The sequence below is a fragment of the Microbacterium psychrotolerans genome (assembly GCF_031085295.1).
GTDB classification, from domain to species: Bacteria; Actinomycetota; Actinomycetes; order Actinomycetales; family Microbacteriaceae; genus Microbacterium; species Microbacterium psychrotolerans.
In genome coordinates this window covers 459,054-689,739 of record NZ_JAVFWO010000003.1, presented here as the reverse complement: position 1 = coordinate 689,739, position 230,686 = coordinate 459,054, and the positions used below count along the sequence as shown (strand labels likewise).

The window sequence follows — 230,686 nt, the reverse complement described above, 5'->3', positions numbered from 1 at the left end:
CAGGAACGGCATCACGAAGTGCATCAGGAAGTCGACCGGGTCGCCCTGCTTTCCCACGGAGTGCATGCCGATGATCGGGAACCATCGCAGCTGGTAGCCGAACACGTAGATGACGAGGAGCGCGAACCAGAACGACGGTGTCGCGATACCGATGCCGGCGAGCCCGTCGATCGTCTTGTCGACGACAGTGCCGCGACGGGAGCCGGCGATCAGGCCGAGCACCACGGCGATGATCAGGGCGACGATATACGCCGGAGCCACCAGCATGACCGTGTTGGGGATGCGGGCGGCGAGCTCTCCGGCGATCGAATGCCGGCTCACGAGCGAGTAGCCCAGGTCGCCTTGCAGCACGCCTGCCAGCCAGAGCCCGTACTGGACGACGATCGGCTGGTCGAGGCCGTAGCGGGCGCGCATCGCCGCCTGGGTCTCCTCCGACATCTGCGGCGTCGTGATGGCGTCGACCACGTCGTAGGGCGCCGCGTGCAGCAGCAGGAACACCACGAAGGTCACCAGCAGCAGCATCGGGACGACCTGCAGCAGGCGTCGCAGGATGTAGACCGCCATCGTTCTCCTTTCCGGGCGATGGGCAACGGATGCTCGGCTCAGGGAGACCGCCGGGCGGATCCTCCGCCGAACACGACGACGTCACGGGCACCCGCAGTGGATGCCCGTGACGTCGGTCGGTCACTGCTCGGTGAGAAGCCCGAAGTTCTCGAGAGTGTAGATCGGGACGAGCTTGGCGTCCTCGACGCCGCCGATCCGCGGATTCACGGCGAGGATCTTGAGGTTGTCGGCGAGCGGGAACACCACCGCGTCCTCCGCGATCTGCGCCTGCAGGTCGGCGTAGATCGACGCGCGCGCGTCAGGGTCGAGCTCCACAGCACCCTGATCGAACAGCGCGTCCGTCGCCGGGTTCGAGTACGAGAAGTAATTCGCCGACGCGCCCGTGCGGTACAGCAGGCTGTAGGCGTCGGGGTCCTGGCCCATGATGTAGCCGCCGAGGAACGCGTCGTACTGCGAGTCGGCGCCCTTCTGGATCTCCTCGAAGACCGCCGCCGGCTCGATGCCCGCGAGCTCCACCGTGATGCCGGCGTCCTGCAGCTGCTGCTGGATCAGCGTCGCCTCGGTCGTCTGCGCGGAGTCGGAGTTGGCGTAGGCCAGCGTGAGTGTGAGGTCGGACACGCCGGCCTCCTCGAGAAGGGCTGCCGAGGCATCCGCGTCCTGCTCGTACTTCTCCACGTCCTCGGTGGCGTAGGCGTTGCTCGGCGGGAGGATCGTGTAGGCGCTCTCGTAATAGTCCTCGCTGAGGAACGCGCCGGTGTTGATCTCGTCACGGTCGAGGGCGAAGAAGATCGCCTGGCGCACCTTCGGGTCGGTGAGCTTCGCCGCGTTGAGACCGAGGTAGGCGACGCGGCCCTCCGCGTACGGGTTCACGTTCAGTCCGGCGCCCTCGAGCTCGGTGACCTGGTCGGGGGTCGCGAACGAGGCGTCCACCTCACCGGTCTGCAGCGCGGTCTTCACGGTGTCGGGGTCCGACACGATGCGCAGCGTCACCTCGGGGATCTTCGGCGCCTCGCCGTAGTAGTTCTCGTTCGCCTCGAACGTGAGGTACTGGCCACGCTCGTACTCGGCGAGCTTGTACGGGCCGGAGCCGACGGCGATCGGGTCGAGTTCCGAGACCGAGAAGTCGGTGACGTCGCCGTACACGTGCTCGGGGATGATGTACGTCTCGGTGGCGATGTTGCTCAGGGCCGCCGCGCTGACGGTGGGCAGGTGGAAGACCACGGTGCGCTCGTCGGTGGCCTCGGCGGTGATCGGCTGATCGCCGATCCACAGCAGGTCGGCGTTGCCGTTCTCACGGACCGCCTTGTTCGTGTAGGTGAAGACGACGTCGTCGGCCGTGAGCGGCTCGCCGTCGGACCACTTCAGGCCGTCCTTCAGGATGACGGTGACCGAGAGGCCGTCGTCGGCGGGCTCGATGGACTCGGCCAGCTCGTTGACGACCGTGCCGTCGCCTTCGACGCGCGCGAGCGGCGAGTACACGAGGTTCGTGACCGTGAGGCCCCAGCGGTCTCCGACGTTGATCGGGTTGAGCGATGTCGGGTCGCTCGCGATCGCGTAGGTGAACTGTCCGGTCGCCTCGGCGCTGCTCGTCTCGGGTGCCGCTTCGCCCTGCCCGCAGGCCGCCAGTCCGATGGTCGCCGCCAGTGCCAGTGCGATGGGGGCGATCACTCGCCTCTTCGTCTTCATCGTGGTTCGAGTCCTCTTCGCTGTGCATGCGCCCGAATGGACGCACCGTTCGAGCCTAGGTCGGCCCCCGAGAGGGAGGCTCCGATCGGCCGAACAATTGCGAAGTATGTCGACGCGGCGACATGCACATCGAGCCCTAGGCTCAGAGGATGCTGCTCACCCTGCCCATCGCGCTGGAGAACGCGTACGTGCGCCTCGAACCGCTCGCGCCCGAGCACGAAGCCGACCTCGCCGCGGCGGCGGTCGGCCTGGAGCACACCTGGTACACGTCCGTGCCGCGTCCCGACGGCATCGCCGCCGACATCGCGCAGCGGCTGGCGTGGCGCGATGAGGGCCACATGAACCCGTGGGCCGTCCGGCGCCTCGACACCGGGCGCGTGGTGGGCACCACCACCTTCTGCAACATCGACCAGCCGAACCGCCACGTCGAGATCGGGCACACCTGGATCGGGCGGGAGGCGCAGCGCACGGCCGTCAACACGGCGTCGAAGCTGCTGCTGCTGGGCCACGCGTTCGAGGCGTGCGACGCGATCGCGGTCGAGTTCCGCACGCACTGGCACAACCGCCAGTCCCGCGCCGCGATCGCCCGGCTCGGCGCCCGGCAGGACGGCGTGCTGCGCAACCACCGGCTCGGCCCCGACGGCACGCTCCGCGACACCGTGGTGTTCTCGATCCTCCCCCACGAGTGGCCCGCGGTGCGCCTCGACCTCACCGAGCGCCTCGCCCGCGGCTGACCCGGCACCCCGGCCTCCGTCGGCGAGACGCGCAGACTCCGTCCACCTCCGGCCCGGGCTCAGCCGTCGATGACGGCGACGAGCTCGTCGAGGAAGGCGTTGAAGTCGGTGCCGCGGCGCACGATCCGCTGCACGCTGTCGCGCTCGCTGAACACCTCGACGAACTGCTCGAACACCGTCTGGAACGCCTCGCGGTCGGTCTCCGAGAACGCGACGAGCGCGACGACCTGCACGCGCCCGTCGCCCCACGCGATCGAGGGGTCGGCGATCCCGATCGCGATGGCCGTGCGGGACGCGGTCATCTCGAGGGCGTGCGGCACCGCCAGCGCATCGGTGAACGCGGTGGACGAGAGCCGTTCGCGCTCGATGGTGCGCTCGACGTACGCGGCGTCGATCACGCCGCGCTCGAGGAGCAGCGCCCCCAGCGCACGGATCACCCCCTCCTCGCCGGCCGCCGCGACGTCGTCGAGCCCACGCAGGAAGGCGGACGGCTCGAAGTAGCGCTCGAGCTCGGCACGCAGCCTCGCGAGCCGCCGGGAGCGACGGATGCGGCCTGCCGCGGCCTGCACGCGCTCGACGTCCGCGTCGGTGAGGAAGGGCTGGATGCGCACGATCCGCTCCTTCGTCACGGGCGGGTCGATGGTGGTGAGCACGAGGTCGGTGTCGATCGACGCCCAGTCGGGATCGACGCGCGTCTCGACGCCGACCACCTCGATGGCCTGCCCGAGCGAGCGGTCGACGCTCGAGCGCAGCAGCTCGTGCAGGTCGTAGTAGCCCGGGCACACGATGGTCGCGGTCAGCAGCTGGTCGGCACGCCGGCTGCGCTCCAGGCGTCCGCCGACGTGCATCGCGATGTAGGCGATCTCGTCGTCGGGCAGCGGGATGCCGAGGCGCTGCTGCAGGCGGCTCGCGATGAACACCGCCACCTCGAAGATCATCGGATACGTCGACTTGAGCGAGCGCGTGAGCGGATTGCGCGACCACGCCTGCTCCCGCGCGCGGTGCAGCAGGTTCTGCACGTGCAGCGCGAGCCGGACCACGAAGTCGTCGTGGGCGATGTCGACCAGGAACTCCTCGGCGGCGGCGGTCACGACGTCGCGCACCGCCGCTTCCACCTCGGGGTCGAGGGTGGACGGTGCGGTCACGGATGCGGCTCCCGCGAGCCCGTCGGGCGCGACGACGCGGGTGAGCACGAGGGTCGCCAGGTGCTGCAGGTCCCCGCTGCCGAGCCGCACGCCGAGGTGCCGCTCCGAGAGTTCCTCGATGATGGCGGCCACCTGGGTCTGCGTGGGCCGGTCGCCGGCGTCCGAGCCGATCGCGTCGAGGGGCCGGTCACGGGCGGTGCGGTCCGCGGCGATCGCGATGTGCATGACGACGTCGGCGATGCCGATCTCGTTGACGAACCACCCGAGCTCGCCCAGGCGCGCGACCAGCTCGGTCTTGAACGGGCCGAAGGCCTCGGCCCCGACCGAACCCTCACCGAGCGTGCGCCGGAGGGCGGCGAGATCGAAGGATCCGGCATCCATCTCGTCATGGGCGAGCTTGCTGAGCAGCCGACGCTGCGCGCCCTCGGTGCCGCGCAGGCGGGCACGGGAGGCGGAGCGCTCGAGGGTGAGCTCGGTGCCGCCGAGCAGCCCGCGGACTCGCGCGAGGTCGGCGTCGAGCGTCGCCGGTGAGACGTGCAGCGCGTCGGCGGTCTCGAAGACGTCGATGCCGTCGGGGGCGTCGAGGAGCGCACGCACCAGCGTGTGGAGCCGGTCGCGCGGCGTGCCGGCATCGCTGCCTGCACGCAAGGCGGCCGCGGCCTCGGAGCCTGCCCGATAGCCCTGCGGGCCGGATTCGACCGCCGTGCCCGGCGCAACGCGCGCGTTGGCCGCGGTCACGTATGAGCGGATGCTGCGCGGAGTCACGCCGAGGGCGTCGGCGAGGGCCGATGCCGTCACCCAGTCGCCGTCGCGCAGGAGCAGTCCGAGCACGCGATCTTGCCGGGCCCGGGTCACCTGCCCAGTCAACCACGCCCGCCCCACTCGGGCGCGGGAGCGGGGCGCAATGCGCCGTCGCGCACCGCGGCGTTTCCGCCCCTGCGGAAGAAGGAGTGGTTGTCCCCTCTCAGCGTTCTCACAAGAATGGCCAGTGAGGAGGCGGGTCGATGAGGATCCTTGTGGTCTGCGGAGCGGGTGCCTCGAGCACCTTCGTCGCTCAGCGCGTGCGTCACGCGGCACACGCCGAAGGGCTCGACTACTCCGCCTTCGCCGGCACCGAGCAGTCGCTGCCCATCGATCTCGATGCCGCGGACGTCGTCCTGGTCGGACCGCATCTCGCGCACGCGCTGGAGCGCATCGAGCGGGATGCCGCCGCACGGGGCACGACCGTGGTGCTGCTGCCGTCCGACATCTTCGGAGATCGCGACGGAACCCGCACCCTCGCGCTGGTCCGCGCCGCGACCGGAAGCCCCGGGGGGCCGCTTCCGGCCGCGGACGCGGGCGCGCACGACACCCCGGCTGACCGACCCCGAACCGCGAGCTCATGACAGAGCAGTCCTGAACGAGATCCAGAAGAACTCCTGAACCAGATCCAAGAAAAGGGGTCACGACATGCCACCCATCTCCCGCACCGTCCGGATCGGATCGGCGCACGGGCTGCACGCGCGCCCTGCGAAGCTCTTCGCGCAGGCGGCGAAGGATGCCGGCATCCCGATCACGATCGCGAAGGATGCCGGCGGCCCGGTCAATGCGGCCAGCATCCTCGGCGTGATCGCGCTGGGCGTGGAGCAGGGCGACTACGTGACCCTCACGGCTGACGGCGACAACGCCGACGCCACGCTCGACACCCTCGCCGAGCTGCTCACCACCGACCACGACGCGGAGGCCTGACATGTCCGAACTGCGTGGTGTCGGAATCGGCCTGGGCGTCGCCCAGGGACCTGTCGCGCGCATGGCGGAGCCCGCGCCCGCCCCGGCCGACGCGCCCAGCACGCTGAGCGTCGACGAAGAGAAGGCGCGGGTGACGGATGCCGTGGCCGCCGTCGCCCGTGAGCTCGAAGCCCGCGGAATCCAGGCGGGCGGCGCCGCACAGGAGGTGCTCGAGGCGCAGGCGATGATGGCCGAGGATCCGACTCTCGCCGACGAGGTCGACGCCCGGCTGGCCCAGGGGCGGACGGGCGAGTTCGCCGTGTTCGACGCGTTCGCGTCGTTCCGCGACCAGCTCACCGCGCTCGGCGGCTACCTCGGCGAGCGTGCGGCCGACCTCGACGACGTCGCCCAGCGGGTCATCGCCCGGCTGCGCGGCGAGCCGGCGCCCGGCGTGCCCGACCCCGGGCATCCGTTCGTCCTCGTCGCCAAGGATCTCGCACCGGCCGACACCGCCCTGCTCGACCTCGACAAGGTGCTCGCGCTCGTGACGACCGAGGGCGGCCCCACGTCGCACACCGCGATCCTCGCCCGCGAGAAGTCGATCGTGGCCATCGTCGGCGCGGTCGATGCCAAGGACCTCCGCGACGGCGAGACCGTGATCGTGGATGCCGCCGCCGGCGTCGTCACGACGGCGCCGACGCCCGACGAGCTCGAGCGGGCGCTGCGCCGCGCCGAGGACCGGGCATCCGCGTCGTCCGCGCCGATCACCGACGGTGCCCTCGCCGACGGCACGCCGGTGCCGCTGCTCGCGAACCTCGGCAAGCCGGAGGGCGCGATCGACGCGGTGGCGCTGGGCGCCGAGGGGGTCGGGCTCTTCCGCACCGAGTTCCTGTTCCTGAGCTCGGCGCAGGCTCCCACCGTCGAGCAGCAGCGCGAGGCCTATACGAAGCTGCTGTCGGAGTTCCCCGGCAAGAAGGTGGTCGTGCGCGTGCTCGACGCCGGGGCCGACAAGCCGCTGGCGTTCCTCAACGACGCGCACGAGGAGAACCCGGCGCTCGGGCTCCGCGGCATCCGGGCGCTGCGCGCGAGCGAGGACATCCTGCGCGAACAGCTCACCGCACTGGCCGAGGCGGATGCCGCGACCGACGCCGACCTCTGGGTCATGGCGCCGATGGTGGCGACCGTCGAGGAATCGGAGTACTTCACCGACATCGCCCGTGACTACGGCATCAAGACGGCCGGGGTCATGGTCGAGGTGCCCTCCTCCGCGCTGCTGGCCGACCGGATCCTGTCGTACACCGACTTCGCGTCGATCGGCACCAACGACCTCACGCAGTACACGATGGCCGCCGACCGGCTGCTCGGCTCGGTCGCCTCGCTCCAGGACCCATGGCACCCCGCGGTGCTCCGGCTCATCCGGGAGGTCGGCGACGCCGGCCGGGCGCACGGCAAGCCCGTCGGCATCTGCGGCGAGGCGGCAGCCGATCCGCTCCTGGCCGTGGTGCTCGTGGGCCTCGGCGCGACGAGCCTGTCGATGGCGCCCACGGCGCTCGCCGACGTGCGCGCCACGCTGCTGAAGCACACCATCGAACAGGCGCGCGACATCGCTGCAGCCGCCCTCGCCGCGTCCGACGCGGCATCCGCTCGGACAGCGGCGCAACAGGCCGCGGCCGGCAGCGCAAGGACAGCCGCCCAGACGGCGGCCACCACCCGATAGGCCGCCCGCAGCTGCGGCAGAACCAGAAGAAGGAGACAGCAAGATGACAACGGCGTCTGTGCCCGCATCGGGCACCAGCAAGGCACGGGTCGGAGTCCAGCGCTTCGGCACGTTCCTGTCGGGCATGATCATGCCCAACATCCCGGCCCTGATCGCGTGGGGCATCTTCACGGCGTTCTTCATCGCGGTCGGCTGGACCCCGGTGCCCGCACTGGCAACGCTCGTGGGGCCCTTCATCCACTACCTGCTGCCGATTCTCATCGCGTACACGGGCGGCAACATCATCTACGGCGTGCGCGGAGGTGTCGTCGCGTCGATCGGCACATTCGGCGCGATCGCCGGGTCGGACTACCTGATCGCCCAGATCAACGCCGACCTCCCGGCAGACAACCAGCTCGGCCAGGTGCACATGTTCATCGGCGCGATGATCATGGCCCCCATCTGCGCCTACTCGATGAAGTGGCTCGACAGCCTGTGGGAGGGCAAGATCAAGGCGGGCTTCGAGATGCTCGTCAACATGTTCTCCGCGGGCATCTGGGGCTTCGTGCTCGCCATCATCGGCTTCTACCCGATCGCGTGGGTTGTCAACGGCGTCATGCAGATCCTGAGCAACGCGGTGGACTGGCTCGTCTCCATGAACCTGCTGCCTCTCACGAGCATCATCATCGAGCCCGCGAAGGTCTTCTTCCTGAACAACGCCATCAACCATGGGGTGCTGACCCCGCTCGGCATCCAGGAGTCGGCCGACACCGGATCGTCGATCCTGTTCCTCCTCGAGGCCAACCCCGGGCCTGGCGTGGGACTGCTCCTCGCGTTCACCTTCTTCGGGATCGGCGCTGCTCGCGCCTCCGCCCCCGGAGCCGCGGTTATCCAGTTCTTCGGCGGCATCCACGAGGTCTACTTCCCGTACGCGCTGATGAAGCCGATGCTCATCCTCGCACTGATCGCGGGCGGCATGACGGGCGTCACGACGAACATGCTCCTCGGGGGCGCGTTGCGAGCCCCGGCGGCACCAGGCAGCATCTTCGCGGTCATCGCCCAGGTCGCCAACAACTCGTACGTCGCGGTGCTCCTGTCCGTCGTACTCGCTGCTACGGTGACGTTCTTGATCTCGTGGGTCATCCTGCGCGCCTCCCGCAAGCGCGACCTCGAGGCGATGGCAGCGACCGACGACGCCTTCGGCGCGGCGATCACGCAGACCGAGGCGGCCAAGGGCAAGTCCTCCGACGCGCTCTCGGGCCTGCGGGGCGGCGCCGCCACCGGAGCCGACGGCGGCATCGAGCCGGCGACCATGACCGAGCGCGAGATCAAGAACATCGTGTTCGCGTGCGACGCGGGCATGGGCTCGTCGGCGATGGGCGCGAGCGTGCTGCGCAACAAGATCAAGAAGGCAGGCATCGAGGACGTCACGGTCGTCAACAAGGCGATCGCCGCGCTGGACGGCTCGGCCGACCTGGTCATCACGCAGAACCAGCTCACCGACCGGGCGCGGCAGAAGACGCCGAACTCGGTGCACGTGTCGGTGGACAACTTCATGAACTCGCCGAGATACGACGAGGTCGTGGACCTGGTGCGCTCGCAGCATGAGGATGGTGCGTAGCTGAGACCGCGGTGGGGCCGGGCGGGCGCTTCATGCCCTCGGCCCCATCGCCTCGCTCCGGTCGCGCACACGCCGCGGCCGGCGTGAACGCCGGGGGCGGCATCCGTCCCGCAGGCAGGACGAGTGACGACGACAGACGAGACAACGGCGAAAGGCGAAGACATGGCACGCGAGGTTCTGAGCATCGGCCAGGTGCGCATCCACTCCGGAAGCGCGACGCGCAATGAGGCGATGAAGGAGGCCGCCGACATCCTGCAGGCCGCCGGCGCCGTCACCGGCGCGTACTACGACGCCATGCTGCAGCGCGAGCAGACCGTGTCGACGTACATGGGCAACGAGCTGGCGATCCCGCACGGTACGAACGAGACCAAGGGCGAGATCCTCGAGTCCGCGCTGTCGGTCGTGCGCTACGACGGCGGCGTCGACTGGGACGGCAACCCCGTGACGTTCGTGGTCGGCATCGCCGGAAAGGGGGACGAACACCTCGAGATCCTCTCCCAGATCGCCATCCTCTTCTCCGACGAAGACGACGTCGCCCGCCTGAAGCAGGCCCAGACGCCCGAGGAGCTGTTCGGCCTGGTCTCTGCGGCGGGCGTCTGATGAAGGCCGTCCACTTCGGCGCCGGCAACATCGGCCGCGGCTTCGTAGGCCTCCTCTTGCACGAGGGCGGATACGAGCTCGTGTTCTCGGATGTCGCCGCACCGCTCGTCGACGCGATCAACCACGTGTCCCGGTACACGGTGCACGAGGTGGGCGAAGGCGGCCGCGACACGGTCGTCACCGGGTTCCGGGCGATCAACAGCGCCGAGCATCCTGAGCTCGTCGTGGAGGAGATCGCGGGCGCCAACGTCGTCACGACCGCCGTCGGGCCGACGATCCTGAAGTTCGTCGCTCCGCATATCGTCGGGGGGCTGGCGCTGCGCGATCCGTCCAGTCCGCCGCTGCAGATCATGGCGTGCGAGAACGCCATCAACGCCACCGATCTGCTCCGCGACGAGATCAAGGCGCTCGCGGGCGATGCCTGGGACGCACTCGCCTCACGCGCGGTGTTCGCGAACACCGCCGTCGACCGCATCGTGCCCGGCCAGCCCGAGGGCGGAGGCGTGGACGTCACCGTCGAGCCGTTCTTCGAGTGGGCGATCGAGCGGCCGCCGTTCGGCGACGACCCTCCCCGCATCCCCGGCGCCCACTTCGTCGACGACCTCGAGCCGTACATCGAGCGCAAGCTCTTCACGGTGAACACCGGGCACGCCGCGACGGCGTACTTCGGCGCGCAGGCAGGGATCGAAGGGATCGCGCAGGCGCTCTCCGACCCCGCGCTGGCGGCACGCGTGGAGGCGGCGCTCGAAGAGACCTCGGCACTTCTCGAGGCCAAGCACGGACTCGATGCCGAGTCCCTGGCGGCGTACCGCGCCACGATCCTGAGCCGCTTCCGCAACACCGCGCTCCCCGACACGGTGTGGCGCGTGGGTCGTCAGCCGCTGCGCAAGCTGTCGCGACACGAGCGGTTCGTCGGACCCGCCGCCGAAGCCGCCGAACGAGGTCTCGGCGTCGATGCACTCGTCGCCGCGATGGGCGCGGCGCTGGCCTTCGACGACACCGAGGACGCCCAGTCGGTGGACCTGCAGCGGATGCTGCGCGAGCAGGATGCCGCCGGCTTCACGGCATCCGTCACGGGCCTCGAGCCGGAGCATCCGCTGTTCCCGAAGGTGCAGGCTGTCGTCGCGGCACGCCAGGCCGAGCTCGCGGGCTGACCGGGTTCGCAGGTTGCGCCGCTCGCGCCGGTCTACGCTCATCCCGTGACCCCGAACGCCCCCTCCGCCGAGCCCAGCCGCGACGCCGAGAGGGGAGCGGCCGCGATCGCCTCACCGACGCCGAAGCCTCGCCCGCGGGGCCTGCGCGTCCTGTGGTGGATCCTCGGATCGCTGGTGGCGGTCATCGTGCTCGGCGTCGTCGGCATCCTGATCTGGAGCCAGGTCGGCGTCATGGCCGCCGAGCCGGAGCCCCTCGCCGAGGTGCGGTCGAACACCGCCATCGAGATCACCGACACCGACGCGGGCATCGTGCTCTCCCCCGCCGGCGAGTCGGCCGACGTCGGCCTCGTGTACGTGCCCGGGGCGAAGGTCGACCCCTGGGCCTACGCCAACAAGCTCTCGGGACTCGTCGCCGAGGACGGCGTCACGGTGGTCATCACGAAGCCCTGGCTGAACCTCGCGTTCTTCGACCTGCGGCCGCTCTCGTCCTTCACCGACCTCGCGCCCGGCATCGACACCTGGCTCGCCGGCGGGCACTCGCTCGGCGGCGTGCGCGCCTGCCAGCTGGCGACGGATGCCGACGGCCTCGCCCTCTTCGGCTCCTACTGCGCGAACGACCTGTCCACGTCCGGCCTGCCGGTGATCAGCCTGTCCGGCAGCGAGGACGGGCTGTCGACGCCGGAGAAGATCGCCGACGCGCGGCCCCTCCTCCCCGCCGACGCCGAGATGCACGAGATCGAGGGCGCGAGCCACGCGTCGTTCGGCGATTACGGCCCGCAGCCGGGTGACGGCACCCCGACCATCTCGGACGACGACATGCGCGATCAGCTCACCGACCTCGTCGGCCCCTTCGCCCTCACCACCGCCGGTCGCTGACCGCACGGCCCCGGCGCCCGACGGCGCGGTGGACGGCCGACGGCGGCCGGGGCCGCCGGGTCCGCCGCCTAGGCTGGACTCCCGTGACCGTCATCCTCGCGGCGATCGCGGCCTTCGTCGCTGCGGTCATCCAGCGCATCACCGGGCTCGGCTTCGTGCTGGTGCTCGTCGGCCCCATCGTCCTCCTCTACGGAGCGGTGGAGGGCGTCACACTCGGCGTGATGCTGGCGCTCGTCGCGTCGCTGACCGCGATCCCGCTCGTGTGGCGACAGATCGACTGGGCGCGCTCGTGGTGGCTCATCTGGCCCGGAATCGTGGCGGCGCCGTTCGGCGCACTGCTCGTGCGCCTCCTCCCCGATGCCGCCCTGCTTCTGCTCATCTCCGCGATGGCGTATCTCGCACTGCTGGCGGGGCGCATCTCCGCGCTCTCCGCGTCGCTGACCGGGCGCATGGGCGCCGTGGTGTCCGGCTCCGCCGCCGGCTTCATGCACGTCGCGAGTGGATTGTCGGGTCCACCCTTGGCCGCGTACGCGGTGGGCGACCGCTGGCCGCAGCGCAGCTTCGCGGCCAGCGCGCAGCTGATCTTCGCCGTGTTCGGTGTGGTCTCGGTGGCGCTGCGGGGGCTTCCCGCCTCCCCGGTCGAGGATGTGGGGACCCTCGTCATCGCGACCATCGCCGGCATCGCGATCGGCACGATCCTCTCCCGCAACGTCGCACCGCGCATCGCCCGGGCGGCCATGCTGGCGCTCGCCTGGGCAGGAGCGACGGTGGTGCTCGTGCGCGGCATCCTGGCAGTGTTCATGTGACGGCTGCCGACGCCCGTCGGTCGCCGGATGCGCCTGAGCGCCGGGGTCGTACAACCGATTTCGGTTAATGCCGCTTCACGCTTAGTGTTCTGTCGGCGGAATCGTCACGCCGGCACGAGGACGTGCGCATCGACGAACGTGAGGACCAATGAGCGACCACCGATACGCCATCATCGGCGCCGGGCCATCGGGGCTGTCGGCGGCCCGCGCCCTGCAGAAGGCCGGGATCGACTTCGACGGCTTCGAGGCGTCACGGGGTGTCGGTGGCCTCTGGGACATCGAGAACCCGCGCTCGACGATGTACGACTCGGCGCACCTCATCTCGTCGCGCACCACGACGGAGTTCGCCGAGTTCCCCATGCGCACCAGGGCGGACTACCCGAGCCACCGTGAGCTGGTCACGTACTTCCGCGATTTTGCCGACCATTTCGGGCTGACCGAGCGCTTTCGCTTCGACACGAAGGTCACGTCCCTCGAACGCACGGAAGACGGCGGCTGGATGCTGCGGTCCGGCGGCGTCGCGGGCGACGCCGGCGAGCCGACGGAGCAGCGCTACGACGGCGTGATCCTCGCGAACGGCACGCTCGCAGAGCCGAACGTCCCGGCGTTCCGCGGCGAGTTCACCGGCGAGCTCCTGCACACCAGCGCCTACAAGTCCGCGACCCAGCTGACCGGCAAGCGGGTGCTCATCATCGGCGCCGGCAACTCCGGATGCGACATCGCCGTCGACGCCGTGCACCACGCGGCATCCGTCGACATGAGCGTGCGACGCGGCTACTACTTCGTGCCGCGGTATCTCTTCGGCAAGCCGTCCGACACGCTCAACCAGGGGCGGCCGCTGCCCGCTCGCCTGAAGCAGTTCGTCGACACGCGGGTGCTCCGCGCCTTCACCGGCGACCCGGTGCGGTTCGGCTTCCCCAAGCCCGACTACAAGATCTACGAGTCGCACCCGATCGTCAACACGCTCATCCTCAACCACCTCGGTCAGGGCGATCTGCGGATCGTGCCCGACATCGACCGCTTCGACGGCCGCACCGTCTGCTTCCGCGACGGCTCATCGGGCGAGTACGACACGGTGCTCCTCGCGACCGGCTACAAGCTGGACTACCCGTTCGTCGATCGCAGCGAGCTCGCCTGGAGCGGCATGGCGCCGCGCCTCTTCCTCAACGCGTTCACCCCGTCGTTCAACGGCCTGTACGTGATGGGCATGATCGAGGCATCCGGAATCGGCTGGCAGGGGCGCTACGAGCAGGCCGAACTCATCGCGGCCTACCTCGTGGCGCTCGAGCGTCACCCCGATCGCGCCGCGGCCTTCCGCACCAGAGTGACGAGCGAGCCCTGGCCGGACCTGACCGGCGGGTACCACTACCTCGGCCTCGAACGCATGTCGTACTACGTCAACAAGGACGCCTACCGCAGCGCCGTCCGCGCTGCCACGCAGGCCTTGAGGACGGATGCCGCTTCCCGCCCGTCGCGGCGGAGCCGCCTGGTCCGCACGCGCGCCGGCGTGCCGGGCAGCGGGTCGCATGCCGCCGGGAAAGCCGCCGAGAAGAAGGTGACGGCATGAACCCGGACGACGTCGTCCTCAGCTTCAATCCCGGCACTCTCGTCATCCTCAACGTGGTGCTCGGGCTCATCATGTTCGGCATCGCGCTCGACACCACGCTCGACGACTTCAAGGTCGTCGCCCGCAAGCCCAAGCCCTTCGTCATCGCGATCCTGGCTCAGCTCGTCGTGCTGCCGGCGGTGACGTTCGGGCTCACCCTGATCCTGCCGGTCACCCCGTCGATGGCGCTCGGCATGATCCTCGTCGCCTGCTGCCCGCCCGGCAACATCTCCCAGGTGCTCACGCACCGCTCCGGCGGCAACGTCGCGTTGTCGGTGTCGATGACGGCGGTGTCCAACCTCATCTACATCTTCGTGCTGCCCCTCTCCATCGCCTTCTGGGGCTCGCTGCACCCGACGGCGCGCGACCTGCTGGTCGCGGTCGAGCTCAACCCCTGGTCGATGCTGGTCGACATCCTGCTCATCATCGGCGTGCCGTTCGCCCTCGGCCTGTTCATCCGCAACCGGTTCCCGGTCTTCGCGGGCAGGGTGCAGCCGTGGGTGAAGTGGTTCTCGCTGATCGCGCTGGTCGGGTTCATCGTGGCCGCGCTCGCGGGGAACTGGACCTACTTCGTGGCGTTCCTCGGCATCATCGTCCTCGTCGTCACCATCCACGACGCCGTGGCGCTGAGCATCGGGTACTCGACCGCCGTCATCGGCGGGCTCGGCACGCGGGAGCGCAAGGCGATGACGTTCGAGGTCGGCATCCGCAATGCGGGTCTCGGCCTCGGCCTCGTCTTCGCGTTCTTCGGCGGCCTCGGCGGCATGGCCATCGTGGCCGGCTGGTGGGGCATCTGGGACATCATCGCCGGTCTCGTCGTCGCCGCCCTCTGGGCGCGGCACACGAAGCGCCGTACGGGCTCGACCAAGGGCGACGCGTCCCGTCACGCGCGGCGCAGCGCGAACGGCGGGTCGGGCGTGGGCGGTGCATCCGCCGCGCGCGGCGATTCCGGCCCGGGCGGCGCGACCGGCGCCACGGGGGCGGACGACGCAGCCGGTGGCCGGAGGCGCGGCGCCACCGGCGCGGACGACGCAGCCGGCCGGAGGTCCAGCGCTTCGGGCGCCGCGGAACCCGGCCCCTCGGCGGGAGCACCGGAGTGAGCCGCGCAGGCCACACCGGCGCAGCGCGCGCTGCCGCCGCGCTGAGCAGCCTCTCGACGCAGCCGATCACCGTGACCGATCCCGCCGCGCTCGACGTCCGTCACGAGCGTGTGCGGGTGCTGGTCACGGGCGGTGCCGGATTCCTCGGATCGCACGTGACCGCCGCGCTCGTCGCGCACCCCGACGTGGATCTGGTGGTGGCTGGCGACGTGCGACCGCCCGAGCATCCGATGGAGGGGGTCGTCTACGACGACTGCGACGTGACGCGTGCCGCCGGGCTGGTGCCGCTGCTCGAGCGTCACCGCATCGACGTCGTGGTGCACCTCGCGGCCATCGTCAACCCGGGCCGCGACCACGACCTCGAGTACCGCGTCGACGTCGACGGCTCGCGCCACGTGCTCGAGGCCTGCGTCGAGGCGGGAGTGCGCCGCGTCGTGGTGTCTTCGTCAGGAGCGGCCTACGGCTACCACGCCGACAATCCCGAGTGGCTGCGCGAGTCCGACCCTGTGCGCGGCAACGACGAGTTCCCCTACTCCAAGCACAAGCGCCTCGTCGAGCAGCTGCTCGCCGGCTACCGCACCGCGCACCCCGAGCTCGAGCAGGTGGTGTTCCGCATCGGCACGATCCTCGGGCCTACCGTTCAGAACCAGATCACCGCCCTCTGGGACGGCCCGGCGCTGCTCAAGGTGCGCGGCTCGGAGTCGCCGTTCGTCTTCGTCTGGGTCGACGACGTCGCCGCCGCGATGGCGCGCGCGGCGACCGACGGACCTCCCGGGGTCTACAACGTCGCCGGCGACGGCCGCGTCACGGTGCCGGAGATCGCGCAGCGCCTGGGCAAGCCGGTCGTGACGGTGCCGGCCGGTGTGCTCGGCGCCGGCCTGCGTCTGGGGCGGATGCTGCGGCTCACGGTCCACGGGCCCGAGCAGGTCGGCTTCCTGCGCTACCGCCCCGTGCTCGCCAACCGCTCCCTCAAGCAGGACTTCGGCTACACGCCCGGCAAGACCTCGGCCGAGGCGTTCGAGGCCTACCTCGCGACACACCCCGGCGTCGCTCGCCGCTGACCGGCCCAGACGTCGCAGAATCTCCCGAACTTCGCAGCTTCACGCCCGAATCCTGCGAGCTCCGCGCGAATCTGCGAAGCCTGAGAACTCGGCACACGGCACCGCGCCGCTGACCGCGCGACGCGGCTAGGCGTCGAAGCCTTCGGCGATGAGGTCGATGAGTTCCTCGCGCTCCTCCACGGGGAGGAAGGCGCCGGCGGCCGCGTTGAGCTGGAACGCCTCGAGGTCGTCGAGCCCGTACTCGAACGTCTCGACGAGCAGCGCGAGCTCGCGCGTCAGCGACGTGCGGCTCATGGTGCGGTTGTCGACGTTCACGGTCACCGAGAAGCCGAGCTGGTACAGAAGGTCGAAGGGGTGGTCCTCCATCGTCGTGCCCCAGCGCTCGATCGCGCCGGTCTGCAGGTTCGACGACGGCGACAGCTCGAGCGGGATCTCACGGTCGCGCACCCAGCGGGCGAGGTCGCCGAACTGCACCAGCACCTCTTCGCCAGCGCGTGAGACGACCTCGAGGTCCTCGGCGATGCGCACGCCGTGGCCGAGCCGCAGCGCGCGGCCGTCGATGAGCGCCGAGCGGATGGACTCGAGCCCGGCGGCCTCTCCGGCATGGACGGTCGCGGGGAAGAACTCCGACGCCAGGTAGTCGAAGGCGTCGCGGTGGTTCGAGGCGGGGAAGCCGTCCTCGGGACCGGCGATGTCGAAGCCGACCGCGCCGCGGTTGCGCCACTCGACGGCGAGGCGAGCGATCTCGAGCGAGCGGTCGGTGTGACGCATCGCCGTGATCAGCTGGCCCACGCGGATGTCGTGGCCCCGGCGTTCGGCGGCATCCTCACCCTCCTCGATGCCCTCCTGCACGGCGGCGACGACCTCGTCGAGCGACAGCCCGCGCGCGAGGTGCTGCTCCGGCGCCCACCGCACCTCGCCGTAGATCACTCCGTCGGCGGCGAGGTCCTCGACGAACTCGCGCGCGACGCGCGTGAGGCCCTCGCGGGTCTGCATCACGGCGGTCGTGAGGTCGAACGTCTTCAGGTACTCGACGAGGGAACCCGAGTCGCTCTTCTCCGCGAACCAGTCCGCCAGGTCGTCCGGCTCGGACTCGGGGACGTCGAGCCCGATCGCGTCGGCCAGCTCGATGATCGTCGCCGGTCGCACGCCTCCGTCGAGGTGATCGTGCAGCGACACCTTGGGGAGGCTCCGGAGCGACAGACCGTCGAGAATGGCGTCGCCGTGCTGGTCGATGGGCATGGATTTCTCCTCGATTGCGATCGCGAGTGGGGTGATGGACGGATGCCGCGACCCGGCGCCGCGCCGGATCCTCGGCGCGGGACTGACCCAGCCTAGGCGGTGATGCGTTCCAGGACGAGAGGAGCGGCAGCCGGCGCTGCGGCGCCGATCTGCAACGCGCCGTCGACTGCTTCGAGGGCGCGTTCGAAGCGCGAGTCATCCTCGCCGAGCAGGGTGAACAGCGGCTGGCCGGCAGCCACCTGATCGCCCGGCTTGACGTGGAGGTCGATGCCGGCGGCATGCAGCACCGGGTCCTGTGCCCGCGCACGACCGGCACCCAGGCGCCACGCGGCGATGCCGAACGGCAGGGCCTCCATGCCCGTGACGTATCCGGACTGAGCGGCGGTGACCGTGTGCGTCTCGTTCGGAGCGGGCAGCGCGGCATCCGGATCGCCGTCCTGCGCGAGGATCATGGCGCGCCAGGCGTCCATGGCGCGGCCGTCCCGGAGGGCCGCCTCGACGTCCGCATCCGGCTGCCCCGCTAGTGCGAGCATCTCGCGGGCGAGCGCGATCGTCAGTTCGACCACGTCGGCGGGACCACCGCCGGCGAGCACCTCGACGGACTCGCGCACCTCGTTCGCGTTGCCGATGGCGAGGCCGAGCGGCGTGTTCATGTCGGTGAGGAGCGCGGTGGTCGCGACGCCCGAGTCGGTGCCGAGCGCCACCATCGTGCGCGCAAGCTCGCGAGCGCGGTCGACGTCGCGCATGAACGCCCCCGAGCCGAACTTCACGTCGAGCACGAGCGAGTCGGTGCCCTCGGCGATCTTCTTCGACATGATGCTCGACGCGATGAGGGGGATCGCCTCGACGGTGCCGGTGACGTCCCGCAGGGCGTAGAGCTTCTTGTCGGCGGGTGCGAGCCCCGAGCCGGCGGCGCAGATGACCGCCCCGACGTCGCGCAGCTGCGCGAACATCTCGTCGTTCGACAGCGCCGCGCGCCAGCCCGGGATCGACTCGAGCTTGTCGAGCGTGCCGCCGGTGTGACCGAGCCCGCGGCCCGAGAGCTGCGGGACCGCCACGCCGAACGAGGCGACCAGCGGCGCGAGCGGCAGCGTGATCTTGTCGCCGACGCCGCCCGTGGAGTGCTTGTCGACGGTGGGCTTGCCGAGGCCGGCGAAGCTCATGCGCTCCCCCGACGCGATCATCGCGTCGGTCATGACGCGGATCTCGTCGCGCGTCATGCCGTTGAGGAGCACCGCCATCGCGAACGCGGCCATCTGCGAGTCGGCGACGTAGCCGCGTGTGTATGCGTCCACCATCCAGCGGAGCGCCGGCTCCGGCACGGAGCCGCCGTCCCGCTTGCCGCGGATGACGTCGACCGCGTCGAAGGGCTCGACGGCCGCAGCACCCGTACCCGGCTGTTCGACAGGTGCGCCGGTCATCGTGCCGCCTCCTCGAGATCCCTGGGGCCGAACGCGTCGGGGAGCACCTCGTCGATCGTGCGGATGCCCGACACGGTCTCCAGGAGCATGCCGGGAATGGCGAACTCGTTCAGCAGCTGGCGGCAGCGACCGCACGGCATGATCGTGTCGCCGTGGCCGTTGACGCACACGAAGGCCACGAGGCCTCCCCCGCCCGACATCTGCAGCTCGCTGACAAGGCCGCACTCCGCGCAGAGCCCGACGCCGTACGACGCGTTCTCGACGTTGCAGCCGGTCACGATGCGCCCGTCGGTCACGAGCGCGGCCGCACCCACCTTGTAGCGGGAGTACGGTGCGTACGCGCGCTGCATGGCGGCGGTGGCGGCGGCGCGCAGCTCGTCCCAGTCGATATCGGTCACTTCAGGACTCCGTTCACGGTGAGGGAAAGCGTCACAGGGGTCCGCTGCCGTTCCGTCGAGCCCGTCGGTGCATGCGTCCGACTGTCCAGGTATCCGGAGGGTCGGCGGCGGCGGGTCCGGATGCCGCGGCTCGGCATCCGTCGCTCGTCACGGTCGCGGCGGGCACGGTCACCCCTTTATGTATGGCTTGCCCGCGGCGGCGGGGCCGCGGATCTGCCCGGCGAAGCCGGCGACGGCGAGGATCGTGACGATGTATGGGAGCATCGCCATGAACTCGACGGGAATGGGCGTCTCGAGCACGGACAGCAGGTTGCGCAGGTTCGTCGCGAAGCCGAACAGCAGGGCGGCGAACGTGGCGCGGATCGGGTCCCACCGGCCGAAGATGACGGCCGCGAGGGCGATGAAGCCGAGACCGGCGGTCATGTCCTTCGTGAACTGCGGGACCGACACCAGCGTGAAGTACGCGCCGCCGATGCCCGCGATCGCGCCGGCGAGCGAGACGTTCCAGAAGCGGGTGGTGTTGACCCGGATGCCGACGGTGTCGGCGGCCTGCGGGTGCTCGCCGACCGCGCGCAGGCGCAGTCCCCAGCGCGTGCGATACAGCCCCCACGCGACCAGCGCGACCGTGACGTACATCAGGTAGCCGATGAAGGTCTGGTTGAACAGCACCGGGCCGATGATCGGGATGTCGCCGAGCAGCGGGATCTTCCAGCGCTCGAAGACGACGGCGCTGTTGAGCGCCTGCTCGTTCGGCACCAGCAGCGCGCCGTAGAGGAACCCGGTGAGGCCCGCGACGAGCACGTTGAGCACGACACCGACGATCACCTGGTCGACGAGGTACTTGATCGAGAACGCCGCCAGCACGAAGGCGACCAGCACACCGCCGATCATCGCGCCGATGAGACCGACGAACGGGTTGTGCGTGATGCTCGACAGCAGCGCGGCGACGAACGCGCCGAACAGGAACTGACCCTCGATCGCGACGTTGACGACGCCCGAGCGCTCGCCGATCACGCCACCGAGCGCGCCGAAGATGAGCGGGATCGACAGCGATACAGCACCGAAGAGCAGACCGGTCACGGGGACGAGCCCGTCGGCGGCGGCCCACACGAGAAACGCGAAGATGCCGAGCAGTCCGTAGACGATGGGAAGCCACGCGCCCGGACGGCGGTAGGTGTAGGCGGCCCACAGCGCGTACAGCGTCAGGAGCAGCAGGATGACCCAGACGGCCCAGCTGGTGGCCGCGGTCGGCACCGAGACGGTCGGCAGGTCGAGCACGGATCGCGCGTCGCCGAGGCGGAACCGGCTCTCACCGGTGCGCGGCGCGAGCAGGAACAGGAGTGCGAGCAGCACCGTCACGATGGACAGCGAGATCGCCAGCTTGAAGTGGCGGATCTTCACCGGCGCCGCGGTGGATGCGGCCGGTGCGGTCACGAGGGTCGCGCTCATGATGCCGACACCGCCTTCTCGTTCGCGGGCTGGGGCGGATCAGCGGGAGGGCTGGGCCGCTTGGCCGCCTTGGCGCGGGCCTTGGCCGCCTTCTCGGCATCCGTCTTGGGAAGGAAGAAGATCGTGCGCACGAGCGGCGGCGCCGCGATGAAGAGCACGATGAGCGACTGCACGACGAGCACGATGTCGACCGGGATGCCCTGCGACGCCTGCATCGTGAAGCTGCCCGCCTTGAGGGCGCCGAACAGGATGCCGGCAGCGAAGGTACCCCACGCGCGGCTGCGGCCGAGGAGGGCCACCGTGATGGCGTCGAAGCCGATGCCGGCATCGATGTGCGAATCGAAACCGGTGACGACCGAGCCCTGGATCTGGTTCATCGCGGCGAGGCCCGAAAGACCACCGGCGAACAGCATCGCGTAGATGTACATGCGCGACACGGAGATGCCGGCCGCGCGAGCCGCGTGCGGGTTCTCGCCGACCGCGCGGAGCCGGAAGCCGAGGCTCGAGCGCTCGATGAGCCACCAGACGAAGACGGTCGCCGCGATCACGATCACGAAGCCCCAGTCGAGCAACGGGAAGCGGGGCCCGAGCAGGTCGGGGAACTGCGCGCTCGGCGGCGTCGGGCCCGAGATCGGCTGGTTGCTGTTGGACTGCTGCAGCAGACCGGGGGTGCGCACGAGCCACATCACGAAGTACAGCGCGACGTAGTTGAGCATGATCGTGAGGATCACCTCGTGTGCGCCGGTGCGCGCCTTGAGGAGACCCACGATGCCACCCCAGATCGCACCGCCCGCGATACCGGCGGCGAGCGTGAGCGGCAGCTGGATGAACATCGGCAGATCGAGCTGGAAGGTGACCAGCGCCGCCGTCGCGGCGGCGATCAGCATCTGCCCGCGGCCGCCGATGTTGAACAGGCCGACGCGGAACGCCAGTGCGACACCGAGGCCGGCGGCGATCAGCGGGGCGGCGAATCCGAGCGTGTTGGTCAGCGGCCGGATCTGCGTGGCGAAGTCATTGGCGCGGGCGTTGAAGATCGACCCGCGGAAGAGCGCCTCGTAGCCGCCGTAGACGGAGTTCCAGATGGCGACGAACGTGTCGCCCGGACGGGCGAAGAAATACACGGATGCCGTGCGCACATCCTCGTTGGTGAACGCCATCAGGATGCCGCCGACGATCATCGCCGCGACGATCGCGAGGATCGTCGTGACGGCGCTGCCGCGCAGCAGCTCCTTGATGAACACGTTCTGGCGCGGCGGCGGCGGCACCTCACCGTCGACCGCGCCGGGCGCCTCGGGCGTCGGTGCGGGCAGGCCCGGTGATCCGGTGAGCGGCCCCGAGACGGGAGGCAGCTGCTCGGGCGGCAGGCCTCGGGTCGGCTCGGAGGCTCCGGAGGCCGGTGCCGGGGACTGGTCGTTCACGCAGCCGCTCCGCTCTCGGGCGACTCGCCCGCCATCATGAGGCCCAGGACGTCTCGAGGCGTGTCGCTGGGCACGATGCCGACGATCCCGCCGCGGTACATGACCGCGATCCGGTCGGCGAGGGCGACGACCTCGTCCAGCTCGGTGGACACCACGAGCACCGGCACCCCGGCATCCCGTGTCTCGACGATGCGGTGGTGGATGAACTCGATCGATCCGACGTCGACACCGCGCGTCGGCTGCGACGCGACGAGGAGCTTGAGCTCGCGGCTCATCTCGCGGGCGATGACCACCTTCTGCTGGTTGCCGCCCGACAGGGTGCCGGCGGGCACGTCAGCACCCTGGGTGCGGATGTCGTACTCGGTGATGCGGGCCTTCGCGAAGTCCTCGAGCTCTCCGCGGCGGATGGTGCCGGCGCGTACGAAGTCGGAGTCGCCGGAGCGGTCGAGGATGAGGTTCTCGGCGACGGTGAACGTTCCGACGAGGCCGTCCTCGGTGCGGTCCTCCGGCACGAACCCGACGCCTTCGTCGAGGATCGCGCGAATGCTCTTGCCGACGAGCTCGACGCCGTCGAGCGAGACCGAGCCGCTGACACGGTCGCCGAGTCCGACGATGGCCTCGACGAGTTCGGTCTGTCCGTTGCCCTGGACGCCGGCGACGGCGAGCACCTCGCCGGGGCGGACCGTGAAGCTGACGTCGTCGACGACGACGGCGCCTTCGGCGGTGATGACGCGGAGGCCGTCGACCGCGAGGCCGCCCTCGCCGATCTTCGGCGGGTTCTTGTGGACGGTGAGCTCGACGGCGCGGCCGACCATGAGCGAGGCGAGCTCGGTGTTGGAGGCGGTGGGCGACGCCTCGCCGACGACCTTGCCGAGCCGGATGACGGTGATGCGGTCGGCGACGGCGCGCACCTCGCGGAGCTTGTGGGTGATGAAGACGATCGAGGTGCCCTCATCGCGGAGCTGTCTCATGATCACCATGAGCTCGTCGGTCTCCTGCGGGGTGAGCACCGCGGTGGGCTCGTCGAAGACGAGCACCTTGGCATCGCGCGCGAGCGCCTTGATGATCTCGACGCGCTGCTGCACGCCGACCGGGAGCTCGCCGACGAGGGCGTCGGGATCGACCTCGAACCCGAAGCGGGCGGCGACGTCGCGCACGTGCTGGCGGGCGGCGGCGAGGTCGAGCGCGCCGAGCGCCTTCGTGCTCTCGTGGCCCAGCATGACGTTCTCGGCGACGGTGAAGACGGGGATGAGCATGAAGTGCTGGTGCACCATGCCGATGCCCGCGGCCATGGCGTCGCCCGGGCCGCGGAAGTGCTGGACCCGATCGTCCAGCAGGATGTCGCCCTCGTCGGCCTGGTAGAGGCCGTACAGCACGTTCATCAGGGTGGACTTGCCGGCGCCGTTCTCCCCCAGGAGAGCGTGGATCTCACCGGGTCGGACCACGAGATCGATGTGGTCGTTCGCGACGAGAGACCCGAACCGCTTCGTGATTCCACGGAGCTCGAGCTTCATACTGTGCACCTTAGCGATTGAGGCAGCGGGCGAGGAAGGACCGCGGCCGGGCGGATATGGCATCCACCCGGCCGCGGCATGTCTGCGCTCGGATTACGGCGAGCTGGGCGAGGTCACCTCGAGGTCGCCCGAGATGATCTGCTCCTTCAGAGCGTCGAGCTCGTCGAGGAGGCCGTCCGGCAGCTGCGACTCGAACGAGCCGAAGCCGGAGAGGCCGACGCCGTCGTTGTCGAGCGTGCCGACGTACGGAGCGACGTCGAACTCGTCCGCGGCGGCCTGCATGGTCGCCTCGTAGACCGCGCTGTCGATGCGCTTCATGATCGAGACCAGCACCAGGTCGGCGACCGACGGGTCGGCGACGGCCAGGTCGGAGTCGACGCCCAGCATCACGGCGCCGTTGTCGGTGTCGCGGATGGCCTGTGCGGCGCTCTGGTAGATCGGGCCGCCGACGGGCAGGAGCACGTCGACGCCCTGGTCGAGCGCGGTCTGCATGGCCTGCTTCGAGTCGTCGTTCGCCTCGAAGTTGAACGTGAACTGGCCGGTCTGGGCAGCGACATCCCAGCCGTACGTGGCGACGGAGGCGCCCTTGTCCTCGTTGTACTTCTCGACGCCGTCGACGAAGCCGTCCATGAAGATCGTCACGGGCGGGATCGGGATGCCGCCGACGGTGCCGACGTTGTTCACGCCGGACTGCGCCGACCATGCGGCCGCGGCGTAGCCGCCGAGGTACGCGGCCTGCACCGTGTCGAACATGAGGGGCTTGATGTTCGGCGCGTCGGTCTCGCCGTCGCCGGTGTCCTTGCCGTCGTCGCCGGTGGCGCCGGTGTTGTCGGCCCAGTCGTCGATGATCGCGTACTCGAGGTCGGGGTTCGCCAGCGCCGAGGCCACGGTGTCGGCGGAGAGCTTGAAGCCGACCGAGACGATGAACGTGCAGCCTTCCGAGACCAGGTTCTCGAGGTTCGGCGCGTAGTCGTTCTGCGACGACGACTCGACGTCGATGAGTTCGACGCCCAGCTCGTCGGCAGCCTTCTGCATGCCTTCGAGTGCCGACTGGTTGAACGACTTGTCGTTGAAGCCACCGTCGTCGGAGACGATGCACGGGGTGAAGCCCTCGACGGCGGGCCCGGCGTCCCCACCCTCGGTCGGGCTCGTCTCGGGCGCGGAGCCGCAGCCCGCGAGGGCCAGCAGAATGCCCGCGGCGGCTGTGACGCCGACAAGCTTCTTGGTGCGTGAGATGGTCAACTCAGCCTCCACTACATTCCCCCGCGTCCTTCACGGGGACTGCACAAAGTTACCCACTGTGACGGCGCGGTTGCATACTCCATGGGCCCCTGTTCGCGAAAGGTTACAAAGACGCAATACGCGGCGCCATGAGGAGAGCGGATGCCGCCGCCGGCGGCGAGCCGGCGGGTCCCTTGCCACGCCCGGCGCGACGGGTCGCGTGGCCGGCTGCGCGGCGCGTCAGAGGACTTCGCCGCGCCCGCTCAGCTTGAGCGCGTCGACCACGCCCTTCACGCGCTGCGCGTGCTCGCTCGTCGTCACCAAGAGCGCGTCCTCGGTGTCGACCACGACGATGTCGCGCACGCCGATCAGGCTGATGACGCGTCGCGTCTGGCTGACCACGATGCCGCTGGCGGCGTCGGAGAGGATGCGGGCGTTCTCGCCGAGGATGGCGAGGTCGTTCTTGCGGCCGTGCGAGTTGAGCTTGGCCAGGCTCGCGAAGTCTCCGACGTCGTCCCAGTCGAAGTGGCCGGGGATGACCGCGAGGCGACCCTTCGCGGCCGCAGGCTCGGCGACCGTGTAGTCGATCGCGATCTTCTTGAGCGTCGGCCACACCCGGTCGACGACGGGCCCGCGCTCATCGCGGTCGTCCCATGCCTCGGCCAGATCCATGAGTCCCGCATACAGCTGCGGCTCGTTCTCGGCGATCTCGCCGAGGAGCACGTCGGCGCGCGAGATGAACATGCCCGCGTTCCAGAGGTAGTTGCGGTCGGCGAAGTACTCCTTCGCCGTATCGAGGTCGGGCTTCTCGACGAAGCTCTCCACCAGCGCGGCCTCGGGCGCGCCGTCGATCGACAGCGCGTCGCTCTTCTTGATGTAACCGAAGCCCACCGACGGCTCGGACGGCTGGATGCCGATGGTGCAGATGTACCCTTCGCGCGCAGTGGCGACCGCCTGGTTCACCGCCCACTCGAACAGCTGCGGCACGCGGATGACGTGATCCGCGGCGAACGAGCCGATGATGACGTCGGGCTCCCGGCGCGAGAGGATCGCTGCTGCGAGGCCGATCGCCGCCGTCGAGTCACGAGGCTCGGATTCCAGGAAGACGTTCTTGTCGGCGATGCCGGGGAGTTCCCGCTCCACCGCCGCGCGGTGCGCGCGGCCCGTCACGACGGAGATGCGATCGGGGCCGGCGAGCGGCTCGAGCCGGTCCCAGGTGTCGCGCAGCAGGGTCTGCCCCGAGCCGGTGAGGTCGTGGAGGAACTTCGGCGCGTCGGCACGCGACAGCGGCCACAGCCGGCTGCCGATGCCGCCTGCGGGAATCACGGCGTAGAAGTCGTCGATGGGTCCTGGCATGTCTCTGAGGCTACCGCCAACCCGCGCGCGCGACGGCGGCCGACCTCGCGGCCGGCCGCCGTCGCACCCGGTTCAGCCGTGACGCGGAGAGGTGCCCGGCGTCGCCTCGCGCAGGGACTCGAGCATCGCGTCGAACGCGGGCTTCGGCGAGTAGTCGTCCTCGAGGATCGTCGCCCAGCCCTCACCCGGGAACACGTCGGGAACCCAGGAGTTGGCGTCCGGGAAGCCCCACACCGTGAACGACGAGCAGGCGGTCACGTTCAGGCACGCCTCCAGCATGGCGTCGTAGCGCTCGGCCTGCACGGCGACCTGCTCGGGCGTCGGGCCGGTCTCACCCGCCTGCAGCGGGATGCGGACGTCCGCCTCCGTCACCGCCACCTGCAGTCCCAGCGCGGCGAAGCGCTCGAAGTTCGCCTGGATCGAGGTGTCGAAGCCGTACAGCAGGCTCAGGTGGCCCTGGGCGCCGAAACCGCCCAGCGGCACGCCGTCGGCCAGCATCCGCTGTGCGAGCGCGTAGTAGGCGTCGGTCTTCTCGTTGATGCCCTCGGCGTTGTAGTCGTTGAGGAACAGCACCGCCTCGGGGTCGGCCTCGTGCGCCCAGCGGAACGCGTCCTCGAGGAGCGCGATCGGGTCCGCGGCGCAGGCCTTGAGGAACGGGTTCGCCTCGGTGCGCAGCCGCACCCCGCCGTTGTCCCACGTGTCCTGGAAGATCTCGTTCGCGACATCCCACTCGTAGATCTCGCCCTTGAAGTGGCCGACCACGGTGCGGATGTGGTCCTCGAGCACGGCACGCGCCTGGTCGCACGTCCACGTCTGGCTCGCCGCGGTCACCCAGGCCGGGTTCTGGCTGTGCCACAGCAGCGTGTGGCCGCGCACCTGCTGGTGGTTCGCCTTCGCGAAGGCGACCAGTGCGTCGGCGGACGAGAAGTCGTACACGTCCGGAGCCGGGTGGACGGCATCCCACTTCATGTCGTTCTCGGGAGTCAGCGACGAGAACTGGGCGCTCAGGACCTGCTGGTACTCGGTGGGGGCGCTGCGGTCGTAGTCGACGAGGTCCCGTTTGCCCCAGACGGCACTGCCGATGGCGAGGTCGCGCGGCGCCTGGTTGCGCAGGGTGTCCTTGTCGGCGTGGCTGTATCCGGGCGGCTCGGCATTCGCTGCGGTCGCGCCCCAGAGGGGCAGTACCAGGGCAGCGGCGGCGGTGGCCACCACGAGTGATCGGAGAGATCGGCGCATTGGGGAACTCCTGACATCGTTGTCGGTCATACGCGTCGCCTGAGCGGCACATATGTTTTTGCGTACAACAAACGCTAGGCGGCACTTTCGGACAGGGCAAAGGGTTTCGGAGTGTTTTCCACGGGACCGGCGATGCGCTCCGAGATCTCTCGACGTCGAGAGAAGTTAGGGCCACCTAATCCCCCACCGCATCGCGACGGGAATAGGATGGTCGCAGCGCCCGCGTGACGCCGACGGCCCGAAGCGCACCGCTACGGGCCCTCTTCGGGGGCCGTCCTCGCAGTCAGAGGTCAGCCCCACCGTGTTTCGATCCAAGGAGGACGGCCGTGTCTGCACCAGCACGCGTCACACCGTCGGTATCCGAGACCACTTCCCGAGTCCCCCGCGGCACGCTGTATCGCGGGAACGAAGGCATGTGGTCGTGGGTGCTGCACCGCATCACCGGCGTCGCGATCTTCTTCTTCCTGCTCGTCCATGTCCTCGACACGGCCCTCATCCGGGTCTCCCCCGAGGCGTACGACGCGGTCATCGGCACCTACAAGAACTGGGTGATGGCCCTCGGCGAGGTCGCACTCGTGGGCGCCATCGCGTACCACGCCTACAACGGTCTGCGCATCATCCTGGTCGACTTCTGGTCGTGGGCGACCCGCCACCAGCGCCAGCTGTGGTGGGGCGTCCTCGGGCTGTGGGTCGTGACGATGCTCGGCTTCGCGCCGCGTCATCTCATGCTCGCCTTCGCTCCGGGAGGAGGTCACTGATGACCGCGATCGCCGACCCCCGCACCCCGTACTCGCCCGTCCGGCGAAAGGGCCCCAACCTCGAGAAGTGGGGCTGGATCTACATGCGCGCCTCAGGCGTGCTGCTCGTGGTCCTCATCTTCGGCCACCTCTTCGTGAACCTCATGCTCGGCGAGGGCATCCACGGCATCGACTTCGCCTTCGTTGCGGGCAAGTACGCCTCGCCGTTCTGGCAGTGGTGGGACGTGCTGATGCTGTGGCTCGCGCTGATCCACGGCGCCAACGGCATGCGCACGATCGTCAACGACTACGTCACGCACCCGACGACGCGTCGCGTGCTGGTGTGGGTGCTGTGGCTCGCCGCGGCGTTCCTCATCGTGCTGGGCACGCTGGTCGTGTTCACCTTCGACCCGTGCATCGGCTTCGACGCCGACACCGCGTCCGACCTCATCATCGGAATCTGCGCATAGCGTTCGGGCGCCCCCCGAGCATCGACCACCGAAAGCATCCAGCGTGAGCACTGAGACCCCTGCCGGCACCGAGAACACTGCGAGCTACGTCAAAGACGGCGTCCACTACCACCAGTTCGACATCGTCATCGTGGGAGCCGGCGGCGCCGGCATGCGCGCGGCCATCGAGGCCGGGCCGGGTGCGAGGACGGCAGTCATCTCGAAGCTGTACCCCACGCGCTCGCACACCGGTGCGGCGCAGGGAGGCATGGCGGCAGCGCTGGCCAACGTCGAAGAGGACTCGTGGGAGTGGCACACCTTCGACACCGTCAAGGGCGGTGACTACCTCGTCGACCAGGATGCGGCCGAGATCCTCGCCAAGGAGGCCATCGACGCGGTCATCGACCTCGAGAACATGGGCCTGCCGTTCAACCGGACGCCCGAGGGCAAGATCGACCAGCGGCGCTTCGGCGGCCACACCGCCGACCACGGCAAGACCCCCGTGCGTCGCGCGTGCTACGCCGCCGACCGCACGGGGCACATGATCCTGCAGACGCTGTTCCAGAACTGCGTGAAGCTGGGCATCAACTTCTTCAACGAGTTCTACGTGCTCGACCTGATCACGGTCGGCGAGGGCAAGGACAAGCAGATCGCCGGCGTCGTGGCGTACGAGCTCGCGACCGGCGAGCTGCACGTCTTCCAGGCGAAGGCCGTGATCTTCGCGACCGGCGGCTTCGGCAAGATCTTCAAGACGACCTCGAACGCGCACACCCTCACCGGCGACGGTGTGGGCATCATCTGGCGCAAGGGCCTCCCGCTGGAAGACATGGAGTTCTTCCAGTTCCACCCGACCGGCCTTGCCGGGCTCGGCATCCTCCTCACGGAGGGCGCCCGCGGTGAGGGAGCGATCCTGCGCAACGTCTCGGGCGAGCGCTTCATGGAGCGCTACGCCCCCACCATCAAGGACCTCGCGCCGCGCGACATCGTCAGTCGCTGCATGGTGCAGGAGGTCGCCGAAGGCCGGGGCGCTGGCCCGCACCGCGACTACGTCCTCCTGGACTGCACCCACCTGGGCGCCGAGGTGCTCGAGACGAAGCTCCCCGACATCACCGAGTTCGCCCGGACCTACCTCGGCGTCGACCCCGTCGTCGAGCCCGTGCCGGTCATGCCGACCGCGCACTACGCGATGGGCGGCATCCCGACCAACAACGACGCGCAGGTGCTGAACGACAACACCACCGTCGTGCCGGGCCTGTACGCCGCCGGCGAGTGCGCCTGCGTGTCGGTGCACGGCTCGAACCGCCTGGGCACCAACTCGCTGCTCGACATCAACGTGTTCGGCAAGCGCGCCGGCCGCAACGCCGTCGAGTACGTCAAGACCGCCGACTTCGTGCCGCTCCCCGAGGACCCCGCCGCCGAGGTGCGCGGACTCATCGAAGGCCTGCGCAACAACCAGGGCACCGAGCGCATCGCCGTGCTCCGCAAGACGCTGCAGGACGAGATGGACCGCAAGGCCCAGGTGTTCCGCACCGACGAGTCGCTCGGCGAGGTCCTCGAGGTCATCGAGGAGCTGCGCGAGCGCTTCAAGAACATCCACGTCGACGACAAGGGCAAGCGGTACAACACCGACCTGCTCGAGGCCGTGGAGCTCGGATTCCTCCTCGACATCGCCGAGGTGGTCGTCGTGACCGCGCGCAACCGCAAGGAGAGCCGCGGCGGCCACATGCGCGACGACTATCCCAAGCGCGACGACGAGAACTACATGCAGCACACCATGGCGTATCTGTCGGGTGACCCGCACTCCTCGAGCGCCGAGGACCACATCCGCCTGGGGTGGAAGCCCGTCGTCTTCACGAAGAACGAGAAGGGCGAGTTGAACTACCCGCCGATGGAGAGGAAGTACTGATGTCGACCTCGGTCACGGACGTCATCGAGCGCACCGACGCGGACGCACCCGCCCGCGCGGAGGAGGCCGCCAACGACACCGGCATCCAGTCGTTCCTGGTGACCTTCATCATCCGCCGCTTCAACCCGGAGGTCGACGAGGAGCCGCGCTGGGTCGACTACGACGTCGAGCTGTACTCGACCGACCGCGTGCTGGACGCCCTCCACAAGATCAAGTGGGAGGTCGACGGCTCGCTGACGTTCCGCCGCTCCTGCGCGCACGGCATCTGCGGCTCGGACGCGATGCGCATCAACGGACGCAATCGGCTCGCATGCAAGACCCTCATCAAGGATCTCGACATCTCGCAGCCGATCTACGTCGAGGCGATCAAGGGCCTGCCCCTCGAGAAGGACCTCGTCGTCGACATGGAGCCGTTCTTCGCGTCGTACCGCGAGGTGCAGCCGTTCCTCATCGCCAACTCGAAGCCCGAGCCCGGCAAGGAGCGCATCCAGTCGATCGTCGACCGCGAGGTCTTCGACGACACCACGAAGTGCATCCTGTGCGCGGCATGCACGTCGTCGTGCCCGGTGTTCTGGACCGACGGGCAGTACTTCGGCCCCGCCGCGATCGTCAATGCGCACCGCTTCATCTTCGACTCGCGCGACGACGCCGGCGACGTGCGCCTCGACATCCTCAACGACAAGGAAGGCGTGTGGCGCTGCCGCACCACCTTCAACTGCACCGAGGCATGCCCCCGCGGCATCGAGGTGACGAAGGCGATCGCCGAGGTCAAGCAGGCCGTCCTGCGCGGACGCGCGTAGACGCTCTCCCCGATTCGCCGGGCGGATGCCGCCACGCGGCGCGGTGCGGCATCCGGCAGTCGATACTCTGGCTTCCGTGAGCCAACGGGACGACGCGCGCAGACGGGATCGTGCGCGTGCGAAGGAGCACGACGAGGCCCGCGATCAGGCGGATGCCGCGCAACGCGAAGAGGAGTCGCTCCGGGAGCGCTGGGAGGCGACGCAGGAGAACCTGCGCGAGCGGTTCGACCAGCCCCTCAGCAGAGCGACCGCGCTGACGCAGCGCACCCTGGCGTGGTTCCCGGTGCGGGTGTGGCGTCACTTCCTGCAGCACAACGGCTTCCTGCTCGCCGCGGGAGTCAGCTACCAGGCGCTGTTCGCGACCTTCGCCGCCATCTACGTCGCGTTCGCGATCACGGGGCTCTGGCTCGGCGGCAGTGCGGATGCCGTCGATGGGCTGATCAACCTGATCAACCTCTACGTCCCCGGCCTCATCGCCGACGAAGGCGGGCTCTTCACTCCCGATCAGGTGACCGAGATCGCGACCAGCAACGCCGGCGTCCTCGGCATCACGGGCATCATCGCCCTCGGCACGCTGATCTGGACCGCCATCGGCTTTGTCACGTTCGCCCGTCGCGCCGTGCGCGACATCTTCGGGCTGCCCCCCGACCTGCGCAGTTACTTCTACCTCAAGGCGCGCGATCTCGTGGGCGCCGGCCTGTTCGCACTCGCGCTGGTCCTCGGTTTCGCAGCCACGTCGATCGGCACGTGGGCGCTCAGCTGGGTGTTCGACTTCTTCGGCTGGACGAACGCATCGAGCTGGGTCAACGCGACCGCGAGCGCCGGCACGATCGTGATCTCGTTCGCGATCTACAGCGCGGCTCTCGGGGGGCTCATCCGCTTCCTCACCGGGACGAAGCTGCCGTGGCGCCGGATCTGGCCCGGGGCCCTCCTCGGCGGCGGCGCGATCACCGTGCTGCAGCTGTTCACCGGCTGGCTGTTCATCTATACGCCCACGAACGCCCTGCTGGCGACGTTCGCGATCTTCGTCGGCCTGCTGCTGTGGTTCCGCCTCATCGGCATCATCATGCTTGTCGCCGCGGCGTGGATCGCGGTCGCGGCGAAGGACGAGGAGATCCCGCTGCTGCCGCAGACGGAGGCCGAGCGGCTCGCCGCGGAGCACGCGGCGCTGCTCGTGGCGGCGCGGGTGCGACTGCGCACCGCGCAGGAGTCGCGCGACACCGCCCCCTGGTACCGGCGATGGGCGGCCGACCGCGCACTGCGAGACGCGGAGGAGGAGCTCGCCCAGGTCGAGGCCGCCGCCCCGGCCGCTCCGGCGAAGAAGCCCGGCAGCCTGTTCGAATGAGTGTCGGCGGCGCCGGATAGTCTTGCCGTCGTGTCTCGCCGTGTTCGCATCGCCTCTGTCAACGTCAATGGAATCCGCGCCGCCACACGGAAGGGCATGATCGACTGGCTCGATGCCGCCGACATCGACGTGATGGCCCTGCAGGAGGTGCGCGCCACCGAAGAGGAGCTGCGCGCGGCGCTCCCGGGCTGGGAGATCGTCAACGACGAGGCCCTGTCCAAGGGCCGTGCCGGCGTGGCGGTCGCAAGCCGCGTCCCCTCGATCGAGGTGCGACGCGTTCTCGGCCCGGCCGCCGACGACGCCGCCGAGGTGCTCGACAGCGCGGGCCGCTGGATCGAGGCCGACTTCGACATCGACGGCGAGCGGCTCATCGTGGTGAGCGCCTACGTGCACACCGGCGAGGCCGACACTCCGAAGCAGGACGCGAAGTGGGCCTTCCTCGACGCGATGGAGAAGCGGATGCCGCAGCTGAAGGCCGCGTCGCCGCTCGCGCTCGTGATGGGCGACCTGAACGTCGGCCACCGCGAGCTCGACATCCGCAACTGGAAGGGCAACGTCAAGAAGGCCGGCTTCCTCCCGCGCGAGCGTGCGTACTTCGACCGTTTCTTCGGAGAAGAGGGCGCCGAGGTGACCGGTGCCGACGGGTCGCGGGGACCGGGCCTCGGCTGGGTCGACATCGGGCGTCGCTTCCACGGCGACGTCGACGGCCCGTACACCTGGTGGTCGATGCGCGGGCGCGCGTTCGACAACGACGCCGGGTGGCGGATCGACTACCACCTCGCGACGCCCGCGCTCGGGGACCGGGTCGTGGACTACCGCGTCGTGCGCGCGCCGTCGTGGGACACCCGGTGGAGCGATCACTCCCCCGTCGTCGCGGACTACACGCTCGGGCGCTGAGCGCTGAGCGGCCGTGCAAGCCGCGCCCGCAGGACGACGCGCCGGCCGCGAGGCCTCACGAGGGATCCGCGAGGGTGACGATCACGTTCCCGCGCTTGTGCCCGCCGTCGACGTAGGCGTGCGCCTCGCGGATCCGGTCGAGCGGGTACACGCGGTCGATCACCGGGCGCACGTCGCCGGCCGCGGCGAGCCGAGCGAACTCGGCGAGGTGAGTGCCGGTCACCGCGCCGGTGTCCTGCACGCGACGGATGCCGTGGCGCACGGGTCGCAGCTTCGAGCCGACTATCCCGGCGAGGTCGGCGATGACTAGCAGGAGCACTCCCCCACGACGGATCGCGCGACGCGCACGCCGATACGGCGCGTTGCCGACGCACTCCACGACAGCGTCGTATCGTGCGCCCGATGACGTGAAGTCCTCGCGGGCGTAGTCGATGACGCGCTCCGCGCCGAGGTCGCGGACCAGCTCGGCGTTGCCTGCGCTGCACACGCCGGTCACGCGCGCCCCGCGGCGCTTCGCGAGCTGGACCGCGGCCGACCCCACCGCACCCGACGCGCCGTTCACGAGCACGTCGTCGCCCTGCGCGATGCCGCCCGCTTCCAGGAACACCTGCGCGGTGCCGAAGCCGAACGGCAGAGCCGCGGCGTCGACGAACGTGAGCTCATCGGGGATCCGTGCGACCGCGCCGGCGGCACGGACCACGGCGTACTCGGCGTGGCAGCCGAACGCGGCACCACGCAGAAGGACCACGCGATCCCCGACGGCGAAGTCGGCGACGCCGGCACCGACCGCCTCGACGACGCCGGCGCCGTCCATCCCGAGGACGCGATGCGTCGGCCGACGCCAGCCGAGCGCGAACATCGTGGGCAGTCGCAGCCCCCGGGGCACGTCGCGCGCACGCACCCGGTGGTCGGCGACGCTCACGCTCGCGGCGTGCAGGCGGACGAGCAGCTGATCGTCGGCGGGAGTGGGGCGCGGCATCCGCTCGACCGACACGACGTCGGGTCCGCCGAAGCGGTCGTACACGGCAGCGCGCATGGTCGTGGCGTCGCCTGCGACGCCCCCGGCGGACCCCTCGGTGCGGGGCGCCGTCTTCTCGGTCGTGTTCATGTGTCGTCCTCCCTCTGCCCAGCCTTACACTGTATGACTTACGACGTAAGGTACCGGGATCCGCGTGTGCTGTCCAGACCCTGCGTGATCTCCACCGCTCGGGCGTCCGGGCGGTAGCGTGGTCCCAGGAGGTGGCAGATGACGACGGTCGCGACGGCTTCCCGCCGGGAGCCCCTGTCACGCGAACGGGTACTGCGCGAGGCGATCCGCCTCGCCGACGACGGCGGCATCGATGCGCTGACCATGCGCCGGCTCGCGCAGCAGCTCGGCGTCGAGCCGATGTCGATCTACTACCACGTGCGCGGCAAGGACGCCGTGGTCACCGGTGCTCTCGACCTCGTCTTCGAAGACGTCGCGCGCCATGCCGCAGCGGCGACCACTCCGCCTCCGTCGTCGTGGCGCGAGCACCTGCGCGCGCGCATCCTCGCCGCCCGTGAGGTGCTGCTGCAGCATCCGTGGGCGCCGCGCGCTCTCGAGTCCCGCGGCACGATGACGCCGGCTTTCGCCGGCTGGGTCGACACGAACGTCGGCGTCATGAGGTCGGGCGGGCTGTCGTGGGATCTCATCCACCACGCCATGCACACGCTCGGGAGCCGCCAGTTCGGCTTCTCTCAGGAGCTCATCCTCGACGATCCGCAGGGTGCGGACGGCGAGCCCGACGCCACCGCCGCTGCCGAGCTCGGCGGGCTCATGCCGAACGTGCAGGCCATGCTGCAGGACGTCGTCCACGACGACGAGGTCGGCACGCTCGGCTGGTGCGACGACCGCACCGAGTTCGAGTTCGCCCTCGACATCCTGCTCGAAGGGCTCGAACGCCGGGCCGGCTGAGCCGCCTTCCGGCCCGACGTGCGCCGGAACGGCAGGCGGGGACCGCCGGCCGCGCAGGGGTGCGGCATCCGCTTTATAGACTTGCCGGATGAGCAAACCGCGCCTGTACTCCGGCATGCAGCCCTCCGCCGACTCGCTCCAGATCGGCAACTACATCGGGGCCCTCATGCAGTGGCGCGATCTGCAGGAGTCGTACGACGCGTTCTTCTCGGTGGTCGACCTCCACGCGCTCACGCAGCCGAACGATCCGGCGGAGCTCCGCGAGAAGACCCGCCGCACCGCAGCGCAGTACATCGCCGCCGGCATCGAGCCGTCGAAGTCGGCGCTGTACGTGCAGTCGCACGTGCCGGCCCACGCGGAGCTCGCGTGGATCCTGTCCACGGTCACCGGTTTCGGCGAGGCCGGGCGCATGACGCAGTTCAAGGACAAGTCGCAGCGCTACGGCTCGGAGGTCACCTCGGTCGGGCTCTTCACGTACCCGGTGCTGATGGCCGCCGACATCCTGCTGTACCAGACCGACATCGTCCCGGTCGGCGACGACCAGAAGCAGCACGTCGAGCTCACGCGCGACCTCGCCGAGCGCTTCAACAGCCGCTACGGACAGACGTTCGCCGTTCCGATGCCGGTGATCCAGCAGGAGACGGCGCGCATCTACGACCTGCAGAACCCCACGGCGAAGATGTCGAAGTCGGCGGAGTCGGATGCCGGTGTCCTGTGGATGCTGGACGACCCGGCCGTGTCGGCGAAGAAGATCATGCGCGCCGTCACCGATTCCGAGGGGTCGGTGCGCTACGACCGTGAGGCCAAGCCGGGCGTCTCGAACCTGCTGGTGATCTATGCCGCCCTGACGGGCCGTCAGATCCCGGCGATCGAGGACGAGTACGCGGGCCGCGGCTACGGCGACTTCAAGAAGGGCCTCGCCGAGGTCGTGGTGAACGAGTTCGGGCCCGTGCGGCAGCGCGCGCTCGAGCTGCTCGACGATCCCGCCGAGCTCGATCGCGTGCTCGCCGCGAATGCCGCGAAGGCCGAGGCAGTCGCGAACCGCACCCTCGCCGACGTCTACGACAAGGTCGGCCTCCTCCGCCGCACTCGCTGATCGCTGGACCGGTGCAGCTGACCAGGCCAGGCTGCGTCAACGGCAGGCGTGCGCCGTGTCGTGACTCCGCCCGCTTCGGCCCGGCCGCCGTCCCAGAGAGGGTCGGCACGGATTCTGGCGGAGTTGTTGCCCGGAGAGGCGCAACTTCAGTTCCTCGGCGGCGGCTTTCGACGGCCCGCCCCGAGCATCCCGCGCAGAGCCGCGAGCACATCGTCGGGTTGATGGAGGATCTGCGCAGCTGTGAAGCGCAGGGTCACGTAGCCGAGCTTGGCGAGTTCCAGGTCGCGAGCGCGGTCCTTGACCTGCTGTGCCCAGTCCGAGTGGAAGGCTCTGCTGTCGCATTCGACGACGAGCCAGCCGTCGACGACGAGGTCGACGAAGCCGAACCGCGCAAAGTGCACCTGTGGAACAGCCTCATGACCGAGCCCCCGCACCATGAGACGCATCAGGGTCTCCGTTCCCGCCTGGGCTCTTCCATCGATCAGTGATCGGAGCACGCGGTACTTCCGCGGCAGCAGGGCGAAGAGATCCTCTACGTCCGCGAACCCGATGAGGCCTTTGTTCAGCGCGCTGTCGAGGGTCGCGATCGCCTGACGCGGGGGCTGGCACCGCACCGCATGGGCGAGTGCGTCGACGATGCCGGTGCACGCCGAGTGAGCGGGCGGCGTCGCACTGAGCGGCCACCAGTGCAAGCGCGCCCTCCGCCGGCCCCGTGCGCCGAGCGGCTTCGCAACGGACTCCGGTGAACGCAGACGCGAGGCGCCGCGCGGTATGTGCACGTGGACCACATCATTCGCGAAGACGAAGACGCCGAGCAGCTGAAGAAGGGACAGGCAGGTGACTCGGCCCCCGATGCGCACCGCTTGCACCACTGCGGAGGGTGCTGCCGCCGAGACGTACTGGTCGCGGCGGGCACGCACGATGACGCCCTCGTTCAGGGCGCGCACGAGGCCGCGCCTGCTCAGCCCACCGGCCATGAGCTGCGCCCGCGTCAGCACCTCGCGCTCTCCGATCACGTCGGCATCCTCTGGCACCGGCGCCGGCTGGTCGGCGGGCCCACGAGAATCTGTGGACGCGCCGCTCGCATCCGCTGCTGAGGAGGAGGGGTGACAGCGGGGCTCCCCGAGCCACAACTCCGCCATCGGCGTCGACGGCAGGCCCACCTGACGCCTGCGCCCAGCTCCGGGTGGAGTTGTGACGCGGCGCTGACCGCCAGCCGGCGGATCGGAAGCGGCGCAGTAGGGTGACCGCGTGGAGCCGGTCATCCTTCGTACGCCCCGCCTCGAGCTGTCGCTGCCACGGCAGGAGGACGTCGACGCGATCCATCGGGCGTGCCAGGATGCCGACATCCAGCGCTATACGCCCGTGCCCGTGCCGTACGAGAGACGGCATGCGGTCGAATTCGTGGCGCGGATCCCCGGAGAGTGGGAGGCCGGTCAGCACCTCACCTGGGCCATCCGCGACGGCGGGCGCCTCGTCGGGACAATCGGCTTCTACCGGGTCGACGGCAGGGGCGCCGGTGAGATCGGGTATTGGATGGCGCCGGAGGCGCGTGGGGCTGGTCGCCTCCGGGAGGCGGCCAAGGCCGCGATCGAGTGGGGATTCTCCGCCGAAGGACTCGCCCTGGACCGCATCGAATGGCGCGCCGTGGCAGGCAACGTCGCTTCGGCGAAAGCCGCCATGGCCCTGGGATTCCGCTACGAGGGGCTGCTACGCCAAGCGCTCATGAGCTCCCACGGCCGCGACGACGGCTGGATCGCGAGCCTGCTCTCCTCAGACGACAGGCGTCCGCAGCCGTGGCCGGTGCTTCCCGCCTGAGGCAACCGCCCACGTGTCGCCGCTGCGTGGCAGGATGAGCGCATGCCCGAGATGCCCGAGGTGCAGGGACTCGTCGACTTCCTCCGCGAGCGCCTCACCGGTGTGCGCATCGCGCGCGCGACGGTCGCGAACATCGCGGCGCTGAAGACGTACGACCCGCCGATCGACTCCCTCCATGGGCTGGAGATCACCGGCGCCTCACGCCACGGCAAATTCGTCGACCTGTCGACGACCGGTCCCCACCTCGTCTTCCATCTCGCCAAGGCGGGCTGGCTGCGCTGGTACGACGAGCTGCCGAAGACCGTCATCCGGCCGGGCAAGACGCCGATCGCGCTGCGGGTCGCCCTGTCGGACGGTGCAGGATTCGACCTCACCGAAGCGGGCACCAAGAAGTCGCTGGCGGTGTACGTCGTGCGCGACCCCGCGGACGTGCCCGGCATCGCGCGGCTCGGCCCCGACCCGCTCGAGCCCTCGTTCACGCGCGACGTCTTCGCCTCGCTCCTCGAGGGCCGGCGCACCCAGATCAAAGGCGTGCTGCGCGACCAGGCGATCATCGCGGGCGTCGGCAACGCCTACTCCGACGAGATCCTGCACGCGGCGAAGATGTCGCCCTACGCGCTGGCCTCCTCCCTCGGCGACGACGACATCACCCGCCTGTTCGACGCGATGACCGAGACGCTGACGGATGCCGTCGCCGAGGCGTCCGGCAAGCCGCCGGCCGAGCTCAAGGACGCCAAGCGGCGGGGCATGCAGGTGCACGGACGCCGCGGGGAGACGTGCCCGGTGTGCGGTGACGAGGTGCGCAGCGTGTTCTTCGCCGACAACTCCCTCGAGTACTGCCCGACTTGCCAGACCGGCGGCAAGATCCTCGCCGACCGGCGGCTGTCACGGCTGCTGAAGTAGCGCCTCAGCTCCCGGTCGTGCCCATGAGCAGACGCGCGTCGTCGTCGACCCAGTCCAGCGACTTCGACACGGCCTTGCGCCACTGGCGGTAGCGCCGCTCGCGCTCGTCCTCCGGCATCCGCGGCTCGAAGCGCACGTCTTCGCGCCAGTGCGTCCGCAGCTCGTCCAGCCCGCTCCATACGCCGGTCGCGAGCCCGGCCGCGTAGGCGGCGCCGAGCGCCGTCGTCTCGACGACCTCGGGGCGCACGACGGGGATGCCGAGGATGTCGGCCTGGAACTGCATGAGCAGGTCGTCGCGGGTCATGCCGCCGTCCACGCGCAGCTCGTCGAGCGTCCGGCCCGTGTCCTCGACCACGGCTTCGATGACGTCGCGGGTCTGGAAGGCGGTCGACTCCAGCGCGGCACGGGCGATGTGCGCCTTGTTGACGTATCGGGTCAGTCCGACGAGCGCGCCCCGCGCGTCGGGCCGCCAGTACGGGGCGAACAGTCCGGAGAACGCGGGCACGAAGTAGGCTCCGCCGTTGTCGTCGACGCTGGCGGCCAACGTCTCGACGTCCTCCGAGCGGTGGATGATGCCGAGGTTGTCGCGCAGCCACTGCACGAGCGAGCCCGTGACCGCGATCGACCCCTCGAGCGCGTACCGTGCCGGCTCGTCGCCGATGCGGTAGCCGACGGTCGTGATGAGGCCGTTGGCCGAGCGCACGATCTCTGTCCCGGTGTTCACGAGGAGGAAGTTGCCGGTGCCGTACGTGTTCTTGGACTCCCCTGCGTCGAAGGCGGCCTGCCCGAACGTCGCCGCCTGCTGGTCGCCGAGGATGCCGGCGATCGGCACGCCGTCGAGGACCGACGGCAGCTGCGAGTGCCCGACGACCTCGGACGACGACCGGATGGCGGGCATCATGGCCCGCGGGATGCGCCAGGTGGCCAGGAGGTCGTCGGACCAGTCGAGCGTGCGCAGGTCCATCAGGAGCGTCCGCGACGCGTTGGTCACGTCCGTCACGTGGATGCCGCCCCGCGCACCGCCGGTGAGGTTCCACACCACCCAGGTGTCAGGAGTGCCGAACAGCAGCTCCCCGGCCTCCGCGGCTGCGCGGGCGCCCGGAACATTGTCCAGGATCCACGCCACCTTCGACGCGGAGAAGTAGGTGGCCAGCGGCAGCCCGGTCGTATCGGCGAACCGGTCGGCGCCGTCCTCCTTCGTCATCTCGTCGATGCGCGGCTGAGTGCGCGTGTCCTGCCAGACGAGCGCGTTGTGCACAGGCCGGCCGGTCCGCTTCTCCCAGACGATGGCGGTCTCGCGCTGGTTCGTCACGCCGATGGCGGCCACCTGGGCGGCACCGATCCCGGCACGCGTCAGGCACGACGCGATCACCCACTCGGTGCTGGTCCAGATCTCCACCGGGTCGTGCTCGACCCACCCCGCACGGGGGAAGATCTGCTCGTGCTCGCGCTGCGACACGGCCACCACCGCGCCCTCGGCGTCGAACACGATCGCACGTGTCGAAGTCGTGCCCTGATCGATGGACAGCACGTGGTCGGGCAACGTCGTCTCCTTCGTCGGTGGGCGGCATCGCCCTCGGTGCCGCGGGCTGCGCCCGGGTGCGGTCAGGCTATCGCGCCGGCGCCGGCGCCCAGGTCGGATCGGCGGCATGGACGCGCGCGAGCCCGCGTGCGACCTCCACGGCCGAGCGCGCAGCATCCCAGCCGAGCACCGGGGCGATCGCTGCTGCGACCTCCGCCACCGCCTCGTCCGTGGCGGCGCCGATGAAGGCGATGCTGGTGCGCCGCAGGAGGACGTCATCCAGGTGCGCCACATCCTCTGTCGCCGCGAGGTGTCGCAGCTCCCCAGAGCTGTAGCCCGGCAGGTGCTCCAGCTCGGCATCCTCGGGATCGGCGGCGATCGCGTCGACCACGGCCTCGGCCACCGTGCCGTAGCGGTCGAGCAGCGTCGCGACACGCGCGGCCGGCACATCGACGGCGTGCGCGGCGATCCATTGCTGACGCGCGCGCTCGGTCGTTGGGAAGCCCCGGCCGCCGCCGATCGGAACACCCCGGGTCGAGCGGCGGCGCGGCAGGGCGAGCGCCTCCAGAACGAGGTCGGCCAGGTGCTCGGCCGACGCGCGGAAGGTCGTCCACTTGCCGCCGACGAGGCTGAGCACCGTGGTGTCGCCGCCGACGAGCGGTGCCGACTCGACGCGGTAGTCACGCGAGACGAACCCCGGTGAGACATCGCCGTGCCCCGGCAGCGGACGCACGCCCGCGAACCGGTAGACGATCTGCGAGCGCTCCACCGCGATCGAGGGGAGAACCTGGCCGATCAGCTCGATGAAGTAGTCGACCTCGGCCTCGGTGCACACGATCGGGTCGCCCATGTCGTGCTCGAGGTCGGTCGTGCCGACGAGGACCCGGCCCTTGAGCGGATAGATGAGCACGATGCGACCGTCTTCGTTCTCGAAGAACAGCTCCCTGCCGCCGGTCGCCGCGAGCAGCTGCGGGTGGTCGAGCACGATGTGGGACCCCTTCGTGCCGCCCATGTAGCGGGTCGGATCCCCCAGCGCGAGGTTGGTCTGATCCGTCCAGGGGCCGCTCGCGTTCACCACGACGGATGCCGTGAACGGAGTCTCCGCGCCCGTGGCGGCGTCGCGCAGCACCACCCGTCCCGCATCGACGCCCACGGCAGCGGTGTAGTTCGCGGCGCGCGCCCGGTCGCCGCCCGCGGCCCGACCGTCGCGCAGCACGTCGAGGGCGAGCCGTTCCGGATCGTGCAGGGACGCGTCCCAATAGGTCGCCGTGTACTTGACGTCGGGGTTCAGCAGCGGCAGCTGGGCGAGCGACCGCTTGCGTCCGTGGAAGGTGTGGCGCGGCACGGTTCCGCCGCCGAACACTCCCCCGCCCCGCGAGAACGAGTCGTAGATCACGAGCCCGATCTTGATGAGGGCGGCACCCCGCTCTCGCGGCTTGCCCCCGCCGTGCCGCAGGAACCGCAGCGGCGCCGAAAGCACGCCCGAGAACGTGGAGAAGATCGGGATCGTCGTCTGCAGCGGTCGCACGTAGTGCGGGGCGATGCGCATCAGCGCGTTGCGCTCGGTCACCGCCTCATGCACGAGCCGGAACTCGCCGTTCTCGAGATAGCGGATGCCGCCGTGGATCATGTGCGATGACGCCGCCGACGCGCCGCTGACGAAGTCGTCCCGCTCCACGAGCGCGACGTCGACGCCCTGCATGGCGAGGTCGCGGAACGTCGCGAGCCCGTTGATCCCGCCGCCGATGATTAGCACGTCCGCATAAGGCCGCGCTGCCAGTTCCTCGAATGCCCGCATCGATCCCGCCGTGTTCATCGCCTCTCCATCCCCCTCCCAGGCTACGTCGGCGGCGGGACATCGGGCCGAGCGACGCCCGGTGCGCACGGGGCCGCAGTTCATGCGAAGACATGGAATGAATGGCCGGATGTCGCGTTGACTACACTCGAGAGCATCAACGTGCTCCGGGGTCGGTGAGAATCCGAACCGGCGGTGACAGTCCGCGAGCCAAGGCTTCAGCATCCGTTACGGATGACGCCGCGGCCGATCCGGTGGAATTCCGGAACCGACGGTGATGCGACAGGGTTCCTTCGGGAGCGCGGTCGCTAGTCCGGATGGGAGGCAGCACACCAGCGACGCCACAGGCGTCGCCGCTTCCCCTGCCCCGGAGCGTCGAGAACGACGAGACGAGGGGCGGGATGGCGAGCACGGCGGAACACGACGCGATGCGTCGGGCACTGGCGATCGCACAGCGCGGTCCGCGCGGTGTGAACCCGCAGGTGGGCGCTGTGCTGCTCGGCCGCGACGGCTCGATCATCGCTGAGGGCTGGCACCGCGGCGCGGGCACGCCGCACGCCGAGGTGGACGCCCTCTCGAAGCTCGCGCCGGGCGAGGCGCGCGGAGCGACGGCGATCGTCACGCTCGAGCCCTGCAACCACACCGGCCGCACCGGCCCCTGCTCCGAGGCGCTCATCGCCGCCGGCGTGACGCGTGTGGTGTACGCCATCGCGGATCCGGGCGACCACTCCTCCGGGGGCGGCACCCGGCTGCGCGCCGCGGGCGTCGACGTCGAGGCGGGCCTCCTCGCCGACGAGGCGACGGCGCTCCTCGAGTCGTGGCTCACGGTCCAGCGCCTCGGCCGCCCGCACGTCACCGTCAAGTGGGCGCAGAGCCTCGACGGCCGGGCGGCGGCATCCGACGGCACCAGCCAGTGGATCACCGGACCGGCGGCACGCGCCGACGTCCACCGCCGCCGCGCCGCGGCCGACGCGATCGTCGCCGGCACGGGCACCGTGCTGGCCGACGACCCGGCGCTCACCGCGCGCGCCGAGGACGGGACGCTCCTCCCCCACCAGCCGGTTCCGGTCATCGTCGGCGCGCGGCCGGTGCCCGAGGACGCCGCCCTGCGCCGGCATCCGCACCCGTTCCTGCAGTACCCGGGCGACGGCGCGTCGGGTGGCCTCGCGGCGGCGCTCGAAGACCTGCGCACACGCGGCGTCCAGCGTGTCTTCGTCGAGGGCGGGCCCGCTGTCGCCGCCTCGTTCCTGCGTGAGCGGCTCGCCGACGAGCTGCTCGTGTACGTCGCGCCGGTGCTGCTGGGCGGCGACCGCCTGGCGCTGCACGACATCGGCGTGACGACCATCGGCGAGGCGAAGCGCCTGGCCGTGGCATCCGTCACCCCCCTCGGCGACGATCTGCTGTACGTCGCCCACCCCACGCCGCCCGCCGCCGCTGACGCGTTGCGAGCATCCGCGCGCGTGGACCAACCGTCGTCGGAAGGAGACGAGTGATGTTCACCGGAATCGTCGAGGAGATCGGCGAGGTCACCGCCGTGGAGCCCTCGGGCGACGGCGTGCGCCTGACCGTGCGCGGGCCGAAGGCCGTGTCGGATGCCGGGCACGGCGACTCGATCTCGGTCAGCGGGGTCTGCCTCACCGTCGTCGGCCAGGGAGACGACTGGTTCACCGCCGACGTCATGAAGCAGACGCTCGACATGTCGACGCTCGACGGCGTCGCCGCCGGTCGGCCCGTGAACCTCGAGCGCGCGACCGCGGCCCACGGGCGCCTCGGCGGGCACATCGTGCAGGGTCACATCGACGGCACCGGCACGGTGCTGGAGGTGCGCCCCGGCGCGCAGTGGCAGGTGCTGCGCATCTCGCTTCCGGCGGAGCTCGCGCCCCTCGTCGTCGACAAGGGCTCGATCGCGGTCGACGGCGTCTCGCTCACGGTCAGCGCCGCGAGCCCCGCCCCCGAGGCTGAGGCATGGTTCGAGGTGTCGCTCATCCCCGAGACGCTCGCGGCCACGACGCTCGGCGCCCGCGTGCCGGGCGACCGCGTCAACCTCGAGACCGACATCCTGGCGCGCCACGTGCAGCGACTGCTCTCTTTCGCGGCTCCGGCCGCACCCGCGCCCCGCGAGGGCGCTTTCGCGGCTCCGGCTGCCGCACCCGAACTCCCCGCGGACGCGTCCGCACCGACGGAAGGAGGCTCGAAATGAGCCTTTCCACGATCCCCGAGGCCCTCGCGGCGCTGCGCGCCGGGCGGCCGGTCATCGTCGCCGACGATGAGAACCGCGAGAACGAGGGCGACGTCATCCTGTCGGCCCAGCTCGCCACCCCCGAGTGGGTCGCCTGGACGGTCCGCTGGACGAGCGGCTTCCTGTGCGCCCCCATGCCCGCCGACTGGGCCGATCGACTCGATCTGCCACCGATGGTGGAGAACAACCAGGACGCGCGCGGCACCGCCTACACGGTGAGCGTCGACGCCGCCGACCGCATCTCGACCGGCATCAGCGCCGTCGACCGCGCCCACACGCTCAACGTGCTCGCCGACCCCGAGTCGACGCCGGCCAGCGTCATCCGGCCGGGCCACATCCTGCCCCTGCGCGCCGTCGACGGCGGCGTGCGCGAGCGCGCCGGTCACACCGAGGCCGCTGTCGAGCTCATGAAGCTCGCGGAGCTCGCACCGGTGGGCGTGATCGGCGAGGTCGTCGCCGACGACGGCAGCATGATGCGGCTACCGGCGCTGCAGGAGCTGGGCGCCGAGTACGACATCCCGGTCATCACCATCGAACTGCTCATCGCCTACCTCGACGAGAACGCTCCCTGCGACCCGGCGATCCGCAACGCCCACAAGCGCCGCGTGAGCCTGCGCGCCGAGGCGAACGTCCCCACCTCGCACGGCGCGTTCCGGTTCCTGGCGTACAAGGACCGCGTCACCGGCACCGACCACATCGCCGTCGTCTCGGGCGAGCTCGGCGACGCGCCGCTCGTGCGCGTGCATTCCGAGTGCCTGACCGGCGAGGCCTTCGGGTCGCTCAAATGCGAGTGCGGCCCGCAGCTCGAGGCCGCGCTCGACGCCATCGAGCAGGACGGCGGCGTCGTGATCTACATGCGCGGTCACGAAGGACGCGGCATCGGACTCATCAACAAGCTCCGCGCGTACTCGCTGCAGGAGCGGGGTCTCGACACGGTCGACGCCAACCTGGCGCTCGGGCTTCCGGCCGACGCGCGCGACTACGCAGCCGCCGCCGGCATCCTGTCGGATCTCGGCATCGAGCGCGTACGCCTGCTGACCAACAACTCCGACAAGGTGAACCAGCTGCGCGAACTGGGTCTCGACATCGTCGAGCAGGTGCCGCTGCTGGTCGGCGTCGGCCCGAACAACCACCAGTACCTGGCGACCAAGCGCGACCGCATGGGTCACATCATCGCCGAGGCGGACCTCGCCGACGCACTCGCCCAGATGCACGAAGGAGCAGAACGATGAGCGGCAAGGGCGCACCCCTGGTCACCGGAACGGTCGACGGCACGGGGCTCGATGTCGTCGTCGTCGCAGGGACGTGGCACGAGACGATCACCGACGGCCTCATCGCCGGCGCCGAGCGCGCCGTGACGGCCGCCGGCGCCTCGCACCGCCTCGTGCGGGTGCCCGGCTCGTTCGAGCTGCCGGTCGTCGCGAAGGCCGCGCTGGATGCCGGGGCCGACGCGGTCGTGGCTCTCGGCGTCATCATCCGCGGCGGGACGCCCCACTTCGAGTTCGTCTCGAACGCGGCGACGGACGGGCTCACGCGCGTGGCGCTCGACACGGGCAGGCCGGTCGGATTCGGCGTGCTCACGCTCGACGACGAGGCGCAGGGGATCGCCCGCGCAGGTCTTGAAGGCTCGGTGGAGGACAAGGGCTTCGAGGCGGCGGATGCGGCGATCCGCACGGCACTCGTGCTGCGGGAGCTTCGGGGCTGACGCCGTCCGAACGGGATCAGAGCCCGCGTCGACCGGACGCCGTCCGGTCGTCGCGGGCTCTCCTGTTTCCGCGGATCTCCTGGTGGCGGCCGGGCGACCTTCAGCTAGACTGATGGCATGGAAATTCTCCGTCACGTCGTCGTGCTCGTCCACCTCGTCGGCTTCGCCGTGCTGTTCGGCGCCTGGGTGGTGGAGGCGGTGAACGGCAAGCGGCGATTCACCCGCGTCATGGACTGGGGCCTCGCGATCGCCGCGGTCGCCGGACTGATCCTCGCCGCGCCGTGGGGCATCGAGTACGAGCTCAACTACGTCAAGCTCGGCGTGAAGCTGGTGATCCTGCTCGTCATCGGCGCCCTCCTCGGCATCGGCCGCGGCCGCCAGCGCAAGACCGGGTCGCTTCCGCCGGCGATGTTCTGGGCGGTCGGCGTGCTGACGCTCACCAACGCGGCGATCGCGGTGATCTGGCGCTGACGCCCTCAGGACTTCGATGGCGGATGCCGCGGCTTCGGTCGCGGCATCCGCTTTCCCGTATCCGCGCCCCGGTGCCTGGGCGCGGGAGTAGGCTGGTTCTTCGTGCCGGGCGACACCGTCCGCGCTCACGGTGATCCAGTGCAGTGCCGCCTGACGCGTCACCCTGCGCCATGCGGACGCCCACCGCCGCATCCCACCAGGATGCCCCGCTCCGCGCATGCCCAGGTGAAAATTGACCTCCCCCACCACCGCCGCGATCCCCGCGGTCCCCGCAAATCCCCGTTCCCGCGTCATCCTCGCCAGCCTCGTCGGCACGACGATCGAGTTCTACGACTTCTACGTCTACGCGACCGCCGCCGTCCTGGTCTTCCCCATCCTCTTCTTCCCCACCGGCAACGACACCACGTCGCTGCTGCTGTCGTTCAGCGTGTTCGGCGCCGCCATGGTGGCCCGCCCGTTGGGCGCGATCGTGTTCGGCCACTTCGGCGACCGCTTCGGCCGCAAGGCCACCCTCGTGGCGTCGCTGCTCACGATGGGCATCGCGACCTTCCTCATCGGGTGCCTGCCGACGTACAACGAGATCGGCGTGTGGGCGGCCGTGCTGCTGCTGGTGGTGCGGCTCGCGCAGGGCTTCGCACTCGGCGGCGAGTGGTCGGGCGCGGCGCTCGTCGCGACCGAGAACGCCCCGAAGGGCAAGCGTGCCTGGTACGGCACGTTCCCCCAGCTGGGTGCGCCGCTCGGCTTCATCATCGCCAACTCGGTGTTCCTCGCGATCAACTACCTGCTCCCCCACCCCGACGGCGCCGGTCAGCGGTCGGAGGAGTTCCTCGCCTGGGGCTGGCGCGTGCCGTTCCTGTTCTCGGCCGTCATGGTCATCATCGGCCTGTGGGTGCGACTGCGACTCGTCGAGTCCGAGACGTTCGTGAAGGCCGAGGAGAAGGGCGCGATCCGCAAGTTCCCCCTCGGCACCGTTCTTCGCCACCACTGGTGGCACCTGATCCTCGGCACGTTCATCATGCTGGCGACCTACGTGCTGTTCTATCTGATGACCAACTTCACGCTCTCGTACGGCACGAAGGCGGCCGACCTCGAGACGGCTTCGGCCGCCGCGCAGGCCGCCGCCGAAGCCGCGGGCAACCCGTTCGACGCCACCGCCTTCGCCGCGCAGTTCTACCCTGGTCTGGGCTTCGGCTACACCGACTTCGTGGTGATGCAGATCATCGGCGTCGTGTTCTTCGGCATCTTCACGCTGCTGTCGGGACCGATCGCCGACGCGATCGGTCGTCGACGGCTGCTGCTGTGGGTGACCGGGCTCATCATCGTGTTCGGTCTGACGTTCAACATCTTCCTGCTGCCGCAGGTCGACCCGAAGTTCACCGGAGCCCTGGTGCAGGCGTTCCTCGTCTTCGGCTTCATGCTCATGGGGTCGACCTTCGGGCCGATGGGCGCCGTGCTCCCGGAGCTGTTCCCGACGAACGTGCGGTACTCCGGCTCGGCGATCTCGTACAACGTGTCGTCGATCCTCGGCGCGGCGCTCGCGCCGATCGTCGCGGTGTGGCTGTGGGCCTCCGCCGGCGGCAGCCCGGTACTGGTCGGCCTCTACCTCTCGGCGATGAGCGTTCTCACCTTCATCGCGCTGCTCCTGGCGCCGGAGACGAAGGACATCGACTACGACGCCGACCTCGGCGTCGGGGCGACCGGGTCGCTCTGACCTGGGTACTCGAGACGGCGGATGCCGCAGCCCGCGTGGGCTGCGGCATCAGTCGTTCGCGGTCGTGCCTCAGTCGAGGAACAGCGCGCGCAGACGCTTCGTGGTGAACACGAGGCCGATCGCGATCATGACGACGTAGTACAGCACGTGCCACCACATCTCGGGCGTGAGGATGCCGGTGGTCAGCCCGCGCACCAGCTCGACGCCGTGCCACAGCGGGAACGCCATGATGATGTGCTGCACCCACTCCGGGTAGATCGTGATCGGGTAGAGCGTCGCGGAGAACAGGAACATCGGCAGCAGCACGAAGTTGATCCAGTCCATCTGCTGGAAGGTCTTCATGTAGCTCGTGACCGCCATGCCGAGGCTCGCGAAGCCGAAGGCGATGAGGAGCACGGCCGGCAGGGCGAGGATCGCCGTCCACGCCAGATTCAGCCCGAGGATCTGCATGATGATCATGAAGCCGGTGGCGTAGAGCAGGCCGCGCAGCAGCGCGTAGAGGATCTCGCCGAGGGCGACGTCGAGCGGGCCCAGAGAGGTCGCCAGCATGCCCTCGTAGAGCTTGCCGTAGTTGAGCTTGAAGAACACGTTCCAGGTCGAGTCGTAGATCGCGCCGTTCATCGCCGAGACGGCGAGGAGCGCCGGAGCGATGAAGGCCGCGTACGGCACCTCGATGCCGCTGGAGGTCTGCACATCGCCGATGAGGGAGCCGAGGCCGATCCCCATCGAGGCGAGGTAGAACACCGGCTCGAAGAAGCCCGACAGCACAACTGCCCAGCTCGACGAGCGCGCCGCGATGAGACCGCGCTGCACGACCGACTGCGGGTTGCCGGCCCACAGCGCCCGCACGCCGCCGGTGCGCGCGACCGCTGTCTCGGTTCCGGTCGCGACGGTCATGCGCCGAGCCTCCTCTGGAAGATGCGCCGGCCGATGGCGTAGCCGCCGATCGACAGCAGCAGCAGATACCCGACGTGGATCACGATCGCGAACGGATCGACCGGCAGGCCGTACGTGGCGACGCGGCCGAGTTCGGTCGCGTGCCACAGCGGCGAGACCCACCCGACCCACTGCAGCCACAGCGGCAGGGTGGCCAGCGGGTAGAAGGTGCCCGAGAAGAGGAACATCGGCATGAAGATGAAGCGCTGCACGAGCGCGACCTGGCCCTTGTCGTCCGTGATCGACGCGGCGTATGCCATGTACGGGATGCCGAAGGCGAGGCCCGCGAGCAGTCCGATCGGGATCGTGAGCCAGCCCGTCGCCGGGTCGGGCACCGCCTGGAAGAGCCACAGGAACAGGTAGTACGCCACCACCACGACGATGATGCGCGCCGACGCACCGGCGACGACGCCGCCCGCGATCTGCCCTGGCGAGAGTCCGGTCGCGCTGAAGCCGAAGAAGTACCGACGCCACTTGAATCCGGCCATCACCGGGTACGAGAACTCCTCCGACGCGACCGAGATCGCCGCGGTCATGAGCAGCGCCGGCGCGACGAACACGAGGTACGAGACCTCCACGCCGTTCTGCGTGATGGGTGCGTCGATGAGGGCGGCGAGTCCCACCGCGAGGCCGAGCAAGTACAGGATCGGCTGCCCGAGGGCGCCGACGATGATGGTCCAGCCGTACGCGCGCATCGCGCGCACCATGTGCTCGGTGACGTACCACGTGCCGAATGCGCGAGGCCTGCGGCCCCACTGCATCGCCTCTGCGCGCAGTTCGTCGAGCGACAGCTGTGTGGCGGTGGCGGACGGCGCACCGCCGGGCGGCACGCGCGACTCGCCGGACCCGCCGGCGGGCTGAGCGTCTTCGGGAACGGAGGTCATTCGATCAGCGACCTTCCGGTGAGGCGCAGGAACACATCCTCGAGGCTGGAGCGCCGCACGAGCGACGTGATCGGCGTCAGACCACGGTGCGTGACCGCCTCGAGCGCCGCCTCGCCGTCGTGGGCGTAGACCAGGATGCGGTCGGGCAGCACCTCGACGCGTTCGCCGATGCCCTCGAGCTGCGGGGCGACCTGCTCGTTGCGCTCCGAGCCGAAGCGCACCTCGAGCACCTCGCGACTGGAGTGCTCGCGGATGAGCGAGGCGGGAGTGCCCTCGGCCATGATGCGGCCCTTGTCCACGACGATGAGCCGGTCGCAGAGCTGCTCCGCCTCGTCCATGTAATGCGTCGTGAGCACCAGCGTCGTGCCTCGCTCCTTGAGGCGGAAGAGGCGGTCCCACAGCACGTGGCGCGCCTGCGGGTCCAGACCCGTGGTCGGCTCGTCGAGCAGCAGGATGCGCGGATCGTTGATGAGTCCTCGCGCGATCGTGAGGCGGCGCTTCATACCGCCGGAGAGCTGCTCGACCTTGCTCTTCGCCTTGTCTTCGAGCTGGGCGAACGCCAGCAGCTCGTCGGCCTTCTGGTGGCAGACCTTGCCGGGCAGCCCGAAGTAGCGGCCGTAGATGTAGAGGTTCTCGCGAGCGTTGAGCTCACCGTCGAGGTTGTCCTGCTGCGGCACCACTCCCAGTCGCGAGCGGATCTCGGGTCCGTAGCGGTCGGGATCGAGCCCCAGGATCGACAGCTCGCCGCCCGAACGGGTCGAGACCGCGCCGACCATCTTCATCGTCGTGGACTTGCCCGCGCCGTTCGGGCCGAGCAGGCCGAACGACTCACCGGACGCGACCTCGAACGACAGGCCGTCGACGGCGAGGAAGTCGGGCTTGCCTTTGACCTTGTAGGCCTTGACGAGGTTCTCAGCGGTGATCACGGGGGCAGGCACCGCACCACACTAACCCTCCGCTCCGACACCGCACAGCGCCGGACGCAGCGTAGGGCGTCAATGCGAGTTGACACACCTGCGAGTGTCAACTACGGTTGACGACGGATGCCGCCTCCCGCGGCATCCGCGATCCGACAGCTCATCCTCCGATGGGCGGCCACCACGAGAGGTGACGCGATGAGCGGTGACGACCTGCGCACCCTGATCGGCGCGGCGGACGCGCGCGAGCCGCTCGCCGAGCTGCACCGTCTCGCCGAGGTGCGCCGCGAGCTCGCTCGCGCCGAAGAGGTGCAGGTGCGCAAGGCCCGCAACCTCGGGTTCTCCTGGCAGGCGATCGCAAGCGCCCTGGGCGTGAGCCGACAGGCCGTCCACAAGAAGTACGGTCGAAGGTAAGCCCCCTTCACGAACGAGGTACACCCATGCCCTCCGCCGAACTCGACGAAGCCCCCGCCGCCGCGGCACCTGCGGCGTCTGCTCCTCGCGCCCCGCGCGGCCGCGGACGTCGCGGCAAGCCCGACGAGGGTCCCCGCGCCAGCTTCGGACAGCTGCTCCCCTATCTCTTCGAGCACAAGCGCACGCTGGCCGTGGTGGTCGTGCTCAGCATCCTGAGCGCGGGCACGTCGCTGGTTCAGCCGCTGCTGGTCGGTGAAGTCATCACGCGGGTGCAGGAGAACCTCGACCTCGGCCTGCTGATCTGGGCGCTCGTCGGGTTCGTGCTGCTCTCGTCGCTCATCTCGGGATGGCAGCACTACCTGCTGCAGCGCACCGGCACCGCCGTCGTGTACTCGAGCCGTCGCCGGCTCATCGCCCGCATCCTGCACCTGCCGATCAGCGAGTTCGACGCGCGTCGCACCGGCGACATCGTCTCGCGCGTCGGGAGCGACACCACCCTCCTCTACGCCGCGCTCACCCAGGGCCTCGCCGACTCGATCGGCAACGCTCTGCTGTTCGCCGGCGCCCTCATCGCGATGGCTGTCATCGACCCGGTGCTGCTCGGGATCATCGTGCTCGTGATCGGCATCTCGGTGCTCGGAGTCGTGACCCTGAGCGGCCGCATCCGCACCGCGTCCACCGAGCAGCAGGAGAAGGTGGGCGCACTCGCCTCGGGCGTCGAGCGCGCGGTGGGATCGATCCGCACCGTGCGCGCGTCGGGCGCGACGGAGCGAGAGGTCCAGTCGGTCACCGCGCAGGCGACGGATGCCTACACCGTGGGCGTCCGCATCGCGAAGGTGTCGGCGCTCGTCGTGCCGATCGCCGGCATCGCGCTGCAGGTCTCGCTGCTCGTCGTCATCGGCCTGGGCGGCTTCCGCGTCGCGACCGGCGCGCTGACGATCGCCAGCCTCGTGACCTTCATCATGTTCCTGTTCATGCTGATCGCTCCCCTCGGCTCGTTCTTCGGCGCGATCACGTCGGTGAGCCAGGCGCTCGGCGCCCTCGGCCGCATCCAGGAGGTGCTCGACCTGCCGACCGAGTCGCAGAGCGACGCCGAGACGGCCGCCCGCGTCCGCGGGGCCGGCACGCCGTCGGGCTCGGAGACCGCCCCGGAGGCCGCGATCGAGTTCCGCGACGTGAGGTTCCGTTACCCGGAGAACGTCGTCGAGGCGCGCCGCAAGGCGGAGTCCGAGGCCCGGGCGGTGCTCGAGAGCGCCCACGTCGACACGTCCACGATCGCGCTCGGCGACGAGCCCGCCGCCGCTCCGGCGGGCGGGCGGGCGGATGCTTCGGCATCCGCCTCCGCCGATGGCGACGTGCTGCGAGGCGTGTCGTTCTCGGTGCCGCGGGGTGCGCGCGTCGCGCTCGTCGGTCCGTCGGGCGCCGGGAAGAGCACGACCCTCGCGCTCATCGAGCGCTTCTACGACCCGACCGGCGGCGCGATCCTGCTCGACGGCACCGACGTGCGGGCGCTCGACCGCGACGCGCTGCGCGCGCAGCTCGGCTACGTCGAGCAGGACGCCCCGACCCTCGCCGGGACGATCGGCGACAACCTGCGGCTGGCGTCGCCCGAGGCGTCGGATGCCGAGTGCGAAGCGGTGCTGCGCGCCGTGAACCTCGGCGACGTGCTCGACCGCAACCCGCTCGGCGTCGACGCCCCGGTGGGCGAGTCGGGCGTCATGCTCTCGGGCGGCGAGCGCCAGCGTCTCGCGATCGCGCGGGCGCTGCTCGCCGCTCCCCCGATCCTGCTGCTCGACGAGTCGACCTCGTCGCTCGACGGGCTCAACGAGCAGCGCATGCGCGAGGCGATCGACGCGGTCGCCGCCGGTCGCACGCTCATCGTGATCGCGCATCGTCTCTCGACCGTCGTCGACAGCGACCACATCGTCGTGATGGACCACGGCCAGGTCGTCGGGCAGGGCACGCACTCCGAGCTGGTGCAGACCACGCCGCTCTACCGCGACCTCGCGAAGCACCAGCTGCTGGTCTGAGCGTCAGCGTACGCGCCATCCTGCCACCGCCGTCGCGACCGGGCGGTCACCGTCCCCGGCGGGAGTGCGGGAACGAAGGATGCCCCGGCCACCGCACAGGTGGGGCCGGGGCATCCGCTCTTCGTGTACGCGGGAGTCCGCCGCGGTCACGCGCGCTGGAGGCGGTACCGCAGTGCGGCGAGCTCGGCCCACAGCGGAGCGGGCACGCGTCCCTCGAAGGTGCGGTAGAACTCCTCGGTGAGGTCGGCCTCCTGCAGCCACAGCTGGGGGTCGACGGCGAAGAGCTCGTCGAGGTCGGCCTGCGTCACGTCGGTGCCCTCGAGGTCGAGGTCCTCGGCGCGCGGGAGGCGGCCGATCGGGCTCTCGACGGCGCCGACCTCGCCCTCGATGCGCCGGATGATCCAGTCGATGACGCGCGAGTTGTCGCCGAAGCCCGGCCACAGGAAGCGTCCGTCCGCGCCCTTGCGGAACCAGTTCACCTGGAACACGCGCGGCGCGCGATCGAACCGCAGCTTCTGCCCGACCTTCAGCCAGTGGGCGAAGTAGTCGGCCATGTTGTAGCCGCAGAACGGGAGCATGGCGAACGGGTCGCGGCGCAGTTCGCCGACGGTTCCCTCGGCCGCGGCGGTGCGCTCGGACGAGACGTTCGAGCCCATGAACACGCCGTGCGTCCAGTCGGTCGCCTCGACCACGAGCGGCACGTTGGTGGCGCGGCGCCCGCCGAAGAGGATGGCGTCGAGAGGCACGCCCTGCGGCGCGTCCCAGTCGTCGGCGATCTGCGGGCACTGGGCGGCGGCCACGGTGAAACGCGAGTTCGGGTGGGCGGCGGGGCGACCGGATGCCGGAGTCCAAGGGTTCCCCTCCCAGTCGGTGAGCTCTGCCGGCGGCTCTTCGGTCAGGCCCTCCCACCAGACGTCGCCGTCGGGACGCAGCGCGACGTTCGTGAAGATGGTGTTGCCCCAGAGCGTCTCGACCGCCGTCACGTTGGTGGCGGCGCCGGTGCCCGGCGCGACGCCGAAGAAGCCCGCCTCGGGGTTGATCGCCCAGAGGCGGCCGTCCTCACCCGGACGCAGCCACGCGATGTCGTCGCCGAGGGTCTCGACGCGCCAGCCGGGGATCGTCGGGCGGAGCATCGCGAGGTTCGTCTTGCCGCACGCCGACGGGAAGGCTGCGGCGAGGTGGTACGCGCGGCCGGCGGGGTCGATCACACGGATGAGCAGCATGTGCTCAGCGAGCCAGCCCTCGTCGCGGCCGATCACCGAGGCGATGCGCAGGGCGAAGCACTTCTTGGCGAGGATCGCGTTGCCGCCGTAGCCCGACCCGTACGACCAGACCTCGAGGGTGTCGGGGAAGTGCACGATGTACTTCTCGTCGTTGCAGGGCCACGCGACGTCGGTCTGGCCCGGCTGCAACGGCGCGCCCACCGAGTGCACCGTCTTGACCCAGGGGGCGCCGCCGGCGATCTCACGCAGCACGTCGGTGCCCACCCGGGTCATGATGCCGATCGAGGTGACGGCGTAGGCGCTGTCGGTGACCTGCACGCCGATGTGCGAGAGCGGACCGCCGACGGGGCCCATCGAGAACGGCACGACGTACATCGTGCGCCCGACCATCGATCCCTCGAACAGCGGCGTGATCGTGGCGCGGATCTCGTCGGGCGCGGCCCAGTTGTTTGTGGGGCCGGCGTCCTCCTCGCGCTCGGAGGCGATGAAGGTGCGCGCCTCGGTCCGAGCGACGTCGCTGGGGTGCGAGCGTGCGAGGTAGGAGCCCGGGCGCCACTCGGGGTTCAGCTTGATGAGCTTGCCCTCGTCGACCATCTCGCGCAGCAGCGCGTCGTTCTCGGCACGGGAGCCGTCGACCCAGTGCACGCGCGCAGGCCGGGTGAGCGTGGCGATCTCGTCGACCCAGGCGCGCAGTGCGACCATGCCCTCACCCTGAACGGTCGGCAGTTCGCCATACGTCCGCGTGGTGCCGGTCGTCGTGGCAGCGGGGCGCACGGGGGCGGAGCCTTCGGTTCGAGTGAAGATGTCGGCAAGGGCCATGGTGTCGCTCCTCGTTGATTCGACCGTCAGATGGTTTCGACGATGCAGATTCGTGCTCTTCCTCTACTTTCGACCGTGATGGATGCCTCTTCCCACGAAATCTCGTGTCAAGAGTTGCGATTCTTTCGCTAGCATCAAGGAATGCCCCCCACCTCCCTGGAACTGTCGACCCTGGGCCACCGCATCCGTCATCAGCGCCTGGCCCATGGCTACACCCTGGACGAGCTCGGAGCCCTGGTCGGCGTCGCCGGAAGCCAGCTCAGTCTCATCGAGAACGGGAAGCGCGAGCCGAAGCTCTCGCTGCTCCAGGCGATCGCGACCGCCACCGGCGTCGACGTGGCCGAGCTCCTGTCGACCGAGCCGCCGAACCGGCGGGCGGCGCTCGAGATCGAGCTCGAGCGCGCCCAGACCAGCTCCGTCTTCCGCCAGCTGGGCGTGCCGCCGATCAAGGTGTCGAAGGGCATGAGCGACGACACGCTCGAGTCGATCCTGGGCCTGCACCGCGAGCTGCAGCGCCGGGAGCGCGAGGCCATCGCCACACCCGAGGAGGCGCGTCGCGCCAACACCGAGCTGCGGCTCATGATGCGCGAGCGCGACAACTACCTGCCCGACATCGAGAAGCTCGCCGAGAAGCAGCTGAAGTCGGCCGGGCACGTCTCGGGCGCGCTCACGCACCGCACGGTCAGCATCATGGCCGAGAAGCTCGGCTTCGAGCTCATCTACGTCAACGACCTGCCGCATTCGACCCGCTCGGTGACCGACCTCGAGCACGGCCGCATCTATCTGCCTCCGGCATCCATCCCCGGCGGTCATGGTCTGCGGTCGATGGCGCTGCAGGCGATGGCACACCGCCTGCTCGGCCACAAGCGTCCGACGGACTACGCCGACTTCCTGCAGCAGCGACTCGAGATCAACTACTACGCGGCGTGCTGCCTCATGCCCGAGACGGCGTCGGTCGCCTTCCTGCAGCAGGCGAAGAAGGACCGCAACCTCGCGGTCGAGGATTTCCGCGACGCGTTCGGCGTCACCCACGAGGCGGCGGGCATGCGCCTGACCAACCTCGCGACCCACCACCTGGGGATCAAGCTGCACTTCCTCCGCGTCGACGGGTCGGGTGCCATCACCCGCGTCTACGAGAACGACGACCTGCCCCTTCCGATGGACGTCACCGGCGCCGTGGACGGGCAGATCGCGTGCCGCAAGTTCTCGGCGCGCGCCGCATTCTCGGAGCAGAACCGCACCACCGAGCACTACCAGTACACCGACACTCCCGCGGGCACGTACTGGTGCTCGACCCAGACCGGCACGACGTCGGAGGGCGAGTTCTCGATCACCGTGGGCGTGCCGTTCGACGACGCGCGGTGGTTCCGCGGGCGCGAGACGCAGAAGCGGGCGACCTCGACGTGCCCCGACGAGTCGTGCTGCCGACGTGTCGCCTCAGACGTGTCGGAGCGCTGGTCGGGCAAGGCGTGGCCGAGCGCGCGCGTGCACATGCAGATGTTCTCTCCGCTCCCCCGGGGCGCGTTCCCCGGTGTCGACGACAACGAGGTCTACGACTTCCTCGACCGCCACGCCTGACCCGGCGTGCGTGGTCCCGCTCGTTCCTCGCCCGACGACCCGTCCCCAGCCCTTGCCGAGCGCGCGCGGGGAGACGAAGCCAGCTAGGCGGTGATGAAGTCGCGGTAGCGGTCGAGTGCGGCCGCGACTTCCTCGTCGGTCGACAGCGCGGCCGTGAACAGCTCGGGGATCGGATCGTCGGCGTGACGGCCGACGGCGACCGAGTGCGTCCAGACGCCCACGATCTGACCCCGCGCCACGATGATCGGCCGCACGATCCCGTTCATGCTCGGACCGATCGCAGTCAGGAACTCCGGCGCGCACGGGACGGTTCGATCGGCGTACGAGATGTAGTACTCCTCGAACGGCGGGAGCGCGACGACCTCGGGTGCGGTCGGCACGAGCCGCGGTCGCTCGCCCGCGACGATGTACTGGGGCTCGGGTTCCTCACCGACGACGACCAGGCGATCGGATGCCGCTTCCGCCGCACTGCGGGCGGTCCCGAGTGGCAGCGACGACCACCACGCGAAGTCCCGGGCGCCTGCCGGCCCGTGCGAGGCGATGAAGCGGAAGAAGTACTCGGCGAGCGGATCCGCCGGCGTCGCAGGCGCATGCACCCACTCGTCGACGAGAACGAGGTACTGCTCGCGGGTCGGGCCGGTCTCGCGTGGCACGACAGGTCCCTGGCACACCACCCCGCGCAGCGACAGCGCGACCAGCAGGTGGTAGCCGCGCTGCTTGGCGGTCGACACACCCGCGAGCTCGAGCACCTCGAAGAGCTCCTTGCGCGTCAGGCGGTTGCCGCCGCCGAGCGCGGCGCGCACGGCGACCTCGGCGCGATCGAGCTCCGGCGCGTCGATACCTTCGGCCCGGTGCACGCCCGCCGCCTGCCGACGCTGCCGCTCCCCTGTGATCGACAGCACCCACGCGAGGTCCTCGCCGGGGATGACGTGGATCGTCCCGCGCATGGTCCATGACCGGACGATCGCGCCGCGATCGAATGCGGCGTCGACGTCGCGGATCGTGGTCCTGCCGCTCGTGCGGGCGGCGAGGGCCCAACGCCCGCCCCAGAACTCCTGGCCCTGGGTCGCCAGCATGTGCCGGGCGGCGTCGGCGACGCTCGGCGCGGGAGCGCTCAGCCGATGGGACCGGAGCCGTGCGTCGCGCGTGGTGGAGGCTGCGTCCATGCGCCCATCATGGCGCAGCCCGCGGACGTGCGGTGTCCGCGATCGCGGGGTCAGCGCTGATGTGCGTCGTCGTAGGCCGCGCGGGATCGCTCGATGCTCGGCTGGTTCTCGATGGCCCAGTCGGCGAGCGCCATAGCGAGCTGGATGAGCGTGCCGCCGAGTTCGGTGAGCTCGTACTCGACGCGCGGCGGCACCTCGGCGTGGACGGTGCGTGTGATGAGGCCGTCCCGCTCGAGCTGGCGGAGCGTGAGCGTCAGCATGCGCTGCGAGATGCCCGGGATGTGGCGCTGGAGCTCGGTGAAGCGCAGACGCTCGCCGCGCAGCGTTCCGATGACGAGCAGCGACCATTTGTCGCCGATGCGGTCGAGGACGTGGCGGATCGCGCGTCCGTGATCGGTGCCCGACGGGTCCCCCTCGCACGAACGCTCGTACCCGGTGAGCGCGGGCGCACCCGCGACTTCGACGGTGAGTGCCTTCGCCATCCGATGTCACCTACTTACATCCGTGTGCCTTTTGTACGCCTCTTTCGAGTGACGCATCATGGGGTTGCTTACAAACAGTAACAGACCCCACGATCCCTTCCTGGAGTACCACATGACCATCGCCCTCTGGATCCTCAACGGCCTGCTCGCTCTCGCGTTCATCGCGGCGGGTTCGATGAAGATCGCCCGCCCGAAGACCGCCCTCGTCGCGAGCGGCATGAGCTGGGCGGACGATTTCGCCGACCCGACCGTCAAGCTCATCGGCGCAGCCGAACTCATCGGAGGCATCGGCCTGATCCTCCCTCTGCTCACGGGCATCGCGCCGGTCCTCACTCCGATCGCCGCGACTGCGCTCACCGTCGTCATGGTCGGCGCGATCGTCGTTCACGCCCGTCGCAAGGAGAACGCGACGCCCTCGATCGTCCTCGCCGTGCTCTCGGCAGCGAGTGCGGTACTGGGCTTCCTCGTGGTGCTCTGACCCCTCGTGACATGCAGGAGAGCGGATGCCGCGGCTGCGGCATCCGCTCTGCTCGCTGTGGATAAGCGCCCGGCGTCAGCCGAGTTTGCCGAAAGTGGCATCGATGTCGGCCATCTCCATCGCCGCCGTGGCTTCGATGAGCGCCATCAGCTCCGGGTCGGCGCCGGGAGAGAACTCCTCGGGGCGCTCGGGTGCGATCTGGATGGGCACGCCCTCGGGTGCCTGCTCGGTGGCGTCGAGCTGGGTGCCGTCGTCCGAGGGCGATATGCCCTGGAAGATCCTCCCCGCCTCGGACTGGTCGCCGAGATCGAACGAGTACTGCTTGCTCTGCAGGCCCAGGTCGAGCAGCCGCTTCACCTCGGGGAACCGCTCGGCGCTGGTCTTGGGGATGGGCAGAGCGGTCCTCCAGTTGACGCCGAGCGTTTCGAGGGCCCTGGCGTAGGCGTTCTCGTGCGCCTGGTCTCGCACGATCAGGTACGAGATCGTGGATCGAGCGGTCTTGTTGTCGGTCATCTCATACAGCCGGCATTTCTGGAGGCGACCGGTGGATTCGAGCATGAGGTTGTAGAGCAGGTCGAGGACGAGGTTGCCGGAGTTGTAGACGTAGCTGCCGCTCCAGGGGTTTCCGACCGCGTCCACCGGCAGTGCACCCTGAGCCCCCACCAGATAGTGATGGATGTTGCCGTGGTCCAGCGCGATGTTCAGAGGGGTCGCTCCCCGTGCGCCCGGGAGATCGACCGGGTCGTCCGGCTTGCCCCGATACTCGGGGGACCCATCCAGCAGGCGCGCGATCGTCGTCCCGATCAGCTCGACGTGACTGATCTCCTCGGTGCCGATGCCCTGGATGAGGTCCTTGTACGGCTTCGCGTTGGCGCCGCGGAAGTTGATGCTCTGGAACAGGTACTGCATCATCGTGCGCATCTCGCCGAACTGACCACCCAGGCCTTCCTGCAACGCGTTCGCCGCGGCGGGATCCGGCTCATCCTGCTCGATGGGGTTGATCAGGTTCTGGAGGTGAAAGTACATGAGGTTCCTTCCGATGTGGATGTGGCCTCTACGTTGTGGTCCCGATCAGGGCGATGGCACCGGGATGGACACGGCCGGCCACGGCGCGTACTATCGCGCAGCCTCACTCCGACGTTCATCGAGCGCGATCGCGATCGCCACGGCATGCGGGAACGCCGAGCCGGCGCGGCCGAGCAGACCGGGAACGGCATCGATGGCAGCCGTGAGGTCACGGCGGCGAGCACGTATCAGTCGAAGGTGTCGGTCCAGGACGCGATGTCGACGCCGTGGTTGTCCGGAGACGCGAGAGACCACCACGCGGGTGCGTGCGCGTCGTCGACGAGTCTGCCGCCGGCGGCGAGCGCGGCATCCACTCGCGTGCGGGCCTGGTCGGCCGGCACGAAGACGTCGAAGTGCGTCCGGCCCCTCGCCGGGGAGTCGCCGCTGATGGGATTGAAGGCGAGCTGCGGCCCGCAGCGCAGCGGGTCGACGGCATCCGTGTCTCCGAAGGCGTCGTAGCCGAGCGCGGCGGTGAAGAACGGTCGCACATCGGCCTGCGAGTGCTGGGCGACGTAGATGCCGATCGACTGCGCGAGCGAGGGATCCGGCGTCAGCTGCAGCTGGGCCGCGGCTCGGGAGACGGCAGCGGCGAACGCCGTGGCGGCCGCGGGGATGCCCTCCGGGCTGCGGTAGGGGATGCGCACCACGACTGCCTCGGGACGCACGTCGACATCGGGCAGTACGCCGAATCGCTCGGCGGCGGTGATGACCGGCGCGAGGAGGCCGGCCGCATGCGACAGCGATGTCGAGGTGAACACGGCCTGCGGGCCCGTACCGGTGACACGCCAGTCGGAGACCCCCGCCGCCCGGTGGAACTCGGCCGCGGAGATCCAGCCCGAACCGCTCGTCGACTCGCCCATGAGAGCTCCTTCGCTCGCTTGCGCCCAGAGTAGTGGGAGGCCGGACACGAGGGAGGCCTGAGCGGCATCCGATCTTCACTTCCACGCCACGAAGCGGAACAGAGAGATGAGCGGATGCCCCCTCCCGGGGCACCCGCTCATCTCATTTCTTCGATTCAGGCGCGGTTCAGAACGGGTTCGGCGTGAGGGTGTACTTCGTCTGCAGGTACTCGTGGATGCCCTCGGCGCCGCCCTCGCGGCCGAGACCCGACATCTTCCAGCCGCCGAACGGGGCCGCGGCGTTCGAGACGACGCCCATGTTCAGCCCCATCATGCCGGTCTCGAGGCGCTCGATCATGCGCTGACCGCGGGCGAGGCTCTCGGTGAAGACGTAGGAGACGAGGCCGTACTCGGTGTCGTTGGCGAGGCGCACGGCGTCGTCCTCGGTGTCGAACGGGATGATGGCGAGCACCGGTCCGAAGATCTCCTCGCGGAGGATGTCGGACCCCGGCTGCACGTCGGTGACGACGGTCGGCTCGTAGAACGTCCCCGGCCCGTCGATCTCGTTGCCGCCGGTGGCGACCTTCGCCCCGCGCGAGACGGCATCCTGCACCAGCTGCGACGCCTTGGCGACGGCGCGGTCGTCGATGAGCGGGCCGATGGTGACGCCCTCCTCGGTGCCGCGGCCGACGGTGAAGCCGTTGACGCGCTCGGTGACGCGGCGGGCGAACTCGTCCGCGACCGAGCGGTGCACGATGAACCGGTTAGCGGCCGTGCACGCCTGGCCGATGTTGCGGAACTTCGCGAGCATCGCGCCGTCCACCGCCTTGTCGAGGTCGGCGTCGTCGAAGACCACGAACGGCGCGTTGCCGCCGAGCTCCATCGACGTGCGCAGCACCCCCTGGGCGGCCTGCTCGAGCAGGCGCTGACCGACCTGCGTCGACCCGGTGAACGAGAGCTTGCGCAGTCGCGGGTCGCGGATGATCGGCTCCGACACGGCGCCCGAGGTCGAGGTCGTGAACACGTTGACGACGCCCTTCGGCAGGCCCGCGTCCTCGAGGAGCTTCGCGAAGAACAGCGTGGTCAGCGGCGTGAGCTCGGCGGGCTTGATCACCACGGTGCAGCCTGCTGCCAGCGCCGGCGCGATCTTGCGGGTCGCCATCGCGAGCGGGAAGTTCCACGGCGTGATCAGGAAGCACGGACCGACAGGGTGCTGCGACACGATCATGCGGCCGGTGCCCTCGGGGTTGGCGCCGTAGCGGCCCTGCACGCGAGCCGTCTCCTCGCTGAACCAGCGCAGGAACTCGCCGCCGTACGCGACTTCGCCGCGCGCCTCTGCCAGCGGCTTGCCCATCTCGATTGTCATCAGCAGCGCGAAGTCCTCCTTGCGCTCCTGCAGCAGGTCGAACGCGCGACGCAGGATCTCGGCGCGTTCGCGCGCCGGCGTCGCCGCCCATGCGGGGAACGCCTCCACCGCCGCATCGAGCGCGGCCTTGCCGTCCTCGGGCGACGCGTTCGCGATCTCCTTGACGACCTCGCCGTTGGAGGGGTCGTAGACCTTCAGCGTCTTGTCGCCGGATGCCGCGCGCCACTGCCCGCCGATGAACAGCCCGTCGGGCACGGACGCCAGCAGCTCGGACTCACGGGTTTCGGTGATCGTCGTGGTCACGGGGACTCCCTTGTCGGTTCACGGATGCCGCTCGTACACGGCATCCGTTCTGTCGATGTCTACCGGGCCAATTCTGCCCGCCGCCGCCGAAGCGGCCGATATACGCGATGTACAGCTCTGTGTGTTGTTTCGCCGCCGGGGACCGGCTCAGCCGACGACCGCCGCCGGCTGGTGCTGGGGGAGGAACACCTGGGAGAAGAAGGTGTCGAGCTCATCGGTCGCCTGGAGCGGGAGCACCGCGGCGACGTACTGGTCGGGCCGCACGACGACCACGACGCCGTCGCGCGACAGGCCGCGCTCGTCGAAGATGTCGGTCGTCGTCCAGGCGCTGGGCGCTGCGGCGTAGACCTTCTCCCAGTCGATCAGTCCGAGCGGTCCCGTCCGCGGCAGGAACAGCTCGGGCACCCGGGCGATGTCGACGTCGTCGAAGCCCTGCTGGTAGACGACCTTCACATCGAAGACGGCGTCGATGTCGGCGCCCTCCGGCGTGAAGCGGTGCACGGGCGACTGGGGCGATGCCATGAACTCCGCCCAGTCGGCGAGGACGGATGCCTCTCCCGCCGCCGGCGCGTCGGCGAAGGCGTAGACGCGCCACCGGCCGTCGGCCTTGGCGTGATGCCCGAGGTGTACGGCGTTGCCGTCGCACACGCGGACCACCTCGACCGACTTGAAGCGCTTGCCCAGCGGGAAGCCCTCGGCGAGGGCCTGGTGCGCGGCATCCGTCACGATCATCGAGGGGCCGTACTGCGTCATGAATCCGGACGGGAACTCGGCTGTGCCGAGGTAGAACGTGGCGAGCTCCTGCGGGTCGGAGATCTCCTCGGGCTTGCGGGCCATGAGCGCCGACCATTCGCGATCGAAGTCGATGAGCTGCTGGGCGACGGGCTGGCGCTCGGCCGAGTAGGTCGAGAGCAGCGACGCGGGGCTGAGGCCGGTGAGGACGTGCCCGAGCTTCCAACCGAGGTTGAAGCCGTCCTGCATCGAGACGTTCATGCCCTGCCCGGCCTTGGCGCTGTGGGTGTGGCAGGCGTCGCCGGTGAGGAAGACACGGGGGTCGTGGCCCTGGTCGACGTCGACGTCGTCGAACTTGTCGGTGACGCGGTGGCCCACCTCGTACACGCTGTGCCACGCGACCTGCTTCACGTCGATCGAGTACGGGTGGAGGATCTCGTTCGCCCTGCGGATGACCTCCTCGATCGGCGTCTGCCGCACGCGGTGATCGTCGTCGGCCGCGACCTCGCCGAGGTCGATGTACATCCGGCTCAGATACCCGCCCTCGCGCGGGATGTGGAGGATGTTGCCGGCGGTGGAGTTGATCGCGCATTTGGTGCGCCAGTCGGGGAAGTCGGTGTTGACGAGCACGTCCATGACGCCCCACGCGTGGGCGGCGAAGGCGCCGACGTGGCGGCGCCCGATCGCCTCGCGCACGCCGCTGCGGGCCCCATCGGAGCCGACCACGTACTTGGCGCGGATGGTGCGCTCCTCGCCGGCGCGCTCCCCCGCCGTGTACCGCAGGCGGACCTCGACCGGGTGCGCGTCGGCTCCGTTGCCGGCGCTGTCGCCCACGTCGTCGCCGGCGCCGTCGTGCACGGTGAGACCGACGAACTCGACGCCGTAGTCGGGGACGATGCGGCCGGGGCCGTGCGCGGCGGCCTCGGCGAAGTAGTCGAGCACGCGCGCCTGGTTCACGATGAGGTGCGGGAACTCGCTGATCTTGAACGCGTAGTCCTCGGTGCGCGCGGTGCGGATGATGTTGCGCGGGTTCTCGGGGTCGGGACCCCAGAAGTTCATGTAGGCGATGTTGTACGCCTCGGCGATGATGCGCTCGGCGAATCCGAACGCCTGGAACGTCTCGACGCTGCGCGGCTGGATGCCGTCGGCCTGGCCCAGCACGAGGCGTCCCTCGCGGCGCTCGATGATGCGCGTCGTGACGCCCGGGAACTGCGACATCTGCGCGGCGAGCAGCATGCCGGCGGGACCTGATCCGACGATGAGCAGATCCACCTCGTCGGGCAGTTCGGCGGGGCGATCGACGCCGGTGCCGGCGGCATCCTGCACCCGCGGGTCGGCGGAGACGTAACCGTGGTGGTGGAACTGCATCGGTGTCCTCCTCGGACGACGGTGTCGAGGGCTTGTGGCCGGGGGCTTGTTTCGATCCTCCGCGTGTTCTATATTCGAACACGCCGTTCTACTATTGAACAGATCGTATACGACCCGCGTCGACGCGGCAAGACCGCCGTGCGACGAGACAGCGAGCCTCGTGTCCTCTGCCCCCTCCTCCGCTCCCGCTTCGCAGACGCTGAGCCGCGGCATCCGGATCCTCGAAGTGCTCGCCGAGGCGCGCGGCCCGCTGTCGATCGACGAGATCGCCCAGCGCCTCGACGTGCACCGCTCGGTCGCCTACCGGCTGCTGCGCACGCTCGAGGACCACGGGCTGGTCGAGCGCGACCCCGCCGGCCGCGTCGAACTCGGCGCGCGGATGGCCGCCCTCGCCGCGGGCGTGGCGCACGATCTCCAAGCCGAGGCCCTCCCCGAGCTCACCGCGGTCGCCGGCGATCTGGGTGTGACGTGCTTCCTCGCCGTGCTCGACCACGACGAGTGCGTGACGCTCTCGAGCGTCGAGCCGCGGCACGCCGTGAACCCCGTCGCGCAGCGGCCGGGGACGCGGCATCCGATCACGCGCGGCGCACCGGGCAAGGCGATCCTGTCGCTGCTGCCCGAGCCCTCGTGGCCCGGCGAGGTGTCGGACGCGCTCGCAGCGGAGGTGAGGGATGCCGCGGCCCGCGGCTTCGCGACCAGCCACGACGAGGTCATCCCGAGCCTGCGCGCCGTCGCTGTGCCGCTCGTCGTGCGCGGGCGCGGCCCGGCGGCGATCGCCGTCGTGTTCGTGGCCAGCGCGCACAGCGACGACGAGATCGCGGTGCGCCTGACGGAGTCGGCCACCGCGATCCGCGACGCTCTCGGAGGCTGATGCCGGCGGAGCAGTCCGCGCGGCGGCGCTGCCACACCTCCTCGGATCTGGCGCCCGGAGCCCGCCGGATCCGCTGCCACGCGGCTGCCGCCGGAAACCTGAGGAGGCGGTGTCGTCAGGCCCCGGTCGGGTACTCGGTCACCAGGCGGATGTTGTACTCCGCGACCCGCTGCGGCACGCCCGCGAAGGCCTCTGCGCGCGCCTCGGAGCCCAGGTACTCCTGCTCGAGGGCCACGAAGTCGTCGGCGTCGCCCTCGGCGCTGACCGCCCACACGAACTCGTTGGTCTCGGGCAGCCCGTAGGCGAACTCGATGGCGAAGCCCGCGGCGGGTCGCACCTTCGGCATCCATTCGTTCCACCAGGCGACGAAGGCGTCGTACTCCCCGTCGACGAGCGTGTACCGGCGCAGCTGGATCGTCTTCATGACTCCCATCTTGGCGGAAGACCTATACTCGACACGTCCGGCGGCATCGACGCCCGCCGGTGCTCGAAAAATGGGCACGCAGCGCGCACGCGCGAGACATATACGGCCTCGTCATCCGTTCCGTCTCGAAAGGCATCGCCATGCCCGCCACCCCTGCCATGAGCACCGTCTCGGCCCACGTCGCCCTCACCCTCGCCCGTCACATCGACCACGTCTTCGGCGTCATGGGCAACGGCAACGCCTACTTCCTCGACGCGCTCGAGCGCTCCACCGACGTGCACTTCACGGCCGTGCGCCACGAGGCCGGCGGCGTCGTGGCAGCTGACGCGTACCACCGCGCCTCGGGACGGCTCGCGGCGGCGACCGCTACGTACGGCGCCGGATTCACCAACACCCTCACCGCCCTCGCCGAGGCGGTGCAGGCCCACGTGCCGCTCGTGCTCGTCGTCGGCGACGAGCCGACGTCGGGTCCGCGCCCCTGGGACGTCGACCAGATCGCCCTCGCGTCCGCCGTCGGCGCGCGGACCTACACCGTCGGGCGAGCGGATGCCGCAGCCACGACGGTGATCGCGATCGAGCACGCCCTCACCTACCGCGTGCCGACCGTGCTGGCGATCCCGTACGACGTCGCGGCGCGCGACGCGGGACCGGTGCCCGAGGCTCCGGAGCCCCGCCTTCCCGGACCGCTGCTGCCGACCGGACCGTTCGCCGAGGCCGCCGTCGAGCGGATCGTCGAGGCACTGGCGTCGGCCGAGCGCCCGTTCCTGCTCGCCGGCCACGGCGCGTGGATCTCTGGCGCGGGCGAGGCGCTGGGCGCGGTCGCCGATGCGGTCGGCGCGATCACCGCTTCGACCGCCCTCGGGCGAGGCATCTTCCCGCGCAGCGAGTTCGACCTCGGCGTGACCGGAGGCTTCGGCGCCGAGGGCGCGATGGAACTCGTGCGCGACGCCGACGTCGCGGTCGTCTTCGGGGCATCGCTCAACCAGTTCACGATGCGGTTCGGCGACCTCTTCGCGCCCGGCACGCGCGTGTTCCAGGTTGATGTGGCGCCGGCTGCTACCCACCCCCACGTGGGCGGATATATCCGCGGAGATGCGGCGAGGGTCGCACGGGCGGTCGCGGACGGACTGCACGAGCGCGGCGCCGGCGCGAGCGGCTGGCGCGAGGCGGTGGACCTCATGCCGCTGCGTGCCTACGACCCCGGCGAGGGCGTAGCGCCCGACGGACGGCTCGATCCCCGGTCGGTGGCGACGCGGATCGGCGAACTGCTGCCCGCGGACCGCGTGGTGGTATCGGATGGCGGACACTTCATCGGCTGGGCGAACATGTACTGGCCGGTCGCCTCCCCCGACCGGATGATCATGGTCGGGACGGCGTTCCAGTCGATCGGCCTGGGCTGGCCGTCGGTGCCCGGCGCAGCGCTCGCCAAGCCGTCGTCCACGGTCGTGCTCACCACCGGCGACGGCGGCGGGCTCATGGCGCTGGCCGACCTCGAGACGGCGGTGCGGGTCGCGGGCGGCCGGGGCCTCGCGGTCGTATGGAACGACGCCGCGTACGGCGCCGAGGTCAACCTCTACGGGCTCAAAGGCCTCGCGCAGGAGCCCATGCTCATCCCCGAGGTCGACTTCGCGGCTCTCGCGGCGGGCGTCGGCGCCGAGGGCGTCGTCGTGCGGACGCTGAGCGACCTCGACCGGCTCGCCTCGTGGAGCGCCGAGCCCGCGGCATCCCGCCCCTTCCTCGTGCTGGACTGCCGCATCTCGGGCACCGTCGTGGCGCCGTATCAGCGCGAGATCATCCGCGTGAACTCCTGAGCGCTGCTGCTGCGGGCGGCACGCCCCCGGCCCAGGTGTCACGACACGCGGCATCGCGCCCCGCGAACCCACGCAACGCGACCACCGAACGCGCGATGCCGCGGATCACTCGCCTTTGAAGTCGGGGCGGCGCTTCTGCTGGAAGGCCTGGAACCCCTCGCGGTAGTCCGCAGTGGTGCGCAGCGCCTCTTGTCCGCGCGCTTCCTCGGCGACGGCATCCCACAGGCGTTCCCCGCGAAGACGCGCGATGAGGCGCTTCGACGCGACGAAGGCGGCGGTGGGGCCGGATGCCGCGACCGCCGCCCGCTGCTCCGTGAAGTCGAACACCTCCTCGACGGGCATGGCCCGGCTGAAGAGCCCGGCCGCGACGGCCTCGGCGCCGGTCAGGAGCTCGCCGGTGTAGATCAGGTCGAGCGCGCGGTGCGCACCGAGCCGCTCGTAGAGGAGAGCGTGACCGCCCGAGTCGAGCATCGCGCCGAGGCTCGCGAACGGCGAGCCGATCTTGGCGTCGTCGGCGACGTAGACGACATCGGTCGCGATCGCGAGCCCGAGCCCGACGCCGAGGCACGCGCCGTGGACCGCCGCGAACGTGGGGGCGGGGAATCCGGCGATGCGCCGCATCAGCGTCTCGACGCCCGTGAGGTACTCGGGCACATCGTCGGTCAGCGGATCGACGCCCGCGATGTCGCGACCCGCGCAGAACGCACGCCCCTCGCCGCGCAGCACCAGCGCCCGCACGCCGGCTTCCTCGGCCGTGCGGTACGCGGCATCCATCTCTCCCAGCTCGCGCAGCGACAAGGCGTTGAGCTTCTCGGGAGAATTGAGCACGACCTCGGCAACATCTGCGGCGATGGACAGCTCGATCAACTCGTCCTCCTAGACGTCGTAGTCGACCACGACGGTATCGGTGGTCGGGTGTGACTGACAGGTGAGCACATACCCGCGCTCGAGCTCGTCGGGCTCCAGCGCGTAGTTCTCGGTCATCGTCACCGAGCCCTGCAGAAGCCGGGCGCGGCACGTGCCGCAGACGCCGCCCGCGCAGGCGAACGGCACGTCCGGACGCACCCGCAGCGCCGCATTGAGGATGGACTCGTGCGCCGCGACGGGGCTGTCGACCGCCTGCGACTGGCCGTCGAGTGTGAACTCGATGCGACGCACCGGCTCGTCCTCGGCGACGACCACCGGCCGTCCCGCCGCAGGCTCGGCCCGCTCCCCCTCGCCGGTCGTGAACAGCTCGTAGCGCACGTGCGCGTGGTCCACCCCGATGTCGGCGAGCGTGTCGCGGCAGAGCTGGACGAGCTCGAACGGCCCGCACAGGAACCACTCGTCGACGGTGTCGGGCAGCACGAGCTCGTCGAGGATGCGCCGCAGCCGCGGTTCGTCGATGCGGCCCGACAGCAACGGAGCCGTGCGCTGCTCGCGCGACAGCACATGGTGCAGGGCGAGCCGCGTCGGGTAGCGGTCCTTCAGGTCGGAGAGCTCGTCGAGGAACATGACGTCGAGGCTCGAGCGGTTCGTGTAGACGAGGGTGAACCGCGACGTGTCGGACCGCGCGAGCACCGTGGCGGCCAGCGCCATCAACGGCGTGATGCCCGACCCGGCCGCGATGCCCGCGACGTGCGCGCCGTCGAGATCGGCGAGCTTCGAGGTGAACGTGCCCTGCGGGCTCATCACGTCGATCTCGTCTCCCGCGTGCAGCTCGGTCTGCGCCCACGTCGAGAAGCGTCCGCCGAGGTCGCGCTTGATCGCGACGCTGATCGTGCGCGGGCCATCGCCCCCGCCCCCGGCATCCTCCGCTCGGCACAGCGAGTACGAGCGGCGCAGCTCGTGACCGTCGAGCATCGTGCGCAGCGCCACGTGCTGGCCCGCCAGGTAGTCGAACTCGCCGCGCACCGCTTCAGGGATCGCGAACGTCACCTCGACCGAGGCGTCGGTGAGCGGCCGGACCGCCGCCACCCGCAGCGTGTGGAACCGCGCGCGGTGGCGGCTGCCACGCGGTCCTCCCACGGCGGTCGTGAGCAGCGTCTCGGCGATGCGCTGATTCTCCCCCGCCGCGACCTCGGCGTTCGGCTTGCGTGCGCCGTCGCGCTCCATCAATGCACCTTGAAGTGGTCGAAGGGCTCGAGGCAGGCGCGGCACTCGTACAGCGCCTTGCAGGACGTGGAGCCGAAGCGGGCGAGCTCGCGGGTGTCGAGCGAGCCGCAGCGCGGGCACCGCACCGACAGCGCCAGGCGGATGGGGCCGGTGACCCCGGCGCGCCCGGTCGGCGGCGCGATGCCGTAGTCGACGAGCTTGCGCTTACCGGCATCCGTCATCCAGTCCGTCGTCCAGGCGGGCGCGAGCACGAGCCGCACGTCGACGTCGTCGAATCCGGCCGCGGTCAGGGCGAGCACGACGTCGTCGCGGATCGCGTCCATCGCCGGGCATCCCGAGTACGTCGGCGTGATCGTCACGGTGGCGTGCGCGCCGTCGACCGCGACGTCGCGGAGCACGCCGAGATCCTCGATGGTGAGCACCGGCAGTTCGGGATCGGGAACGGATGCCGCAGCCCGCCACGCACGCCGAGTCGCCGCATCCGCCGCCACAGGCGGCTGCGCTGCCCCCACCGGTTGCTGAGCCTGTCGAAGCATCACCACGTCGCCCCCGGATGCTGTCGCGCGAGCACCTGCATCTCGGCGAGCAGGTACCCCAGAGTCGGGAAGTGCGAGCCGTGGCGACCGCCGGCCGACGACATCGGCCCGGAGGGGACCTCGAGCTCCGCCTCCGCGAACACCGCTGCGATGACGGCGTCGAACGGCGGCTGCAGGGTCGAGGGCCGCACCGCGGCGTCCTCGAGCCGGTCGATCAGCGGCTCGTCGCGGAACAGCTCGCCGACGTACGGCCAGACGTCGCCCACCGCGCGGACCATGCGGCGGCGGGACTCGTCGGTGCCGCGGGCGAGCCGCAGCGTCCACTGCACGGCGTGGTCGCGGTGGTACTCCACTTCCTTGACTGCCTTGGCCGCGATCGCGGCGAGCGTCTCATCGGACGATCCCTGCAGCGCAGTGTAGAGCTCGAAGAGGTAGACGGATGCCGCCAGCTGACGCGCGATCGTCTGCGCGAAGTCTCCGTTGGGCTGCTGGAACAGCCAGGCGCAGCGGAACTCCGCCTCTTCGCGCCAGTAGGCGAGGTCGTCTTCGGTGCGGTCGTCGTACGTGCCCGCATAGCGCAGGAACGAGCGCGCGTGTCCGAGCAGGTCGAGCGCGATGTTGGCGAGTGCGACGTCCTCTTCGAGTTCGGGTGCCCGCGCGATCCATGCGCCCAGCTGCTGCGAGAGGATCAGCGCGTCGTCGCCCAGCCAGAGCGCGTATTCGGCGACATCGGCTGTCGCAGCGCGACCCTCGCCGCCGGCGAGTTCGGCCGACAGCTCCACGCGCTCGACGGTGACCACTCCGTGGGGGTCGGACGCCGCTGCGGGTCCGTGAGATCGTCGAGTGGTCACAGGTGCGGCACCCCCTCCGACGCCGTGTAGTACGTGGCGTGTCGGTAGTTCTTGCCGGCGGGGCTCTCGAAGAACGCACCCTTGGAGTCGGGGTCGCTCGTCGTGATCGCATCGGCCGGCACGACCCAGATCGACGTTCCCTCGCTCCGGCGGGTGTAGACGTCGCGTGCGTTGCGCAGGGCGAAGTCGGCATCGGGTGCATGCAGCGAGCCCGCGTGCACGTGGCTGAGGCCGCGTCCGGCGCGGACGAACACCTCCCACAGCGGCCAGGTCTCGCGCGGCGAGGCGCCTGAGGTCGTCATGATGCGGCCTCCATCCCGGCGCCGGCATGTGCGTCGGCGCTGTGCTCGCTCAGCGACCGGATGCCCGCCTGCTTCCGGGCGTACTCCGCGGCCGCCTCGCGCACCCAGGCGCCGTCCTCGTGCGCGGTGCGGCGGTGCCGGATGCGCTCGACGTTCATCGGACCGCGGCCGGCGAGAACCTCGTGGAACTCGGTCCAGTCGATCTCGCTCGTGTGCCAGCGCTGCGCCTCGTCGTCCCAGCGCAGCTCGGGGTCGGGAAGCGTCACACCCAGCACCTCGGCCTGGGGCACCAGCATCCCGATGAACCGCTGGCGCAGGTCGTCGTTCGAGAAGCGCTTGATCTTCCAGGCCATCGACTGGGCCGAGTTGGGCGATTCGTCGTCGGGGGGCCCGAACATCATGAGACTCGGCCAGTACCAGCGGTCGACGGCATCCTGTGCCATGCGCTGCTGCGCGGGACTGCCCTGCATGAGCGTCAGCAGGATCTCGAATCCCTGCCGCTGGTGGAACGACTCCTCCTTGCAGATGCGCACCATCGCGCGCCCGTACGGACCGTACGAGGCACGACAGAGCGGCACCTGATTGCAGATCGCGGCGCCGTCCACGAGCCAGCCGATCGCTCCCATGTCGGCCCACGTCGGTGTGGGGTAGTTGAAGATCGACGAGTACCGCGCCCGGCCGGCGATGAGCTGCTCGGTCATCTCGTCGCGCGTGATGCCGAGCGTCTGTGCGGCGCTGTACAGATAGAGCCCGTGACCGGCTTCGTCCTGCACCTTGGCCATCAGGATCGCCTTGCGCTTCAGGCTCGGCGCCCGGGTGATCCAGTTGCCCTCGGGCTGCATGCCGATGATCTCGGAGTGCGCGTGCTGCGAGATCTGCCGGATCAGCGTCTTGCGGTAGGCCTCCGGCATCCAGTCACGCGGCTCGATGCGGGAATCGGCCTCGATGATCGCGTCGAACGCCGCCTGTTCGGCGGCTTCGTCGATCAGCACATCGGTCGTCATCGTCGACTCCGTTCCGGTTCCTGAGCCTGTCGAAGGATTACAGACCGTTCGTTCAGTAAGTCTAGACCACGACGGATGCCGCGGCCACCGTCAGCCGGCCGCGTCGCCGCCGCCGCGGCGCGTGGTGAAGGAGCGCCCGCGGAATTCCGCGACGACGTCACCGGTCTCGTCGGTCACCGTCACGTCGTACAGACCGCTGCGCCCCGCGAGCGCGCGGCGGCGGGCATGGGCGGTCAGCGTCTGCCCGGCGCGTGTCGCCTTGAGGAAGGAGATGTCGGCTCCGGCGGCCACCGTGATGTCGGCATCCGTGTCCCCTTCTCCCGGCGCGACGGCGTTGCACGCCATCGCGAATGCCGTGTCGGCGAGCGCGAACACCATTCCGCCGTGCGTGATCGCGAAGCCGTTCGTCATGTCGTCGCGCACGCGCATCGACACGACGGCTTCGCCCGGTTCGTCACGCTCGACGATCATGCCCAGCGCCGCCGACGCGCGGTCGCGCCGCAGCATGCGGCGCTGCCCGGCGAAATGGTGGGCGGGGTCGCTCATGCGCCGGCCTCTGCCGACACCGGACCTGCGGCCGCCGCGGCCGACTCCGTGGTCTTGGCGACCAGCGTGAGCACGTCGTAGGTCGCGACGATCTCATCGCGCTGGTTGAGGATCACGGCGTCCCACCGCACCTCGCCGTAGTCGTCGGTCTCGCGCGGGGTGATCTGCTTCGCCGTCAGCACGACGCGGATCTCGTCGTCGGGCGACACCGGCGTCATGAAGCGCAGGTTCTCGAGCCCGTAGTTCGCGAGCACCGGACCGGGATCCGGATCCACGAAGAGCCCCGCCGCCCACGACACCAGCAGGTAGCCGTGTGCAACGCGACCAGGGAAGAACGGGTTCGCGGCGGCGGCCTCCTCGTCCATGTGGGCGTAGAAGCGGTCGCCCGTGAAGTTCGCGAACGTCTCGATGTCGTCGAGGGTGACCGCACGCGACGGCGACGCGAGCTGGTCGCCGATCGCGAGCTCGGCGAGCGACTTACGGAACGGGTGGCGGTCGGAGCGGGATGCCGCGCCCTGATGCCAGACGCCGGTCAGTGCCGTCAGCATCGCCGGCGAGCCCTGCACCGCGGTGCGCTGCATGTGGTGGAGCACCGCACGGATGCCACCGAGCTCCTCCCCTCCACCGGCGCGGCCCGGTCCGCCGTGGACGAGGTGCGGCACCGGCGCGCCGTGGCCGGTCGAGGTGCGGGCGTCGTCGCGGTCGAGGAACAGCAGTCGCCCGTTGTAGGCGGCGGTGCGCGCGAGGAGGGTCGCGGCGACGCCGGGGTCAGACGTCGCGACGCTCGTCACGAGCGATCCGCCGCCGCGGCCGACGAGGTCGGCGGCCTCCTCCACCGTCCGGTACGCGAGCACGCTCGCCACCGGGCCGAACGCCTCGACGTCGTGGACGGCATCGGGCAGCGAGGCCGCTTCGCCGTCGAACCCGACGAGGATCGGGCCGATGAACGCGCCCTCGCCGGCGGGCCCCGTGGTGCCGTCCGCCTGCGTGACGTCGGGGGCGTCCGTCGTTCCCAGCACGATCCGCCCGCCGGCGGCCTCGAGCGCGCCGACGGCGCGCAGCACCTCGTCGCGCTGTGCGAGCGAGACGAGCGGCCCCATCGTGACGGACTCGGCGTGTGGATCGCCGACGACGACGCGCTCGGCGATCTTCTGCCGCAGCGCCTCGACGAGCGGGGCGACCGCATCGGATGGGACGATGGCCCGGCGGATCGCGGTGCACTTCTGGCCGGCCTTGGTCGTGAGCTCGACCATGAGCTGCTTGACGTACGCGTCGAACTCCGGCGTGCCCGGCACCGCGTCGGGCCCGAGCACGGACGCGTTGATCGAGTCGGTCTCGCTCGTGAACCGCAGGCCAGGCGCGGCCTGCGCACGCAGCCGCTCAGCCGTCGATGCGCTGCCCGTGAAACCGACGAGGTCGCCCAGCCCGAGCTGCTCGAACAGGCCGGGCACCGCACCGCTCACCAGCTGCAGCGACCCGGCGGGGAGGAGTCCCGTCTCGACGAGGATGCGTACCCACGCCTCGGCGACGTACGCGGTCGGCGACGCGGGCTTCACGATCGTCGGCACGCCGGCGAGGAAGGCCGGGGCGAACTTCTCGAGCGCTCCCCACATCGGGAAGTTGAAGGCGTTGATCTGCACAGCGACGCCGGGCAGCCGCGTGTAGACGTGGCGGCCGAGGAACGAGCCGTCCTTCGACAGCGACTCGACCGGGCCGTCGAGGTACACCTGCGCGTTGGGCAGCTCGCGGCGCCCCTTCGACGAATACGTGAACAGCACGCCGATGCCGCCGTCGATGTCGTTGAGCGAGTCGCGCACCGTGGCGCCGGCGCGCTTCGACAGCTCGTAGAGCTCCTCCTTGCGCGCGGTCAGCGCGAGGCCGAACTGCTTGAGCAGGAGCGCCCGCTGGTGGAACGTCAGTCCGCCGAGACTCGTCTGCCCCACCGTGCGGGCGTGGGCGATCGCGCCTGCGAGATCGACGCCCTGCGTGCTCAGATAGGTGACCACCTCGCCCGTCGATGCATCGAGCACCGGGGTGGCGTCGTCGCCGGTGTCCGGAGTCCACCACTCGTCGCGGAGGTAGCTGGGAAGGATGCCCGTCCGGGACGGCTCGAGGGCGCCCGGCTGCTCGATGGTCCCTGTCTGCTCGATCATCGCTGTTCACTCCATTCGTAGAAGCCGCGGCCGCTCTTGCGGCCGAGGTGTCCGTCGGCGACGAGGCGCCGCAGCAGCAGCGGAGGCGCGAACCGCTCCCCCAGCTGCCGGTGCAGCTCTTCGGCGATCCCGAGCCGCACGTCGAGTCCGACCAGGTCGGTCGTGCGCAGCGGCCCGACCGGATGCCGGTAGCCGAGCTCCATCGCCGCGTCGATGTCGGCGGCCGAGGCGACGCCCTCCTCGAGCATGCGGATCGCCTCCAGCCCCAGGGCGACGCCCAGGCGGCTCGACGCGAAGCCCGGGCTGTCGCGGACGACGACCGGCGTCTTGCCGAGCGCTCCGATCCACATCGTCGCGTCGTCGACGAGCCCCGGCTCGGTGGCGGCTCCGGTCACGACCTCCACGAGCTGCGAGGCGGGCACGGGGTTGAAGAAGTGCAGCCCGAGAAAGCGCTCCGGTCGCGCCAGCGCCGACGCGAGGTCGTCGATCGAGATCGACGACGTATTGGTCGCGAGCGCGGCATCGGGCGAGAGAACCCGCTCCGCGCGCGTGAGGGCCGCGATCTTCGCGTCGCGCTCCTCGGGCACCGCCTCGACGACGAGCCGGCAGCCGGCGAGAGCTGCGGCATCCGTCGCCGTCTCGATCGCCGAGGCGAGCGCGTCGATGTCGCGGTCCGTCGCGCCGCGCTCGACGCTGCGCCGCACCGTCTCCCGCAGGCGAGCGGATGCCGCGGCCGCCGCCTCCGCGTCGCGCTCGACCACGATGACCGCGGCGCCGGCGAGCAGGAACGCGTGCGCGATGCCCGCGCCCATGCGACCGCCGCCGATGACGCCGACGCGTTCCGGCACGCTCATCGCTTGCGGCTCTCGAGGAACGCCGCCATGCGCCGCTCCTTCTCCGGGCTCTCGAAGAGCTTCGCCTGCAGTTCGAGCTCGATCTCAGGGTGCGCGGTGCGCGGCGCGAGCAATGCCGTCTTCGTGTAGCGCGTCGCGAGCGGATCGTTGCGTGCGATGCGGTCGGCGATCGCGTGGGCGGCGGCGAGCAGATCGGCGGGCTCGTACAGCGACGACACGAGTCCCCAGGCGACGGCGGTAGCGGCATCCAGGATCCGTCCGGTCAGCAGCATCTCGGCCGCCCGCGCCTCCCCCACGATCTCGGGAAGGCGCCACGTGGCGCCCGCGGCGGCGATGATGCCGAGGCCGGTCTCGGGATTGCCGATCTGCAGTGCGGGCGTGCCGATGCGGATGTCGGCCGCGTAGGCGAGCTCGGCCCCGCCGCCCAGCGCGTAGCCGTCGATCGCGGCGATCACGGGCATCGGGAGGCCGCGCACCCGCTGGAACGCGCGGGTGTTGATGCCACGGCGGGCGTCGGCGGCGCGGCGCTCGCGCAGCTGTGCGATGTCGGCGCCCGAGGCGAACACACCGTCGGAGCCGGTCAGGATGAGGGTCCTGGGTTCGCGCTCCAGTTCGTCGCAGAGCTCGTGCAGCCGGTCGATCGTGTCCTGATCGATGGCGTTGCGCACCTCGGGCCGCGTCAGCGTGGCGACGACGCGGTCCGCGCGCCGCTTGATCTGCAACGGCCCTGCACTCGACGCTGGCATCGGCATCCTCTCGATCCGCTCCGTCGCGGTCGCGACCATAATACTTGACCGATCGTTCAGTAATATCCCCCGAGTTGCGCGGATCCTCCGCCGAGCGGTGCCAGACTGGGCGCATGTCCGCGAGCGCAGAGCCCCTTCCCGCCCGCCGCGGGCGCCCGGGGTACGACCGCGAACAGGTGCTGACGGTCGCCGTGACGCTGTTCAACGAGCAGGGCTACGACGCCACCTCCGTCGCCGACCTGGCCTCGCGGCTCGGCCTCACGAAGTCGGCGCTGTACCACCACTTCGACTCGAAGGAGCAGCTGCTCGCACTGGCGCTCGACGAGGCCCTCGACGGGCTCGAGGGAGTGCTCGATGCACCCGATGCAGCCGTCGCCGATCCCGCCGAACGCCTCGGCGCAGTGCTGCGCGGCGCGGTCCGGGTGCTCGTCGACAAGCTGCCCCACGTCACCCTGCTGCTCCGCGTCCGCGGCAACAGCGACGTGGAGCGCGCCGCGCTCGAGCGGCGGCGCGCGTTCGACCACCGGGTCACCGCGCTCGTCGTCGAGGCCCAGCGCGCCGGGCAGGTGCGCACCGACGTCGACGGCGCCGTCGCCACCCGCCTGCTGTTCGGCATGGTCAACTCCATCGTCGAGTGGTACCGCCCCACCGGCCCCGTCGACCGCGACCGCCTCGCGCACGACGTCGTCGCCGTGGCGCTCGACGGCATGCGCACGCGCTGACGCCCCGGCGGAACCTCGGATGCCGCGACGCCGAGCCCCTGAGGGGCCCGGCTTCGCGGCATCGTTGACGAAGGAGTCAGGCCTTCGCCATCCCGTAGATCGGGCTGACCGACTGCTCCGCCTCATGGTCGGGGCCGAGCGGGATGCCGGAGCGATCACGCAGCAGCAGCGTGGCGATCAGGCCGACGACGGTCATGCCGGCGAGGTACCACGTGACCGACAGCGTCGAGCCGGTCGCCTGCACGAGCGCCGTCGCGATGGTCGGGGCGAACGCGCCGCCCAGGATCGCGCCGATCGCGTACGAGATCGAGACGCCCGAGAAGCGGATGGATGCCGGGAACAGCTCGGAGTACAGCGCCGCCTGGGGTCCGTACGTGAAGCCGAGGCCGAACGTGAGGATCGCGAGGCCGAGGAACAGCAGCCAGATGTTCCCGGTGTTGACGAGCGGGAACAGCAGGAAGACGCCGACGAGCTGCAGGATCCAGCCGATGATGTACGTCGTGCGACGGCCGATGCGGTCGGACACGAAGCCGGCGGCCAGCGTCGACAGCAGCCACGTCACCGCGGAGCCGGCAACGGCCCAGAGCACCGGACCCCGCTCGAGGGCGAGAGGACCCTCGGGGTTGGTCGAGTAGCCCTGGATGTAGCCGCCGGTCGTCATGTAGCCGACCGCGTTGTTGCCCGCGAACACGAGCGCGGCGATGAAGACGAGCAGCGCGTGCTTGCGGAAGAGCGTGACGATCGGCATCCGCGCCTTCTCCTTGCGCTCGGCGAGCTCGGCGAACACGGGGCTCTCCTCGACACGGCGCCGCACGTAGTAGCCGACGAGGATCAGCACGACGCTGAGGAGGAACGGCACACGCCAGCCCCACACGAGGAACGCGTCGCCGGGCGCGATCATCGCCATGAGCGCCATGACACCCGAGGCGAGCAGCAGGCCGAGGGGCACGCCGATCTGCGGCGACGCGCCGAACGCGCCGCGGCGCGTGCGCGGGGCGTGCTCGACCGCCATGAGCACCGCGCCGCCCCACTCGCCGCCCGCCGAGATGCCCTGCAGGATGCGCAGCAGCACGAGCAGGATCGGAGCCCAGATGCCGATGGCCTCGTAGGTCGGCAGCACGCCGATGAGCGCAGTCGAGGCGCCCATCAGGATCAGCGTCCACATGAGCACGACCTTGCGGCCGTACTTGTCGCCGAAGTGTCCGGCGAGGAAGGCGCCGAGCGGGCGGAACAGGAAGCTCACGCCGACGGTGGCGAACGCCACGATCGCGCTGTTCGCACCCAGCGGCGCGAAGAACAGCTGACCGAAGACCAGGCCGACGGCCGTGGCGTAGATGAAGAAGTCGTACCACTCGACCGTGGTGCCGACGACGGTCGCGAAGACGACCCGGCGGCGGTCGGCGGACGCGGCGATGGTTCCGGTGGGGGTGAAGCCCGCCTCGGGTTGCGATGTGCTCATGGTGACTCCTGTGTCGGGGGCTGACGTCGTCGTCTCCGGCCGTCTTTCGGGGTTGGTTGCCGGATGCTGCACGATCATATACGATTTCGGATACGACGCAAGAGTGAGGGAGCTCGAATGGACGAGATCACGGATGCCGCCCCGTCGGCGACGGCCGGTCCCCCGACGGACCCGCGATTCGCGGCCCTCCCCGCACGCCCCGGCAAGATCGTCGCCGTCCACCTCAGCTATGCCTCGCGCGCCGACCAGCGCGGGCGCCGGCCGCAGCATCCGTCGTACTTCTTCAAGCCGTCCAGTTCCGTCGCCGCGTCCGGCGACACCATCGAGCGTCCCGCCGGCACCGAGCTGCTCGCGTTCGAGGGCGAGATCGCGCTCGTGATCGGCGCGGCGGCCCGTCGCGTGACGCTCGCCGACGCCTGGTCGCATGTGGCCGCGGTCACCGCGGCCGACGACTTCGGCCTCTACGACCTGCGCGCCAACGACAAGGGCTCGAACGTCCGGTCGAAGGGCGGCGATGGCTACACACCGATCGGCCCTGCCCTCATCGACGCCCGCCTCGTCCACCCGGACGCCCTCCGGGTGCGTACCTGGCTCAACGGCGACCTCGTCCAGGACGACACGTCGGCGGGCATGATCTTCCCGCTGGCGCAACTCGTCGCCGACCTGTCGCAGCACTTCACCCTCGAACCCGGCGACGTGATCCTCACCGGCACGCCCGCCGGCTCTTCGGTGGCGCAGCCGGGCGACGTGGTCGAGGTGGAGGTCGACGTCCCGGGCGGGCCGTCCTCCGGCCGACTCGTGACGACCGTCGTGCAAGGCGCCGCTGATTTCGACGGCGACCTCGGCTCGCTCCCCCAGGCCGACGACCTGCAGCGCACCGACGCGTGGGGTTCGCGCGAGGCCGCCGGGCTGCCCGCGGAGGGATCGCCCGCGACAGGTGATCCGGCGAGCGCAGCAGCGTCGGCGGCAGAATCTCCTGCGTCCGCCGGAGCACCTCTTCTGAGCGACGAGCTGCGCGCGAAGCTCGCCGCCGTTCCCGTCGCCGGGCTGTCGGCGCAGCTGCGCAAGCGCGGGCTGGACAACGTGCACATCGACGGCGTGCGGCCCCTGCACCCGGAATCCAAGCTGGTCGGCACTGCGCGCACGCTGCGCTTCGTCCCCAACCGCGAAGACCTGTTCGTCTCCCACGGCGCCGGCTACAACGCACAGAAGCGTGTCTTCGACGCCGTCGGCGACGGCGAGGTCGTCGTGATCGAGGCGCGCGGCGAGGCCGGGTCGGGCACGCTGGGCGACATCCTGGCGATCCGTGCGCATGCGCAGGGCGCCGCCGGCATCGTCACCGACGGCGGGGTCAGGGATGCCGCGGCCGTCGCGGCGGTCGGCATCCCGGTGTATTCATCCGGCGCACACCCGGCCGTGCTCGGCCGCAAGCACGTGCCGTGGGACGCCGACCTCACGATCGCGTGCGGCGGCACGACCGTGCAGCCCGGCGACGTCATCGTCGGCGACGCCGACGGGGTCGTCGTGATCCCGCCCGCCCTCGTCGAGGAGGTCGTGGACGCGGCGCTCGCCCAGGAGGACGAGGACGCGTGGATCGCGGAGCGCGTCGCGGAGGGGCATCCGGTCGACGGGCTCTTCCCGATGAACGCCGCGTGGCGGGCGCAGTTCGAGGCGTCGCGCGAGCCCGGCGCCGCAGTCGACGGCGAACGCCCGGCGACCCGGGCGCAGTGGCCGCAGCACACTGCAGCGCCCGAGGACGGGCAGGCCGGACGATGACCCCCGACACGTCCACGACGCTCAGCAAGTCGCAGCTCGCGTACCGATGGGTCAAGGAGCGCATCGCCAACCAGGAGTTCACCCCGGGCTACCGGCTGGTGCTCGGCAGCATCGCGGGCGAACTCGACATGAGCGTCGTGCCGGTCCGCGAGGCCATCCGCCAGCTCGAGGCCGAGGGACTCGTCACGTTCGAGCGCAACGTCGGCGCGCGGGTGTCGATGGTGGACGACTCGCAGTATCGGTTCAGCATGCAGGCGCTGTCGATCCTCGAGGGAGCGGCAACCGCGCTCGCGGCACGCAGGCTCACCGCCGACGACATCCGCGCGGCGCGGCGCATCAACGAGCTCATGATCGAGACCCTCGAGCATTTCGACCCGCGGGCGTTCACCGGGCTCAACCAGGAGTTCCACGCGGCGCTGTTCACGAAGTGCGCGAACCCGCGGATGCTCGAGCTCGTCGACGCCGAGTGGGGCCGACTGGGACACCTGCGCGACTCGACGTTCAGCTTCGTACCGGGCCGCGCCGCCGAGTCGGTGCGCGAGCACGAGAACATCCTGCAGCTGATCGAGACCGGAGCCCCCCTCGGCGAGATCGAGAAGGCAGCGCGACGGCACCGCTCGGCGACCCTCGACGCCTACATGATCCACGAGCACCCCGACGAGGCCCTCGGCCTCCCAGCGTTCTGAACATTCCGGATGCCGGAACTCCGGCAGCAGGACCACGACCTCCGACGAAGGAGCAGCAATGACCGACACCACCGCCCGCACCGCAAGCGAAGCGGCTGACGACGCCGCGGCGACGCGGCACGTGCCCGCGGGCCTCCCCACCCGCATCCAGCACTACATCGACGGCGAGTTCGTCGATTCGCTGGACGGCGACACGTTCGACGTGCTCGATCCCGTGACGAACGAGACCTACGTCCAGGCCGCTGCCGGCAAGAATGCCGACATCGACCGGGCCGTCGCCGCCGCACGGCGCGCGTTCACCGAGGGACCCTGGCCTCGGATGCTGCCCCGCGAGCGCTCGCGCGTCCTGCACCGCATCGCCGACATCGTCGAGTCCCGCGACGCCCGCCTGGCCGAGCTCGAGTCGTTCGACTCGGGCCTGCCGATCACCCAGGCCCTCGGCCAGGCGCGTCGCGCCGCCGAGAACTTCCGGTTCTTCGCCGACCTGATCGTCGCCCAGGCGGACGACGCCTACAAGGTGCCCGGCCGTCAGATGAACTACGTCAACCGCAAGCCGATCGGCGTCGCCGGCCTCATCACGCCGTGGAACACGCCGTTCATGCTCGAGTCGTGGAAGCTCGGCCCCGCGCTCGCGACGGGCAACACCGTCGTGCTGAAGCCCGCGGAGTTCACGCCCCTGTCGGCCTCGCTGTGGGCGGGCATCTTCGAGGAGGCCGGGCTGCCGCAGGGTGTCTTCAACCTCGTGAACGGCCTCGGCGAGGACGCCGGCGACGCGCTGGTGAAGCATCCCGATGTCCCGCTCATCTCGTTCACCGGCGAGAGTCGTACCGGGCAGCTCATCTTCGGCAACGCCGCCCCCTTCCTGAAGGGCCTGTCGATGGAGCTCGGCGGCAAGAGCCCGGCGGTCGTGTTCGCCGACGCCGACCTGGAGGCCGCGATCGACGCCACCATCTTCGGCGTCTTCTCGCTCAACGGCGAGCGCTGCACGGCGGGCTCGCGCATCCTCGTGGAGCGGTCCGTGTACGACGAGTTCGTCGAGCGCTACGCGGCGCAGGCCGAGCGCGTCATCGTCGGGTACCCGCACGACCCCGCCACCGAGGTCGGCGCCCTCGTGCACCCCGAGCACTACGACAAGGTGATGAGCTACATCGAGATCGGCAAGGGTGAGGCGCGGCTGGTCGCCGGCGGCGGCCGTCCCGACGGATTCGACGCGGGCAACTTCGTGCGCCCGACCGTGTTCGCCGACGTCGCACCCGACGCCCGCATCTTCCAGGAGGAGATCTTCGGCCCGGTCGTCGCGATCACGCCGTTCGACTCCGACGAGGAGGCGCTCGAGCTCGCCAACGGCGTCAAGTACGGCCTCGCCGCCTACGTGTGGACGAACGACCTCAAGCGCGCCCACAACTTCTCGCAGGCGATCGAGGCAGGCATGGTCTGGCTCAACTCGAACAACGTCCGCGACCTGCGCACCCCGTTCGGCGGCGTCAAGGCCTCCGGCCTGGGGCACGAGGGCGGCTACCGCTCGATCGACTTCTACACCGACCAGCAGGCCGTGCACATCACCCTCGGCCCCGCCCACAACCCGACCTTCGGCAAGGCGGATGCCGTCGGCCACTGAGGCTGCGGCATCCATCCCCTCAAATCCCACGCAAGGACGCGACATGACCCACCGTGATGACATGACCCTCACCTCCTCAGGCTTCTACGTGAGCCAGGAGGCGCCCATCCACACCGACAACCCTGTGCCGACCCCTGTCAGCCCCGCGCCCGACATCCTGCGCTGCGCCTACATGGAGCTCGTCGTGACCGATCTCGCGGCGTCGCGCACGTTCTACGTCGACGTGCTCGGGCTCTACGTCACCGAGGAGGACGACGAGGCGATCTACCTGCGCTCGACCGAGGAGTTCATCCACCACAACCTCGTGCTGCGTCAGGGCCCCGTCGCGGCCGTCGCCGCGTTCTCATACCGTGTGCGCACCCCGGAGGACCTCGACCGGGCGGTCGCGTTCTACGAGGAGCTCGGATGCCGGGTCGAGCGTCGGCCCGAGGGTTTCGTGAAGGGCATCGGCGACGCCGTGCGCGTGACCGACCCGCTCGGATTCCCGTACGAGTTCTTCTTCCAGACCGAGCACGTCGAGCGTCTCTCGTGGCGCTACGACCTGCACACCCCGGGTGAGCTGGTGCGGCTGGACCACTTCAACCAGGTCACCCCCGACGTGCCGCGCGCGGTGAACTTCATGCAGTCGCTGGGCTTCCGCGTCACGGAAGACATCCAGGACGAGGGCGGCACCGTCTACGCCGCCTGGATGCGCCGCAAGCCGACGGTGCACGACACCGCCATGACCGGCGGCGACGGCCCGCGCATGCACCATGTCGCATTCGCCACCCATGAGAAGCACAACATCCTCGCGATCTGCGACAAGCTCGGCGCCCTCCGCCGCTCGGACGCGATCGAGCGCGGACCCGGCCGCCACGGCGTCTCGAACGCGTTCTACCTGTACCTGCGCGACCCCGACGGCCACCGCGTCGAGATCTACACGCAGGACTACTACACCGGCGATCCCGACAACCCCGTCATCACCTGGGACGTGCACGACAACCAGCGCCGCGACTGGTGGGGCAACCCGGTGGTGCCGTCCTGGTACACCGAGGCCTCGCTGGTGCTCGACCTCGACGGCAACCCGCAGCCCGTCGTCGCCCGCACGGACGAGTCCGAGATGGCGGTGACCATCGGCGCCGACGGGTTCTCGTACACCCGCCCCGACGAGAAGGACGAGGAGCTGCCCAGCTGGAAGCAGGGCGAGTACAAGCTCGGCCACCAGCTCTAGCCGCAGCATCCGTCCGCTCCGCCCCCTCAGGAGCGCGCATGTCCCGATTCCGCTCGATCGTGTCCCCCTTTCGGTCGTCACCGCCGCGTGGAACGACCGAAAGTGGGACATGCAGATCACGACGCCCGCAGCGAAGACGAAAGGAAGACCGATGCTCCCATCCGAGGTGATCCGGCGGCTCGCCGACGAGCTGGCCGAGGCCGGCCGCACCCACGGCGTGATCCCGCGCATCACGGCGCGGTACCCCGACGCGACCGTCGCGGACTCCTATGCGATCCAGGGGGTCTGGCGCGATGCGAACATCGCCGCCGGCCGCAGGCTCGTCGGACGCAAGATCGGTCTCACGTCGAAGGCGATGCAGCAGGCGACGGGCATCACCGAACCCGACTACGGCGTCATGTTCGACGACACCGTGTACGAATCCGGCGCGGAGATCCCGGTCGACGCCTTCTCGAACGTCCGGATCGAGGTCGAGCTCGCGTTCGTGCTCAAGACGCCGCTCGAAGGCCCCGACTGCACGCTCGACGACGCACTCGCGGCGATCGACTACGCCGTCCCCGCGCTCGAGGTGCTCAACTCGCACATCGAGCTGGAGGGCCGGACGATCGTCGACACGATCGCCGACAACGCCGCCTACGGCGCGATGGTGCTGGGCACCGTGCACAAGCGCCCCGACGAGATCGACCTGCGCTGGGTTCCCGGTGTGCTCTCGCGCAACGGCGAGATCGAAGAGACCGGCGTCGCCGCGGGCGTACTCGGCCACCCGGCGACGGGCGTCGCGTGGCTCGCGAACAAGTTCCACCAGCACGGCGCGCACCTCGAGGCCGGCGAGATCATCCTCGCCGGATCGTTCACGCGCCCCATGTGGGTGTCGCGAGGCGATAGCGTGCTGTGCGACTACGGACCGATGGGAGTCATCGAATGCCGCTTCGTCTGACCCCGACCTTCCGCGACGCGCTCACCGACGCCGGCCGTCCCCTGGCAGGCATGTGGGTCTGCACCGGCTCACCGCTCGTGGCGGAGATCTGCGCCGGCGCGGGCCTGGACTGGCTGCTGATCGACATGGAGCATTCCCCCAACGGGCTCGAGTCGGTGCTCGCGCAGCTGCAGGCCGTCGCCGCGTACCCGGTGACGCCGGTGGTGCGCGTGCCCATCGGCGACGTCGTGACCATCAAGCAGGTGCTCGATCTCGGGGCCCAGAACCTCCTGGTGCCGATGGTGTCGTCGAGAGCGGATGCCGAGGCCGTCGTGGCCGCCGTGCGCTATCCCCCTCGCGGCACGCGCGGGGTGGGCTCCGCACTCGCGCGCTCGGCGCGCTGGAACCGTGTCGACCGGTACCTGCAGGACGCCGACGCCCACGTGTCGCTGTTCGTGCAGATCGAGACGACGGCCGGTGTCGACGCCGCGGCGGAGATCGCCGCGGTCGACGGCGTCGACGGCGTCTTCGTCGGGCCGTCCGACCTCGCCGCGTCGATGGGGGTGCTCGGCCAGCAGACCCACCCGGATGTCGTCGCCGCCGCCCGTCGCGCATTCGACGCCGTGCGCGCAGCGGGCAAGCCGGTCGGGGTCAACGCGTTCGACCCGGCCGCGGCGGACGCCTACGTCGAGGCGGGGGCGGCGTTCGTGCTCGTCGGCGCCGATGTCGCGCTCCTGGCCCGCGGCTCGGAGGCCCTCGCCGCCCGGTTCGTCCGCACCGACCGCAGCGACGCAGCCGGCGAGCGCCAGTCGTACTGAGGCGCCGGCCGCGGCATCCCGTCGCCTCGCGGGTGTGGCGCAACTCCTCAAGAACGCACCCTGCGCACCCGACGCTCCGCGTGATTCCGTGGGCACGCGAGGTCTGCCTCGCGGTGAAGGAGGAGTTGTGGCCCACTGAGCGCCGACGGACTGCAGCGCGACGACGCGGCATCCATTCGACCGTCACTGCCTGACATGGCACAGTGAACGCATGAAGAAGTGGGTCGTGCGGTTCGCGTCGCTGCTCGTGTTCAACATCCTCGTTCTGCTCGTCGTCGGCTGGCTCACGCCGGCGCGCGTGGGCTGGGCGGCGCTGTGGGCGGGCATCGTCCTGACCGCACTCGTCATCTGGATCAAGCCGCTCGTAGAGAAGTGGTTCCGCTCGATGGCGGCCAGATCCGCCGGGCAGCGCACCAAGGCCGGCGAGAAGCTGGTCGAGTTCTTCCTGGCGTTCGCCGTCGCCTTCCTCGTGTGGATCGCCACCGTGCTGTTCACCGGCGTCTCGATCGGCGGCGGCATCTTCGGCGCCTTCTGGGGCTGGGTGCTGCCTCCGGTGTTCCTCCTCATCGGCTGGGCGATCTACGGCGCGGTCGACGACAAGGTCGAGGGCCATGCGGGAACCCTCTACGACAGGGCGACGGGGACGAAGACCGTCGGATCGGATGCCGCGTCCTCGGCAGCCGGAGTCCCGAGCCCCCGCGCCACCTATCCCGGTGCACCGGCACCCGCGACGGACGCGGGTCGCCGCGAGCTCGACGACGGGCTCACCGACGAGCAGCGGCGCATGCTGGATGAGCTCGGAAACGGCTGATTCCCCCGGGCTGTCGATCGGCGACGGCGGAGATCGTCATACGGGTGTCGCAATCCACCAGAAAGGACGACGCCATGCGGTACGCACTGCTCCTCCACTACCCCGAGATGACCCCTGAGGACCTCGGTCCCGAAGCGCTGGCCGAAGGCATGCGCGAGTTCGACGAGTACGCCAAGGCGCTCGACGACGCCGGCGTGCTGATCTCCGCCGAGGTGCTCCAGCCCTCCGCGGTGACCACGACCGTGACCGCGGCAGACGGGACGCTCCGCGTGCAGGACGGCCCCTTCGCCGACACGAAGGAGCAGCTCGGCGGCACCTTCGTCATCGAGGTCGACGACCTCGACGCCGCGATCGCGTGGGCCGGCCGGGCCCCGTCCGCCGGCTGGGGTGCTGTCGAGGTGCGGCCGAGCGCGACGCACTTCCGTGACGGCGCCTGGACGACGTTCGCGCGCTGATGCCGACGGACCGCACTCCCCCTCCGCACAGCGCCGATCCGCTGCAGGGAGCACCAAGGAGCGCGGACCCCGACGACGCCGCACGCCAAGACGCCCGCGCGGTCGCCGAGCGCGCCGCGCGGGCGTCGTACGGCCGCATCCTGTCGATCCTCGCGGCCTCCACGAACGGACCTCGCCCTCGCCGAGGACTCCCTCGCCGACGCGTTCGAGCGTGCGCTGCGCGCGTGGCCGGATGCCGGCATCCCCGCCAATCCCGAAGGGTGGCTGGTCACCGTGGCCCGCAACCGCCTGCGCGATGCCCTGGGCTCCGCATCGCACCGCCGCGGTGTTCCGCTCGATGACGGAGTCGCCGCCGCGCTGGCCGACGAGCACGCCGTCGATGCGCTCACGGCGCTCGAGCAGAGCGAGGCGATCCCCGACAGGCGGCTGGAGCTGCTCTTCGTGTGCGCGCACCCGGCGATCGACCCCGCCGTCCGTACCCCGCTGATGCTGCAGTCCGTACTCGGCTTCGACGCCGCCGCCATCGCGGGCGCGTTCGGGGTCGAGCAGTCTGCGATGGCGCAGCGGCTCGTGCGTGCAAAGCGCCGCATCCGCGACGCCGGCATCCCGTTCCGGATTCCGACGCGCACCGACATGCCCGCACGGCTGCCCGCCGTGCTGGAGGCGATCTACGGCGCCTACGCGATCGGCTGGCTGGATCAGGGCGACGAGCCGCGGGAGTCGCTCGCCGACGAGGCGCGCTGGCTCGCGGTGCTCACTGCGACACTCCTCGGCGACGAGCCCGAGGCATGGGGGCTCGCCGCGCTTCTCACCTACGCGCAGTCCCGGGCGCCCGCGCGAGCCGAGGCGCCCCGGCCACCGCTCGACGAGCAGGACCCGGCGCTCTGGGACCGCGCGCTCATCGCAGAGGGAGCCGCCCTGCTGCGGCGAGCCTCCGCGCTCGGGCGCCCGCTCGGGCGCTTCCAGCTCGAGGCGGCCATCCAAGCCGTGCACTGCGACCGTGCCCGCACCGGCGAGCTCGACATCGAGACGCTGGTGAAGCTCTACCAGGGGCTCGTCGTCGTCGCACCGACCGATGGTGCACGGGCCGCGCTGGCCGCGGCGGAGGCTCGGCGAGCGGGCGCGACACCGTGAACGCCCGCGGGAAGGATGCCGCGTCCCCGGCATCCGTCTGTCCCGCCGCGTAACAAAGCGACCCGTTCGATCCGTCGGACGGCGCTCTCGCCAAGATGGAGGGATCGGCGCCGCGACAGCACGCGGAGCCGGCCACCCGACTCCTGGAGGCACCATGTCGCGTCGCTCGCACCCGCTCCGTCTCGCCGCCGCCGGCATCGCCGTCGCGGCTCTCGCGCTCAGCGGCTGCGCCTCGAGCGGCACGCCGAGCGCCTCGGAGTCCGGTTCCGACGAAGGCTGGGTCACGCCCGGCAAGATCACCATCGCCACCGGCGAGCCCGCGTACTACCCGTGGGTCATCGACGACGACCCCGAGTCGGGCGAGGGGTTCGAGGCCGCCGTGGCCTACGCCGTCGCCGAGCAGCTCGGCTTCGAGGCCGACGACGTCGTCTGGGTGCGCACCACTTTCGACGAGGCCATCGCGCCCGGGCCGAAGGACTTCGACGTCAACCTGCAGCAGTTCTCGATCACCGACGAGCGCAAGGAGTCGGTCGACTTCAGCTCGCCGTACTACGAGACGACGCAGGTCGTGGTGACCACGGCTGCCTCCCCCGCCGCCGACGCGACGTCGATCGCCGACCTCAAGGACCTGCTGATCGGCGCCCAGACGGGCACCACCAGCTACACCACCATCGAGTCGGTGATCCAGCCGACGCAGGGTGCGCAGGCGTTCAACAGCAACGACGACGCGAAGCTCGCGCTCGAGAACGGGCAGGTCGACGCGATCGTCGTCGACCTGCCGACGGCGTTCTACATCTCGGGCGTCGAGCTGACCGACGGCGTGCTCGTCGGTCAGCTGCCCACGCCCGACGGCGAGACGGGCGACCAGTTCGGCCTGGTGCTCGCGAAGGACTCCCCGCTGACCGAGCAGGTGACGGCTGCGGTCGATGCCCTCCGCGAGGACGGCACGCTCGACGAGCTCGCGAGCGAGTGGCTGGGTGGCGAGGGACAGGCGCCGCTGCTGAAGTGACTCCGACCGCCGTTACCCTGGCCGGATGACCCCCGCACCCGGCAGTGCCGCCGCCGACCGCGCCCGCGCGGCGGCCGGCACCGGTTCACCACCGCACGAGCCCCGGCAGGTCAGCGACGTCGAGCTCGCACGCCGCGCGTTCCGCAAACGGCAGGGGGCGGCATCCGTCGCCGTCAGCATCGCCTCGACACTCGTCGTCGCCGTCCTCGCGTGGCTGCTGATCATCAACACGCCCGGCTGGGCTCGCGTTCAGCAGCAGTTCTTCGACCCCGAGATCGCACTCGCGTCGCTCCCCCGCGTCTGGGACGGGTTCCTGCTCAACCTCCGGGTGCTCGCGATGTCTGCGGTGCTGGTGCTCGTGTTCGGACTGCTGCTGGCGACGCTGCGCACGCTCCGCGGGCCGGTGTGGCTGCCGCTGCGGGCTCTCGCGGCGGCGTACACGGACGTCTTCCGCGGCATCCCGCTCATCATCGTCCTGTATCTCGTGGGCTTCGGCATCCCGGGGCTGCAGCTGATCCCGGTGCGGATGCCGACCGAGTTCTGGGGGACGATCGCGATTACGCTGACGTACTCCGCGTACGTGTCGGAGGTGTTCCGCGCGGGCATCGAGGCAGTGCATCCTTCGCAGCGGCATGCCGCGCGATCCCTCGGCTTGAGCCACGGTCAGTCGATGCGACTCGTCGTCGTGCCGCAGGCGTTCCGCAAAGTGACACCCGCCCTGATGAACGACTTCGTCGCGATGCAGAAAGACGTCGGCCTCATCTCGCTGCTCGGCGCGGTCGACGCCGTGCGCGCGGCGCAGATCGAGACAGCGGCGTACTTCAACTTCACGCCGTACGTCGTCGCGGCGCTGCTGTTCGTGCTGCTGGCGATCCCGACGATCCGTCTGACGGACTGGTACACGGCGCGCGTGCGCGCCCGCGAGCAGATCGGCGGGATCGTATGAGCGCCGTGCTGCGCCTCGAGGACGTCTGGAAGTCCTTCGGCGACCACGACGTGCTGCGCGGCATCCGCCTCGAAGTCTCGCCCGGCGAAGTCGTCGCGCTCATCGGCGCCAGCGGGTCGGGCAAGTCGACCCTGCTGCGCACCGTGAACCTGCTCGAGCCGATCGACGACGGCCGCATCTGGCTGCGCGACGTCGACATCAGCGAGCCGCGGGTCGATGTGGACGATGTGCGCGCCCGGATCGGGGTGGTGTTCCAGCAGTACAACCTGTTCCCCCACCTGACCGTGCAGCGCAACATCACGCTCGCGCTGCGGCACGTGCACCGCATGAAGAAGGGCGAAGCGGATGCCGCCGCCACGGCGCTGCTGGAGCGCGTCGGTCTCGCCGACAAGGCGGACGCACACCCCGACCGGCTCTCGGGCGGGCAGCAGCAGCGCGTGGCGATCGCTCGGGCCGTCGCGACCTCGCCGGAGTTGCTGCTCCTGGACGAGGTGACATCCGCCCTCGACCCGGAACTCGTCGGCGAGGTGCTGGACCTCGTCCGCAACCTGGCCGCCGACGGCATGACCATCGTCATGGCCACCCATGAGATGGCGTTCGCGCGCGACGTCGCCGACCGCGTGGTCTTCCTCGACGAGGGTCGCATCCTCGAGTCCGGCCCGCCCGCTCAGGTGTTCGGCGCACCGCGCGAAGACCGCACCCGCGAGTTCCTCGCGCGCTTCACCGCTTGAGGGCCGTCCGTTCGCCCGACCGTCGGGGCCGCGTGGTCCGTTCGCCCGACCGTCGGAGTCGAACGCGGAAGCGGCAGGCGGTGCGGCATCCGTCTCCGGAATGTCGCGCCACCTGCCGCCTCGACAGGATGGATGCCTCAGCCCGCGGCGCGCTCCGCGGCCTCGACCACATTGGTCATGAGCAGGGCGACCGTCATGGGGCCGACGCCGCCGGGGTTGGGCGACAGGTACCCGGCGACCTCTGCGACGTCGCGGTGCACGTCGCCGAACACCTTGGACTTGCCGGTCTCGGGATCTTCCTCGCGTGTGACGCCGACGTCGAGCACCGCCGCGCCGGGCTTGACGTCCTCGGCGCGCACGATGTGCTTGACGCCGGCGGCCGCCACGATCACGTCGGCCTGGCGCAGGTGATGCGAGAGGTCGGTCGTGCCGGTGTGGGTCAACGTCACGGTCGCGTTGATCTCACGGCGTGTGAGCAGCAGGCCGATCGAGCGCCCGATGGTGACGCCGCGGCCCACGACCACGACGTCCTTGCCCTTGAGGTCGTAGTCGTTGCGCAGCAGCAGCTCGATCACGCCGCGCGGCGTGCACGGCAGCGGCGTGGTGATCGGTCCGTTGACGTTGAGCACCAGCCGGCCGAGGTTGGTCGGATGCAGGCCGTCGGCGTCCTTCGCGGGGTCGATGCGCTCGAGGATCGCGTCGGTGTCGATGTGCTTCGGCAGCGGCAGCTGCACGATGTAGCCGTGGCACTCGGGGTCGGCGTTGAGCTCGTCGATCAGCGCCTCGACGTCGGCCTGAGTGGCGTCGGCGGGCAGCTCACGCTGGATCGAGTTCATGCCGATGGCCTCGGACTCGCGATGCTTCATGCCGACGTAGAGCTGCGAGGCCGGGTCGGCGCCGACGAGCACGGTCGCGATGCCGGGCGTGATGCCCTGAGCCTTCAGCGCCGCCACCCGCTCGCGGAGCTCCTCCTTGATCCGCGCCGCCGCGGCGCGCCCGTCGAGCTTCTGCGCGGTCACTGCTCGAGCCCCGGGTAGAGCGGGAAGGCGGCGGTCAGCGCGGCGACCCGTGCGCGCAGCGCCTCAACGTCGGCGTTCGGCAGGAGCGCGAGGGCGATGACATCCGCGACCTCGGTGAACTCCGCGTCGCCGAAGCCGCGCGTTGCGAGCGCCGGCGTGCCGATGCGCAGGCCCGAGGTGACCATGGGCGGTCGCGGGTCGTTCGGCACCGCATTGCGGTTGACGGTGATGTGGATCTCGTGGAGGAGGTCTTCGGCCTGCTTGCCGTCGATCTCGGCGTTGCGGAGGTCGACGAGCACGAGGTGCACGTCGGTGCCGCCCGAGCGCACCGAGATGCCGGCATCCTTCACGTCCTGCTGCGACAGGCGCTCGGCGATGATGTGCGCGCCGCGCAGGACGCGCTCCTGGCGCTCCTTGAACTCGGGGGTCCCGGCGAGCTTGAACGCCGTCGCCTTCGCGGCGATCACGTGCATGAGCGGGCCGCCCTGCTGGCCCGGGAACACCGCCGTGTTGAGCTTCTTTGCGAGGTCGGCGTCGTTGGTGAGGATGAAGCCGGAGCGGGGTCCGCCGATCGTCTTGTGCACCGTCGACGAGACGACGTGGGCGTGCGGCACCGGGCTCGGGTGCAGGCCGGCGGCCACGAGGCCGGCGAAGTGCGCCATGTCGACCCACAGCAGCGCGCCGACCTCGTCGGCGATCGCGCGGAAGGCGGCGAAGTCGAGCTGACGCGGGTAGGCGGACCAGCCGGCGATGATCACCTTGGGCTGGTGTTCGATCGCGAGGCGACGGACCTCGTCCATGTCGATGGTCGAGGTCTCGGGGTCGACGCCGTACGCGACGATGTTGTAGAGGCGGCCCGAGAAGTTGATCTTCATGCCGTGCGTGAGGTGGCCGCCCTGGTCGAGCGAGAGCCCGAGCAGCGTGTCGCCGGGGCGCGCGATCGCGTGCAGCACGGCGGCGTTGGCCGTGGCGCCCGAGTGCGGCTGGACGTTGGCGAACTCGGCGCCGAACAGCGCCTTCGCGCGCTGGATGGCAAGCTCCTCGGCGACGTCGACCTCTTCGCAGCCGCCGTAGTAGCGGCGACCAGGGTAGCCCTCGGCGTACTTGTTGGTGAGCACCGAGCCCTGCGACTGCAGCACCGAGACGGGCACGAAGTTCTCGGAGGCGATCATCTCGAGGTAGCCGCGCTGGCGCTCGAGCTCACGTTCGAGCACCTGGGCGATCTCGGGATCGACCTCCGAGAGAGGGGCGTTGAAGAACTGATCGGTCATGCGATCTCCTGACGACGGCTTGCGGAAGAATCCCCGGGGCGGGGTCACATCGGCCCAGGCGTGCGGTCGAATGCCGTAGTCGGTCGCTCCCCGGTGGTGTCCCACCTCAACGCCAGTCGCGACACCCCGAGCATAACGGACGCCGGGTGACGCCCGCATCAGAGGTTCCGGTAGGCTGAACCTCATCCTTTTTGTTAGGACTCTTTACATGAATCGTCGACGTGGACGGGCTGCCATGGCAGCGGCCCTCGTCGTCGCGCTGCTGGCCGGCTGCACGCCGGTCGCCCAGAATGGAGACACCGTGTCGCTTCCCGCCGTCGTCCCCGCGCCCGCCTCGATCGAGGCGGGGTCCGGTGCGCCGTTCCGGCTGTCGTCCGCCACGACGGTGGCGGGTGAATCGGATGCCGCCGCCACCCTCGCCGAGATCGTCCAGGCCCGCGCCGGACTGGCGCCGGCCTCCGCCGACGACGGCGCCGACATCGAGCTGCGGATCGACCGCTCGGCGGGCTCGGGCGCCGAGTCGTACCGCATCGCTGTCGACGAGGGATCCGTGGTCGTCACCGGGGCCGACGCGGCGGGACTGTTCTACGGCGTGCAGACGCTCGGCCAGCTGATCGCCCGCGACGGCGGCGAGTGGATCGTGCCCGCCGTCACGATCGAGGACGCGCCGCGCTTCGCGTACCGCGGCGTCATGCTCGACGTCGCACGCCACTTCCACCCGGTCGAGACCGTCAAGGGGTACCTCGACCGCGCGGCCTCGCTGAAGCTGAACGCACTGCACCTCCACCTCACCGACGACCAGGGCTGGCGCATCCACCTCGACTCGCGTCCTGAGCTGACCGCGCGCGCCTCGGCCACCGCTGTCGGCGGAGACACCGGCGGGTTCTACTCGAAGGACGACTACCGCGAGATCGTCGAGTATGCGGCATCCCGGCACATGATCGTGGTGCCCGAGGTCGACATGCCGGGGCACACGCACGCCGTCGGCCTGGCCTACCCGGAACTCGCCGAGGACCCGACGATCAGCGAGCACATGCGCGACATCATCCGGGACTACGGCGGCGAGGAGCCCCGTGCCGGCGTGCCGTACGAGGGCATGGCCGTCGGCTTCTCCTCGGTGAAGGTGCACGAGGAGGCGACCTACGACTTCGTCGCCGACGTCTTCGGCGAACTCGCCGCGATGACGCCGGGACCCTACCTCCACTTCGGCGGCGACGAGTCGCTCTCGACCAGCGACGAGGACTTCGCGGCCTTCGTCGCGCGCGCGAGCGCCATCATCGCCGACCTGGGCAAGACGCCGGTCGCGTGGCACGAGGCCGGCGCCGCAGCGGACATCGCCGACACCACCGTCGGCCAGTACTGGGGCTACCGCACACCGCAGGAGGGCATGGCCGAGAAAGCGCGTGCCTTCGCCGACAACGGCGCGCAGCTCATCCTGTCCCCCGCCGACGCCGTCTACCTCGACATGAAGTACCCCACCGGTCCCGAGCTCGGCCTCACGTGGGCGAACGGTCCGACGAGCGTCGAACGCGCGTACTCGTGGGAGCCCTCGGACGTGATCCCCGGGATCGACGACTCCGGCATCCTCGGCATCGAGGCGCCGCTGTGGACAGAGACGATCCGCACCGCCGCCGACATCGACACCATGGCCTTCCCGCGAGCGGCCGCGGCGGCCGAAGCCGCCTGGTCGCCGGCGACGGGGACGAGCGAGCTGCGCACCTGGGCATCCTTCCGCGAGCGCGTCGGCACGCTCGGGCCGCTGTGGACGAGCATGGGCATCGGCTTCCACCCGTCCGAGGAGATCCCCTGGGCCACCGAATGACCCGCATCCGCACGAACGCCGCCCATTGACCGGGAGGACCGCATGAGCACCCTCGTCCACTCCGTACGCCTGCTGGGCTCCGCCGCGGTCGACTGCGGTCGCGACGACGCCTGGGCGCTGTTCGACGGCGAACGGGTCGTCGCGGCGGGCGCCGGCGGCGAACTCCCCCGCGCCGACGAGACGGTTGACGGCGGGGGCGGATGCCTCGTTCCGGGCTTCGTCGACATCCACGGCCACGGCGGTGGCGGCGCCGGCTTCGACGACGGCCTGGACGCCATCGCCGCGGCCCGCGCCATCCACCGAGCGCATGGGACGACGCGCGCCGTCCTGTCGCTCATCACCGCGCCGATCGCCGAGCTCGCGGCGCGCGTGGCGATGGTGGCCGACCTCTGCGACGCCGATCCCACGATCCTCGGCTCCCACCTCGAGGGTCCTTTCCTCGACCCCGGCCACAAGGGCGCGCACACGGAGGCCCTGCTGCGTGCGCCGGATGCGGCATCCGTCGATCGCCTCATCGAGGCGGGCCGCGGGACCATCCGGCAGGTGACGCTGGCCCCCGAACGGCCGGGTGCGTTCGACGCGATCCGGCGCTTCGTCGACGCCGGCGTAGCCGTCGCCGTCGGCCACACCGACGCGGATGCCGCCACGACGCGCCGCGCCTTCGACGCCGGCGCGACGCTGCTGACGCACGCGTTCAACGCGATGCCCGGCATCCACCACCGCGCGCCGGGGCCGGTGGTCTCCGCGCTCCGCGACGAACGGGTCACGCTCGAGGTCATCGCGGACGGCGTGCACGTGGACCTCGAACTGATCGCGACGCTCTTCACGGTAGCCGGCGACAGGATCGCCCTCATCACCGACGCCATGGCGGCCGCCGGCTCGCAGGACGGCCGGTACGAGCTCGGCGGTCTGGCCGTGCGCGTCACCGACGGAGTGGCCCGGCTGGAGGAGGGCGGCGCGATCGCCGGCTCGACCCTCACCCAGGATGCCGCCCTGCGCCACGTCGCGGGCGCGGGCGTTCCCCTCGATGTCGTCGTGCACGCGCTCGCCGCCCAGCCGGCGCGCGCGATCGGCCGCCCCGACCTCGGAACCCTCGACATCGGCGCACTGGCCGACGCGGTGCTGCTCGACGAGGGCCTCACGGTGCGCCGGGTGTGGGTCGCGGGCAGCGCCGCCTGACGCCCGCGCCTGAGAGGCGTCCGCGGGTGATCGCCGGCCGTCGCCGCCCCATCACCAGCGACCGCCGTGCAGACGAATGCAGGCGGGGCCGAAGGGCCCTCCCCCGAGATCCCTTCGAGCCCCGCCATGTCCGCGACTACGCCGCGGGGGGCGGCCGCCGTCATGCCCCACACAAGGGCGGCCAGCCACTCTGACGAAAGAGACCGCGCGGCGGGCGATCTATTACGCGACTTCCTGAGAATTTCTCGGCGCCGCCGTTCTCGCGCGTGAAGAGCAGACGTCACCGCGCCGGCCGACCACGGCCGACCACTGGTCAAATCGCCTCACGGCGACGACAATGGAGCGAGTTGCGCCGCTGATGGCGTCGCGAACCCGGGATGCACGAAGATCGCCGTGCGCCCACGGGACTGGGGGCACTATGGATCACGATGAAGTGCGCGAGCACCAACCCGACGTCGTCGCAGACACCGACCTGGTGTCGCGGACGCGCTCGGGCGACGCCTCGGCATTCGCCGAGCTGTGGCGGCGCCACTATCGTGCCGGGGTCACGGTCGCCCGCAATATGACGTCCAGCCTCGATGCCGACGATCTCGTGCAAGAGGCCTACACGCGCATCTACCACTCCATCGTGAACGGCGGGGGGCCCACGGGATCCTTCCGCGCCTACCTCTTCACCAGCATCCGCAACACCGCGGCAGCGTGGGGTCGCGCACGGCGCGAGACGCCGTACGAAGAACTCGACGGCGTCGAAGACGCCTCGGCCGCCGAGCACGAGAGCGAGGCGGCACTCGACCGCAGCCTCACGCACCAGGCGTTCCGCAGTCTGCCCACTCGTTGGCAGGAAGTGCTCTGGTACTCCGAGATCGAGCGGATGAAGCCCGCCGAGATCGCGCCGCTCCTCGGCATGAAGGCGACCGCGGTCGCCCAGTTGACCTTCCGTGCGCGCGAAGGGCTCCGCGAGGCGTGGATCCAAGCCCACCTGCGCTCCGTGGCCGACGGGTCGGACTGCCAATGGACGATCGAGCGCCTCGGCGCCTACGCCCGCCGCAATCTCGGTCGCCGTGACCACATGAAGGTCGAACGGCACCTCGCGGGCTGCGTGCGGTGCTCGATCGTCGCCAGCGAGGCCAAGGAGGTCTCGAGCCGGCTGGCACTGGTGCTCCTCCCGCTCGCCCTGGGCGCGGTCGGCACCACCGGCTACCTCGCGACGATGCAGGGCGGCGGCGCATCGCTGGTCGCACTGGCCTCGATGCCGTCCAGCGTCGTCCAGGGCGGCGTGTCCGCCGGCCCGGTCGGCGTGACCGGTGCGGCCGCCGGATCCACCGGGGCGGCAGGATCGACGAGCGCCGCCGCGACCACCACCGGCGCGGCGGTCAGTGCCGCCGGAGGATCGGCGACCGCCGGCAGCGGGCTGGGCGCCGGCGCCGCCGCGGTCAGCTCGGGCGCCGGCGCCGCCGGTGCGGCCACCGCGGTCGGAACGTCAACCGCCGTGGCGGTGGGCGCCGCCGGCGGATCCGTCGCCGTCGGCATCGGGGCCGCATCCGGGCTCGCCGCGGCAAGCCTCGTCGTCGTCGGCGGCGTCGTGGCGGCAGCCGTCGGGCTTCCGCCGGCTGCGCCCGCACCCGCACCGACGAGCGTCGTCGACTCGACCGTCCTCACCCCCGCGGAGGAGACCGAGGATGAGGCGGAGGCCAAGGACGGCATCCTGCAGCTGCCGGCGCCCGGCCCGGATCCGTCGGACCTCCCTGTGATCGCGGAGGTCGGCACGGCGGAGGAAGGGCAGGCCGGCAGCGGAACATCTCCCCTCAACGGCGGCGCCTCGGACAGCGGCGACAGCACGGGCACCGGGACGCCCCCTCACGAGGGCACCAGTGGCGCAGGCAACGGCAACGCCGGCACCGGGAACGGCAACACCGGCAATGGCAACGGAGGCACCGGCAACGGCAGTGCCGAGAACGGCGCCGGCAACGGAGCCCCGGGTGAGAACGGCACCGGCAACGGCAACGGCGGCACCACCGGGAACGGCGGCACGACGGGGAACGGCACCCCCACGAACGGCACCGGCAACGGCAACGGCGGAAACACCGGTGAGGGGAACGGCGCAGAGAACGGCAGGCCGAACTCCTCGAGGTCTCTGAACGGCAAGGCGAACGCCTACGTCATGGCCTCCGCGCACGACGCGGCCCCCTCCGGGACGTCCGCCGACACCGAGGTGCTCGCGGGAACGTCCGGATCGACCGCGCCGCGATCCGGTCACGGTGGGCGTGCCGCAGCCCAGTCGTCGGCACCCTCGACGCCGGCGAGCTCGGTTCCAGCGGCTGCCGCACCCGCGGCGCCCGCCGCCGGAACCGCAGCGGCGACGCCGATTCTGCCGACGCCCGCCGAGTCCGCCGCGAGCACGACGGCGACGTCGGTCGCGCCGTAGCCCCGCCGTCTTCGCGGGCCGAGCACCGCGGCGCAGCCCACAGCCCAGGCGGCTGCGCCCGAGCCCCGGCCGTAGACTGGAGGTCATGTCCGACACGCCGAACGTCACGCCCGCACCGCCCGCCGAACCGGCGCCGGGAACCCGCGCGCCGCTCTCGGCGATCGACCTGGTCGCGTTCGTGTGCGAGATCTTCGCCTTCGGCACGCTCGCGCTGTGGGGCTTCACGATGTGGCCGTTCCCGTGGAACATCGTCGCGGGCATCGCTGCACCCGCCGTGGCGATCCTCCTGTGGGCTCTGTTCGTGTCGCCGCGGGCCGTGTTCGCGGTGCACCCGTTCGTCCGCGCGATCGTGGAGCTCCTCGTGTACGCCTCGGCGACGATCGCGTGGTGGTCGATGGGCAATGCGTGGATCGGGCTCGCCTTCGGCGTCGTCGCGGTCACCGCGGGGGTCATCGCCGGCCGCCGGCGTCTGTCGTGACCCGGGGCGCGGACGCACTCGCGCTGCTGAGGGCGGAACTCGGCGACCGCGTCGACACCGCGCCTGAGTCGCTCGCCGCCGCACGCGCCGACAAATCGGGACATGCGGCATCCGGTCAGCCGATCGCCGTGGTGCACGCGCGCAGCGTGGCGGACGTCCAGCAGACCCTCCGCATCGCCACGCGCACCGGCACCCCCGTCGTCACGCGCGGCGCCGGCACCGGCCTCGCAGGCGGCGCCAACGCCGGACAGGGCGAGATCGCCCTCTCGGTGCGCGGGATGGACCGCATCCTCGAAGTGCGCCCCGACGATCTGCTGGCCGTCGTCGAGCCCGGCATCCTGAACGCCGACCTCAACGCCGCCCTCGAGCCGTACGGGCTCTGGTGGGCGCCGGACCCCGCGAGTCGGGCCATCTCGACCGTCGGCGGCAACATCGCCACGGGCGCCGGCGGTCTGCTGTGCGCCAAATACGGCGTCGTGCGCGACGCCGTTCTGGGCGTCGACCTCGTGCTCGCCGACGGGCGCCTGCTGCAGCTCGGCCACCGCACCGTCAAGGGAGTGACCGGCCTCGACCTGACGTCGCTGGTCATCGGCTCCGAGGGGACGCTCGGCGTCGTGGTCGGCGCCACGCTCAAGCTCCGTCGGCTCGTGCCGGGCGAGGTCTGCACGATCGCGGCCACCTTCCCCGACGTGCGGAGGGCTGCCGAGGCGTCCGCCGCCGTCACCGCATCCGGCGCGCAGCCCGCGATCATGGAGCTGATGGATGCCGCCTCTCTGGCGGCCGTGCACGCGCTCCTGTCGCTCGACCCGCCCACGCCCGGGGCCGCGCAGCTCACGATCCAGACCGACGGACCCGCTGCCGCGGCGGAGGCCGACGCGATCGCCGCGGTCCTGCGCATCGCCGGCGGCAACGTCGCCCTCTCGCACGACCGTGCCGAGGGCGAGCGGCTGCTCGCGATCCGCCGGTCGATGCATCCGGCCATGGAGTCGCTCGGCACGGCGCTCATCGAAGACGTCTCGGTGCCCCGCAGCGCCCTTCCGGCCATGTTCGACGAGATCGCGCGCGTCGAGCGCGAGCACGGGATCGTCATTCCGACGGTCGCCCACGCCGGCGACGGCAACCTGCACCCGAACTTCATCTTCGCCGGCGAGCCCGACGAGTTCGGCGTGATCGAGGCGCCCGAGCATGTCTGGGCGGCCGCCGACGACCTCTTCCGCGCCGCGCTGCGCCTCGGCGGCACGCTCACCGGCGAGCACGGCGTCGGTGTGCTGAAGCGCCGCTGGCTCGCCGACGAGCTCGGCGACGACCAGTGGGAGCTGCAGCGGCAGATCGCGCGCGTCTTCGACCCGCTGGGCATCCTCAACCCCGGCAAGGTCTTCGCCACCTGAGACCGCACCCGCCGGCACACCTGTTCCGGCAACACCGTGAAGGGCCGATGGCCGCGGCCCCGGGCTCAGATGCCCTGCCAGTCGGGCTTGTTGTCGTACGCGTAGCGGTAGTAGTCCGCACGGGCGAGCTGCGAAGCGGCCGCCTCGTCGACGACCACCGTCGCACGCGGGTGCAGCTGGATCGCGGAGCCCGGCAGCGACGCCGACAGGGGGCCTTCGACGGCACCTGCGACGGCCGCCGCCTTGCCCTCGCCGAACGCCAGCAGGACGAGGTGCCGCGCGCGGAGGATCGTGCCGAGACCCTGCGTGATGCAGTGCATGGGCACGTCGTCGACCGACGCGAAGAAGCGCGCGTTGTCGCGACGCGTCTGCTCGGTCAGGGTCTTCACCCGCGTGTGCGAGGCGAACGACGAGCCGGGCTCGTTGAAGCCGATGTGACCGTCGGTGCCGATCCCGAGGATCTGCAGGTCGATGCCGCCCGCCTCGCGGATGGCGGCCTCGTACTCCTCGCCGTGGTGCTCGATGCCCTCGGGCGTGCCGTCCGGCGTGCGGATGCGCGACGGGTCGAGCCCGAGCGGCTCGACGACTTCGCGCGTGATGACCGAGCGGTAGCTCTCGGGGTGCGCGGGGTCGATGCCGACGTACTCGTCGAGCGCGAACCCGCGCACGCGCGACACGTCGACGCCCTCCAGCCGCGTGCGCAGCGCCTCGTAGACGGGCAGGGGCGTCGACCCGGTCGCAAGCCCGAGGACGGTCTCGGGGTTCGCGCGCAGAAGACCGGCGATGTGGTCGGCGACGAGCGACCCGGCCGCCGCCTTGTCTCGGACGATGACGATCTCAGCCATGGACCAGTGCCTCCTCGGCGTCGTGTGTGGCATCGCCGTCCGCACCGACCAGAGCCGCGCCGAGAGCGGCGGCCGGTGACCCCGGCGGCAGCAGCTCGACCCGTTCGGTCAGATGCAGCGAGCGCATGAACGGGGATGCCTCGGCGCTGGCCGACAGCTCGGCTGCGACATCCGCCATCAGTCGATCGCCCAAAGCCGTCACACCCCCTCCGAGCACCACGATATCGACGTCGGCCGTCAGCACCAGTACCCTCACCGCCGCCGCGACGCCGCGGGCCAGCCCGGCACGCAGCTGGCGTGCCGACGGGTCGCCCCCGTCGGCGGCGTCGAAGACGTCGCGCACCGGCAGCGCCGAGCGCTTCGCCCACCGCTCGGCGATCGCGCCACCGCCCGCGAAGGCCTCGATGCAGCCGCGCTGACCGCACCGGCAGAGCGGGCCGTTCGGGTCGACGGAGATGTGGCCGACCTCGCCGGCCGTTCCGCGCGCGCCGCGCCACAGCACGCCGTCCGACACGATGCCCGCAGCGATGCCGGTGCCCAGATTGAGATAGGCCATCGAGCCCGGCGCGGGCGAGCCGTTGCGCGTGTGCAGCGCGTGGGCGCCGAGCGCGGCGGCCTTCACGTCGTTCTCGACCTGCACCGGTGCGCCCAGCTGCGGGGCGACGAGCCTCAGCTGCGGCGCCACCATGGTGGCGAGGTCGAGCTCGTCGACGCCGAGGTTCACCGCATGTACCACGCGACCTGTCCCCGGCTCGATCTGCCCCGGGATGCCGACCCCGACCGACCGCACGGCAGAGAGGTCCACGGCGGCCTCCGCTCCCAGGGCGCGGACGGCGTCCACGACCGTCTGCGCCACGGCATCCGGGCCCCAGCCGGTCGCCATGCGGATGCGCCCGGCGATCGCTCCTGCGGAGTCCACCGCAACGGCGTCGGTCTTGGTGCCGCCCACGTCCAGCCCGACCTTCATCGTCCGGCCTCCCCGCGGAAGGCCGTGTCGTCCTGCGCGCGCATCAGCCCTTGACCGCCCCCGCGACGAGTCCGCTGGTCATACGACCCTGGACGATCACGAAGAACACGATCACGGGGATCGCGACGATGGAGGAGGCCGCCATCACCTCGCCCCAGTCGATCGCCCGGCTCGAGCTCTGCTGCACGAAGCCGCGCAGCCACAGCGGCAGGGTCTGGTTCTCGGCGTTCATGATCACCAGGGCGACCGTGAACTCGTTCCAGCACTGCAGGAACGCGAAGACGCCGGAGGCGACGAGCCCGGGGGCGAGCAGCGGCAGGGTGATCCGCATGAACGCCTGGGTGCGGCTGAGGCCGTCCACCATCGCCGCCTCCTCGAGCTCGGCGGGGACGCCGACCACGAAGCCGCGCAGCATCCACACGGTGAACGGCACGACGGCCGCGATGTACAGCAGGCTGAGGCCGAAGATGTTCGAGAGCAGCCCCAGTTCGCTCATCATCTTGTACTGCGCGATGAACAGGCCTTCGGCGGGCAGCATCTGGATGACGAGGATCGCCAGGATGAACGAGACGCGGCCGCGGAAGCGGAACCGGCTGATCGCCACCGAGGCGAGGAACGCGAACAGCAGGCAGAAGAACACCGCGATGATCGTGACCGAAAGACTGATGCCCAGCGCGCTGAAGAACGAGCCGTCGATCACGCCGCGGTAGTTGGCGAACGAGCCGCCGAACGGCACGAAGGTCGGCGTGAACGATTCCAGCGTCGCCGACGACAGCATCGACGAGTTGAACATCCAGTAGACGGGGAACACCCAGATCAGGGCGATGAGGATCGCCAGGATGCTCCAGCCCCAGGTCGCGGCCGATCCGCGCCGGCGGCGCTTGGGGGCGGGCGCCGAGGGGCGGGCGGATCCCGACCGGGGCGGCGCCGGCGTGGGCGCGAGTTGTGCGGACGCGGACATCAGACCTGGTCCTCCTTCAAGAGACTGCGGATGTAGAACCAGCTGAGGACGATCGTGAGGGCGAGGACGAAGATCGCCATCGCCGCGCCCTGACCGAAGTTGAGGCCGGCGACGCCCATCTTGTAGATGTACGTGCCCAGCAGGTCGTAGTCGCTCGAGTTCGAGCCGGCGTCCTGCAGCATCGTGATCTGCGTGAAGACCCGCAGATCCCAGATGAGGTTGAGCAGCAGCACGATCATGATCACGGGGCGGATGATCGGCAGCACGATGTACTGCAGACGCTGCCAGCCGGTCGCGCCGTCGAGCTGGCTGGCCTCGACCATCTCGGTCGAGACCTGCGTGAGGCCGGCGTAGGCGGAGAAGGCGACGAAGGGCACCGACATCCACGTCACGATGATCGACGCGACGATGAAGAAGACGAACGGCTCGCCCCCGATCCAGTTGAACTGGTTCATGTCGACGCCCGGAATCAGGTCGAGAAGGTAATTGACGACGCCGCGCCGGCGGTCGAAGAGCCAGATCCACACCGTCATCGCGGCGACGACGGGCATGGCCCAGGCCAGCAGCAGCGCGATCTGCAGGGTGATGCGCACGCCCGACGGGACGCGGGTCATCAGGAGGGCGAGCGCCATGCCGATGACGACCGTGACCAGCGCCGTGACGAGACAGAAGATCACGGAGCGCACCGCGACCTCCCAGAACGTGGGGCTCGTGGCGACCGCGATGTAGTTCTCGAGTCCCACGAAGTCGGGGGCCTTGCCGCCGAGCTGCTGCAGCGCGCCGTACTTCTGGAAGGACGTGATGACCTGCCACACGACGGGATAGCCCATGCCGAACAGCAGGATCGCGATCGCGGGGATGAGCAGAGCGTAGGGAACGGGTGAGCGGCGACGGCCGACGGATGCGTCGGCGTCTGCATCGCGACCGTGGCCGCGCTTGCCGGTCGCTTTCAGTGTGGTGGGGGCAGGAACCGCCATGCCCGCCTCCTTCAGGGGTATCGCAGGGGACCGGGGTCGCGGACGCGTGTCCGCGACCCCGGGGTTGGTGAAGGTCTCAGCCGTTGATGATGGCGTCGATCTTCTCGTCGTACTCCGCGGCGAGCTCCGGGATGTCGCCGCCCGCTGCGACCTTGCCGAAGAACTCCTCGAGGATCTTCTGGCCCTCGACAGCGGCCCAGCCGGGTGCGGCCGGCGTGAGCTTCGAGTTCAGCGCCGAGTCGATGAGCGCCGAGGCGAAGATGTCGTCACCCAGCGAGTCGACGAACTTCGTGTTGGCCGGGCCGAGGCCGTTCTCGCCCAGCATCTGCTGGTACTCGTCGGAGAAGATGATGCGCATCAGCTCCTTGGCGCCCGCCTGCTTCTCGCTCTTGGCCGAGATGCCGATGTTCGAGCCGCCGGCGAAGACGGGGGCCGCCTCACCCGCGGTCGTGCCCGGGAGGGGGAAGACGCCGAAGGTGTCGTCGTTCCACTCGCGGACCTCCGACACGGTGCCGTCGTCAGCGGTCTTCTCCTCGACGAAGTCGCCGATCGACCAGTGCGCCCAGCCGGGTGCGATGATCGTGGCGGCCGTCGGCGGGTTGCCGTTCTTGTCGTTGTTGATGTTGACCCACGGGGTGCTGTCGTCCTCGGTCGCCGGAGCGTTGGAGGCGTTCGTGAACAGGTCCTGGAACTGCTCGAGGCCCGTGATGGTCTTCTCGTCGCTCAGCGTCGAGACCCACTTGTCGCCGTCCTGCTCAGCGAGCTCGCCGCCGTTGGCGAAGATCCACGAGACGCCGTTGCGCCAGTCCTCGCCGCCGATGTAGAAGCCCGACTGGTCGGCCGTGCGCAGCGTCTTGACGTCCTCGTTGAACTCTTCGAGGGTCGTGGGCACCTCGAGGCCTGCGGCCTCCCAGATGTCCTTGCGGTAGGTGATGTACCGCGAGCCGAAGTAGTACGGCAGCGCGTACTGCGCGCCGTCGACGGTGCCGACGTCGACGAACGACTGGAGCAGGTCGGACCCGCCGAGTTCGTCGTAGATCTCACTGAGGTCGCTGAACGCGCCCGAGGTGGTGAACGTCGGCGACCACGTGTTGCCGATCTCGGTCACATCGGGGGTGTTCTTCGCATCGGGCAGCTGGTTGGCCAGCTTGGTCAGCGCGTCGCCCCACGACTGCTCCTCGATCGTGAGGGTGCCGCCGGTCGCCTTGCTGTACTCGTCCTTCAGGTACTCGCGCAGCTCATCGGGGGTGTCTCCGCCCATGACCCAGAACGTGATGTCCTGGTTCTTGGCGCCGTCGGGGTCGAACCCCGAGGCGTCGTCCGATCCACCGGGGGTGGTCCCGCCGGCGCAGCCGGCGAGCACCAGTGCCGAGGCGCCGATGAGCGCCACGGCTCCAAGCGTCTTCTTCATGGTGTCTTCCTTCGTGTGTTCTCTTGGTGTTCGGGTGGGCCGGGTGACCCATCCGGGGGGAACCGGGGTTCCGGGATTGACCCGGAGGTGGGACCGGAGTTCCGTGGGGAGCCTCCGGAGGGACAGCGTTGTGTCAGGACACCCCGAGTTGTCCTGACAGGACCATGACGGCCGCGCCGCGCAGGACGATGTCCTGGCCTTGCTCCGTCATCCGCACTCGCACGCCTTCGTCCACGGACGGCGCGAGCGTGCGCGCGCGGAGGGTCTCGACGGCTTGTTCCGCGAGGGAGCCGCCGAGAAGTTCAGGGGGACCGGACAGCACGATCTCCGACACGTCCAGCGCACCCACGACGGGAGCGAGCGCGATGCCCAGCCGCTCCCCCGCGTCGCGCAGGATGCCCTCGTGCGCCTCGGAATCGGATGCCGCGCTCAGCCGCGACGACAGCGAGGGCACCGACAGCCACGCCTCGAGGCATCCGACCTTGCCGCACGCGCACTGCGGGCCGCCGTCGGTGCCGACCGTGACGTGGCCGATCTCGCCCGCGGCGAAACGGCTGCCGCGCATGGGCTGACCGGCCAGCAGGAGCCCCGATCCGACGCCTCGCCCGACCTTGACCAGCAGCACGTCGTCGGGGGCGCCGCCGAACGTGTACTCGGCGAGCACGGCGGCGTTGGCGTCGTTGGCTACCAGGACGGGAACTCCGAGCGCGCTGCGCAGCGCACCCTCGAGATCGAAACCGGCCCAGCCGAAGTTCGGCGCCGTGAGGATCACACCCTGGTCGTCGACCACACCGGGCGTGCCGACGCCGATGCCGAGCACGGGTGCGTGGGACTCCGCGACGAGTGCACGCGCCAGCTCGACGACCGTGGCGACGACGTCCTCGTCGGCAGGGAGGGCGACTTCACGACGCGCGACGATGCTGCCGTCGAGCGTCAGCACCGCACCGATGAAGGTGTCGCTGCCGGAGAGGTCGAGCCCGACGATGCGGTGCCCTGCGTGGTCGAGGTCGACCAGGATCGCCGGCTTGCCCGGACCGGACGCCTCACGCACGCCCATCTCCGCGACGAAGCCGTCGGCGATGAGCTCGCCGACCAGATCGGAGATGGTGACGCGGGTGAGGCCGGTCTCGCGGGAGAGGTCGGCCCGGCTCATCGCGCCCTGGTGGAACAGGGTCTGCAGCACGAGCGCGCGGTTGTGACCGCGGGCGTGCTCGGGGAGTACCTTTGTCCCCTGTCGCAGCGTGCGGCCGGGTACGAAGGCGCGAGCGTTCGCGGTGCTCTGCGGCGCGTCGGCGAGGGAAGGGCCGCGCTGCGCTTCCGTGTTGGGCATGTTTGTTAGTAGACCTTACGAACCTGCATTCCGCAAGTCCGTGAGGCGTATTTGCGCGGATGCTTTACAAAACCGTGACCTACCGGACATCACCGGCATCCGCGGGCCCCGCCGGTTTCCGCCTGTGACCGGCGATTCGTCCGTGATGAGGCCGTGACCATGCCAGGGGTTCGCGTCGCTTACCATAAGGGGAAGCGTTGATCACAGTCGGGGGTGTGGCGTGACAGATCTGGCGACCCAGCCGCATGCCGGAAAGGCGTCCGGGGACGACGCCGTCGAGGGCGAGCAGGGCGTCGACAGCGAGGCAACGGCCACGGCCGATTCCGCGCCGTCGTCCGCCATGGACGAGAAGGATGCCGTGACCCAGTCGGATGTCGTGACGGAGGACGTTGTCGCGCCCGCGGCGGGGTCCGAGGATTCCGCCGCCGGAGAGGCGGACAGCGCGGAGGCGCAGGAGACGGATGCCGTCGCTGAGGCGCAGGATGCGGACGGCGAGGCACCCGAAGCCGACGGCGAGGTGCTCGAGCCCGATGTACCTGAGGCACAGGAGACGGACGCCGAGACCGACCTGCCTGAGGCTGCGGACGAGACCGAGGCGCCTGAGGCCGACGCGGAGACCGCACCCGCCGGGCCCGAGGCCGAAACCGACGTGTCGGACGAGGTCGAACCCACCACCGACGCCGAACCGGAAGACGACAGCACGATCGAGCTGGCCTCGGCCCGTGAGGCGGAGGTCGCCACCGACACCGCAGCTGACACCGCCGTCCATTCCGGTGCCGACCTCGAGACCGTCGCCGTCGCGACCGCCGTGCTCGCACCTCCCGCCGTCACCCCCTCCCCCGCCACGACTCCCACCGAGACCGCAGCCGACGGTTCGGTGTACGCGTGGGCGCCCGAGGAGCCGAAGGCGAAGAAGAAGCACACCGCTCTCTGGATCAGCGCCGCCGCCGGTGTCGCCGTGGTCGGACTCGTCGTCTCTTCGCTCGTGCTCATCGCGCCGGGCACTGCCGTCGCCGGAGTGCCCGTCGGCTGGCTCACCCCGGGCGCCGCCGCCGAGGCGATCGAACAGCGCCTCGCCGAGACCACGGTCGTACTGACCGGCACGGGCGAGGACGCCGAGCTCACAGGCGCCGAGCTGGGCGCGACGGTGGACGCGCAGGCCCTGGCGGATGCCGCCTTCGCCGCCCATCCGATGTGGAACCCGACCGCGTGGTTCGCGACGACCGACGCCGAGATCGAGCTCGAGGCCTCGGCCGCTTCCGACGCCCTGCGCGACGCTGCGCCGCAGCTGTACACCGACCCCGTCGATGCGACGCTGGCATTCGACCCCGCCACGGCGTCGTACGTCGCCACGCCTGCGGTCGAGGGCGTGGGCATCGACGTCGCGACCGTCCAGGCCGCGATCCAGGCGGCGTTCGAAGCCGGGCAGACGCGCGTCGAGGTGGACCCCGTCACCGCCGCGATCCCGGCCGAGATCTCGACCGAGACCGCCGACGCCACCGTCGCGCAGCTGAACGGCATGCTCGACACGGCCGGCTTCTACGTGGGAGACGAGCGCACCGTGCCGATCGACCGCGCGGTCGCGGCATCCTGGCTCTCGATCGCTCCCGAGGGCGACGAGTTCGCCATCACCGCCGACCCCGCGGCCATCCAGCCTGTCGTCGACACGCTTGCGCCCGCGGTGGACCGCGCCCCCGAGAACGCCGTCGTCATCACCGACACCGGCGGCAAGGTGCTGCAGACGATGGCGGCCGGTCAGTCGGGGCGTCAGCTCGGCGACACGGCGGGCATCGCGGCGGCCTTCGCGGACCAGCTCGCGTCGGGCGACGCGGTCTACAAGCTGCCCGTCGACGAGGTGCCGGTGAGCACGACCACGCTGGCCCGCAACATCGTCGTCGACCTCAGCGAGCAGCGCACCTACATCTACGAGAACGGGCAGGTGGTCAACAGCTTCCTCATCTCGTCGGGCACGGCAGCCACCCCCACGCACACGGGAAGCTTCCGCATCAACTCGCACGTCCGGGTGCAGGACATGGGCGCTCTCTGCTACAACCCCAACGCCGTGAACAGCTACTGCACCGAGGACGTGCCGTGGGTGATGTACTTCAACGGCGACCAGGGCTTCCACGGCACGTACTGGCACAGCAACTTCGGCAATCGGATGAGCCACGGCTGCGTCAACCTGCCGCTCGGCACGGCGGAGTTCCTCTACTCATGGGCGCCCAACGGCACCGAGGTGCGCGTACAGTCCTGACCCGCGTCATCCCGACCGCATGAGAAGAGGGGGGGGCCCCGGGCCGGGGCATCCGCTCTTCTCGTGTGTCCGCTCAGAGAGCGTCGATCACCGCATTGAACGTGGCGGACGGGCGCATCACGCCGGCGACGAGCTCGGCGTCGGGACGGTAGTACCCGCCGATGTCGACGGGCGAGCCCTGCACGGCGATGAGCTCGCCGACGATCTGCTCCTCACTGGCGGCCAGCGCCTCGGCCACAGGGGCGAACGCCGCCGCGAGCTCGGGGTCGGCCTGCTGCTTCGCCAGCTCCTGCGTCCAGTACAGGGTCAGGTAGAAGTGGCTGCCGCGGTTGTCGATGGTGCCGAGCGCGCGCCCCGGCGACTTGTCGTTCTCGAGGAACGTGCCGGTCGCGGCATCCAGCGTGTCGGCCAGCACCTGCGCCTTCACGTTGCCGGTGAAGTCGGCGAGGTGCTCGAGCGACGCCGCGAGGGCGAAGAACTCTCCGAGCGAGTCCCAGCGGAGGTAGTCCTCCTCCAGGAGCTGCTGCACGTGCTTGGGAGCGGAGCCGCCGGCGCCGGTCTCGAACAGGCCGCCGCCCGCGAGGAGCGGGACGATCGAGAGCATCTTGGCGCTCGTGCCGACCTCGAGGATGGGGAAGAGGTCGGTGAGGTAGTCGCGCAGCACGTTGCCGGTGACCGAGATGGTGTCCTCGCCCTTGCGCAGCCGGTCGAGCGAGTACTGCGTGGCGTCGGCCGGCGCGAGGATCTCGATAGTGAGGCCCTCGGTGTCGTGGGCCTGCAGGTACTCCCTCACCTTCGCGATGAGCGCCGCGTCGTGCGAGCGGTTCTCGTCCAGCCAGAAGACGGCGGGGGCGCCGGTGGCACGGGCGCGCGTGACGGCCAGCTTCACCCAGTCGCGGATGGCGACGTCCTTGGTCTGCGTCGCACGCCAGATGTCACCCGACTGCACGGAGTGCTCGAGCAGCACGTCGCCCGCCTGGTTCACGACCTGGACGGTGCCGGCGGCCTGCAGCTCGAACGTCTTATCGTGGCTGCCGTACTCCTCGGCGGCCTGCGCCATGAGGCCGACGTTCGGCACGGTGCCGATCTTGGCCGGGTCGAGCGGGCCATGCGCGATGACGTCGTCGATCACTGTCTGGTAGACGCTCGCGTAGGAGGAGTCGGGGATGACGGCCAGGGTGTCGGCCTCGCCGCCGTCGGCGCCCCACAGCTTTCCGCCGTTGCGGACGAGCGCCGGCATCGACGCGTCCACGATGACGTCGGACGGCACGTGGAGGTTCGTGATGCCCTTGTCGGAGTTGACGTACGACAGGCGCGGGGAGTCGGTCGCCGCGGCGATGGCTGCGGCGATCTCGTCGCCGCCGTCGATGTCGCCGAGGCCGGCGAGGATCGCACCGAGTCCGTCGTTGGGGGTGAGGCCCGCCTCGGCGATCCGGTCGCCATAGCGGTCGAAGACGTCGGCATAGTACGCCTTCACGACGTGGCCGAAGATGATCGGGTCGCTGACCTTCATCATGGTGGCCTTGAGGTGCACCGAGTAGAGCACGTCGTCGGCCTTCGCCGTCTCGAGCGTCTCGGCGAGGAACGCGTCCAGCGCCGCCGCCGAGAGGAACGTGCTGTCGATGATCTCGCCGGGCAGCACCTTGATGCCGGTCTTCAGCGAGGTGACCGTGCCGTCTGCGGCGACATGCTGGATCGACAGCACGTCGTCGGCGGGGATCACCGTGGTCTTCTCGTTGGACTTGAAGTCGTCGTGGCCGAGAGTGGCGACGCGGGTCTTCGAGCCCTCGGCGAACGGCTTGTTGCGGTGCGGGTGCTTGCGCGCGTAGTTCTTGACCGAGAGCGGCGCACGACGGTCGCTGTTGCCCTCGCGCAGCACGGGGTTGACGGCGGAGCCCTTGATGCGGTCGTACCGCGCGCGGACGTCCTTGTCTTCGAGCGACTGCGCCTCGTCCGGATAGTCGGGGACGTCGTAGCCCTGCGACTGGAGCTCGGCGATCGCAGCCTTCAGCTGGGGGATCGATGCCGAGATGTTGGGAAGCTTGATGATGTTGGCCTCGGGCAGTGTCGCCAGGCCACCGAGCTCGGCAAGGGCGTCGCCCACCTGCTGCTCGGGTGTCAGGTTCTGCGGGAACGCCGCGAGGATGCGGCCGGCGAGCGAGATGTCACGCGTCTCGACGTCCACCCCCGCCTGGCGGGTGACGGCCTGCACGATCGGCAGGAACGATGCGGTCGCGAGGGCCGGTGCCTCGTCGGTATAGGTGTAGATGATGGTCGAATCGGTCACCAGTCACGTCCTTCTTGCGGGTCGGCCATCAGCCTATCGCAAGCACCCGAGATATCTCGATGTCAAGAGATCTTCGCCTGCCGTGACACCGTGTTTCCGGGGTTCCAGCCGCAGGCCCACCTCTGCGACCGCGGCGACATCGCGTGTGAACACCGCGTTAATCCGCTGCCCGCAGAGTGCCGGATGTCGTCATCCGGGCTAGCCTGGGCCCATGGGTGATCTGCGACTCGTCGAACTGTCCGCTGCGACCATCGTGGCGGTCAACAATCTGTCGCTCAAGCCCGGCCAGGAGGAGTACCTCTCGCCCGTGAGCTACGGCATCGCGGCGACCGTGGTGAATCCGCAGACGGCGTGGCAGCGCGTCGTGCTCGACGGCGATGAAGTGGTCGCCTTCGTGAGCGCCAACTTCGATCCGGACGACCCGGTGGAGCACTTCCGCTCTGTGCTGTGGCGCATCAACGTCGACGCCGACGACCAGGGCCGCGGCGTCGGGCGCTTCGCCGTGAAGGGCCTCATCGAAGAGGCTCGCAACCGCGGCATGGACCACGTCTGCGTCATCTACGAAGCCGGCGAAGGGGGTCCGCAGCAGTTCTTCGAGCGTGTGGGCTTCACACCGGTCGGTGAGACCGAGTACGGTGAGGTCATCGCAGAGATCCGTCTCTGACGCACAGCCGCCCGAATCCCCCGGCAGACTTTCCCCACACCGCGCCCACCGGGCGCGCCAGAGACCGGCGGCGGGGCCTCGAATACCCCTCCCCCATCGAGGCCTCGTCGCCTTCTCGAAGCTCGTCGAAACGCTTGCGCGCGACGCACTAGGGTAAGTCCGTGCCGAGATTCGATCTGTCCCCCGCGGAGCTCGCGGACTACGTGCCCGAGGTTCGCGAACCCGCCGATTTCGACGACTTCTGGAATGCCACGATCGCGGCGTCGCGACAGTGGGATGCCGCACCCGAGGTCACGCTGCTCGACACGCCGTACACGCTGGTCGACATCTTCGATGTGACGTTCCCCGGCTTCGGGGGCGACCCGGTCAAGGCGTGGCTCACGCTCCCGGCGGGCGCCACCGGCCCTCTGCCGGCCGTCGTCGAGTACCAGGGCTACGGCGGAGGCCGTGGCCTGCCCGGCGAGCGCATCGGCTGGGCCGCCGCCGGGTACGCGCACCTCTTCATGGACACGCGTGGCCAGGGCTCGATGTGGGGCTCGGGCGGCGACACGCTGGATCCGCACGGCACCGGTCCCTCGTCATCCGGCTTCATGACGCGCGGCATCGAGGACCCCGCGACGTACTACTACCGCCGGGTCTTCACGGATGCCGTGCGCGCGGTGGACGCCGTGCGCACGCTCCCGCAGGTGGACGCCGACCGGGTGGCGGTGTGCGGCGCGAGCCAGGGCGGCGGCATCGCCATCGCCGCGGCGGGCCTGTCCGACGGCCTCGTGGCCGTCATGCCGGACGTGCCCTTCCTCTGCCACTTCGAGCGCGCCGTCGGCCTCACCGGCGACGACCCCTACCAGGAGGTCGTGCGCTACCTGGCCGTGCACCGCGGCGCCGACAAGCGCGTGTTCGAGACCCTGTCGTACTTCGACGGTGTGAACATGGCGAAGCGGGCGGATGCCGCGGCCCTGTACTCGGTCGCCCTGATGGATACGATCTGCCCGCCGTCGACCGTCTACGCCGCGTTCAACCGGCACGACACGGCCGACAAGCGCATCGAGGTCTACACGCACAACGGCCATGAGGGCGGTCAGGCGTTCCAGTTCCCGAAGCAGGCCCGCTTCCTCGGCGCCCTCCTCTGACGCGTCGCGGGGGTGACTCAGCCGCCGGCGGGGGGCCAACCCTCACACGGTCATCGAGCGAGCCTGCGACACGAAGCGCGGGTCAGAGCGCCTCGAGGTGCAGGACGAACGCCTGCAGCGGCCACAGCGTCGGCAGCTGCAGACCCACCTCCGCGAGGAGCGACCCCGGCAGCTCGATCTCGCCCTCGGTGAACCACTCCGGCGCGATCCACCCGTACTCGGCGGCGCCGATCTCTCGGCGCACGCGGACGCGATAGCGCCGGTCGGGATCGAGCCCGGCCAACCGTAGTCGCTCGGCGCGGGCGTCTTCGAGACTGGCCACCGTCGCGACGACGACCACGGCTGCGTCCGCTCCGACGAAGGCGGTGACGCGCCAGGCCGGATCCCGCAACTCGGGGTGCAGCACGCGCCCGCTGTGGACGATGTGGCGCAGCTCCTTGTAGAGGGCTGCGAAGCGCGTGATCGTGGCGGCCTCATCCGCATCGCACGACAGGATGTCCCATTCGAACCCCGCCGAGCCCATGAGGCTCGTCGCCATCCGGTACGACAGCGCAGTGGTGCGGCCCGAGGAGTGCGAGGTCGTCGGACCGACGTGCGCGCCGACGAGCTCGGGCGGCAGCAGCAGACCGGTCCAGCGCTGGATGTCCTGCCGTTCGACCGGATCGTTCGAGTCGCTCGCCCACACCCGGTCGGTGACGTCGAGGATGCCGAGGTCGGTGCGTGCGCCCCCGCTCGAGCACGACTCGATCTCGAGCGACGGGTGCGCGGACTTCAGGGCGGCGAGCAGGGCGTACACCGCCGTCGTCTGCGCGTGTCCGCCGGGGCGCCCGGCGTGCACGCTCTCGACGAGGTCGCGGTTGTGGTCCCACTTGATGAAGTCGATGCCGAGCTCGGTGACCAGCGCGTCGATCTGGCTGAAGACATGCGCGTAGGCATCCGGATTCGCCAGGTCCATGACGTACTGCCCCCGCCACGACAGCGCGACGTCGTGGTCCAGGTGCCGCGGATTGTGCAGCAGCCAGTCGGGGTGGGCTCGGGCGACGTCGGAGTCGAGACTGATCATCTCGGGCTCGAACCACAGCCCGAACTGCAGGCCGAGCTCGTGCACGCGGTCGGCGAGCGGGCCGAGGCCCTCGGGCCACACAGACCGGTCGACGGTCCAGTCTCCGAGGCTCGTCGAGTCGTCGCGGCGCCCCTGGAACCAGCCGTCGTCGAGCACGAACCGCTCGATCCCGACCCCGGCCGCGCGCTCGGCGAGCGCGGCGAGGCGCGCCGGATCGTGGTCGAAGTACACGGCTTCCCAGGTGTTGAGGACGAGCGGGCGCGGTGCGGACGGATGCTGCGGCCGGGCGCGGAGCCACGTGTGGACGCGGTGCGCGAAACCGTCCAGCCCCGCGGTCGTGTGGACGAAGGCCGCTCGGGGCGCGAGGTACTCGTCCCCGGGCGTGAGCCGGACCTCGCCCGGGCGCAGCAGCTCCCCCGCGCCGATGAGGGTCACGGCGTCGGTGACGCGGTCGACGCGGGTCGTGAGGTCGCTGGACCAGGCGAGATGGACGCCCCACAGCGCACCGTCGTCCCAGCGCGGCGCGCCGATCGCTGCGATCGCGGCGACGGGACTGTCGTGCCCGGGGCGACCTCGCCGCGACTGCCGCACGGTGGCACCGGCGGGCATCGGCGTCACGACAGGGCGCTTCTCGCGGGTCCACCGGCCGTCGAAGGTCAGCAGCGTGTCGGTCGTCGACGGCACGGGAAGTGTCGCCTCGAGCCAGTCGACGTCGACGGCCTCGGCATCCGACTCGCCCTCATGCGTGAGAGCGTGCTGCACCCAGACGACCCCGCCGCGCTCGATGCGGATCGTGACCGACAGCCGCAGGGCGGATGCCGCGTCCTGTGCGGACACACTCAGGGAGGTGTCGTCTGCCTCGACGCCGGTGACCACCCAACGCGCGTGGTGCACCACCCCGTCACGGCGCAGCTGCATTCCGGGCCGCCCGCTCCAGCCGTCCGCCTCCTGCGGCGACAGCGACAGCTGCCCGGCGGCGTCCAGCGTGCCGGGAGGGGTCTGCCTGCTCAGCGCCCGGGCGAGGGCCTCGGCATCGGCATCCGTGATCCGTCCCACCGCGGCACCCCAGTGCAGCACGCGCGGCAGTCCCGCACCGCGGGCGTCGACGATCACGCCGACGCCCTCGTTCTCGAGACGGATGAAGCCGGAAGTCATGCAGAGGTCCTTTCAGCAGGGGGTCGCTCGCCGGTGCCGCGCGGTACCAGCCACGTGGGCATCTCGAGCTGACGCGTGAAGCCGGCCGGGTCCTGCATGCGCTCGATGGCGAGCGTCGCAGCGGCGCGACCGAGCGCCAGCGGGTCGTAGTTGATGACGGTCACGCCGAGCACATCGGCGGTGTCGAAGTCGTCGAAGCCGATGAGTGCGGTGCTCCGGTCGTCGCGGTCGCGCAGCACGCGCAGCGCCGCGACCGTCACGCGGTTGTTGCCGGTGATGATGGCCGTCGGCGCGTCGTCCTGCGCGAGCAGGTCTGCGATGAACCCGTCGGCCGGTGTCGCGAGATCGTCGGCGAGGCGCTCCCACGGCGACGAGTCGTCGATGCCGTAGGCGGCGAGCGCGTCACGGTAGCCCCGCAGGCGCTCGGCCTGCGTGTACACGGATGCCGGATTGCAGATGTAGCCGATGCGGCGATGGCCACGCTCGAGGAGGCGGGTCGTGGCCTCGAACACGCCGCGATGGTTCTCGAGGACGATCGAGTCGGCGACGAGGTTGCGCGCCGGGCGGTCGATCGCGATGACGGGCGTGCCGAGGTGTCGCTCGCCCTCGAGATACGACTGGTCCTCCGCCACCGGGATGAGCAGGAGCGCGCCGAGCCGCTGACTGAGCAGGGTGTCGGCGACACGCTCCTCGCCCTCTGCGGTGTCGTCGGTGGTCGCCACGACGAGCGAGTACCCGTTGGCGGCGAGCTCACGCTCGATGCCGGCGGCGAGCTTGTAGTAGAACGGGTTGCTCAGCTCGCCCATGATGAAGCCGATGGTGTTCGTCGGTCCCCCGCGCCGCAGGTTGCGCGCGAGCGGGTTGGGACGGAACCGCAGCCGCTTGGCCGCGGCGAGCACGCGTTCGACCGTGTCGGGCGCGACCAGCTCGCGGTGCGTGAAGACCCGCGACACCGTCTTGGAGCTCACGCCCGCAAGACGGGCGACGTCTTCGAGGGTCGCGCGCTGCTGAACGGTCATCGGGGCCTCCTTGCCGGGCGCTTCACGCTAGCACCCTGATGACCGGAATGTCTACGTGGGACATTGAAGAGACATTCATCGATTGCATCGCGGAAGCGAGCGAAATTAAGCCCGGGTGAAGCGGAGTTTCTGTCAGCCGTTCGCCCACAGGACAAGACAAGACAGCGCTGACATGCGAAGGTTGCGGAACCGTTTCGAATGTGCCTAATCTGACGCCGCGACGACACGGTGCGATGACGCGCACCGGCAGTTCAAGGGCGAACCTGACAAGGAGACATCACATGGCGAAGAAGGCATTCGCGGGCATCGCGCTGCTGGCCACGGCCGCGGTCGCGATGAGCGGCTGCGCCGGCGGCGGCGCGAGCGACGCGGACAACACGATCGACGGCGAGGTCAAGGGCGACATCAAGGTCGTCACCTGGCGCACCGACCTCGTCGAGGACGGCACGTTCGAGAAGTACGCCGAGGAGTTCAACAAGGAGTACCCCGACGTCAAGGTCACGTTCGAGGGCATCACCGACTACGCAGGCGAGATGCTCACCCGCATGAGCACGACGAACTACGGCGACGTCATCGGCATCCCGGCCATCAAGCCCGACCAGTACGAGCAGTTCCTCGAGCCGCTCGGCGAGACGGCCGACTTCGAGGACACGTATCGCTTCCTTCCGGCCGCGAGCTACGACGGCACGCAGTACGGCATCGCGTGGGGCGGCAACGCCAACGGCGTCGTCTACAACAAGAAGATCTTCGAGGAGGCGGGTGTCACCGCGCTCCCCACCAGCCACGACGAGTGGCTGGACGCGCTGCAGAAGGTCAAGGACAACACCGACGCCATCCCGATGTACACCAACTACAAGGACGGCTGGCCGCTCACGCAGAGCTTCGGCAACCTGGGCGCCATCACCGACGATCCCGATGCGCCGATCACGATGGCGGAAGACCCGGCTCCCTGGACCGAGGGCACGGACGTCTACGCGATCGACGGCCTGCTGTACGACACCGTCGCCGCCGGCCTGACCGAGGACGACCCGCTCACCACCAACTGGGAGCAGTCGAAGGTCGACCTCGGCACCGGCAAGATCGCCACCATGCCGCTCGGTTCGTGGGCCATCTCGCAGATGCAGGCCGCCGCCGAGGAGAACGGCGGATCGGCGGACGACATCGGCTACATGGCGTTCCCCGCCAACGTGGACGGCACGCAGCTCGCCGTCATCGGCGGCGACTACAACCTGGCCGTGAGCAAGCACTCCAAGGCCAAGGCCGCCGCGTGGGCGTGGATCCAGTGGGTCGTCGAGGACTCGGGCTACACCGAGGCGCAGGGCATGATCTCGCCGGTGCTCGACAAGCCGCTTCCCGAGAACCTGCAGGGCTTCGAAGAGGCGGGGGTCGAACTGATGGAGATCAACCCCGCCCCGGCGGGCAAGGAAGGCCTCATCAACAACATCGCCGATGACTCGCAGATCGACCTTTACGGCCCGATCTACCGCCAGAAGCTCGTCGACATCGCCCGCGGCGCCGCCGACGGCGACAAGGAGAGCTACTTCGCCGAGCTGAACGAGCGCTGGGGCGCCTCGGTCGAGAAGCTCGCAGGCTGACCGGGAGGACGGCAGAGACATGGCCATCGCAACTCCGGGAGCGGCACCGGCGGATGCCCCTGCCGTCCTCTCGGCCCCCGCGCGGGCGCGTCGGTTCGGCGGGCCGTCCCGCCGGACCGACCGCCGGCGTGGCGGCTCCGCAGGACGCAACGTCCTGCAGCACCTCACCCCGTGGTTCTTCCTGGCCGCGGCGGTCGGACTGCTGCTCCTGTTCACCTACTGGCCGGCGCTGAACCTCTTCTACTTCAGCGTCACGGACTGGGACGGCATCGATCTCCAGAAGAACTTCGTCGGACTCGACAACTACGTGCAGGTGTTCACGGACCCGCGCATCTTCTCGGTGTTCGGCGTCAGCCTGTACTACTTCTTCGCGTCGTTCGCGCAGATGGCGATCGCGCTGTACTTCGCCACGCTCCTCAGCTTCTCGACGCGCTTCTCGAACCTGTTCCGCGGCATCCTGTTCTTCCCGTATCTCATCAACGGCGTCGCGATCGGCTTCGTCTTCCTCTACCTGTTCCAGCCCGGCGGCACGCTCGACACGGTGCTCAGCTGGTTCGGCGTGGCGGACCCGCCGCAGTGGCTCGGCAACCCCGACGTGGTCAACTGGTCACTGGCCGGCACTTCGGTGTGGCGCTACACCGGAATGAACTTCGTGCTCTTCCTCGGTGCGATCCAGTCGATTCCGCACGAGCTGTACGAGGCGGCGGATCTGGACGGCGCGAGCCGCTGGCAGCAGTTCTGGGCCATCATCTTCCCCGGCATCCGGCGTGTGATCGGCCTCTCGTTCATCCTCGCGATCGCCGGCAGCCTCAGCGTCTTCGAGATCCCCTTCATCATGACCGGCGGCGCCAACGGATCGGCGACGTTCGTCATCCAGACGCTGCAGACCGCCTTCAGCTTCCGGCAGGTCGGCCTCGCCTCCGCGATGGCCGTCGTGCTGCTGGCGATCGTGCTGGTGATCACGTGGATCCAGCGCAAGGTGTTCCCCGACGAGAAGGTCGACCTGACATGACCACCACCGAACCACAGCGCACGATGCCGTTGCGCACCACGCCCCCGCGCACGATCAAGGGCCGCTCCCTCGGCGAGCGCCTCCGCGGCGTCAGCGCGACCACGGCGAAGTACCTCAGCCTGATCATCGCGTCGGTGCTGACGCTGCTGCCCCTGTCGGTGCTGCTGTTCGCGAGCCTCAAGACCGCACCCGAGTACGCCCAGACGGGCCCGTTCGACCCGCCCGAGAACTGGCTCAACTTCGACAACTTCGTCACCGCGTTCACGAGCGGCGAGATGCTGGAGGGCTTCGTCAACACCGCGATCGTGCTCGGGGTGTCGCTGGCGGGCACCATCTTCATCGGCACCATGGCCGCCTATGCGCTCGACCGGTTCGCGTTCCGCGGCAAGAAGCTCGTGTTCAGCCTGTTCCTCGTCGCCACCCTGATCCCCAGCGTGACGAGCCAGGTCGCGACCTTCCAGCTCATCAACGGGCTCGGGCTCTACGACACCAAGGCCGCGCTGATCCTGCTCTTCATGGGCACCGACATCATCGCGATCTACCTGTTCATCCAGTTCATGCAGTCGATCCCGGTCTCCCTCGACGAGGCGGCGATGATCGACGGCGCGAACCGGTGGACGATCTACTGGCGCATCGTGCTGCCCCTGCTGCGACCCGCCATCGCGACGGTCGTCATCATCAAGGGCATCGCGGTGTACAACGAGTTCTACGCACCATTCCTCTATCTGCCGTCCGAAGGACTGATCTCCACGTCGCTGTTCCGGTTCAAGGGACCGTTCGGCGCCCAGTGGGAGGTCATCTCGGCCGGCACCGTCCTCGTCATCATCCCGACCCTCGTCGCCTTCCTGCTGCTGCAGCGATGGATCTACAAGGGCCTCACCGCAGGAGCCGTCAAGTGACCACCGCCCTCTCGTTCCGTCCGCTCGACTCGGGCTGGACCCTCCGCGCCGCCGCCGGACCGGTACCGGACGGGCTCGCCGGCGACGTCGCCGCCACGGTGCCCGGCTGCGTGCACACCGACCTGCTCGCCGCCGGCCTCATCCCCGACCCCTTCCTCGACGACAACGAGTCCGCGCTCGCGTGGATCGGGCTGGTCGACTGGACATACGAGACGTCGTTCACGTGGACGCCGGACGGCGCCGACCGCACCGATCTGGTCTTCGAGGGCCTCGACACCGTGACCACGATCCTGCTCAACGGCAAGGAGATCGGGGCGACGGCCAACCAGCACCGCTCCTACCGGTTCGACGTTCGCGATGCGCTCGTCGAGGGCGACAACGACCTCGTCGTGCGCTTCCGCTCGCCCATCAAGTACGCCAACGAGCAGAGTGCCCTGCTCGGAGTACGGCAGCGGCCGTACCCGCTCCCCTACGACGCCATCCGCAAGTCGGCGTGCAGCTTCGGCTGGGACTGGGGCATCGCGACCTACACCAGCGGCATCGTCAAGCCGGTCGGTCTGGAGTCCTGGTCGGTCGCGCGCCTGGCGCAGACCCGTGTGGTCGCGACGCCGGCGGGCGACGGCGGCACGATCACCGTCGACGTGGAGGTCGAGCGGGCGGCCGAGGCATCGCTCCCCCTCTCCGTGAGCGTCGCGGTGAACGGGCCGGGGTTGGGCGACGGGTCGCTTCCGGGCGCGGTCGTCGAACTCGAGGGTGGTCGTGCGCACGTGCGACTGGAGCTGCCTGACGTGCAGCGCTGGTGGCCTGCGGGCTACGGCGAGCAGCCGCTCTACGTCGTCGACGTCCGTCTGCAGGGTGGCGACGGCCCGGATCCGCTGGATGCCACGCACCGCGTCGTCGGGTTCCGCGACGTGCGGTGGGACATGACTCCCGATGAGTCGGGCACGCCGTTCACGCTGGTCGTCAACGACCAGCCCGTGTTCGTGAAGGGCGTGAACTGGATCCCCGACGACGCCCTCACGGTCCGCGTCACCCGCGACCGGCTGCGGCGCCGCTTCGAACAGGCGCTCGACGCCAACCTCAACCTGATCCGCGTGTGGGGCGGCGGGCTCTACGAGTCCGACGACTTCTACGAGCTCGCCGACGAGCTGGGCCTGCTGGTATGGCAGGACTTCCTGTTCGCGTGCGCCGCATACGCCGAGGAGGAGCCGCTGCGCTCCGAGGTCGAGGCGGAGGCACGCGAGAACATCGTGCGGCTCGGCCACCATGCCTCGCTCGTGCTGCTCACCGGCAACAACGAGAACCTGTGGGGGTACGAGGACTGGGGCTGGAAGCAGCGCCTGGACGGCAAGACCTGGGGCGCGCACTACTACTACGAGCTGTTCCCCGCGCTGGTCGCCGAGCTCGCCCCGCACGTGCCGTACGCGCCCGGAAGCCCGTTCAGCCCCGGCATGGGCTGGGACGGCACGGCGCAGACCGGGCCGCACCCCAACGACGAGCAGCACGGCTCCATGCACCTGTGGGAGCAGTGGAACCGGCTCGACTGGACGACGTACCGCGACCACAAGCCCCGGTTCGTGGCCGAGTTCGGCTGGCAGGGTCCGCCGGCGTGGAGCACGCTCGTGCGCTCGATCAGCGACGACCCGCTCACCCCTGAATCGCCCGGCATGATCGTGCACCAGAAGGCGATGGAGGGCAACACCAAGCTCACGAGCGGCCTGATCCCCCACTTCCGGATGCCGGAGGCCATGGAGGACTGGCACTGGGCGATGCAACTCAACCAGGCACTGGCCGTGCGCACCGCGCTCGAGCACTTCCGCTCGTGGGCGCCGCACACCCAGGGCGCGATCGTCTGGCAGCTGAACGACTGCTGGCCGGTGACGTCGTGGGCGGCCATCGACGGCGACGAGCGCCCGAAGCCCCTGTACTACGGGCTGAAGAACGCGTTCGCCCCGCGTCTGGCGACCGTGCAGCCGCGCGACGGCGGACTCGCCGCCGTTCTCGTGAACGACACCGCCGAGACCTGGGAGGGCGAGCTCCTGGCGCGTCGCGTCGGCTTCGGGGGCGACGAAATCGCCCGGTTCGCCGCGCCGGTCTCGCTCGCGCCGCGCGAGACGATCACCGTTCCTCTCTCTGCCGACATCGCCACGGCCCGCGAGGCGGCGAGCGAGCTCGTGGTCGCCGGCGTCGACGACGTGCGCGGTCACTGGTTCTTCGCTGAGCCGCGCGAGTCGGCGCTCGCCGCCGCCGAGGTCGAGCTCCGCACCGAGCCGGCTGCGGGGGGCACGCTGGTCTCGCTCACCGCCGGCTCCCTCGTGCGCGATCTCACCCTGCTGGTCGACAAGGTGGATCCCGCCGCCGTCGCGTCAGACGGCCTCGTGACGCTGCTGCCCGGCGAGAGCACGACGCTGCTCGTGCGACACGCCGGCGACGCACTCGCGGCATCCGCGCTGTCCGATCCTCGGGTGCTGCGCACGGCCAACGAGCTGGTCGCGTCGTGACCGTCGAGACCACCCAGGCGCTCGGGCCGTACGTGGCCGGAATGACCTGGGGCTGGACCGGCGTGCGCGGCACGTGGGCGACGCCCTCGGCGTCCCACTCCCTGCGGGCCATGGCCGATCACGGCGTCAACTGGACCGCGATCGCGTACTCGGCCCTGCAGGAGACCGCGCAGTCGACCGATGTGCGCTTCCGCGAGGCGCCGACGGTGACCGACGACGAGGTGGTGTGGGCCATTCGCGAGGCCAAGGGGCTCGGGCTGAAGGTGTGCCTCAAGCCGGTCGTCAACGTCGCCGACGGCACGTGGCGCGCCTACATCGGCTTCTTCGACCGGGACGTCCCCGGAGAGCCGACGTGGGGCGAGTGGTTCGCCTCGTACCGCGAGTTCATCCTGCACGCGGCCCGCATCGCCGAGTCGGAGGGCTGCGAGATGCTCTGCATCGGCTGCGAGATGGTGCGTGCCGACGCCCGTGAGGACGAGTGGCGTGCGCTGATCGCCGCCGTGCGCGCGGTGTACTCAGGCGTCGTCACCTACAACTGCGACAAGTATCAGGAGGACCGCCTCTCCTGGTGGGACGCGGTGGACGTCGTCACCTCCAGCGGCTACTACCCGATCGACCGATGGGATGCCGAGCTCGACCGCATCGAGAATGCGGTGGCCGCGGCGGGCAAGCCGTTCTTCTTCATGGAGGCCGGATGCCCCTCTCGCGAGGGCTCGCCGGATCGCCCCAACGACTGGTCGCTGGCCGGCGCCCCGTCCGGCGCGGCGCAGCTGCGCTACTACGAGGCCATGTTCGCCGCGTGCGACGCGCGCCCCTGGGTGCGCGGTTTCATGCTGTGGGACTGGCCGCCCCGCCTCTATGCGGACGATGAGGCGGCCGCGAACGACGACTACTGCCCGTACGGCAAGCCGGCCGGCGAGTTCCTCCGCGAGGCGTACGGTCTGCGCGCGGCCGACGCAGAGATGTCGCAGCAGCCATGACCGAACGCACGGCGACAGGGGTATCCGCGGAAGCCCCGTCAGGTGGAGCATCATCCTGGGATGACGCGACGGCCGGCAGCGGTCGGCAGGGGGCGAACGGGGCCCACGAGACCCCGGCGGCCGGCGGAAGCGCTCGCGCCGGAGCGACCGACTCGGCGGGAAGAAGGGGCGACAGCCGTATGGGCACAGTACTGGCGATCGATGCCGGGCAGACCGGCATCAAGGTGCGCGTGCGGGAGCACGACCTGGTCTTCCCCGGCATCCGCACCCACGAGCCGCTGCTGCCGCAGCTCGCCGCCGTCGCGCACGCCGCGATCGAGCGCACCGGCGCCGAGGTGTCGGTCGTGAGCGCGGGCGTGTCGGGGCTGACGACGAAGGAGGCGGATGCCGCGGAGTTCCTCGCCCGCATCGCCGACCCGACGGTGCGCGAGGTGATCCTGGCGCACGACTCGACCACCTCGTTCCTTGGAGCGCTCGGCGACACCCGGGGCTCGGTGGTCGCCGCGGGCACCGGCGTGGTCACCCTCGCCGTGGGCGCCGAGCGCGTGGCCCGCGTGGACGGGTGGGGCTACCTCATGGGCGACGCCGGCAGCGGCTACTGGATCGGGCGCGAGGCGCTCGACGCCGTGATGCGCGAGTTCGACGGTCGCGGCCCGGCGACGCGGCTCCGCGAGGTCGCGGAGGAGCGGTGGCCCGACCTCGGGCAGGCGTACATCCACCTGCAGTCCGCCGACGACCGGGTGAGCGTGGTCGCCTCGTTCGCCGAGCACGTCGCACGTCTGGCGTCCGACGGCGACGCGGTGTCGCAGAACATCACGGTGCGGGCCGGCGGGGAGCTCGCCCACAGTGTCGAGACGTCGCTGCGGCGGGTCCGCTCCGACGACGCCGGCGAGCGCTTCGCGGCATGCGCCATCGGCGGCGTGTTCCGCTCGCCGCAGCTGCTCGAGGCGTTCGCCTCGCACATCGCGGCGAGCGAGCTGGACGTGACGCTCGTCGAGCCGCGCGGCCACGGCATCGACGGCGCCGCTGCCCTCGCGGGCCTGGCGCCGCAGCATCCGCTCGCCCACGCGGTGTCGATCGCCCGCGCCTGATACCCCGGAACAAGCGGATGCCCCGGCCCTGTGTGGACAGGTGGGCCGGGGCATCCGGATCTCGCGCAGACCGGTGGTCAGACCAGCGACTCCCGCCATGCGCTGTGGAGCTGGGCGAACTTGCCGTCGCCGCCGATCAGCGCGTCGGGGGCGTCGTCCTCGATGATGCGGCCGTGCTCCATGACCAGCACGCGGTCCGCGATCGCGACCGTCGACAGACGGTGCGCGATGATGATCGCGGTGCGGTCGGCGAGCAGGGTCTGCAGGGCATCCTGGATCTGCCGCTCGGACGGCATGTCGAGCGACGCGGTCGCCTCGTCGAGGATGAGCACCGCCGGGTTCGCGAGGAAGGCGCGCGCGAACGAGACCAGCTGACGCTGTCCCGCCGACACGCGGCCGCCGCGCTTGTTCACGTCGGTGTCGTAGCCGTCCGGCAGGGCCTCGATGAAGGCGTCCGCCCCCACCGCCCTCGCGGCGGCCTTGATCTCGTCGAGCGTCGCGTCGGGCTTGCCGAGCGCGATGTTGTCGGCGACCGTGCCGCTGAAGAGGTACGCCTCCTGCGTGACCATGACGATCGCGCGGCGCAGATCCTTGGGGTGCAGCGACCGCAGGTCCACGTCGTCGAGCGTCACCGCGCCCTTCGTCGGGTCGTAGAACCGCGACACGAGCTTGGCGAGCGTCGACTTGCCGGCGCCCGTCGTGCCGACGAGGGCGATCGTCTGCCCGGCGGGGATGTCGAGCGAGAAGTCCGGCAGGATCGTGCGCCCGTTGCCGTACCCGAACTCCACGTTGCGGAACTCGAGGTGGCCCTTCGCCGACCAGAGGTCGACCGGGTGCTTCGGATCGGGAACCGTGGGCTCCTCCTCGAGCACGCCCGACACCTTCTCGAGCGCCGCCGTCGCGGACTGGTACGAGTTCAGGAAGAACGCGACCTCCTGCAGCGGAGAGAAGAAGTTGCGGACGTACAGCACGGCCGACAGCAGGAACCCGATCTCCATCGCGCCGTCGACGACACGGATGCCGCCCCACGCGATCACGACCGCGAGGGTCACGGACGCCACGGCCATGAGTCCCGGCTCGAACGTGCCGAACAGGCGGATCGAGCGCATGTTCACGTCGCGGTAGTCCATCGCCACGGCGCCGAACTCCTCGTCGTTGCGGTCCTCCTTGCGGAAGGCCTTGACGGCGCGGATGCCGGTCATCGTCTCGACGAACTTGACGATCACCTTGGCGCTGATGACGCGCGACTCCCGGTACACCAGCTGCGAGCGCGAGTAGAACCAGCGCATGAGCAGGTACAGCGGAATGCCCATGACGGTCAGGATCACACCGGACTGCCAGTCGACGATGTACAGCGCAGCCAGTGTGAAGGCGCCGTACAGGATGCCGGAGACGAGCTCGTTGAGGCCGCCGTCGAGCAGCTCGCGGATCGTGTCGAGGTCGCTCGTCTGACGCGAGATGATGCGGCCCGACGTGTACGACTCGTGGAACTCCAGGCTGAGTCGCTGCGTGTGCAGGAAGATGCGCTTGCGCAGGTCGAGCATGATCGCCTGCGTGAGGCGCGCGGCCACCACGACGTACCAGCCGATGAGGGCGGCACCGCCGAGCGCCGTCACCAGGTAGACCAGCACGACGAGGATCGTCGGCATCCAGTCCATCCGCTCCACCGCAGCGGGCAGCGCGTTGTTGATGCCGAGGCCGATCAGCCATGGGCCCGCGACCCGCAGCGCGGTCGAGACCACCAGCACGACGCCGGCGAGGATCAGCTGGCCACGGACAGGTGTGATGAGCGAGCCGAGCAGGCGCAGCGAGCGCTTGCGGATCTCCTTGCTCTCTGCGCGCGTGTAGTCGGAGCGGTCTTCGCCGCTGGTTCCGGTCACTGTGGTGCTCACAGGGTCACCTCCCCCATCGTCTCCTGAGCTTGTCGAGCGGCCTGCATGCGTGCTTCCTCGACCTCGAGACTCGAGATCACATGTCGGTAGTGGCTGCTGGTGCGCAGCAGTTCGGAGTGGGTGCCGGCCGCCGTCACGCGGCCGGCCTCGAGCAGCGCCACGCGATCGGCGAGCATGACGGTCGAGGGCCGGTGCGCCACGACGAGCGCGGTCGTCTCATGCAGGACCTGCCGAAGAGCGTCTTCGACGAGGGCCTCGGTGTCGACGTCGAGCGCCGACAGGGGGTCGTCGAGCACGAGCACGGCCGGCCGGGCGGCGACGGCGCGCGCGAGCGCGAGCCGCTGGCGCTGCCCACCGGAGAGGGACAGGCCCTCTTCGCCGATGATCGTGTCGACGCCGTCGGGCAGCTCGTCGACGAAGCCCGCCTGGGCGACGTCGAGCGCCTCGCGCAGCACGCGCTCGGCCTCGTCGCTGCCGGGCACGAGGTCCTCGCGGCCCAGCAGCACGTTGTCCCTCACGCTCTGGGAGAAGAGGGTCGCGTCCTCGAACGCCATGCTGATGTGCCGACGCAGCTCCTTGAGGGTCAGGTCGCGCACGTCGACGCCGTCCAGCGTCACCCGACCGCCGGTCACGTCGTACAGACGGGTGGGCAGGGTCGTGAGCGTCGTCTTGCCCGAGCCCGTGAGACCGACGAGTGCCATGGTCTCGCCCGGGCGGACGGCGAGGTCGATCCCGTCGAGCAGATCGCGTTCGTGGGAGGCGGCATCCTGGTAGCGGAAATGGGCGCCCTCGAAGACGAGTTCGCCGCGCGGGCGCTCGATCGTGACGGGCTCGACGGGGTCGATGATCGTGTTCTCCTCGTCGAACACCTCGAAGAGGCGGTCGGTCGCGGTGCGCGCGTCGAGGAGGAACGAGAACAGGAAGCCGATCGACTCCATCGGCCAGCGCAGCACGGTGGCCATAGCGAAGAACGCGATGAGCTCTGCGCCCTGCAGCTGGCCCATGGCCGTGAGGTAGATGCCCGCACCCAGGCACAGCGCGAACGCGATGTCGGGCAGCAGCACCAGCCAGAACCAGATCCAGCCGACCGCGCGTGCCTTGCGCAGCTCGGTCTCGCGCAGGGTCTCGGCCTGCCGGGTGAAGCGCTGGAGCGCGTGCTTGCCGCGGCCGAACGCCTTGAGGACGCGGATGCCGTGGACGCTCTCCTCGACGGAGGTCGCGAGATCGCCGGCCTGATCCTGGGACTGCCGGGCGAGCGTTCCGTACGTCTTCTCGAACCGATACCCCGCGTACCACAGCGGCGCGGAGGTGACGAGGAAGATCGTTCCGAGCAGCCAGTGCCAGCGGAACAGCAGCGCCGTGCCGACGGCGATCGTGAGGACGTTCACGACGAGCAGCACGAGACCGAAGGCGAGCCAGCGGCGCAGCATGCTGATGTCCTGCATCATGCGGCTGAGCAGCTGACCCGACTGCCAGCGGTCGTGGAAGGCGACCGGCAGCCGCTGCAGGCGCGAGTAGAAGGTCTGGCGCAGGTCGTACTCGACGAGGGTGGCGGGCGCCAGCACGAACCAGCGCCGCAGCCAGACCATGCCGGCTTCGGCGAGGCCGAGGAGCAGGATCGCTCCGGCACCCCACCAGATCGCGGTGACGTCGCCCGAGGCGATGGGGCCCTGGACGATCTGCTCGAGCACGAGCGGGATGGCGAGCGCGAGGAGGCTGGCGAAGAGCGCACTGACGGCACCCATCGTCAGTCGCGGCAGCACGGGTTTGGCGAAGGGAAGAAGGCGCGCGAGCGCGCGTGGAGTGGAGAGTCTCTCAGCGGAAGACGTAGTCATGATCCTTGGCGAGTGGTGTGGCGGGGGTGTTTCGATGCCGCGGGAACGGCGGGGACGGCGCAGCGCACAGACAGCGTGCGGGGTCGCCGGAGAGGCGTCCTGTGTGCCAGAACGCGGGAGCTGGTGATCCTATGCCGCGCGGCGTTGCGAGCGGCGGCGCCGCGGATGCGGCGGATCGGCGGAGGTCGGCCCGGGGTTTATCCCTCGAGGGCGACGCGCGGCGTCCCGGGAACAGGCAGGAAGACAATCGGCTTCGTGGTGACGACGGCCTGAGACATGGCTTCCTCCTTGTTCGCGGGACATGGGCTGGGTGCCGCCGAAACGACACGCCAGCCCTCCAGCCTATACCTGAGAATTCCCTGGGCGCAACAAGCGCTTTCCGCCTCCCCGGAAATTCCTCGCGGGTCTCCACGGAGACGCCGCCCACCCCGGACCGTCCTGGGACGATCCGGGGTGGCTGGGTCTCACGCGATCAGCGCGGGAACCGCCGCCTCCCGGTCGAGCAGCCGCTGCTTGACCGGGAGTCCCCAGGCGAACCCGCCCAGGCTCCCGTCGGTGCGGAGCACGCGATGGCAGGGCACGAACAGTGCAGGGGCGTTGCGGGCGCAGATGGACGCCGCAGCACGCACAGCGCTCGGGGAGCCGAGCTCGGCCGCGAACTCGCTGTACGTCAGCGGGCGACCGGGGGCGATGCGGCGCAGCGCCGCCCAGCCGGCGAGCTGCATCGCGGTGCCGTGCTGCGCGACCTCGACGTCGTCGATGGCGGCGAGGTCGCCGTCGTAGTAGGCCGCCACGGCGGCTGCGGCATCCGTCTCGCCGGTCTCGACGGTCGAGGGGCGCACGCGCTCCGGCAGGCGGGCCAGGATCGCCGCAGGGTCTGCGGTCCAGCCGGAGGCGAGCACGCGCCCCGCGTCGTCGGCGAGGAGCGTGAAGGCGCCGTCGGGGGTCTCGAGGGTCTGGATGGTCGCGGTGGTCATGACATGCCTCCGGTGATCGATGCGGACGGAGTGGATGGGGCGGACGACTCGGATCGCGCCTCGCGGGGCGCGCGTTCGGCACGTGCTCTTGCGGGCGCCCTCGGCGGGACCGCGTTCCACAGGTGGGCGGTCAGGTAGCTGCGCCACGGCGCGGTGCGCGCAGCCCAGTCGTCGAGCGCGCGCGGCTCGGCGGGGAGCCCGAGAGCGGCGGCGCCCGCGCGGACGGCGACGTCGCCCGGCAGGAAGACGTCGGGGTCGGCGAGCACGCGCATGCGCACGTAGTCGGCCGTCCAGGGTCCGATGCCCGGCATCGCCAGCAAGGCCGCGCGCTGCTCGACGGCGTCGTCGCCCGGGGTGAGGGTGAGCGTTCCATCGGCGAGGGCGGCAGCGGCTCCCGTGATGGCACGGATGCGGGCGGCAGGCCCCCGCAGCACCTCTCCCCCGTGCTCGGCGATCGCGGACATCGTCGGGAACAGCCGGACCGACGCGGGCGCCCCCATCGAACCGGCATCCGTCGAGTCGGCTTCCGCTCCCCCACGTGCCGGCGGATGAGCCCGCGAGAGCATGCCCGCGAAAGCCGGCACCTCCTCGCCGAGCGCCGCGGTCAGCGCCGTGAGCGCCGTTCGTGCGGCGACGACGGTGATCTGCTGGCCCACCATGGCCCGGATGAGCATCTCATGCGGATCGGCAGCGCCGGGGACGCGTATGCCCGGCAGAGCCTCGACGAGCGGAGCGAGCTGCGGATGCCGCGCCAGCGCGTCGTCGACGGCGACCGGGTCGGCGTCGAGGTCGAACAGACGCCGGGCGCGCGTGACGAGGGTCGACAGATCCGCGAGGTTGGTCAGCGCCGCGCGCAGCCGCACACGGCCGAGGTCGTCGAGGCGGAGCTCGAACCACGCGGGACCGTGGGGAAGACGGAGCGTGCGGGCGAACGTCGAGGCGGTGGCCGCCTCTGTCCCCGGCACGGCGCGCGCGGCCATCCACGCGAACAGTCCCGCGGCATCGAGCGCGCCTCGATGCGGGAGCGCGAGGTCGATCATGACACCTGGGGCGCCCGATGCGGGTGCGGCCCCCTGCCGCTCGCCGGGCCGCGACAGCCGGCGCCGGGCGCGCAGCTCGAGCGGCGGCATGCCGAACACCTCGCGGATGGTGTCGTTGAACTGCCGCACGCTGGCGAACCCCGACGAGAAGGCGACGTCGGCGGCCGGCAGGTCGGTGCCCACGAGCAGCATGCGGGCCGTCTGCGCCCGGTGTGCGCGGCTGAGGGCCAGTGGTCCGGCGCCGAGCTCGGCGGTGAGGAGCCGCGTCAGATGCCGCGGGGAATAGCCCAGCCGGCGCGCGAGTCCGGGAACGCCCTCGCGCTCGACGACGCCGTCGGCGATGAGCCGCATGGCGCGCCCCGCGGTGTCGCCCCGGAGGTTCCACTGCGGTGAGCCCGGTGCCGCTTCGGGCAGACAGCGCTTGCACGCGCGGTAGCCGGCCTCGTGGGCGGCGGCGCTCGTCGGATAGAACGTGACGTTCGACGGCTTGGGGGTGCGCGCGGGGCAGCTCGGCCGGCAGTAGATGCCCGTGGAGCGCACCGCCGTGACGAACTGCCCGTCGAAGCGCGCGTCGCGCGAGTCGATGGCGCGATAGCGCTCGTCGAATGACATGGCGCCGAGATGTGCGCCGGGTGTCATGGTGAGGCTCATGCCCCTAGCCTGACACGCTCCCCCGACAGCCGCTCGCGGAAATCGGACACGGCTGTGCCGCGCGCCGAATCGTGCCTGTCCCCAGCGAAGTGCGAAGCCGGAGCGGATGCGGTGCTGAAGCGGAAGGCCCTCGGCGACCGCACGCCCGTCATCGCATTCCCTCCGAAACGGCCTGACCGGAGGCCGCTGCGCGCGGCGCTCCGGTCAGACTCTCGAGCTTTGTGACGTGAGCGGGGTTCAGCCGCCGGCGAGCTGCTGGTCGAGGTCCTGGATCGCGCGCATCATGCCCAGCAGCGACTCCGACATGTCGTTGATGCCGTCCACCGCACCCTTCAGACCCGTCGTCAGCTCCGTGTAACCCTCACCGAACTTGCCCGAAGCGTGCTGCGTCTTGAAGTCCTCACCCAGCAGCGTGTCCACCTGGCTCTTCAGCGAATCCAACTGGCCCTGGATGTCATCACGAGCCTGCGACAGCGACGACGCCACCTGCTCCATCTCCGCATACGAAGCACCGAAATCGGCCATCGTCAACTCCCTCACTCAGAATCCCGACCCACCCCGGGCCGACGACTCCACGCTAACCGGCATGACGCGATCAGCCCATGGGGACCATTCCCCATGCAGCGATTCAGGCCTGATCAGGGCGGTAGTAGGCGGAGCCCGCCTCCGGCGCGAGCGTGAGCGCCAGCCACCCCGGCGCGGTCGCACGCGCCTCTGCCCCGACGTCGGCGGGGATCTTGCCGCGCGCCACGAGCAGGTCGATCGCGGCATCCCGCTCGGCCATGATCCCGCTCAGCGTGGACGGCGGGATCTCCTTGATGCTCTGATCGACGTTGTCGTGGGGGTTCTGCGGGCCGTCCTTGATCGTCACGCCCCGCACGAGGATGGCCGCGTAGACCACCACGTCGGCCAGGATGACGACGAGCCAGACCCAAGTGCCGTCGCCGAGCAGCTCGCGCCCGGCAGTGATGGCGATGAGCGCCGTGAACAGGCCGGGCACGATGTGCATCAGCGTGGTCGTGCGGATCCCCGACTGTGAGACGGCGCGGGGATGACGGAAGCGCTGGTACTCGCTCCACGCCGTCGCGAGGAACGAGATGAGCGTGAGCACGCCGGCGAACGCGAGGGGGAAGTCGAACGCGCTCCCGCCGACGACCCACCGGAGCATGGCCGCCGCACCGACGAGCGGAGCGACCAGCAGGAACATGTACGCGAGGGACTGCAGGCAGCTTCCCGCACGGACGCCGCGATGCTCCGCGCGCACCGCCTCCTTCGGGGCCAGCACGACGAGGGCATGCTGCGCGTAGGGGGTCGTGACGAACGAGCGCAGCTCGAGCCGCCACCAGTCGACGGGACCCCACTCGTCGACCTCGTCGACGAGGCTCGTCAGCGTGCGATCGCTCACAGCGGCCAGTCCTCTCCCGCCCGCACCACGGCGGCATCGAGCGCTTCGACCCGCGTACGGTCCTCGGAGGGCAGGAAGCCCTCGAGGACCGAATCGTGCAGGATGCCGCCCGCGACGCCCTCCACGAAGGCCAGGCCATACGGAGCGACGGGGCCGAGCACGGCGCCGAGTGTGGCGTTCTGTCCGACGAAGAGCCAGCGGCGGAAGCCGTAATCGTGGTCGCCGTGACGCTCGAGCAGGGTGACGGAGATCCCGGCACCCAGCTGCGCCGACTCCACCACCTCGGTGGTCGGCGGCAGCAGCGCCGAGGCCGACCACAGGAAGGCGGCCTGCTCGGGCTCGGCCAGCGGCTCGGATGCCGCGAACACCGTGAACGGCGCCAGCACGCGGCCGTCCGCCCCCACGAGGAGCAGGTTGCGGTGGTCGTCTCCGGTCGCGCCGGCGATGTCGTTCAGGGCCGCGGTGATGCGCTCCGCCGTGGCGTCGTCGAATCCCTCGCGTGCGGCGTAGGCGTAGGCGGTCTCGCGCGCCCAGAGTGCGCGCTCGTCTTCGGAGCGCTCGACGTGCGGGACGGGGAGACTGCGCTCGGGGTCGTGTCGAAGGTTGATCTGCATGTCAGCGCGTGCTCCACGTGAAGGTGGCGACGTGATGGTCGAAGAGCGCGACCCACGCCAGCAGCACGGGGTCGTCCTCCGCCATGTCGGCGGCATGGGCGACGGTCGCCGTCCATTGCACGGCCTGGGTCCGCCGGGTGCCGGGAATCGGGATGAGGAAGTTGATGAGGAACGAGACGGCCGCGACGCCCTCGAGCATGACCGGGCGACGTTCGGTCCAGCGCACCATGCGGTGCCCTTCGCCGATCGCGATGCCGCCGCGGTTGCGGACCGCGTCCTCGACGACGGCGTCCAGCGGGATCTCGGGGGTGGACTTGCGCCGGAGCCCCACGAGACTGGCCGCCCCGAGGGCCCAGGACGGCGCCGTCTCGCCGGCCAGTGCGAATGCGAACGCGTCCTGGGCGCGGAGGCTGCGCATGGCATCCCCCACCTGGACGGCGAGGCCGGACGCGAGATCCGGTCGGCCGGCCTGTGCGAGACGCGTCCGCGCCGCGCCGAGCAGGTCCCGCTCGGTATCGGCGGTCACGTCGTACGACTGCCACCCCAGCGGCAGCAGCATCCGGTACTGCGGGACGGCAGGGGCGACCGTGCCCCTCAATTCAGCGCGCAGGTCACTCACCCGACAAGTCTCCCATCCCCGACTCCCCGGTCCGCGCCGTGCGATGCCGCACGGTGCGCGTCACGAGAACGGGTTCTGGTCGGGGTCGAACGAGCCGGAGAAGGAACCGGTGCTCGCGTCCTTGATCTGGCCGAGGATCTGGAACTGCGCCACCCAGACGGTGCCGACCGTGGCGAGCGCGTCGCGCCCGGTCGAGCCCATGCGTGCCCAGTCGTCGATGTTCTTGCCCGAGAACAGCGCCGCCGAGAAGTCAGCCGCCTTGTCGGCGAAGGTCGTGCCGCGCAGCGCGTTGAGACCCGACGCCCAGTCGTCGAAGGAGGCGGCGTTCATGCCGGTCAGCCGCAGGGCGTCGTCGCCGAAGGCCGTCCCGAGCGCGCGCCATCCGGATGCCGAGCCCAGGCCGCGGATCGTGCGGGCCGCGGGCCCGATGAACGGGATGACGCCGATCACGCCGAAGGCGACATCCCACCAGCTGCCGTCATCGAAGGCGAGCTTGCGGGTGAGCGCGACGGCGAGGGTCGCGACCGCCACGATGGCCGCGAGCGCCATGATGATGGGACCGCCCACCACGATGGCGAGGACGGCGAGGACGATTCCCGCCACCGCCAGGACGTTCGCCAGGAAGTCGAGCGCGCCCCGGAGATCGTCTTTCCAATCGTCCTCGATCTTGCCGCTGACGCCCTCGCGGATGTTCTTGGCGGCGGTGTCGAAGGCCTCGAACCAGCTGTCCCAGGCGGTGTCGTACTCCCCCGCCTTCTCGACCCAATCCGCATGCTTGGCGGTGGCCAGACCCCGCTTCTCGTCGGCGTTCGCCGAGGCGGTGTCGTACGCCGACTGCTCGTCCGCGTCCGCGTCGTCGTCGGGCTCGTTCGGCACCGCCCCCTCTGCGGTGTCGGCGGTGCGGCTGAGGTTGTAGTACTCCTCCCACAGATCCAGCAGATCCGCGACCAGCGGGTCGATGACGCCCTTCGACGTCTCGAGCTCCTTGCCGTACGTCAGGATGTGGGGTCCGACGGCGTCGTACAGCTCGGCCGCCTCGGACAGATCGCTGCTGACCTTGCCGCACAGCTCGCGGAGCTTCTCGATCGACTTCCCCTCCATGTCGGCGCCGTCATCGACGAGCCGGGAGATGAGGTTCCATGCGCTGGACATGTCGCTTGCGAGGTCGACGATCTGCTGGCCGCGCGTCTGGACGTCTCCGGCGTCGCCGCGCAGCTTCTCGATCAGGGTGCCTGCCGGCGTGTGCGACGGCATGTAAGGCGTGGTCATTCCGTCATCCGTTCTCTGACTTGCGTGCCGCGTCTTCGTCGAAGTCCTTGAAGGCGGCGATCACGCCGTCGAGGTGCTCGGCGACGCCCTTGCAGTTGTCCATGAGCCGCTTGCGACGGTCGTCCCAGCGGCCCTCGAAGTCGTGGGCCGCGTCCTTCAGATCGTCCTTGTCGTACGGCGTGTCGACAGCGTCCTCGAGATCCCGTCGCCTGCTGCCCGCGCTCTCGAACTCGTCGATGATGTGCTTGAGCTGCGTGCTCAGGTCGCCGAGATCGTCATAGCTGACCTTGACCCCCACCGTCACTCCTCAAATTGTCGTGCGCCGCCGTCACCGTCGCCGTGCGGCGGGCAGGCGCGAAGCCCGCCGCACCGGCGATGGAGATGGTTCAGCCGCCGGCGAGCTGCTGGTCGAGGTCCTGGATCGCGCGCATCATGCCCAGCAGCGACTCCGACATGTCGTTGATGCCGTCCACCGCACCCTTCAGACCCGTCGTCAGCTCCGTGTAACCCTCACCGAACTTGCCCGAAGCGTGCTGCGTCTTGAAGTCCTCACCCAGCAGCGTGTCCACCTGGCTCTTCAGCGAATCCAACTGGCCCTGGATGTCATCACGAGCCTGCGACAGCGACGACGCCACCTGCTCCATCTCCGCATACGAAGCACCGAAATCGGCCATCGTCAACTCCCTCACTCAGAATCCCGACCCACCCCGGGCCGACCACCCCACGCTAACGAAACCCCGCCTCACACCACGATGGGGACCATTCCCCATGCCCGAGTGGCGCTACGCGAAGCGGATCGAACAGAAGACCCGCTCGAGCTCCCCCTGCACGGCGTCGACGACGAGGGGGTTGTCGTGCAGCAGATCGAGCAGGAAGACGAAACCGTCGCGTACACCCAGATGCCGCAGCCCATACACCTCGGCCTGTTCCGCACCCGACACCACGACCGCGCTGATCGCGGAATCGAAGGCCGTCCTCTCCAGGGATCCCCAGGTCTGGACGACTCCCCCGACACCGGCACGCGCCAGCTGCACGAGATCCTCGGCGGTCGCGGCATCCGAATCGGTGATGTACAGATGCGCGACGATCGTCTCACCGCCGACGAACTCGGTGCGCCAGAACCGCTCCATCGCCCCGGGAAGGGGTCCCGACATGGCCTGCAGGTGGAGTGCGGTCGCTCGCAGCCGGTCACGCGCCTCGTCGTCGACACCGGTGTCGGCCAGCAGGCTGTCGGTGAGCACGGTGGCCCAATCGTCGGGCCGGGCGAACGTCCCCCACGGAAACCGCAGCGGCACGGGCAGCCACGTCGATTCGAGCGAGAGCGTGTACATCGGGGCTATCGCCATCGGAATGTCTCCATGATCGAGTCCACGAGCTCGGTCGCCCCCTCGACGAGGACCGGATCCGCGTCGTCGGCATACGGGATGCTGGCGAGGAAGACGAGTCCGCGCCGCCCGTCCGCACCCGGTAGGGCGAATCCGTAGCCGACGGCTCGGGTCGTGATCCCGGCGTTGTCGTCGCTGCCGATCGTCTCGGACTGCCAGCGCTGAATCGGGCCGATCGCGGTGTCGAACGTCTCGATGGCGGCCCGCGTGAGGCCGCCGAGGCCGTCGGCGAACGCAGCCCCAGACGGCGCGACATGCTGTCGCACGGCCAGTGAGATCGGCAGGTGAGCGAGTCCTTCGACTTCGCGATCCGGGAAATAGACGCTGTGAGTCCCCGTCTGCTCGAGTCGACGCCACTGCGCGTTCGCCAGCATCCGCAGCTTGACGTCGAGCTCAGGATCGCCGATCTGCTTCATCCGCGCCGACAGCTTCGCGAAGAACTGCTTGCGTCCGTCCTCGTCGACTCGGTAGCGAGACCAGCCCGGCGGGAGCAGCAGGCGAAAGCCCGAGAGCGCCGTCATCGGGCGGTGCTCTGGCGGTCCTCTGACCGCGTGCGCGCCACGGCGATGCCGACGAGCAGGATGATGAGGGCCACGCTGCTGACGACCGCTGCCTGCCACTGGTCGCCGAACGTGACATCGCCGGTACGAGTGCCGCCGTCGGGAGCGAGGAGCGCGAATCCGACGGCCGCGACGATCGAGGCGGCCGTCGGTCCGAGCAGCCCTCGCAGCCCCGGCACATCCGCCTCACGTGCGGTGGCGGCCAGGATGATGGCCAGCACGACCAGCACCGCTCCGAGAGCCACGAGCAGAACCGTGGGGACGACGAACAGCGGATACGCCCAGACGATCCCCCACTTCGGCTCCATCGTGGCGCTGACCTGCCCGCCCGAGAAGAACAGCGACCCCACGAGGAACACGATCAGGATCGCCGGGGGAAGGACGGCGACGACCGCGTACGCCACACGGGCGACGGACTGCACCGAGCGGGGCTTCGTGCGACTGGGGCTCACTGTCTCAGCCTATGCGCACGTCGCGAAGGCCCGGGATCTCGGGCTGCGCGTCCGCGAGCCCCAGCAGGTCCACGACGGAGAACCCGCTCCACGACACGATGTTCGCACCCTGCAGGAAACCTCCCGGCAGCGAGCCCGCGGTCGACGAGATGAACTGAGCCACCCCGGGGCTCGTCGCCCACGGCGTGCTGCGCATGGTGTTCAGGAACGATGTGATCTGCGCGGTCTCCGCACCGCCCAGGCGGAGTGCCGTCAGCGGGTTGGTGAACAGGCCAGGCTTCGGAAGCGCGAGCCAAGCCCTCGCCGGCGCGAAGAGCGACTGCAGCGGCGCTGCCCAGGTCGTGGGGCGCAAGAGCGAGAACTGCGGGAGGCTGCTGCGGATGGCGGCCGTGACGACGCCGCGGCCACCCTGGACCACTGTGCCGAGGGCGGGAACTCCACGCGAGAGGATCTTGCCGACGCCGAAGGGCAGGAGTCCGACCGCGCTCCAGGCGACATCGCTCAGGCTGGCCCGTCCGTAGGCGAATTTCAGGGCTGTGAGCAGGAACGACGCTGCGGCGAGAGCGAAGATGATGCCCGCGAGCAGGCCTGTCAGGGGCGCGCCGATGATGAGCGCGATCACACTCAGCACGACGAGGACGATCGCGATGACGTCCAGGACGTCGTCGATGAACTCCCAGAAGCCGTCGTTGTTGTCGGCACTCTCGATCGCGTTCTCGATGCCGTCGACGGCGTCGTCATACGCATCGGACCACGTGCCGAACACGTCCTCGAACTCCTCCCACAGCTCGTCGCGGAGCGCTTGAGCCGTGGTCAGTGCGTCCTGCGCGGAGTCCGCATCCGTTTCGGCGCGGTCGGCGGCACGGGTGAGTGCGTCGTCCTCCGCCCCGGACGCGGTCGTGAGGGCGAGTGTCTCGGCGTAGTCCGCTTCCGATTTCGCGACGAGCGCCGCCTGGTAGGCGTTCTCTGCGTCTTCGACATCGCTGAGGTTGGCACGCAGCCACGACTGCGCCGTCTCCAGCGCTTCGCCGTACGAGGCGAGGCTCTGGCCGGTTCCGCGGTATCGCACCGCCGCGTCGGAGAGGTCGGCGTGGCTCTCGTTGGCCATCTCGGCGAGCTTGTCGGTGCCCTTGCTCCTGTGAACCGACGAGTCACCGATCGCCTTGAGCTGGACGGAGGTGTTCTCCATCGTCGTCGCGAGCGTCTTCAGCTGCTGGGCGCGGGTGGAGATGTCCGTCGCATTGCCCTCCAGCTGCTCGAGGGCGTAGCCCTTGTTCGGCGAGCGCATCAGGTGGCCCTCGTCGAGGTGAGCTCAGTGGTCGTCGTCGACCCCTCGAGATCCCGTGCCGTCGTGGTGTCCCACTCATCCCAGCCGTCGATGATCGAGGTCAGCTGCTTCTTGATGTTCTCGAGGTTCTCCTTGAGCTTGCCGCGCTTGTCACGCCAGGCCACCTCGAAGTCGATCACCTGGTTCAGCAGATCCCCACGTCCGTCGGGGCGACCCACCGCGTCCTCGAGGTCGTCGTTCGTGTCGGACGCTGCCTCGAACTCCGATATCGACGACGCGAGCCCGGACTGGGCGGCCCTGAGCTGCTCGAGGTCCAGCATGATGTCCACGTTCGGCCTCCTCCGTGGGGTTGTGGGCAGGCTGAGGGAGCCGACGGCTTGCCGGCTCCCTCACGCGGGAACGATCGGGGTTCAGCCGCCGGCGAGCTGCTGGTCGAGGTCCTGGATCGCGCGCATCATGCCCAGCAGCGACTCCGACATGTCGTTGATGCCGTCCACCGCACCCTTCAGACCCGTCGTCAGCTCCGTGTAACCCTCACCGAACTTGCCCGAAGCGTGCTGCGTCTTGAAGTCCTCACCCAGCAGCGTGTCCACCTGGCTCTTCAGCGAATCCAACTGGCCCTGGATGTCATCACGAGCCTGCGACAGCGACGACGCCACCTGCTCCATCTCCGCATACGAAGCACCGAAATCGGCCATCGTCAACTCCCTCACTCAGAATCCCGACCCACCCCGGGCCGACCACTCCACGCTAACCGGCATGACGCGATCAGCCCATGGGGACCATTCCCCATGCAGCCCCCGGGTCATCGCTGGACCGCGGTCTGCGGCACCTCCAGCGTGGATCCCTCGACGAGCGGCATCTGCACCGTGACCGCGCGTCCCGACTGGACGAAGATGCCGCGGCCCTCGGGGAAGTCCGAGCGCTTGACCTTCGGGAACGGCACCTTGAAGATCGCGTCGCCGTCGAACGCGTCCGGACGCAGCACGATGCCCTTGCGGCCGCCCTTGAAGTCGCCGATGAGCCCGAACCCGCTGGCGATCTGGCTGACGTCGGCATCGCCGATCAGCAGGTGCTCGCTGCGGTTGACCGCCTGGAAGAGCGCCTTCAGCGGCCGCTCGGCCGGCGTATCGGCGAACTGCGGGACGTCCTCGATGACGATCAGCAGCCTCGCCTCGAGCGATTCGTCGCCGACCAGCTCGGCGAGCTCGGTCGCGAGGTCCTTCGCCTCGTCGGGAGTCGTCGCGCTGCGCATCCACGGCGCGAACTCCTTGAGCTGCGACCGGCGGCCGCCGAAGTGGAACAGCCGCACGCCCGGGTCGAAGCGCGTCATCGAGGTGATGAGCGCCTTCATCGCGTTCGTCTTGCCCGACAGCGGCGGTCCCGTCACCACGAAGGTGCCGATGGGATCGAAGTCGCGCGCCGCGAGGGTGTCCTCGGCGACGCCGAGCGCGGGGAAGTCGCCGATGCGATCCGGCATGGCGGTGGACTGCAGCCGCGTGGGGAGCGACCCGATCTCCTCCACCTCTCGGGCGCCTGCGGCACGCAGATCCTGCGCCCACTGAGTGAGCAGCTTGGTCTGCTCCGCCACGTTCGGCGTGCCGCCCAGCACGGCGATCTGCGTCTCGAAGCCGTCCACGATCGCGCGCCCCGGCGCCGATCGCTCGTCGAGGACGTCCTTCGGCGCGTTGAGCAGGGCGTAGGCGTTCTCGTCCGACAGTCGCAGCACGACCCGGCGCGACACGTTCGAGCTGATCGCGGTCGGGACCGACCCGGACCGGTCGGCGGTGGCGACGACGTGCACGCCGAGGGGGCGGCCTTCTCCGAGGATGCGCATGAACGCCTGGTAGAACGGCATCCGTGCGGTCGTGGACTCCCATTCCGCGCGGAACTGCGGCAGACCGTCCAGGAGCATGATGATGCGGGCCTCGTCGCGACCCGTCAGCTCGCGGTACTCGGCGATGCTCGACGCGTTGGCGGCGCTGAACCGCTTGCCCCGGTCGTCGAGGATGGCGCCCAGCGAGCGCATGATGCGCTGCACGCGCTCGGCGTCGTCCCCGGGGATGATCGAGCCGACGTGCGGCAGCACTTCGAGGCTCTTCAGCGCGCCGGCGCCGAAATCGAGACCGTACACGGCGACGTTCTCGGGCCGACGGCCCGTCGCCGCCGCGATCGCGACGGTGCGCAGCACCGTCGACTTGCCCGAACCGCTGGTGCCGTACACAAGGAGCGACCCGTCGCGGTCGGGCTCGAAGTACACCGGCTCCTGCAGCTGGCGCTCGGGGACGTCGCGCTTGCCGAGCAGGATGAACCCGGAGCGCCCGGCACGCAGCTGGCGGATGTCGACGGTGCTCTCGAGGTCGTCGAGCCACGGGCGGCGCGGCGCGGGGATGCGGGCCATGTCGGCGGCCGCCACGAGCGTCGCGACGATGCGCTTCTGGTCGTTGGGCCCGGGGTCGACGTCGTGCGAGTCGGACTCGCCGGAGTCGGGCAGCTCCCACCGTTGCACCGACCCGAACCGCAGCTGGGCGACGGCGACGTCCGCCGCGGGCGCCTGGTCGCTGCTCCATCCGCCGGCGTAGGCGGACTGGAACGAGACGAGGCGACCCGGTCCGGTCTTGGCGATTCCGCGACCGGGGATGCCCGGATCGAAGCGCGCCGCCACGGGATCGCCGACGACGTCCTTCGAGTCGGACTCGTCGGCCATGCGCAGGGCGACCCGCAGGTTGGTGTTGGCGCGCAGGTTGTCCTTGATCACGCCGGCGGGGCGCTGGGTGGCCATGATCAGGTGGATGCCGAGCGATCGGCCGCGCTGGGCGATGTCGACGACGCCGTCGACGAACTCCGGCACCTCCCCCGCGAGGGCGGCGAACTCGTCGATGACGAGCACGAGCGCCGGCGGGGTGTCGGGATCGCGCCGCTTCTCGAGCTCGAGGAGGTCCTTGGCCTTCTTGCGGTTGAAGAGGTGCTCGCGGTGGTGCAGCTCGGCGCGGAGGCTGGTCAGCGCGCGGCGGACGAGGTGCGGACTCAGGTCGGTCACGAGGCCGACGCAGTGCGGCAGATCGACGCAGTCGGCGAACGCTGAGCCGCCCTTGTAGTCGACGAACAGGAACGTGACCCGGTCGGGGCTGTGGGCCGCCGCCATGCCGAGCACCCACGCCTGCAGGAACTCCGACTTGCCGGCTCCGGTGGTGCCGCCCACGAGAGCGTGCGGGCCCTGGGTCCGCAGGTCGAGCGCCATCGCGTCGGTGGCGCCCTGGCCGACGATCGCGCGCAGCGTGCCCGCCTTCTTCAGTCGCGGGAGGACCGCGCCCGACCGATCCAGGATGGTGTTGTTCTCGCGCCAGCGCTCGATCGCGAAAGAGGGCTCCGAGGCCATCTCCGATCCGACGAGGGAGAGGAACATCACGGAGTTCGGGATGTCGGACGAGTCCTCGATCACGGTGCTGGAGTCCACCACCGGCGCGAGCCGCTTCGCGAGGACCGTCATCAGCTCGTTCGAGACGCCCTCCACCGCCGTGTCGGGATAGTCGACGCCGCTGCGGACGGTGCCGGCACGCGCCCGCTCGAGCCCGTTCGTGACATCGAGGAAGCTGCGGCACACGGCGGGCAGCGCGTCGACCATGGGGGCGACGAACAGTCCGTACACGCCGACGTCGGCGCCGCGCTCGAGCACCTGGGTCAGGCGGGCCCGGTCGACGGGCGCGTCCGCGGTGACGATGACGACGACCGCCGTCTGGCCGGGGAACGTTGCCTCCTCGGCGGCGCGGCGCACGTCCGTGCCGTAGCGCATCGGATCCCAGTCGTCGGCGAGGGGCGGTCGTGGCGACGACGCGGCCTTCGACCGCTGCATCACCAGTTCCTCCAGGCCCGACAGCAGCGCCGCGCCGGTCGACGCCGAGTCCGACAGCGGCATGTCGCGGAACGGGCTGCGCTCGCTGGAGGTGTGAGGCAGCCACTTCAGCCACTCGAGCTGCGTCGCCCAGCGGGGCTCGGTCAGCGCGATGGCGACGAGCTCGTTCGGAGAGTGCAGGCCGAACAGCTGCACGCACAGGCCGCGCAGCGCATCGGCGGCCTCACGGTCGCCGCCGGCGACGCCGATCACGCCCACGCTCTGCAGCGACTCGAGCACCGGGACGCCGTCGATGGCGCGGTAGCGGTCCCGCAGCCGGTCGACGCGGTCGACGAACTCCTGCAGGGCCTCGGGGGTCTCGGACCGCTTCACCGTCGTCCGCGACGGCGCCTCGGTGATGCCCAGCCGCACCGAGAGGAAGTTCCAGTGCTCGGGACGCCGTGTCCACAGCATCGGACCGAGCCGCATCGCCTCTTCGAACACCACCGCCACGGGCGGGGCCTCGGCGTTGCGGATCTCGCGCTCGCGCGGGCGCTCCCGGTAGAGCGTCTCTTCGAGCTCCTCGAACGTGCGCTCGAAGATCTCCGTCTCCTTGCGGGCGCGCTGGCCCACCTGGGTGCGCTGCGAGACGAAGTTGCCGAGCAGCATCAGCGGCGACATGATGACGACGATCAGCGACCGGGGGTTGCCGTTCATCGCGAACAGCGCCATGCCCAGGATGAGCGGTGCGACCAGCATCGGCCACGGGAACAGCCGCGTGACCGGGTCCTTCGGCATCCGAGGCTCGGGGAGCTCTTCCCCGATGTAGCGCGGCTCGACGCGCGGGCTGCGGTTGAACAGCAGCGATCCGCCGCGCTCGAGCACCGGGTCCTGCTCGACGGGGGCGAAGTCCTGGACCATGCGGACGACCACGTCGGTGTCGCCGAGCGAGAAGCGCTGCCCCGGGATGACGCGGAGGCGCTGGACCAGGCCGCCGTCGACCACGATGCCGTTGGCCGAGTTCAGGTCGACGAGCTCGACCGAGCCGCCGACCTCGATGCGGGCATGCACCTTGGAGATGAGCGGATCGTCGAGCACGATGTCGTTGCCGGCGGCCCGCCCGATGGTGAAGTGGCCGCGCGGCATGGGGAACTCGCGTCCGACGAGCGGGCCGCCGACGACCGAGAGGATGGCGGCGGGCGGGCCGCCGACCGCGCGGGACGCCACATAGTCCTCACCGAGGTTCACGATCGACGCGACGAAGCCCGAGCCGACCGCGGCATCGCTGATCAGCATGTCGGGCGCGAGCATGGTGAAGGTGGAGGAGGTGGGCGGTGCCACCTTGAGCGTCAGCACATCGCGCGGGGACGCCGACGTCTCGCGGGCCGGGTCGGTGTCGACGATGTGCCGGGCCACATCCTGCACCGTCGCCGTGGTGTCGGAGGTGACGACGATGTCGATCTGCTGCGCGTCTCGCCGCTGGAGTGTGAGTCTGAGTCTCATGCGTTGTCCTCGGGGTCTGCGTCAGCCGATGCGGATGAGGGCGCGCCGGTCGCCCAGCAGGAGGGTGTCGCCGCTGCGGACCGTGACCCCCTGCCCGGGCGGGAGGGAATGCTCCGCGCCGTCGCGGATCAGCGCGCTGCCGTTCGTCGACGCACGGTCGACGGCGATGATGGCGCCGCCCGTGCGCAGCAGCGCGAGGTGGGTCTTCGAGATCGACTTCGTGGGATCCTCGATCGGCACGAGGGTGAGTCCGTTGTCGCCCGGCGCGGGAGAGGGATCGCGTCCGATCAGGATGCCGGCGCCGGGAAGGGCGATGCGCGTGCCGGTGTCGAACTCCAGCACGACGGCCGGGGACGACGCATCGGCGACCGGGGGCGCGGCGACGGCCGGCGCGCCGGGGCGTGCCGGCGCGGCAGGACGGGACGCAACGGGCAGCGGCGGTCCGGCGGGCGGCGCCGCGTCCGGCAGCAGTCGCGGCGGCGTCCACGGGATGCCGGGGCCCGCCGGCGCCATCGACGAGGCGACGGAGGGATGGACCGGCTCGCGCGGCCCTGATGCCGGAGCGCCGGCCGGGTGGCCGGCGGGATCCACAGCCGCTCCGCCCGGTGCGACGACCGCGGCATCGGCGCCGCCCGGCGCGGCGCTCGCGGTGTACGTCTCTCCGCGGGGCGCACCGACGACTCCCCCGCTGCTGCGTGTCACGGGGATGTAGGCGCCCGAGCCGGGGGCCGCCGCGGAGGTCGCAAGGGACGGCAGCTCGCTGCGCTCGTCGGCGAGATCCGTCGCCGCCGTCTTGCGGGCGATCCGCATGCGCTTCACGTCGTAGGGGTTGAGGCCGTTCCGCACGTCCACGAACCAGGTGGCGCCCGCCATGTCGGCCCAGCCGCGGCCTCGGCGCTCCGGGTCGAACAGCGGGGAGCAGGCGATCACGAGGACGGGGCCGATGAGAGGGACGAGGAAGCTGGCCCCGAGCACCAGGTACCGCACGACCGCGCCGCGCCAGAATCCGGGCCGCTCGAGCGTGCGCACGTTGACCGAGCGGATGCCGGCCGCCGCCTTGCCCACCGTGGTGCCCTTGCGGCCGTGCAGGATCAGCTGCAGGACGACGAAGGCGGTCGTCAAGGCCGATGACGCGGCCGCGCACGCGATCACGATGCCGAGGTTGCCGGCATCCGTGAGCGCTGCGGCCGGATCGGCGGAGGCGGCGGCGTTGAGGAGAACCGGCAGCGAGACGAGCAGCAGCGGCAGCTGGAGCACCACGAGGATGCCGAGCTCGATCGACGTCGCCAGCACGCGCCGCCCGAAGGGCGCCATGCGCAGCCCGAGGGACGCGGCGTACTCCGGCCTCGGCCGACCGCGTCCGTCGAGGCCCTCGACGGCGTGTGTCGAGTCGTCGATCTCCCAAATCACCGGATCCTCCTGGCGAACGCTCCGCATCGACCCTATCCGGCCGACAGCGCCGCACCCGGCCGGAGTGGGGAGATGGGGAAATGGACCCATGCCGCCGCGCCGGCGGCGCCGTGCCCTGCCCGGGCGGCGGCGGCGGTCTCAGTGGAAGAAGTGGCGCTCTCCCGTGAAGAACATGGTGACGTTCGCCGCCTGGGCGGCGGCGATCACCTCGTCGTCGCGCACCGAGCCACCGGGCTGGATGATCGCCGAGATGCCGGCATCGAGGAGGATCTGCGGCCCGTCGGCGAAGGGGAAGAACGCGTCGGATGCCGCGACCGAACCGGCGGCCCGGTCACCGGCGCGCTCGACGGCGAGCCGGCAGGAGTCGACGCGGTTGACCTGGCCCATGCCGATGCCGACCGTCGCGGAGCCCTTGGCGAGGACGATCGCGTTGGACTTGACGGCGCGGCACGCCTTCCACGCGAAGATGAGGTTCGTCATGTCATCGTCGGCCGGACGCTCGCCCGACACGAGCTGCCAGTCCTTCGCGACCGACTCGATGTCGTCGGGGAACCGGTCGGCGTCCTGCAGCAGCAGGCCGCCCGAGACGAGGCGCACGTCCATGCGCTCCTGCTGCCAGTCCTGCGGGAGCTGCAGCAGTCGCAGGTTCTTCTTCGCCTTGAAGACCTCGAGCGCCTCGGGCTCGAACGAGGGCGCCACGATGACCTCGGTGAAGATGTCCTTGAGGTTCTCGGCCATCTTGAGGGTCACCGTGCCGTTGGCGGCGATGACGCCGCCGTAGGCCGACACCGGGTCGCACTCGTGGGCGCGCAGATGGGCGCTGGCGATCGGGTCGAGCGCGTTGGGCGCCGTGACGGCGATGCCGCAGGGGTTGGCGTGCTTGATGATCGCGACGGCGGGCTTGACCATGTCGAACGCGGCCCGGAGCGCGGCATCCGCGTCGACGTAGTTGTTGTACGACATCTCCTTGCCCTGCAGCTGGGTCGCCTGGGCGATGCCGTGGCCGCCGTTGCGCGTGTAGATCGCTGCGCGCTGGTGCGAGTTCTCGCCGTAGCGGAGGGTCGCGAGGCGCTCGGCCTTGATCGTGAGGTGCGCGGGCAGGTCCTCTTCGGTGAGCGTCCCCTCCGAGAACCAGGTGGCGACCGCGCGGTCGTACTCGGCGGTGTGCGCGAACGCCCGTGCGGCGAGTTCGCGGCGCTGCGCGAGGCTCGTGCCGCCGGCGCGGACCGCCTCGATCACGGCCGGGTACGACGAGGGCGAGACGACGATCGCGACGTTGGCGTAGTTCTTCGCCGACGCGCGCACCATGGCGGGGCCGCCGATGTCGATCTGCTCGACGACGTCGTCGCCCTGCGCGCCCGAGCGCACGGTCTCCACGAACGGATAGAGGTTCACGACGACCAGCTCGAAGGGCGCGATGTGGAGCTCGTCGAGCTGACGCTCGTGGTCCTCGAGGCGCAGATCCGCGAGGAGGCCGGCGTGCACGCTGGGGTGGAGCGTCTTGACGCGGCCGTCGAGCGACTCGGGGAACCCGGTGACGCTCGACACGTCGGTCACGGTGTGACCGGCCTCACGCAGCAGCGTGGCGGAACCGCCCGTCGACACGATCTCGACGCCCGCCGCGGCGAGCGCTTCGCCCAGGGCGAGCAGATCGGTCTTGTCGCTCACCGATACGAGGGCCCGGCGGACCGGGACGACGTCGCGGGTGCGATACAGGGCGGGGTCGTGGCTCGGTCCGGCCATGGCGGATCTCCTCGGTGGGGATAGGGGTCAGAGCTGGGCGCTCGCGGACACCGCCGCGAGGTCGAGGTCGCCGGTGGCGACGCGGCGCACCACGTCGATCAGCAGGCGGCGCTCGACGGGCTTGATGCGCTCGTGCAGGGCGTGCTCGTCGTCGCCGGGGAGCACGGGGACGCGCTCCTGCGCGAGGATCGGCCCCGAGTCGACCCCGTTGTCGACGATGATCACGCTCGCCCCCGTCTGCGCGACGTCCGCGGCGAGCGCGTCGCGCACGCCGTGCGCGCCGGGGAACTCCGGCAGGTACGCCGGGTGGGTGTTGATGATGCGCGGAGACCACGCGTCGACGAGGTCGGCGGGCAGCAGCCGCATGAGGCCGCTCAGCACGACGAGGTCGGGCCGCCAGACGTCGAGCTGGGCGCCGAGCTCGGCGCCCCACTCCTCACGGCTGGCGAACTGCGCGAACGGGACCATGAAGGTCGGGATGCCGTACTCCTCGGCGTGCGCGAACCCTTCGGCCTCGCGATCGGCGCCGACCACGACCACGCGGGCGGGGAACTCGGGCTCGGCCGCCGCGTCGAGCAGAGCGCGCAGGTTCGACCCTGTGCCCGAGATGAGGACGGCGACCGTGAGCACCCGATCAGCTTACTCGGAACCGTTCCTGTCGCCGGGCGGGCCCTGCCGGGGCAGGTCGATGGGCTCGGTCGTGGTCTCCGTGCCGGAGGGCGTCCGGCCCGGCGCGCGGCGAGGCGAGAGGAGCAGGATCGCCGCACCCAGCAGCACCTCGAGCCCGACGGCGAGCGCGACGGGACCGGGTTCGGGGCCGAGCTGCACGAGCCGTCCGGGCCCGAGTGAGCCCGAGGCGACGAAGGAGAGGAGTGCGGCGGCGCCTCCCGCGGCGATCGCGATGCCCGCGGTGACCACCAGGCGGGCGCCGATCGGATCCTCGGCCGCGCCGGCCTCCGGCTCCTCGCGCTCCGCGGCGCTCGCGCCGTGCGAGCTCGCGAGCAGACCGGTCAATGCGGCGGTCTTGGCCGCGTCCGTCCACGCGGACGCCGGGGCGGCCTGTGGCGTGCGTGCCGAGCGAGCGGCTGCACCGGGCGTGCGTGCTGCGCGCGTGCCGTCGCCCACGTGGAGAAGCCTCGAGCGTGCGATCCACCCCGCAAGGGCGCCGATCGCGACCGGCAGCAGCGCGAGCAGCAGCAGCCAGGACGTGGTGGAATCCGGCACGGCGCCGAGCACCGGCAACCCCGGAACGACTCCGACCTGCGTGCCGGCAGGAGAGACGGCGGTGCCCTCCCCCACCGTGAATCCGGGTCCGGCGACGAAGCTCAGACCCCACACGGCGAGCGTCGGGACGTAGGCGAGCTGCGCGATGGTGATCACCGCGGCACCGAGCGCGTCGACGTCGCCGGCCTGGAAGAGCGCCACGATCTGTCCGGCACGTGCGAACAGCGCCACGGCGGCGACCGCGGCGCCTACTCCGATGAGACCCACCACGACCACGGCGGAGCCGCGGGCGACGAGCGCCGGCACGTCGCCCCACCCGTGGGGCAGATCCTCCGCGCGATCCCGCAGCCGCGCGACCGCGCCGGATCCCGCCTCCGACCACTCGGTGACGACCGCCGCGACGAGCGCGGGCAGGGCGAACACGAGCGTCGGGATCAGGATCGCCTGCCAGGTCTCGACGTGCGCGACGTCGTTCGCGCCGGTGAGCGCGGCGCTCGTCGCCAGCGCGGCGAAGACGACGGTCGAGGTCAGGACGCCGGTGAGCCAGGCGTCCGCGTGCGAGGCGCGCGCGCCCGAGCGTGCCGCGAAGATCGCCGTGAACGATGCGAACGCCAGCGGCGCAAGGGACAGGACGAAGGATGCCGCATCGGTGTCGATTCCCGTGGCCGCCAGGTACTCGGGCGGCAGGGCGATGTGCAGCGGCACCAGGTTGCCGAACTGCCACACCGAGACGGCGGACGTCCACAGCACTCCCCAGTCCGCGCCTCCGCCGAACCCGAAGACCCAGAGGAGCGTGAGCGGAGCGAGGGTCGCGGCAAGGCCGACGGCGACCGCGATGGCGGCGTCGACGGTGGCAAGGAGGGCGACGATGAGGCGATGCATGCGCCATCGACCCTACTTCGAGGGGCGCGGGCGTCCCGGGTGCGTCCGCGCCGTGGTGCGGCATCCGTCCAGGGAATCCTCAGGTTCGGGCGCGAACGACTACCCTTTCAGGTCGGAGGTCCCATCCATGAGCACAGCACCGTCCGCGGCACCGAACACCCCCGCAGCGCCCGACGACGTCGAGACACCCGAGCCGAAGAACGGCTTCGACAGATTCTTCGAGATCACCCGTCGCGGCTCGACCATCGGCACCGAGGTCCGCGGCGGCGTGGTGACCTTCGTGACGATGGCGTACATCGTCATCCTGAACCCGATCATCCTCTCCAGTGGTGTCGACGTCGACGGCAACACCCTCGGCTTCACCCAGGTCGCCGCCACCACCGCCCTCACCGCGGGTGTGATGACGGTGCTGTTCGGTCTGGTCACGCGTCTGCCGTTCGCGTTCGCGGCGGGCCTGGGCATCAACTCGTTCCTCGCCGTGTCGGTCGTGGGCCAGGTGACCTGGCCGGAGGCGATGGGCCTCGTCGTCATCAACGGTCTGATCATCGTGCTGCTCGCAGCGACGGGCCTCAGGCGCATGATCTTCGACGCCGTCCCCATCCAGCTGAAGCTTGCCATCACGGTCGGCATCGGCCTCTTCATCGCATTCATCGGCTTCGTCGACGCCGGCTTCGTCACCTCGACCGGCGCCTCCTCTCCCCCGGTCGGCCTCGGCGTGAACGGGTCCGTCGCCACCGTGCCGACGCTGATCTTCGTCTTCACCCTGCTGCTCACCGGCATCCTGGTCGCCCGCAAGGTCAAGGGCGGCATCCTCATCGGCCTGGTCACCGGCACCGTGGTCGCGCTGATCGTCGAGGCCATCTGGAACATCGGCCCCAAGTTCGACGGCGACGAGGTCAACCCCGGCGGCTGGGGCCTCTCGGTGCCCGAGCTGCCGTCGTCGCTCGTCAGCGTGCCCGACCTGTCGCTGGTCGGCCAGGTCTCGTTCGGCTCGTTCGAACGCATCGGCGTGCTCGCCGCGCTGATGCTCGTCTTCACACTCGTGTTCACGAACTTCTTCGACGCGATGGGCACCATGACGGGCCTGTCGAAAGAGGCGGGCCTGGCGAACGAGAAGGGCGACTTCCCGCGCATCAAGTCGGCGCTCATCGTCGAGGGTGTCGGCGCGGTCGCGGGTGGATTCACGTCGAGCTCGTCGAACACGGTGTTCATCGAGTCCGGCGCGGGAATCGGCGAGGGTGCCCGCACCGGGTTCGCGAACGTCGTGACGGGTGCGCTGTTCCTCATCGCGATGTTCTTCACGCCGCTCGTCTCGATCGTCCCGACCGAGGTCGCGGCCTCCGCGCTGGTGATCGTCGGCGCGCTGATGATGTCGCAGATCCGCTTCATCGACTTCTCGGACTTCTCGATCCTGCTGCCCGTGTTCCTCGCGATCACCGTGATGCCGCTGACGTACTCGATCGCCAACGGCATCGGCGCGGGCTTCATCGCCTGGGTGGTGGTGCGCTCGCTGTCGGGCAAGGCGCGAGAGATCAGCCCGCTGCTGTGGATCGTCGCGGCCGGCTTCGTGCTGTACTTCGCCCGCGGACCCCTCGAGGCCGTGCTGGGCTGAGACATCGAAGGGGACGGATGCCGCGCGCGAGCGGCATCCGTCCCCTTCGGCGTCTCCGGGGGTCAGCGCAGCGGGGTCCAGCCGGGTGGCAGCGGCCCGTCGAAGGCCGCGCGCTCTGCGTCGGCCTGCGCCGACCAGCCCTGGGCGGCCTCCGTCCCGTCGAAGCCGCCGCGCGCGACGCGGAAGCCGACGTCGTCGTGGTGCATGCGCGGTGCGCCGCCGCGGCGGGTCGAGGCGCGCACGCTCCACGCGTCGTCGGCGAAGCCGCCGCCGCGGAACACCCGGTAATCGGCATACCGGGCGGGATCGAGCAGATCCCAGCACCACTCCCACACGTTGCCGAGCGTGTCGAACAGGCCGTTGAGATTCGGCAGCTTGCCGCCCACGTTCTGCGGGGCGGTCACGCCGTCAGCGCTCGTCCATGCGATCTCGGCCAGCGGCCCGTACTGCGGGCCGTTGGAGCCGGCGCGGCACGCGTGCTCCCACTCGGCCTCGGTGGGCAGGCGGAACCCGTCGGCATCGACGTGCCAGGTGACGTCCTCGCCGTCGAACGTGTACGCCGGGTCCAGCCCTTCCCACTCCGACGCCGCATTGCAGAACCGGATCGCACGCAGCCAGCTCACGTCGGTGGCCGGGCGTCGCGGATGCGGGCCCGGCTCGCCCAGCAGCTCGGTGAGCTGCTCCTGCGTGACCGCGTAGACCCCGATCTCGAACGGCTCGAGGTCGACGCTCCAGCGCCCCTTCCGGCGGGCGTCGTGGAGGGTCACCGTGCCGCCCGCGATGCGGGCGAGCTCGATGTCGGTCACCCGTCGAGCGGCTCGAGGACGAAGATCGCGATCTGGCGATCGGTGCGCTTCTGGTAGTTGTCGTAGTCGGGCCAGACGGCCGTCGCCCGCGCCCACCATTCGACGCGCTCGTCGCCCGACAGCTCGCGCGCCGTGTAGTCGCGGCGGACGTCGCCGTCCTGCAGCTCGACGTGAGGCTGGCGCCGCATGTTCTCGGCCCACCTGGGCTCATCGGGTGCGCCGCCCTTCGACGCGACGACGGCGTAGCGGCCGTTGTGCTCGACCCGCATGAGCGCGGTCTTGCGGAGGGCCCCGCTCTTCGCGCCGACCGTCGTCAGCACGATGATCGGCACACCCCGCAGCGTGTTCGCCTTCTCGCCGTTCGACGCCTCGTAGGCCTCGGCCTGCTTGCGGGCCCAGTCGGACGTGGACGGCTTGTACTCTCCGGTCAGCGGCATGGCACCAGCGTAAAGCCGCCGCGATGAGCTTCGGGTCGTAGGGCCCTATCGTCGAGGTATGCCGAACATGAGAGTCGAACTCCTTCCCGGGCGCACCGTCGACCAGCGCCGCCGCTTCGCCGAACTGGTGACCGACGCCGCCGTCGAGGCGCTCGGCGCCCGCCGGCAGGATGTGCGCATCATGTTCGAGGAGGTCGCTGCCGACTTCGTCGCGAACGGCGGCGTGCTCGCCAGCGAAGACGCCGACCGCGCCGGCCAGGTGTCGCGCTTCGGCGGCACCCCCGCCGACTGACGCCCACCTGCGCGCGGGCGTCAGTCCTGACGGCAGCGACGCCCGTCAGGCGTGACTGCGGCGACGCGCGTCAGGCCTGACGGCGGCGACGCGCGACGAGGAGCAGCAGGCCGAGGAGGAGGAGGCCGAGGCCCGACAGCATCCAGCCGCTGAGGCCGTCGAGGCCGGTCGCGGCCAGGGCGCCGTTGCTTCCTCCCGCCGAAGCTCCCGGCTGACCCGTGCCGCCGGGCTGCCCCGGCTCCTCCGGCTCGCCGGGCTCCTCGGGCTCGTCCGGCGGGTCGGCGGGCAGGTTGATGTAGACGTTGCGCGCCGCAGCGCCGTCGTACAGCGAGTCGTCGCTGACCACGGTGTGACTGACGGTCTCGACCACCGTGCCCGGGCCCGGCTCGTTGCTCGGAGCTGCCGTGAGCAGCGACGGGAACGGGTGCGGATCGGTCGTCGGCAGCAGCCGGACGATGACCGTCTTGGGCCCTGTCTCCCCGATCTCGAAGATCAGCACCACCTGGTCGTGGAAGGTGAGGCCGCCGTCGATCGAGACCTGCGCGTACGGGATGCCGCCGCCGTACGCGGCCGAGATCGTGATGTGGACGCGGGCCGTCGGCGGCGTCGACAGGGCGATCGTGTAGCTGTCGGTCTCCTTGACTCCGCTCTGCAGCGTGGTCGTGCCGTCCGATTCGACGATGACGACCTCGCCGGTGCCCGGCACCGCCGGCGGCACCGGGATGACGAGCGGCGCCGGGGGCGCGGCATCCTCCGCCGTCAGCACCACGGGTGCGGGCAGCACCACCGGCGCGATCACGAGCGCCGGCAGCGGCACGTGGTACAGCTTCACCAGAAGCCCTGCCCCGAGGATGGCCCTGAGCGCGACGGCCAGTTCCGGCGTGGCGGCCGTCGCCAGCACCTGCACCGTCGGCGTGCCCGCACCGCCGTCGAGCGAGAGGAAGCCGTTCGTCCGATAGCCGCCGGCGAGGAGACGCACCGCGAGGAGGCGGAAGAGGTCGGCCCCGGTCGTGCCCTCGATGCGCAGCTCGGCGCGATGACCGTTGATGACGAAGCGGTCGGCGCCCTCTCCGCCGTACAGCACCGCGGGGAAGCTGACGCCGGCGCTGGCGTTGCCGAACTCGGTCTCGAGCGTCGCGAACGCACTGCCCGGCTGCACGTTCGGCTCGATCCGCGGCGTGGCGAAGAACTGCCCGACCACGAACGTGTCGTCGCCGTCGCCGCCGTACACCGTGGTGATGGCGCTGTTGTCGTCGAACGCGAACACGTCGTCGCCGTCGTAGCCGTTGACGGTCAGCCGCGCGTTGACGCCCTCGTCGTACGCGATGGTCTCGGCTGTGCCTGCCGCGAGGTTCAGCTGGGCGACGAACGCCGCGCGGCGCGCATCCGCGTGCTCGGCGATGCCCGCCAGCGCGCGGAACAGGAACAGGTCGGCGGCATCCGTCCCGTCGATCGTGAGGGTGTTGAGACCGGTGCGCGCCCCGCCGCCGCGCACGACGATGCGGTAGTCGTGGCCGATGGCATCGTCGCCGCCCCAGGTCTGGATGCGGAAGTCGTTGTCGCCGCCGTGACCCCACAGCACCAATGCGTCGCGCACCTCGGTGCCGGCGAAATCGTCGCCGGGCGCCGCGATGTGCGTGCCGGTCATGGTCAGCAGCCACCACACCTGGAACGTGTCGTCGCCCTGCAGCGCGAGCGGGTCGGTCGGGTCGTCGCCGAACGCCTCGGTGTGACCGCCGAGCAGGGTCTCGAGGAAGAAGAAGCCGTCGTCGCCGGCCGCGCCGAAGACCTGCATCGGCCCGTTCACCAGGGCGTGATCGAAGGCGAAGAGATCGTCGCCCGCGTCGCCGTGGACGAAGATCGGGCCGTTCACGACGGTGGCGTCGAACGAGAAGACGTCGTCGCCGAGACCGCCGAACATCCGGGTCGGTGCGCCCGTGACGGTGCCGCCGAAGTAGAGGAGCGACCCGCCGTCGAGGGCCGACGTCTTGCCGAACGAGGCGCGGATGGTCACCGTCGAGCCCGCGATGAGGGTGCCGAGCGGTGCGATCACGTCCTGGCCGACCAGCAGCGTGACGTCGTCGCCGGCGACGACGCGCCCCTCGCTCATGGTCACGAGCTCGTCGATGGTCCGGCCTTCGGTGAGGAGGAAGAGGCTCTCGTCGTCGCCGCCGGCGGCGAACGGCACCGTGAGGCGCACATCGCCGGTGGGCGCCTCGGCGCGGAGTACGAGGAGGGATCCGGACGCCTCGGTCACGTAGATGCCCGTCGGCGGCACGAAGATCACCGCGTCGCCCGGCAGCGACAGCGCGTAGAGCCGCGAGCCGGTGCCCGTGTCGACCACGAGGTCCGCGGAGCGATCAGGGCTGTCCGCTCCGACGGCGCCGCCGACCGCGATGAGGTCGATGTCGTGGCCTGCCACCCGCACCGCCCCCGTCGGCGCATCCGCCTGGATGCCGCCTGCGCGAGTGCGCAGCGCGACGTCGGCGGTCAGGGACTGGGCGAGCGCGACGAACAGCGTGCCTGCCACCTGGTCGAGGAGGATGTCGCCCCCGGCGAGCGCGATCAGCGATCCCCGCGCCGAGAGAGAGGAGCGGATCTCGAGGAAGTCGGGCGCCGTATCGGTCGGGTCGGAGTCGGTGGGATCGATGTCGGGTCCGCCGATCCGGCCCGACACGAGACCTGCGATCATCACGATGCTCCGGCCCGCGACGCGCGGCGTGCCGTCGTCGATGCTGCCCTCGTCGAGGATCGACGCCGTGTCCTGCATCGTCTGCAGGTAGACGTCGTCCGCGGTCGAGGTGATGGTGCCGACGCGAAGGTCGGCGATCGTCTCGTAGTCCTCGACGAAGCCGTTGGTGTACAGGGTGATCTCGCCGTCGCCGTTCTGCGTCGAGTACAGCTGCGCAGGGAACCGCATGCTGAAGAGCGTCGCATCCACGTTCGAGTAGACGACGAACGAGATGTCGGTGGCGATGGACGGATGCCGCACCACGATGTCGTCGCCCGCGCTCAGGTCGCTGAACGTGTAGACGCTGTCGTGAAGCTCGTTCACCGTGCCCCAGGCCACCAGCACCGGGTCGTCGAACCCGCCCCACGGACCCGGGTCGGGGTGGAAGTAGGTGTGGTACTGCCCCGTCGGCGGGACGGTCGTGTTCGACGGCGGATGCGTGACGTTCACCTGCACCCAGTACGACGACATGGCCGGCACGTCGGAGCCGTAGAGCGAGTCGTGAACGAGGAGGTCGATGTCGTCACCGGCGTGGATCGGTCCCAGGATGGGTTGGAAGGCGGTGCCGGCGTAGGGCGATCCGACAGGCATCCGCGCGACGTAGGTGAGGTCAAGGACCACGTCGTCGCGGGCGTCGGCGACGAGCTCCACGGGGCGCGTGGGGTCGACGTCGTCGACGAGGTAGTCGCTCTGGACCAGCACGACGGGGATCGGGAGGCGCACGGGGATGCCGAACAGCGTGAAGCTCGCGCCGATGGTGCCCTGGTTCGCGTGCAGCTGCGCGATGTTCGTGCGGATGCTGCCCGCGCCCTGCGCCCAGATGTCGCCGTGCTCGTTGATCACCCGCGTCGTGCCGATGGGGTTGTCGATGTAGCCGGCGAGGACGATGTCGGGCGTGCCCGGGCCTGCCCAGTCGGCGATGTCGACGAAGGTCGGGATGAAGATGGGCCGGCCGATGTGGAAGCGGAACGCCGACGAGTCCTCGGCCTGCACGTTGACCGTGGCCCCGACGTCGTCGAGGTTGACGACGCTGATCCCGTTGACGCGCAGCAGGCGGCTCGAGTGGTTGTGCAGGCGGACGAAGTCGAACGTGTTCTGCACCTGCAGCGTGCCCCGGTCGCCCGTGAGGGTGCCGACCTGCGAGCCAGCCGGGTTGTTGATAAAGTACGTCGCCGATCCGCCGCCGTTGTTCTCGATCGGGTCGACGACGATCTCCCGGCCCTCCGGGATCGTCTGACCCAGGATGTACACCGTGCCGAGGTCGTCGCGCACGGTCACGGCGTACTTCTTGACGATCTTGCCGGTGCTGTCGACGACGAGCGTCGGGTTCGGCGCGTGCAGCACGACATCGGCGTTCCAGTCGATCCAGCGGTGCCTGTTGTCGTCGGCGCTGTCGTCGTCGCCGCCGAAGTCGATGAAGCCGCCGCCTGTCGACGCGCGCGGATCGACGACGACCTGCAGGTGCAGCGCCTCGACGCGGAGCGTCGCGGTGCGGATGCGGACGCCGGCCTCGCCCGTCACCGAGGAGGTCGCGTTGTACCGGACGATCGCGTCGGCGTCACTGTCGCCGCCGAAGCAGCCGCACGTCGCGCGGGCATCGGCGACGAGGCGCAGGTCGAGGTGCTGCGCGCGGACGGTGACCGTCTGGTAGCCGATGATCTTCGCGCCGCTGACGAGGTGCACGTGCGCGTTCGAGGTGAGGGTGACCTCGGAGCGGGCGTCCGAGTCCTCGAACGCGCCGTCGCCGTTGGAGCGGTTGTGGTCGAGGAGATCGGTCGTGATCATCTGCGCCTCGAGGGTGACGTTGTCGGCCTCGAGGTGCGCCGCCCCGCCGACGGTCAGCGTCGTGTCGTTGTTCGCGACGATGTGGCAGGGGTCGCCGCCGCAGTCGCCGGAGGTCGAGCTGCCGGCGAAGGATCCGCCCGAGGCACCGGCACGGAGCTCGGACTGCATGGCCGTCGACGACGACGCGGCGATGTCGTTCCACGCGGTGATGCGGCCGTCGAGGGTGACATGCGACGTGGTGCCGAGGTCGGCGCGCGTCTGGGCCTCGGTGCCGTGGCCGAAGCCTCCGGCGCTCGAGTAGGCGTACGCGTTGCCGCTCGCGAGCGTGAGCGGATCGATGGTGACGCTGCCCCCCGCACTCGACAGGTCGGTTCCGGGGCGAACCGAGACCGTCGTCGTGGCCTGGGCACTGACCACCGCGCGAGCGTGAGTGATCGAGATGAAGCCGAGGCCGCCGGAGGTGCCGTCCGCGACGGCGGCGGCCGTGTTCAGCGCATGCACGCCGATCTCGCCGCCGGCGGCGATCCGGGCGCCGTCGCCGATCGTCAGGTCGAGGGTGGCGTCGACGGCGACCCGGGGGCGCGTCGCGCCGACCTGGATGAACCCGCCGCCCTCGCCGGCGACCTTCGCCTCGGAGTAGATTCCCGACGGCAGCGAGGGCGCCATCGTGGCGACCTGCAGGTGCTGCGTGCCGGTGCCCGTCGCCGTCAGGTCGACCACGAGCTTTCCACCCCCCAGCGCCGGGCCCAGGTCGACGACGGCCGGGACGAACCGGCTCGTGCCCACGCTGCCGTTCGCGCCGAGCGGACGGGTGAAGCAGACGCCCAGGACCTCGATGAGCTTGAGGCCGAACGAGGTGGCGGTGGCGTTGCAGACCTCGTACACGCCGCCGTTCTGCAATCCGGCGATGGGCTGCTGCCCGGGTGCGAACAGCTGGTGGATGACGCTGCGACCGGTCTCGGAGATGTCGGGCGCAAGACCGAGCGCGGTGATCGGGATGAGCCCGCCGCCGCCGTCGTCGCACGTGCCCAGCGCGTGGCACTGGCTGTCGGCGAGCTGGATGCGGTTGCCGTCGATGCGGATGACCCAGTACGTGGTGTCCTGCGACAGGCCGCCGAGCGGGCCGCCGGTCGCCCGGTATACGACCACGTCGCCGGTCTGCAGTCCGTGCTCGCGGACCGCGATGACGTTGTTGTCCTCGATCTGGAACGTCGGCGGGCTGCCGACCTGGACGGGGCTTCCCTGGGCGTCCACGACGATGTCCACACGCGTGCTGTAGAACGACGCGCGCGCGGCCGGTGCGAGGTACTGCACCATCTGTCCGTCGGTGTACGAGTTGGGTGCGTTGATCAGACCGTTCGCCTCGTCGACGTCGCCGCCGTCGAACTCCACCGGCGCCGACGGGGTGTCGGCGTCGATGAGCTGCACGCGGAAGTCGTCGAGGACGCGGACCCGGTAGGCGTGCCCGTTCACGAGTCCGGCCACGCCGAACCCCGACGCGGTGTAGAAGACGCGCTGGCCGTCGACGAAGCCGTGCTGCCGCGTGAACGTGATCACGTCGTTCGCGGGATCGACCTGGGCCGCTTCGAACGCGGCGCCCAGCTGGATCTGCGTGGGCGAGACGACGATCACGCCGTACTTCGCGCCGTCGGTCAGGCCGCCGACGGCGGTGCCGCCGCTGCGGTCGTAGCGCACGGTGGCCGAGTCGTCGAGCGTGTGGGCTCCCGAGAGCGTGATCGTGTTCGTGCCGAGGTCCACGCCGCTGACCGCGTCGAAGGCGTAGACCGGCAGCGGCGGCGGGGTCGCCGAGTTCTGGTGCGCCGTGAGCGTCACCGCTCCCCCGGCCCACAGCGTCGTGCCGTTCGCGACCGACATTCTCACGGTGGGGAACGTCTCGGCCAGCGCGCTGTTGGACGACACCGCGAGCGCCGCGGCAGAGAAGTTCTCGGCGAACGACCGAGACACCGGCTGGGCGGCCGCCCGCACGTCGATGTCGCCCGAGACCACGATCGGCGTTCCGACTCCGACGATCGCCTCGGCGACGGGGCGCACCCGCGCCCACGCGGCGCCGGAGTCGATGGTGATCGCGCCGATGGCGGTGCTCGAGAGCTTCGCGGTCGCGGTGTCGGATGTCGTCGCGTGGACGCCGAGAGACGCGGCCGTGGGCACCGTGGCGGCGAAGAGGGCCAGCGTCGAGGAGTCCACGAGCGCCTTCGGCTCGGCCACGCCGACGGTGATGGCGCCCCCGTTGACGCCGCCGCCTGCGGCGGTGGCGGCGTTGGTCGCGGTCGCGTCGACCGTCAGCGCGGCTGCGGGCGCGTGCACCGTGGCGCCGTCGTGCACGCGCGCCCGGGTGACCGCGGCGTCGGTGATGAGCGCCTCGGCACTGGAGATGCTGACGGCGATCACGCCGAGCGCGAGGCTTCCCGAGGTGGCCGAGACGGCGCGGTTCGCGGTCGCTCGGACGGCGAGCGACGTGCCGCCGACCTGACGCGGCGCGGCGTCTGCCACGGCTGCCGCGGCGATGCGGGCCGTCGGCACCGACACGCCGACCACGAGCAGGCCGCCCGAGACCAGGTCGCTCTTGGCGGTCGCCGCGGCCGTCAGCACGGTCTCGACGAGGACGCCCCCCGAGGTCGCCAGCATCCCGGTGCCGTAGCGGGACGAGACGGCGGCCGAGCCGTACACCTCGGCGTCGACGACCGAGCCCGTGATGCCGACGAGCGAGATCCCGACCGCCTCGATCGTCGCGTCGGCCTTCGCGTGGCCGAGGGCGCGGACCGAGACGCCGGTCGAGCCGATGATCGTCCCGTCGAACGCTGCCGTGACCGGCGCCCCGATGGTCGCCTGCGCGACGACGACGCCCGCCTTGACCGCTCCGCCGCCGGCGCTGTCGATGCCGGCGAGGACGTGCGTGCCGTCGCGGCTCTCGGCGAGGAGCGACACCGCGCCGGATGCGGCGAGCATGACGCCTGCGGCGACGGATGCCGTCGTCGCAGCGGATTCGGCGATCGTCGCGGCGGCCACCGTGCCGCTCACCCCGATGATCGCGATGGAGGTGAGCTCGGCGGTGGCGTCGACGGCGTTGCGCGACGATGCCGTCACCCCGAACGACGTGGAGGTGGCAGGACCCGCGGCGAACGCGGCGCGCGTCGCGGCGGCGACGGTCGCCCGCGGGAGGAGCCCGTTGATGTCGAGCCCGGCGACGGTGATCTTCTTCATGTCGGTCGCCGCGGTGTTCTCGGACCACGCTGTCACCGCGACGGCGCCGCTGCCGCCGCGCACGTCGGCCGTGCCCGCGGCGACCTCGGCGGTGATGCCCGCGGCGTCGGTGACGATGGCCAGCGCCGAGCCGAAGCCGCCGTTGTACAGCCCGGCCTCGATGTATGCGGCCGATGCCGTCGCGAGATTGGTTCCGCGCGCCTCGACGGTGAGCCCGTTGCCGACGAGTCCGGCGCGCAGCTCGGCGCGGGTGGCGGCGGCGATCGTTGCGCTGATGATACGGACGTTGGCGTTGATGAGACCGATGGTCGCGGCATCCGAATCGACGTCCGCCGTGTTGTTCGCCTGCGCGACCACCGTGGTCGCGCCGTTGGACCACACCGGCGAGAAGATCGACGCGCGGGTGGCCGCGGACGCGGCGATCTCGGACTCGGCGTACGCCACGCTCACCTGGAGGATGCCACCGAAGCCGGCGGTGAAGGTCTCGGCCGCGGCGCGGTTGGTGGCGGTGCTGCGCACCTCTGCCGAGCCCGACCCGCCGATGACGCTGTACACCTCGGCCGTGGTCGCGCCGCGCAGGAACGCCGTCGCGACGTACCCGCCGCCGGAGACCAGACCGCCGGAGCCCGCCGTGACGATGGCGCTAGCCAGGTTGCCCGATCCGCCGTCGGTGAGGATGCGCGCGCGGGCGGCGACGAGGCCGGTCGAGAACACGGTGCCGAGCTCGATGACGGCGCGCACGAGCGCCGCCGCGGTCACCTCGGCGCTCGCCTCGACGCCCTGGCCGCTGCCGAGGAGTCCGATGCCGATCACGAAGGCCTCCGCGAGCACCTGGTTCTGTCCCTCGGCGTCGACGGTGAGCGAGCCGGAGGCCGCGACATCCGCCCGGAAGACGGCCTCGGTGCGGCCGGTGATCAGCGCCTCGGGGTTCATGAAGCTGGCGGAGATCGCCGAGAGGCTGCCACCGGGGGTGTAGGCGTCGGCCCGGTTGCGCGAGGTGGCCCGCATCGCGATCGCGCCGCCGGCCGAGATCCACGAGCCGTCGACGGCGGTCGCGGTGGTCTCGCGCGCGATGGTGGCGTGGGCGAGCGTGACGCCGATCGCGACGGCCCCCACCTGTACGTTCACCGTGTCGGCGTCGATGACGTTGCGGGCGTCGGCGGTGATCGTCGCCCCGCCGCTGAGGAACGCGATGCCGGCGAACTCGGCGGCGGTGCTGCCGGTGATGTCGGCGATCGCACCGGCGCCGGTGCCGCTTCCGGCGAGGCCGACCGACACCGAGAACGCGGTGACCGGCACCGAGATGTCGGAGACCGCCGTGACGCGCAGGCCTCCGGCCGGTGCGGCTGCGGTGCCGATGGCGACGGCCCCCACGCGTCCGACGGTGTCGCCGCGGACGTCGGCGGTCGCGACCGATGCACCTGCCGCGGCGAGCGCGATGGCCAGGCCCAGCGACAGCGGGCGGACGTCGCGGTCCGCCGCGGCATCCGCCGAGACGATGCCGCCGGCGACCGGGATGACCACGCCGTCGTCGATGTGCGCCGTCTGGCGGGCGTCGGTGTCGAGCACGAGGATCTGGCCGCCGACCGATACCGCTCCGATCTGGCCGGTGAAAGCGATCGCCTCGGTGGCCTCCCCGTACGTGGCCCGCGTGGCGACGTCGCCGCCCGCCCGTACGGTCGTGCCAGTCGCGATGCCGGCGTCGACCGTGGAGCGCAGCGTCGCCACGAGCACGGATGCCCCGACCGCGACGATGCCGCCCGTCGCCGAACCGGCCAGTCCGAAGTAGCTGTCGCGCGCGTCGGCCGTGACCGCGACCGAGCCGCCGGTCAGGATGAACGCGCCGACGCCGATGCGGCTCGTCGTGCCGCGCAGCGGAGGGGGCGATGAGAACGCGCTCGAGGCGAGCGACGTGCCCGGCGCGGCGCCGGCGACCCCCGCGGCTGCGGCGTCGATGCCCGCCTGCTTGCGCTGGGCGGTGTTCGTGCCCGACGAGTCGTTCGCGCCGCCGAGGATCGACAGGTACCCGTTGGCGCCCGTGCCCGACGCGTGCTGGTCGGCCTGGTTCTGCGGCGTGCCGTCGGATGACGAGAGCGCGTCCTTCGGGCCGCTGCCGTCGTCGTAGGCGCCGGTGGGCTGGCCGCCCGCCGTCCACACCGAGACCGACGCCGTGACGCCGACCGCGCCGCCGCCCGCGCTCACCGCGTACGTCTGAATGTGACGCACTGACAGCGCCTGCACCCGCAGGTGCGAGCTCGCCTGGATCGACGCGTAGTCGCCGACCAGGGCGTTGGCGGCGACGTCCACGACGCCGATGTCGATTCCACCCGCGACGCCGACGAAGCCGCCCGCGACGCCACCGCCGATGGTGAAGGTGTCGGTGAGATCGGTCGCCGTGACCGAGACGCTCTGCAGGGCACCCGCACCGGCCCGGTCGCTGTTCACGAAGGTGCGGTCTGCGGATGTGCTCTCGATCGCGGCGACCGTCGTGCCGCGGATCAGCGTGACGTTGACGGCGCCCGAGACGCCGACGAAGCCGGCACCGCCCGAGATCGCCATGCCGAAGACGTGCTGGGCCGACGAGGCGAGCAGGGCGAGGCCCGACTGGCCGGCGGCGGGGAACGTGTCGCCGCTGATCGTGCCGAGCGGGATGCCGCCGAGCACCCAGCCGCGGGCCGCACGCGCGTCGACGATGCTGCCCGCGCCGATCGTCGCGGCGGTGTCCTTCACGGCCGACACGACCGCGACACCGGCACCGACGCCGACGAAGCCGACGCCCAGACCGCCCGACACGACGGTGAAGCCGGTGCGGTCGTCGGCGGCCACGAGGATGTTGTTGCCCGCGTCGAGCGTGACGTGACGCCCGACCCGGCCGTGGGTATGCGTGTCGAGGACGACGGCGGCGACCGCTGCCGCGACCCCCGCGACGCCGGCGCCGAGTGCCGCCGCGATCGCCGTGATCTCCTGGCTGCCGACCGCCGACAGGAGGATGTCACCCGCGGCGCGGACGATCGCGTCGTCGGCGATGGTGGCGTCGACGTCGAGCGTCACGATGTCGACCGTCGCGTTCGTGGCGACACCGGCCATGCCGCCGCCGACCGCGGCCGAGACCATGAGCTGACGGAACGCGCCACCGGCGGCGACGGTGACGGACTGCCAGGGCGCCGCGCCGGTGTTGTCGTCGTTCACACGGGCCAGGCGGCCGACGAAGGCGTCGGTGTCGGCGGTCACCACGTTGACGTTGCCCGCTACGCCGACCCCGGCGGTGGCCGCGACGGCGGCACTCGCGCCGACGGCGAGGATCTCGTCGCTGTTGTTGGCGACGACCGCGACCCCGTACATCGCGCCGGTGCGCGGCGTGAGGACGCGGATGCCGGTGATCTTCGCGGGGTCGCCGGGCGACTGCATCCCCTGCCGCACGAAGCTGTGGGCGCGGCCGGTGGCCGTCGCCGGGTTCAGGTCGATGAGCGCGAACGGGGTGCCGCTGCAGCCCGACGCCGTCGGGTCGGCCTGGCACTTGGTGCGCGCCAGCTGGAAGCTGTGGGCTCCGGTGACGACCACGTAGTAGGTCTCACCGTCGACGAGGCCGCCGATCGGCGCTCCCCCGTTGGCCGTGTACGTCACGGCGTCGCCGGTGACCAAGGGCGTGGCGGAGTTGTCGGCCTTGTCCTTGGGCATGTCGTACGGCAGGTTCACCGTGTCGGACCCGCCGTCGACGTCGCTCGCCGGCGTCAGGTACGGCGCGATGCGCTCGGGCACGGTTGCCTGGTCGGTCGGGAAGATGCGGTGCGACTGACCGGGCCGGGCGGGCGACGCGAGCGCGATCGGGGCACCGCCCGAGGTCGCCGTCAGGCGCAGGCGGGTCGGGAACGCCGCGTCGACGATCGCGAAGTACGCGGCACCCGGGGTCAGCCCCACGATCGCCTGGCCGCCGCCGGTCTCGTACGAGACGCGCTGACCGTTCTCGATGCCGTGCACGTAGCCGAGCTCGAGCTGGTTGCCTCCGATGATGGCCGTCTGCGGGTTGAAGCGGGTGTCGATGTAGTGGACGTCGTAGCCCCCGAGCGTACCCATGAGCCCCGAGCCGCCGGCCAGCGCGGTCACCCGCGACAGATCGCCGATGAAGGCGGTCGTGGTCTTCTTCAGCACCGGCACCGCGGCCGTGAGGCCGACCGACGCCGTGCCGCTGACGGCGACCGAACCTGCGACGATGTCCATCGACAGCACCTCGTTGGCCGAGATGCGCGCGCTCCCGCCGGCGACGACGACGGCACGGGATGCCGCGCATGCGCCTTCGCTCGCGACCGCGGCCCCGCACACCTCGCCGACGAACGCCTTGGTCACGATCGTGTACACCGACACCGTGGCGTTGGCCGAGACGGCGGCGGTCCCGCCGACGCTGCCGCCGGCGGCGACGCTCGTGACCGTCTCACTCGACGTGGCGTCGACGGTCGCGTCGCCGCTCACCGTGACGAGCGTCTGCGGTGCGATCCAGGCCTGCGTGGACTTGTTCACGACCTGCACGTCGGCGCCGAGCCCGACGCCCGCGGTGCCACCGACAGCGAGCTGGCCGGCGATGCCGCGCAGCGTCGTGTCGTCGGATGCCGCGATCCGCAGGCCCGCGGATCCCCCTGCGGCCACGCCGTCCACGGTGACGCTGCGGTCGAGGTGGGCGTGCGTCGTGTTGTTCTGGACGCCGACGGTCGCCGCCCCCGCGAGACCGGCCGTGCCGCCCACGCCTCCGCCGACGGCGACGAGCCACAGATCCTCGCTCTGCGTGGCCGCCAGCGAGAGGCCGAGGCCGCCGCGGGCCCACAGCTCGGCCTCGGCCCCGGCGAACGCGTCGACGATGCCGGTGCGGACGAAGACGACCGACGAGAGTCCCAGGCCGGCGGTGCTCGCGGCGCCGATCGCACCGGCGAACAGGGTCATCGTGACCGGGTCGGCCGCGGCGATGGTCATCGAGCCGCGGGCGCGGAGAGCGGTCGGCGTCTCGGCGGTGCTGTCGACGTAGGCCCGTGTGCCCGGCGCACCGGACCCCTGATTGACGACGAGTACGACGAACGAACCCGCGATGCCGGCATCCGACGCGACGCCCCCGCCGGCCACGATCTGCGTGAAGGTCTCCCCCGCGGTCGCCAGCAGCCACGCCGAGCCGCCGAGGTCGGCGGTGACGCCGCGGCCGACGTAGGCCCGCACGTCCTTGTTGTGCACGCCGACGATGAGCGCGAACCCGACGCCTGCGCTGCCGGTGCTCGCGCCGAGCGAGCCCGCGACGTCGGCGAACTCGGTCTGGTCGGACGCGGTGAACGAGAGGTCCTGGGCCGCGGCCGTCGGGATGCCCTGGTTGACCGAGGCGGCATCGCCGAGCCACGCCCGCGTCGCGCGGTTCACGACGTTGACGACCAGCGATCCGCCGACGCCGGCATCGCCCCCGCCGAGCGCCGCGCCGAGCGCGACGCCGGTGAACGCCGGCAGCTGGATGAGCGGAACCTCGGGTGCCGCGAGCGGGACGAGGGATGCGGACGCCCGGCCGATGATCGCTCCGCCTGCCTCGATCGTGGTCGGGCGCGCGAAGGTCGAGTCGATGTGGGCGAGCGTGGTCGACTCCACGAACTGCACCACGATGCCGGCGCCGACGCCGCTGCCGTTCGTCGTCAGCGCCGCGGAGGCGGCGAGACCCTGCAGGCCCATCGGGTGGGAGGCGTCGAGTGAGATGCCGTCCGTGACGACGAGGGTGGAGCCGTCGCCGATGACCGCCTCGTTGACGAGGACGAGCACCTGCACCGCGACCGACCCGGCGACGGCCGCGTCGCCCTGTCCTGCCGCCGCGGCGATCGCCCACGCCTGGAAGTCGTTGCGCGCATTCACGGGAGTCAGCCCCGTGATCGCGACGGAGCCGGCCGTGACGTCCGCGCCGGCGCCGATGGAGCCGCGGTTCGTGACCGTCGCGACGTTCAGGGCGACGGCGGCGCCCACGGTGTTCGTGTCGCTCTCGATGCTCCACGAGGTGCCGAGCGCCTTGGCCGCGGCATCCGTCTCGTTCGAGGCGAGCACCGCGAAGACGCCGTCGACCACGATCGTGAGGTCGGGCGCGACGGTCGCCAGGCTGTCGACCGTGACCCAGTCGACCGCGACGGCCGCGGCGACGCCGACGCCGTCGCTCGACTGGCCGGACTGCCCGCTCGCCTGGCCGTTGCCCTGCGAGACGCTGTCGCTCGACGACGGGAGGCTGCCGCCGAAGCCGCTCGTCGCCGGCGTGCCCTCGAGCTGCTGCTGCGCCTGCTGGTCGGCGTTCTCGGCATCGCCGCCGCTCTCGGAGCCGCCGAGCGTGCCGCGTGCGCTGGCCTTGGCGGAGGCGCTCGCGTGCAGCTCGGTCGCGGCGATGAGCCAGAGTGCGCCGGCGGTGATGTCGCGGACGACCGTCGCCCGCACGTCGATGTCCACCACGTTGACGACGATGATCGCGCCGATCGCGACGCTGCCACCGGCGGCGTCCGCATCGCCCTCGACCGTCACCGATCCGGAGTGCGTCGCCCGCACCATCACCGTGCCGGTCGCGACGAACGGTCGCGGACCGGGGGTGCCGATGCGCGCCAGCACCACCGGGAGCACGACGTTGATGCCGACCGCGGGGCTGACCGCGGTGCCGCCCTCGGAACCGGCGGTCACCTCGTTGAGCACGGCGTCGGTGTGGTCGGCGCGCACGGTGACGTTGGCGCCGCCGGTGACGTCGGCGCCGTCCTCGATCTCGGCGCGCGTGACGTCGTCGGAGATGACGTTGATCGCGACGGATGCCCCGACCCCGGTGCTCGAGCCCCCGCCGGTTGCATCGGCCTTCGCCTTGGCGGTGTCGGTGCGGCGGTTCTCGCCCGCGACCAGCACATCGCCGGTGCCGAAGTCGACGCGGGCGCTGGACGGGATCCACGCCTCGGTGCTGTCGAACACGATGTTCAGCGCGACGGCGCCCGCAACGCCCACGTCGTCGGATCCGGCGCCTGCGTTCGCGATCGCCGAGAAGTCGTGCGTGGTGTCGGAGCCGACCGTCGTCATGAGCGCCGCAGCGGTGAAGCCATCGGCCGCGATGACGGCGTGGTCGCCGACCCACGCGTTGTTGACGAGGAAGACGAGGTTGAGCGCGACTGCGGCACCGACGCCCGCGTCGTCCTGCGCCAGCGCGGTGCCGCTCGCCTCGGCCTTGCCGTCGACCTGCGCCGACGAGGTGAGCCAGACATGGCCGCCGGCCGTCAGCACCAGGGTGTCGGGCAGCCATGCGGTGAAGCTGACGTCCGAGATCGTGAGCGCGACCGCGCCGGCGACCGACACGCCGCCGTCGCTCGTCGACGCCGACGGGCTCTCGCTGTTCTGGACGCCCGCGCCGCCCTGGCCGAGGCTGGCGGTGTTCGCGTAGTCCCGCTGATCCTGCACCTGGCCGTCGACGCCGCCCGAGGGGGCGTCGCCGCTGGACTCGCCGGGAGCGCCGCTCGCCGAAGCCGTCGCGGTCGCGCCGTTGAGGGAGGACCCCGTCGTCGAGAACGCCATCCAGCCACCCGACGTGATGCTGCGGCGCGTCGTCGCGAAGACGCTGTCGAACGCGAAGTTCAGCGCGATCGCGACGCCCACGGCGGCGTCCCCGGCGTCGGTCGCCACCGCGCCGGCCGTCGTGTGCGCGGCGGTGTGCTGCATGGCCGAGACGAGCACGTTGCCGGTGACCGCGATCGGCCCCGAGGCGAGCGAGCCGATGACGGCGGTGGTGCTCACGTCCGAGACGGTGATCGCGATCGACGGTGTGACGGTGATGTCGCCGCCCTTGGCGCCCATGCTGGCCTCGGTCGTGGTGCGGCTCACCGACGAGGCCGCGACCGTGAGATCCTCGGCGCCGGTGAGCGAGACCTCGTCGTCGAGACGCGCGTGCGTGTCGCTGGTGACGAGCGCGAGAGCGAAGGATGCCCCGACCCCCGCGTCGCCGGTGGCCACGACGCCTTCGCCCGCGGCGAGCGCCTTGACCGTGGTGTCGATCTCGCTGCCCGCGCCGAGCGTGGCGTCGCCGCCGGTGAGGATCACGGTGCCGGAGACGGCGGCCAGGGTGTCGAACCACACCAGGCCGAGCGCCACCGATCCGGCCACGGACACCTTGCCGCCGCCCGCGCCCGAGGACGCCACGGCGCGGATCGTGGAGGTGTCGTCGGCGCCGTCCATCGTGATCGTGGCGAGCACGGCGAGCGCGTGCGCGCGGAGCGTCAGGGCGGCCGGCACGATCGAGCGGTTCACCACGTCGACGTACGTGATCGCGACGCCGGCGCCGATCGCCGCGTCGCCGCCGCGAGACGCCGAGCCGTCGCCGCCGGAGGCGGCATCGGTGTTCTGCGACGACGAGAGCGTGGCCGTGCCGGTCGCCGTGACCGCCGACACCTGGGACTCGACGATCGAGCGGGCGCGGACGGTGGCGATGACGATGCCGATCGCGGCGGCGACGTTGACCGGACCCGAGCTGGTCTCGGCGTTGGGCGTCTGGGTGTCACCCGAACCCTCGACGCCGTAGTCGCCGGCGACCTCATCGGCGTAGTCGCGCTGGCCGCCGACCTGCTCGTCGACGCCGGTGCCGGCGGCACCGCCCTCGGTCGCGGGGTCGCCGGTGCCGGCGTCCTCGTCGTTCTCCGGGGCCCCGGCCGCGGAGGCGGCCGCCAGTGCGCTCGAGCGCGACCAGCTGAATGCCTGCATCGTCAAGTCGCCGCCGGCCGTGGTGTCGCGGCCGAGCATCGCCGTCACCGTGTGGTTGGCGATGGTGAGTGCCAGGCCGACGCCGACCGCCGCGTCATCGGTCGCGACGGCGGCGGCAGACGCCGAGTTCTCGGCCGAGGCGTGCTGCGTGGCGCGGATCAGCACGTCGCCGCCGGCCGCGAGCACGCCGGTGCCGATCCGCGCGAGGGTCGTGACGTTGGAGAGGACGATGGCGACGGCGGGCGCGATGGCGACGCCGCCGCCTTTGGCGCCCATGCGGGCCTCGGTCGTCGTGGCGTCGCGGGCCTCCGCGGCCAGGCTCAGGTCGTGCGCCCCGGTCACCGACACGTCATCTCCGATGAGCGCGGTGGTGCGGTGCGTGTCGAGCGTGAGCGCGAAGGATGCCCCGACTCCGGCGTCGCCGGTGCCGCTCGCGCCGTCGCCCACCGGGAGTGCGGTGACGGTGCCGGCGACGGCGCTCCGCGCCAGGAGGGTGACATCACCGCCGGTGACGATCAACGTGCCGAGGACCGCGGCGAGCGTGTCGGTGGTGACGATGGCGATGGCGACCGAGCCGGCGACCGACACGTTGCCGCCCGCCGCACCCGAGGAGGCGGCGGCTCCGAACGTCGAGGTGACATCGGCGCCGTCGGCCGTGACTGTGGCCGACAGTGTGATGTCGTGCGCCGTCACCGTGAGGTACGCGGGAACCGTCGCCCGGTTCGTCGTGGTCGAGAAGGTGAGCGCGACGCCGGCGCCGATCGTGGCGTCGCCGTCACCGGCGGCCGATCCATCGCCTCCCGAGCGGGCGTCGGTGTTGACGCTCGTCGCCAGCACGACGGCACCCGCCGCGGTGATCGAGCCCACCGTCGGCTCGACGACCGTCTCGGCGCGGACTGTCGAGACCGCGATGCCCACGGCTGCCGCGACGCTGACGGGTCCCTCGCTCGTCTCGGCGCTCGGGTTGTCGGTCGTTCCGGAGTCCTCGCCGCCGTTGGCGGTCGAGACGTCGTCGGCGTGGTCCCGCTCGCGCTGCGCCAGCTGGTCGACGCCGGTGCCCGAGCCGCCTCCCGGGTTGCCCGGGTCGCCGGAGTCCTCGTTCTCGGGCGCGCCGGCCGCCGACGCCGCCGCGAGGGCGCTCGACGCCGAGATGCCGGCTGCGCGCAGCACGACGTCCGCGCCGGCGGTGACGTTGCGCGCGAGGGCGCTGGTGGCGCCGTGGTTGGCGATGGTGAGGGCCAGCGCGACGCCGATCGCGGCATCCGCGGCGTCCAGCACGGCCGACGATGCCGTCGTGGCCGCCCGGGCGGTCTGCGTGGCCACCATCGTGAGGCTGCCCGTGACGCTCAGGATCCCGGTGCCCATGCGGGTCCACGTCGTGACGTTCGAGAGGGTCACGGCGACTGCCGGCGCGAGCGCGACATCACCGCCCTTCGCACCCATGCGTGCTTCGGTGACGGCGACGTCGGTCGCCGTGGCCGTGGCCGTGACGTTGCGTGCGCCGGTGAGGCCGACGCCGTCGGAGATCTCGGCACTCGTGCGGTCGGTGACGAGGTTGAGTGCGACGGATGCGCCGATGCCGGCGTCGCCGGTGGCGACGACGCCGTCGTCGTGCGGCAGCGCTTTCACCGTGCTCGACACCGAGCTGGTCGCGGTGAGGGCGGCATCGCCGCCGGTGAGGATGACCGTGCCGTCGATGCCGGCGCGGGTGGTGTGGTTGACCACCGCGAGCGCGAACGAGCCGGCGACCGAGATCTTGCCGCCGCCGGCGCCCGAGACGGCCTGGGCGCCCATCGTCGCGGTGGTGTCGGCACCGGCCGCCGTGACGGTGGCGCTCACGATGAGGTCGTGCGCGCGCAGCGTGAGAGTGGCGGGCACGTCGGCCGCGTTCGCCACGTCGGCGAGCGTGAGGGCGACCGCCGCGCCGATCGTCGCGTCGCCGTCGCCGGCCGCCGACCCGTCGGCGGAAGACGCCGCGTCGGTGTTGGCGCTCGTCGCGAGGGCGACGGTGCCCGCCGCCGTGACCGCGGTCACCGCCGGTTCGATGATCGTGCGCGCCCGCACCGTCGACAGCGTGATGGCGATCGCCGCCGCGACGTTGACCGGCCCGTCGCTCGATTCGGCCTCGGGAGCGGCCTGGTCGCCGGAGTCGTCGCCGCCGTTGGCCGTCGCGACCGAGTCGGCGTGCGCACGCTCGCTCGCGGCGAGCTCGTTGACGCCGGTTCCCGACGCCCCGCCGGGGTTGGCCGGGTCGCCGGAGTCCGCGTCGTTCTCGGGCGCGCCCGCGGCGGAGGCCGCGGCGGTCGCCGACGACGCCGAGACGCTCGACGCCCTCAGCGACACGTCGGCGCCCGCCGTGACGCCGCGTCCGAGCGCGCTGGTCACGAAGTGGTTGGCGACGGTGAGCGCGAGCGAGACGCCGATCGCGGCATCCGATGCTCCCAACACCGACGATGAGGACGTCGTCGCCGCCGCAGCCGTCTGGGTCGCCGACATCGTCAGGCTGCCGCCGATGCTGAGCGTGCCGGTGCCGATGCGCGTCGACGTGGTGACGTTCGACAGTGTGATCGCGACCGCGGGCGCCAAGGCGACGTCTCCGCCTGCGGCGCCCATGCGCGCTTCGGTCACCGCGGCGTCGGTCGCCGTCGCCGCGAGCGTGACATGACGCGCACCCGTCAGGCTGACGCCGTCGGCGATGTCGGCCGTGGTCTTGTCGGTGATGAGGTTGAGCGCGACGGACGCCCCGAACCCGAGGTCGCCGGCCCCGGTCACGCCCTCGCCGGCCGGCAGGGCCTTGACCGTGCTCGAGACTGCGCTGGTGGCGGTGAGCGCGGCGTCGCCGCCGGTGAGGACGACGGCGCCGTCGACGCCCGCGCGCGTCGCGTGGTTGACCACGGCCAGCGCGAATGCGCCGGCGACCGAGACGTCGCCGCCGCCCGCTCCGGCGACCGACTGCGCCGAGAAGGTCGACGTCTGATCCGCACCGTTCGGGGTGACGGCAGCCGACACGATGAGGTCGTGAGCGGTGATGGTGAGGGTGGCCGGGACCGTCGCACGGTTGACGACGTCGGCGAGCGTGATCGCGACCGCCGCGCCGATCGTCGCGTCGGTTCCCTGCGATGCCGACCCGTCCCCCGACGACGAGGCGTCGGTGTTCGCCGAGCTCGCGAACGCCGCTGTTCCCCCGGCCTGGACCGATGAGACGCCCGGCTCGACGATCGTCTCGGCGCGCACCGTCGCAAGCGTGATGGCCACGCCGGCCGCGGCGTTGACCTCGCCCTGCGACGACTCGGGGGCGGGCGTCGAGGCCGACCCGGCGCCGTCGCCCCCGTTCGCGGTCGAGGCAGCCCCGGCGTGGCTTCGCTCGGCCTCGACGGCGTCGGTGACGCCCGAGCCCGAGCTTCCGCCGCCGCCCGCGGACTCCGGTGCGCCGGCGGCCGACGCGGCCGCCGACGACGCCGACGTCGAGGTACCGCTCGCGCGCAGCGAGACGTCAGCTTCGGCCGTCACGTTGCGCGCGAGCGAGCTTGTCACCGTGTGGTTCGCGATCGTGAGCGCGAGCGCGACGCCGATCGCGGCATCCGCTGCGGCCGACACGGCCGACGTGGCCGTCGACGTGGCCGACGCCGTCTGCGTCGCGATCATCGTGAGGCTGCCGGTGAGGTTCAGCGCTCCACTGCCGACGCGGGTCGACGTCGTGACGTTCGACAGGGTGACCGCGACCGCGGGTGCGAGCGCGACGTCGCCGCCCTTCGCGCCCATCCGCGCCTCGGTGAGGCCGGTGTCGGTGGCTGTCGCCGACAGGGTGAGGTGATGCGCGCCGGTCAAGGTGCCGCCGTCTGCGACCTCGGCGCTGGTCTCGTCGGTGATGAGGTTCAGCGCGACCGATGCCCCGAATCCGAAGTCGCCGGCGGCCGTCACACCCTCGCCGGCGGGCAGCGCCTTGACCGTGCTCGACACCGCGCCGGCCGCGGTGATCGCCGCGTCACCGCCGGTGAGCACGACGGTGCCGTCGATCGCCGCCCGCGTGAGGTGGGTGACCACGGCGAGCGCGAACGACCCGGCGACCGAGACATCGCCGCCGCCGGCGCCCGAGACGGACTGCGCGGAGATCGTCGACGTCTGGTCGGCGCCGTCGACCGCGACCGTGGACGAGACGATCAGATCGCGGGCGGTGACGGTCACGCCGCTCGGCACGTCCGCGCGGTTGCTCACGTCGGCGAGCGTGATGGCGACCGCCGCACCGATGGTCGCGTCGGCGCCCTGCGAGGCCGAGCCGTTCGCAGACGATGCGGCGTCGGTGTTCGCCGCGCTCGCGAACATCGCGGTACCGCCGGCGGTGACGGCGATCGCCGGACCCACGACGGTCGCTGCACGCACTGTGGCGAGCGTGATCGCCACTGCTGCGGCGACGTTCACGCCGCCCTGCGAGGATTCGGCCTTCGGAGCGGTGGCCGTGCCGGCGCCCTGGCCGCCGTTCGCGGTCGAGGTGGAGTCGGCGTGCGTGCGCTCAGCCGCGATCGCCTGGTCGACGCCCGCGCCTGAGCCGCCGCCCCCGCCGCTGTTGCCGGGGGCGCCCGCCGCCGAGGCCGCCGCGCTCGCGGCGGACGACGAGACGCCCGACGCCTTCAGCGCGACGTCGGCGCCCGCCGTGAGGCTGCGGCGCAGCTCCGCGAATGCCGAGTGGTTCGCGATCGTCAGGGCGAGGCCGACGCCGACGCCAGCGTCTGCGGCCCCCAGTACGGCGGCCGAGGCCGTCGTGGCAGCGGAGGCCTTCTGCGTGGCGGTGGCCGTGAGCGAGCCGCTCAGCGACAGCAGCCCGCCGGTGCCGATGCGCGCCGAGGCGGTGACGTTCGAGAGCGTCACCGCGACCGCCGGCGACAGCGCCACATCTCCTCCGGCAGCGCCCATGCGCGCCTCGGTGACGGCCGTGTCGGCGGCGGTGGCGCCCAGCGTCAGGTGCCGCGCGCCGGTGAGGGTCGCCCCGTCGGCGACCTCTGCGAGCGACGTGTCGGTGACGAGGTCGAGAGCGACGGATGCCCCGAAGCCGACGTCTCCCGCGTCGGTGACTCCGGCTCCCGCCGGGAGCGCCTTCACGGTGCTCGACACGGCGCTCGCCGCGGTCAGAGCCGCGTCGCCGCCGGTGAGCGCCACCGTGCCGTCCAGCCCGGCGCGCGTGGAGTGGTTCACGACGGCGAGCGCGAACGATCCTGCTACCGAGACGTCGCCGCCGCCGGCTCCGGCGACCGACTGCGCCGACACGGTCGAGGTCTGATCGGCGCCGTCCGTCGTGACGGTCGCCGACACGATGAGGTTCCGTGCGGTGACCATGACGCCGGCGGGAACCGCGGCGCGGTTGACGATGTTCGCGAGCGTGATCGCGACGGCCGCGCCGATGGTGGCGTCGGCTCCCTGCGAGGCCGAGCCGTCGGCAGCCGACGCGGCATCCGTGTTCGCGCTCGAGGCGAGCATCGCCGTCCCACCGGCCGTGAGCAACACGCCGGAGGCGATGGACGTCTCCGCGGTGACCGTCGCGAGGGCCACCGCGACCGCCGCCGCGGCGTTCACTCCGCCCTGCGACGACTCCGCGGCGGGAGCCGAGGAGCCTGCGGCGGCCGCACCGCCGTTCGCGGCGGACGTCGACGACGCGTGGGAGCGCTCGGCTTCGACGGCCTGGTCGACGCCTGAGCCGGCACCTCCCCCGCCGCCGGAGTTCTCGGGTGCTCCCGCGGCTGACGCGGAGGCCGTCGACGACGAAGACGACACGCCGAACGCCCGCAGGCTCGCATCGACGGCGGCCGTGACGTTGCGGGCGAGGAGCGCGGTGACGGTGTGGCCGCTGATCGTCAGCGCGAGGCCGACTCCGATGCCCGCATCGCCGACGCCGAGCACGGCGGCCGATGCCGTGGTCGCCGCGCGGGCCTTCTGGGCGGCGGTGGCCGAGAGGCTCCGCGACAGGCCGATCGGCGCCCCGGCGCCGAGCACGACGGCGGTCGTGACGGTCGACAGGGTCACCGCGACGGCCGGCGACAGCGCGACGTCGCCGCCGGCGGCGCCCATGCGCGCCTCGGTCAGGGCACCCGAGTCGGCGGTGGACGCGAGGGTGAGGTCGCGCGCACCCGTGACGGTCGCGCCGGAGGACACCTGCGCGGTGGTGCGGTCGGTGATGAGGTTCATTGCGACGGATGCCCCGACACCGAGATCGCCCGCATCCGTGACGCCCGCGCCGGCCGGCAGGGCCGTCACCGTCGAGGTCACGGCGCTCGCCGCGCTCACCGTGGCGTCGCCGCCCGTCAGCACGGCGGCGCCGTCGAGCGCGGAGAGTGTCGTGTGCGTCACGACCGCCAGCGCGAACGAGCCCGCGACCGAGACCTTTCCACCACCGGCGCCGGCGACCGACCGGGCGCCGAACGCCGACACCGTGTCGGCACCCGAGGGCTGGACGCCCGTCTGCAGGGTCAGATCATGGGCTGCCACCGACGCACCGGCCGGCACGATCGCACGGTTCACGACGTCGGCGAGAGTGAGCGCCACCGCGGCGCCGATGGTCGCGTCGGCGCCCTGCGAGGCAGAGCCGTCGGCCGCCGAGGTGGCGTCGACGTTCGCGAGCGAGGCGAGCGAGACCAGCCCGGTCGAGGTGACCGTCGTCCCCGCCGCGAGGCGCGACTCCGCGCGTGCGGTGGCGAGCGTGACCGCGACGGCCGCCGCTGCGTTCACGCCGCCCTGCGACGACTCCGCCTGCGGCGTGGTGGCGGCACCGCTGGCCGACCCGCCGTTCGCGGTGGCGACCCCGTCGGCGTGGGCGCGCTCGGCGGCGACCGCCTGATCGACGCCGGTCCCGGCCGCGCCGCCGGGGTTGCCGGCGTCGCCGGAGTCCGCCGGGTTCTCGGGAGCGCCGGCCGCCGAGGCGGTCGCGGTGGACGTCGACGTCGAGGTGAGGAATGTCGCCAGTGTCACCGCACCGGCGGCGGTGACGCTCCGGGCGAGCTCGCTGAGCGACGAGTGGTTCGCGATCGCCAGCGCCACACCGAGCCCGACGGCCGCGTCCGAGGCGCCCAGCGCCGAGGACGAGGCGGTCGCTGTCACGGCGGCCTCGACCACCGCGTCGAGGTCGACGGTGCCGCCGACCGTGACGAGCGCACCGGTGCCGATGCGCGCCGTCGACACCACCGTCGAGAGCGCCACGGCGACGGCGGGAGACAGCGCGACGTCGCCCCCCGCAGCGCCCATGCGGGCCTCGGCCGACGTGGTGCTGCGCCCCGAGGCGAGCAGCGTCGCAGAGCCGGCGCCGGTGACCGTCGCCCCGTCCGCGATCTCGGCGACCGTGCGCGACGTGACGATCGCGAGCGCCACGGAGGCCCCGAACCCGAGGTCTCCGGCATCCGTCACGCCCGCCCCGGCCGGCAGCGCGGCGACGGTGGTCGCGGTGCGCTCGACGGCGTTCGCGGTCAGCGCGCCGCCGGTGAGAGCCGCGGTGCCTTCGACTCCGGCGTGCACGGTGTGATTGACGACGGCCAGCGCGAACGAGCCGGCGACCGAGACGCTGCCCCCGCCGGCACCGGCGACCGAGCGTGCGCCGAACGTCGACACGTCGTCGCCGTCCGTCACGGCCGTCGCCGTGGTGGTGAGCGCCCGGGCGGCGACCGTGGCGTCGACGGGGACGACGGCGCGGTTGACGACGTCGGCCAGGGTGAGCGCGACGGCCGCGCCGATCGTGGCGTCGGCGCCCTGCGATGCGGAACCGTCGGCCGACGACGAGGCATCGGTGTTGGTGCCGGTGAGAAGACTGACCGTGCCTCCCGAGGTCAGCGCCACGCCGGCCGCCAGCACGGACTCCGCGCGGACATCGGCGAGCGTGACCGCGACGGCTGCGGCGGCGTTCACACCGCCCTGCGACGACGACGCGTTCGGCGCCGTCGTGCTGCCGGCGCCGGCCCCGCCGTTCGCGGCGGATGTGGTCGAGGCGTGATCCCGTTCGGCCGCGACGGCCTGGTCGACGCCGTTGCCGGCTCCGCCGCCGCTGGAGTTCTCGGGGGCACCCGCGGCGGACGCCGACGCGGTGGAGGTCGATGTGGAGACGCTCGTGGCCTGCAGCTGCGCGGCGACGGATGCCGACGCGCTGCGTGCGAGCACCGCGGTCACCGTGTGCTGCGAGATGGCGAGAGCGAGCGAGAGCCCGATGCCGGCGTCGCCGGCGGACAGCACCTGCGACGAGGCGAGCGCGGTCGACGTCGCCCGCTGCGTCGCCGTCGCGCTGAGCGAACCGGTGAGGGCGAGCGGCCCGCCGGTTCCCAGCCGAGCGGTCGTCGTCGCCGTGGACAGCGTGACGGCGACCGAGGGTGCCAGGGCGACGTCGCCGCCGCGCGCGCCCATGCGCGCCTCGGTGCCGGCGTCGCTCCGGCCATCGGCGGAGACGGTGAGATCACGCGCACCAGACAGCATCGCGCCGTCCGACAGCTCGGCGAGCGTCGACTGCGTCACGAGCGCGAGGGCCACTGATGCGCCGACGCCCAGGTCGCCGGCGTCGGTCACGCCGATCCCCGCCGGCAGGGCCGCCGCCGTGGTCGCGGTGCGGCTGCCGGCGACCACGGTGGCGTCGCCGGCCGCCAGGGTCGCCGAACCGGCGATGGCCGCGCGGGTGGTGTGGGTGACCAGGGCCAAGGCGAGCGCGCCGGCGACCGACACCTTGCCGCCGCCGGCACCGGCCACCGACCGTGAGTCATAGGTCGAGATGCCGTCGCCGCCGGGCGCCGATGCGTCCGCGCGCACCTGCAGGCTCGCGGCCGAGACAGCGGCGCCTGCGCCGAGGTCGGCGAGGTTGTGGACCGTGGCGAGCGTGATGGCCACGGCGGCGCCGATCGTCGCATCGGCGCCCTGCGACGCCGAGCCGTCCGCGGACGACGAGGCGTCGGTGTCGGCGCGGGCGAGGAGCGTCACGGCGCCGGGCGACGAGACGACCACTCCGGGGCTCAGCAGGACGCTGTTGGCGATCGTCGCGAGCGTGACCGCGATGGCGGCCGCCGCGTTGACGCCGCCCTGCGAGGAGGCGGCACTCGGTGTCGCTGCGGCACCCGTGCCCGCGCCGCCGTGGGCGGTCGAGGTGGCGCCGGCGTGGGCGCGTTCGGCGGCCACCGCGTCGTCGACGCCCGAGCCCGCCGCGCCGCCCGGGTTGCCCGGGTCGGGCGAGTCGGCGCCGTTCTCGGGCGCACCGCTCGCGGAGGCGGTGGCCGTCGAGCTCGTCGTCGAGAGCATCCGCGTCTCGAGGACGACGCTGGCCGCCGTCACGCTGCGGGCGAGCATCACCGAGCCGGTGACCCCGGCGATCACCAGTGCGAGCGAGACGCCGACGCCGGCGGTGCCCGCACCGAGGACGATCGCGCCGGCGGTCGCCGCGGCGACGGAGCGCTGCGATGCGAAGAGCGAGAGCGCTCCGGTCACGGTCATCGCCGTGCCGGTGCCGATGCGGGCGACGGTGGTCGGCGTCGCCATCGTGACGGCGACGGCGGGCGCCAGCGCGACCTTCCCTCCTGCGGCGCCCATCCGTGCTTCGCTGCGCACCTCGAGGTCGCCCACCGCCATGACGGTGAGATCGGTGGCTCCGGTGAGGATCGCATCGTCGGCGACCTCGGCGTGCGTCGTGGCGGTGACGGCGGCGAGCGCGAACGATGCCCCGAGGCCCAGGTCGCCGGCTTCCGTCACTCCCTGGCCGGCAGGCAGCGCCTTCACCGAGGCCGCCAGGCTGCCGGCGGCGCTGATCGCGGTGGCACCGCCCACCGTCGCCGCGCCTTCGAGCGCGGCGCGCACATCGTGCGTGGCGAGGAGGATCGCCACTGAGCCGGCCACCGAGACCTTGCCGCCGCCGGCGCCCGCCACCGACTCCACCGAGAGGCGCGACACCGGGTCGCCCGGCTCTGCGAGGGCGCGCGCGGCGAGGGTGAGCTGCCCGGCGACGATCGTCACGCCGGCGGGCACGACCGCGGTCGCGTCCACGTCGACGAGTGCGAGCGCGACAGCCGCGCCGATCGTGGCATCGGCGCCCTGCGAGGCCGAGCCGTCGGCGCGGACGGTCACATCGGTGTCGGTGGCGGTGTCCAGTCGCAAGAGCTGAACGGCCGTCACGGTGATGCCCGACGCGAGATCGACCCCGGCTCCGATCGTCGCGACGACGAGCGCGACGGCGGCGGCGGCGTTCACTCCGCCCTGCGACGTCTCGGCGCTCGGTGCGGCGGCGCCACCGGTGCCGGCGCCTCCGTGAGCGGTCGAGACGGCGTCGGCGTTGTCGCGCTCGGCGCTGACCGCGGCATCCACCCCGCCGCCGCCGGCGCCGCCCGGGTTCGACGCGTCGCCCGAGTCGGCGCCGTTCTCGGGCGCGCCGGCCGTCGAGGCGGTGGCGTGCGCCGTCGCGTCGGACGCGGCGTGGGCCAGCAGATCGACCTGCTGGGCGGTGAGGCTCCGTGCGAGCGCGGTGCGCGTCGAGTGGTTCGCGAACGTCAGCGCGACGGCCGCGCCGATGCCGGCATCGCCCGCGCCCACGATGATCGCTCCCGCGGTCGAGCCGGCCGTCGCCTTCTGGACGGCTGCGGCCTGCACCGCGCCGCTCGCCGTGACGAGCGTCCCCGAGCCGATCCGGGCGAGGGTCGACACGTCCGAGAGCGTCACGGCGACCGCGGGCACCACGGCGACACCGCCGCCGGACGCCCCCATGCGCGCCTCCGTCGTCGATGTGCTCGCGGAGTTCGCCAGGATGGTGAGCGCAGTCAGCCCGGGCAGTGCCGCGCCGTCGCCGACGCCCGCGATCACCGCGACCGTGACGAGCGCGAGCGCGACGGACGCGCCGAGGCCGAGGTCGCCCGCGTCCGTGACCCCCTGCCCCGCGGGAAGGGCTGCGACGGTCGTGGTGGCGTCCGCCTCGGACGCGATGGTCACCGCGCCGCCGCCGGCCGATCCGTCGACGGTGGCGATCGTCGCGCGATCCACGATCGCCAGCGCCAGGCTGCCGGCCACCGAGACCTTGCCGTCCCCCGCTCCGGCGACCGAGCGCGCGCTGGTCGTCGAGGTGGTATCGGGACCGTCGGCCACCGTCGCGGACCGCACCGTCGTCGACGGTGCGGTCACGCTCGCGCCGGCCGCGATGGTGGCGCGGTGCGTGAGCGTCGACAGGGTGAGGGCGACGGCCGCGCCGATCGTCGCGTCACTCCCCTGCGACGCCGAGCCGTTCGCGTCGGAGGCGGCATCCGTGTTCTCGCCCACGGTGATCGTGACGGCCCCGCCTGCCGTGAGGGCGGCGCCCGGCAGGACGGATGCCTCGACCGACGCCGTGACGATGGTCACGGCCACAGCGGCGGCGGCGTTGATCTGGCCCTGCGAGGTGGCGGCGCTCGGAGCGGCCGCGGTGCCCGCACCCGAGCCGCCCGCGGCGGTCGCGATGTCGTCGGCGTGGTCGCGCGCCCCACCGACGGCCGCGTCCACGCCGCCGCCCGCGGCGCCGCCGGGGTTCGAGGCATCCCCCGAGTCCGCCGGGTTCTCGGGTGCACCGGCCGCCGATGCCGCGGCGGTCGAGGACGAGGACGAGACCGAGCCGGCGCCGAGCGTGACCGCTCCGGCGGCCGTCGCCGCGCGTCCGAGCGTCGCGCGCACCGTGTGGGTGGACACGGTGATCGCCAGTCCGAGACCGACAGCCGTGCCCGCCGACGTCCCGGTCGCGGCGCGCGCCTCGGTCGATGCGGTCGCGCGCTGCGCGGCGCTGACCAGCAGCGCGCCGGTCAGCACGATCGCGCTGCCTGCGCCGATGCCCGCTGTGGTCGACACCGTCGAGAGGGTGACCGCGACGAACGGTGCGACCGCGGTGTCCGCTCCGCGCGCCGACCCCTGTGCGACGGCCGATGCGGCATCCGCCGTGCTCGCCGTCACGTTCACGTCGTCCGCGCCGGTGACGGTCGCACCGTCACCGATGGCGGATCGGGTGTGGTGGTCGACGCTGGTGAGGGCGAACGACGCACCGATGCCCGTGGTCGGCGTGCCCGCTCCGGCATCGGCGAGCAGTGCGCGCGTCGTGGTCTGCCCGGCCGACGAGGCCGAGATCGTGAGCGATCGATCGGCGCCGGCGAGAGTCACGGCCGAGCCGGTGGCCAGTCCTGCGGATGTCGTGAGGACGACGACGGAGATGGCGACGGATCCGGCGACCCCGAGGTCGCCCCCGGATCCCTGCCCGGCGGTGGCGGTGGTGGTGAAGCGGTGCGAGGCGTCGGATGCGCCTGCCGCGTTCTGCGGGGCGATGCCCGCGATGAGCTGGAGTGTGTCTGCGGTGATGCTGGTGGAGGGGCCGACCTCGGCGCGGACGGTGACATCCGCCAGGGTGATCGCGACGGCCGCTGCGATCGTGGCGCCGCTCGGGGGTCCGCGCGTCGCGGGCGAGCCGGTCGCGGTCGACGAGGCCGACAGGTTGCCGAGCGCCTCGAGCCGCACCGTCGGCGCGACGAGCGCGATGCCCGACACCGACACGTCGGCGTTCAGCTGGTGGATGGTGAGCGCGAACGCGGCGGTGACCGTCACCTCGCCCTGCGGGGTGCTCGGCGTCGGGATCGGCGTCGAGCCGCTGCCGCCGGTCCCGTCGCCGGCGGCGCCGGCTGCGGGCGCGACGCCGTCGGCCCAGGTGCGGGCGTCGGTCGCCTGGGCGGCCGGAGTCTGGGCGGCCGGCGAGCCGTCGGCGGGAGCGCCGGTCGCCGACGCGGACGCGGTCGTCGCGGACGACGCCATGCCGGTGGCGTTCAGCGTGATCGCCGCCGCCGTCAGGTCGCGGGCGAGTTCGGAGCGCACCGCGTGGTCGGCGAAGGTCAGTGCGATCACCGCCGAGACGGCGGCCCCGTCCTCGGCGCTGACGTTGCCGGTGGCGGTCGTGACGACGGGAGCGATCTGGTTGGCGGTCGACGTGTAGGTTCCGGTCAGCGTGAGCGGGGATCCGGTGCCGAGCCGCGCCAGCGTGGTGACGTTCGAGATGTTGACGGCCATGACCGTCGAGATCGCCGCCTCCGACGCCACCCCGCCCTGCGCCTCGGCGGTGGCCGGCGACGTGGATCGCGCGGAGAGGCTCAGGTCGGCGGCGCCCGTGAGGGTCGCGCCGTCGCCCACCTCGGCGATCGCCCGATCGTTGGCGATGTTGAGAGCGATGCTGGCACCGATGCCGGTCGTCGCACCGGCGAGGGTTCCGGGCAGCGCACGGGCGATGGTGTCGTTGTCGCCGGTCGCGGCGAACGCCAGGTCGGCTCCGGGTGCGGTCACCGTGACGCCGCTCAGGATCGCCGCACGGGTGAGGAAGCTCGCGATGTTGACGGCGAGCGCACCGGCAGCGCCGACCATCGACGCGCCGCCGGCGCCCGACACGGACTGCGCACGGTACTCGTTCACGCCGGCAGCGGTGCGCGGCGCGGCGGTGGCGGATGCGGTGACCCCCGTCGCGGTGAACGCGACGTTGCCGATGCGGGCCTCGGTGCGGGCGTTCGCGAGGTTGACCGCGACGCCGACGCCGACGCCCGCGGCTGATCCGCCGACCGCCGAGCCGTCGGCCTCGGTCACGGCCGAGCCGGACGAGACCGCGGAGACGGCGACGCCCCTGCCACCCGCCGTCACCGCAAGGGGCGAGGCGCTGCCGACCGAGGCGACGGTCTCCTGATCGAGGTCCGAGAAGGCCAGCGCGCCGGCCACGCCGATCGCGCCGCCCGGCGCCGAGGCGAAGCCGCCCGGCTGGGACGCCGTCGCGGTGGTGGCGCCCGGCGATGTGCCGTTCGCCGTCGATCCGCCGGGGCTCGCCGTCGCCTTCGTGAGGAGAGTGTGGGTCGAGTCGGCCATGACCGTGAGGGCCCCACCGGCGACGATGCCCGCGGGCGACGTGCTGTCGATGATGGCCGCCGTCCGGGTCTTCGCCGTCGTCGTCGCGATGGCAGCCCCCGCGGTGGCGGCGGTGGCGTCGGCGGTGGTCGTCGCGGTCGTGACGGTGGTCGCCGAGATGCTCACTGCTCCCGCCGCCTGCACCGAGGCGGTGTCGGTGATCTCGGCCACCGCCGAGTTGTCGATGGTCGCGTGGGCGACCGCGGCATCGACCGCGGCATCCGCTCCGGTTCCCGTCGAGGTGGTGACCAGCGTCGCGGTCGACGAGCTCGCCAGCGACACCGTGCCCTGCGCCTCGATGCGCGAGCTGCCCGCCAGTTGCACGAGCGCCGACGCGACGCTCTCGCCGACGGCGAGTCCGACGGTGGCTCCCGGGTCGGCGGTGTTGACCGCGGTGGCGGTCGCCTCGACGTTGCCGCCGCGCACGATCGCGTCGGTCAGGATGACCTCGGCGATCGCGGGCGTGTCGTCGGTCGTGGTGGCGGTCGCGGCCAGGGTGACGTCGGCGGCGCCGGCGTCGAGAACGCCGCCCGGGCCGACCACGACGCGCGTCGCCTCGAAGCGGAAGGTCACGCCGTGGAACGTCAGGGTTCCGACGATGCGGATCGTCGCGCCCTTGCCGGTGCTCTTGAGGACGAACGAGTCCAGCGGGCGGACCGAGTGGGACTCGAACGCGTTGGCGAGGCTGCGCACCAGGATGTAGCCGATGTTGACGGCATCGGGCGCCACCTCGATGGTGTCGTCGTCGGTCGCGTCGGCGAAATCGAAGTCGGTGACGTCGGCGGGTCCGATGGGCTCGAGGCCGTCGTAGGCGAGGGTGGTGCCGCCGACGATCAGCGTGCCGGACTGCGAGCCGCTCGGGCGCGAGGTCACGGCGCCGTGCGCCCCGCTGAACCGCAGCACGTCGTAGCCGCCGGCACCGCCGTCGACTCGGCCGATGCGTCCGCCCGGAGCGACGACGAAGTCGTCTCGATTGCCTGCCGCCCCCTGGAGCACGTCGAAGCCCGAGAAGCGCTGGCCGGCGACGCTGCCCGTACGCTCCCCGTCGATCTGCCACGTCGTGTCGGCTGCGGGACCGCGCAGCACGTGACCGCCGCCGACGGCGACCAGCTGGCCGACGCCCGAGAAGGCCGTCGCGCCGACGGATCCGCTGCCGGACCCGTCGCTGTTCCAGATGACGCCGGCTCCGCTGACGGCGAGGGCAGATGCCGAGGTGACGGTGACGGCGATGCCGAGCGAGGCCGGGAGGCTGACACGGCCGCCCGCTGAGATCGTGAGGGTGGTGACGGATGCCGCAGCCCGCCGGGTGGTCACGCCGTCGGCGACGATCACCAGGTCGGTGCCGTCGAGCGAGACCGACACGTCGCCCGCCGCCGTCAGCTGCCACGGGCCCGGCTGCTCCGCAATCGGTTCGGCCGAGTCGGCCGGGTCGGCCGGTGTCGCGGCCGGGTCGGACTCCGTCGGCGTGTGCTCCGTCGCGGTCTCGTCGACGACCGGCGCGGTCGCAGGCTGCTCGGCCGGCGTCGACGACTCGGTCTCGGGCGCCGCGGGCTGCTCTGTGGCCGCCGGTCCGGCCGGCTGCTCGGCGGGTTGCGGGGCGGCGTCGGTGCTCGATGTGCTGCTGTCGCCGGTCGCACCGGCGCCGGCGTCATCGGCCGGTGCCTCCGCGGTCGTGGTCTCGGCCTCCGATGCGGTCGCATCGAACGGGCGCACCGCCAGCATCGCGGGCGCGCCGTATATCGCACCGCCGGCCGCCTCGGGCTGGTTCTGCGTCGGCGTCGGGTCGGGCGTCGGCTCCGGGCTCGGCGTGGGCGCCGGCGTCGGCGTCGGCGTGGGGGTCGGGATCGGCGGCGTCGGCGGCTCGGGCGGATCCGGCGGCTCGGGCGGCGTCGGAAGACCCGGGATCGTCGGCGTCGGCGGGGTCGCCGGGCCGCTTCCGATCGTGCCGGGGTTCACGGTGCCGGGACCGCACGTGAGGCTCGTCGAGCTGGTGCTCGTCGTGGACGAGTTCGTCGTGCCGCCGCCGGCCTGCGGGGTCGAACCGGTCGACACCTGCTGGCAGTTGGGTCCGAACGGGGATGCCGGCGCGGCCGGGGTGGCCGGGGGCACGACGACGACGGCGATCGTCGTCCGGGTGCGCGGCGGCGTCACGGTCACCGGGGCGGAGGGAGCGGCCGGGAGCACCTGCTCGACCGGCGCGAGTTGGGGAGCCGGCTCCTCGCCGAGGTCGACGGGGCCGATGAAACGCGGGGCCTCGAGGGGCGCGACCACGTTCATTGCGGGTTCGATCGGGGCGGCGACCGCAGGAGAAGCCCAGGTCAGCTGCGAAAGCACGAGCGCAGACGCGACGATGGCGACGACCGCGGTCCTGTACCGGCCGTGCGCCATTGACACCGCCGTGCCCGAGACACGGCGCTGTTCTCGCGAAACCCCGAAACCGGGGGATTTCCGACTCATGGGGCCCCTTCTGCCCATTCGTGCTACAGAAATCCCCACCCCTTACGCACCGCCAGACAACCCGGTGCGCATCCGAGAGGGAATGTAACTGCTCGAAACGACATCCACAAGAGAAGAGTCGGATTCCGGTTCCGGAATACATCGCCGGCGAAAGAAGAGAAGGCCCCGCCGAAGCGGGGCCTTCTGTCCTGATGACGCGGGAAATCAGAGCGAGGCGATGATCTCGCGCATCAGCGCGGCCGTCTCGGACGGCGTCTTGCCGACCTTGACGCCGGCGGCCTCGAGGGCCTCCTTCTTGGCCTGGGCCGTGCCCGCCGAGCCCGAGACGATGGCGCCGGCGTGGCCCATGGTCTTGCCCTCGGGAGCGGTGAAGCCGGCGACGTAGCCGACGACCGGCTTGGTCACGTTCGCCTTGATGAAGTCGGCCGCACGCTCCTCGGCGTCGCCCCCGATCTCGCCGATCATGACGATGGCCTTGGTCTCGGGGTCCGCTTCGAACGCCGCGAGCGCGTCGATGTGCGTGGTGCCGATGATCGGGTCGCCGCCGATGCCGATGGCCGTCGAGAAGCCGATCTCGCGGAGCTCGTACATCATCTGGTAGGTCAGGGTGCCCGACTTCGACACGAGGCCGATCGGCCCCTTGCCGGTGATGTTGGCGGGCGTGATGCCGACCAGCGACTCGCCCGGCGTGATGATGCCGGGGCAGTTCGGGCCGATGATGCGGGTCTTGTTCCCCTTCGACTGCGCGTAGGCCCACGCCTCGGCGGTGTCGCCGACGGGCACGCCCTCGGTGATCACGACGAGGAGCGGGATCTCGGCGTCGATGGCCTCGACCATGGCGTCCTTCGTGAACGCCGGGGGCACGAACGCGATGGAGACGTCGGCGCCGGTGGCGGCGATGGCCTCTTCGACCGACGCGAAAACGGGCAGCTCGACGGGGGTGCCGTCGGCGTCGGTGTGGAGCACCGTGGTGCCGGCCTTGCGGGCGTTCACGCCGCCGACGACCTGCGTGCCGGCCTTGAGCATGAGGGCGGTGTGCTTAGTGCCCTCGCCGCCGGTGATGCCCTGGACGATGACCTTGGAGTCCTTGTTGAGGAAGATCGACATTTCTCTGCTGTTTCCTTGTCCGGTGTCGAAGCGTCAGGCGTTGGCGAGCTCGGCGGCCTTGTCGGCGCCCTCGTCCATCGTCTCGGCCAGGGTCACGAGGGGGTGGTTCGCGTCGCGGAGGATCGCACGCCCCTCCTCCACCTTGTTGCCGTCGAGGCGCACGACCAGCGGCTTGGAGGCGCTGGATCCGAGCTCCGCGAGCGCGCCGACGATGCCCTTGGCGACCGCGTCGCACGCGGTGATGCCGCCGAAGACGTTGACGAACACGCTCTTGACCTGCGGGTCGCCGAGGATGACGTCCAGGCCTGCGGCCATGACCTCGGCCGAGGCGCCGCCGCCGATGTCGAGGAAGTTCGCGGGCTTCACGCCGCCGTGGTTCTCACCGGCGTAGGCGACGACGTCGAGCGTCGACATCACCAGGCCGGCGCCGTTGCCGATCACGCCCACCTCGCCGTCGAGCTTGACGTAGTTGAGGTCGTTGGCCTTCGCCTTCGCCTCGAGCGGGTCGGCCGCCGCCTTGTCCTCGAGCAGCGCGTGCCCGGCGTGGCGGAAGTCGGCGTTCTCGTCGAGCGAGACCTTGCCGTCGAGGGCGATGACCTCGCCGTCCTCGGTGAGCACGAGCGGGTTGACCTCGACGAGCGTCGCGTCCTCGCCCTTGTAGACGGCGAAGAGCTTGACGAAGACATCGCTCACCTTGTCGACGAGCTCGGGGGCGAAGCCTGCGGCCTCGGCGATCTCGACGGCCTTCTGCTTGTCGATGCCCTGCAGCGGGTCGACCGCTACGCGCGCGAGCGCCTCGGGACGCTCGACAGCGAGCTCCTCGATCTCCATGCCGCCCTCGACGCTGGCCAGCGACAGGTAGGAGCGGTTGGCGCGGTCCAGCAGCACCGAGAAGTAGTACTCCTTGTCGATGCGCGCGCCCTGGGCGACCATCACGCGCTTGACGACGTGGCCCTTGATGTCGAGGCCGAGGATGGCCTTCGCCGCCTCGTAGGCCTCATCGGGGGTCTTGGCGACCTTGACGCCACCCGCCTTGCCGCGCCCGCCGGTCTTGACCTGGGCCTTGACGACGACGACTCCGCCGATCTTCTCGGCCGCGGCCCGCACCTCCTCCGGCGTGTCCGCGACGATGCCGGCGAGCACCGGCACCTCGTACTTCTCGAAAAGGTCACGTGCCTGGTACTCGTACAGATCCACAGTGCATTCCTTCGCAGGTGGCGAATGGGGGTGGGGACGACGCGAAAAGCGTCTCGACGTCGAGATATCGACCAGTCCCCCAGCCTACTACCGGTCTCCGTCCGGTTCGGACCGCAGCGACGCGCCCTCGGTTCCGCACCGGATGAGCGATCGCACGTGCCTTCGCGGGAATCAGCGCGCCGACGTCGCCCGATGAGCGGATGCCGTGGGGTCGGGGTCCTCGATCTCCTCGCCCGGTACACGGGGCAGCCGGGTGAGATCGCACAGCGCGGGACCCTCGATGCGCACCCCGCTCGCCGTGAAGCGCGAGGCGTGCAGCGGGCAGTCCCATGACCGTTCGGCGTCGTTCCAGCGCAGCACGCCGCCGAGGTGCGGGCACACCGCGCTCACGGCGCGCGTCACACCGTCGACGGTGGAGATGCCGACAGGGTGGCCCCCGCGGTTCGCGACCACGCCGTCGCCCTCGGCGGGCCGGCGGACGGGCGCCGGCACGGCCTGCGCTCCCAGCCAGCCGGATGCCGCCTCCCAGCCGACGCGCACGTTCTCGACTCCGCCGCGAGCGAGGTCTGCGGGAACCGTGAAGCGGGTGGAGATCACGTTCATCCAGTCCGGTCGCTCGCGCCGCGGCACCTTGCCGATCTCGGCCACGATACGCAGGGCCGCGGCGGGGGCGTTGGACAGTCCCCACTTCGCATAGCCGGTGGCGAACCGCACCCTCCCGAGCCCGCGCGGCATCGCCCCGACGAACGGGATCAGGTCGTGCGACTGATAGTCCTGGGCCGACCACGCCGCGACCGGCTCGGCGCCCGGGAAGTGCTCCTGCGTCCAGGCGACGAGATCGTCGCGACAGGTTCGGGGAGACGGCGAACGGCCGACCGGGAATCCGTTGCCGCCGACGATGAGCTGCGCCGCACCGGCGGGTCCGTCCGCGGGAGTGATGGATCGGATGGACTTGGTCGCGCCGTCGACGGAGAGGTACAGCCCCTCGGGCAGCGGGTCGTCCGTGGCGAAGGCAACGCAGGTCGAGCGCAGCCCCCGCGTCTTGGCGAAGTACAGGCCGCGGTCGATGATCGGCGTCGCGGTCGCGAGCACCACCTGATCGGCGGCCGCGAACCCGGCCGAAGTCTCGACGCCGGCATGCGGCACGATGTGCGCGTGGGTCACGCGGACCCCGGTGTGGAGCACGCCTCCGGCTTCCAGGTACGCCCGCGCCATCGCGGCGAGGAGCTGCTGTGGGTCGATGGCGACCTGACGATCGAGCGCGACCGCGTCCACGATCGGGAACGGCGACTGCGCGAGCAGATCCGGCTCCACCCGGCGCACCGGCAGTCCGGCTTCCCGGGCGGCCTCCAGCTCCGCCGCGACCGTCTCCGCGCCGTCCGGGGTCTGCGCATACGAATAGGCCGTGCGCCGGGAGTAGGGAACGCCGAGCTCGTCGGCCAGGGACGTCAGCCACTGCGCTCCGTCGGCATTCGCCTCGACGTACGCCTTCACCAGGCGCGCCGGATGGTGACGGCGCATCGTCGAGAGGGTGGAGCCCTGCAGGAGGGACAGCTTGCCGGTGTTGGCGCCCGACGCGAGCTCGCCGACCTCACCCGCTTCGATGACGGCGACGTCGCGGCCCTGCCGGGCGAGCATGAGGGCGGTGGCCAGGCCCGTGAGGCCGGCACCGACGACGACGACTTCGCGGTGCCGACCCGGCTCGAAGGGCGTGCCGGTCACGCGGAACGGATCGAGCTTCCAGATCGGCGTCATCTTCACAGTGAAGCCGCACGCCGCGGGATCCTCCACCGGGTTGACAGGCACTGGACGCAGTGACAGCGCCGCACGCGTGACGGATGCCGCACCGGACGCGGGGGCCGCGCATTAGGCTCTCCCCGAGATGTCCGACACCGCCGCCGCCTCCGCCGCCCCGAGTTCCGCAGCCGCTCAGGGCGCCTCCCGCGCGGCCGTCGTCGCCGCCGCGCTCGAGCTGTTCGCCGAGCAGGGATTCGACCAGACCTCCGTGGAGCAGATCGCGCAGGCCGCGGGCGTCTCGCGCTCGACGTTCTTCCGGCAGTTCGGCGGCAAGGACGACGTGGTCTTCACCGACCATGAGGTGCTGCTGGATCGCCTGCGCGAGTTCCTGGCGCAACCGCACCGGGACCCGTGGGCTGCCGTGTGCGAGGCATCCCTGTTCGTCTATGCGCACTTCGCGGCCGATCCCGAGCTCGCCCGGCGGCGCTATGCGGTCGTCCGGGGCGTGCCCGCGCTCCGCGACCGCGAGATCGTGACCGTGTTCCGCTACGAGCGGCTGTTCGACGAGTACCTGCGCGCGTCGCTGCCGGGCCTCGATCCGCTCGACGCGGTGGGCTTCTCGGCGCTGGTCACGGCGATCCACAACCACGTGCTGCGGCGTCTCATCCGTGGACCGAAGAAGGTGCCGGTGTCGGTGCTGCGCACGGCTCTGGACCAGGCACGCCGTCGGTTCGGCGTCCTGCCGGACGGCGAGGTGGATCCTGCCGCCGACCAGGTCGTCGTCGCGGTCTTCCCGCGCGCGATGCCGACGGCGGAACTGGCACGGCGACTGCGCGCGCAGCTCGACGGCTGACCGCCCCGGCGCGCCGGTCGATTCCTCTGTTCTGCGGCCGTACCACGGCGGTATGTTCAAGCCATGAGCGCCGTGGAGACCGCCGCCGGAACGCCCGCGGAGACCGCCTGGTACAGCCAGGAGCCGGATGCCGTCGTCGCCGCATTCCGCAGCGATCGCGACCGCGGGCTGACCGCCGCCGACGCCGCGCAGCGGCTCGCCGAGCACGGTCCCAACTCGATCGCCGCCGAGAAGCCGCCGTCGACGTGGCAGGTCGCCCTGCAGCAGCTCGCCGACCCCATGAACGTCATGCTGGTCGCCGTCGCGATCATCAGCCTCTTCATCAATCAGGTCAGCGTCGGCATCCTCGTCGGCGCGCTCGTGGTGCTGAACATCGTGCTGGGCACCCGGCAGGAACTCAAGGCGAAGGCATCCGTCGACGCCCTGGCGAAGATGCAGATCCCGCAGGCGAAGGTCATCCGCGACGGCACCCTGCTGCAGGTCGGCGCGACCACCCTCGTGCCGGGCGACATCGTGACCCTCGAGGCGGGCGACCTCGTGCCCGCCGACGGGCGCATCATCCGCTCGGCGACGCTCGAGACGCAGGAGGCGGCGCTCACGGGTGAGAGCGCGCCGATCCCGAAGGATGCCGGAACCCTCGCCGATCCCGACACTGCTCTCGGCGACCGCACCGACATGGTGTTCCAGAACACCCAGGTGACGCGCGGCACGGCCACGGTGGTCATCACGGGCACCGGCATGCAGACGCAGATGGGTCAGATCGCCTCGATGCTGTCGTCCGTGAAGCCGGGGAAGTCGCCGCTGCAGCGTGAGCTCGACTCGCTCACGGGAGTGCTGGGCTGGATCGCGTGGGGCGCCGTCGCCATCATCATCGTGACGGGCCTGCTGCGCGGTCAGGAGATCGCATCGGTCATCCTGCTCGGCATCTCGATGGCGATCTCGGCGATCCCGACCGGCATGCCGTCGTTCGTCCAGGCCATGCTCTCGTACGGCTCGCGCCAGCTCGCCGAGCACAAGGCCGTCGTCAAGAATCTGACCGACGTCGAGACGCTGGGTGCCACCAGCGCGATCAACTCCGACAAGACCGGCACTCTCACGATGAACGAGATGACGGTCGAGACGTTGTACTACCGCGGCGAGTGGTTCTCGGTCGCCGGCAGCGGCTACGAGAAGGTCGGCGAGGTGCGCCACACGGCGGGTCTGCCGGTGCCGCAGTTCACCCAGCTGGCACTCGGGCTGACGCTCTGCAGCGACGCCACCGTGTCCGACGACGGCGCCGTCATCGGCGACCCGACCGAAGCCGCCCTGGTCGTGCTGGCCGCCAAGCTGGGCGCGGATGCCGAGCTGACGCGCAGCGCGTTCGCGCGGGTCGCGGAGGTGCCCTTCGACTCGGCGTACAAGTTCATGGGGACGTTCCACCGGATCCCGGTCGACGGCACCGAACTGCTCGTCGGCTATGTCAAGGGCGGCCCGGACGTGGTGCTCGACCGCTGCAGCTCCGTCGCGACCATGGAGGGCGTCGTGCCGATCGCAGATCGCCGCGACGAGATCCTCGAGGCCAACCGCACGCTCTCGGAGCAGGGGCTGCGGGTGCTCGCCTTCGCGTTCCGCCGGTTCGCCCCCGATGCCCCGGTGGCGCAGGACCCGATGGCGGCGATCGCCGATCTGACGTTCGTCGGCCTCGTCGGCATCATCGACCCGCTCCGCCCGTCCTCGAAGGAGGCCGTGCGCATCGCTCGCGAGGCCGGCATCGAGGTCCGCATGATCACCGGCGACCACGCGATCACCGCCGCTGCGATCGGTGCGAAGCTCGGGCTCGGCGAAGGATCGGCGAGCGGCGCCGAGATCCAGGAGATGAGCGACGACGAGCTGAAGGCGGCGCTGCCGCGTCTGCACATGTTCGGCCGCGTCACCCCCGAGGACAAGCTGCGCCTCGCCCGTCTGATGCAGGAGGACGGCGCCGTCGTCGCGATGACCGGTGACGCCGTGAACGATGCGGCCGCACTCAAGCAGGCCGACATCGGCGTCGCGATGGGCTCGGGCAGCGACGTCACGAAGCAGGCGGGGAAGATGATCCTCGTCGACGACAACTTCGGCACGCTCGTCACCGCCGTCCGGCTCGGGCGCGGGATCTACGAGAAGATCGTCAGCTACGTCCGCTTCCAGATGTCGCAGCTGTTCTCGCTGGTGCTGCTGTTCCTCGTCGCGAGCATCTTCGGCATCAACGACGGCGTACCGCTCACGCCGATCATGGTGCTGTTCCTGAACTTCTTCATCGCGATCTTCCCGGTGGTCGTGATCCTCCTCGACCCGGTGCCCGACGGCATCATGCTGAAGCCGCCGCGCGACCCGAAGAAGACGATCGCCAACCGCGGCGCGGTGACGCTGTGGTTCGTGTACGGCAGCCTCATCTTCCTCACGACGCTCGTGCCCCTGCTGATCTACCCCGACGAGCTCAGCTCCACCGAGCCCAACGTGCCGGTGACGATGGCGTTCGTGGTCTGCGCGCTCGGCTCGATCTTCGGCGGCCTGGTCATGCGCCGCGACCCCGAGTCGGGACTCTCCGCCCCCATCCTCGCCGCCGTGAAGTGGCTGTCGATCCCGCTGGCGCTCACCGTCGTCGCCGTCGAGGTCGGCTTCATGCAGCGCCTCATCGGCACGACGAGTCTCTCGGGAGACGAGTGGCTGACCGCGCTCGGCCTGGCGCTGCTCGTGCCGGTGCTGATCGAGATCGAGAAGTGGATCCGCCGCGCGCGCATCAGGCGTCGCGCCCCCCTCGTCTGACCCGCAGGACACCGAACGCGCGCCGCCCGACATCGGGCGGCGCGCGTCTCTTCTTGGACGCGACCATACCGCGCGGTCGGTATGCTTGTCACCCACCGCCCTCCTGCGATTCGCGAGAGGCTGGTGTTCCGCCGCCGATGTGCCGGTGGCGTCACGACGAGGAGGTCGGATGAAGATCACCGGAGCGGTGCTCGAGATCTCGGGCGCGCAGCCGCCCTTCGCGCGGAGCCGCCCTTTCACAGTGGGCGAGCTCGAGCTCGACGAGCCCGGTGCCGGCGAGCTGCTCGTGCGCATCGAGGCGGCCGGCGTCTGCCACTCCGACCTCAGCGTCGTCGACGGCAACCGTGTGCGCCCGGTCCCGATGCTGCTCGGCCACGAGGCCGCCGGCATCGTGGAGCAGGTCGGGGGCGGTGTCGACGACATCACGGTCGGCGATCGCGTCGTCATGACGTTCCTCCCCCGCTGCGGGGCGTGCGACGGATGCCGTACCGACGGCCGCCTGCCCTGTGCCCCGGGCACGGCCGCGAACAACGCGGGAACACTGCTCGGCGGCGGTATCCGGCTGCATCGCGGTGCGGAGCGCTCGGCGACCCAGGACGTGCGCCACCACCTGGGAGTCTCGGCATTCGCGACCCACGCGGTGGTGAGCCGGGCATCGGTCGTGCCGGTGGAACCCGACGTGCCGGCCGAGATCGCGGCCCTGCTCGGCTGCGCCGTGCTCACGGGCGGCGGCGCGGTCGTCAATGCCGGGCAGCCCGCGCCGGGTGATCGCGTCGTCGTGGTCGGACTCGGCGGGGTGGGCATGGCGGCGCTCCTCGTCGCCGTGGCACTCGGGCACGAGGTGATCGGCGTCGACAACGTGCCCGGCAAGCTCGCGCATGCGCTCGCATGCGGCGCCGCAGAGGCGCTGACGCCGGCGGAGGCCGTGGACCGCGGCATCCGCGCCCCCGTCGTCGTCGAAGCCGCCGGAGCGGTGCGCGCGTTCGAGACCGCCGTGGCGCTCACGGCGCCGGGCGGCACCACCGTCACGGTGGGTCTTCCCGCACCCGAAGCCCGGGCGAGCGTCTCACCGCTCGTGCTCACCGCCGAGGCGCGCACGATCGTCGGCAGCTATCTCGGATCCGCGGTGCCCAGCCGCGACATCCCCCGTTACGTCGAGCTGTGGCGCGCGGGACGCCTCCCGCTCGAGCGACTCGTCTCGTCCCGTATCGGCCTCGACGACCTCGACGCCGCGATGGACCGGCTCGCCGCAGGCGGCGAGCTGCGCCAGTTGATCACCTTCGAAGGGAACCACGCATGACCAGAACCGCCATCGTCACCGGCGCCGCGCGCGGCATCGGAGCCGCCACGGCCAAGCGCCTCGCCGCCGACGGCAACGCCGTCGCGGTGCTCGACCTCGACGAGGCGCAGTGCGCCGAGACCGTGGGTGCGATCACGGATGCCGGGGGCCGCGCCCTCGCCGTCGGCGCGAACGTCGCCGACGCGGCGTCGGTCGAGCGCGCTGTCGCGCACATCGCCGAAGAGCTCGGGGCGCCGACGATCCTCGTCAACAACGCCGGGATCATCCGCGACAACCTGCTGTTCAAGATGACCGAGGACGACTGGGATGCCGTGCTCGCGGTGCACCTGCGGGGCGCATTCCTGATGTCGCGCGCGGTGCAGGACCACCAGGTGAAGGCGGGCTGGGGCCGCGTGGTGAACCTCTCCAGCACGTCGGCGCTGGGCAACCGCGGCCAGGCGAACTACGCCGCCGCGAAAGCGGGCATGCAGGGATTCACCAAGACTCTCGCGATCGAGCTCGGCCGGTTCGGCGTCACGGCCAATGCCGTCGCCCCCGGCTTCATCGTGACCGACATGACGCGGGCGACCGCTGAGCGCATCGGAGTCTCCTTCGAGGACTTCATCGCGCACAACGCCGCCGAGATCCCGGTCGGCCGGGCGGGTGAGCCCGACGACATCGCCGCTGCCGTCTCGTTCTTCTGCTCCGAGGAGGCCGGCTTCGTCTCGGGCCAGGTGCTGTACGTGGCCGGAGGGCCGCGCGCATGAGCATCGTCCTCGACTCCCCCGCAGCCCTCGCCGACGCCGTCGGCAGCACCGCCGTCGGCGAATGGTTCCCGATCGATCAGCGGCGCATCCAGGCGTTCGCCGATGCCACCGAGGACTGGCAGTGGATCCACCTCGACGCCGACCGCGCGGCATCCGGTCCCTTCGGCGCCACCATCGCCCACGGCTACCTGACGCTGTCGCTCCTCCCCCGGCTCACCCAGGGGCTGCTCGCGGTCGACGGCGCGGCGATGGTGGTCAACTACGGCCTCGACAAGGTGCGGTTCCTGCAGCCGGTGGTCGTGGACTCCCGCGTGCGGGCAGTGACCGAGATCGCCTCGGCCGAGCCGTCGCCGCAGGGCTACCGGGTGGGTCTGCGGACGACGGTCGAGCTGGAGGGCTCCGACCGTCCCGCACTGGTGGCCGAGACCGTGGCACTCTTCGTCCCCGAGGCCTGAGCGTCCGAGATTCGACGGCCCGCGGCTCACCGCCCTCAGGGACGCTCGCCACCGAGCGGACCGGCGTCGAGGCCGTGGCCCGGTGCGCGGCTGCCGCCCGCACCGGGCGGCGGCCCGAGGTGGAGCGGTGAGACGATGAAGAGCGCCGCGAGGAGCAGCGCGAGCAGGGTGGTGACGACGCACATCCGCGTCAGCACCGCTCTGGCCCTGCCGCCGAGGCCGAGGCGCGTGACGGCGACGATCGCGAGTCCGGTCAGCCCGCCGGCGGTGTTGACCACGACGTCGGTGACGTCGGTGCTTCCGATCGCCAGGATGAACTGCGTCACCTCGAGCGCCAGGCTCGCCCCGGCAAGGACGAGGGCGATTCTCCACCACCGCCACGACGGCGCCAGAAGGCCGAGGCACAGGCCGAACGGGATGAACAGCAGGAAGTTGATGACGACCTCGGCGGGATTGCTCGAGCCTTGACCGGCCGTGGCGACGAAGGGGACGAGCTTGACGACGCGATCCATGCCGCCGACCCACGGGAGTTCGAGCTTCCAGAGCACGATCCAGACCAGCAGCGCGAGGTAGAGCACGAACGCGGCGATCGGACGGGCCGGGGCCGGGTCCTTCCGAGCCGGCGCCCGGTGGTGCGGCCGCGTGGTGGTCGTCATGGCGTCCCGGTCTCCGGATCTGATCGGGGCGCGAAGCCCGTCGAACATCCCTTCTCGGCGAGGAGGGGCGATTCCAGTGGACGACATCGGATGTTGCGTCCGCGTATGCGAATCCGCATACCGCGCCGAGACGAGGGCGCGCGGGGACGGCTCGGCTACGACGGGCTCGCGGCATCCCATTCGCGTCGCAGGTATCTCGGCGCCTGCACGCGCCACGCCTCCGTCAACAGCTCGGCGAGGTGGTCGACATCGATCCCCGCCATCCGGAAGGCGATCTTCGGTTCGCCCCACCGCGTCGTGGTGCCCAGGAACACGTCGGGCGCCATCTCGCGGAGCGCGAGCGCGTCGATCGGATCCGCGATCTTCACGCCCACCACGAGCTCGGTCGCGATGATCGCACGCATGTCGTCCGGGACGCTGGGCCACGGGTGGCACTCCCACGCGTAGAGCTTGCCGCGCACGAACCAGGCGGCCCCGCCGGTCGTCGCCCGCTCTTCGCTTCCGGGCAGCACGTCGGCGGTGCGGCGCAGGTCGTCGAGGGTGGCCACGCACCCACACTAGGCTTCGCCTCCGACACGGCACGCCCCCTATGCGCACCGTCCGCCGGCATCGCCGATGGGGCCCTCCCCTCCCTGTCGGGAGGTGGGCCCGCGAACTAGGGTGGTCGCGTGAAGCGGATCTGGCCTTATCTCGTGCCCGGCGTGTTGCTGACCGCGATCGGGCTGATCTGGACCCTGCAGGGCTTCGGCGTGCTCGGAGGGTCGGTGATGAGCGGCTCCCCCGTGTGGGCGACGATCGGCCCTATCGTGTTGCTGGTCGGTCTGGGTCTCATCGGCGTCGCGATCGTCATCGCCCGGCGCCGCCGCGGAGCGAAGTGACCGGCGAGGGCACAGCCGGCCGGGCAGGGCGTCAGACGCGCTCGAGCACCATCGCCATCCCCTGACCTCCGCCCACGCACATCGTCTCGAGGCCGTACCTGCCGCCGGTGGCGGCCAGGCCGTTGATGAGCGTGGAGGTGATGCGCGCACCGGTCATGCCGAAGGGGTGCCCGACGGCGATCGCACCGCCGTGCACGTTCAGGCGGCCCGGGTCGACGCCGAGCTCGCGCGCCGACGGGATCACCTGCGCCGCGAACGCCTCGTTGATCTCGACGAGGTCCATGTCGTCGACCGAGAGCCCCGCGAGCGCCAGGGCGCGACGCGACGCCTCCACCGGCCCGAGCCCCATCACCTCCGGCGACAGCCCCGAGACGCCCGTCGACACGATGCGCGCGAGCGGCTCGAGGCCGAGCTCGTCGACAACCCGGTCCGAGACCACGACGACAGCGGCCGCGCCGTCGTTGAGCGGGCAGCAGTTGCCCGCGGTCACCGTGCCGTCGGGTCGGAAGACCGGGTCGAGACCAGCCAGGCCCGCCACGGTCACCCCTGCCCGTGGTCCGTCGTCCGTCGCGACGACCGTGCCGTCCGCGAGCGTGACGGGCATGATGTCGCGTGCCCAGAATCCGGAGGCGATCGCCGCCTCGGCCCGCTGCTGCGAGCGGGCGGCGAACTCGTCCTGCTCCTCGCGCGTCACGCCCCGCAGCTGTGCGACGTTCTCGGCCGTCTGCCCCATCGCGATGTAGGGATCGGGCAGCGCTCCGTCGGCACGCGGATCCGTCCACGCCGACGCGCCGGCCGCCGACCCGGCGGCCGTGCGGGCGATCGACGGCGCGAACGCCGGGTTCACGGCATCCGGAAGGTCCGATGCCCCCGCCCCGTACCGGGACACCGACTCGACGCCGGCGGAGACGAAGACGTCGCCCTCGCCCGCCTTGATCGCGTGGAACGCCATGCGCGTCGTCTGCAGCGACGACGAGCAGTAGCGGTTGACGGTAGCGCCGGGCACGGCATCCCATCCCAGGAGCACCGCCACGATGCGTGCGAGGTTGAAGCCCTGCTCGCCGGCCGGCTGACCGCAGCCGAGCAGCAGGTCGTCGATGCGCGCCGGATCCAGCGCGGGAAGCTTCTCGAGCGCGGCGCCGACCATGCGCGCCGCCAGGTCGTCGGGTCGCACGTCGACGAGCGATCCCTTGCGCGCGCGCCCGATCGGCGAGCGCGCGGTGGCCACGATGTAGGCCTCGGTCATGGTTCTCCTCAGGATGGATGCCGCCGCATCCAGGTTCTGGATCCGTGCTCAGACGAATGCGGCGATGCCGGTGATGGCGCGGCCCACGATGAGGGAGTTCATGTCGTAGGTCCCCTCGAACGTGTACACCGCCTCGGCGTCGGCGAAGTAGCGTGCGATGCCGTAGCCGGCGGGGATGCCGAGCTGCTCCTGCCCGCCGAGCTGCACCCCGTTGCCGCCGCAGATCTCGCGGCAGAGCGCCACGGTCTCGCGGACGCGCGCGCTGACGAAGGCCTTCGCCATGGCCGAGTGGTGGTCCTTCTGCACGCCCTCGTCCTGCAGCTGCGAGACGCGCACGCACATGCCGATGCACGCGGTGATGTTGGCGAGTGCGTCGGCCAGCTTCTGCTGGACGAGCTGGAACGACGCGATGGGCTTGCCGAACTGCACGCGGGCCTTCGCATAGGCGACCGCGCACTCGTACGCGCCGACCGCGACGCCGAGAGCCTGCCAGGCGACCTGCGCGCGGGTGAGACGCAGCACGACGGCGAGGTCGCGGAACCCGTCGATGCGCTGCAGCCGGTCGCTCTCGGGGACCACGACGTCGGTGAGCACGATGTCGGCGTTCTCGACGGTCCGCAGCGACTGCTTGCGCTCGATCTTCGTGGCCTCGAAGCCCACCGAGGGCGTGCGCACGAGGAAGCCCTTGACCTGGTCGTCCGCGACGTCGCGCGCCCAGATCACGACGACGTCGGCGAACGCGCCGTTGCCGATCCAGCGCTTGGCGCCGTTGAGCACCCACTCGTCGCCGCGGCGCTCTGCGATCGTCTCGAGGCCTTTCGCCGTGTCGGAGCCGTGGCCCGGCTCGGTGAGCCCGAAGCACGCGATCTGCTCGCCGCGCGCGAGCACGGGCAGCCATTCTGCCCGCTGCTCGTCCGACCCGCCCACCGCGATCGAGGTCATCGCGAGTCCGCTGTGCACCCCGATGAACGTGGCCGTCGAAGGGTCGGCGCGAGAGATCTCCATGGCGACCCAGCCGCGGAAGACGTTGCTGTTCTCGAAGCTGCGCGTCTCGCGGAACGCCTCGCCGTACAGCCCGAGCTCGGCGATGCGCGGGACGAGATGACGGGGGCTCTCGGCGCGGTCCCAGTGGTCGTCGGCGAACGGCCGCACCTCGGTCTCGAGGAACTCACGGATCTCTCGCAGGGCCCGCTGCTCGGCATCCGTGAGAAGGTTCTGGAACGCGTAGAAGTCGGCGTCGAGCACATCCGCGCGGGCGCCGGAGGCCGTCTCGTCCGCCTGCGGCTCGGTCAAGGTGAACGTCATCGTCACTCCTTCGGTGGTCGTCCGATGAGTATGCATCACATTTGAGAATGTTGCACAACACTTTCAGAAACGTTGCAGGATTCCGCGACCCGGCGGGTAGAGTTCCCGCATGAGCTCACCGGCAGCCGCAGTTCCGACGAGGACCGCACCCGCGACCATCTCCCGCGTGGGGACGGATGCCGCCCCTTCGTGGTTGTCGGAACGCCTCGCCGGCGGCACCCACCCCGATGCGCAGCGGGCGTTCGATGCGGCGCGCGCCACGCTGATCGGCGGACGTCGCATCGACATGAGCGCGCTGGCCGGCGACCTGGGGGTCGACCGCACTTCTCTGTTCCGCTGGGTCGGCAATCGCGACGCGCTGCTGAGCGAGGTGCTGTGGTCGCTGGCGATCCCGACACTCGTGCAGGCCGAGCACGCGTGCCGCTCCCTCACCGGTGGCGAGCGGGTCGCCGGCATCCTCACGCACTTCGTCGACGACCTCATCACGGCCGAGTACTTCCGATCGTTCCTGCGCCGTGAGCCGGCGCGCGCGCTGCGACTGCTCACCACGAAGGAGAGCCCGATCCAGCGCCGGTACGTCGCCACCGCGGACTGGCTCGTGCGCCGCGACCTCGGCGAGGCGCCGCTCGGCGGAGCGATCAGCCCCGCCGAGCTCGCGTACATCCTGGTGCGGCTGTCGGAGTCGTTCACGTATGCCGACCTCATCTCGGGCGACACCCCGAGCGCCGATCGGGCCCGCGTCGCCTTCCGCCTCATGCTGCGGGTCGGCGAATGAGCGCCGCCTACCCGGTGCGCGAGCCGTTCCCGACCCGCTGGAACGACAACGACCAGTACGGGCACCTCAACAACACCGTGTACTACGCGGCGATGGACACGGCGGTCAACGCCTTCATGATCCGCGAAGGCGGCCTGACCCCGCTCGGCGGCGACGCGATCGCACTGTGCGCGGCGTCGTCGTGCGAGTTCCTCGCATCCGCCCGCTTCCCGGACGCCCTCGAGGTCGGGATCGGTGTCGAGCGCCTCGGAACGACGAGCGTCACCTGGTCGCTCGGCATCCTCCGTGCCGGCGAGGACGAGCCGATCGCGACCGGACGCTTCGTGCACGTGTTCGTGGACGCCGAGACCCGACGCCCGACTCCGGTGCCGGCCCCGATTCGCTCCGCGATCCAGTCCCGGCTCCTCGCAAGCCGGTGATCGCGCCGCGCCTCAGCCGCGCTGGGAAGGACAAGTTCGACGCGTTCGCCCGACAAACCGACCATCCGGTATGCTGAGTTCACCACCCCGCTGACGGGGACGGGGAAGGGGTCGAGGATGACCGGAGTTCCGGGACTGGATGTCGCCGGGTTGACCGCGTGGCTGCACGAGGCGCACCCGGACCTCGCTGGCGGGGAGCTCACCGCCGAGGTGATCGCCGGGGGGCGCAGCAACCTGACGTACGCGATCGACGGAGCCCGCATCCCGCTCATCGTGCGTCGCCCTCCCCTCGGGCACGTGCTGTCCAGCGCGCATGACATGCGCCGCGAGCACCGCGTCATCTCGGCGCTGGCAGGCACCGCCGTGCCGGTTCCGCGGGCCATCGACGTGGTCGACGACACCGAGCCCGGAAAGGTCACCGGCACCGTCTTCTTCGTGATGGAGCGCGCTGCGGGCCGGGTCCTGGCTCGACGCGAGCAGAACGCCGAGTACACGGCCGACGGCGTGCGGCGGTTGAGCCTCGACCTCGCCCGGCATCTCGCCGACCTCCACGCCGTGGATGCCGCCGCCGTCGGACTCGGCGATTTCGGCCGCCCCGACGGCTACCTCGAGCGCCAGCTCGCGACGTGGCGCCGCCAGCTCGATGCCTCGCGCTCCCGCCAGACGCCGGTGCTCGACGCGCTGCAGTCGAGCCTCGCCGACGGCGTCCCCGTCTCCGCTCGGTCCGGGATCGTGCACGGCGACTATCGCCTGGACAACGCGCTGGTCGTCGGCGAGCCGGATGAACCGCGGATCTCGGCGATCCTCGACTGGGAGATGGCGACGATCGGCGACCCGCTCGTCGACCTCGGCATCTTCGCCCTGTACTGGAACATCGGCGAGCTGCCCGGCGGAGGCGGCGTCGTGCCCAGCGCCGTCGATACGGCCGCCGGCTACCCGTCCTTCGAGGAGCTCGCCGACGCCTACGCCGAGCGCGCCGGCATCGCCGTGCCCGACCTGCGGTGGTACCGCGCGTTCGCCGCGTACAAGCTGGCCGTGATCCTCGAGGGCATCCACTTCCGGTATCAGGCCGGCGACACGGTGGGCGAAGGCTTCGATCGCATGGGCGCGCTCGTCGAACCCCTCGCCCGCACAGGCCTCGGCGCGACCGGGGCCGGCACACAGGAGGTGCACTGATGGACTTCGCCCCCGATGCGACCACCCGCGACTACACCGACCGGGCACGAGCATTCCTCGAGGGGCAGGTGCTCCCCGCCGAGCCCGTCCTCGACGAGCAGCTGGCTGCCACACCCGACGACTGGACCGTTCGCCCGGTGGTGCGCGAGCTCCAGCAGAAGGCCCGCGCACAGGGCCTCTGGAACCTCTTCCTTCCGGGCGACCACGGTGGAGCCGGGCTCACGAACCTGCAGTACGCGCCCGTCGCCGAGATCACGGGGTGGAGCCCGCGCCTCGCGCCGGCCGCCTTCAACTGCGCCGCGCCCGACACCGGCAACATGGAGGTGCTCAACGACTTCGGCACGCCCGCGCAGAAGGAGCGCTGGCTGGAGCCGCTGCTGGACGCCCGCATCCGTTCGGCGTTCTGCATGACCGAGCCCGAGGTCGCGTCATCCGATGCGACGAACATCGGCACCCTCATCCGCCGGGACGGCGACCACTACGTGATCACCGGCCGCAAGTGGTGGTCGACCGGCGCGATGAATCCCGACGCCGCGGTCTTCATCGTCATGGGCAAGACCGATCCGGATGCCGCGCGGCACCGTCAGCAATCCATGATCCTGGTCCCCCGCGACGCCGCGGGAGTGCGGATCGTGCGCCCGCTGAGCGTGTTCGGCTACGACGACCGCGACCACGGCGGCCATGCCGAGGTCGCCTTCGACGAGGTGCGCGTGCCCGTCGAGAACCTCATCGCCGGCGAAGGCGACGGGTTCGCCATCGCGCAGGCGCGGCTCGGTCCCGGCCGCATCCACCACTGCATGCGTGCGCTCGGCATGGGCGAGCGCGCCCTCGCGCTCATGATCGAACGGGCGTCCGCGAGGCACGCCTTCGGGCGCCCGCTCGCCGACCAGGGCGTGGTGCGCGAGTGGATCGCCGAGGCCCGCATCCAGCTCGAGGCCCTGCGCCTGCTGGTGCTGAAGACCGCATGGCTCATGGACACCGTGGGCAACCGGCACGCGATGACCGAGATCCAGGCGATCAAGATCGCCGTGCCGCGAGCGGTGCAGCAGATCGTGGACCGCGCCATCCAGCTCCATGGCGGCGCGGGGGTCTCGTCCGACACCCCACTGGCGGAGCTGTACGCCGGGGTCCGGTCGCTGCGCATCGCGGACGGCCCCGACGAGGTGCACCTCGCGAGCCTCGGCCGCGCACAGCTGCGCGACTGACCCCGCGGGACCGGCGGCATCCGGTCACTCCCCAACCGATCAACGACGACGGAAGGCCCGACATGACCACCCATCCCCTCGACCCGGCCATCGACGGCGCGGGCTACGCGACCCTGTCGGTCGCGAGCATCCTCGCGGAGTCGGCCGTCCGCCACGCGGACCGCACCGCCTTCCACTTCGCCGGCACGCGCACGACGTACCGCGAGCTGTGGGACCAGACCCGCGCCTACGCTGGAGCGCTGCGCGCACGCGGCATCGGCCGGGGCGACCGGGTCGCGATGCTGGTGCCGAACGTGCCGGACTTCGCCCGCGTCTATTACGCCGCGCTGTCGCTCGGCGCGATCGTGGTGCCGGTGCACCTTCTCTTCAAGGCCGACGAGATCGCCTACGTGCTCCGCGACGCGAGCGCGGACCTCCTCGTGGTCGCCGCCCCGCTGCTGGGCGAGGCGGTGCCTGCCGCGGCCGCGGCCGGCGTGCCGCTGGTCACCGTGCTGCTGCCGGCCGACTCCGGCGCCGACCTCCCCCGGCTCGAGGCCGAGGCCGCCGCGGCGGAGCCCATCCCCCGCCACGACTCGGTCGGCCCGATCGACGCGGCGACCATCCTGTACACGAGCGGCACCACCGGCACGCCCAAGGGCGCCGTCGGGTCGCACCTGTCGATCGTCGAACAGGTGCACACGACGCTCATCGACGCGTTCGACCTGCGCGCCGACGACGTCGTGTTCGGCGGGCTGCCGCTCTTCCACACCTTCGGGCAGACCGCCGTGATGAACATCGCGCTGCGGGTCGGGGCATCCGTCATCCTGCTGCCGCGGTTCGACGCCGACGAGGCGCTGGCGCTCACCGCCGACCTCGGCGCGACGGTGTTCACCGCGGTCCCGACGATGTACGTCGGAATGCTGGAGGCCGCCCGTCGCTCGTCCGCCCGCCCTCCGCTGCGCTACGCCGTCTCGGGCGGGGCCGCACTGCCGGTCGCCGTGCTCGAGGCCTTCCGCGATGCCTTCGGCGCCGATGTGCACGAGGGGTACGGCCTCACCGAGACCGCACCGACCGTGTCGTCGAACCCGCTGCGCGAGCCGATCCGGCCCGGCACCGTCGGCCGCGCGCTGTGGGGCGTCGACGTCGCCATCGCCGACCCCGACGTCGACGAGACGGTCGTGCTGCTCGACGCGCAGGATGCCCTCGGCGAGATCGTCGTGCGCGGGCACAACCTGTTCAAGGGCTACCTCGGACGGGCGGATGCCTCGGCCGCCGCCGTCGTCGACGGCTGGTTCCGCACCGGCGACCTGGGCACGTGCACCGACGGGGTGCTCACCATCGTCGATCGCAAGAAGGACATGATCGTGCGGTCGGGGTACAACGTCTATCCGACCGAGGTGGAGGCCGTGCTCGCTCGGCACCCCGGCATCGCCGTCGCTGCTGTGTTCGGCGTCGAAGACGACGTCCGCGGTCAGGAGGTGCACGCCGCGGTCGTCGCGCACGACGGCGTCGAGCTCGACCCCGACGAGGTCGTGGTGTTCGTGCGCGATCGCATCGCCGCCTACAAGTACCCGCGGGTCGTGCACCTCGTGCCGTCACTGCCGCTGGGCTCGAGCGGCAAGGTACTCAAGCGCGAGCTGGTCGCACAGTTCTCACCCGTGCGGTGACGCCGCTCAGCCCTCGCCGGTTGCGCGAGACCTCACTGGGCGGACGAGACCGTGGGAAACGCCCACGGTCTCGTCCACCCACTGGACTCTCGCCGGGCGATGGATGCGCAGGCGCCGAGCGCCGACGCCGACGACGCCGACGGCCCGGACCCGAAGGGGCCCGGGCCGTTGGTGGCGGCGATCAGGAGCCGGGAACGCCCTCGCCCGAGAGCGCGACGGGCGACGGGTCGACCGCGGTGACGGTGCCGCCGTCGACCGCGTAGGTCGCACCGACGTAGTCCTGCACGCCCTGGTCGACGGCGGTGATGCCGACGCCCAGGTACGCCGCGTGGCTGTCCTCGCCGAACGAGAGCGGGAGGATGCCGTTGCCGGCGAGATCGCCCGAGCCCACGGCGTCGACCAGCGACTCCCGCGTCGGGTTCTCGCCCGCAGCTTCGAGGGCCTCGGCGAACAGGTAGGCGACGCTCATGCCGTAGATGGTGTTGCCGTCGAACGGCGCCCCGTCGTTGTACTCCTCGTTGATCTGCTGGAACAGGGTGACCCACTCCGAGTCGCCGCCCGCCGACGGCAGGTAGTTGGTGCCGACGAGGCCCTGCAGGAGCTTCGGTCCGACGTCGGCGCCCAGGTACCCGACGAGCGTCTCGTAGTCGGCGCCCGACGACGACGAGAACCACATCGGGAACCAGCCCATCTGCGCGGCGGTCCCGACCGCGAGCGCGGTGAACCCGTTGATGGTCGCGAGGATGTTGATCTCGCAGCCCGCCGCCTTGAGGGCGCCGATCTGCGCCGCGACGTCCTGGTTCGAGACCGAGTACCGCTCCACCTGGGCGAGCCCGTCGGCGCCGAGGGCGAGCTCAGCGCCCTCGATCATCTCGTCGCCGAAGTCGTCGTCCTGGCCGAGCAGGCACACCACCTTGTCGGGGTGCTCGTCGGCGGCGTACTGTGCGAGCGCCGCGCCCTCGACGACGTAATCGGCGCTGAACCCGAACGTGTACGGGTACTTCTCCGGCTGGTTCCAGCTGGTCGAACCCGACGCCACGAACAGGTCGGGCACCTCGTTCTGGGTGAGGTAGTCGAGGACCGCGGTGTGCGTCGGCGTGCCGAGGCCGTTCACGATCGCGAACACCTCGTCCTCCTGCACGAGCTCACGCACCACGGTCTGCGTGTTCGCGGGGTTGTAGCCGTCGTCCTTGACGATGTACTCGATCTCGCGGCCGTGGACGCCGCCGTTCTCGTTCAGATAGGCGAAATACGCCGTCGCGGCCGCCGAGATCGACGAGTAGCCGGCGGCGGCCGGCCCGGTCAGCGGCGTGTGCGTGCCGATCGTCACGGTGTCGTCGCTGACGCCGGGGACGGCCTCGTCGGCGCCGCCCGGGGCGGCGGGCGTGCTGCAGCCGGCGAGCGCGACGGCGACGGCCGATGCGCCGACCAGCGCCGCGACGCGGCGCGTGAGGGAGTGCTGTGACATGGTCACCTCTTTCTGTGTGGTGCGGTTGGGGAGTTGGGTGCGGAGGAGAAGACGGGTTCCGGATGCCGCGCCCCGGCGTCCTCGGGCTGGCGATCCGTGCCGGGCGCCCCGGCGTCCCGAGAGCGCGAAAGAGCATGTTTCTGCGCATCGGGAGTCCGGGAAGGCACCCGGTCGCGGTTCCTGGCACTCGAGCGTCCGCGGCGGCGGAGGCTCGCCAGGCCGCCCGGCCACGCGAGCATGACCACGATCAGGAGCACGCCGAACACGAGGATCGAGAGGTTGCCCGACAAGCGCTGCGCGACCTCGACCGGCAGCGGAAGCGCGGCCGTCGCGGCCCCGAGCAGCCACGGCAGCAGCACGATGAGCGCCGAGCCGATCGCCGCGCCGCCGATGCTGCCGAGGCCGCCCAGCACGACCGCGACGACGAGCAGCAGCGAGAACGCGAGGGTGTACGCGCCCGGGCTCACGGACTGCGTCACGAAGCAGAGCACCGCGCCGCCGGCGCCGGCGGCCACCGAGCTGACGGTGAACGCGGTCACCTTCACGCCGCCGGAGCGCACGCCGTTGAGGCGTGCGGCGGTCTCGTCGTCGCGCACGGCCCGCATCCGCAGTCCGAGGCGTCCGCCGGCGAAGGCAGCGAGCGCGGTGACGACGACGCCCGCGACGAGGATCGCGACCCACGCCTGCCACTGCTCGACGGCGATGAGCCGGTCGAGCGCGGGCGGCACGCCGTCGTAGGCGATCTGGACGCCCTGGTCGCCCCGCAGCACGCCTGAGAACACGGCCGCGACGGCGGGGACGGCGATCACGAGCGTGAGCGTCACGCCGGCGAGGTACGGTCCGCGCAGGCGCGCTGCGGCGAGTCCGAGCAGCCAGCCCAGTGCGGCCGACACGACCACCGCGACCAGCATCCCGGTGAGAAATCGCGGGATGCCGGTGATCCCGGCATCCGTCATCGCATTCGTCGTAAGTGCGTAGCCGTAGCCGCCTGCGGCCATGAGCGCGGCCTGCCCCAGCGAGAGCTGTCCGCTCTGCCCGATGAGCAGGGTGAGCCCCGCGGTCGCGCAGAAGTAGGCCGCCACCGTGGCGAGCTGGAAGTTGCGATAGGGGTCGAGCAGGAACGTGCCGCCGATGGCGATCAGCGTGAGCACGGCGCCGAACACGAGCACGCGGGGGACGCCGCGCAGCGACGGAAGCAGGCGGGTCATGCGCTCCTCGCCTCCCGCAGCGAGAAGATGCCCCCGGGTCGCACGAGCAGCACCCCGACCAGCAGCACCAGCACGCCGATCGGGGCGACCGTCGCGCCGAGGTACCCCGTCACCAGCGTCATCGCCACACCCACGACGAGCCCGCCGACAAGCGCGCCCACGGGCGAGTCCAGCCCGCCGACCACCGCCACCGCGAAGGCGTAGACGAACAGCATGTCGGTGGCGTGCGGGTTGAGGCCCAGTTCGGTCGGCACGAGCAGCATGGCGGCGAGCGCGGCGACCGCGGCCGACAGCATCCAGCCGATCGTGACCATGCGGCCCACCCGCACGCCGAGCACGCGCGACACCTCCGGGGCGAAGGCCGAGGCGCGCAGCTGGAGCCCGAGCGAGGTGCGGGTGAACAGCAGAGCCAGCACCGCCATTACCACCAACGCGACGACGAGCACGAACGCGTCGTACGGCGACAGCAGCGGCACGCCGCCGATCGTGATCGGGCTGTCGTCGAACGGCGCGCGCATCGGACGGTACTGCGCCCCGAACAGGATGCCGAGCAGCGACTGCAGCACCATCACCAGCCCGATCGCCACGATCACTCCCGACAGCGGGCTGCTGTGCGGGGCGAAGCGCATGAGGCCGCGCTCCGCGCCGAGGCCGATGGCGGCGCCGGCGATGAGGCCGGACGCCAGGCCCGCCCAGTACGAGCCGGTGAGGCCGGTCACCGCGAACGCGGCGTACGTCGCGACGAGCGCCATCGCGCCCTGCGCGAAGTTCACGATGCGCGCGGCCCGCCAGATCAGCACCAGTGACAGTGCGAACAGTGCGAAGATCGCGCCGCGCGCGAGGCCGGTGGCCAGGAGGAAGAGCAGTCGGTCCATCAGAATCCCAGGTAGGCGTGTCGGAGGGTCTCATCGGCGGCGAGCGCGGCGGCCGGCGCGTCGGCCGCGACGCGGCCGAGGTCGAGCACGACGCCGCGGTCGGCGATCGACAGGGCGCTGGTGACGTTCTGCTCGGCGAGCAGCACGGTCAGGCCACGGCTGGCGGCGGCATCCCGCAGCGTCCCCATCAGCTGCGCGACGACGAGGGGCGCGAGCCCCAGCGACGGCTCGTCGAGCGCGAGGAGCACGGGATCGGCGATCAGCGCGCGCCCGACGGCGAGCATCTGCCGCTCCCCGCCGGACAGCTGGTGCCCCGCGCTCGTGCGGCGACGGGCGAGCGGCTCGAACACGTCGTAGATCTCCGCGACGGCGCGCTCCCGTGCGGCCCCACGGTGCCGCCAGAGCGCACCGAGTCGCAGATTCTCGTCGACCGTGAGCTCGCCGACCACGCTCTGCCCGTCGGGCACGAGGGCGAGTCCCCGTCGGGCGCGGTCCTCGGTGCGGAAGTTCGCGAGGTCGTCGCCATCGAGGACGAGGGTGCCGGATGCCGCAGGCACCAGCCCGGCCAGCGTGCGCAGGAGCGTAGTCTTGCCGGCGCCGTTCGCTCCCAGGAGCGCCACGATCTCGCCCGGGGCGAGCGCGAAGCCGACGCCGTGGAGCACAGGTGCTCCGCCGTATCCCACGGTGAGGGACTGGATCTCGACCGCGCCGCGGGTCCTGGTCGATGCGGGGGCGCTCATGCGGTCGCCTTCACACCGAGGTACGCCTCTTCGACGCGCGGATCCGTGCGCACCTCGTCCGGGGTGCCGCGCGCGATCACGCGGCCGAAGTCGAGGACGACGATGCGGTCGGCCAGACCCATCACGAAGTCGACGTGGTGCTCGACGAGGAGCACCGCGCAGCCCCCTCCCGCGACACCGCGCACCACCTCGCCGAGCGCGGCGATGTCGTCAGCGCCGAGTCCCCCCGCCGGCTCGTCGAGGAGCAGCAGCCGCGGTCGGGTCACCAGCGCCCGCGCGAGCGCGACGCGCTTGCGGTCGGGGTACGACAGCGCGGCGACCGGCCGGTCGGCGAGCGCGTCGAGGTCGAGTTCGCGCAACTGCGTGGCCACGAGCGCATCGGCATCGCGCCGCCCGGCGACCGGGAGCAGCACGTTCTCGCGAACGGTCAGTCCGGTGAAGAGACCGAGGCCCTGCAGCGTGCGGCTCACTCCACGGGCTGTGAGTCCAGCCGTGCGGCGCGGGGCCGACGCCCCGTCGACGCGCACTTCGCCGCGGCGCCGTACGAGCCCGCACACCCCGTTGAAGACGGTCGTCTTGCCGGCGCCGTTGGGCCCGATGAGCGCGACGACCTCCCCCGGGCGAACGTCGAACGACACGCCGTCGACGGCGGTAAGACCGCCGAACGCGACGGTGAGGCCGGCGACCTCCAGTCGCGGGACGACGCCCGCGGCGGCATCCGTTTCCCCCATCGCCGCCGGCGCGGCAACGGGTGCTGAGTTCGGTCGTGCGGAGTGCGCGTCGGCGTCCGCGGGTGAATCGACCGGGGGGTCGGCGTGGGGGTTCATCGGCACCTCTTCGTGTCGGGTGCGCTCACCTTATCGCAGAAACCGACCGGGCGGTATGTACTTGTTGCACGATTGTGACGCTCCATCGGCGACGACGGCCCGATGTCGTCGGGTCCGTTCTCGGCTCGACACGAAGCAGCGACCGCGGCGTTCGATGGCACTGTCGTCGCCGTTCGTCAACCCCCGCGCCGAGCGACCTCGGGGGACATAGCGTCCACGACATGACTGACCGCGACCAGCACAACACCCAGGGCGTGCCAGGCGAGAACGCTGACGCCGACACCGCCTCGGGCGGTGCGCCCGAGTCCCCCGACACCACCGACGACGAGCGACATGCCCGTCAACAACCCTCTGGAGAATGACCATGCAGAAGCCCTACATCTTGGCCGCCGTGCTCGGATTGGCGGCCGCCGCCGTCGCGTATGTGATCGGCGCGAAAGCCGGTGCGAGTCGATTCCGTGAACTCAGCGGTATCGCCACGGACGTCTGGAACGATCCCGCGGTGGCGAAGGTCCGAGACCGCGCCTTCCGCAGGATCGAGTCGACGGCGACACGTGTAGCCGGCAAGGCCTGACCGGGAGGTCACCGGCCCGGACGCCTGTGGAGCCGGCCGGCGTCGCGGCTCAGACGCGAGGCGTCGGAGCTCATCGGCTCGCGCTGCCCCGCGCCGCGGCTACTTGTGCGGGATGCCGGCGATCATGCCGCCGTCGACGACGAACTCGGCACCGCTCGTGAACGACGAGGCGTCGGAGGCGAGGAAGACGATGGTGCCGGCGAGATCCGACGGCTCACCCGGCCGCCCGAGCGGGATGTCCAGATGCGCGGGGTCGATCCGCGTCGTCATCTGCGTGTTGATGAAGCCGGGGTGCACCGAGTTCACCCGGATGCCGAACGGGCCGAGCTCGACGGCGAGCGACTGCGACAGTCCGCGCACGCCGAACTTGGCGGCGGTGTAGCCGTGCAGCCCCGGGCTTCCCCGCATGCCCTCGACCGACGAGATGTTGATGATGGAGCCGCGCCCTCGCGCCTTCATGATCGGCACGACGGCGCGGCAGCCGAAGAAGACGCCGGTGAGATTCACCGCGATGACGGCATTCCACTTCTCGGTCGTCAGGTGCTCGATGGGAGCCGCGTTGGCGATGCCGGCGTTGTTCACCAGGACGTCGACGGCGCCGAACGCGTCGACGGCCGCCTGGACCGCGGCATCCCAGTCCCCCTCGTCGGTCACGTCGAGGTGCGCGAACAGCGCACGATCGCCGAGCTCAGCGGCGAGCGCCGCTCCGTCGTCATCGAGGATGTCGGCGATCACGACGCGCGCCCCGGACTCGTGCAGCCCGTGCACATACGCCGCGCCGATGCCGCGGACGCCGCCGGTGACGAGCGCGACCCGGCCCTCGAGCCCGAACCGATCCGCGGTCACGACGACACCGAGATGACGACGCGCCCGACCGTGGTGCCCGACGCCAGCGCCGTCAGCGCCCGCGGCGCCTCGGCGAAGGGCACGACGTGGTCCACCACGGGGCGGATCCGCCCCTCGTCGGCCGACCGCGTCAGGGCGGCGCGGGCCTCGTCGATGAGGTCGGGGCGCACGCGTGGGTACAGCCCCCAGTGCAGCCCCACCACCGAGTAGTTCTTGACGAGCACGTGCCCGGCGGGCACGGTCGGGATCGTGCCGCCGGCGAAGCCGACCACCACGATCCGCCCCTCGAACGCGATGCACTTCGTCGATGCGTCGAACGCGGCGCCGCCGACTGGGTCGAACACGACGTCGGCGCCGTGGCCGCCGGTCGCGGACTTGACCGCGGCGACGAGGTCGTCGACCCCGCGCACCAGCACGATCTCGGCGCCCGCTTCCCGTGCCGCGGCGGCCTTGGCCTCCGAGCCCACGACGCCGATGACGCGGGCGCCTGCCGCGACGCCGAGCTGCACCGCGGCGATTCCGACACCGCCGGCGGCGGCGTGCACCAGCAGCCACTCGCCCCGCTGCAGCGCCGCACGCCGGTGGAGCCCGAACCACGCGGTCTGGTAGGCGACCGTCAGTCCCGCAGCCTCGGCATCCGAGAGCGAGGACGGAGCCGCCCACACATCGGATGCCGGGAGCACCGCGTACTCCGACAGCATGCCGATCTTCGATCCCACCACGCGCTCGCCGATCGCGACCGAGGAGGCCCCGTCGCCGAGCGCGGCGACCGTGCCGACGAACTCGATGCCGGGGCTGAACGGCAGCTCGGGCTTCACCTGGTACTCGCCCCGGCACAGCAGCACGTCGGGGAAGTTGGCCGCGACGGCAGCGACCTTCACGAGCACCTCGCCGGCGGCGGGTACGGGCACGGGAACGGTGTCCAGCGACAGCGCCTCGGCGGGCTCACCCAGCCGTGTCACGCGCCACGCGCGCATCGACGAAGGCGGAGCAGCGGCGGCATCGGGCCTCACGGCCTCGTCAGGTTGCGGCATCCGTTCTCCTCAGACTGGTCAGGAACAGGTCGGTCAGCTGCTCGGCGACGAGCGTCTTGTCTTCGGGACCCTCGGGCGAGTACCAGTGCGATAGGTAGTGCACGTCGCTGAAGAAGTGGGCGACGAGCATCGCGAGCGGGATGTCGGTGCGGTACAGGCCCTCGGACTGCCCGCGCGAGATCAGCTCGGCGAACTCGTCGTGGTAAGCGCGCCGGCGGCGTGTGACCTCCTGCTGCCGGGGCGCCGACAGCATGTTGAGGCTGCGGAAGAACACCGCCCCCTCCTCCATGGAGTCGATCGAGGTCTCGAGCACGTCGACGCAGACCGCGCGCAGCACCTCGTCGACGGTGCCGCCGCGGGCGATGATCCGGTCGAGGTGCGCCTTCTGGAGGTTCAGCAGGCGCTCATAGATGCCGAAGAGCAGATCGTCCTTGGACTCGAAGTAGTGGTACATCGCGCCCTTGGTGACGCCGGCGGCCTCGACGATCTGCTGCACGCTCGTGTTGGCGTACCCCTGGCGGGCGAACAGCTCGACGGCGGCGCGGGTGACGTCGTCGGCGACGTGGGAATCCTTCATGCCTTCATCCTTCACCCGAACCGGCGGCGCTCCCCGTCAGACGAGCGGACGGATGCCGGCGCCGCCGTCGATCGCGACCGTCTGGCCGGTGATCCACGCGGCGTCGTCCGAGAGCAGGAACGCGACCGGGCCGGCGACGTCGGCCGGCTCGCCGAGCCGCGCCAGCGGATAGGCGGCGGCGGCCTCGGCTTCGTGCCCTTCGTACAGGGCCCGCGCGAATGCGGTCTTGATCACGGCCGGCGCGACGGCGTTCACCCGGATGCCGGGCGCCAGCTCGTAGGCGAGCTGCGCGGTGAGGTTGATGAGCGCGGCCTTCGAGATGCCGTAGAACGCGATGCCGGGGCTGGCGCCGAGACCTGCGACCGAGGCGATGTTGACGACGGAGCGGGCGAGCCCGGCGGCGAGCGCGGCGCGCGTCCAGTCGAGTGTCGCGACCACGTTGACCTCGAGGATCTTGCGCGCGGCCTCGGCGTCGATGTCGACGATCGGGCCGTACACGGGGTTGATGCCGGTGTTGTTGACCAGGTGATCGAGCCGGCCGTGCCGCTGCGTGATGTGCGCGAACACGGCGGCGCGGTGTTCGGCGTCGTCGGCGCGACCGGCGACCGCCGAGGCGGTGTCGCCGAGTTCCGCGACGGCGGCGTCGAGTGCGTCCTGCTTGCGGCCCGTCAGCACGACCGTCCCGCCCTCGCCGACGATGCGCTGGGCGATCGCGAAGCCGATGCCGCGGCTGGAGCCCGTCACGAGCGAGACTGTGCCCTCGAAGCGACGGGTGTGGTCGACATGGGTCATGGCGCCTCCTTGCGACATACCGGCTGGTCGGTTTTCCCACCGTAGCACAGCAGGAGGCCCACTCCGCCTTCGCGGACCCGGAGGGGCAAGCCCAGGAGAACGACCGCCGACACGAAACCCGGTGGGACTGAGTACGATGTGTCGTGGGATTCAGTTCCATCCGAACCGGATGCCGCACCACCCGTCAGCACGCGTCAGGAGTCCGATCGTGACCGACTTCCAGCCCCGCCCCGGTCAGAGCGTCGAAGGCTACGACGTCACCGCGCGCCGCGGCACCGACTACTACGCGGTGTTCGCCGACATCCCCGCCGCCGACCGTGAGGCGTGGGAGCGCGCCGAGGCGTACATCGACGAGGTCGGCACGCGCATGCTCGACGCGTGGGACAGCGCGGAGTATCCGCTCGACATCGCGATGCGGATGGGCGGGCTCGACCTCTTCAACGACGGCATCGTGCACCCGGCGCTCACGCGCCTCTCTCCCCTGGCGGCGGGCCTGGTCAACATGGAGATCTCGCGCGGCGACGGATCGCTGGGCACCGTGCTCGCTGTCCAGGGCGGCCTTGCCCTGCGCACTCTCGCGCTGTTCGGCAGCGACGCGCAGCAGGAGCGCTGGCTGGTGCCGGTAGCCCGGGGCGAGGTCCCTGCATCCTTCGCGCTCACCGAGCCCGACCACGGATCCGACTCCGTATCGCTCGAGACCGTCGCCCGGCGCGCGGGTGACGAGTGGGTCCTCGACGGCGCCAAGAAGTGGATCGGCAACGGCGCCTCGGGCGGCATCACTTTCGTGTGGGCGCGCGTCGAGTCCCCCGGCGACGAGTTCCACGGCGCGGTGCGCTGCTTCCTCGTCGAGCAGAAGACGCCGGGCTATGTCGGCACGGTGATCCAGGGAAAGGCGTCGCTGCGCGGCATCCATCAGGCCCACATCGTGCTCGACGGCGTGCGCGTGCCGTCGGATGCCGTCCTTCCCGGAACGAAGAGCTTCAAGGACGCCTCGACCGTCCTCTACTCGACACGGTCGGGCGTCGCATGGTCGGCGCTCGGCCACGCCACGGCCTGCTACGAGGCCGCCCTCGCCTACTCGCAGCAGCGCGTCCAGTTCGGCAAGCCCCTCGCGAAGTTCCAGATGGTGCAGGAGCGCCTGGCGAACATGCTCGAAGAGCTCACCGCGATGCAGCTCTATTGCCGGTGGATGGCCGACCTCGAGGAGCGCGGCGAACTTCGGCCCACCCAGGCGTCGCTGGCGAAGTACCACAACACCCGCGCCGCGCGCCGGATCGCGTCGACGGCGCGCGACATGCTCGGCGGCAACGGCATCCTGCTCGAGAACGGCGTCATGCAGCACATGGCCGACATCGAGGCGATCCACACCTACGAGGGCACCGAGAGCGTGCAGGCGCTGTTGATCGGCCGCGACATCACCGGGATGAGCGCGTTCGCATAGTCCGCCCGCGCCACGCGCGCAACCCGCACGCCCCGGCTGCCGCCTGCCAATACCCTCGGCGCATGGGACTGTTCCGGAACGACCCCCAGCGCGTCGTCGTCGAATCGCACGACGTGGAGCCGCGCGCGACCCGCGCACCCTGGAGCCTGTGGGCCGACGGCTTCGGCAAGCTCGGCATCCGGGCGATCCAGATCATCGTGGTCGTCACGGTGGCCGCGGCCATCTTCTTCGCGATCCAGTCGCTCACCCTCGTCACGATCCCGCTCGTCATCGCACTGATCCTCGCGTGCGCGTTCAACCCGGTGATGAGCTGGATGCGGCGGCGCGGCATCCCATCGATCCTCGCGACAGTGATCACGCTGCTCGCCATCGTCGTGATCCTGGGCCTCCTGGGCTGGCTCATCGTGTGGGCGGTGCGCGACCAGTGGGACGACTTGTACGCGCAGGCCGAAGACGGCTTCCAGCGTCTGCTCGCCTGGATGCAGTCGCTGCCGTTCGACTTCGTGCAGCCTGATCAGATCGACGAGTGGGTGAAGACGCTCACCGACTTCGTCACAAGCGCGCAGTTCGGCTCCGGCGCGCTCGCCGGCGTGGGGGCGGTCGCGAACTTCGTGACCGGGCTCGTGCTCATGGTGACGATCCTGTTCTTCTTCCTCAAGGACGGTCCGCAGATGTGGGAGTTCATGCTGCGGCCGTTCCGCGGGGAGAACTATCTGCGCGCGCGCCGCATCGGCGACAAGACCACGACGGTGCTGGGCTCGTACGTGCGCGGCACGGCGACCGTCGCCGCCGTCGATGCCATCGGCATCCTGATCGGTCTGCTCATCCTTCAGGTGCCGCTGGCGATCCCCCTCTCGGTGCTCGTCTTCCTGCTCGCCTTCATCCCCATCGTGGGCGCGACGGTGGCCGGCATCGTGGCGGCGCTCGTCGCACTCGTCGCGAACGGGCCGATCAACGCCCTCCTGGTCGTCGGGGTGGTCGTGCTCGTCAACCAGCTCGAGGGCAACTTCCTGCAGCCCGTGCTCATGGGCCGGTCGATGAAGCTGCACGCGTTCGTCATCCTGGTCGCCCTGACCGTCGGCACGGTCCTCGGCGGCATCGTCGGAGCGGTGCTCGCGGTGCCCATCACCGCCGCGGCCTGGGGCGTCATCCAGGTCTGGGACGGCCCCGACCTCCCCGCGCGCTGGGCGCGGCCGAAGCGGCCCGTCGCGCGCTGAGCCCACGGCCCGTCGCGGGGCCGAGGCCTGACGCGGCCCTGGTCGCGGCTCGCCGCCTTAGTCCGCGGCGCGGTCGGTCTAAGGCACCCCGGCCGTCAAGACAAGGCGATCGCCCGATGGGGCGGACCCGCCTTAGCGAGGACAGTCGTACCTGTCAGCACAACCGGAACCCTCCGACGTTCCGCCGCAGACAGGAGAGACTCATGAACGACACCACCTTCACCGGCTACATCCTCGACCACCACCGCGCGGCCGACCTCGCTCGCGAGAACGAGCTGATGGTCGCGCAGCGCGAGCAGGGCCGCTCGGCCGAGCGCCCGCACGGTCGTGCGCTCGTGGCGTGGTTCCGCGCCGCGATCCACCGCGACCCGCGCACCGCCGCCGTCGCGTAGCCGCATCGCCTGCTCCGACTTCTGGCGGGGATGCGCACCCGGACCTGTGACCCGGGGTGCGCCGAAGGGAGCGGAGCCGACCGACTCCGCTCCCTTCGTCCGTCCGGCGACCGCCGCCCGATCTGAGACCGCGGATGCCGCAGATAAGGCATCCGCCCGATGGCCGCCCGGCCCCTTAGAGACGAGAGTCGACCTCGTACGGAGCCCGCCCGCCGCGAGCCGCCCGACAGGAGACGCACATGAACGACACGACGTACACCGCTTCGATCCTCGAGGCCCACCGCGCCGACGACCTGCGGCGAGAGGTCGCGCTGCGCGCCCAGCGCGCCGAGCGCGACGCCGACGCCCAGTGCCGGGTGGACGGCACCGCGGACGGCGGATCGCGCCCGGCGGTGGCCTCCGCCGCTCACGCCCGCCGAGGCTCCTGGCGGCGCCGCTCCGGCCGGCGGCCGTCGTCGCTCGCGACCCGGTGAGGCTCCGCCCGCGCGCAGGAGGTGCCACCATATGACCATGCCCGCACTCCACTCGAGCCCGCGCATGGTCGGCCGGCATGCCGAGCTGGCCGCGCTGCTCGAGGCGTTCGACGACGGCGTCGCCGGCGCCCCGCGCACCGTCGTCGTGCGCGGCGAGGCGGGGGTCGGCAAGACGCGACTGGTCCAGGAGTTCCTCGCTCTGGTCACTGCGGACCCGCTCGGCGCCCGCACGGCACCGGGCGAAGCGCCCGTCGTCGCCTTCGGCCAATGCGTCGACCTCGGGCCGATCGGCGCGCCGTTCGGCCCGATCCGTCGCGTGCTGCGCGACCTGCACGCCGCTGTGGGCACGGACGCCCTGCGCGACGCCGCGGGATCTGCCGCGGCGATCGCGAGCCTCGCAGCGCTCGTTCCCGGCATCGGCGACGAGCCCACGGAATCCGACGAGCCCGCGGGCCAGTTCGCGGAGGCGATCGAGGTGCTCCTCGAGCAGCTCTCGCGGCGCCGGCACGTCGTCGTCGTGCTCGAAGACCTGCAGTGGGCGGATGCCGCGACCATGGCGCTGCTGAAGACCCTGGCCAGCACGCTCCGCGGCCGGCGCCTCACCATCGTCGCGACGTATCGCTCCGATGACATCGACCGCTTCCACCCGCTGCGGCCGGTGCTCGCCGAGCTCGACCGCACCCGCTCGGTCGTGCGCGTCGAAGTGACGCCGCTCTCGCCCGACGAAGTGGCCGAGCAGGTCGCCCAGCTGGCCGGCGGTGTGGACCCGCGCGTGGTGGAAGCGCTCGCGGAGCGCAGCGGCGGCATCCCGTTCCTCGTCGAGGAGCTGGTCGACCTCGGCGACCGCGCCCTGCCCGACACCCTGCGCGAGCTCGTCCTCGCGCGTTACGCCCGCCTCGGCGCAGACGCGCAGCAGGTCGTGCGCACGATGGCCGCCGGCGGCGTGCACGTCGACGACGACGTGCTGGCGGCCGTGGCGTCGCTCGACGAGCGCGCGTTCGACCTGGCCGTGCGCGAGGCCATCGACACCCGCGTGATCGCCGCGGACGGCGCGGGGTACGTGTTCCGCCACGCACTCACCCGGGAGGCGGTTGAGAGCGAGATCCTGCCGAGCGAGCGGGTGCGCGTGCACCGCCGCTACGCCGAGCACCTTCGCGACCATCGCGGCGATTCGCCCGACGACGCGTCCGCCGTCGCCGAGCACTGGCTCGCCGCCCGCGACCTTCCGGCCGCGTTCGACGCGACCGTGGCTGCGCTCCAGCAGTCCCGGTCGAGGTTCTCGCCCGCGACCTCGGCGAAGCTTGCCGAGCGCCTCGCGGAGCTCTGGGACCAGGTTCCGGATGCCGAGACCAGGGCGGGCACGAGCCTGCCGGCCCTGCACCTCGCGGCGGCCCAGGCGTGGCACGACCTCGGCGACCCCGAGCGTTCGCTGAGGTCGGCCAACGAGGGGCTGGCCGTGTGCCCGGACGACCCGCTCATGCGCGCGGGTCTCCTGCGGCAGCGGTTCGTCGAGACCTTCAACCTCGAGCACCACGGCCGGCAGGAGGATCTCGACGAGGCCGTCTCGTTGCTCGAAGGCCTCGACGATCCCCGAGCGCGCATCCTGCTGTCGCGCGTGCTCACCAACATGGCGATCGACGAACACGGCGCCCAGGCCGCGGAGCACGCCGCGCGGGCGATCGCCCTCGCCGAGGAGGCCGGCGACGACGCCGCCCTGGCGGTGGCGCTGACGGTGGAGGCGTGGCGCATCTCCGGCGACGAGGACGACCAGCTGGGCGCACTCGTGCCGCTCGAGCGGGCGGTGACGCTCAAGCTGGACCCGTCGCTGCGGGCGTATGCGGGTTCCGCGCTGACCGGCCTGCTGCTGCAGGTGGGTCGCTTCGATCAGGCCGTGGTCGTCGGAACGCAGCACTATGGAGACGTCGCACGTGCCGGCATCGAACGCGGCTCAGGCGCGTCGATCGCGCATTCGCTCGCGTTCGCGCTGTTCGCGACAGGGCAGCCGGATGCCGCTCTCCGGTACGTGCAGCGCGCGCGACGGCTCATGACCCCGGTCGACGGCGCCTCGGTCGTGCGCCTCGTGGCGTCGCACCTCGCGTGGGACGACCGGGCGAGCGAGCGCGACGACCTGCTCACGACCGAGCGCGGCCGGATCGACGAGTACCGGCGCCTCTACCCCGAGAAGGGCGAGTGGTGGGCGATCGAGCACGCGGAGGCAGCGCTGACCCTGCACGGCGGGGATGCGCAGACGGATGCCGCGGCCGAAGTGCTCGCCGGCGCCGAAGCCGACGCGGGCACGCGCGGGACGCGGCGCTACGCGCTGGTGACCGCGGCGCTGCTGATGCTCGCGCCGGGTCGCCGCAACGACCCTGCAGTGCGGGCGCGCATCGGCGCGGCACTCGAAGGCTGGCCCGACAACGCGCTCGCGCGGCTGATGGAGCGGTTCGTCCGGGCGGTGCTCGCCGACGCCGACGCCGAACCGGCAGCCGGGCGGGTTGAGGCGTGGCGCGGGATCGTCGACGAGCTGGCGGACGGCGGCATGCCGGTCTGGTACCTGCAGACCGCACGCTGCCGGCTGGCATGGGCCCTCATCGACGCCGGCGAGCGCGACGAGGCCGCCGCACTGCTGACCGCCATCGCGGCCGAGGCGCCGGCGCTGGGCGTCGCGCGCGTCGGGCGCTGGGCCACCGAGCTCGCGACGCGGGCCCGTCTCGCGACGAGCGGGAACGGCGCCGAAGCGGGCGCAGGGATCGTCGCGACGCTCACGCCGCGGGAGCTCCAGGTGCTCGAGCTCATCGCCGAGGGGCTCACCAACCCGCAGATCGGTCAGCGCCTGTTCATCAGCCCCAAGACGGCGTCGGTGCACGTGTCGGCGATCCTCGCGAAGATCGGCGCCGCGAACCGTGCCGAGGCCGCAGCGCTGTACGCCGCGGCGGCTTCCGCGTCCGCCTCGGCCTGAACCGGCCGCATTGCGGCTGCGGCATCCGGCTCCGGGTCAGCACTGTCGGGTGTCGGCGGACCACGGCAGGATGGTGCGCATGCCGTACGAGATCCCCGCGCCGATGCTCGCGAAGTCCGTGCCCGACGTCCCCGATGCGGCGAAGGTGCCGGCCGGGCTCAGCTACGAGCCGAAGTGGGACGGGTTCCGCGCGCTCGTGTCGTGGGACGGCGAGAACGTCGAGATCGGCTCGCGCGGGGCGAAGCCGCTGACGCGCTACTTCCCCGAGCTCGTCGAGGCGTTCGCCCGGGTCCTGCCCGAGCCATGCCTGCTCGACGGTGAGATCGTCGTGCCGGTCGACCGCGACGGCCGGCGCCGGCTCGACTGGGAGTCGCTGTCGCAGCGCATCCACCCCGCGGCATCCCGCGTCAATATGCTCGCCGAGCAGACGCCGGCGATGTTCATCGCGTTCGATCTGCTGGCCGTCGGCGACCGCGATCTGCAGAACGAGCCGTTCGCGACCCGGCGCGAGACCCTCGTCGACCTGCTGAGGCACGTGCCCGATCCCGTCCACATCACGCGCACCACCGACGACCCCGATCTCGCGCGGCGCTGGCTCGCCGAGTTCGAGGGTGCCGGGCTGGACGGCGTCGTCGCCAAGCCGCTCGACCAGCCGTACGCACCAGGCAAGCGCACCATGTTCAAGATCAAGCACGCCCGCACGGCGGATGTCGTGGCGATGGGCTACCGCATCCACAAGTCCGGCGAGGGCGTCGGCTCGCTGCTGGTCGGCCTCTACGGCGAAGACGGCACGCTGCTTCCCGTCGGCGGCGTCGCCGCCTGGAGCAACGCGCGCAGGCTCGAGCTCATCGACGAGCTGGCTCCGCTGGTCGAGCGCGATGCCGAGGGCCAGGCGCTGCGCGGCGAGGGCGAGAAGTCGCGCTTCCAAGCCGATCGCGCGGACTCGTCGTTCGTGCGGCTGCGCCCCGAGCGCGTGCTCGAGGTGCGCTACGACCAGCTCGAGGGCTGGCGCTTCCGCCACACGGTGCAGTTCGAGCGGTGGCGTCCCGACCGCGACCCTCGCTCGTGCACGTACGAGCAGCTCGAAGTCGTCGCCGCCTACGACCTGGCCGACGTCCTGGTCTGAGCCGACGATGGCCGGTGCTCGCTCCCCCTCGTTCGTCGTGACCGGTGCGAGCGGCGGCGTCGGCGCCGTCATCGCCGAGCACCTCTCGTCGATCGGACACGTGGTCAATCTCGACCCGGCGCCCGCTGCGGAGGCGAGTTCGCGAGTCCATCACCTCCCCGGCGACGCAGGCGATGCTGCCGCGGCCGCGGCTGCCGCCGACCTTGCCGAGACGCACGGCGAGCTGAGCGGCTGGGTCAACAACGCCGCCGTCTTCCGCGACGCAGGCCTCGCCACGGCCTCCGCCGACGAGATCGGCGCCCTCGTCACGCTCAACCTCAGCCTCGCCCTCGTCGGGTGCCACACCGCGGTGCAGCACTTCCTCACCCACGAGCGGCCGGGCTCGATCGTGAACGTGTCGTCCCACCAGGCGCAGCGTCCGGTCCGCGGCGCGTTGCCGTACGCCACCGCGAAGGCGGCCGTCGAGGGGCTCACGCGCGCAGCTGCCGTCGACCACGGCCCGCACGGCATCCGCGTCAATGCGGTCGCGCTGGGCTCGATCACGACCGAGCGCTACGAGGAGTACCGGCGTGCGCATTCGGATGCCGACGAGCAGATGGCCGCGCTGCACCCGCTCGGGCGCATCGGCCGGCCTCTCGACGTCGCCCGCGCGGTCGCCTTCCTGCTGTCGTCCGAGTCGGACTTCATCACCGGAGCGGTCATCCCCGTCGACGGCGGACGCGCCGCCCTCGGCTTCGACCCTGAAAGCACCTAGCTCTCAACGCCGAGCGGCGGGACGACCGCGAGGATCGGTGAGGCCTTCACTCATCCTTCGGCCAGTTCTCGGGGTTGATGCGGCTCGGCTGCACGCGCGGCGGCTCACCCGGCATCTTCGGGAAGTCGGGCGGGAAGGGCAGCTCGCCGAGTCCCTCGCCGAGGTCGCGCTGCCACCACTCGAGCAGCGTGTCGATGCGTCCCGGCTTCGCCAGCAGGTCGGCCCACGGGTCGCCGATCTCGGCGAGGCGCTCCGGCACGGTACGCACCGTGAAAGCGGTCGGGTCGACGCCCGCCTCGAGCTCGTCCCACGTGAGGGGCGTCGACACGGTGGCCGCGGGCAGCGCCCGCGGGCTGTAGGCACCCGCCATCGTCCGGTCGCGGTTCGCCTGGTTGAAGTCGATGAAGATGCGCTCGCCGCGCTCTTCCTTCCACCAGTTCATCGTCACCTTGTCGGGCAGGCGCCTCTCCAGCTCACGCCCGGCGGCGATGACGGCGTGGCGCACGTCGAGGAACTCCCACTCGGGCTCGATCGGGCAGAACACGTGGATGCCGCGGTTGCCGCTCGTCTTGAGGAACGCCGTCAGACCCGCCTCGGCGAGCACGTCGCGCATGGCGGGCGCGACGGCGGCGGCATCCGCGAAATCCGTGCCGGGCTGCGGATCGAGATCGATGCGCAGCTCTACGGGGTTATCGGTGTTCGCCGTCAGCGACGCCCAGGGGTGGAACACGATGGTGTTCATCTGGACCGCCCAGACCGCCGCAGCGATCTCGGTGAGGATGATCTGCGGATGCCGTCGCCCGCTGTTGTAGGTGACCGTCTGCGCTTCGACGAAGCCGGGCGCCCCCTTCGGCGGGTTCTTGGAGTAGAACCGCTCGCCGTCCACCCCCTCGGGGAAGCGCTCGAGCGACACCGGCCGGTCGCCGTTCGCGGCGAGGAACGGGCCGCTCACGGCGATGAGGTACTCGGCCAGCTCCTGCTTGGTGATCCCCAGCTCCGGCCAGATCACGCGGCGGGGATTCGAGATCCCGACCTCGCGGTCGCCGTCCGGACCGGGAACGGTGAGGGTGATGCGCTCCGACGCCATGGTCCGACGCTAGCGGGCAGCTGCGACAGAGGCCACCCGCCCGGGGGGGGTGGCGACCGCCACCGCGCGCTCGCCTACCGCTCGACGGGGAACACCATGTGCGTGACCCGGGTGCTGGGGATGATCGTCGTAGGGTCGCCCAGCCGCGCGGCGGCGGGGTCGACGTCGGCGAAGTAGCGGTGACCGCTGCCGAGCACGACCGGCACGAGGTCGACGGCGACCTCATCGACGAGGCCGGCGGCCAGTGCCTGGCCGGCCACCGTGCCCGCCGCGAGGGCGACCGTGCGGTCCCCGGCGATCTCCTGCGCCCGGGCGATCGCCGCCTCGATGCCGTCGGTCACGAAGTGGGCGTTGCCGGTGTGGGCGTGGGCCCAGTCCGTCGGTGCCGCGTGGGTGAGGACGACGAACGGCACGCCGAGCGGATGCTCACCCTTCCAGCCGTCGGTGATGTCGAACAGCAGCCGTCCGACGACGAGACAGCCGATCTGGCCGACCCAGTCCCGCCAGTAGTCGGCACTCGTCGGGGTGAGGTGGAACGCCGCGGGCTCGCTCGCGGTGACGACCTCGACGTCTCCGGCCTCGTACCAGTCGAACAGCCGCCCGGGGTCGTTGTCCTCGTGGGCGACGAAGCCGTCGAGCGACATGGATGCGGAGCAGACGACCTTGCCCATGGCTCAGCTCTCCGCGGCGAGCAGCTCGTCGAGCTTCTCGTAGCCTTCGCGCATGCCGCGCTCCATGCCCTCGGACTGCATGGCCTCGAGCGCCTCGATGCTCGAGAACACGCTGTGGTCGGCGATCCGCGAGCGGCCGCCCTCGAGCGACTCGAAGCGGATGGCGTCGATGCTCACCTGGTCCGGCCAGCCCTCGTACTCGAACGTCTGGATGATCAGCTCGTTCTCGCGGATGGTGTGGAACACCCCGCGGAAGGCGTACTCGCCGTTGCCGTCGCGCTGCACGAAGCGGTACCCGCCGCCCGTGCGGAAGTCCCAGTGGGTGATCTCGGTGCGCTCCTCGCCCGGGCCGATCCACTGCCGGAACAGCTCCGGATCGGCGTGGGCGCGGAACAGGGCCTCGACCGGCGCGTCGAATTCGCGCGTGATGTCGGCGTACGAGGTGCCGGGAACGGCCTCGATGATGAGCGGGTTGCTCATGATTCCTTCTCCTTCTTCGTGTCGGTCGTGCGAGGGGTCCGTGAGGGAGGTGACGCGGGGACGGTCCCCGCGGCCGCCAGCACCGCGTCGAGCCGCCGGTAGGCACGCTCAGCGTCGAGCCGGTAGCGGTCGATCCACGCCGTGAGCTGCTCCAGGGCGGCCGCCTCCAGATGCACGGGGCGGCGCTGCGCGTCGCGAGACCTCGTGACGAGGCCGGCGTCTTCGAGCACCTTGATGTGGCGAGAGACGGCCTGCATGGTGATCGGGAACGGCTCGGCCAGCTGGCCCACCGTGGCGGGGCCCCGGCTCAGGCGTGCGATCATCGCGCGGCGCACGGGGTCTCCCAGTGCGACGAACGCCCGATCCAGCTCCTGATCGTCCATTGATCAACTCATCCCTTTATCAACGTCTATGTTGAATAGGTTACGCCCGGACGCGCGCGTGTCAACCCCCGGAGGCGGCGCCGGACCGAACCGTCGGCAGTGAGCCGGGACAGGTGAGCGCGCCGGAACAGGCGAGCGAGCCGTCAGGCGGTCAGGGCGAGCACCGGGGCGAGCTCGTCACGGGTGACGCGGATCCACGGACCCGCCGGGTCCACGACGACGCCGGTGATTGCTGCGTCGCCGCGCAGCGCGCGGGAGAGCTGGGCGCCGGTGATCGGTGCGGCGTTGTCGCCGCGGCCCATGACGGCGACCTCGAGCGGGTGCGAGTACACCTCGAGGTACCGCGCCCCGTCGGCGTCACGACCCTCAGCGAGACCCGGTACTCCGCCTTCCGCCGTGCCGACGGCGACCCACAGCGGCACGTGCGTCAGAGCCTCCGCCACCTTGCCGGCGACCTCGGGCGTACGCTCGGCGGCGAGCAGCGTCTTGACGGTGAGCTTCGGGTCGGCCTGATCGACGGCGCGCTGCAGCAGCTCCTTCGGCAGCACGGCACGCGACGGCGAGGACGCGGGGTCGATGATGATCCCGTCGTACGAGCTCTCGAGGACGTGCCGCAGCACGGTGAGCACCGGCTGACCCATGGCCGAGGTGTCGGTGTCGCCGTCGGCCTTGAGGCTGGCCTGCAGCGCTGCGCCGCTCGAGTACACGAGGGCGAAGGTGCGTTCGCCGGCGTTCGCGACGGCGAGCGGCAGTCCCTTGCCCTCGGCGAGAAGCGTGCGCGCGTCGCCCTTGACGCGCAGGAAGACGTGCCCCTGCAGCAGCTGGCGCGCGACGTCCAGCAGCGCCTGCGACGCGGGCGCATCTCCGACGCGGCCGAGCGCCGCCCGCAGCAGGACGTTGTCACGGAGACCCGGAACGGTCTCGGTCTGCTCCGGTGCCGTGCGCATCCACTCCCGCGTGCCGAGTCGCGGACGCGGGCCGGACGGCATCGGCTGGTCGCTCTCGGCCGGTTCGTGCGGTGCCGCGGGCCGAGTGGCGGCAGGCGTCACGCCGAGACCGCCGAACGACGAGACCGAGATCGACACGCCGGCCGCAGCATCCGCATCCCCGCCCGCGACGGGTGGGGTCGCGTCGCCGCCGCCGCCGGGGGTGGCCTGCTCGCCCCCCGCGGTCGCCGCGTCCGCGGACTCGCCGCCGGATGCCTGCTCGCTCACCGTGGGAGCCTCGGGAGCGGGGCTCGCGTCGCCGGCCGCCGCCTCGGCCGGCGACGGCTCGGGTGAGGACGTCGACTGCTCGGCGGGCTTCTTCGGACGGCGCGAGAACAAGGCCATTGTGCGAGCCTAACCCTCCGCCGCGAGGCCCATCGCCGGTTCCCAGCGCAGGCTCAGCCCAGTGCCGAGACCCCCGCGACGATCACGCCGACCCCGACCGCCAGAAGGGATGCCGCGAGCACGACGACTCCCGCCCACAGCAGTGCGATCGCGCGCCCGGGCCGCTCCGGGTCGCGCCCGAGCACCGAGAGGAAGAACCCGCCCGGAATGAGGATCGCGCTGACCAGCACCCCGACCGACGCCCACTGCCAGACGAGCGCCGCGCCGGCGGCCGAGGTGAGCAGCAGGCTCACCAACCCGAGCAGCACGAGCACGCCGGCGTGGGCGTGACCCGCGCGGAAGAAGGTTTTCTGCAGCCCGTTGAACGGGAGACCGCCCGAGGCGATCCGCAGCAGGAAGGTGCCGCCCGACATGACGCCGATGACGGTGAGGATCGTCGCGCCGGCGACGATCGTGAGGATCGGGTCCATCGTGACCTCCGTTGGATAGTTACGATCTCCAATATTAGATAGCTATAGTATCCACCACAAGCGTCGGGAGGGCCGTGATGAAGATCTCTGAGCTGTCGGAGCGGAGCGGTGTCCCCGTGGCGACCGTGAAGTTCTACATCCGCGAGGGCATGCTGCCGCGCGGACAGACTCTGTCGGCGACGCGCGCCGAGTACGGCGAGGAGCACCTTGCCCGCCTGCGGCTCATCGCGGCGCTCGCCGACGTGCGCGGCCTGCCCCTGGTGCGGGTGCGCGAAGTGCTCGACCTCGTCGATTCCCCGCTCGACGACCCGATGGAGACGCTCGGACGCGCCGTCGGCGCGCTTCCGCCCTACGTCGAAGGCGGGCGCGACGACTACCCGCGTGCCCGCGAGGCGATCGCAGCCCTCGACCTCACCTACGACGCCGACTTCACCGCGGTGGCTCAGCTCGACGAGGCGCTGCGCGCGCTGGATGCGGCGGGATTGGATGCCTCCCCCGCCGTGCTCGGCCGCTACGGCGACGCGATGCGCAAGGTCGCGGCCCAGGAGGTCGCACCGATCGCGGGCATGTCGCCCGCCGACGCGGTGACCTACGCCGTGCTGGGCACGGCGATGTACGAGCCGGTCATGCTCGCGCTGCGCCGCCTCGCGCACCACCACCTCCTGGTGGAGCGGAGCGCCTCAGCACCCGGTCGGTGAGCGAGCGGAGCGAGACCGAACGCGCACGGAGAACCGCCGAGGGCCGACCTCTCCTCGGAGAAGCCGGCCCCTGGTCGCCGATGAGCGCTCTAGCGCGTTGCGACGGGCACGGTCGGCGCCGACGTCTTCATGACGATCTGGTATCCCGGCAGCGATCCGGTCACGACGACGGTGAGGCGCGCGCCCGCCAGCTCAGGCGTGATCTCGAGCGACGCGCCGGTCTCGTTCGTGATGGGTTCTCCGTCCGCGAGCCACTGGAACGCGAACTGCGTGCCGTCGGTCCACCCGCGAGGATGAGCCTTGACGACAGCGCCGACGCGCAGCGCACCGGTGATCTTCGGAGTCGACGAGTCCAGCACCGGAAGGGCGGCTGACCCGAGGACGGCGTCGATCCCGCTGCGCTGCTCGGCGTTCGCAAGCCGGATCGGGGTCGCCGAGTCGGAGTCCGCCGCGTCCTCCCACCATTCCGTGACGAGCAGGCCGTCGATCTCGGCGGAGAACGACACCCGGTAGGTGCCCGCGGGCAGCGACGTCATCGACCATGCTCCGCTGGCATCGGTCTGTCCGCCTCCTCCCCACGTGCCGGCGTCGACGGATACGCTGACGCCTTCGAGCGGATTCCCCGCCACATCGGTGACAACGCCAGAAAGCGATGCGGAGTTCGTCTCGAGCACGGAGCCATCCTCGACCGAGAGGACCGCGTCGATCCCCGCCAGTGTTGCCCCCGCGACAGTGACGAGGTCGTCGGCGGATGCGAGGTCGGGCGCGTTGTTCCACCACTCGCTCAGGAACGCCTGCTCACCCACCTGGGTCCGGAATTCCAGGCGGTACGAGCCGGCATCGAGCCCCTGGAAGCGGTACGAGCCGTCGGGTCCCGTCCACGCGTTCGCGAGCCAGGTGCCGTCGACGGCGTGCAAGGTCACCTGAGCGTCGGTCAGCGGCGCTCCGCTGCCATCACGAACGACTCCACTGATCCCTGCTCCCGGCGAGAGCACAGGACTGACCCCTTCGAAGACCTCGCCTGCCTCGAGCGTCAGCACTGTCGCTGCCGCCTCCGTCTTCGCCTCGTCCCACCACTCGCCAGCGACGTTCGTCGCGGCCTGGTCCGTCTCGAACTGCACGCGATACTCGCCGGGCGCGAGACCGCTCAGCGAGTAGGTGCCGTCCGGCGAGGTGCTCACCCCGGTCGGGAAGCCTGTTCCATCGCTGGTGGCCGGGCGCGCCCAGACCGAGACGTTCCCCACCGGCTGCCCCGCCTCATCGGTGACGACGCCGGCGATCGTCGCCCCCACCGTGAGTTCGCCGTCGACGGACGTTGTCGATCCGGCTTCCACCGTCACGGAAGTAGCCGACCAGACGTCGGCCGCATCGTCGTACCACTCTGCGAGTAGCGATCCCCAACTCGAGAACTGCACCTTGTACTCACCAAAGGCGAGCCCCGTCACGCTGTAAGCACCCGATGCATCGGTTGCTGCCGAACCGACCCAATCGCCGATACCATCGCTGCTCGCGCGGTAGACACCGATGTACACGTTCGGCGCCGGAGTGCCTGTCGTGTCGGTCACGACACCGGAGATGGACCCGGCCGCCGCGAGCACGGCGTCGATTCCCGACACCGAGCCAGCGCTGGAGACGGTGACGACTTCCGCGTCCGCGCGAGAGGCGGCATCGTCCCACCACTCGCCGGCGACCGGACCGCTCACGCCGAGCGGAGCGAACTCGATCGCGTAACCGCCGGCCTTCAAGCCGGTCAGTTCGTAGACGCCCGCTGCGTCGGTGTTCGTGTAACTGCGCCAGCTCCCTGAGGCCGGATCCAGCGCCCGAACGGACACGCCCGGCACTGGTGCACCGGACTCATCGGTCACCGTGCCGCTGATCGTGGCGCCGGGGCTGAGGCTCGCACTGATGCCGGTGATCACTGTGCCGTCAGCCACGGTGAGGGTCGTCGCCGACCAGACGTCCGCGGCATCCTCCCACCACTCGGGCGTCAGGCTCGCCGACGCGTAACCGGTCTGGAACTCGAGCCGGTACTCACCGTCGCGAAGTCCGGCGAGGGAGTAGGCGCCGTCCGCGCCGGCGGGTGCCGACGACTCCCACATCCACGTGCTCCAGTCCGCCCGGTAGCGGTGGGCGACCACCTGCACACCCGCGGCCGGCTCGCCGGCTTCGGTCGTCACGACGCCCGAGATCGAACCGCTCGCGGTCGACGGCTCGGGCGGCGGATCGGATTCCAGGCCCCACGCCGGCTGGCCGCCGATCAGTCCGGCCACGATCGCGCCTGTGAGCGCGACGATCGACCAGGTGCGGGCGGCGGGCGCGAACGCCCGGCTCGGCGAGGGAGCGGTCATCGGTCCTTCTTTCTTTTTCGGCTGCCACGCTCTGACCTTTCCCCGGCCAGGACGGGAGCGCTTGCGGTGTCCACCGGTCATCCGGGCGCACCTGAACATGTTGTTGTGTGAGCGACTCGGATCCTGACGCCCCAGCGTCACGATTCGATAACGGC

The 230,686-nt window shown here is 71.1% G+C and carries 181 protein-coding genes, 1 pseudogene and 2 riboswitches (1 of these 184 running past the window's edge); of the genes and pseudogenes, 85 read left to right on the top strand and 97 right to left on the bottom strand.

Annotated elements, in window-relative coordinates; genetic code table 11:
- Window positions 1-564, bottom strand: the 5' portion of a protein-coding gene (locus Q9R08_RS12090) for an ABC transporter permease (protein ID WP_308868276.1). 396 nt of this gene lie to the left of the window's left edge; 564 of the gene's 960 nt are visible here — the first part of the coding sequence; its start codon is at window positions 562-564; its stop codon lies off the left edge, out of view.
- 120 nt (window positions 565-684) lie between these two features.
- Complete coding sequence (locus tag Q9R08_RS12085; RefSeq protein WP_308868275.1) at window positions 685-2,250, bottom strand: ABC transporter substrate-binding protein; 1,566 nt, start codon at window positions 2,248-2,250, stop codon at window positions 685-687.
- Window positions 2,251-2,399: 149 nt separating this feature from the next.
- On the opposite strand from Q9R08_RS12085, the gene Q9R08_RS12080 reads away from it, so the two are divergent.
- On the top strand, window positions 2,400-2,984 hold the full coding sequence (locus tag Q9R08_RS12080) for a GNAT family N-acetyltransferase (protein ID WP_308868274.1): 585 nt from the start codon (window positions 2,400-2,402) through the stop codon (window positions 2,982-2,984).
- 59 nt (window positions 2,985-3,043) lie between these two features.
- Here Q9R08_RS12080 and Q9R08_RS12075 read toward each other — a convergent pair whose 3' ends face one another.
- Window positions 3,044-4,984 (bottom strand): BglG family transcription antiterminator, encoded by a 1,941-nt coding sequence (locus Q9R08_RS12075; RefSeq protein WP_308868273.1) that lies wholly within the window; start codon window positions 4,982-4,984, stop codon window positions 3,044-3,046.
- 149 nt (window positions 4,985-5,133) lie between these two features.
- On the opposite strand from Q9R08_RS12075, the gene Q9R08_RS12070 reads away from it, so the two are divergent.
- The 11 genes from Q9R08_RS12070 to Q9R08_RS12020 all read left to right on the top strand — a co-directional run bounded on the left by Q9R08_RS12070 (window position 5,134) and on the right by Q9R08_RS12020 (window position 16,356).
- Window positions 5,134-5,514: a PTS sugar transporter subunit IIB gene (locus Q9R08_RS12070; RefSeq protein ID WP_308868271.1), complete on the top strand. Its 381-nt coding sequence runs from the start codon at window positions 5,134-5,136 to the stop codon at window positions 5,512-5,514.
- A 64-nt stretch (window positions 5,515-5,578) separates the two neighbouring features.
- Window positions 5,579-5,857 (top strand): HPr family phosphocarrier protein, encoded by a 279-nt coding sequence (locus tag Q9R08_RS12065; protein WP_308868269.1) that lies wholly within the window; start codon window positions 5,579-5,581, stop codon window positions 5,855-5,857.
- Between the two features lies 1 nt (window position 5,858).
- On the top strand, window positions 5,859-7,553 hold the full coding sequence (gene ptsP, locus Q9R08_RS12060; RefSeq protein WP_308868268.1) for a phosphoenolpyruvate--protein phosphotransferase: 1,695 nt from the start codon (window positions 5,859-5,861) through the stop codon (window positions 7,551-7,553).
- Window positions 7,554-7,596: 43 nt separating this feature from the next.
- Window positions 7,597-9,153 carry a PTS mannitol transporter subunit IIBC gene (locus Q9R08_RS12055; RefSeq protein ID WP_308868266.1) on the top strand — a complete coding sequence of 519 codons (1,557 nt, stop codon included), beginning with the start codon at window positions 7,597-7,599 and terminating at the stop codon, window positions 9,151-9,153.
- 162 nt (window positions 9,154-9,315) lie between these two features.
- Window positions 9,316-9,753 (top strand): PTS mannitol transporter subunit IIA, encoded by a 438-nt coding sequence (locus Q9R08_RS12050; protein ID WP_308868265.1) that lies wholly within the window; start codon window positions 9,316-9,318, stop codon window positions 9,751-9,753.
- Window positions 9,753-10,907, top strand: a complete 1,155-nt coding sequence (locus Q9R08_RS12045; protein ID WP_308868263.1) for a mannitol-1-phosphate 5-dehydrogenase — start codon at window positions 9,753-9,755, stop codon at window positions 10,905-10,907. Before Q9R08_RS12050 ends, Q9R08_RS12045 begins: the two co-directional genes overlap by 1 nt.
- Before the next feature lie 45 nt (window positions 10,908-10,952).
- On the top strand, window positions 10,953-11,783 hold the full coding sequence (locus tag Q9R08_RS12040; protein WP_308868262.1) for an alpha/beta hydrolase: 831 nt from the start codon (window positions 10,953-10,955) through the stop codon (window positions 11,781-11,783).
- Window positions 11,784-11,866: 83 nt separating this feature from the next.
- Window positions 11,867-12,589 (top strand): TSUP family transporter, encoded by a 723-nt coding sequence (locus Q9R08_RS12035; protein ID WP_308868261.1) that lies wholly within the window; start codon window positions 11,867-11,869, stop codon window positions 12,587-12,589.
- A 148-nt stretch (window positions 12,590-12,737) separates the two neighbouring features.
- Entirely contained in the window at window positions 12,738-14,156 is a 1,419-nt protein-coding gene (locus Q9R08_RS12030) for a flavin-containing monooxygenase (RefSeq protein ID WP_308868260.1), read from the top strand.
- A complete protein-coding gene (locus tag Q9R08_RS12025) occupies window positions 14,153-15,295 on the top strand; it encodes a bile acid:sodium symporter family protein (protein WP_308868259.1) in 1,143 nt (380 codons plus the stop codon). The genes Q9R08_RS12030 and Q9R08_RS12025 overlap by 4 nt, the downstream gene beginning before the upstream one ends.
- Window positions 15,292-16,356 carry an SDR family oxidoreductase gene (locus Q9R08_RS12020; RefSeq protein WP_308868258.1) on the top strand — a complete coding sequence of 355 codons (1,065 nt, stop codon included), beginning with the start codon at window positions 15,292-15,294 and terminating at the stop codon, window positions 16,354-16,356. Before Q9R08_RS12025 ends, Q9R08_RS12020 begins: the two co-directional genes overlap by 4 nt.
- Before the next feature lie 126 nt (window positions 16,357-16,482).
- Here the strand turns inward: Q9R08_RS12020 and Q9R08_RS12015 are convergent, their stop codons facing one another.
- From Q9R08_RS12015 to Q9R08_RS11975, 9 genes are all read right to left on the bottom strand, one after another.
- Complete coding sequence (locus Q9R08_RS12015) at window positions 16,483-17,598, bottom strand: adenosine deaminase (RefSeq protein ID WP_308868257.1); 1,116 nt, start codon at window positions 17,596-17,598, stop codon at window positions 16,483-16,485.
- 92 nt (window positions 17,599-17,690) lie between these two features.
- Window positions 17,691-19,019, bottom strand: coding sequence for a thymidine phosphorylase (locus Q9R08_RS12010; protein WP_308868256.1), 1,329 nt, complete (start codon window positions 19,017-19,019; stop codon window positions 17,691-17,693).
- The gene (locus tag Q9R08_RS12005) at window positions 19,016-19,417 is read right to left on the bottom strand and encodes a cytidine deaminase (RefSeq protein ID WP_308868255.1); all 402 of its coding nucleotides are present in this window, start codon (window positions 19,415-19,417) and stop codon (window positions 19,016-19,018) included. The genes Q9R08_RS12010 and Q9R08_RS12005 overlap by 4 nt, the downstream gene beginning before the upstream one ends.
- Before the next feature lie 168 nt (window positions 19,418-19,585).
- Window positions 19,586-20,866: an ABC transporter permease gene (locus tag Q9R08_RS12000; RefSeq protein ID WP_308868254.1), complete on the bottom strand. Its 1,281-nt coding sequence runs from the start codon at window positions 20,864-20,866 to the stop codon at window positions 19,586-19,588.
- Window positions 20,863-22,284 (bottom strand): ABC transporter permease, encoded by a 1,422-nt coding sequence (locus tag Q9R08_RS11995; RefSeq protein WP_308868253.1) that lies wholly within the window; start codon window positions 22,282-22,284, stop codon window positions 20,863-20,865. Before Q9R08_RS11995 ends, Q9R08_RS12000 begins: the two co-directional genes overlap by 4 nt.
- Window positions 22,281-23,798 carry an ABC transporter ATP-binding protein gene (locus Q9R08_RS11990; RefSeq protein WP_308868252.1) on the bottom strand — a complete coding sequence of 506 codons (1,518 nt, stop codon included), beginning with the start codon at window positions 23,796-23,798 and terminating at the stop codon, window positions 22,281-22,283. The genes Q9R08_RS11995 and Q9R08_RS11990 overlap by 4 nt, the downstream gene beginning before the upstream one ends.
- Window positions 23,799-23,891: 93 nt before the next feature.
- Window positions 23,892-25,040, bottom strand: coding sequence for a BMP family lipoprotein (locus tag Q9R08_RS11985; RefSeq protein ID WP_308868251.1), 1,149 nt, complete (start codon window positions 25,038-25,040; stop codon window positions 23,892-23,894).
- A gap of 219 nt (window positions 25,041-25,259) precedes the next feature.
- A complete protein-coding gene (locus Q9R08_RS11980; RefSeq protein WP_308868249.1) occupies window positions 25,260-26,375 on the bottom strand; it encodes a mannose-1-phosphate guanylyltransferase in 1,116 nt (371 codons plus the stop codon).
- A 72-nt stretch (window positions 26,376-26,447) separates the two neighbouring features.
- Complete coding sequence (locus Q9R08_RS11975) at window positions 26,448-27,611, bottom strand: endo-1,4-beta-xylanase (protein ID WP_308868248.1); 1,164 nt, start codon at window positions 27,609-27,611, stop codon at window positions 26,448-26,450.
- Window positions 27,612-27,937: 326 nt separating this feature from the next.
- Between Q9R08_RS11975 and sdhC the strand changes: the two genes are divergently transcribed.
- The 6 genes from sdhC to Q9R08_RS11945 all read left to right on the top strand — a co-directional run bounded on the left by sdhC (window position 27,938) and on the right by Q9R08_RS11945 (window position 33,745).
- Complete coding sequence (sdhC, locus tag Q9R08_RS11970; RefSeq protein ID WP_308868247.1) at window positions 27,938-28,369, top strand: succinate dehydrogenase, cytochrome b556 subunit; 432 nt, start codon at window positions 27,938-27,940, stop codon at window positions 28,367-28,369.
- On the top strand, window positions 28,369-28,818 hold the full coding sequence (locus tag Q9R08_RS11965; RefSeq protein ID WP_308868245.1) for a succinate dehydrogenase hydrophobic membrane anchor subunit: 450 nt from the start codon (window positions 28,369-28,371) through the stop codon (window positions 28,816-28,818). The genes sdhC and Q9R08_RS11965 overlap by 1 nt, the downstream gene beginning before the upstream one ends.
- Before the next feature lie 43 nt (window positions 28,819-28,861).
- The gene (gene sdhA / locus Q9R08_RS11960; RefSeq protein ID WP_308868244.1) at window positions 28,862-30,703 is read left to right on the top strand and encodes a succinate dehydrogenase flavoprotein subunit; all 1,842 of its coding nucleotides are present in this window, start codon (window positions 28,862-28,864) and stop codon (window positions 30,701-30,703) included.
- Complete coding sequence (locus tag Q9R08_RS11955) at window positions 30,703-31,503, top strand: succinate dehydrogenase iron-sulfur subunit (RefSeq protein ID WP_308868243.1); 801 nt, start codon at window positions 30,703-30,705, stop codon at window positions 31,501-31,503. Before sdhA ends, Q9R08_RS11955 begins: the two co-directional genes overlap by 1 nt.
- Window positions 31,504-31,579: 76 nt before the next feature.
- Window positions 31,580-32,848, top strand: a complete 1,269-nt coding sequence (locus tag Q9R08_RS11950) for a YihY/virulence factor BrkB family protein (RefSeq protein ID WP_308868242.1) — start codon at window positions 31,580-31,582, stop codon at window positions 32,846-32,848.
- Between the two features lie 30 nt (window positions 32,849-32,878).
- On the top strand, window positions 32,879-33,745 hold the full coding sequence (locus Q9R08_RS11945; protein WP_308868241.1) for an exodeoxyribonuclease III: 867 nt from the start codon (window positions 32,879-32,881) through the stop codon (window positions 33,743-33,745).
- 55 nt (window positions 33,746-33,800) lie between these two features.
- Here Q9R08_RS11945 and Q9R08_RS11940 read toward each other — a convergent pair whose 3' ends face one another.
- Complete coding sequence (locus Q9R08_RS11940; RefSeq protein WP_308868240.1) at window positions 33,801-34,853, bottom strand: NAD(P)-dependent alcohol dehydrogenase; 1,053 nt, start codon at window positions 34,851-34,853, stop codon at window positions 33,801-33,803.
- A 138-nt stretch (window positions 34,854-34,991) separates the two neighbouring features.
- Between Q9R08_RS11940 and Q9R08_RS11935 the strand changes: the two genes are divergently transcribed.
- Window positions 34,992-35,681, top strand: coding sequence for a TetR/AcrR family transcriptional regulator (locus tag Q9R08_RS11935; RefSeq protein ID WP_308868239.1), 690 nt, complete (start codon window positions 34,992-34,994; stop codon window positions 35,679-35,681).
- A gap of 88 nt (window positions 35,682-35,769) precedes the next feature.
- Entirely contained in the window at window positions 35,770-36,777 is a 1,008-nt protein-coding gene (trpS, locus tag Q9R08_RS11930; protein ID WP_308868238.1) for a tryptophan--tRNA ligase, read from the top strand.
- A 146-nt stretch (window positions 36,778-36,923) separates the two neighbouring features.
- Here the strand turns inward: trpS and Q9R08_RS11925 are convergent, their stop codons facing one another.
- The gene (locus Q9R08_RS11925) at window positions 36,924-37,793 is read right to left on the bottom strand and encodes an endonuclease domain-containing protein (RefSeq protein ID WP_308868236.1); all 870 of its coding nucleotides are present in this window, start codon (window positions 37,791-37,793) and stop codon (window positions 36,924-36,926) included.
- Window positions 37,794-38,028: 235 nt separating this feature from the next.
- Between Q9R08_RS11925 and Q9R08_RS11920 the strand changes: the two genes are divergently transcribed.
- A complete protein-coding gene (locus Q9R08_RS11920; RefSeq protein ID WP_308868234.1) occupies window positions 38,029-38,595 on the top strand; it encodes a GNAT family N-acetyltransferase in 567 nt (188 codons plus the stop codon).
- 42 nt (window positions 38,596-38,637) lie between these two features.
- Complete coding sequence (locus Q9R08_RS11915) at window positions 38,638-39,498, top strand: Fpg/Nei family DNA glycosylase (RefSeq protein ID WP_308868233.1); 861 nt, start codon at window positions 38,638-38,640, stop codon at window positions 39,496-39,498.
- A gap of 4 nt (window positions 39,499-39,502) precedes the next feature.
- On the opposite strand, the gene glpK is transcribed toward Q9R08_RS11915, so the two are convergent.
- Together glpK and Q9R08_RS11905 are read right to left on the bottom strand one after the other, a co-directional pair.
- Entirely contained in the window at window positions 39,503-41,041 is a 1,539-nt protein-coding gene (gene glpK, locus Q9R08_RS11910; RefSeq protein WP_308868232.1) for a glycerol kinase GlpK, read from the bottom strand.
- A gap of 67 nt (window positions 41,042-41,108) precedes the next feature.
- Window positions 41,109-42,836, bottom strand: coding sequence for a glycerol-3-phosphate dehydrogenase/oxidase (locus tag Q9R08_RS11905; protein WP_308868231.1), 1,728 nt, complete (start codon window positions 42,834-42,836; stop codon window positions 41,109-41,111).
- Between the two features lie 139 nt (window positions 42,837-42,975).
- A riboswitch (FMN riboswitch) is annotated at window positions 42,976-43,148 on the top strand.
- Window positions 43,149-43,216: 68 nt separating this feature from the next.
- Between Q9R08_RS11905 and ribD the strand changes: the two genes are divergently transcribed.
- The 6 genes from ribD to Q9R08_RS11875 all read left to right on the top strand — a co-directional run bounded on the left by ribD (window position 43,217) and on the right by Q9R08_RS11875 (window position 48,941).
- Complete coding sequence (gene ribD, locus Q9R08_RS11900) at window positions 43,217-44,308, top strand: bifunctional diaminohydroxyphosphoribosylaminopyrimidine deaminase/5-amino-6-(5-phosphoribosylamino)uracil reductase RibD (RefSeq protein WP_308868230.1); 1,092 nt, start codon at window positions 43,217-43,219, stop codon at window positions 44,306-44,308.
- Window positions 44,308-45,015 carry a riboflavin synthase gene (locus Q9R08_RS11895; RefSeq protein ID WP_308868229.1) on the top strand — a complete coding sequence of 236 codons (708 nt, stop codon included), beginning with the start codon at window positions 44,308-44,310 and terminating at the stop codon, window positions 45,013-45,015. Before ribD ends, Q9R08_RS11895 begins: the two co-directional genes overlap by 1 nt.
- Entirely contained in the window at window positions 45,012-46,286 is a 1,275-nt protein-coding gene (gene ribA / locus Q9R08_RS11890) for a GTP cyclohydrolase II (RefSeq protein WP_308868228.1), read from the top strand. Before Q9R08_RS11895 ends, ribA begins: the two co-directional genes overlap by 4 nt.
- Window positions 46,283-46,759, top strand: a complete 477-nt coding sequence (gene ribH / locus Q9R08_RS11885; protein ID WP_308868227.1) for a 6,7-dimethyl-8-ribityllumazine synthase — start codon at window positions 46,283-46,285, stop codon at window positions 46,757-46,759. The genes ribA and ribH overlap by 4 nt, the downstream gene beginning before the upstream one ends.
- A 117-nt stretch (window positions 46,760-46,876) precedes the next feature.
- Window positions 46,877-47,230 carry a Fe-S protein gene (locus Q9R08_RS11880; protein WP_308868226.1) on the top strand — a complete coding sequence of 118 codons (354 nt, stop codon included), beginning with the start codon at window positions 46,877-46,879 and terminating at the stop codon, window positions 47,228-47,230.
- Window positions 47,231-47,462: 232 nt separating this feature from the next.
- Window positions 47,463-48,941 (top strand): MFS transporter, encoded by a 1,479-nt coding sequence (locus Q9R08_RS11875; protein WP_308868225.1) that lies wholly within the window; start codon window positions 47,463-47,465, stop codon window positions 48,939-48,941.
- 69 nt (window positions 48,942-49,010) lie between these two features.
- On the opposite strand, the gene Q9R08_RS11870 is transcribed toward Q9R08_RS11875, so the two are convergent.
- From Q9R08_RS11870 to Q9R08_RS11860, 3 genes are all read right to left on the bottom strand, one after another.
- Window positions 49,011-49,838, bottom strand: coding sequence for an ABC transporter permease (locus Q9R08_RS11870; protein WP_308868224.1), 828 nt, complete (start codon window positions 49,836-49,838; stop codon window positions 49,011-49,013).
- Window positions 49,835-50,638, bottom strand: a complete 804-nt coding sequence (locus Q9R08_RS11865) for an ABC transporter permease (RefSeq protein ID WP_308868490.1) — start codon at window positions 50,636-50,638, stop codon at window positions 49,835-49,837. The genes Q9R08_RS11870 and Q9R08_RS11865 overlap by 4 nt, the downstream gene beginning before the upstream one ends.
- 119 nt (window positions 50,639-50,757) lie before the next feature.
- The gene (locus tag Q9R08_RS11860) at window positions 50,758-51,699 is read right to left on the bottom strand and encodes an ABC transporter ATP-binding protein (protein WP_308868223.1); all 942 of its coding nucleotides are present in this window, start codon (window positions 51,697-51,699) and stop codon (window positions 50,758-50,760) included.
- 177 nt (window positions 51,700-51,876) lie between these two features.
- On the opposite strand from Q9R08_RS11860, the gene Q9R08_RS11855 reads away from it, so the two are divergent.
- Together Q9R08_RS11855 and Q9R08_RS11850 are read left to right on the top strand one after the other, a co-directional pair.
- Complete coding sequence (locus tag Q9R08_RS11855; RefSeq protein ID WP_163617630.1) at window positions 51,877-52,092, top strand: AsnC family protein; 216 nt, start codon at window positions 51,877-51,879, stop codon at window positions 52,090-52,092.
- A 26-nt stretch (window positions 52,093-52,118) separates the two neighbouring features.
- Window positions 52,119-54,122 (top strand): ABC transporter ATP-binding protein, encoded by a 2,004-nt coding sequence (locus Q9R08_RS11850; RefSeq protein WP_308868222.1) that lies wholly within the window; start codon window positions 52,119-52,121, stop codon window positions 54,120-54,122.
- A gap of 146 nt (window positions 54,123-54,268) precedes the next feature.
- Here Q9R08_RS11850 and Q9R08_RS11845 read toward each other — a convergent pair whose 3' ends face one another.
- Window positions 54,269-56,164 (bottom strand): phosphoenolpyruvate carboxykinase (GTP), encoded by a 1,896-nt coding sequence (locus tag Q9R08_RS11845; protein ID WP_308868221.1) that lies wholly within the window; start codon window positions 56,162-56,164, stop codon window positions 54,269-54,271.
- Window positions 56,165-56,305: 141 nt separating this feature from the next.
- On the opposite strand from Q9R08_RS11845, the gene Q9R08_RS11840 reads away from it, so the two are divergent.
- Complete coding sequence (locus Q9R08_RS11840; RefSeq protein ID WP_308868220.1) at window positions 56,306-57,742, top strand: helix-turn-helix domain-containing protein; 1,437 nt, start codon at window positions 56,306-56,308, stop codon at window positions 57,740-57,742.
- A gap of 83 nt (window positions 57,743-57,825) precedes the next feature.
- Here the strand turns inward: Q9R08_RS11840 and Q9R08_RS11835 are convergent, their stop codons facing one another.
- The gene (locus Q9R08_RS11835) at window positions 57,826-58,908 is read right to left on the bottom strand and encodes a winged helix DNA-binding domain-containing protein (protein ID WP_308868219.1); all 1,083 of its coding nucleotides are present in this window, start codon (window positions 58,906-58,908) and stop codon (window positions 57,826-57,828) included.
- 50 nt (window positions 58,909-58,958) lie between these two features.
- Complete coding sequence (locus Q9R08_RS11830) at window positions 58,959-59,390, bottom strand: winged helix-turn-helix transcriptional regulator (RefSeq protein WP_308868218.1); 432 nt, start codon at window positions 59,388-59,390, stop codon at window positions 58,959-58,961.
- A 112-nt stretch (window positions 59,391-59,502) separates the two neighbouring features.
- Here Q9R08_RS11830 and Q9R08_RS11825 point away from each other — a divergent pair, with 112 nt between their 5' ends.
- Window positions 59,503-59,868 (top strand): DoxX family protein, encoded by a 366-nt coding sequence (locus tag Q9R08_RS11825; RefSeq protein WP_308868217.1) that lies wholly within the window; start codon window positions 59,503-59,505, stop codon window positions 59,866-59,868.
- Window positions 59,869-59,943: 75 nt separating this feature from the next.
- Here the strand turns inward: Q9R08_RS11825 and Q9R08_RS11820 are convergent, their stop codons facing one another.
- The 4 genes from Q9R08_RS11820 to Q9R08_RS11805 all read right to left on the bottom strand — a co-directional run bounded on the left by Q9R08_RS11820 (window position 59,944) and on the right by Q9R08_RS11805 (window position 65,541).
- The gene (locus Q9R08_RS11820) at window positions 59,944-60,894 is read right to left on the bottom strand and encodes a manganese catalase family protein (RefSeq protein ID WP_308868216.1); all 951 of its coding nucleotides are present in this window, start codon (window positions 60,892-60,894) and stop codon (window positions 59,944-59,946) included.
- 227 nt (window positions 60,895-61,121) lie between these two features.
- The gene (locus tag Q9R08_RS11815; RefSeq protein WP_308868215.1) at window positions 61,122-61,793 is read right to left on the bottom strand and encodes a VOC family protein; all 672 of its coding nucleotides are present in this window, start codon (window positions 61,791-61,793) and stop codon (window positions 61,122-61,124) included.
- A 166-nt stretch (window positions 61,794-61,959) separates the two neighbouring features.
- Complete coding sequence (locus Q9R08_RS11810; protein ID WP_308868489.1) at window positions 61,960-63,429, bottom strand: NAD-dependent succinate-semialdehyde dehydrogenase; 1,470 nt, start codon at window positions 63,427-63,429, stop codon at window positions 61,960-61,962.
- Between the two features lie 159 nt (window positions 63,430-63,588).
- Window positions 63,589-65,541 (bottom strand): FAD-dependent monooxygenase, encoded by a 1,953-nt coding sequence (locus tag Q9R08_RS11805; RefSeq protein WP_308868214.1) that lies wholly within the window; start codon window positions 65,539-65,541, stop codon window positions 63,589-63,591.
- Window positions 65,542-65,701: 160 nt separating this feature from the next.
- On the opposite strand from Q9R08_RS11805, the gene Q9R08_RS11800 reads away from it, so the two are divergent.
- Window positions 65,702-66,412, top strand: a complete 711-nt coding sequence (locus Q9R08_RS11800; protein WP_308868213.1) for an IclR family transcriptional regulator — start codon at window positions 65,702-65,704, stop codon at window positions 66,410-66,412.
- 115 nt (window positions 66,413-66,527) lie between these two features.
- On the opposite strand, the gene Q9R08_RS11795 is transcribed toward Q9R08_RS11800, so the two are convergent.
- Window positions 66,528-66,836, bottom strand: coding sequence for a hypothetical protein (locus tag Q9R08_RS11795; RefSeq protein WP_308868212.1), 309 nt, complete (start codon window positions 66,834-66,836; stop codon window positions 66,528-66,530).
- A 158-nt stretch (window positions 66,837-66,994) separates the two neighbouring features.
- Here Q9R08_RS11795 and Q9R08_RS11790 point away from each other — a divergent pair, with 158 nt between their 5' ends.
- A complete protein-coding gene (locus Q9R08_RS11790) occupies window positions 66,995-68,647 on the top strand; it encodes a thiamine pyrophosphate-binding protein (protein WP_308868487.1) in 1,653 nt (550 codons plus the stop codon).
- 105 nt (window positions 68,648-68,752) lie between these two features.
- On the opposite strand, the gene Q9R08_RS11785 is transcribed toward Q9R08_RS11790, so the two are convergent.
- From Q9R08_RS11785 to Q9R08_RS11740, 10 genes are all read right to left on the bottom strand, one after another.
- A complete protein-coding gene (locus Q9R08_RS11785) occupies window positions 68,753-69,514 on the bottom strand; it encodes an enoyl-CoA hydratase/isomerase family protein (protein WP_308868211.1) in 762 nt (253 codons plus the stop codon).
- A gap of 9 nt (window positions 69,515-69,523) precedes the next feature.
- Window positions 69,524-70,741: a 1,2-phenylacetyl-CoA epoxidase subunit PaaE gene (gene paaE, locus Q9R08_RS11780; RefSeq protein WP_308868210.1), complete on the bottom strand. Its 1,218-nt coding sequence runs from the start codon at window positions 70,739-70,741 to the stop codon at window positions 69,524-69,526.
- Entirely contained in the window at window positions 70,741-71,277 is a 537-nt protein-coding gene (paaD, locus tag Q9R08_RS11775; protein WP_308868486.1) for a 1,2-phenylacetyl-CoA epoxidase subunit PaaD, read from the bottom strand. Before paaD ends, paaE begins: the two co-directional genes overlap by 1 nt.
- Window positions 71,277-72,128, bottom strand: coding sequence for a 1,2-phenylacetyl-CoA epoxidase subunit PaaC (gene paaC, locus Q9R08_RS11770; protein WP_308868209.1), 852 nt, complete (start codon window positions 72,126-72,128; stop codon window positions 71,277-71,279). The genes paaD and paaC overlap by 1 nt, the downstream gene beginning before the upstream one ends.
- Complete coding sequence (gene paaB / locus Q9R08_RS11765) at window positions 72,125-72,430, bottom strand: 1,2-phenylacetyl-CoA epoxidase subunit PaaB (RefSeq protein ID WP_194414233.1); 306 nt, start codon at window positions 72,428-72,430, stop codon at window positions 72,125-72,127. The genes paaC and paaB overlap by 4 nt, the downstream gene beginning before the upstream one ends.
- On the bottom strand, window positions 72,427-73,434 hold the full coding sequence (paaA, locus tag Q9R08_RS11760; RefSeq protein ID WP_308868208.1) for a 1,2-phenylacetyl-CoA epoxidase subunit PaaA: 1,008 nt from the start codon (window positions 73,432-73,434) through the stop codon (window positions 72,427-72,429). The genes paaB and paaA overlap by 4 nt, the downstream gene beginning before the upstream one ends.
- A gap of 90 nt (window positions 73,435-73,524) precedes the next feature.
- Window positions 73,525-73,980 (bottom strand): hydroxyphenylacetyl-CoA thioesterase PaaI, encoded by a 456-nt coding sequence (gene paaI, locus Q9R08_RS11755; protein WP_308868207.1) that lies wholly within the window; start codon window positions 73,978-73,980, stop codon window positions 73,525-73,527.
- On the bottom strand, window positions 73,977-76,133 hold the full coding sequence (gene paaZ / locus Q9R08_RS11750) for a phenylacetic acid degradation bifunctional protein PaaZ (RefSeq protein WP_308868206.1): 2,157 nt from the start codon (window positions 76,131-76,133) through the stop codon (window positions 73,977-73,979). The genes paaI and paaZ overlap by 4 nt, the downstream gene beginning before the upstream one ends.
- Window positions 76,130-76,987, bottom strand: coding sequence for a 3-hydroxyacyl-CoA dehydrogenase family protein (locus tag Q9R08_RS11745; RefSeq protein ID WP_308868205.1), 858 nt, complete (start codon window positions 76,985-76,987; stop codon window positions 76,130-76,132). The genes paaZ and Q9R08_RS11745 overlap by 4 nt, the downstream gene beginning before the upstream one ends.
- A complete protein-coding gene (locus tag Q9R08_RS11740; protein ID WP_418001345.1) occupies window positions 76,984-77,733 on the bottom strand; it encodes an enoyl-CoA hydratase/isomerase family protein in 750 nt (249 codons plus the stop codon). The genes Q9R08_RS11745 and Q9R08_RS11740 overlap by 4 nt, the downstream gene beginning before the upstream one ends.
- 113 nt (window positions 77,734-77,846) lie before the next feature.
- On the opposite strand from Q9R08_RS11740, the gene Q9R08_RS11735 reads away from it, so the two are divergent.
- Window positions 77,847-78,455, top strand: a complete 609-nt coding sequence (locus tag Q9R08_RS11735; RefSeq protein ID WP_308868202.1) for a TetR/AcrR family transcriptional regulator — start codon at window positions 77,847-77,849, stop codon at window positions 78,453-78,455.
- Window positions 78,456-78,531: 76 nt separating this feature from the next.
- Here the strand turns inward: Q9R08_RS11735 and Q9R08_RS11730 are convergent, their stop codons facing one another.
- Entirely contained in the window at window positions 78,532-79,914 is a 1,383-nt protein-coding gene (locus Q9R08_RS11730; protein ID WP_308868201.1) for an MFS transporter, read from the bottom strand.
- Between the two features lie 117 nt (window positions 79,915-80,031).
- Between Q9R08_RS11730 and Q9R08_RS11725 the strand changes: the two genes are divergently transcribed.
- The 13 genes and pseudogenes from Q9R08_RS11725 to Q9R08_RS11665 all read left to right on the top strand — a co-directional run bounded on the left by Q9R08_RS11725 (window position 80,032) and on the right by Q9R08_RS11665 (window position 92,024).
- Entirely contained in the window at window positions 80,032-81,690 is a 1,659-nt protein-coding gene (locus Q9R08_RS11725) for a fumarylacetoacetate hydrolase family protein (protein ID WP_308868200.1), read from the top strand.
- Window positions 81,687-82,376 carry a GntR family transcriptional regulator gene (locus Q9R08_RS11720; RefSeq protein WP_308868199.1) on the top strand — a complete coding sequence of 230 codons (690 nt, stop codon included), beginning with the start codon at window positions 81,687-81,689 and terminating at the stop codon, window positions 82,374-82,376. Before Q9R08_RS11725 ends, Q9R08_RS11720 begins: the two co-directional genes overlap by 4 nt.
- A gap of 58 nt (window positions 82,377-82,434) precedes the next feature.
- Entirely contained in the window at window positions 82,435-83,994 is a 1,560-nt protein-coding gene (gene hpaE / locus Q9R08_RS11715; protein ID WP_308868198.1) for a 5-carboxymethyl-2-hydroxymuconate semialdehyde dehydrogenase, read from the top strand.
- A gap of 43 nt (window positions 83,995-84,037) precedes the next feature.
- Complete coding sequence (gene hpaD, locus Q9R08_RS11710; RefSeq protein ID WP_308868197.1) at window positions 84,038-85,204, top strand: 3,4-dihydroxyphenylacetate 2,3-dioxygenase; 1,167 nt, start codon at window positions 84,038-84,040, stop codon at window positions 85,202-85,204.
- Between the two features lie 151 nt (window positions 85,205-85,355).
- Window positions 85,356-86,141 (top strand): 2-keto-4-pentenoate hydratase, encoded by a 786-nt coding sequence (locus Q9R08_RS11705; protein WP_308868195.1) that lies wholly within the window; start codon window positions 85,356-85,358, stop codon window positions 86,139-86,141.
- Window positions 86,126-86,938 (top strand): HpcH/HpaI aldolase family protein, encoded by an 813-nt coding sequence (locus Q9R08_RS11700; RefSeq protein WP_308868194.1) that lies wholly within the window; start codon window positions 86,126-86,128, stop codon window positions 86,936-86,938. Before Q9R08_RS11705 ends, Q9R08_RS11700 begins: the two co-directional genes overlap by 16 nt.
- A gap of 211 nt (window positions 86,939-87,149) precedes the next feature.
- A complete protein-coding gene (locus Q9R08_RS11695; protein WP_308868193.1) occupies window positions 87,150-87,749 on the top strand; it encodes a hypothetical protein in 600 nt (199 codons plus the stop codon).
- Window positions 87,750-87,823: 74 nt separating this feature from the next.
- A complete protein-coding gene (locus Q9R08_RS11690; protein ID WP_308868191.1) occupies window positions 87,824-88,204 on the top strand; it encodes a YciI family protein in 381 nt (126 codons plus the stop codon).
- Window positions 88,205-88,240: 36 nt separating this feature from the next.
- Window positions 88,241-88,456: pseudogene (locus Q9R08_RS11685) on the top strand (hypothetical protein); the annotation flags it as partial.
- Window positions 88,457-88,477: 21 nt separating this feature from the next.
- Window positions 88,478-89,338, top strand: a complete 861-nt coding sequence (locus Q9R08_RS11680; protein WP_308868190.1) for an RNA polymerase sigma factor — start codon at window positions 88,478-88,480, stop codon at window positions 89,336-89,338.
- A gap of 154 nt (window positions 89,339-89,492) precedes the next feature.
- Window positions 89,493-90,347 carry an ABC transporter substrate-binding protein gene (locus Q9R08_RS11675; protein ID WP_308868189.1) on the top strand — a complete coding sequence of 285 codons (855 nt, stop codon included), beginning with the start codon at window positions 89,493-89,495 and terminating at the stop codon, window positions 90,345-90,347.
- A 25-nt stretch (window positions 90,348-90,372) separates the two neighbouring features.
- On the top strand, window positions 90,373-91,293 hold the full coding sequence (locus tag Q9R08_RS11670; RefSeq protein WP_308868188.1) for an amino acid ABC transporter permease: 921 nt from the start codon (window positions 90,373-90,375) through the stop codon (window positions 91,291-91,293).
- Window positions 91,290-92,024 (top strand): amino acid ABC transporter ATP-binding protein, encoded by a 735-nt coding sequence (locus Q9R08_RS11665; protein ID WP_308868187.1) that lies wholly within the window; start codon window positions 91,290-91,292, stop codon window positions 92,022-92,024. The genes Q9R08_RS11670 and Q9R08_RS11665 overlap by 4 nt, the downstream gene beginning before the upstream one ends.
- A 137-nt stretch (window positions 92,025-92,161) precedes the next feature.
- On the opposite strand, the gene Q9R08_RS11660 is transcribed toward Q9R08_RS11665, so the two are convergent.
- On the bottom strand, window positions 92,162-93,043 hold the full coding sequence (locus Q9R08_RS11660) for a bifunctional methylenetetrahydrofolate dehydrogenase/methenyltetrahydrofolate cyclohydrolase (protein WP_308868186.1): 882 nt from the start codon (window positions 93,041-93,043) through the stop codon (window positions 92,162-92,164).
- Window positions 93,040-94,314, bottom strand: coding sequence for a serine hydroxymethyltransferase (gene glyA, locus Q9R08_RS11655; protein ID WP_308868185.1), 1,275 nt, complete (start codon window positions 94,312-94,314; stop codon window positions 93,040-93,042). Before glyA ends, Q9R08_RS11660 begins: the two co-directional genes overlap by 4 nt.
- A 45-nt stretch (window positions 94,315-94,359) precedes the next feature.
- A riboswitch (ZMP/ZTP riboswitch) is annotated at window positions 94,360-94,444 on the bottom strand.
- 171 nt (window positions 94,445-94,615) lie between these two features.
- On the opposite strand from glyA, the gene Q9R08_RS11650 reads away from it, so the two are divergent.
- The 5 genes from Q9R08_RS11650 to Q9R08_RS11630 all read left to right on the top strand — a co-directional run bounded on the left by Q9R08_RS11650 (window position 94,616) and on the right by Q9R08_RS11630 (window position 101,606).
- Window positions 94,616-96,136: a beta-N-acetylhexosaminidase gene (locus tag Q9R08_RS11650; RefSeq protein ID WP_418001349.1), complete on the top strand. Its 1,521-nt coding sequence runs from the start codon at window positions 94,616-94,618 to the stop codon at window positions 96,134-96,136.
- A 42-nt stretch (window positions 96,137-96,178) separates the two neighbouring features.
- Window positions 96,179-97,315, top strand: a complete 1,137-nt coding sequence (gene nagA, locus Q9R08_RS11645) for an N-acetylglucosamine-6-phosphate deacetylase (RefSeq protein ID WP_308868183.1) — start codon at window positions 96,179-96,181, stop codon at window positions 97,313-97,315.
- A gap of 418 nt (window positions 97,316-97,733) precedes the next feature.
- The gene (locus Q9R08_RS11640; RefSeq protein ID WP_308868182.1) at window positions 97,734-99,740 is read left to right on the top strand and encodes a sigma-70 family RNA polymerase sigma factor; all 2,007 of its coding nucleotides are present in this window, start codon (window positions 97,734-97,736) and stop codon (window positions 99,738-99,740) included.
- A gap of 85 nt (window positions 99,741-99,825) precedes the next feature.
- The gene (locus Q9R08_RS11635; protein WP_308868181.1) at window positions 99,826-100,218 is read left to right on the top strand and encodes a YrdB family protein; all 393 of its coding nucleotides are present in this window, start codon (window positions 99,826-99,828) and stop codon (window positions 100,216-100,218) included.
- Window positions 100,215-101,606: an FAD-binding oxidoreductase gene (locus Q9R08_RS11630; protein WP_308868180.1), complete on the top strand. Its 1,392-nt coding sequence runs from the start codon at window positions 100,215-100,217 to the stop codon at window positions 101,604-101,606. The genes Q9R08_RS11635 and Q9R08_RS11630 overlap by 4 nt, the downstream gene beginning before the upstream one ends.
- Window positions 101,607-101,671: 65 nt before the next feature.
- On the opposite strand, the gene Q9R08_RS11625 is transcribed toward Q9R08_RS11630, so the two are convergent.
- From Q9R08_RS11625 to Q9R08_RS11600, 6 genes are all read right to left on the bottom strand, one after another.
- Window positions 101,672-102,451: a glucosamine-6-phosphate deaminase gene (locus tag Q9R08_RS11625; protein ID WP_308868178.1), complete on the bottom strand. Its 780-nt coding sequence runs from the start codon at window positions 102,449-102,451 to the stop codon at window positions 101,672-101,674.
- Window positions 102,444-103,418, bottom strand: coding sequence for an ROK family protein (locus Q9R08_RS11620; RefSeq protein WP_308868177.1), 975 nt, complete (start codon window positions 103,416-103,418; stop codon window positions 102,444-102,446). Before Q9R08_RS11620 ends, Q9R08_RS11625 begins: the two co-directional genes overlap by 8 nt.
- Before the next feature lie 43 nt (window positions 103,419-103,461).
- Window positions 103,462-104,379: a carbohydrate ABC transporter permease gene (locus Q9R08_RS11615; protein WP_308868176.1), complete on the bottom strand. Its 918-nt coding sequence runs from the start codon at window positions 104,377-104,379 to the stop codon at window positions 103,462-103,464.
- The gene (locus Q9R08_RS11610; RefSeq protein ID WP_308868175.1) at window positions 104,379-105,356 is read right to left on the bottom strand and encodes a carbohydrate ABC transporter permease; all 978 of its coding nucleotides are present in this window, start codon (window positions 105,354-105,356) and stop codon (window positions 104,379-104,381) included. The genes Q9R08_RS11615 and Q9R08_RS11610 overlap by 1 nt, the downstream gene beginning before the upstream one ends.
- Before the next feature lie 76 nt (window positions 105,357-105,432).
- Window positions 105,433-106,767, bottom strand: coding sequence for an extracellular solute-binding protein (locus Q9R08_RS11605; RefSeq protein ID WP_308868173.1), 1,335 nt, complete (start codon window positions 106,765-106,767; stop codon window positions 105,433-105,435).
- A gap of 133 nt (window positions 106,768-106,900) precedes the next feature.
- Window positions 106,901-108,097, bottom strand: coding sequence for an ROK family transcriptional regulator (locus Q9R08_RS11600; protein ID WP_308868172.1), 1,197 nt, complete (start codon window positions 108,095-108,097; stop codon window positions 106,901-106,903).
- A gap of 220 nt (window positions 108,098-108,317) precedes the next feature.
- Here Q9R08_RS11600 and Q9R08_RS11595 point away from each other — a divergent pair, with 220 nt between their 5' ends.
- Window positions 108,318-110,351, top strand: a complete 2,034-nt coding sequence (locus tag Q9R08_RS11595) for a L,D-transpeptidase family protein (protein ID WP_308868171.1) — start codon at window positions 108,318-108,320, stop codon at window positions 110,349-110,351.
- Window positions 110,352-110,424: 73 nt separating this feature from the next.
- Here Q9R08_RS11595 and Q9R08_RS11590 read toward each other — a convergent pair whose 3' ends face one another.
- Window positions 110,425-112,638 carry an NADP-dependent isocitrate dehydrogenase gene (locus tag Q9R08_RS11590; RefSeq protein WP_308868170.1) on the bottom strand — a complete coding sequence of 738 codons (2,214 nt, stop codon included), beginning with the start codon at window positions 112,636-112,638 and terminating at the stop codon, window positions 110,425-110,427.
- Between the two features lie 211 nt (window positions 112,639-112,849).
- Here Q9R08_RS11590 and Q9R08_RS11585 point away from each other — a divergent pair, with 211 nt between their 5' ends.
- Entirely contained in the window at window positions 112,850-113,302 is a 453-nt protein-coding gene (locus Q9R08_RS11585) for a GNAT family N-acetyltransferase (RefSeq protein ID WP_308868168.1), read from the top strand.
- Window positions 113,303-113,463: 161 nt separating this feature from the next.
- Entirely contained in the window at window positions 113,464-114,432 is a 969-nt protein-coding gene (locus Q9R08_RS11580; protein WP_308868167.1) for an acetylxylan esterase, read from the top strand.
- 82 nt (window positions 114,433-114,514) lie between these two features.
- Here the strand turns inward: Q9R08_RS11580 and Q9R08_RS11575 are convergent, their stop codons facing one another.
- On the bottom strand, window positions 114,515-116,650 hold the full coding sequence (locus Q9R08_RS11575; RefSeq protein WP_308868166.1) for an alpha-galactosidase: 2,136 nt from the start codon (window positions 116,648-116,650) through the stop codon (window positions 114,515-114,517).
- On the bottom strand, window positions 116,647-117,669 hold the full coding sequence (locus Q9R08_RS11570; RefSeq protein WP_308868165.1) for a LacI family DNA-binding transcriptional regulator: 1,023 nt from the start codon (window positions 117,667-117,669) through the stop codon (window positions 116,647-116,649). Before Q9R08_RS11570 ends, Q9R08_RS11575 begins: the two co-directional genes overlap by 4 nt.
- 281 nt (window positions 117,670-117,950) lie before the next feature.
- Between Q9R08_RS11570 and Q9R08_RS11565 the strand changes: the two genes are divergently transcribed.
- The 6 genes from Q9R08_RS11565 (at window position 117,951) to Q9R08_RS11540 (ending at window position 125,747) form a co-directional block, all read left to right on the top strand.
- Window positions 117,951-119,264 (top strand): ABC transporter substrate-binding protein, encoded by a 1,314-nt coding sequence (locus Q9R08_RS11565; protein WP_308868164.1) that lies wholly within the window; start codon window positions 117,951-117,953, stop codon window positions 119,262-119,264.
- Window positions 119,265-119,283: 19 nt separating this feature from the next.
- On the top strand, window positions 119,284-120,276 hold the full coding sequence (locus Q9R08_RS11560) for a carbohydrate ABC transporter permease (RefSeq protein WP_308868163.1): 993 nt from the start codon (window positions 119,284-119,286) through the stop codon (window positions 120,274-120,276).
- Window positions 120,273-121,175, top strand: a complete 903-nt coding sequence (locus Q9R08_RS11555; protein ID WP_308868162.1) for a carbohydrate ABC transporter permease — start codon at window positions 120,273-120,275, stop codon at window positions 121,173-121,175. The genes Q9R08_RS11560 and Q9R08_RS11555 overlap by 4 nt, the downstream gene beginning before the upstream one ends.
- Window positions 121,172-123,676, top strand: coding sequence for a glycoside hydrolase family 2 protein (locus Q9R08_RS11550; protein WP_308868161.1), 2,505 nt, complete (start codon window positions 121,172-121,174; stop codon window positions 123,674-123,676). Before Q9R08_RS11555 ends, Q9R08_RS11550 begins: the two co-directional genes overlap by 4 nt.
- The gene (locus Q9R08_RS11545) at window positions 123,673-124,656 is read left to right on the top strand and encodes a glycoside hydrolase family 113 (RefSeq protein ID WP_418001344.1); all 984 of its coding nucleotides are present in this window, start codon (window positions 123,673-123,675) and stop codon (window positions 124,654-124,656) included. The genes Q9R08_RS11550 and Q9R08_RS11545 overlap by 4 nt, the downstream gene beginning before the upstream one ends.
- Before the next feature lie 179 nt (window positions 124,657-124,835).
- Window positions 124,836-125,747: an N-acetylglucosamine kinase gene (locus tag Q9R08_RS11540; protein WP_308868160.1), complete on the top strand. Its 912-nt coding sequence runs from the start codon at window positions 124,836-124,838 to the stop codon at window positions 125,745-125,747.
- A gap of 77 nt (window positions 125,748-125,824) precedes the next feature.
- On the opposite strand, the gene Q9R08_RS11535 is transcribed toward Q9R08_RS11540, so the two are convergent.
- From Q9R08_RS11535 to Q9R08_RS11430, 22 genes are all read right to left on the bottom strand, one after another.
- Window positions 125,825-127,639, bottom strand: a complete 1,815-nt coding sequence (locus Q9R08_RS11535) for an ABC transporter ATP-binding protein (protein ID WP_308868159.1) — start codon at window positions 127,637-127,639, stop codon at window positions 125,825-125,827.
- Entirely contained in the window at window positions 127,636-129,474 is a 1,839-nt protein-coding gene (locus Q9R08_RS11530) for an ABC transporter ATP-binding protein (RefSeq protein WP_308868158.1), read from the bottom strand. Before Q9R08_RS11530 ends, Q9R08_RS11535 begins: the two co-directional genes overlap by 4 nt.
- Window positions 129,475-129,938: 464 nt before the next feature.
- On the bottom strand, window positions 129,939-130,451 hold the full coding sequence (locus Q9R08_RS11525) for a methylated-DNA--[protein]-cysteine S-methyltransferase (RefSeq protein WP_308868157.1): 513 nt from the start codon (window positions 130,449-130,451) through the stop codon (window positions 129,939-129,941).
- On the bottom strand, window positions 130,448-132,142 hold the full coding sequence (locus Q9R08_RS11520) for a DNA-3-methyladenine glycosylase 2 family protein (RefSeq protein WP_308868156.1): 1,695 nt from the start codon (window positions 132,140-132,142) through the stop codon (window positions 130,448-130,450). The genes Q9R08_RS11525 and Q9R08_RS11520 overlap by 4 nt, the downstream gene beginning before the upstream one ends.
- A gap of 237 nt (window positions 132,143-132,379) precedes the next feature.
- Window positions 132,380-132,667, bottom strand: a complete 288-nt coding sequence (locus Q9R08_RS11515) for a WXG100 family type VII secretion target (RefSeq protein ID WP_308868145.1) — start codon at window positions 132,665-132,667, stop codon at window positions 132,380-132,382.
- A gap of 103 nt (window positions 132,668-132,770) precedes the next feature.
- On the bottom strand, window positions 132,771-133,547 hold the full coding sequence (locus Q9R08_RS11510; RefSeq protein ID WP_308868155.1) for a hypothetical protein: 777 nt from the start codon (window positions 133,545-133,547) through the stop codon (window positions 132,771-132,773).
- Entirely contained in the window at window positions 133,544-134,161 is a 618-nt protein-coding gene (locus Q9R08_RS11505; protein WP_308868154.1) for a hypothetical protein, read from the bottom strand. Before Q9R08_RS11505 ends, Q9R08_RS11510 begins: the two co-directional genes overlap by 4 nt.
- Before the next feature lies 1 nt (window position 134,162).
- The gene (locus tag Q9R08_RS11500; protein WP_308868153.1) at window positions 134,163-134,780 is read right to left on the bottom strand and encodes a hypothetical protein; all 618 of its coding nucleotides are present in this window, start codon (window positions 134,778-134,780) and stop codon (window positions 134,163-134,165) included.
- Window positions 134,781-134,840: 60 nt separating this feature from the next.
- The gene (locus Q9R08_RS11495) at window positions 134,841-136,049 is read right to left on the bottom strand and encodes a DUF308 domain-containing protein (protein WP_308868152.1); all 1,209 of its coding nucleotides are present in this window, start codon (window positions 136,047-136,049) and stop codon (window positions 134,841-134,843) included.
- Window positions 136,050-136,053: 4 nt separating this feature from the next.
- Window positions 136,054-136,347: a hypothetical protein gene (locus Q9R08_RS11490; protein WP_308868151.1), complete on the bottom strand. Its 294-nt coding sequence runs from the start codon at window positions 136,345-136,347 to the stop codon at window positions 136,054-136,056.
- An 88-nt stretch (window positions 136,348-136,435) separates the two neighbouring features.
- Complete coding sequence (locus Q9R08_RS11485; RefSeq protein ID WP_308868145.1) at window positions 136,436-136,723, bottom strand: WXG100 family type VII secretion target; 288 nt, start codon at window positions 136,721-136,723, stop codon at window positions 136,436-136,438.
- Between the two features lie 108 nt (window positions 136,724-136,831).
- Window positions 136,832-137,395 carry a hypothetical protein gene (locus Q9R08_RS11480; RefSeq protein WP_308868150.1) on the bottom strand — a complete coding sequence of 188 codons (564 nt, stop codon included), beginning with the start codon at window positions 137,393-137,395 and terminating at the stop codon, window positions 136,832-136,834.
- Entirely contained in the window at window positions 137,386-137,955 is a 570-nt protein-coding gene (locus Q9R08_RS11475) for a hypothetical protein (protein ID WP_308868149.1), read from the bottom strand. Before Q9R08_RS11475 ends, Q9R08_RS11480 begins: the two co-directional genes overlap by 10 nt.
- The gene (locus tag Q9R08_RS11470; protein ID WP_308868148.1) at window positions 137,952-138,446 is read right to left on the bottom strand and encodes a hypothetical protein; all 495 of its coding nucleotides are present in this window, start codon (window positions 138,444-138,446) and stop codon (window positions 137,952-137,954) included. Before Q9R08_RS11470 ends, Q9R08_RS11475 begins: the two co-directional genes overlap by 4 nt.
- A gap of 4 nt (window positions 138,447-138,450) precedes the next feature.
- Complete coding sequence (locus Q9R08_RS11465) at window positions 138,451-139,734, bottom strand: hypothetical protein (RefSeq protein ID WP_308868147.1); 1,284 nt, start codon at window positions 139,732-139,734, stop codon at window positions 138,451-138,453.
- A complete protein-coding gene (locus Q9R08_RS11460) occupies window positions 139,734-140,063 on the bottom strand; it encodes a hypothetical protein (RefSeq protein WP_308868146.1) in 330 nt (109 codons plus the stop codon). The genes Q9R08_RS11465 and Q9R08_RS11460 overlap by 1 nt, the downstream gene beginning before the upstream one ends.
- Window positions 140,064-140,144: 81 nt before the next feature.
- Window positions 140,145-140,432 (bottom strand): WXG100 family type VII secretion target, encoded by a 288-nt coding sequence (locus Q9R08_RS11455; protein WP_308868145.1) that lies wholly within the window; start codon window positions 140,430-140,432, stop codon window positions 140,145-140,147.
- 107 nt (window positions 140,433-140,539) lie between these two features.
- Window positions 140,540-145,069: an FtsK/SpoIIIE domain-containing protein gene (locus Q9R08_RS11450; protein WP_308868144.1), complete on the bottom strand. Its 4,530-nt coding sequence runs from the start codon at window positions 145,067-145,069 to the stop codon at window positions 140,540-140,542.
- Between the two features lie 21 nt (window positions 145,070-145,090).
- On the bottom strand, window positions 145,091-146,479 hold the full coding sequence (locus tag Q9R08_RS11445) for an RDD family protein (protein ID WP_308868143.1): 1,389 nt from the start codon (window positions 146,477-146,479) through the stop codon (window positions 145,091-145,093).
- A gap of 138 nt (window positions 146,480-146,617) precedes the next feature.
- A complete protein-coding gene (gene purH, locus Q9R08_RS11440; protein ID WP_308868142.1) occupies window positions 146,618-148,222 on the bottom strand; it encodes a bifunctional phosphoribosylaminoimidazolecarboxamide formyltransferase/IMP cyclohydrolase in 1,605 nt (534 codons plus the stop codon).
- 27 nt (window positions 148,223-148,249) lie between these two features.
- A complete protein-coding gene (purN, locus tag Q9R08_RS11435) occupies window positions 148,250-148,852 on the bottom strand; it encodes a phosphoribosylglycinamide formyltransferase (protein WP_308868141.1) in 603 nt (200 codons plus the stop codon).
- Between the two features lie 9 nt (window positions 148,853-148,861).
- Complete coding sequence (locus Q9R08_RS11430) at window positions 148,862-150,328, bottom strand: cell division protein PerM (RefSeq protein WP_308868140.1); 1,467 nt, start codon at window positions 150,326-150,328, stop codon at window positions 148,862-148,864.
- A gap of 127 nt (window positions 150,329-150,455) precedes the next feature.
- Here Q9R08_RS11430 and Q9R08_RS11425 point away from each other — a divergent pair, with 127 nt between their 5' ends.
- Window positions 150,456-151,940 (top strand): NCS2 family permease, encoded by a 1,485-nt coding sequence (locus tag Q9R08_RS11425; protein ID WP_308868139.1) that lies wholly within the window; start codon window positions 150,456-150,458, stop codon window positions 151,938-151,940.
- 62 nt (window positions 151,941-152,002) lie between these two features.
- On the opposite strand, the gene Q9R08_RS11420 is transcribed toward Q9R08_RS11425, so the two are convergent.
- Together Q9R08_RS11420 and Q9R08_RS11415 are read right to left on the bottom strand one after the other, a co-directional pair.
- Entirely contained in the window at window positions 152,003-152,746 is a 744-nt protein-coding gene (locus Q9R08_RS11420) for a formylglycine-generating enzyme family protein (RefSeq protein ID WP_308868138.1), read from the bottom strand.
- Entirely contained in the window at window positions 152,743-153,183 is a 441-nt protein-coding gene (locus Q9R08_RS11415; RefSeq protein ID WP_308868136.1) for a nitroreductase family deazaflavin-dependent oxidoreductase, read from the bottom strand. The genes Q9R08_RS11420 and Q9R08_RS11415 overlap by 4 nt, the downstream gene beginning before the upstream one ends.
- 58 nt (window positions 153,184-153,241) lie before the next feature.
- Here Q9R08_RS11415 and Q9R08_RS11410 point away from each other — a divergent pair, with 58 nt between their 5' ends.
- Entirely contained in the window at window positions 153,242-153,475 is a 234-nt protein-coding gene (locus tag Q9R08_RS11410; protein WP_308868135.1) for a tautomerase family protein, read from the top strand.
- A 70-nt stretch (window positions 153,476-153,545) separates the two neighbouring features.
- On the opposite strand, the gene Q9R08_RS11405 is transcribed toward Q9R08_RS11410, so the two are convergent.
- The 4 genes from Q9R08_RS11405 to Q9R08_RS11390 all read right to left on the bottom strand — a co-directional run bounded on the left by Q9R08_RS11405 (window position 153,546) and on the right by Q9R08_RS11390 (window position 190,334).
- Window positions 153,546-186,206, bottom strand: coding sequence for a hypothetical protein (locus tag Q9R08_RS11405; RefSeq protein ID WP_308868134.1), 32,661 nt, complete (start codon window positions 186,204-186,206; stop codon window positions 153,546-153,548).
- A 273-nt stretch (window positions 186,207-186,479) separates the two neighbouring features.
- On the bottom strand, window positions 186,480-187,382 hold the full coding sequence (gene sucD, locus Q9R08_RS11400; RefSeq protein ID WP_308868133.1) for a succinate--CoA ligase subunit alpha: 903 nt from the start codon (window positions 187,380-187,382) through the stop codon (window positions 186,480-186,482).
- A gap of 33 nt (window positions 187,383-187,415) precedes the next feature.
- Window positions 187,416-188,579 carry an ADP-forming succinate--CoA ligase subunit beta gene (gene sucC, locus Q9R08_RS11395; protein ID WP_308868132.1) on the bottom strand — a complete coding sequence of 388 codons (1,164 nt, stop codon included), beginning with the start codon at window positions 188,577-188,579 and terminating at the stop codon, window positions 187,416-187,418.
- A gap of 171 nt (window positions 188,580-188,750) precedes the next feature.
- Window positions 188,751-190,334 (bottom strand): FAD-dependent oxidoreductase, encoded by a 1,584-nt coding sequence (locus Q9R08_RS11390; RefSeq protein ID WP_308868131.1) that lies wholly within the window; start codon window positions 190,332-190,334, stop codon window positions 188,751-188,753.
- A 127-nt stretch (window positions 190,335-190,461) separates the two neighbouring features.
- On the opposite strand from Q9R08_RS11390, the gene Q9R08_RS11385 reads away from it, so the two are divergent.
- The 5 genes from Q9R08_RS11385 to Q9R08_RS11365 all read left to right on the top strand — a co-directional run bounded on the left by Q9R08_RS11385 (window position 190,462) and on the right by Q9R08_RS11365 (window position 196,454).
- On the top strand, window positions 190,462-191,169 hold the full coding sequence (locus tag Q9R08_RS11385; RefSeq protein WP_308868130.1) for a TetR family transcriptional regulator: 708 nt from the start codon (window positions 190,462-190,464) through the stop codon (window positions 191,167-191,169).
- Between the two features lie 63 nt (window positions 191,170-191,232).
- Window positions 191,233-193,953, top strand: coding sequence for a cation-translocating P-type ATPase (locus Q9R08_RS11380; RefSeq protein ID WP_308868129.1), 2,721 nt, complete (start codon window positions 191,233-191,235; stop codon window positions 193,951-193,953).
- 169 nt (window positions 193,954-194,122) lie between these two features.
- Complete coding sequence (locus tag Q9R08_RS11375) at window positions 194,123-195,253, top strand: alcohol dehydrogenase catalytic domain-containing protein (protein WP_308868128.1); 1,131 nt, start codon at window positions 194,123-194,125, stop codon at window positions 195,251-195,253.
- On the top strand, window positions 195,250-195,999 hold the full coding sequence (locus tag Q9R08_RS11370; protein ID WP_308868127.1) for an SDR family oxidoreductase: 750 nt from the start codon (window positions 195,250-195,252) through the stop codon (window positions 195,997-195,999). Before Q9R08_RS11375 ends, Q9R08_RS11370 begins: the two co-directional genes overlap by 4 nt.
- A complete protein-coding gene (locus tag Q9R08_RS11365) occupies window positions 195,996-196,454 on the top strand; it encodes a MaoC family dehydratase (protein ID WP_308868126.1) in 459 nt (152 codons plus the stop codon). The genes Q9R08_RS11370 and Q9R08_RS11365 overlap by 4 nt, the downstream gene beginning before the upstream one ends.
- 35 nt (window positions 196,455-196,489) lie before the next feature.
- Here Q9R08_RS11365 and Q9R08_RS11360 read toward each other — a convergent pair whose 3' ends face one another.
- Together Q9R08_RS11360 and Q9R08_RS11355 are read right to left on the bottom strand one after the other, a co-directional pair.
- Window positions 196,490-197,110 (bottom strand): VanZ family protein, encoded by a 621-nt coding sequence (locus Q9R08_RS11360; protein ID WP_308868125.1) that lies wholly within the window; start codon window positions 197,108-197,110, stop codon window positions 196,490-196,492.
- Between the two features lie 155 nt (window positions 197,111-197,265).
- Window positions 197,266-197,658 (bottom strand): MmcQ/YjbR family DNA-binding protein, encoded by a 393-nt coding sequence (locus Q9R08_RS11355; RefSeq protein WP_308868124.1) that lies wholly within the window; start codon window positions 197,656-197,658, stop codon window positions 197,266-197,268.
- A gap of 120 nt (window positions 197,659-197,778) precedes the next feature.
- Between Q9R08_RS11355 and Q9R08_RS11350 the strand changes: the two genes are divergently transcribed.
- The gene (locus tag Q9R08_RS11350) at window positions 197,779-197,988 is read left to right on the top strand and encodes a hypothetical protein (RefSeq protein WP_308868123.1); all 210 of its coding nucleotides are present in this window, start codon (window positions 197,779-197,781) and stop codon (window positions 197,986-197,988) included.
- Between the two features lie 31 nt (window positions 197,989-198,019).
- Here Q9R08_RS11350 and Q9R08_RS11345 read toward each other — a convergent pair whose 3' ends face one another.
- The gene (locus tag Q9R08_RS11345; RefSeq protein WP_308868122.1) at window positions 198,020-199,234 is read right to left on the bottom strand and encodes an acetyl-CoA C-acetyltransferase; all 1,215 of its coding nucleotides are present in this window, start codon (window positions 199,232-199,234) and stop codon (window positions 198,020-198,022) included.
- A gap of 48 nt (window positions 199,235-199,282) precedes the next feature.
- The gene (locus Q9R08_RS11340; RefSeq protein ID WP_308868121.1) at window positions 199,283-200,539 is read right to left on the bottom strand and encodes an acyl-CoA dehydrogenase family protein; all 1,257 of its coding nucleotides are present in this window, start codon (window positions 200,537-200,539) and stop codon (window positions 199,283-199,285) included.
- Between the two features lie 109 nt (window positions 200,540-200,648).
- Here Q9R08_RS11340 and Q9R08_RS11335 point away from each other — a divergent pair, with 109 nt between their 5' ends.
- The 5 genes from Q9R08_RS11335 to Q9R08_RS11315 all read left to right on the top strand — a co-directional run bounded on the left by Q9R08_RS11335 (window position 200,649) and on the right by Q9R08_RS11315 (window position 205,760).
- Window positions 200,649-201,314, top strand: a complete 666-nt coding sequence (locus Q9R08_RS11335; RefSeq protein WP_308868120.1) for a QsdR family transcriptional regulator — start codon at window positions 200,649-200,651, stop codon at window positions 201,312-201,314.
- Window positions 201,311-201,733: an acyl-CoA thioesterase gene (locus Q9R08_RS11330; RefSeq protein WP_308868119.1), complete on the top strand. Its 423-nt coding sequence runs from the start codon at window positions 201,311-201,313 to the stop codon at window positions 201,731-201,733. Before Q9R08_RS11335 ends, Q9R08_RS11330 begins: the two co-directional genes overlap by 4 nt.
- 117 nt (window positions 201,734-201,850) lie before the next feature.
- Complete coding sequence (locus Q9R08_RS11325; RefSeq protein ID WP_308868118.1) at window positions 201,851-202,909, top strand: phosphotransferase family protein; 1,059 nt, start codon at window positions 201,851-201,853, stop codon at window positions 202,907-202,909.
- Window positions 202,909-204,114 carry an acyl-CoA dehydrogenase family protein gene (locus tag Q9R08_RS11320; RefSeq protein ID WP_308868117.1) on the top strand — a complete coding sequence of 402 codons (1,206 nt, stop codon included), beginning with the start codon at window positions 202,909-202,911 and terminating at the stop codon, window positions 204,112-204,114. Before Q9R08_RS11325 ends, Q9R08_RS11320 begins: the two co-directional genes overlap by 1 nt.
- Window positions 204,115-204,176: 62 nt before the next feature.
- Window positions 204,177-205,760 (top strand): AMP-binding protein, encoded by a 1,584-nt coding sequence (locus tag Q9R08_RS11315; RefSeq protein ID WP_308868116.1) that lies wholly within the window; start codon window positions 204,177-204,179, stop codon window positions 205,758-205,760.
- Between the two features lie 181 nt (window positions 205,761-205,941).
- Here Q9R08_RS11315 and Q9R08_RS11310 read toward each other — a convergent pair whose 3' ends face one another.
- The 5 genes from Q9R08_RS11310 to Q9R08_RS11290 are packed head-to-tail and all read right to left on the bottom strand — an operon-like array spanning window position 205,942 to window position 210,878.
- Complete coding sequence (locus Q9R08_RS11310; RefSeq protein ID WP_308868115.1) at window positions 205,942-207,228, bottom strand: ABC transporter substrate-binding protein; 1,287 nt, start codon at window positions 207,226-207,228, stop codon at window positions 205,942-205,944.
- 2 nt (window positions 207,229-207,230) lie between these two features.
- Window positions 207,231-208,436, bottom strand: a complete 1,206-nt coding sequence (locus Q9R08_RS11305) for a branched-chain amino acid ABC transporter permease (protein ID WP_308868114.1) — start codon at window positions 208,434-208,436, stop codon at window positions 207,231-207,233.
- The gene (locus Q9R08_RS11300; protein WP_308868113.1) at window positions 208,433-209,311 is read right to left on the bottom strand and encodes a branched-chain amino acid ABC transporter permease; all 879 of its coding nucleotides are present in this window, start codon (window positions 209,309-209,311) and stop codon (window positions 208,433-208,435) included. Before Q9R08_RS11300 ends, Q9R08_RS11305 begins: the two co-directional genes overlap by 4 nt.
- A complete protein-coding gene (locus Q9R08_RS11295; RefSeq protein WP_308868112.1) occupies window positions 209,311-210,051 on the bottom strand; it encodes an ABC transporter ATP-binding protein in 741 nt (246 codons plus the stop codon). The genes Q9R08_RS11300 and Q9R08_RS11295 overlap by 1 nt, the downstream gene beginning before the upstream one ends.
- Window positions 210,048-210,878, bottom strand: a complete 831-nt coding sequence (locus Q9R08_RS11290) for an ABC transporter ATP-binding protein (RefSeq protein WP_308868111.1) — start codon at window positions 210,876-210,878, stop codon at window positions 210,048-210,050. Before Q9R08_RS11290 ends, Q9R08_RS11295 begins: the two co-directional genes overlap by 4 nt.
- A gap of 221 nt (window positions 210,879-211,099) precedes the next feature.
- On the opposite strand from Q9R08_RS11290, the gene Q9R08_RS11285 reads away from it, so the two are divergent.
- The gene (locus tag Q9R08_RS11285) at window positions 211,100-211,240 is read left to right on the top strand and encodes a hypothetical protein (protein ID WP_308868110.1); all 141 of its coding nucleotides are present in this window, start codon (window positions 211,100-211,102) and stop codon (window positions 211,238-211,240) included.
- Window positions 211,237-211,452: a hypothetical protein gene (locus Q9R08_RS11280; RefSeq protein ID WP_308868109.1), complete on the top strand. Its 216-nt coding sequence runs from the start codon at window positions 211,237-211,239 to the stop codon at window positions 211,450-211,452. Before Q9R08_RS11285 ends, Q9R08_RS11280 begins: the two co-directional genes overlap by 4 nt.
- 99 nt (window positions 211,453-211,551) lie before the next feature.
- Here the strand turns inward: Q9R08_RS11280 and Q9R08_RS11275 are convergent, their stop codons facing one another.
- The 4 genes from Q9R08_RS11275 to Q9R08_RS11260 are packed head-to-tail and all read right to left on the bottom strand — an operon-like array spanning window position 211,552 to window position 214,701.
- Window positions 211,552-212,298 carry a glucose 1-dehydrogenase gene (locus Q9R08_RS11275; RefSeq protein WP_308868108.1) on the bottom strand — a complete coding sequence of 249 codons (747 nt, stop codon included), beginning with the start codon at window positions 212,296-212,298 and terminating at the stop codon, window positions 211,552-211,554.
- Window positions 212,295-213,332: an NADPH:quinone oxidoreductase family protein gene (locus tag Q9R08_RS11270; protein WP_308868107.1), complete on the bottom strand. Its 1,038-nt coding sequence runs from the start codon at window positions 213,330-213,332 to the stop codon at window positions 212,295-212,297. The genes Q9R08_RS11275 and Q9R08_RS11270 overlap by 4 nt, the downstream gene beginning before the upstream one ends.
- Window positions 213,319-213,909, bottom strand: coding sequence for a TetR/AcrR family transcriptional regulator (locus tag Q9R08_RS11265; RefSeq protein WP_308868106.1), 591 nt, complete (start codon window positions 213,907-213,909; stop codon window positions 213,319-213,321). Before Q9R08_RS11265 ends, Q9R08_RS11270 begins: the two co-directional genes overlap by 14 nt.
- Before the next feature lie 36 nt (window positions 213,910-213,945).
- Complete coding sequence (locus Q9R08_RS11260; RefSeq protein ID WP_308868104.1) at window positions 213,946-214,701, bottom strand: SDR family oxidoreductase; 756 nt, start codon at window positions 214,699-214,701, stop codon at window positions 213,946-213,948.
- A gap of 208 nt (window positions 214,702-214,909) precedes the next feature.
- Here Q9R08_RS11260 and Q9R08_RS11255 point away from each other — a divergent pair, with 208 nt between their 5' ends.
- The 7 genes from Q9R08_RS11255 to Q9R08_RS11225 all read left to right on the top strand — a co-directional run bounded on the left by Q9R08_RS11255 (window position 214,910) and on the right by Q9R08_RS11225 (window position 223,063).
- Window positions 214,910-216,142 carry an acyl-CoA dehydrogenase family protein gene (locus Q9R08_RS11255; RefSeq protein WP_308868102.1) on the top strand — a complete coding sequence of 411 codons (1,233 nt, stop codon included), beginning with the start codon at window positions 214,910-214,912 and terminating at the stop codon, window positions 216,140-216,142.
- A gap of 62 nt (window positions 216,143-216,204) precedes the next feature.
- Entirely contained in the window at window positions 216,205-217,359 is a 1,155-nt protein-coding gene (locus Q9R08_RS11250; protein WP_308868101.1) for an AI-2E family transporter, read from the top strand.
- Between the two features lie 203 nt (window positions 217,360-217,562).
- Entirely contained in the window at window positions 217,563-217,751 is a 189-nt protein-coding gene (locus Q9R08_RS11245) for a hypothetical protein (RefSeq protein WP_308868100.1), read from the top strand.
- A gap of 239 nt (window positions 217,752-217,990) precedes the next feature.
- Complete coding sequence (locus tag Q9R08_RS11240) at window positions 217,991-218,224, top strand: hypothetical protein (protein ID WP_308868099.1); 234 nt, start codon at window positions 217,991-217,993, stop codon at window positions 218,222-218,224.
- A gap of 37 nt (window positions 218,225-218,261) precedes the next feature.
- Window positions 218,262-221,183, top strand: coding sequence for an ATP-binding protein (locus Q9R08_RS11235; protein ID WP_308868098.1), 2,922 nt, complete (start codon window positions 218,262-218,264; stop codon window positions 221,181-221,183).
- Window positions 221,184-221,262: 79 nt separating this feature from the next.
- Window positions 221,263-222,309 (top strand): ATP-dependent DNA ligase, encoded by a 1,047-nt coding sequence (locus Q9R08_RS11230; RefSeq protein WP_308868097.1) that lies wholly within the window; start codon window positions 221,263-221,265, stop codon window positions 222,307-222,309.
- 7 nt (window positions 222,310-222,316) lie between these two features.
- Window positions 222,317-223,063 (top strand): SDR family NAD(P)-dependent oxidoreductase, encoded by a 747-nt coding sequence (locus Q9R08_RS11225; protein WP_308868096.1) that lies wholly within the window; start codon window positions 222,317-222,319, stop codon window positions 223,061-223,063.
- 46 nt (window positions 223,064-223,109) lie between these two features.
- On the opposite strand, the gene ligD is transcribed toward Q9R08_RS11225, so the two are convergent.
- The 6 genes from ligD to Q9R08_RS11195 form a co-directional block, all read right to left on the bottom strand.
- Entirely contained in the window at window positions 223,110-224,150 is a 1,041-nt protein-coding gene (gene ligD / locus Q9R08_RS11220; protein WP_308868095.1) for a non-homologous end-joining DNA ligase, read from the bottom strand.
- A 74-nt stretch (window positions 224,151-224,224) separates the two neighbouring features.
- The gene (locus Q9R08_RS11215) at window positions 224,225-224,821 is read right to left on the bottom strand and encodes a dihydrofolate reductase family protein (protein WP_308868094.1); all 597 of its coding nucleotides are present in this window, start codon (window positions 224,819-224,821) and stop codon (window positions 224,225-224,227) included.
- A 3-nt stretch (window positions 224,822-224,824) separates the two neighbouring features.
- Window positions 224,825-225,301 carry an SRPBCC family protein gene (locus Q9R08_RS11210; RefSeq protein WP_308868093.1) on the bottom strand — a complete coding sequence of 159 codons (477 nt, stop codon included), beginning with the start codon at window positions 225,299-225,301 and terminating at the stop codon, window positions 224,825-224,827.
- On the bottom strand, window positions 225,298-225,684 hold the full coding sequence (locus Q9R08_RS11205; protein ID WP_308868092.1) for an ArsR/SmtB family transcription factor: 387 nt from the start codon (window positions 225,682-225,684) through the stop codon (window positions 225,298-225,300). The genes Q9R08_RS11210 and Q9R08_RS11205 overlap by 4 nt, the downstream gene beginning before the upstream one ends.
- 143 nt (window positions 225,685-225,827) lie before the next feature.
- Entirely contained in the window at window positions 225,828-227,015 is a 1,188-nt protein-coding gene (locus Q9R08_RS11200; RefSeq protein WP_308868091.1) for an SseB family protein, read from the bottom strand.
- A gap of 53 nt (window positions 227,016-227,068) precedes the next feature.
- Window positions 227,069-227,485, bottom strand: coding sequence for a hypothetical protein (locus tag Q9R08_RS11195; protein ID WP_308868090.1), 417 nt, complete (start codon window positions 227,483-227,485; stop codon window positions 227,069-227,071).
- A 77-nt stretch (window positions 227,486-227,562) separates the two neighbouring features.
- On the opposite strand from Q9R08_RS11195, the gene Q9R08_RS11190 reads away from it, so the two are divergent.
- Window positions 227,563-228,183, top strand: coding sequence for a MerR family transcriptional regulator (locus Q9R08_RS11190; RefSeq protein WP_308868089.1), 621 nt, complete (start codon window positions 227,563-227,565; stop codon window positions 228,181-228,183).
- 89 nt (window positions 228,184-228,272) lie between these two features.
- Here Q9R08_RS11190 and Q9R08_RS11185 read toward each other — a convergent pair whose 3' ends face one another.
- A complete protein-coding gene (locus tag Q9R08_RS11185; RefSeq protein ID WP_308868088.1) occupies window positions 228,273-230,531 on the bottom strand; it encodes a carboxypeptidase regulatory-like domain-containing protein in 2,259 nt (752 codons plus the stop codon).
- Window positions 230,532-230,686 lie beyond the last annotated feature (155 nt).

Bases quoted from the DNA above. Each gene is read 5' to 3' on its own strand.
- Q9R08_RS12085 (WP_308868275.1), bottom strand. From the start codon at position 2,250: ATGAAGACGAAGAGGCGAGTGATCGCCCCCATCGCACTGGCACTGGCG.
- Q9R08_RS12080 (WP_308868274.1), top strand. From the start codon at position 2,400: ATGCTGCTCACCCTGCCCATCGCGCTGGAGAACGCGTACGTGCGCCTC.
- Q9R08_RS12070 (WP_308868271.1), top strand. From the start codon at position 5,134: ATGAGGATCCTTGTGGTCTGCGGAGCGGGTGCCTCGAGCACCTTCGTC.
- Q9R08_RS12065 (WP_308868269.1), top strand. From the start codon at position 5,579: ATGCCACCCATCTCCCGCACCGTCCGGATCGGATCGGCGCACGGGCTG.
- ptsP (WP_308868268.1), top strand. From the start codon at position 5,859: ATGTCCGAACTGCGTGGTGTCGGAATCGGCCTGGGCGTCGCCCAGGGA.
- Q9R08_RS12055 (WP_308868266.1), top strand. From the start codon at position 7,597: ATGACAACGGCGTCTGTGCCCGCATCGGGCACCAGCAAGGCACGGGTC.
- Q9R08_RS12050 (WP_308868265.1), top strand. From the start codon at position 9,316: ATGGCACGCGAGGTTCTGAGCATCGGCCAGGTGCGCATCCACTCCGGA.
- Q9R08_RS12045 (WP_308868263.1), top strand. From the start codon at position 9,753: ATGAAGGCCGTCCACTTCGGCGCCGGCAACATCGGCCGCGGCTTCGTA.
- Q9R08_RS12030 (WP_308868260.1), top strand. From the start codon at position 12,738: ATGAGCGACCACCGATACGCCATCATCGGCGCCGGGCCATCGGGGCTG.
- Q9R08_RS12025 (WP_308868259.1), top strand. From the start codon at position 14,153: ATGAACCCGGACGACGTCGTCCTCAGCTTCAATCCCGGCACTCTCGTC.
- Q9R08_RS12015 (WP_308868257.1), bottom strand. From the start codon at position 17,598: ATGCCCATCGACCAGCACGGCGACGCCATTCTCGACGGTCTGTCGCTC.
- Q9R08_RS12010 (WP_308868256.1), bottom strand. From the start codon at position 19,019: ATGACCGGCGCACCTGTCGAACAGCCGGGTACGGGTGCTGCGGCCGTC.
- Q9R08_RS12000 (WP_308868254.1), bottom strand. From the start codon at position 20,866: ATGAGCGCGACCCTCGTGACCGCACCGGCCGCATCCACCGCGGCGCCG.
- Q9R08_RS11990 (WP_308868252.1), bottom strand. From the start codon at position 23,798: ATGAAGCTCGAGCTCCGTGGAATCACGAAGCGGTTCGGGTCTCTCGTC.
- Q9R08_RS11980 (WP_308868249.1), bottom strand. From the start codon at position 26,375: ATGCCAGGACCCATCGACGACTTCTACGCCGTGATTCCCGCAGGCGGC.
- Q9R08_RS11975 (WP_308868248.1), bottom strand. From the start codon at position 27,611: ATGCGCCGATCTCTCCGATCACTCGTGGTGGCCACCGCCGCCGCTGCC.
- Q9R08_RS11965 (WP_308868245.1), top strand. From the start codon at position 28,369: ATGACCGCGATCGCCGACCCCCGCACCCCGTACTCGCCCGTCCGGCGA.
- Q9R08_RS11955 (WP_308868243.1), top strand. From the start codon at position 30,703: ATGTCGACCTCGGTCACGGACGTCATCGAGCGCACCGACGCGGACGCA.
- Q9R08_RS11940 (WP_308868240.1), bottom strand. From the start codon at position 34,853: ATGAACACGACCGAGAAGACGGCGCCCCGCACCGAGGGGTCCGCCGGG.
- Q9R08_RS11935 (WP_308868239.1), top strand. From the start codon at position 34,992: ATGACGACGGTCGCGACGGCTTCCCGCCGGGAGCCCCTGTCACGCGAA.
- trpS (WP_308868238.1), top strand. From the start codon at position 35,770: ATGAGCAAACCGCGCCTGTACTCCGGCATGCAGCCCTCCGCCGACTCG.
- Q9R08_RS11915 (WP_308868233.1), top strand. From the start codon at position 38,638: ATGCCCGAGATGCCCGAGGTGCAGGGACTCGTCGACTTCCTCCGCGAG.
- Q9R08_RS11905 (WP_308868231.1), bottom strand. From the start codon at position 42,836: ATGAACACGGCGGGATCGATGCGGGCATTCGAGGAACTGGCAGCGCGG.
- ribD (WP_308868230.1), top strand. From the start codon at position 43,217: ATGGCGAGCACGGCGGAACACGACGCGATGCGTCGGGCACTGGCGATC.
- Q9R08_RS11895 (WP_308868229.1), top strand. From the start codon at position 44,308: ATGTTCACCGGAATCGTCGAGGAGATCGGCGAGGTCACCGCCGTGGAG.
- ribA (WP_308868228.1), top strand. From the start codon at position 45,012: ATGAGCCTTTCCACGATCCCCGAGGCCCTCGCGGCGCTGCGCGCCGGG.
- ribH (WP_308868227.1), top strand. From the start codon at position 46,283: ATGAGCGGCAAGGGCGCACCCCTGGTCACCGGAACGGTCGACGGCACG.
- Q9R08_RS11880 (WP_308868226.1), top strand. From the start codon at position 46,877: ATGGAAATTCTCCGTCACGTCGTCGTGCTCGTCCACCTCGTCGGCTTC.
- Q9R08_RS11870 (WP_308868224.1), bottom strand. From the start codon at position 49,838: ATGACCGTCGCGACCGGAACCGAGACAGCGGTCGCGCGCACCGGCGGC.
- Q9R08_RS11865 (WP_308868490.1), bottom strand. From the start codon at position 50,638: ATGCAGTGGGGCCGCAGGCCTCGCGCATTCGGCACGTGGTACGTCACC.
- Q9R08_RS11855 (WP_163617630.1), top strand. From the start codon at position 51,877: ATGAGCGGTGACGACCTGCGCACCCTGATCGGCGCGGCGGACGCGCGC.
- Q9R08_RS11850 (WP_308868222.1), top strand. From the start codon at position 52,119: ATGCCCTCCGCCGAACTCGACGAAGCCCCCGCCGCCGCGGCACCTGCG.
- Q9R08_RS11845 (WP_308868221.1), bottom strand. From the start codon at position 56,164: ATGGCCCTTGCCGACATCTTCACTCGAACCGAAGGCTCCGCCCCCGTG.
- Q9R08_RS11840 (WP_308868220.1), top strand. From the start codon at position 56,306: ATGCCCCCCACCTCCCTGGAACTGTCGACCCTGGGCCACCGCATCCGT.
- Q9R08_RS11835 (WP_308868219.1), bottom strand. From the start codon at position 58,908: ATGGACGCAGCCTCCACCACGCGCGACGCACGGCTCCGGTCCCATCGG.
- Q9R08_RS11830 (WP_308868218.1), bottom strand. From the start codon at position 59,390: ATGGCGAAGGCACTCACCGTCGAAGTCGCGGGTGCGCCCGCGCTCACC.
- Q9R08_RS11825 (WP_308868217.1), top strand. From the start codon at position 59,503: ATGACCATCGCCCTCTGGATCCTCAACGGCCTGCTCGCTCTCGCGTTC.
- Q9R08_RS11820 (WP_308868216.1), bottom strand. From the start codon at position 60,894: ATGTACTTTCACCTCCAGAACCTGATCAACCCCATCGAGCAGGATGAG.
- Q9R08_RS11815 (WP_308868215.1), bottom strand. From the start codon at position 61,793: ATGGGCGAGTCGACGAGCGGTTCGGGCTGGATCTCCGCGGCCGAGTTC.
- Q9R08_RS11805 (WP_308868214.1), bottom strand. From the start codon at position 65,541: ATGCAGTTCCACCACCACGGTTACGTCTCCGCCGACCCGCGGGTGCAG.
- Q9R08_RS11795 (WP_308868212.1), bottom strand. From the start codon at position 66,836: ATGAAGACGATCCAGCTGCGCCGGTACACGCTCGTCGACGGGGAGTAC.
- Q9R08_RS11790 (WP_308868487.1), top strand. From the start codon at position 66,995: ATGAGCACCGTCTCGGCCCACGTCGCCCTCACCCTCGCCCGTCACATC.
- paaE (WP_308868210.1), bottom strand. From the start codon at position 70,741: ATGGAGCGCGACGGCGCACGCAAGCCGAACGCCGAGGTCGCGGCGGGG.
- paaD (WP_308868486.1), bottom strand. From the start codon at position 71,277: ATGCTTCGACAGGCTCAGCAACCGGTGGGGGCAGCGCAGCCGCCTGTG.
- paaB (WP_194414233.1), bottom strand. From the start codon at position 72,430: ATGACGACCTCAGGCGCCTCGCCGCGCGAGACCTGGCCGCTGTGGGAG.
- paaA (WP_308868208.1), bottom strand. From the start codon at position 73,434: ATGACGACCGATGTGCTGATCGACGAAGCCGCCGAACAGGCGGCGTTC.
- paaI (WP_308868207.1), bottom strand. From the start codon at position 73,980: ATGAGCGACCCCGCCCACCATTTCGCCGGGCAGCGCCGCATGCTGCGG.
- paaZ (WP_308868206.1), bottom strand. From the start codon at position 76,133: ATGATCGAGCAGACAGGGACCATCGAGCAGCCGGGCGCCCTCGAGCCG.
- Q9R08_RS11745 (WP_308868205.1), bottom strand. From the start codon at position 76,987: ATGAGCGTGCCGGAACGCGTCGGCGTCATCGGCGGCGGTCGCATGGGC.
- Q9R08_RS11740 (WP_418001345.1), bottom strand. From the start codon at position 77,733: ATGCCAGCGTCGAGTGCAGGGCCGTTGCAGATCAAGCGGCGCGCGGAC.
- Q9R08_RS11735 (WP_308868202.1), top strand. From the start codon at position 77,847: ATGTCCGCGAGCGCAGAGCCCCTTCCCGCCCGCCGCGGGCGCCCGGGG.
- Q9R08_RS11730 (WP_308868201.1), bottom strand. From the start codon at position 79,914: ATGAGCACATCGCAACCCGAGGCGGGCTTCACCCCCACCGGAACCATC.
- Q9R08_RS11725 (WP_308868200.1), top strand. From the start codon at position 80,032: ATGGACGAGATCACGGATGCCGCCCCGTCGGCGACGGCCGGTCCCCCG.
- Q9R08_RS11720 (WP_308868199.1), top strand. From the start codon at position 81,687: ATGACCCCCGACACGTCCACGACGCTCAGCAAGTCGCAGCTCGCGTAC.
- hpaE (WP_308868198.1), top strand. From the start codon at position 82,435: ATGACCGACACCACCGCCCGCACCGCAAGCGAAGCGGCTGACGACGCC.
- hpaD (WP_308868197.1), top strand. From the start codon at position 84,038: ATGACCCACCGTGATGACATGACCCTCACCTCCTCAGGCTTCTACGTG.
- Q9R08_RS11705 (WP_308868195.1), top strand. From the start codon at position 85,356: ATGCTCCCATCCGAGGTGATCCGGCGGCTCGCCGACGAGCTGGCCGAG.
- Q9R08_RS11700 (WP_308868194.1), top strand. From the start codon at position 86,126: ATGCCGCTTCGTCTGACCCCGACCTTCCGCGACGCGCTCACCGACGCC.
- Q9R08_RS11695 (WP_308868193.1), top strand. From the start codon at position 87,150: ATGAAGAAGTGGGTCGTGCGGTTCGCGTCGCTGCTCGTGTTCAACATC.
- Q9R08_RS11690 (WP_308868191.1), top strand. From the start codon at position 87,824: ATGCGGTACGCACTGCTCCTCCACTACCCCGAGATGACCCCTGAGGAC.
- Q9R08_RS11675 (WP_308868189.1), top strand. From the start codon at position 89,493: ATGTCGCGTCGCTCGCACCCGCTCCGTCTCGCCGCCGCCGGCATCGCC.
- Q9R08_RS11670 (WP_308868188.1), top strand. From the start codon at position 90,373: ATGACCCCCGCACCCGGCAGTGCCGCCGCCGACCGCGCCCGCGCGGCG.
- Q9R08_RS11665 (WP_308868187.1), top strand. From the start codon at position 91,290: ATGAGCGCCGTGCTGCGCCTCGAGGACGTCTGGAAGTCCTTCGGCGAC.
- glyA (WP_308868185.1), bottom strand. From the start codon at position 94,314: ATGACCGATCAGTTCTTCAACGCCCCTCTCTCGGAGGTCGATCCCGAG.
- nagA (WP_308868183.1), top strand. From the start codon at position 96,179: ATGAGCACCCTCGTCCACTCCGTACGCCTGCTGGGCTCCGCCGCGGTC.
- Q9R08_RS11640 (WP_308868182.1), top strand. From the start codon at position 97,734: ATGGATCACGATGAAGTGCGCGAGCACCAACCCGACGTCGTCGCAGAC.
- Q9R08_RS11635 (WP_308868181.1), top strand. From the start codon at position 99,826: ATGTCCGACACGCCGAACGTCACGCCCGCACCGCCCGCCGAACCGGCG.
- Q9R08_RS11625 (WP_308868178.1), bottom strand. From the start codon at position 102,451: ATGGCTGAGATCGTCATCGTCCGAGACAAGGCGGCGGCCGGGTCGCTC.
- Q9R08_RS11620 (WP_308868177.1), bottom strand. From the start codon at position 103,418: ATGAAGGTCGGGCTGGACGTGGGCGGCACCAAGACCGACGCCGTTGCG.
- Q9R08_RS11615 (WP_308868176.1), bottom strand. From the start codon at position 104,379: ATGTCCGCGTCCGCACAACTCGCGCCCACGCCGGCGCCGCCCCGGTCG.
- Q9R08_RS11610 (WP_308868175.1), bottom strand. From the start codon at position 105,356: ATGGCGGTTCCTGCCCCCACCACACTGAAAGCGACCGGCAAGCGCGGC.
- Q9R08_RS11605 (WP_308868173.1), bottom strand. From the start codon at position 106,767: ATGAAGAAGACGCTTGGAGCCGTGGCGCTCATCGGCGCCTCGGCACTG.
- Q9R08_RS11600 (WP_308868172.1), bottom strand. From the start codon at position 108,097: ATGCCCAACACGGAAGCGCAGCGCGGCCCTTCCCTCGCCGACGCGCCG.
- Q9R08_RS11585 (WP_308868168.1), top strand. From the start codon at position 112,850: ATGGGTGATCTGCGACTCGTCGAACTGTCCGCTGCGACCATCGTGGCG.
- Q9R08_RS11575 (WP_308868166.1), bottom strand. From the start codon at position 116,650: ATGACTTCCGGCTTCATCCGTCTCGAGAACGAGGGCGTCGGCGTGATC.
- Q9R08_RS11570 (WP_308868165.1), bottom strand. From the start codon at position 117,669: ATGACCGTTCAGCAGCGCGCGACCCTCGAAGACGTCGCCCGTCTTGCG.
- Q9R08_RS11565 (WP_308868164.1), top strand. From the start codon at position 117,951: ATGGCGAAGAAGGCATTCGCGGGCATCGCGCTGCTGGCCACGGCCGCG.
- Q9R08_RS11560 (WP_308868163.1), top strand. From the start codon at position 119,284: ATGGCCATCGCAACTCCGGGAGCGGCACCGGCGGATGCCCCTGCCGTC.
- Q9R08_RS11555 (WP_308868162.1), top strand. From the start codon at position 120,273: ATGACCACCACCGAACCACAGCGCACGATGCCGTTGCGCACCACGCCC.
- Q9R08_RS11540 (WP_308868160.1), top strand. From the start codon at position 124,836: ATGGGCACAGTACTGGCGATCGATGCCGGGCAGACCGGCATCAAGGTG.
- Q9R08_RS11530 (WP_308868158.1), bottom strand. From the start codon at position 129,474: ATGACTACGTCTTCCGCTGAGAGACTCTCCACTCCACGCGCGCTCGCG.
- Q9R08_RS11525 (WP_308868157.1), bottom strand. From the start codon at position 130,451: ATGACCACCGCGACCATCCAGACCCTCGAGACCCCCGACGGCGCCTTC.
- Q9R08_RS11520 (WP_308868156.1), bottom strand. From the start codon at position 132,142: ATGAGCCTCACCATGACACCCGGCGCACATCTCGGCGCCATGTCATTC.
- Q9R08_RS11515 (WP_308868145.1), bottom strand. From the start codon at position 132,667: ATGGCCGATTTCGGTGCTTCGTATGCGGAGATGGAGCAGGTGGCGTCG.
- Q9R08_RS11505 (WP_308868154.1), bottom strand. From the start codon at position 134,161: ATGCAGATCAACCTTCGACACGACCCCGAGCGCAGTCTCCCCGTCCCG.
- Q9R08_RS11495 (WP_308868152.1), bottom strand. From the start codon at position 136,049: ATGACCACGCCTTACATGCCGTCGCACACGCCGGCAGGCACCCTGATC.
- Q9R08_RS11485 (WP_308868145.1), bottom strand. From the start codon at position 136,723: ATGGCCGATTTCGGTGCTTCGTATGCGGAGATGGAGCAGGTGGCGTCG.
- Q9R08_RS11480 (WP_308868150.1), bottom strand. From the start codon at position 137,395: ATGGCGATAGCCCCGATGTACACGCTCTCGCTCGAATCGACGTGGCTG.
- Q9R08_RS11475 (WP_308868149.1), bottom strand. From the start codon at position 137,955: ATGACGGCGCTCTCGGGCTTTCGCCTGCTGCTCCCGCCGGGCTGGTCT.
- Q9R08_RS11465 (WP_308868147.1), bottom strand. From the start codon at position 139,734: ATGCGCTCGCCGAACAAGGGCTACGCCCTCGAGCAGCTGGAGGGCAAT.
- Q9R08_RS11455 (WP_308868145.1), bottom strand. From the start codon at position 140,432: ATGGCCGATTTCGGTGCTTCGTATGCGGAGATGGAGCAGGTGGCGTCG.
- Q9R08_RS11450 (WP_308868144.1), bottom strand. From the start codon at position 145,069: ATGAGACTCAGACTCACACTCCAGCGGCGAGACGCGCAGCAGATCGAC.
- purH (WP_308868142.1), bottom strand. From the start codon at position 148,222: ATGGCCGGACCGAGCCACGACCCCGCCCTGTATCGCACCCGCGACGTC.
- Q9R08_RS11430 (WP_308868140.1), bottom strand. From the start codon at position 150,328: ATGCATCGCCTCATCGTCGCCCTCCTTGCCACCGTCGACGCCGCCATC.
- Q9R08_RS11425 (WP_308868139.1), top strand. From the start codon at position 150,456: ATGAGCACAGCACCGTCCGCGGCACCGAACACCCCCGCAGCGCCCGAC.
- Q9R08_RS11415 (WP_308868136.1), bottom strand. From the start codon at position 153,183: ATGCCGCTGACCGGAGAGTACAAGCCGTCCACGTCCGACTGGGCCCGC.
- Q9R08_RS11410 (WP_308868135.1), top strand. From the start codon at position 153,242: ATGCCGAACATGAGAGTCGAACTCCTTCCCGGGCGCACCGTCGACCAG.
- Q9R08_RS11405 (WP_308868134.1), bottom strand. From the start codon at position 186,206: ATGGCGCACGGCCGGTACAGGACCGCGGTCGTCGCCATCGTCGCGTCT.
- sucD (WP_308868133.1), bottom strand. From the start codon at position 187,382: ATGTCGATCTTCCTCAACAAGGACTCCAAGGTCATCGTCCAGGGCATC.
- Q9R08_RS11390 (WP_308868131.1), bottom strand. From the start codon at position 190,334: ATGACGCCGATCTGGAAGCTCGATCCGTTCCGCGTGACCGGCACGCCC.
- Q9R08_RS11385 (WP_308868130.1), top strand. From the start codon at position 190,462: ATGTCCGACACCGCCGCCGCCTCCGCCGCCCCGAGTTCCGCAGCCGCT.
- Q9R08_RS11380 (WP_308868129.1), top strand. From the start codon at position 191,233: ATGAGCGCCGTGGAGACCGCCGCCGGAACGCCCGCGGAGACCGCCTGG.
- Q9R08_RS11375 (WP_308868128.1), top strand. From the start codon at position 194,123: ATGAAGATCACCGGAGCGGTGCTCGAGATCTCGGGCGCGCAGCCGCCC.
- Q9R08_RS11370 (WP_308868127.1), top strand. From the start codon at position 195,250: ATGACCAGAACCGCCATCGTCACCGGCGCCGCGCGCGGCATCGGAGCC.
- Q9R08_RS11365 (WP_308868126.1), top strand. From the start codon at position 195,996: ATGAGCATCGTCCTCGACTCCCCCGCAGCCCTCGCCGACGCCGTCGGC.
- Q9R08_RS11360 (WP_308868125.1), bottom strand. From the start codon at position 197,110: ATGACGACCACCACGCGGCCGCACCACCGGGCGCCGGCTCGGAAGGAC.
- Q9R08_RS11345 (WP_308868122.1), bottom strand. From the start codon at position 199,234: ATGACCGAGGCCTACATCGTGGCCACCGCGCGCTCGCCGATCGGGCGC.
- Q9R08_RS11340 (WP_308868121.1), bottom strand. From the start codon at position 200,539: ATGACGTTCACCTTGACCGAGCCGCAGGCGGACGAGACGGCCTCCGGC.
- Q9R08_RS11335 (WP_308868120.1), top strand. From the start codon at position 200,649: ATGAGCTCACCGGCAGCCGCAGTTCCGACGAGGACCGCACCCGCGACC.
- Q9R08_RS11330 (WP_308868119.1), top strand. From the start codon at position 201,311: ATGAGCGCCGCCTACCCGGTGCGCGAGCCGTTCCCGACCCGCTGGAAC.
- Q9R08_RS11325 (WP_308868118.1), top strand. From the start codon at position 201,851: ATGACCGGAGTTCCGGGACTGGATGTCGCCGGGTTGACCGCGTGGCTG.
- Q9R08_RS11320 (WP_308868117.1), top strand. From the start codon at position 202,909: ATGGACTTCGCCCCCGATGCGACCACCCGCGACTACACCGACCGGGCA.
- Q9R08_RS11315 (WP_308868116.1), top strand. From the start codon at position 204,177: ATGACCACCCATCCCCTCGACCCGGCCATCGACGGCGCGGGCTACGCG.
- Q9R08_RS11310 (WP_308868115.1), bottom strand. From the start codon at position 207,228: ATGTCACAGCACTCCCTCACGCGCCGCGTCGCGGCGCTGGTCGGCGCA.
- Q9R08_RS11305 (WP_308868114.1), bottom strand. From the start codon at position 208,436: ATGACCCGCCTGCTTCCGTCGCTGCGCGGCGTCCCCCGCGTGCTCGTG.
- Q9R08_RS11300 (WP_308868113.1), bottom strand. From the start codon at position 209,311: ATGGACCGACTGCTCTTCCTCCTGGCCACCGGCCTCGCGCGCGGCGCG.
- Q9R08_RS11295 (WP_308868112.1), bottom strand. From the start codon at position 210,051: ATGAGCGCCCCCGCATCGACCAGGACCCGCGGCGCGGTCGAGATCCAG.
- Q9R08_RS11290 (WP_308868111.1), bottom strand. From the start codon at position 210,878: ATGAACCCCCACGCCGACCCCCCGGTCGATTCACCCGCGGACGCCGAC.
- Q9R08_RS11285 (WP_308868110.1), top strand. From the start codon at position 211,100: ATGACTGACCGCGACCAGCACAACACCCAGGGCGTGCCAGGCGAGAAC.
- Q9R08_RS11280 (WP_308868109.1), top strand. From the start codon at position 211,237: ATGACCATGCAGAAGCCCTACATCTTGGCCGCCGTGCTCGGATTGGCG.
- Q9R08_RS11270 (WP_308868107.1), bottom strand. From the start codon at position 213,332: ATGCCGCAACCTGACGAGGCCGTGAGGCCCGATGCCGCCGCTGCTCCG.
- Q9R08_RS11265 (WP_308868106.1), bottom strand. From the start codon at position 213,909: ATGAAGGATTCCCACGTCGCCGACGACGTCACCCGCGCCGCCGTCGAG.
- Q9R08_RS11260 (WP_308868104.1), bottom strand. From the start codon at position 214,701: ATGACCCATGTCGACCACACCCGTCGCTTCGAGGGCACAGTCTCGCTC.
- Q9R08_RS11250 (WP_308868101.1), top strand. From the start codon at position 216,205: ATGGGACTGTTCCGGAACGACCCCCAGCGCGTCGTCGTCGAATCGCAC.
- Q9R08_RS11245 (WP_308868100.1), top strand. From the start codon at position 217,563: ATGAACGACACCACCTTCACCGGCTACATCCTCGACCACCACCGCGCG.
- Q9R08_RS11240 (WP_308868099.1), top strand. From the start codon at position 217,991: ATGAACGACACGACGTACACCGCTTCGATCCTCGAGGCCCACCGCGCC.
- Q9R08_RS11235 (WP_308868098.1), top strand. From the start codon at position 218,262: ATGCCCGCACTCCACTCGAGCCCGCGCATGGTCGGCCGGCATGCCGAG.
- Q9R08_RS11230 (WP_308868097.1), top strand. From the start codon at position 221,263: ATGCCGTACGAGATCCCCGCGCCGATGCTCGCGAAGTCCGTGCCCGAC.
- Q9R08_RS11225 (WP_308868096.1), top strand. From the start codon at position 222,317: ATGGCCGGTGCTCGCTCCCCCTCGTTCGTCGTGACCGGTGCGAGCGGC.
- ligD (WP_308868095.1), bottom strand. From the start codon at position 224,150: ATGGCGTCGGAGCGCATCACCCTCACCGTTCCCGGTCCGGACGGCGAC.
- Q9R08_RS11215 (WP_308868094.1), bottom strand. From the start codon at position 224,821: ATGGGCAAGGTCGTCTGCTCCGCATCCATGTCGCTCGACGGCTTCGTC.
- Q9R08_RS11210 (WP_308868093.1), bottom strand. From the start codon at position 225,301: ATGAGCAACCCGCTCATCATCGAGGCCGTTCCCGGCACCTCGTACGCC.
- Q9R08_RS11205 (WP_308868092.1), bottom strand. From the start codon at position 225,684: ATGGACGATCAGGAGCTGGATCGGGCGTTCGTCGCACTGGGAGACCCC.
- Q9R08_RS11200 (WP_308868091.1), bottom strand. From the start codon at position 227,015: ATGGCCTTGTTCTCGCGCCGTCCGAAGAAGCCCGCCGAGCAGTCGACG.
- Q9R08_RS11195 (WP_308868090.1), bottom strand. From the start codon at position 227,485: ATGGACCCGATCCTCACGATCGTCGCCGGCGCGACGATCCTCACCGTC.
- Q9R08_RS11190 (WP_308868089.1), top strand. From the start codon at position 227,563: ATGAAGATCTCTGAGCTGTCGGAGCGGAGCGGTGTCCCCGTGGCGACC.
- Q9R08_RS11185 (WP_308868088.1), bottom strand. From the start codon at position 230,531: ATGACCGCTCCCTCGCCGAGCCGGGCGTTCGCGCCCGCCGCCCGCACC.